Genomic DNA, 230,686 nt, shown 5'->3' on the forward strand with positions numbered 1-230,686 from the left:
CCTGCCGGGTCATCCGATGGGCGTTGCGCTCCGGGTCGAAGAGGGTCCAGCGCGCCTTGCCGTCCTCCTTCGCCCAGTACAGCGTGGTGTCCGCGGCCTGCATCAGCCAGGTGGTGTGGGTGCCGGCCGCGGGCCGCTCCACCACGCCGATGCTCGCCGACACCGACAGCCGCTGCCCGCCCACGTCGAACGGTTCCTGAAGGGCGGCCAGCACCGTCCGGGCGAGGTCGCACAGCTGCTCGGTGCCGGTGGAGTTGCGGACCAGCAGGGCGAACTCGTCCCCGCCGAGCCGCGCCACCAGATGGCCGTCGGGCGCCGCACAGTCGGTGAGCCGCTTGGCGACCGCGCCGAGCAGCCGGTCGCCGACCCGGTGGCCGAGGGTGTCGTTGACCGCCTTGAAGCCGTCCAGGTCGAGATAGCAGAGCCCGATCCGGCCGGTGCCGCCGTGATCGTAGGTGGCCGCCTCCAGCGCCCTGGTCATCCGCTCGAAGAACAGGCTGCGGTTGGGCAGCCGGGTCACCGGGTCGTGCATCTGCAGATGGCGCAGCCGTCCCTGGAGGTCCCGCTGGTCGCTGATGTCGGCCATCGACAGCAGCAGACTGCAGCTGTCCGGCGCGGGCTCGACGGTGATCTCGGCCCACAGGGCATGGCCGTCGGCGCGCCGCAGCCGTCGGGTGCGGCGCAGCCGCGCGGCACGGCCGTCGAGGACGTCCCGGTACTCCCGCCAGGTGCGCGGATCCTCGCGCAGATCGGCCAGGTCCGCCGCGCTGCGGGTGATCAGCAGGGCCGGATCGGTGCCGAGCAGGGCGCCGAGCGCGGGGTTGGCGTCGAGCACCCGGCCCTCGCGGTCGACGACGGCCATGGCGAGGCGCGCCACATTGAAGGCGGCGCGGTAGTCGCCGGGCGCGGGACCGGTGGTGGGCCCGGTGGTGGGCCCGGCGGTATGCCCCGCCGTGGGCCCGGTGGTATGCCCCGTTGGGTGCCCCGCGCCCGGGGGCGCGCCGGGGGCCGGGGGCGTGCCCAGGACCGACGGCGCGCCGGGGGCCGGACGGGGTGCGCCGGGGTCCTCCGCGACCGGAAGGACGCTCGGCATAGCCTCACGCTCTGTGATCATCGGCAGTGTCGCGCCCGGGGCGCGTCCCTGCCCGTCGGGGGTTCCGCTCACCGCTCGCTCCCGCGTGGCGTTTGTTGTGTCCAGGTTGTTCGTACACATCTTGTGCATGTCTCACACCGGATGCCGGGCCGACCATAAGTGCCTGCCTGAAGGGGGATTCCCCGCTGGAAATGTGCCGATCATAGGGGCTCGTGCTCCGGGCGTTCCATCGATGTCATCGCGCTCACCGCCGCCTTGACAATGTGTTTGGTCGTATCTGTTCGACTCTGCGCGGGCCAACGGCCGCTCTGACCGATTGTGACCGTCTGTTACGTACCCGGATAGCGGCCTCTTCACTCGACCAGCCCAACCCAACAGGGCGTACCCCGCCAATCCGCCTCAGGGTGGAGTGGGTGTTCCGACTACGCCCGGGAGGTCGACATGGTGCGTCCTCAGGTACCCGAGGGGGTGCACCGGCAGCCTCGGCTGCGTCGGACCGGAGCCCTGCTCACCTCGCTGAGCGCGCTCATCGCGACCACTGTGGTGGCGGGTCCCGCCGTCGCGGCCGGCCCCGGCGGCCCCTGTGACCTGAAACGCACCGACGCCCACCACTCGGAGGGCGTGGACAGCTGGAACTCCCGCTATCCGCGCCCGGTCCGCCACCTGGACGCGGCGATGGTCTTCCTGTCCTTCCCCGACGCCCGGCCCCGGGTGACCCCCGCCCAGCTGGCCGCCGACCACATGCCCGCGACCCCCAATTTCTTCAAACGGGCCTCCTACGGGAAGTTCGGCTTGCGGGTGCATCCGCTGCGGCGCTGGATCACCATGCCCCAGCGCTCCACCGCGTACGCCATACAGCGCGACTGGAACGCCCAGCGCCGCGCGGCCTATCTGAGCGACGCCATCGCGGCCGCCGATCCGCACCTCGACTTCGCCCGCTACGACCTCGTCTATCTGGTCGCCGACCCCGACGCCCCCGGTGTGGACGCCGACGCGACGAAAGTGGTCAACTTCGAAAAGCCACTGCGCGCGGACGGTGTCGAGTTGCGCCGCCTGGTCACCGTTTTCGAGCACCATCCGCCGGACCGCAATGTGCTGGCCCATGAGACCGGGCATGTCTTCGACCTGCCCGACCTCTACCACCGGCCGAAGGACACCGACGGCAACGCCGAATGGGACACCTACGTCGGCGACTGGGACCTGATGGGAAGCCAGTTCGGCATGGCACCCGATCCGTTCGGCTGGCACAAGTGGAAGCTCGGCTGGCTCGGCGCGCGCCAGGTGGCCTGCGACCGCGCCACCGGACCGCGCCGGTACACCCTCCAGCCGCTCGCCGCCCCCATGGCGCACGGCCGGTCCGGCCCCGACACCCGCACCCGGCTGGTCGTGGTCCGCACCGGGCCCACCACCGCGCTGGCCATCGAGGCGCGCGGCGGCAGCGGCAACGACGCGGGCACCTGCACCGAGGGCGTGCTGGTCTACCGCGTCCACAACGACAAGGCGTCGGGCGACGGCCCCGTCCAGGTGCTGGACGGCCACCCCGCCACCTCCGCCTGCTGGAACGAGTCGGTCTACCCCGAACTCGCCGACGCCCCCCTCGGCGTCGGGGACACCATGTCGGTCAAGGAGGACGCCGTACGGATCACGGTGGCGGGCCGCGCCGCCGACGGAGGCTGGACCGTCCGGGTCAACCGCCGGGCGCGCTGATGACGGCTGATGACGGAGCCGCGACGGCCCGGCGGGCCGCTGCCGGACCCGCGCCGACGCAGCAGGCCGGGCCGCTGACGGTCCCCCGCCGAGTACCGGGGCGCGCTCCTAACCGTTGATCGAGTCGGCTTCGAGGTGGCGCTTCGAGACTGTGGGCCCCTTTTCGACGTCGGGCGCCCGGGAGTTGAGAATGCCGCGATACGCGAATCTGTCCGAGGCCCTGAAGGAACAGGTCCTCCGGTGCCCCGACGGCACGGCGCTCGCCCACCCCGCCGCCGATGGCACCGAACACCGCGTGTCCTACGCCGCGCTCGACGCCCGCGCCGACGCCGTGGCCGCCTGGCTGCGCGCCCGGGACGCCGTCGGCCGCCGGGTGCTGCTCGCCATGGACCCCGGTCCGGGCGCCGCGGTGGCGCTGCTCGGCTGTCTGTACGCGGGGGCCGTCGCGGTGCCCGTGCCCGCGCCTTCCGCCTCCCGGACCGATGCCGAGCGCACCGCCTCGATCGTCCGGGACGCCGCCGTGGACCTCGTCCTCACCGAGACCGCCCACGCCACTGAGACCTCCCGCCGGCTCTCCCGGATCGGCCGCGCCGGTCTCACCTGCCTCGCCGTCGACGGACTCCGCCCCGACGCGGGCGCCGACACGCCCCGGCAACCCCTCCGCACCACCGCCGACAGCCTCGCGCTGCTCGCCTACGACTCCGGGCCCGCCACCGCCCCCCCGCGGCGCCCTGCTGACGCATGGCAACCTTACGGCGGCCATGGCCGGGCTGCGGCGGACGCTCGGCACCGACTGCCGCTCCCGGATCGGCGGGTGGCTGCCCCGCCGCCACACCCCCGGGCTGATCGGGCAGGTACTGCACCCCTTATGGCTCGGCGCCACCGCCGTGACACTCCCGGCGGAGCCGTACCGCACCGATCCGCTCGGCTGGCTGCGCGCCATCAGCCGCCACGGCATCACCGAAACCCTCGCGCCCGATGTCCTGCACGCCCGCTGCGCCGCGCTCCTCGGCGACGAGCCGCCGGCCGGGCTCGACCTCTCCCGCTGGCGGACCGCGCTGAACGCCGGGGAGCCCGTCTCGGCCGGGACCATGGCCGCCTTCCCCCAGCGCTGCGCCCCGCTGGGCCTGCGCCCGGACACGCTGGTGGCCGGTTACGTCCCGGCCGAGGGGGCGCCGGTGCCGCTGGCCACGGGGCGCGTACCGGTGCCGGGCGTGGACTTCGCCGTCGTGGATCCGCTGACCGGGCGCCGGCTGCCGGACGGGGCGCCCGGGGAGATCTGGGTGCGGGGCCCCGCCGTCGCCACCGGCCACTGGGGCGGTCCGTCGGACACCGCGCCGCAGTTCGCCGCCCGCGTCGCCGAGGGGCCCGGCGGCTTCCTGCGCACCGGCGATCTCGGCCTTACGGTCAACGGCCGGCTCCGGATGACCGGCCGGGTCCGTGACGCCCTGCTGGTGGACGGCCGCACCCTGCACCCCCAGGACGTGGAGCGCGAACTGCTGGGCTGCGCGAAGGCGCTGGGATCGGCCCGGGTGTTCTGCGCGGGGCCGGGCGCGGGGACGCTGGTGGTCGTCCAGGAGGTCGTCCGTACGGCGGGCGGGGCGCGCACCGGGCTGCCCCGGCTGGCGGCCCGGATCCGCGCCCTGATCGCGGAGGAGTTCGGGGTCGAGACCGGCGCGCTGCTGCTGGTGCGCCCCGGCACCGTGCGCGGGGCGGGAACCGCCAAGATCCGGCGCGCCCTGCTGCGCGAGCGCTATCTGCGGGGTGAAGTGCGCGCGCTGCACGCCGAGTTCGGGCCGGGGGTCGGTGCACCCCGCCGGGGTGGTGCGGCGTGAAAAGGGGGCGCACGGTCGCATGCGCGCTACGGGATGGGCGTTCGACGGGCGTATTTCCCCGCGAATCGATGGAATGGCCGAGAGGGCGGGGGAATAATCGCCATGCGGGGTGAGGCCGGGTGGGGAAAGCAGGGGGCGGCATGGTCAGGGTGCTGATCGCGGAAGACATGCATATGTTGCGCAAGGCACTGGTCGCCCTGCTGGAATTCGAACCGGATATCGATGTGGTGGCCGAATTCTCCAACGGCGCCGAAATCCTGCCGCGCGCCCGTGAACTCCGCCCGGACGTCGCGGTGCTCGACATCGATCTGCCGGGCGTGGACGGGCTCACCGCCGCCGCCGAATTGAGCACCGCCGTCCCCGAATGCCGCACCATGATGCTCACCAGCCTCGGCCGCCCCGGAAATCTGCGCCGGGCGCTGGCCGCCCATGTCTCCGGCTTTCTGCTGAAGGACAGCAGCCCGGAGAAGCTGAGCGACGCCATCCGCGCCGTCGCCAAGGGCGAGCGGGTGATCGATCCCCAGCTCGCGCTGGCCGCCCTGGACGACGGCCCACAGCCGCTGACCCCACGGGAGCTGGAAGTCCTGCGGTTCGCCGCGAAGGGCGAGGACTCCGGGCAGATCGCGGCCAAGCTGTTTCTGTCGGTGGGCACGGTGCGCAACTATCTGACGTCCGCCGTGACCAAGCTGGACGCCCGCAACCGGGTGGACGCCATCCGGATCGCCCGCGAAGCGGGCTGGCTGTAAGGCGGCGTACGGCGTCCCCGCGTGCTGGTCAGGCCGTCAGGGGTCCCGTTACGGAGTCAGGGGCCGTTCGCCATTGGGCCCCGTTGCCCCGTTACCCCCGTTACCCCGTCACGCCGTCACCGTCGGCCCCGGGCCGTACTCCCGGCCGCTCCGCGGCGGCGCCTTCACGGACACGTCCAGCTCCGCCCGTAACTCGAACCAGCCGTCCGACCGTACGCCCGCGCGCAGCCGCCCCCCGAGGTTCTCCACCCGCACCCGGAGGTTGCCGATGCCGCTGCCGCCGTCCGAGCTGTCGGCGCGCAGGATCGTGGACGGCCGGCCCACCCCGTCGTTGACGAGGGTCAGCGACACCCGGTGCCCGCTGCGCCGCGCCTCGACCGCGCAGTGGTCGGCATTGCTGTGGCGCAGCACATTGGTCAGCCCCTCGCGCAACACGCTGGCCAGCACCGTGTCCACCAGCTCCGGCAGCGGTCCGCAGTCGATCTCGGCCGTGGCGCTGATGCCCGCCGCGGCCAGCATCGAGCGGGCCGTCGCCGCCTCCGCCGACAGCGACATCTTGCGATAGCCGCTGGCCACCGCCCGTACGTCGGCGAGGGCCTGACGGGAGGTCTGCAGGATCTCCGAGAGCTCCTGCTGGGCGCGGGAGTTCTGCCGGGGCACCAGCCGGTGCACCAGCTCGCATTTGAGGGTGATCGTGGACAGGCTGTAGCCCAGCAGATCGTGCACGTCCCGGGAGAACCGCAGCCGCTCCTGGGCGACCGCCAGCCGGGCCAGCTCGGCCCGGGACCGGGACACCTCGGCGACCAGCCCGGACAGCCGCGAGAGCCCGAAGACCACCAGCCCGGTCAGCGCGGTGGAGACCGTGGTGTACGCGACCTGACCCCAGCCGAAGCCCACCTGGAACAGCAGGACGTCCGTGCACAGCAGGATGGCCGCGAACGCGGGCCACGCCAGCGCCGGGACCAGCACCAGCAGCGAGGAGCCGGCCAGGAAGCCCGGCATGCCCAGCCAGGCGTGCTTGAAGATGGCGAAGGGGGCGAAGGTCAGCACCATCTGGAGCGCCAGCGTCCAGCGCCGCGCACCGCTGAGCCGGGGCGCGAGGCCGGGGAAGGAGTGCAGCATCTGGAGACAGAGCAGCATCGTCATCGGCAGCAGGGCAAGACCGAGCATCGCCGCGTCGACCGACCTGCCCGAACGATTGCCGTCGACCACATAGGTGACGGCCACGGCGAAGTACCCCACCAGCACGAGGACCGTGATGACCACGGCCAGACGCGGCGCCAGACCGTCCTGGTGGCGCGGTGGATGGTTCCCGGCATCGTCGGGCAAGAGGCTCCCCTGCACTCGTCCTCCGGATGGTCGGGCCGGATTGGGTGGCTTGCCCGAGAGTATCCGATCTTCACCTGGCGTGGAGAGGCCCTGTGGAAGGCTCATGGTGTACGCAGAGTTACTGGATATCACGGGGGATCACAGGAAAAACGGAATCGGGTTGAGGTCCGCATAGGGCGTGGGCCGCGGCAGCCGGCCGAGCGCCACGGGGACGTCGAAGAGCCGGCCGGGCGCGAACCGGGCCCAGTGCGGGCGCATTCCGGGCACCAGCACCTTGGCCACCGGCAGCCCCACATCCGGCCGGGTCTGGTCCAGCACCAGCAGTTCCATCCCGCGCCCGCGCGCCAACTCCCTTACGGCGGCCAGCGCACCGCCTTCCGGGGGCTCCGGAGGGCCGGATGTCCCCCGGGGCGGCAGGGCGGCCGGATCGGGAGCCAGATACGGGTGGTCGGCGAGGGCCGCGGTACGGAACCAGCGCAGCGCCTCGGGCTCGGCGGCGCCGTAACCCCCGCCGTCGGCACGGGCCTCGACCACCGCCGGAAGCATCTGGTTCAGCTCGGCGAAGGCGTGGCACAGCGCGGTGTGCCGGTCGAAGTGGGCGCCGAAGCCGAAGGTGATGTCCTCCGCGGGCTTGTCGAGGCGCCGGGAGAGCGCGGCGACCACCGGGATGCCGAAGTCCGTGGTGAGGTCCAGGGCCCACACCTCGCGCCGCACGCCCCGGTGGGCGGCGCGCACTTCGGCCAGCCAGGGGTCGTCGAAGGCGTCCAGGGCCACGGCGGGCTGCCGGGTGCGGTTGTACCACCACAGGGCGACCGCGTCCCGCTCCACGAGCTCCAGGAAGCCCCGTACGACGGCGTCGGCCAGGGTGCCGCCCGCCGCCGCGCCGTTGGAGTCCGCCCGGCAGCAGCGGTGGCCCGGGGGCTGCGGGGCGCCGTAGTACAGCAGCGCGGTGGGCAGCAGCCGGTGGCGCTCGGCGGTGAGCGACCACACCGGGGTCCAGTCCAGCTCCGCCCCCTCGTCGAACGGATCCTGGACGCGGTGGCGCGCGGGGAGGGCGGGGTCCCGGAACTGGCGCGGGTCGAAGAGCTGGACGGTGTCCGGGTGCACCGCGTCCTCAGGGCGCAGATCGCGGTAGCGGGCGCGCTGACGCGGCTCGTCCCCCTGGAAGTGGCCGCTGTAGTGCTCCAGGGCCTCGCACAGCGCGCTCGCCCGCGCCTGTTCGGCCGTGCGGCCCTTACCGTGGGCGGCGGCCCGCAGCCCGGCCCTTACGGCGTCCAGGCGGCTGTTGGGGCCCACTCCGGCGTACGAAGGGTGGCGGGCGTGGAAGCAGTTGAGGACGGCGGGGCCGCGCGGATCGCGCCGGATCTCGGTGACCAGCCCGGTGACGGGGTCCACCAGATGTCCGTAGCGCTCCATGATCCCGCGCGGGGAGATGTCGGCAGCGGTATCGGTTTCGGTCAGTGACTCCCGTGACTCCCGTGACTCGCGTGGCTCTTGTGGTTCCCGTGGTCCCCGTGGCTCCCGTGGCGAGGGCAGCGACAGGGGCGCCCGTATCCGGGCCGCGACCAGCGCCGGATCGCCGCAGCCGGCGCACTGGGGGCGTCGGGAGAGCGGATGGCGGTCCACGGTGGCGGTGAGGCTGTCCAGGGTGCGCAGCTCCCGCTGGCCCGGGTGCCGGTACCCGGCCAGCCACTTGGCGGCCTCCAGGGCGGCGAGCTGGAGCGCGGCGGCGCGGCTCGCGGGCAGGGCGGCGGGCGGTCGCGGCACCGGTCCGGGGCGGCCGAGCCGGCGCTGGAGATACGCCTCGGCCTGCCGTCCGCGCCACAGCCGGTCGGCCAGACAGACCCAGCACGGATCGTCGGGGGCGCCGAGGAACGGGCCCAGCCACGCCTGGGTGCCCACCGGTTTGACGGGCAGCCAGCGACGGCCGACGGCCCGGTGCGCGGCGTCCACGGCGGCGAGCCGGGGATCGAGGTAGTCATCGCACACCACAAGGGTGAGTTCTGCGGCGTCATGTTGACGGAAGGCGATTTGACATATCTCCCGCCGAGGGCTACTGGCCCCCGGGACCGTCGGATCGCCGTCCGCCGCCTCCGCGTTCACAGACCTCGGGTCCGCGGTCTCGCCGTCCACGGTCCTCAGCCCCGCGACACGCAGCGCCCGGACCACCTCGTCCGGGTCGGTCGAGCCGAGCACCAGCGGGGCCACGGCGGGGCGGGCGGACGCGGGCGCGGGGGCCGGGGCGGAGCCGCCCGTGCCCAGCCCCGCCAGCTCCCAGTACGCCTCCTCGGGGCTCCAGGCGCGCTCCCGCTCGGAGACCAGCCCGGCCGCGCGGAGACGGGCGATGACGCGCTCGGCCTGCCCGGCCGGAACCGCGCCGGGCGGTCCCGCGGCGCGGCCGGGCGCGGCGGCCTCGGTGAGGATGTGGGCGAGGTCCCGCGACCCGTCGAGCAGCGGCGCCAGCGCGGCGATCGCCCGCCCGTGCAGCGCCGTGACCCCGTGCTCGGAGACGAGGTAGACGGCCTCGCCAGGCACCGGCTCGACCCGCAGGTGTGGTGTGAAGCCCAGTTCGCCGGTCATCGCCCGGTCATCCGGCGCCGATGGTGCAGATGCAGATGCCGGGCGCGGGGACGGGCCAGGCGGCGTCGGAGAGATCCTCGATGACCAGGTCGTCGTCCTCGGCGGGCGGACGAGCGGTCCCGGCGGTCTTGGCACCCCCGGCGGCCTTGGCGCGCTCGGTGATCTGGACGGCCCCGGCGACCCCGGCGACCCCGGTGACCTCGGTGTTCTCGGCGGGATGAGCCAGGGCGGCGGGGCTCGTGGGCTCATGTGGGACGGGCGTATCGGTCATCGCGGACTCTCTCATCGCCAGGGGTGTGAATTTGTCATAGTGCGAGGCTCTGGAACTCATATCGCGCTCGTTACTCCGGCACTGGCCGCACAGGCCGCCCACAAGCGAGGCTCTTAGATGCCTCGGTGGCAGGGCCGCGCGGCCAGGAGGCACTTGACGGACCGTTGACGGAGGTACACGACCATGGACATCAAGGTGTTGGGGCCGCTGAGCGTCGAGGCGTGCGGTCAGTCGATCGTGCCCAGCGCGGGCAAGCCGCGCCAGATCCTTGCACTGCTTTCCGTCTACGCCAACCAGATGCTCCCGGTGCCCACTCTTATGGAGGAAATCTGGGGCACGCAGATGCCGCGCAGCGCGCTCACCACTTTGCAGACCTACATCCTTCAGCTGCGCCGCAGGCTGGCCGCGGCCTATGGCCCACAGGCCCCGCAGGCTTCCAAGGACGTGCTCGCCACGCGGTACGGCGGATATGTGCTGGAGGCCCAGCCGGGCGCGGTGGACATCCATGAGTACGACCGGCTGGTGGCCGCGGGTCGGGACGCGCTGGACGCCGGGGACGATGTCCAGGCGTCCCTGCTGCTGCGCGAGGCGCTGGCCGTCTGGCGCGGCCCCGCGCTGGTGGATGTGAAGGTCGGGCCGGTCCTGGAGATCGAGCTGGCCCGTCTGGAGGAGAGCCGGCTCGGCGTCCTGGAGCGCCGTATCGAGGCCGATCTGCGGCTGGGCCGCCATGCCGAGCTGCTCACGGAGCTCACCGAGCTGACCGCCCGTCATCCGCTGCACGAGGGGCTGCACGCCCAGTGCATGGCCGCGCTCTACCGCGCGGGCCGCCCCTGGCAGGCGCTGGAGGTCTACCAGGGGCTGCGGGCCAGACTGGTCGAGGATCTCGGGCTGGAGCCGTCGCCGCGGCTGCAGAAGCTCCAGCAGGCGGTGCTCGCCTCCGACCCGGCGCTCGATCTGGACCTGGACGGCCACTGGCGCCGCCCAGTGCTCGATCTGTTCGCCGCATAGCCCCCGGCCGACGGCCCCCAGCCCACAGCCTCGGCCCAGCCCACAGCCTCGGCCCACAGCCCCCCGCAGAGCAGACCCCCGAGCTCCCCGATACCGCCCCGTTCTCGTCCGGAGTCCCGTAGGTCCCGTACCAGCCGTCCCCGTCCGGTGAACCACCCCCCCCATACGCCCGGCGCCGCCCTTCAGCCGGGCCTGCTACGGCTCCGCTGCCCGATCCCCCCGCGCGGGCAAGCGGAGCCGTAGCGCGTCCAGGGGCTGTCACAGGCGCCCGATGCCCGATGCCCATGGCCTGAAGCCCTGGACCCCGAGCCCGACCAGCAGGAGGCGCGATGATGCGCGAGATCGACACCGATGTGTGCGTGGTCGGCGGCGGCCCGGCCGGTCTGGTGCTGGCGCTGTTGATGCTGCGGTCGGGGGCTCGGGTGACCGTGGTGGAGTGCGCCCGCGCGCATCAGCGCGTGGTCCGCGGCGAAATACTCCAGCCCGGTGCGATGGAGCTGTTGGACGGGCTCGATGTGCTCGCCGGCGCCCGCGCCCGCGGCGCTCATGAGCACCACCGGTTTCTGGTCATCGAGGGCGAGCGGGTACTGCTGGAGGCCGACTACCGGCTGCTTCCGGCCCCGTACGACCACCTGTTGAGCGTGCCGCGCCCCCATCTGCTGGACGAGCTCCTCGCCCGCTGCCGCCGCTCGCCCGGCTTCCGCTATCTGCCCGGACGGCGGGCCGGCGCGCTGCTGCGGCGGGAGGGGCGGATCGCCGGGGTCATCGCCGAAGGCCCGCCGGGCCGCTGTGCCGTACGGGCCCGGGTCGTGGTCGGCGCGGACGGCCGATTCTCGCGGGTCCGGCGGCTGGCGGGCATCGGGGCGGGCCGAGCCGACGCGTTCGCCCAGGACGTGCTGTGGTGCACCCTCATCACACCCCCGGAAGAGCCGCCGGTCCGCGATGTGCGGGTGTACCGCACCGGCGGCGGCCCGGTGCTGGTCTATGGCTCCTGGCCGAACCGGATCCAGATCGGCTGGACCCTGCCACACCGGCGCTACGGCCATATCGCCGCCCTCGGCCCAGACCACGTCAAGGAGCGGCTGATGCGTGCCGTGCCGCGGTACGCCACGCAGATCCGCGATCAGATCCGCACCCCCGCCGACCTCGGTGTGCTCGATGTCTTCTCCGCACGCGCCGAGCGCTGGGTGGCCGACGGGCTGGTGCTGATCGGTGATGCCGCCCACACCCACAGCCCGATCGGCGCCCAGGGCATCAACCTCGCCGTGCAGGACGCGGTGGTGCTGCATCCCCTGCTGGCCCGTGCCCTGGCCGAGGGAGACACCAGCGCCGAGCGGCTGGCGGAGTTCGAGCGGCGGCGCGGGCCCGATATCGCGGCGGTGATGCGGATGCAGACCCTGCAGAGCCGGGCGATCCTCTCGCAGGGCGCGTTCACCACCCGAGTGCGCCCCCACCTTGCGCGGGCGCTGCGTCGTACGCCGCTCTATCGCAAGATCCTCCAGCGCATGGCCTACGGCAACCCCTCGATCCGTATCGCCGACGCCGGGGTGTGCGGCCGCGTATGACACCCCCGAGCGGGATGGCTGGAAACAAGCTCCACACCGACTTCTCGCCACCCGGCATTGGTGCCATGCCCCGTACGGCCTAGGTTGAGGCCATGCACACTGTCGTGATTCTGGCGCTGGACCAGGTCATCCCCTTCGATCTGGCCACCCCGATCGAGGTGTTCACCCGCACCCGGCTGCCGGACGGCCGTGAGCCCTACCGGGTCCGGGTCTGTGCCCCCGCCCCCGCCGTCCACGCCGGAGTGTTCACCCTCCAGGCCCCGTACGGGCTCGAGGCGCTCGCCGAGGCCGACACCATCGTCGTGCCCGGCCGCGGCGACCCCCTGCTCCCGGTCCCCGACGAGGTGATCGAGGCGCTGCGGGACGCGGCCGGGCGCGGCACCCGTATCGCCTCGATCTGCTCCGGGGCCTTCATCCTCGCCGCCACCGGGCTGCTCGACGGACTCCGCGCCACCACGCACTGGCTCGGCGGCGCGCTGCTCGCCGAGCTCCATCCGAAGATCCAGGTCGACCCGGATGTGCTCTATGTGGACAACGGCCAGTTCCTCACCTCGGCGGGCGCCGCGGCCGGGCTCGACCTGTGTCTGCACATCATCCGGCGCGACCATGGTTCCGCCGTGGCCGCCGACGCCGCCCGGCTGTCCGTAATGCCCCTGGAACGGGAGGGCGGACAGGCCCAGTTCATCGTCCACGACCAGCCACCCGTGCCGCGCGGATCGCTGTTCGAACCCCTGCTGCGGTGGATGGAGGACAACGCCGGACGGGACCTCACCCTCAACGAGATCGCCGCCCACGTCGGCATGAGCACCCGCACCCTCAACCGCCGCTTCCGTGAGCACACCGGGACCACCCCGTTGCAGTGGCTGCACCGCGCCCGGATCCGCCAGGCGCAGTATCTGCTGGAGGCCACCACCCACCCCGTCGAACGCATCGCCTCCCAGGTGGGGTTCGGCTCGCCCACCTCCTTCCGTGACCGTTTCAAGCGCGTCGTCGGCACCAGCCCGCACAGCTATCGCTCCGCCTTCCAGCGAAACGCCGGATAGCCGCCGAGCGAGCCCCCGTACGGGGTCGGGCGCGGGTCGAGGCAGGCTCGAGTCACGGCGGCGACCATGGCCTTCTCAATGGGAACGACCGTGAGGAGCGCCCATGTTGGACCTCGGCCTGGAGGGGCGCACGGTCCTGGTCACCGGGGCCACCGGGGCCATCGGCAGCGCCGCCGCACGTGCCTTCGCGGCGCAGGGCGCCCGGGTCGCGCTCGCCTTCCGGCACCGCCGCGAGACCGCCGAGGCGCTGGCCGTCGAGCTGTCCGGACCGGACCGCGGCAGGGCCTTCGCCGTGCCGTACGCCCTGGACGACGCCGCGTCGCCGCGCTGGGTCGTGGCCGCCGTGGAGGAGCACTGGGGCGGGCTGGACGTGCTGGTGGCGGCCGCCCGGCGAAGGGGCACGCGGCGTGAGCCGCACGCCCGGTTCGAGGACGTCCCGGAGGAGCACTGGCGGCCGCTCGTCGCCGACGCGTTCGCGCCCGCGATCCGCACCGTCCAGTGGGCCGTCGCCGGGATGCGCAAGCGCGGCTGGGGCCGGATCGCGCTGGTGGCCCCGCCGCACGCGCCGGAGGGCGACCCGGGCGGGGAGTTCCACGCGGTGGCGCGGGCCGGGCTGCGAGGTCTGGTCCGCGGACTGGTGGACGAGGTGGGCGGGGACGGCGTGCTGATCAACGCCGTGTGCCCCGGGCCCACCCCGCCCGACCGGCCACCGACCTCGCCCGACCGGCCGCCCACCGCTACCGCGGGTCCCACCACGTCCGAGGGCCGCACGACGTCCGAGGGCCCCACGGCCACCTCCGAGGACATCGCCCGCGCTCTCGTCTTCCTGTGCTCGGCGGCAAACGGCGCGATCACCGGCGAGACGCTGACGCTCGCGGGGCGCCGCTGAGCCCGCCGGGGGCGCGAGGGGTCGGCCCGGTGTCATGTCCATCGGCCGGACGGGTCGGTCCGGTCGGCTCGACCTCTGCGGGAGGTGACCGTGCGCGTCCTGTTCACGACCTGGGCTTCGGGTGCCCATCTCGTCCCCATGGTGCCGCTGGCCCGCGCCCTGCTCGAGGCCGGGCACCAGGTACGGGTCGCGGTGCCGTCAGAATGCGCGGCGGCCGTCGCCCGCACCGGCCTGGTGCCGGTGCAGATCGGCGCCCTGCCCCTGGCGGTGGTCAGAGCGCCGGACGTGGCGCGCCGCCCGCGCGGCATCTGGCCCACGGACTGGCCGGTGCGACCCGCCGCGCTCACCCCGGAGCAGCACGGCTTGCTGCGCGCGTGCGGTGACCGGCAGGTGCGGATCGCCGAGGCGATGGCCCAGGGCCTGGTGGCCTTCGCCCGCTGCTGGCAGCCGGAGCTGGTGGTGCACGACGCGGGCGCGTACGCGGGCACGGTGGCCGCGGGGGCGCTGGGCGTGCCCGCGGTCGGCCAGCTGTGGGGGAGCGCGGCCGTCCTGCGGCTGGACCGGCAACGGCTGGAAGGCCCGCCGCTGCCCGGCTACGCCCGGCTGATGCGGCGTTACGGCGCCGATCCGGCGCGCGAGCCCGACCTGTGGCTCGACCCCTGCCCGCCGAGTCTCGCGCTGCCCTCGCGGGCGCGGCGACTGCCGGTGCGCTTCGTGCCGTACGACGGGACGTCGCCGGATGAGGCGCCGTCGCCGTACGAGGGCCGCCGAGCCGGGGCCCACCCCGCGCACCACGAACACCCCGGTCACCCCGTGCACCCTGGACGCCACACCCCCGCGTCGAACGGGCGGCGCGGGCCGGGCGGCGGCCCCAGGCGTTCCGGGCCGGTGCGGGTGTGCGCGGCGTGGGATGACGCCGGTGGCCCGCCCGACGCCGTACGGGCCGCGCTGTGGGCGGCTGAGGCGCGGGGTGTGGAGGTCGTCCGGGTCGGAAGCGCCGCCGAGGGGCGGCCGCCCGCCGGGCCGCTGCACCGGGTGCTGCCGGGCTGCCGGGCCCTGCTCCACCAGGGTGGGGGCGCCGCGGTGCTGGCCGCCGCCATGGCCGGGGTGCCGCAGCTGGTCGTCGCGCCCCGCCTGGAGCACCAGCTGAACGGGGCGCGGCTGGCCCGGGCGGGCGCCGGGACGTATCTGCCCGCCGACGCCCTCGACGCCGCCCGGCCCGGGGCGCGGGCGGTGGGCGCCCGGCTGGCCCTGGATCTGTTCGCGTTGCTGGATCAGCCCTCGTACGCCGCGGCGGCGCACGCCCTGCGCCGGGAGGCGCTCGCGATGCCCGGCCCGGACAAGGCGGTGCGGGCGGTCACCCGGCTCGCGGGTCCGGCGGTGTGAGTTCGCCGTCACGCGCGACCCGTGTCGTCGGACCACGCGAAAGGCCCCCCACCGAGGTGAAGGGCCTTTCACTGTCTGTGCGCCGCCAGGGACTCGAACCCCGGACCCGCTGATTAAGAGTCAGCTGCTCTAACCAACTGAGCTAGCGGCGCCTGCTGACGTAGGAGACCTTAGCACCCGGACGCCACGGAGTGAAAATCGATAAGTTTCAGCCCGGAAAGGCGGCGGGTGCACTGGTCACAGCCATGCTGACAAGATCGCCACCGGCAGTGCGGGCGGCCCTCACACAGGCCCACAGCAGCACTTCGGGGCCGGGCAGCCAGGGGCTGCGGACATCGGGCGCGACCAGCCAGCGCGGCGACGGCATCGGGGCGGACTCCCGGGTTCCGGACTCCGGGGCCCGGGAGTCCGGGGCACCGGGCTTCCCGGCGTCGGCCTCTTGGGGATCGTCCTCCAGGGGCGCCGCCTCCTGCGGCCCGGGGTCCGGCGGGAACAGCGGCGGCACGGTCACCGCGTCGCCGCGGCCGTAGCAGAGCAGCGGGGGAGCGGCCGCGCCCCACTCCTCCCAGCCGAGCAGCGCGGGCAGCCGCTGGGCGGTCCCCGGGGTGGCGAAGAGCATGACCCGGCCGCCCTGGGCCGCGACCGGCCCGGTGCCGGGGCCGTCGGTCCATAACCGGCCCACCACCCGGCGGCCGAAGAGCGCGTCCATGCTGATCACGTCGAACGCCGTGCCGCACGGCAGCGTCACCGGGGCGGTCGGGGCAGTGGCCCACAGAGCCTGCACACCGCGCGGGGAGGCGCTGGCCGAGGCGAGCCAGTCCGCGCCCGCCGGGGTGACGAAGGCGGCGGTGTGAAGTGAGTCCTGCGGCGATCTGCTCATGTTTCCACCTTTACCGTCAGCGATGACGGTGTAGAGAGATGAGACGTAACCGGGACATCGGACGGCGGTATCGGGTATCTTCCGCCCGCATATGCCCCGGGCCCACGCCTGCCGTCAGTCCAGCACCTCGCCGCCCCGCATCAGCTCACGACCGAATTCGACCATCTTCTTGGCGTAGTCCTCGGTCCACTCGGCACGCTCGGCGATCATGGCGGGGGTCAGCCGATCGAACCGCCTCGGGTCGGCGAGCTGCGCGGCCGCCATCGCCTGGAACTCCATGGCCCGGTCCGTCGCCGCGCGGAAGGCCAGCACCAGCTCCGTCGAGCGGGACAGCAGCTCACGCGGGTCTTCGATCGACTCCAGGTCGAAGAAGTGCGCCTCGTCCGACGCGGCGGCAGCCGGTTCGAAGAGCAGGGGCGCGGGCTTCAGCCGCCGGGGCGCGGAGCCGTGTCGGCCGTGAGCCGAATCCGGCTCGGGCATATGATCTCTCCTCCTGGCTCGTGAGACACGTACGGTTCGCGGGTCTTGACGTCTCCATTGTCGCGCGTAGGGCAAGGGCGCCCCCGCCGTACGCCGCCGACCTGGGGTCTCTCCCCACCCCACCGCCCCCTGAACCATGGCCGCATCTCTCACCCCGGTGACGCACCGTACGGCCACCGGGAACGCGTCGCCCTTACGGTCCTCGGCGACACGCTTTTACGCTCACCCGAGCCACGCCCTCACACTCTTACGGCCCGCCGAGCCACGCCCTTACGGTCACCCGAGTCACGCCCTCACGCCCTTACGGTCGCCATGCCACCCGGTGCTCCGACAGGTGGGCCAGCACCGCGTGATTGGCCTCCCAGCCGTCCGGGAACTTCACCGTGACGCCCAGCTGCACCGGCTCCGTGGACGGGTGCTCGTCCAGCAGCTCGGCCACCCCCGCCCGGCACACCACCACACACGCCTGCCGGTGCCGCGACGCCAGCACGCACAGCCGCCCCGTCTCCAGGTGGAAGGCCGTGGCGTCCGGCCGCCCCGACAGCGGGTGGAGCACGACCGTGACGTCGAACTCACGCCCTTGGAGGCGATTGGCGGTGTCGACGGTGACGCCGGAGACCCCGAGCCCCGCCAGCGCCGCCCGGACCGCCGCCGCCTGGTCCCGGTGCGCCGTGCCCACCGCGATCCGGTCCGCGGCGACCGGCTGCGGCTCGTCGGACCGCTCGCTGACCGCCACCGCGCCCCGGTCCAGCAGCCGCCGCACCACCTGGGCCACGGCCGCCACCGCCTCCGGGTCGGTGCGCGGGGTGCGCCGGGCGGGCAGCTCCAGCAGGCCCCAGCCGGACGCTGCGGCCTCGTCCAGCACCCGGTCGGGCCCCGAGCCGTCGGAGGCCACACCGAAGCTCAGCCGCCGCTCGCCGTGGCCGGTGCCGCTGCGGAAGGGCGTGTACGGGTAGAACGCGTGCGAGACCAGCGGCGCGGCCGAGGCCGGGAGCCGCCAGGAGACCGGCAGCCGGTGCTGCGGAAGCCGCGGATTGTGGGCGAGCAGGGTGGTGACCGCGCTCGCCGACGGGTCGTACGAGAGCCCCGCCCACTGGTCGGCGCCCACCACGCTGAACGGGTCCAGCTGCCCGGGGTCGCCCACGAACAGCGCCCGCTCGAACAGCCCGGCGACCGCCAGCAGCGCGTCGGAGCGCATCTGGTACGCCTCGTCCACGATCGCGTGCCGCCAGGGCTCGACGTGTCTGATGTGCGCCCACTTCGCGGCCGTGGAGACCACGATGTCGAGCCCGGCGAGGTCGGCGATCTTCGCGGAGGCGCGGACCGACTCATGACTGTCGAGCACCGGGTCGTACGGATGCGGATCGCTGCTGTGCAGCCGCCCAACCGGGAGGTCGGGGTCCGCCGTGGCCAGCCGGTCCACCAGGTCGTCCACCTGGGCGTTGGTCTGCGCGACGACCATCAGCGGCCGCCCGGCGGCGGCCAGCTCCCGCGCCGCCCGCACCACCAGCGTCGACTTGCCCGCACCGGGCGGGGAGTCCACGACGACGCCACGGTCCGCTCCGTGCAGCGTGTCGTGCAGGATCGCCTCGGTGGCGCGCGCCGCGGCGGCCGACGGGTCGAACGGCTCGCCCGCGCGGGCACGGCCCTGGTGGGCCGCGGCGGCGGCCGGGTCCGCGCCGATCACAGATAGTCCTCCTCGGTCATCGGGTCGGGCTGGGGGCCCTGGGCCGGGGCGGCGGCGTCCGGCGGGCCGCCGTGGGTCCATGGGGTGCTCTCCGCGTCGGGCAGCTCGGGGCCGCCGCGCGGGGCGTGCTCGAACAGCGTCCAGCACACCCGGTCGCCCTTCTCGGGCACCGTGCCCGGCTCGGGCTGCTTGCCCCGGCCCATCCCGCCGGTCAGCCGCACCACCAGTGCGCGGCCCTGGCCGTCCGTGTCGCCCAGGGCGTCCGTGGCGTCCGTGTCGCCCAGGGCGTCCGTATCGCCCGGACCGTCCACGACATCGGCCCCGTGGGCACCGTCGGCCTCGTCGGGCCCTTCGGCACCGTCCAGGTCCGCGAGACCGGCGAACTCCCCGCTCTGTGCCCTGCCGTCGGCCGTGACCCGGTGCAGCTTGACCCGCTCGGCCAGGTGCGGACGGTCCTCGGTGCGGATCGTGACCAGCGGGCGCGGGCGCGGCACCTTCGCGTCCGACCAGGCCATCTCCACATCGATCACCTCGCCGGCGAACGCCTCACCGGCCAGCCGCCGCCCCGCCATGACCAGCGGATCGTCCAGCGCCTCATGGGCGTCCAGCTGGGCCTGCGCGGTCTCGCGCGCGGCGAGCTTCTGCGCCGCCGTCACCGCGTCGTCCAGCTTGGGCTGCGGCGGTTCCCCGGCCCGGACCCGGTCCCGGTGGCCGGTGTAGGACCAGCGGTCCCGCTTCCAGCGGTCGGCCACCCGCGCGCCCTCCGGGAGGGCGCGCAGCAGGTCAACCCCGCGCCACAGCGCGTCCCAGGTGGGCCGCAGCTGTGACTCGATCAGCCCGCGCAGCTCCGCCTCGGCGAGCCGCAGCCGCGCCGCGCCCCCGGCCACGCCCTGTGACGCCTCGGCACGGGCCGCGTCGTAGCGGGACATCGCCGGGGCCAGCAGCTTGTTGTCGAAGGCGGGGTCGGTGGCCGGGCCGGCGGGCGGGCAGCGCAGCCGGCCGTCCTCGTCCCGCTCCGACTCCGCCCGCAGCGCCGCCTCCGCGCCCGGTACGCCCTCCGGGGGGTCGATCCAGGCCAGCAGCGAGCCCAGGTGCTGATCCTCCAGGTTGCTCTGTCCGGTCGCCCAGTGACGGCTCAGCAGCTCGGTGAGCGACAGCAGCAGACAGGAGCCGGGCACCCGCGCCCGCTCCCCGTAGTGGGTCAGCCACCGCCCCAGCAGCGGTACCCGCGCGGGCGCCGGGAAGGGCGTCTCCGGGTCCTGCTCGGCGGTGCGCCGGAACCGCATCGACCGGCCCAGCAGCCGGACGAACGCCACGCCCGCTGCGCTGGGCACCAGCAGCTGCGGCGCGTCCGCACAGAGCTCGACCTGGACCGGCACCTTCTTACCGGTCTCCGGATCGGTCTCCTTGCGCTCCTCCAGCTCGACCTCGTCCCCGTACGAGTCCAGATACGGCTGGATCTCCTCGGCGAGCTCGGCGAGGAACGCGAACCTCAGGTCGCGGTCGCGCGGCTGGGCCACGATCAGCAGCCGCGGCGCGTCCCGGTCGGTGCCCACCAGCGCCCCGAGCGGCGCCCCCGTCTCACCCGCGGTGGTGAGCGGGACGAACGCCAGCGGACGCTCCGACAGATGGCGGTGGCGCACGGTGGTCAGGGGCTGGGCCCGCCCCTCCCGGACCGCCTCCATCCGGGCCAGGGTGGTGATCAGCGACATGCCACCGCCTCGGGGCCGGACGCGAGCTCGGGGCGGGACGCGAGTGCCTCGGCGCGCAGGGCCGCCGCGCGCCGCAGGGCGTCCACGGCGGGGTCACCGGTGGGCGCTTCGCCGGCGGGGCCGTTCATTGCGGCCGTAAGGACGGCGTCCACGGTGGTGAGCCCGCCCAGCTCGCCCCGGACGCCACGGCCCAGCGCCTCGACCTGTCCCGCCGCGCGGGACCGCGTCCGGCAGTGGGCGGCCAGCTCACAGGTGGACAGGCACTCCGGCGCGTACGCCGCGTCGACCGCGTCCACGGCGGCCGTCAGCTCCTCGACCGGCCGGGTCGGGATCCGGCCGTCCTCGGTGAGCCGGAGGTCGAAGGTGGTGCCCTCGGGGAGGGCGGCGGCGATCTCCTCGATCCGGGTCAGCCGGTCCAGCTGCCGCCGGGTGACCGCCAGCTGCTTGCGCACATCGACCAGTTCGGCGGTCGGCAGGTTGGAGAAGTCCTTGGGGCAGACGAGCAGCACCTGATGCCGCACCCGGGCCCGCGCGGGAGCGCGGTCAGCCCTGTTCGCCGCCTCCGCCGCCTCCGCCGCGCCGCCGCCCTCCTCCGGCTCGCCGATCATCGACGCCACCCGCTCCAGCGCCAGCGTGTAGACCGCCGACTGCCGGGCGGCCGCGCCCACCTTGGCCGGGTCGGCGGAGCCGTCCACCATGGGGAAGGACTTGATCTCGATGACCGTCCACGACCCGTCGGGGTGGACCACGACCGCGTCCGGCTCCAGGAAGGCGGGCGAGCCCGCGACGTCCAGGCTCACCATCGGATGGTCCAGCAGCGCCCAGCCCCCCGCCGCCGTGGCCTCCCGCAGCGCGAGCGCCGTACGGGCGGTGCGGCCCTGCGGTCCGGGCGCGGTCAGATCGGGGGTCGCGACGGCGCCGGGGCCGGGCGGCTCCGAGCCGTCGCGCAGCCGCTCGTGCAGCAGCCGGACCAGATCCGCCCCGCCGTCGGCCTTGACCCGGGCCTCGAAGGAGTTGCCGCGCTGATGCGCGAACTGCGACTGCCCGAAGTTCGAGGGAGCCCCCAGGGCCTGCGCCAGCGCGCCCTTGTCGACCCCGGCCCCGTCCAGCAGCGCGCGGCGGCGGCAGCCCGGGTTGGCGGCCAGCGCCGCCAGGGCTCGGGCGTCCATCGGACGGGGAGCGGTGGCCGGGCCGCGCAGCTCAGCGAGCCGCTGCCGGAGCCCCGTCGCCTGCCGTGGAGGCCGCGCCGTCCGTGGCCGTGGCGCCCCGGCCGCCGGTACCGGCACCGGCTCCCCGGCCGCCGTCGTCCGCGGCACCGTCGGTACGTTGCCTGTCCGCGCCCCTGCCCTGCTGTCGGGGGATCCGTTCCCGTTCACGCGCCGAAGTCTCGCACTTGTCACCGACATTCGCGGGCACACCCACGTTTCGGGAGGCGACGGGGGCCTCCTGGACCGGACGCAGGCGGCTGCGCAGGGCCTCCGTGAGCCGCAGCGCCGGGCCCGCCAGCAGCGCCCCGAGCCCCATGGTGGCGACGCCGGCGGCCGCGTCCAGGAAGTAGTGGTTGGCGGTGCCCATCACCACGAGCGTGATCACCAGCGGATAGCCGACCGCGCCGACCTTGGTCCACACCGAGCGTCCGTGCCGCCACAGGGCGACGCCGCACCACAGCGCCCATCCCACATGGAGGCTGGGCATCGCCGCGTACTGGTTGGTCAGCCCACCGAGCCCGCGCGGCGCGCTGGCGTCGCCGCCCCACCAGCCGTACGAGCCGTACTGCGCCATGGTGTCCACGAAGCCGTGGCTCGCGTCCAGGAGCCGCGGCGGGCACGTCGGCAGCAGCGTGAAGCCGATGAGCCCGATGACCGTGGAGACCAGCAGCCAGGTGCGCAGGAAGCGGTAGTCCGACGCCTTACGGCGCTTCCACAGCCACATCAGGATGGCCGGGGTGAGGACGTAGTGCAGCGAGGCGTAGGCGAAGTCCGCCGGTATGCCTATGACGGCGTGGGTCGTGAAGAGGTCGTTCAGCGGCGACTCGAAGTCGATGTTCAGACGCTGTTCGAAATGGAGGATCGCCAGACCGTGATCGACGGCGGTGGACACATCGCCGCGGGCCAGGAGCCGACCGGCCGAGTACGCGGCGTACACCACCGCTATGAGCGGCAGTTCGGTCCACCAACGGGGCCGACTGCCCTGTGCTGCTCCGGCACGGGGCACGGTATAGGGCATTCGGACGCTCTCCAAAGTTCAGCCGGCCAGGAAAAGGCGCGCGGTCAACCGTACGGTGTAGGCGAAGCGACCTACGCACCGCCCCCATCCGCGAGCGCGCCCACTGTCGGGACCCCGGCGGACTCGCGCGCAGCCTGGAAGACGCCAGGAGTGACCCGGAGGTTGCCTGCCGATCACGTGCGCGATGATGGAGGGATGGTGATCGGCCATGTGCCGGTCCCGTGATGTGCACGAAACCGCAGGCAGCGACGTGTAACGGCGCACGGTGGCGCGGCGGTGCGGATCCGGTGAAAGAAGGCACTACCCCATGGCCCCACGCATCCTCCTGGCCCGGCACGGACAGACGCGGTGGTCGCTGATCGGGAAGCACACCGGCCGTACGGACATTCCGCTGCTGGACGAGGGGCGGCGCGGCGCCGAACTGCTCGGCGAGCGGCTGCGCCACGGCCCCTGGGCGGGCCTCCCGGACGTCGAGGTGCGCACCAGCCCGCTGGCGCGGGCGAAGGAGACCTGCGCGCTGGCGGGCTTCGGCGACCGGGCGCGGGAGTGGGACGCGCTCCTGGAGTGGAACTACGGCGCGTACGAGGGGATGACCCCCGCCGAGATCAAGGCCATCCGGCCGGACTGGCTCATCTGGCGCGACGGGGTGCCCGAGGGCGAGTCGATCGCCTCGATCGCCGCGCGGGCCGACGAGGTCGTGGAGTGGGCGCGCTCGGCCGACCGCGATGTGCTGGTCTTCGCGCACGGCCACATCCTGCGGACCCTGGGTGCCCGTTGGCTCGGCCACGACGCCTCCTTCGCCGCTCGTATCCGGCTCGATCCCACGTCCCTGTCGGTGCTCGGCTGGGCGTACGGCGAGCCCGCCATCGAGCGCTGGAACGACACCGGTCATCTCGACTGAACCGGCCATCGCACCGGCCATCCCGATCGAGGGGCCGAACCGGCGTCAGACCGGGCTGGTGAGCCCGGTCGGCTCGGTTCGGGCGGTCGGCTCGGGACGCGCGGTGGCCTCGGGGCGGGCGGCGGCCGTCTCATAGCGGGCGAGGAAGTCCGCGACCGCCGCATCGCGACCGTAAGGACGAAGTATCCGGGCCGTGTCGTCGAGCATCCGGCGGATCCGCGACGACTTCACCTGGTCCAGCAGGCCGAGCGCCCGGCCGGCCGAGGCGGCGGCGGCGTCCGGCGCGCCGCCCGCCACCAGATCGCTCGCCAGCTCCGTGGTGAACAGCGCGATGTTGCGGGTGAAGTGGGGGTTCTGAAGGGCGACCGCGCGCCGCGCGCGCTCCACGGCGCGCTTCCAGTCGCCGAGCGCCGACCAGCACTGTGCCTCCAGCCCCTCCAGTTCGGCCTCCCCGAAGAAGCTCATCCACTCGGGGTCGGCGTCGCAGGGCCCGCGCTCGAACAGCGTCCGGGCGCGCAGCAGCGCGCGCTCGCAGCCGCCCCGGTCGGTCAGCCAGGCGAGCCCCCCGGCCTCGCGCAGCGCGAGCAGCGACAGCAGCCGTGGCGAGGCGAGCCGCTCGGCGACCCGCTGGGCCGCTTGCGCCGCCCTCACGGCCTCGCGGGGGTGTCCGGCGTCGCGGGCGAGGAAGGCGGTGTTGCAGAACGCGTGCGCCTCCAGGGCGGCGTCGCCGGAGACCCGCGCGGTGGCCAGGGCCTCGGCGTAGTGGGACCGCGCGTCGGACAGCCGCCCGGAGTCATGGGCCAGCCAGCCCACCGAGATGGCCAGTTCGCCCGCGCCCGCGAAGAGCCGCTCGGCGATCGAGCGGCTGTAGCCGCCCGCGTCGAGCAGCGCGTAGGCGGCGCTCAGCGGTTTGGCGGTGTGCGCGTAGAGGGGGTCGGCGCCGTGCCGGTCGTCCAGTACCCGGATCCGCCGTACGGCCTCCTCCACGGCGGCGGCCTCGGCCTCGCCCACCCGCCGCCCCGTCCGCCGGGGCGGCGCCCCGGCCCGGGGCGCGGCGGCCACGGCGGCGGCAGCCGCCCCCCCGGCCATGAACGAGCGGCGCAGCAGTTCGCTCTCCTCGAAGACGTCGACGAGCCCCTTGCCCTGGGGCTCGCAGGGCCCGGGGCGCGGGCCGGGGAAAGGGACGGGTACGGGCACGGGTACCGGAGGGTCCACGGGGCCGCGCGCCTGGTGGCCGCGCACCGACTCACGGGAGGCGAAGCCGAGATCCGTAAGGGTGCGGCCGGGGAACATATGGCGGAAGACCCGCTCGTACGCGTAGTTGGGGCAGCGGATCGCCCCCGACTCGACACGGCCGATATAGCGGGCGTCGCAGGAGACCTGCTCGCCGATCTCACGGGCGGCGCGGCGCACGCACGCCGCGAACTCGGAGGGCGAGAGCTGTCCGCGCAGTCGGCGGAACGCGGTGTTCGGCCGGGACGGCGTGGGCTCTGGAAGCGGCGTCATCTGAGCCTCTCCCTTGGTGATGCCAGGTGGGCGGGGGAGAACCGTACCGGCTGTGAGATCCACGACACTCGGAGATTTCCGGCAAATGTGACGTCTCGCCCACGATTTGCCATGAACTGCCATCCTTTACGGCGGCCTTCGGCCGTAGCCGTTGACACCGCCGCGCGTTGAACCAGGTGCTACCCGATGAAGAGGGAGGCCGGAGTGGATACCAGCCGCTCACGGACGACTGCCCAGCACCCCCAGCGACAGGACTGCGATCTCGTCACCGTGCCCGCCCGCCAGGGGCTGGAGGCGGTGGACATCATGCGTCGTGCGTGCGACGGCCTCGGTCCCGTCCTGCATGACAACGCCGGCGACACCCTCGGCTTCCTGGTCCCGCCCGGCACGGCGGACGGCTGGGACCTGCCGGGCTCGGCGTGTACCCAGACATCCGGACGCGGGATCCGGATAAATATCGGCTCCGGCACCGGCATCCCCGCCGAGGCCGGAGACACCCGAACCGGAGACTCCGCATCCGGAGATCCCTCATCCGGAGACAGCGAATCCGGAGACAACGCGTCCGGAGACAACACGTCCGGAGGCACCGCAACCGGAGACAGCGAACCCGGAGACACCACATCCGGCGCGGCCGGGAACGAGGCCCCGCCGGGCGTCGGCACCGGCTGGCTGGTGCCGCCCGACGCGGCGTACTCGGTCGCCACCGACCCCGCCGACCTCCGGGCGGCGCTCGGCGAGGCGGCCCGCACGATCGAGGCCGTCGACCGCTGCCAGTGAGTCCCGGGGGCTGTCAGTGGTCGGCCCCATACTGGGACACATGGCGAAAGGCATGAACAAGCGAGCCGCGCGCGGGCGCGGAGCGGCGCGGGGACGCAGCCCCGAGCCGGTCACCGCATCCGTCGACGGGGGGCTCGCCGAGCTCGTGCCGGACCGGGACCGGCCGCGCGGCTGGACGCTGCTGCTCGACGGCAAGCCGCAGTCGCATGTGGACCTCGACGACCCCGCGTATCTCGACTTCGAGTACCAGCGCGGATTCGGCCATGTCGCCGATCTCGCCGCCCCTCCCGGCCGCCCGCTGCGCGCGGTCCATCTGGGCGGCGGCGCCTTCACTCTCGCCCGCTATATAGCGGCCACCCGCCCCCGCTCCACCCAGCAGATCATCGAGATCGACGCCCCGCTCGTCCAGTTCGTCCGGCGTGAGCTGCCGCTGGACCCCGGTGACCGGATACGGGTGCGCGGCGCCGACGCCCGGGCCGGGCTCGCCAAGGTGCCCGATGGCTGGGCGGATCTGATCATCGCGGATGTCTTCAGCGGGGCCCGTACGCCCGCCCATCTCACCAGTGCGGAGTTCCTCGCGGAGGTGCGCCGTGCCCTGCGCCCCGACGGGTGGTACGCCGCGAATCTCGCTGACGGCCCGCCGCTGGCCCATCTGAAGGCCCAGATCGCCACCGCCCGCGCCGCGTTCGCCGAGGTGTGTCTGACCGCCGACCCCGCCCTGCTGCGCGGCCGCCGCTTCGGAAACGCCGTGCTGCTGGCCGCTGACCGTGAGCTGCCGTTGGCCGAGCTCACCCGTCGCGCCGCGAGCGATCCGCACCTCGCCCGGGTCGAACACGGCCGCGCGCTCGCCGACTTCACCGGTGGCGCGGCCCCGGTCACCGACGCGACCGCCGCCCCCTCCCCGGCCCCACCGCCCGCCGTCTTCGCCTGACTGTCCCGGCGGGTCTCTCCCCTCCCCGCCCCTTCCCACAACCATGGGCTCCGCCCCTGGACCCCGTGACCTGGGGCAAAGCCCCACCACACGGCAAAGCCCCACCACACGGCGGAGCCGGATCGCGTGGCGGTGCCGGACTGCGCGGCGGGGCCGGACCCCGGGGTCTGGGGCGGGGCTGGACCGTGCGGCGAACCGGATCGCGTGGCGGGATTGGACCGCGCGGCGAGGCCCCACCGCGTGGCGGTGCCGGACCGCGTGGCGGGGCCGGGCTGCGCGGCGGGGCCGGACTGCGCGGCGGGGCCGGACTGCGCGGCGGGGCCGGACCCCGGGGTCTGGGGCGGGGCCGAACCACACGGCGCAGCCCCGCCGCGCGGCGAGGCCCCACCGCGCGGCGGAGCCCCACCGTGTGGCGGAACCGGACCGTGTGGCGGAGCCCCACCGTGTGGCAGGAGCTTCGTCCCTGGACCCGGGGTCTGGGGCGGAGCCCCAGTTGTGGGAAGGGGCGGGTAGGGGAACAGCCCGCCGCAGGCGTACGCCCTAGTGCTCGTCGATGCGGACCTGGGGCGGACCGTCGTGCCAGGTGCAGAAGATCGTGGTGGTGTCGGCCCCGGAGACGAAGTCCACCCGGATCCACTCGCTCTGCTTCCACACCTGCATCTGCCATCCACCGTCCGGCGTCGCCGAGACCAGCTCCGCCGACGCCGCCCGGATGTCGAAGACCGCCCGGCCGCCCTTGGCCGGATAGCTGCGCACCTCCCCGCTCTCCTCCGGCCGTGCCGACTCCCGCCGGGACGGCGTCTGCGTCGGCTTCCGGGTGGGCCCGGCCGAACCGGACTCCTTGGCCTTGTCCGCGCCGGACCCCGCGTCCGTCCCGGGAGGCGAGGGCGAGGACGGCGAGGACGGCGAGGACGGTGAAGTGGCCGACGGCGAGGGCGGTTTGGGCCGATGCGTGGAGGAGGACCAGGCCCCGTTCGCCGACCCGGAGCCGTTCGTGATCGGCAGCGCGCGCGGCGGGTCGTAGGCCGTACCGGTCAGCACCGTCCGTACGCCGTACCACGACAGCGTGACCGCGGCGCCGGTCGCCAGCACCCAGGCCAGACATTGGACCAGACCTCTTTGCATCTTCCTCATCTTGCCTCACCCGAATGGCGTACGGTGCCGCTCATGGCAAGTGTGCTTGTGGTCGAGGACGACCAGTTCGTGCGCTCAGCCCTCATACGGCAGTTGACCGAGGCGTCCCATACCGTGCGCAGCGTCGGCACCGCCCTGGAGGCGTTGCGCGAGGTGGCGCAGATCGGATTCGACGTCGTCATCCTGGACCTCGGACTGCCCGATCTGGACGGGGCGGAGGCGCTCAAGATGCTGCGGGGCATCACCGATGTGCCGGTCATCGTGGCCACCGCCCGTGACGACGAGGGTGAGATCGTCCGGCTGCTCAACGACGGCGCCGACGACTACCTGGTGAAACCGTTCTCCGTGGCCCATCTCTCCGCCCGGATGACCGCCGTGCTGCGCCGTACGCGCGGGGGCGGGACGGGGGAGCCGGGCGGCGCGGCGGCGCCCCCCACGGTGCTCAGGGTCGGCGGGCTGGCCGTCGATCCGCTGCGCCGCCAGGCCCAGTTGGACGGGATGACGCTCGATCTGACCCGGCGGGAATTCGATCTGCTGGCCTATCTCGCCGGGCGGCCCGGTGTCGTGGTGCCGCGCCGGGAGCTCCTCGCCGAGGTCTGGCGGCAGGCGTACGGGGACGACCAGACCATAGACGTCCATCTCTCCTGGCTGCGCCGCAAGCTGGGCGAGACCGCCGCCCGTCCGCGCTATCTCCACACGCTGCGCGGGGTCGGGGTCAAACTGGAGCCCCCGGCGGAGCACACGTGAGATGGGCTCTGGTCAAGGTCTGTCTGGCGGTCACGGCGATGGTCGTGGTCGCCTTCGCCGTACCGCTCGGACTCGTCGTCAAGGAGCTGGCCCGGGACCGGGCGTTCGCCGACGCCGAGCGGCAGGCCGCCACCATCGGCCCGGCGCTCGCCATCACCACCGAGCGGGCGCGGCTCCAGCGCGCGGTCGCCAGCACCCAGGCGGGCGGGGACGGCCGGATGGCGGTGCACGTCCCCGATGAGCCGGGGAAGCGGGGGAGCGGCTACGACCTGGGCAAGAGCCGTGCGCCCAAGGGCGAGCTGGCCATCGCGCGGCGACTCGGCCGCGCCTCGGTGTCCGGCGCCCCCGGTGGCTACGCGCTGCTCCAGCCGACCGCGCTGAGCAGCGGTCAGGTCGCGGTCGTGGAGGTGTACGTCCCGCGTGGCGTGGTCACCAGCGGGGTCACCACGTCATGGCTGGTGCTCGCGGGCGTCGGCCTCGCGCTGATCGTCGGCGCGGTGGCCATCGCCGACCGGCTCGGCACCCGGCTGGTGCGCCCCGCGGGACGGCTCGCCGAGGCCGCCCACGACCTGGGCCGGGGCGAGCTCGGGGTGCGCGTCCCGGAGGACGGCCCGGCCGAACTGCGGGCGGCGGCCGCCGCGTTCAACTCCATGGCCGACCAGGTGGTCCAGCTCCTGGCCGGCGAGCGCGAGCTGGCCGCCGACCTCTCCCACCGGCTCCGCACCCCGCTCACCGTGCTGCGCCTCAACGCCGCCTCGCTGGGCGAGGGACCGGCGGCCGACCAGACCCGGGCCGCCGTCGCCCAGTTGGAGGGCGAGGTCGACCAGATCATCCGCACCGCGCGCCAGCAGAAGACCCACACCCCCTCCGGCTGTGACGCCTGCGAGGTGATCCGGGACCGGATGGAGTTCTGGTCCGCGCTCGCCGAGGACGAGGACCGTACGGTACGGCTGGCCGGGGTCGACCGCACCGTAAGGGTGCCGGTCGCCCGCCCCGAACTGGGCGCCGCGCTGGACGCCCTGCTCGGCAATGTCTTCCGGCACACGCCCGAGGGCACGGCGCTCGCGGTCGACGTCCACAACGGCGAGGACAGCGTGATCATCCTGGTCTCGGACGCGGGCCCCGGCATCGCCGACCCCGACGCGGCGCTCCGCCGGGGCCACGGCGACGGCGGCCCCGGCTCGACCGGCCTCGGCCTGGACATCGTGCGCCGGGTCGCGGAGTCCACGGGCGGCGATCTGCGGATCGGGCGGTCCGTGCTGGGCGGCACCGAGGTACGGGTGTGGCTCTCGCTGAACGGCGCCCGATCCGCCGACCCGGGGCAGCGGCGGCGCGGCCGTAAGAAGAGGGCCCGGGGCCGCGGCAGGACCAAGGAGCCCGCGGAGCATTAATCGCCGCCGATGGGTTCCTTAAGACAGCCATAAGATCCGTGGCCCGTGCACGGATCCTGCCGTTTGTCCGACTTCCCCTCGCTAGCGTGTCGCCCGCACCACCAACCCCCCACATCCGTACAGCGAAGGCAGGCACCTGATGAGCAGCACGCACCGTCGCAAGGCGAGCCGGACCACCAAGGTGATCGGCGCGACCGCCGCCGCCGTCGTGGCCGGTGGCACGGCGTTCGCGCTCAGCGGGGCGGCGAACGCGGGAACGGTCTCCGAGAAGACCTCCGCCTCCGAGAAGCCCGCCGCGGCGGCGGGCGGCTTCGCCCCGTACATCGACACCTCGCTCTACCCCGCCTACGACATGGTGGGCACCGCCGACAAGACCGGCGTCAAGGAGTTCAACCTCGCCTTCATCACCTCCGGTGGCGGCTGTACCCCCAAGTGGGGCGGCGTCACCGAGGTCGGTGACAACGAGGTGGCCAAGCAGACCGAAGCGCTGCGCGCGAAGGGCGGCGACGTCCGGGTCTCCTTCGGCGGCGCCTCCGGCTCCGAGCTGGGCCTGGCCTGCACCTCGGCGGACGAGCTCGCCGCGGCCTACGGCAAGGTCGTGGACGCCCTCAAGCTCACCAAGGTCGACTTCGACATCGAGGGCAGCGCGCTCCCCAACAAGGAGGCCAACACCCGCCGCGCCCAGGCGATAGCCAAGCTCCAGCAGCAGCACTCGGACCTGGATGTCTCCTTCACCCTGCCGGTGCTGCCGACCGGCCTCACCCAGGACGGTGTCGACCTCGTCGCCGACGCCAAGAAGAACGGTGTGAAGGTCTCCGCCGTCAACATCATGGCGATGGACTACGGCGCGTCCTTCGACGACGACATGGGCCAGTACGCGATCGACGCCGCCACCGCGACCCAGGGCCAGATCAAGGAAGCGCTCGGGCTGGGCGACGACGAGGCGTGGAAGGCCGTCGCGGTCACCCCGATGATCGGCGTCAACGACGTCAAGAACGAGATATTCAAGGTCGACGACGCCTCCCAGCTGGTGGAGTTCGCCAAGTCCAAGGGCCTGGCCTGGCTGTCGATGTGGTCCGCGACCCGCGACAAGCAGTGCCCCAGCCCGCAGGACACCGCGTCGCCGACCTGCAGCTCGATCGACCAGGAAGAGCTGGCGTTCACCAAGGCCTTCGGTGCCTTCAACGGCTGACGACGACGTAGCCGGATAAGCCCCGCATTCACCACCCCCCACGGAATCCCCCCACATGGCGGGGCGCGGACGGAATCCCCCACCCACCGCGCCCCGCCGTTTCCGTCGTCCTGGCGCCCTGAGGGGTGTCCGGACCACGCGGCGGAGCCGCATATCCGATGCCTTCCCTCAGGGCCGCTGCGGTTCCTCCGCCCGCTCCTCCGCCTCGTGCTCCTCGTGCTCCGCCACCTGCTCCTTCGTGACCTTGGCGACCTGGCCGTCGCGGCCGAAGTAGCTCCGGGACAGCGAGACCCGCAGCCGCTCCCTGAAGGACAGCTTCCGGGCGACCCCGGCCTCGTCGACCGTCGGCGGCAGCTCCAGCGGCAGATACTGCTCGTACGCGGTCAGCGTGTACTTCTCCCCGGGCGAGAGCGGCTCGTGCACCTCGACGTACTCGCCGTGCGGCAGCCGCTGGATGGTGCCGGTCTCGCGGCCGTGCAGCAGCTTCTGCCGGTCCTTGTGCTGGAGGCCGAGACAGATCCGTTTGGTGATGACGAAGACCACGACCGGTGCCACGAAGAAGGCGATCCGGCAGGTCCAGGTGATCGCGTTGATCGACAGATGGAAGTGGGTGGCGATGAGGTCATTGCCGCCGCCCGCCAGCAGCACCGCGTAGAGGGCGATCCAGGCGGCGCCGAAGGCGGTGCGGGTCGGGGCGTTGCGTGGGCGCTCATTGAAATGGTGCTCGCGCCGGTCCCCGGTGATCCATGCCTCCAGGAACGGATAGAGCCAGATGACCAGCAGCACCGTGGGGAAGACCAGGAAGGGGATCAGCACCCCGAGCACCAGGGTGTGGCCCCAGAGATTGATCTCCCAGCCCGGCATCAGCCGGATCAGCCCTTCGGAATAGCCCATGTACCAGTCGGGCTGGGCGTCGGTGGACACCTGGTCGGGACGGTAGGGGCCATAGGCCCACACGGGATTGATCTGGGCGATGGCCGACATCAGGGTGGTGACCCCGAAGACCAGGAAGAAGAATCCGCCGGACTTGGCCACATAGATCGGCCACAGGGGCGGCCCCACGATATTCATGTTCTTCGCGCCGGGCCCCGGGTGATGAGTGTGCTTGTGATAGACGAGCAGGATCATATGGAGCGCCAGCAGCCCGAGCATGATGCCCGGAATCAGCAGGACGTGCACGGTGAACAGCCGTGGCACGATCGAATTCCCCGGGAATTGGCCGCCGAAGAAGAAGAACGACAGATAGGTGCCGACGATCGGGATCGACAGGATCGCGCCCTCCATGAAGCGCAGACCGGTGCCGGACAGCAGATCGTCGGGCAGCGAATAGCCCATGAAGCCGTCGAACATCCCGAGAATCAGCAGACCGGCGCCGGACAGCCAGTTGATCTCACGCGGTTTGCGGAAGACGCCGTTGAAGAACGTCCGCATCATATGGACGATCATGCTGGCGATGAAGACGATGGCCGCCCAGTGGTGCACCTGCCGCATCAGCAGTCCGCCGCGCACATCGAAGCTGATGTCCAGCGTGGACGCGTACGCCTGCGACATGCGGATACCGCTCAGCGGCGTCCACCGGCCGGCGTAGACCACCTCGTTCATCGCCGGTTTGAAGAACAGGGTCAGATAGACCCCGGTCAGAATGATGATGACGAACGTATAGAGGGCGATCTCACCGATCAGGAACGACCAGTGGTCGGGGAAGACCTTGCGCAGATTGGCCTTGGCCATCTTGAACAGGCCCACCCGACCGTCGAACCAGTCGGCGAGGGCCTCGCCTTTTCCGGCGGGCGCGCGCCGACCGGATGGCTCATCGCGGAACCTCTGCCGGCGCTCCGGAAATGCTCTCATGTCTCAATGGGTTTACCAGGCATGCTCCACGGATGACGGCGCCCTTCCGCCGGGTGGATCAGGGCGTAACCCCATGGAAGGAAAAACGGCCCGGCCCGCTTGCGCCCGTATGCGCACCTCCGCTGACATCCGCGGCGCCGCCCGCCCCCCAGCGGGCGGCGCCGTGGACTTGAGGCCCCGGTCAGGCCGCCGGAAGCTCTCCGGTGCGGGCCACCCGGGCGTACCAGTGGGCACTGGACTTCGGTACCCGGGCCTGCGTCGGATAGTCGACATAGACCGCGCCGAAGCGCTTGCTGTAGCCGTACGCCCATTCGAAGTTGTCCATCAGCGACCACAGGAAATAGCCGCGCAGATCGGCGCCGTCCGCGATGGCCTGGTGGGCCACGGCCAGATGGGCCTGGAGGTAGTCGATCCGCCGCGGGTCGTGGACCGCGCCCTCCGCGTCCGGCTTGTCGTCGAACGCGGCCCCGTTCTCGGTGATGTACAGCGGTACGCCCGGCGCCTCACGGCTGTAGCGCATCAGCAGGTCGTGCAGCCCGGTCGGGTCGATCGTCCAGCCCATCTCGGTGCGCTCGCCCGGGGTCTGGTGGAACGCCACCCCCTCCGAGCCCGGCCACGGGGAGTGGGCACTGGCGCCGTGGCCGTCGTGACGGGCGGGCGAGCCGTCGTTGTCGGTGGCGGCTGATACCAATGACGGTGTGTAGTAATTGATGCCCAGCGCGTCCAGGGGGTGCTTGATGACGGCCAGATCGCCATCGCGGACGAACGACCAGTCGGTGATCGAGGCGGTGTCCTTGATCAGGTCGCTGGGGTACGCGCCGCGCAGCAGCGGCCCGGTGAAGACGCGATTGGCCAGCGCGTCGATACGCCGCGCCGCGTCCAGGTCCTCGGGCTTGTCGGTGAGCGGCCGGACCACGGCCGGGTTGAGGCTGATGGCGAGCTGGGCGCGGGCGGGGAGCGCGGCGCGCAGCGCCTGAGCGCCGAGGCCATGGGCGAGGTTCAGATGGTGGGCGGCGCGCAGCGGGGCCAGCCGCTCGGTGCGGCCCGGGGCGTGCACCCCCGAGCCATAGCCCAGGAAGGCGCTGCACCACGGCTCGTTGAGGGTGGTCCAGAACTCGACGCGGTCGCCCAGCGCCTCCGCCACGATGCCCGCGTACTCGGCGAACCGCTCGGCGGTCTCGCGCTCCGGCCACCCCCCTGCGTTCTCCAGTTCCTGGGGCAGGTCCCAGTGGTAGAGGGTGACCACCGGCTGGATCCCCGCGCCCAGCAGCTCGTCCACCAGCGAGCGGTAGAAGTCGAGCCCGCGCTGCACGGCCGGCCCCCGGCCGGTCGGCTGCACCCGTGACCAGGACACCGAGAAGCGGTACGCCCCCAGGTTCAGCTCCGCCATCAGCCGGACGTCCTCGCGGAAGCGGTGGTAGTGGTCGACCGCCACATCACCGGTGTCACCGGCGAGCACCTTGCCCGGGGTGTGGCTGAAGGTGTCCCAGATGGAGGGGGTGCGACCGTCCTCCTGGGTGGCGCCCTCGACCTGATAGGCGGCCGAGGCCGCGCCCCACAGGAATCCGGGCGGGAAGGTAAGAGTCATGGAAGCGCTCCCATTCGAGGTCGTGGGGAGGGGGAAACGGGGAGGGAGGGCGGAGTGGTGGTCGCGGGCCGCTCAGCCCTTGACCGCGCCCTGCATGATGCCCCCCACAATCTGCTTGCCGAAGAGGACGAAGGCGATCAGCAGCGGCAGGGTGCCCAGCAGCGCCCCCGCCATGATCAGTGATTGATCCGGGGTGTATCCCCGGCTCAGACCGGTCAGTGCCACCTGCATGGTCGGGTTGCCGTTCTGCGTGAGCGCGATGAACGGCCAGAAGAAGTCGTTCCACGATTGGACGAAGGTGAGCATTCCCAGCACCGCCATCGCCGGACGCGCCGCCGGGAAGACGACATGCCAGATGATCCGCAAGCTGCTCGCGCCGTCCATCCGCGCCGCCTCGATCAGCTCGGTCGGCAGCGCCTGGGAGAGGTACTGCCGCATGAAGAAGACCCCGAAGGCGCTGACGAGTGTCGGCACGATGACCGCCTGGAGCTGGTCGGTCCACTCCAGCTTGGCCACCATCATGTACAGCGGCACGACGCTGAGCTGGGGCGGCACCATCATCGTCCCGATGGTGAGCATCAGCAGGATGTTCTTGAAGCGGAAGCGCAGCTTGGCGAAGGCGAAGCCCGCGACGGTCGAGAACAGCACGGTCGACGCCGCGACCGTGCCCGCCACCACCGTCGTGTTGAGCAGCGCTGTGCCCATGTTGGCGCCGTTCCACGCCTTGTCCAGGTTGTTGAAGAGGTTGCCGCCGAACCACAGGGGAGGGGGTGTCTGGGCCAGCCGGGTGTTGGTGCGGGAGGCGGCGATGGCGGTCCACACCAGCGGGAAGAGCGAGCCGATGGTGAACAGGATCAGCACGGCGTAGGTGATCTTGCCTCCGTGCAGCTGCCTGCCCGCCCGGCCACGGCCCTTTCCGCCCCGCGGAGTGGTGGGCGCGGGAGCCGCCGGATCGAGTGTCTGCCGGGAAGAGACAGTGACGCTCATGGTTCTCCTCGTCTCCCTCACTGGCTCTTCCGCAGCCGTCGCGCGAACAGCGCGTTGGCCGCGGCGATCAGCAGCAGGATCAGGAACATCGTCCAGGCGATGGCGGAGGCCCGGCCGAGGTGCAGGTTCACCCAGCCCTGCTCGTACATGTACAGGCCGAGCGTCTGGTACTGGTGATCGGCGCCGCCGGTGGCCGTCCCCGCGGTGTTGAACAGCAGCGGCTCACCGAAGAGCTGGGTGGCCCCGATCGTGGAGACGACGACCGTGAAGAGGATGGTGGGCCGCAGCGACGGAACGGTGACATGCAGGAACTGCTTCCAGCGCGAGGCCCCGTCCAGCGCCGCCGACTCGTACAGATCGTTCGGCACGGCCTGCATGGCGGCCAGGTAGATCAGCGCGTTGTAACCGGTCCACCGCCAGATGACGATCGTGGAGACCGCGATCTGCGAGGTCCAGGTGCCGTTCTGCCAGTCGATGCCGTCCAGTCCGACCAGCCCCAGGGACCAGTTGACCATGCCGTAGTCACGCCCGAAGAGCAGCGCGAACACCAGCGTGGCGGCAGCGACGGAGGTGGCGTACGGGGTGAGGATCGCCACCCGGAAGAACATCGAGGCGCGCAGCCGGTAGTTGAGCAGATGCGCGATCCCGAGGGCCATCAGCAGCTGGGGAACGGTGGAGATCACTCCGATGGTGAAGGTGTTCCGCAGCGCTTTCCAGAAGAACTCGTCTTCCCACAGCCGGGAGAAGTTGTGCCACCCCGCCCACTCCATATGGGTGGGGTCGGTGAGCTCCACTTGGTGCAGCGAGGCCCACCCCGTGTAGAGCAGCGGGAAGAGGCCGAAGGCGGCGAAGAAGATGAAGAAGGGGGCGACGAAGGCGTACGGGCTCCATCGCACATCCCAGCGGTAGCGGCGGCTGCGCCGGTCGCGGCGCCGCTGCTCGGCCGGGTCGGGTGCCGGCGCGGTCGCGGCGCGCGGGGCCGCGCCCCCCTGCCCTGCGGGGGGCGCGGCCGTATCAGGGGTAAAACCGGAAGGTGCGGTCATGTCCGGGTCACTGATCCAGCGCGTTGTCGTTCGTCTTGATCGCGGCCTTCCAGCCTTCGTCGGCGGACTTGCCCTGCTGCTCGACCTGGAGCAGGCCGACATCGGTGAAGTTCTGCTTGATGACGGCGTCCTTCGGGCCCAGGACCTGCGTCGGACTGTCCTTCGCGGCCTTTGAGAAGATCTTGCCGATGGGAGCGTCGTTGAAGTAGGGGAGCTTGGCGTCGGCCACCTGGGGAAGGCTGTACGCGGCCTGGGCGCTGGGGAAGCTCGCCTGCTTCTCGAAGAGCTTGGCCTGCTGCTCGGGCGCGGTCAGCCAGGTGGCGAGCTTGACCGCCTCGTCCTTGTTCTTCGCCGCCTGCGGCACGGAGAGGAAGGAGCCGCCCCAGTTGGCGGGCTGGGGGGCGGAAGCGACGTCCCACTTGCCCTTGTACTTGTCCCCGGCGTACTCCTTGATCTGGCCGAGCATCCAGGCCGGGCAGGAGACGGTGGCGAACTTGCCGTTGGCGAGCGCCTGCTGCCAGGGCTTGGTGAACTCCTGGAGCTTGGCGGAGAGTTTGGACGCGGACGCGTCGGTCGCCAGCTTCCACGCCTTCTTGACGGCCGGGCCGTCCTTGTAGATGGGCTTCCCGCTCTTGTCGTAGTAGACCTCCGAGCTGCCGGAGACCGCCGCGTTGAACAGTCCGCCGGCCGAGTCCAGGAACGCGGCTCCGCCCGGCGCCTTCTTGGCGTAGTCCTTGCCGGCCTCGAGATACTTCTGCCAGTCGCCCGCCCAGAGCTTGGAGACCGCGTCACGGTCGGCCGGGAGCCCGGCCTGCTGGAAGAGGTCCTTGCGGTAGCAGATCGCCATCGGGCCCACGTCCGTACCGAGGCCGATCGTCTTTCCGTCCTCGGCGGTGGCCTGCGCCCACTTCCAGTCGAGGAAGTTTTCCTTTTTGACGCCGTCCGCCTTCGAAAGATCAACGAACTTGTCGGCCTGGGTGGTGGTGACCTCGTTGATGTTGCCCACCTCGACCGCCTGGATGTCGGCGAGCCCGCTGCCCGAGCCAAGATGGGTGAGCAGCTGCGGGTAGTAGTTCGAGGCCGGGTCGATCACATTCTCTTCGATCTTGATATCCGGGTGCAGCTTTGTGTACTCGTCATAGAGCCCGGCCTGTTTGAAACCCATGACGCCGTATGTGCCGACGGTCACGACCGTCTTGCCCTTGCTGTCGCCGCCGCCGGACGAGCCGGCGGATCCGTCGTCGCCGTCATCGGCGCAGCCGCTGAGCAGCCCGGCTCCTAAAGCGGCGACGGCCGCGAGGACCACGGCCGTGCCGCGGTGACTACCAGTGTTCCTGCGCATTCCGTCCTCCTAGCGCCCGGCCCAACGGCTTCCGGCCAAAAAGTGGTGATACATAGCTCTTTGAGATGCATCGAGTCGGGTGGGCATCGTGCGGGTTGTGTATGGCTCGGGTACGGTGGGAGCGCTCCCAGCTGTGATGTGTTGAAGGGTCGCGGCTCCCCGCTGGGGTGTCAAGGGAGTGCGCGAAACAACTTCCCGAAACCACACTGCTGTTGAATGTCCCCGCAGCCGCCCATTTGGGGGGTTGGAGCTGCTGGGCATGGACGGCTGGAGGCGCGATATGGCAGGAACGCGGCGGCATGGCGCGGGGCGGGGACGGCCGACCCTCGAGGAGGTGGCGGCCCGCGCCGGGGTCGGCCGCGGCACCGTGTCCCGGGTGATCAACGGTTCGCCCCGGGTCAGCGACCGCACCCGTACGGCCGTGGAGCAGGCCGTCGCCGAACTCGGCTATGTGCCGAACCGGGTGGCCCGCGCCCTCGCCGCCAACCGTGCCGACGCCGTCGCCCTGGTGATCCCCGAGCCCGAGACCCGGCTCTTCGCCGAACCGTACTTCTCCGACATCATCCGCGGTGTCGGCGCCGAGCTCGCCGAAACCGATCTCCAGCTGCTGCTCACCCTCATTCGCACCCCCAAGGAGCGGCAGCGGCTCGCGGACTACCTCTCCGCGCACCGCGTCGACGGGGTGCTGCTGGTCTCCGTCCACGCGGACGATCCGCTTCCGGACCTGCTGGAGCGGATCGAGATGCCCGCGGTGCTCAGCGGCCGCCGCTCGGCGCATGAATCGGTCCCGTACGTCGACTCGGACAACACCGGCGGCGCCCAGTCCGCCGTGGAGCACCTCATCGGCCGCGGCCGCGAGACGGTCGCCACCATCACCGGTCCGCTGGACATGTATGTCGCGCAGTGCCGCCTGGAGGGCTACAGCGCCGCGGTCCGGGCGGCGGGCCGGGAGGTGGAGGCGGAACTGGTGGCCTCCGCGGACTTCACCGAGGAGGGCGGCCGCCGGGCGATGCGGCAACTGCTCAGCCAGCGCCCGGACCTGGACGGGGTCTTCGCCGCCTCGGACGTGATGGCCGCGGGCGCCCGCCAGGTGCTGCGCGAGTACGGGCGCGGCGTCCCGGACGATGTGGCGCTGGTCGGCTTCGAGGACTCGGCCGTCGCCCGCCATATGGACCCTCCGCTCACGAGCGTCCGGCAGTCCACGGAGGAGATGGGCCGGGCGATGGTGCGGGTGCTGCTCGAGGAGATCGCGGGGCGCTCGGACCGCACGGCCAAGCGGCCACAGATGGTGCTGCCGACGCAGCTGGTGCGGAGGGAGTCCTCCTGAGCCGGCAAAGGGGTGGGGCCGGTGATCGCGAAAACGCGTCCACCGGCCCCACTTCAGGGGACGAACCGTGCGGTTACAGCGCCGGGTAGGCGTTCTTCAGCAGCTCCTGGAACTGGGCCGAGAACCAGTGGCCCGACAGCGGAGCGTTCGGCAGCGCACCCGACATGTTGTTGTTGTTGCGCGGGTTGCCGGTGTACGTCGGGTCGCACATCCGGTCGAAGCCCTTGCCCTCGTCGTTCGGGATCGAGGAGCTCGAGCCGTCCGACTCGCCCGGGGGCTTCATCCACACATACGCGTCGATCCCGGCCGCGGGTGCCGCCTTGGGCCGCTCCCCGAGCCCGGCTCCGGACTGGTTGCACCAGTTGCCGACGTGGATCCGGCGGTCGTAGCGCCCGCCGTCGACGTATGTGTCCACGTCCGTCTTCGCGCCGGGGCCGCTGGGCCGGGCCGAGCCGCCCCAGCCGTTGCGGGAGGTGTCGATCAGGGCGCCGATGTTGCTCGGGAAGCCGACGTTGACCAGCTCCTGGCGGAACGCCTGGGCGTAGGAGAGCTCGTCCACGTACCGGTTCCAGTCCACCCACTTCGACTGGCGCACGGTGGTGCCGTTGACCGAGTCGTTGACGGTGAAGTTGTTCTCCTTCAGCGCGCTGAAGTTGGCCGTGTTGGTGATGATGCCGGCCACCTTGTCGACCGTGCTGCCCTCGGCCGTCGCCGCCTGTTTGATCACCTGTGCGGTGGGGTTGAAGTTGTCGTCCCAGCCGATCCAGCCGTGGTGCCCGGCGTCGATGTAGTTGTAGACGTTGCCGATCGAGCCCAGCTTGTTCAGGGCGTAGCCGACGCCCTTCACATAGTTGCCGTTCGCCTTCATCGTGTCGCACTCGGGGGTCGCGGTGGGCTTGCCGCCGGTGTTGGTGACCAGATTGGGCAGCGAGTCGACCTCGATCGTGTTGACGATGCGCAGACTCGAGTTGGCGTACTTGGACTCGGAGAGGATCGCCGCGATCGGGTCGATGAACTGCGTCTTGTACTTGTCGATCTCGGTCGGGCCCAGCTCGCCGTTGGACGCCAGCGCGGAGCAGTCACGGCCGGGCAGGTCGTAGACCACTAACTGGACGACGGTCGGGCTGCCGCCGGACTGCTTCAGCGCCTCGTCGAGGTGGGCACGCAGCCCCCTCGCGCCGCCCGTGCCGTTGATCGCGGCGATCCGGTCCAGCCAGATGCCGGTCGGCTGGTTGGAGATCTTGCTGCCGCCGGGCTCGGCGGCGGCCTTCGCCGACCAGTCGGGGTTCACATACACCTTGGCGCCCGAGTACGGGTTGTCGACCTTCGCGGCGGCCGCCCTGCCGCTGTCCACCTGGGCGGACGCCACACCGGTCAGCGCCCCCATGGTCAGCGCGGAGGCGGCGAGCAGGGTGCCCGCCATTCGGATTCTGCGGCTCATTGCATTCCCTTCAGATGATCGCGGAGTCCCACGCCGTAGTTGGTCGGCGTGCCGTTGTAATCGCTGATCAGGGACGGTCCCGAGGAACAGTCCCAGGTGTTCCAGGTCCACCCCAGATACGAGGCGCCCTTGGCATCCAGCCAGGCCATGACCCGGTCGACATAGCCGTGGGAGCAGGTGTTCTCGCCGATCTCGCCCGCCACGAACGGGACCTGCGCGATGACCGGGGCCAGCTGTTCGTTGAAACAGCTCTCGTCGGCGCAGGTGTTGAAGTTGTACGTGTGCCAGGCGGCGGCGAGGTTGCCCGCCGGGTCGTTCGGCTTGTACGTCAGCCATTGGCGCAGATTGTTGGAGTAGGCGACCCCGGGGATCAGCACCAGGTTCCTGGCGCCGGTGGCCCGTACGGCGTTCAGCAGGGTCTGCATTCCGGCGACCTGGAAGTCGATCCCGGGGCAGCTCCCGCCGTCGCGCCAGCACTTCCACGCCGCCGTGAGGTCGGAGGTGGCGCGGTCCGGGAACGGCTCGTTGAACAGGTCGAAGACCACGGCCTGGTCACCTTTGAAGGTCTGGGCGACCGAGGTCCAGAAGGCCGGGGTGTACTGCGCGTCCGGCATCGGCTTCTGGCAGGTGGCGTACTCGGTGTCGGCGCAGTGGCTGTCCCCGCCGGTGTATCTGCCGTGGCTCCAGTGGAGTTCGACGATGGGTGTGATGCCACGGGCCTCCAGCCGGGTGACGAGTGCCTTGACGGCCGCGATGTAGTTGGCCCCTCCGTAGGCCGCGTCGATATGGGAAAGGCCCAGCCAGCACTCCTCGTTGAGCGGGATCCGGACCGCGTTGACCTTCCAGTCGGCGATGGCTTTGACGGCCGCGTCGTCCACGGGGCCGTCGAAGATGCCACGCCCCTGGACGCACATGAACTCACCGCCGGAGCGGTTGACGCCCAGCAGCCGCCGGGTGGCGCCGTTCTCGTCGACGAGCTTGTTGCCGGAGGCGCGGAGCTTCGGTGGTGCCGCGTTGGGCACGGTCACCGCCGGGGCGCTCGCGGCCGAAGCGGTCACGGCCTGGCCGCTCGCCGCCGAGGCGGTGGCGGTGGCCGCGGGCACCAAGGCGGTGCCCGCCACGGATAACACCGCGGCGGCCACCAAGGCATAAAGGCGCGGGGGTGCTCGCATGGAGCGACTCCTCGAGGTACAAGCGCCATTCGATACGGCGCAGACTGCTGGAACCGCTCCCACTGGTTGAAGTGAAGGTAGCGCTCGACGGGCGCATGTCAACAGCCCCCGTTCACGAATTATCGGTCGAAGGTGTCCGGCGACCCGCTGTTGTTCAAAGACTTGACACTCCTTCAGGCTGACACGAACCTTGGGAGCGCTCCCACTGGTTCGCACATCCCCCACTACCGCACGAACCGCGAGGAGGTCCCCCCGATGCGCGTACAGCGTGGCTCGCCCTTATCCGGGGCACGACGACGAATGAGACGGCTGGTGACCGCCCTCGCCGCCGCCCTCTCGCTCCCTGTGGCCATGACCGCGGCGGGCGGCGCGGCCCCCGCGCACGCCGCGGCGGTCCAGTGCGGGGTCGACTACAAGACCAACGACTGGGGCTCCGGCTTCACCGCCGATCTCACCATCACCAACCCCGGCGGCGACGCCATCGACGGCTGGACCCTCACCTACGACTACATGGGCAACCAGAAGCTCGCCAACGGCTGGAACGGCAGCTGGTCGCAGTCCGGCAAGACCGTCACCGTCACCAACACCGGGCACAACGCGAAGATCGCGGCCGGGGGCAACGTCACCACCGGCGCCCAGTTCACCTACAGCGGCACCAACGCCGCCCCCACCTCCTTCGCCGTCAACGGCGTGGCCTGCCGGGGCGCCCATCAGCCGCCCATCGCGGTGCTGAGCAGCCCGTCACCCGGCGCCGTCTTCACCTCCGGTGGCACCGTCCCGATGACGGCCACGGCCGCGGCGGCCGACGGGGCGACGATCAGCAAGGTGGAGTTCTACAGCGACACCAAGCTCCTCGGCACCGACACCACCTCCCCGTACTCCTTCGACTACCAGGACGTCCCGGCCGGCGACTATTCGCTCTACGCCAAGGCGTACGACAGCCAGGGCGCCGCCGCCGAGTCCACCCCCGTAGGCATCCATGTGGCGGCCGGACCCGCGCTGGTGGCCAGTCCCGGGCAGCTCGGGGTGCAGCAGGGCAAGACCGGGACGTTCGGCGTGAAGCTGTCCACCAAGCCGTCCGGAGACGTCACGGTCTCCGTCGCCCGCACCTCGGGCAACACCGGGCTGACGGTCTCCTCGGGCGCCGCCCTCACCTTCACCCCCGCCAACTGGGACACCGCCCAGCAGGTGACCGTCGCCGCCGCGAACTCCGGCACCGGCGCCGCGACCTTCACCGCGACCGCCGCCGGCCACACCAAGGCCGAGGTGACCGTCACCCAGCTGGCCGCCGCCAAGGCGTACGACGCCCGGTTCCTGGAGCTGTACAACAAGATCACGGCCCCCTCGGCGGGCTACTTCTCGCCCGAGGGCATCCCGTACCACTCCGTGGAGACCCTGATCGTCGAGGCCCCCGACCAGGGCCATGAGACGACGTCCGAGGCGTACAGCTATCTGATCTGGCTCCAGGCGATGTACGGCAAGGTCACCGGCGACTGGGCCAAGTTCAACTCCGCGTGGGACACCATGGAGAAGTACATGATCCCCACCCACGCCGACCAGCCCACGAACAGCTTCTACAACGCCTCCAAGCCCGCCACCTACGCACCCGAGTGGGACCAGCCCTCGCAGTACCCGTCGAAGCTCGACGGCAACGTGCCGGTCGGCCAGGACCCGATCGCGGGCGAGCTGAAGAGCGCGTACGGCACCGACGACATCTACGGCATGCACTGGATCCAGGACGTCGACAACACCTACGGCTACGGCAACGCGCCCGGCAAGTGCGAGGCGGGCCCGTCCGACACCGGCCCGTCCTACGTCAACACCTTCCAGCGCGGCCCGCAGGAGTCCGTCTGGGAGACCGTGACCCAGCCGACCTGTGACGGCTTCAAGTACGGCGGCAAGAACGGCTACCTGGACCTGTTCACCGGGGACGCCTCCTACTCCAAGCAGTGGAAGTTCACCAACGCCCCCGACGCCGACGCCCGGGTCGTCCAGGCCGCCTACTGGGCCTCGGAGTGGGCCAAGGCGCAGGGCAAGAGCGGTCAGATCTCCGGGAACATCGCCAAGGCCGCCAAGATGGGCGACTATCTGCGCTACGCGATGTACGACAAGTACTTCAAGAAGGTCGGCAACTGCGTCGGCGAGACCACCTGCCCGGCGGGCAGCGGCAAGAACAGCTCCAGCTATCTGCTCTCCTGGTACTACGCCTGGGGCGGCGCCACCGACACCTCCGCGGGCTGGTCCTGGCGCATCGGTTCCTCCTTCGCCCACGGCGGCTACCAGAACCCCATGGCGGCCTGGGCGCTGAGCAGTTACGCCGACCTCAAGCCCAAGTCCGCGACGGGCGCGGGCGACTGGTCCACCAGCCTCAAGCGCCAGCTGGAGTTCTACCGCTGGCTCCAGTCCAGCGAGGGCGCCATCGCGGGCGGCGCCACCAACAGCTGGCAGGGCCGCTACGCGACGCCGCCGTCGGGCAGCTCCACCTTCTACGGCATGTACTACGACGAGAAGCCGGTCTACCACGACCCGCCGTCCAACCAGTGGTTCGGCTTCCAGGCGTGGTCCATGGAGCGCGTCGCGGAGTACTACAACCGCACCGGTGACGCCTCCGCGAAGACGGTCCTGGACAAGTGGGTGAAGTGGGCGCTGTCCAAGACCACCGTCAACGCCGATGGCACCTACCAGATCCCGTCCACCCTCCAGTGGTCCGGCCAGCCCGACACCTGGAACGCCTCCAGCCCCGGCGCCAACGCGAACCTTCACGTCACCGTCGCCGACTACACCAATGACGTCGGCGTGGCGGCCGCGTACGCCAAGACCCTCTCCTACTACGCCGCCAAGTCCGGCGACACCAAGGCCAGGGACACCGCGAAGGCGCTGCTGGACGGCATGTGGAACAACTACCAGGACGCCCTCGGCATCGCGGTCCCCGAGACCCGCGCCGACTACAACCGCTTCGACGACCCGGTCTACGTCCCCAGCGGCTGGACCGGGACCATGCCGAACGGTGACAAGATCGACTCCAGCTCCACCTTCATGTCGATCCGCTCCTTCTACAAGGACGACCCGGCCTGGTCGAAGGTCGAGGCGTATCTGAAGGGCGGCGCGGTGCCCAGCTTCACGTACCACCGGTTCTGGGCCCAGGCGGACATCGCGCTGGCGATGGGGTCGTACGCGGACCTCTTCGAATAGCCGGTTTCGGCGCCTGACAGGCGGGGCTCCCGGGTGCGGGAGCCCCGCCGCTCACGCGAGTCCGGCGCGCGCCCCGACTCCGTACACCGCGCGCACGTTGTCCTCCGGCCGTGGCTTGTCCCTGCCGGCGGGCCCCGCCGCGAAGGCGCGCAGCAGATTCTCCGTGGCGCGGGTGACGAAGGCCCTGGTGCGCGCGTCCATCCCGTGATCGCGCCCGTTCTCAGGGGTCCCCGCCATCAGGGCCTCCACCCAGCGCATCGTCCCCGAGGCGAAGACCCCCGCCCCGCTCGCCACGGTGTAGTACGCGGTGTCCGAGTGGCTGGGCCGCCCCCGGCAGACCAGGGGGGAGTGGGCGATGATCCGCAGCGGCGCCGGGGTGGAATCGCCCGGGGTGACCCGGTCGTACTCCACACCCACCAGATGGCCGAAGGAGTCGCCGTCGTCCACCCCGGTCCCGGCGAACAGCCAGTGGCCGCTGTCCAGGACGACGTACGGGGCGTCGGCCGGGTAGCCCTCGTAGAGGACGCCGGTCAGCGAGGACTCGGGATCGGGCGCGGGGGGCTGACGGAAGTCGGTGGTCGCCAGGCCGCGATGGTTCACCAGGTACGGGTCGTCCCGGTAGGCGGTCTTGTAGCAGACCACGGTGCGCGCGGGGGCGCCGCCGGGGCCGGGCTCCAGCCGGACCCGGCGGAAGCAGGTGTTGGCGCCGAGGAAGGCCAGATTGGTGCCGTCGTCCCGGGCCCGGGTCACGTACCGCCGCTGCTGCGGGGTCCAGTACTCGTCGTGACCGAGCGACAGGGCGGCCGAGGCGCCCTCGAGCACGGCCGGTCGCAGATGGACGTCCGCGCCCGTGGTGTACGCGAGCGGGAGGCCCAGCCGTTCGGCGAGGACCACCACGGCCCGCTCGTAGACCAGGAACTTCTCCGCTCCGCTGTTCGCGTACGGCCGGTCGAAGCTGACGGCCAGCGAGCGCGACCCGTACGCACCGTCCCGGCCCTGGTAGAGGCTGTAGCCGCCCCAGGTGTTGTACGCCTGCCAGGTGGCCGGTGCGTGCATCAGCAGGGTTCGGCCCCGCGCCTGCCGCGAGCGCACGATCAGCGGCACATAGCGCTGATGGCCGTTCGAGGCGTCCAGCCGCAGAAGATACGCGCCCTCCGGCCAGTTCCTGGCGCGTATGCGGAGCGAACGGTCCCAGTCGGCCCGCACCGTGCGGGTGGCGTCGAGGAACAGGGGCGCGCCTTGCTTCTTGCCGTCCACCCGGCCCGACCGCCACACCAGCCGCGCCTGAGCCCCGCCGTACCAGCCGATCCGGTAGGCCGATACGCGGAAGGCGGGGGCGGTGGTCGACACATGGAGGCCGACCTCCTCGTCGGGCAGCACGCTCACCCGGTCGGTGTAGCCCTCGATGGCGTCGGGCGGCCCCGCCGAGCGGATGCGCCAGTCGGCACTGCCCGGCCGGGCCCGCTCCGCCTCCTCCGCCCGGCGCGCGGTGTCGGCGCGACTGGACGGGCGGGTGCGGTGGCCGTTCCGCCCGGCCGAGGAGTCGCAGCCCGCCGCGACCGCCGCCGCGGCACCGGCCGCGGCGGCGGTCGCGAGGAAGCGGCGGCGGCCCAGCCCACGGGATATCCGGCCGTGATCTCCGTCCACCGGACCATCGTGGGGCGCGGGGCGGGGGTGGACGAGCCGGGAAGGTCCGAAGGAGTGTCCGGCCGAGCGGTTCGGCGCCTCCGAGGTGCGGCGGGAGGGCGCCGGGCGCAGCCTGGGACATATGACGGAATCCCAGGCCCCGCGCATCCACCGGCCTCCGATCGTGGTGCTCGGCGTCCAGCAGAACGACCCCCCGTTCCGTCTGGTCGAGATCGCCGGTGAGCTGGCGGGCAAGGCGCACTCGGTCCTGGACGTCATCGAGATCGCGCGGGAGGTCGGCCTGGACGACGTCGATCTGGACGATCCGGATGTGGTCCGGTGGGTGGGCGGCGACAAGTTCACCTGGACGTCGTTCTGGCCCCCGCGCCGTCCGCACCGCGAACACCGGGGCTAGGGTGCTGTCAACTCAACGTTGACACTCAAGGGGTGTCAACCTATGGTTGACGCATGACGAAACCAGTCGGACTCACCCATCCCGTGCGCCTCGACGACCTGATCGAGGCCATCAAGAAGGTCCACCCCGACGCGCTCGACCAGCTCACCGACGCGGTGATCGCCGCCGAGCACCTCGGCGAGGTGGCCGACCACCTCATCGGCCACTTCGTGGACCAGGCCCGCCGCTCCGGCGCCTCCTGGACCGACATCGGCAAGAGCATGGGGGTGACGCGGCAGGCGGCCCAGAAGCGCTTCGTCCCCAAGGCGTCCGGCGAGCCGTCGGACCTCGACCCGAGCCAGGGCTTCGGCCGCTACACGACGCGCGCCCGGAGCGTCGTGGTCGCCTCCCAGAACGAGGCCCGCGCCGCCACCAACGCCGAGATCCGCCCCGAGCACCTCATCCTCGGCCTCCTGGCCGACCCCGAGGGTCTGGCCGCCAAGGCGATCGTCGCCCAGGGTGTCCTCCTGGACGCCGTTCGCCAGGAAGCCACCGCCGCCCTCCCGTCCGCGGCCGACACCATGCCCGCACTGGTCCCCTTCGACGCCGACGCGCGCAAGGTCCTCGAACTCACCTTCCGCGAGGCGCTTCGGCTGGGCCACAACTACATCGGCACCGAGCACATCCTTCTCGCCCTCCTCGAACACGAGGACGGCGCGGGCCTGTTGACCGGCCTGGGGATCGACAAGGCCACCACAGTGGCCATCATCACCAAGACGCTGACCCGGATCGCCGAGGGCATCAAGGACGAGACGGAGGCGTGACCGCGCGGCCCTCGAAGACCGGAGGCCGGAACAGCCGTGAGGTGCCGGTCAGGCCGAGGACCCGCCTGACCGTGCGGCTCGGGGAGCGGACGATGACCGTCTTGCCGTGTGCGAGCGCCTCCCGGCGGAGCCTCAGCAGCGCGTTGAGTGCCGAGCAGTCCCAGAACCTCACCGCGCTCAGATCCACGTCGACGCCCTCGGCGGAATCGCGGAGGGCGTCGCGCAGGGCGGCGGACATGACGGGGGCGGTCTCGTAGTCCACCTCTCCGGTGACCACGACAACCTTCCGGGGTCCCTCCGGGTAGCTGTCGGTGAGGACGATGGTCGAGGGGTTCGGCGGCGTCGAGCCGGCCGATATCCCCGGTGCCGGGCCGGTCGCGGGCCTGTACGGCGAGCGATGTCCAGGCTCGGGCACGGAGATGTCTCGTGCGTGCACCTGTCTGTCTCCCCTCGAGGTCGCCTCGCCGGCGTCACACCGCTTGCTATGCACGAAGCCAGATTCATGTTTCCAGATACGCTATTGTTCGGGCAATATCATGTGGCCATGGGAGGAGTGCCTGAATCGCACACTGGATGGACGTTCTTGACCAACCACGCCCGCGTGCTGGCCGCGATCGCCGATGATCCGAACGTACGGATCCGCGATATCGCCGCGCACTGCAGGCTGACCGAGCGCGCCGTCCAAAAGATCATCGGCGATCTGGAGCAGGACGGATATCTGTCCCACACCCGTGAGGGGCGTACGAACACGTACCGCATCGAGCCGGGGAAGGTCCTGCGCCACCCCGCCGAGGCCGGGCTCCCCGTGGCCTCGCTCCTCTCGCTGCTCGTCGAGGACGAGGACCGGCGCAAACACGCCGACGGTCCTCTCGGCGACGCGAGTCCGGTGGCGGACGAGTCTCCCGCCCAACCGACCTCCGACTCCCACACGCCTCGACTACGCTGAAGCGCATCCCTGACGTCAGAGGCAGGAGGAGTCACGGTGCGCATCGGCGAACTCGCCGCCAGGACCGGCGTCAGCGTACGAGCGCTGCGCTACTACGAGGAGCAGCGCCTGCTCACCTCCGAACGCAGCCCCAGCGGCCAGCGCCACTACGCGGACGCCGCGGTCGACCGCGTCCTGTGGATCCAGTGCCTCTACGCCGCGGGCCTGTCGAGCAGGACCATCCGCGAATTCCTCCCCTGCGCGCACTCCGGCGTCGCCACCCCCGCCGGCATCGCCCGCCTGACCGCCGAACGCGACCGCATCAACGCCCAGATGGCCGACCTGGCCACGGCCCGCGATCACCTGGAGGAGGTCATCGCGGCGGCCAGCGGCACCATCGGAGGCGAAGTGTGCTGCGTCCCGCAGAGCGCTTGACCCAAGCGCTTGATACGGGGCGAAGTGCCCGCCCCTGAGCGCTTCCGAGGCCCTGGCACATGCCGTGGCAGGTGATGCCCGGCTGCCGGACCGGGCGCTGGTCCAGGCGGCCAACGCTGTTGAGCAGATGTCCGCCGAGGACCCCGCCCCGTGGCCCTGATCCACGCGACCGGCCTCGATGACTCCACCTCGGAGGCCCGCCAAGCCCGACAAGAGAAAGGCCCTTGGCCGCTTGCGCGGCCGAGGGCCTCGTTCAGGGTGAGTAACGGGACTCGAACCCGCGACATCCTGGACCACAACCAGGTGCTCTACCAGCTGAGCTATACCCACCATGACCGGCGCTTTCCGCACCGGCCGAGAAAAAGTGTACAGGGTCCGGAGGGGTGCTCGCTCCCGGCTTTCGGGGAGTCGGGGGCGAGCACCGGGATGGCGGCGGGGTCAGGCGTGCCGGGCGGGCAGGACGTGCTTGGTCGCGATGGCCTTCGCCGTGTCCGAGTCCGGGCCGGGAGCGGGTACGAAGATCGATTCCCGGTAGTAGCGCAGTTCGGCGATGGACTCGTGGATATCCGCCAGCGCGCGGTGGTTGCCGTTCTTCTTGGGGCTGTTGAAGTAGGCCCGCGGATACCAGCGGCGGGCCAGCTCCTTGATCGAGGAGACGTCGACGATCCGGTAGTGGAGGTAGCTCTCGAGCGTCGGCATGTCCCGGAGGAGGAAGCCCCGGTCGGTGCCGACCGAGTTTCCGCACAGCGGGGCCCTGCCGGCCTCGGGGACGTGCTCGCGGATGTAGCCCAGGACATGGTCCTGGGCATCCTGGAGCGTGGTCCCGCCCTCGAGCTCGGCGAGCAGGCCGGAGGTGGTGTGCATCTCGCGCACCACCTCGGGCATGGTGACCAGCGCTTCCGCGGGGGGCCGGACAACGATGTCCACTCCCTCGCCCAAGATGTTCAGCTCGGAGTCCGTGACCAGCGCGGCCACCTCGATAAGCGCGTCGTTCGCCAGCGAGAGCCCGGTCATCTCGCAGTCGATCCACACCATGCGATCGTTCATACGTCTCACCCTACGGGGCGTTCCCGCTGGCCGGGCAGGGACGGACGGCCCGGGGCCCGGCCCGCGGCCTGTTCGGGCAGGCGTGGGGCGTAGGCGTCCGACTCCGGTTTGCCAGGTTCCGGATGCGGAGCGTGATGGTGGTGCGGAGGGTGCCCCGAGTGGCCGGTGGAGGCGCCGGGCGCGCCCGGCCGCCGCAGCGGCATGGAGTGGTCGCCGACACGGGGTTCGATCACCTCGGCGCGGTCGGGCCGGTCGGCCCGCTCCAGCCGCTCCAGCCGCTCCAGGCGGTCGGGGCGGTCCGGGCGCTCCGCGGGCCCGCCCTGGGGCCTGCGGGCGCGGTACGCGGCCCGGTAGGCGGCCGGGGAGGACCCCAGCTGCCGCCGGAAGTGCCCGCGCAGCGCGACCGGCGAGCGGAAGCCACAGCGCCCCGCGACCTCGTCGACCGAGTAGTCGGAGGTCTCCAGGAGCCGCTGCGCCTGGAGCACCCGCTGGGTGATCAGCCACTGGAGTGGAGCGCTCCCAGTGAGCGAGCGGAACCTGCGGTCGAAGGTCCTGCGGCTCATATAGGCGCGGGCCGCCAGGGCCTCGACGTCGAACTGCTCGTGCAGATGCTCGAGCGCCCACGCCACCACCTCGGCGAGCGGATCCGCCCCGATCTCCTCTGGTAACGACCTGTCCAGATAGCGCTCCTGCCCTCCGCTGCGGCGCGGCGGGACGACCAGGCGCCTGGCGAGGGCGCCGGCGGCGTCCGCGCCGTGGTCGGTGCGCACGATGTGCAGGCACAGGTCGATCCCGGCGGCGGTGCCCGCCGAGGTCAGTACGTCGCCGTCGTCCACGAAGAGCTCGCGGGGGTCCACATGGACCGACGGATAGCGCTTGGCGAGCGTCGGCGCGTACATCCAGTGGGTGGTCGCCGGGCGGCCGTCCAGCAGCCCGGCGGCGGCCAGTACGAAGGCCCCGGTGCACAGGCCCACGATCCGCGCGCCCTCCTCGTGCGCGCGGCGCAGCGCGTCGAGCGCGGCGGCCGGTGGCGGCTGGGTTATCGACCGCCAGGCCGGTACGACGACGGTGCCGGCCCGGGAGAGTGCCTCCAGGCCGTATGGTGCGGTCAGTTCCAGTCCGCCAGTCGTTCGCAATGGCACATCTTCGCCCGCGCACACCAGAAGTCGGTACCGAGGAACTCCGGCGTCCTGCCGGTCGATACCGAAGACGGAGAGCGGGATGGAGCTTTCGAAGATGGGGCCGCCGCTGAACAGCAGCACCGCGACGATTTCTCGTCGCCGGCGTCCGGAGAGCTTGCGCGAGGTCTCCGGTACGGTCGTGGAGTCCTGGCTCATGGCACTAAGCCCCCCTCGGTGGTCGCGTCCTCTCGGTCCTGCACGTTTCCCCTCGGTCCTGAACGGTTCCCCCGCCGGTCATGGCCAAGATCGAATCTACTGTGTCGCGTGTGGTCGCCGTGACCAGTTCACCACCCGCCACTATGTCGACATGACAACTTGGCGCGAAGCATTCGATCACGAAGCGTTGCACTCGTAGCCCTCGCTGTGAAGTACGCCTTGTGCGGACACCCACTTCCCGTAGGGGGTACGTGCGCTCCGGACCCCTTTCCACGCTGGCCGGACGGGTGTTGAGCACGGCGTTTGCCAAGGAAAGAAGTGTGGCCGGAAGTTGGCTGAAAACAAGCGGGCGCAGACGTACGGATGCGTCATACGACCGGCGTACGCGCGGCTCGTACTTCTTCAGGGGCCGAGCGGTCGTCTTCCGGGCTTGAGCGGTGCTATAGCGACGCTCCATCGGCGCTGAGTGCGCGGAGCGCTACGCACCGCTTCCCCGGCTCCGGGTCTTTCCGGTCGGCCCTCAGACGCGGCGGCCGCCCCGGTGCGCGCCGATCCCCGTACGGCCGTGGCGGCCCCGGTGCGGGCTGACGCCGTCCGTGCCCAGCCGGGCCGCGGTGCGCTCGGAGTGGCGCAGCAGGGCGCGGCTGGCGGCCGTCACGGCGGCGAGGCCCGCGGCGGCCCCCAGGGCGGCACCGAAGGGCAATCCGCACATGAGCAGGACGACGGGGACCACGGCGCAGCTGAAGGCCGCCCAGCGGATCACCTCGCTCACCGCGTCGCTAGCGGGGACCTGGACCTGGGCTCGAGGGGAGCTCGGAAGGTGAGGCCGTCCGGGTGTCCCGGCCCCGCCGCGGGGGGTGTCGCCGGGGGCGTCGTACTCGGGGGCGACAGACACGGGCAGGGCTCCTCTCGAGCGGCCGGCGAGGTGTCGGCAGGGGGCTCGGCGCTGGGGTGGCGAGGGGGCGGCGGACGGGGAATCCGGGCAGGTGAGCCGGGCGGGCCGGGGCCGCCGCACCCGGTGCCGCTACTACAACGCCCGGCCCGCCCCCAGGTCACTGCCGGGCGGCCGCGCGGCGTACCGCGGCGGCCCCGCCGAGCCGGGTCGCGGGCCGGGGCCCGGCTCGGCGGGGGACCACTTGGGGCATTGCGTTACGGGCCGCCCTCCGGCATGCTCCGGGGAACGCTTCGGGCGCTCCGCTCCCGTGGCGACCTCTGGGCAGGTGGTGAATGCCGCCGTACCCTTGGGGGTAAGGGCTTGGAAAGATGAATCCCGGACGGATTTCGACCCCTCGAAACCGTCCCCGAGCTCCAGCGGAGCTCACGTCCCCCGACAGCCCTCTACCTGAGCCCCCGCCGATCCCTCCGCACGAGGACATCCTTCGCCGAGACACCGATGGCCGGTCACGAAATCCCCGAACCCGCGGACCGCAAGCGGGTCGCCGATCACATGGCGCACCCCGAAGCGGCGGAAGAAACACGTCATTCCTGCGATCCAGCGTTCCAGCACGGTGTTGTGGTGGGATTCGACGGTTCCATGTCGAGCGAGCGCGCCCTCGCCTATGCGATCGGCATGGCCCGGCGCTCCGGCTCCGGGCTGATCATCGTCCATGTGGCCAACCGGCTGCCGACGACGGTCTGGGCGGGCTGTGAGCCGCCGGTCTTCGTCGACGTCCCCGATCACCGCACCGAGGTGCTGGGGCTCGAGCTGGCCTGCGCCGATCATCTCTCCGAGGTGCCCTGGATCCTCGTGGAGCGGGGCGGGGACATCTGCCATGAGCTGGAGGAGGTCGGCCGGGAGTACGCGGCCGACGCCATCGTGGTGGGCTCCACGCACGGGCTGGTGGGGCGGATCTTCGGCTCGGTCGCGGGGCGGCTCGCGCGGCGGGCGCAGCGGCCCGTCGTCGTCATCCCCTGAATCCCCGACCCCCTGGATTCCCTGGATTCCCTGGATTCCCTGAGCGTCCGCCCGGCCTTCTTCCGGGTCCTCCTGGCTGCTTGGCCGCTTCTCGGGCCCTTTCGGCCCTCCTGGATTCGCTTGAGTTCCTGAGACTCTGGACGCACCGCGCCCGGCGCGCCTCCTCGTCAAGTGACGTTGTTCAGCCCAAAACCTCTGGCGGTGGCACGACTTGGCGCGGGCGCCTGGAACCGGACACCCTCAACTCCCCTTGACCACAGGTGAGATGGCGTCAAGTCCACCTTGACAACGGACAAACCTACCCGTGCGTAGAGGTGGATTGTGCGTTTGTGAGGGGTACAAACCGTTCGATCGTGCTGTCGCGCGGGAAGTGACGGTTCCCGCGCGACGGCCAGCCGCCGGCGTATGAAGGCGACGTCGGCGAAGGGGAGGCGGCCCCCGCGTGCGTGGTGGCACACGCGGGGGACCGCCGAAGGATCCGCCCAGGTCGCGGGCGGTGCGGGCTTACTCGACCGTCACCGACTTGGCGAGGTTGCGGGGCTTGTCGATGTCCCGGCCGAGCGCCAGCGCCGTGTGGTAGGCGAGCAGTTGGAGCGGAATGCCCATCAGGATCGGATCGAGCTCCACCTCGTTGCGGGGGACCACGATCGTGTGGTCCGCCTTCTCCTGCTCCCGGTGGGCCACGGCCAGGATCCGGCCGCTGCGGGCCTTGATCTCCTCCAGCGTCGCCCGGTTCTTCTCCAGCAGGTCGTCGTCGGGCAGGACCGCCACGGTCGGCACCTCGGGCTCGATCAGCGCGAGCGGCCCGTGCTTGAGCTCGGAGGCCGGGTACGCCTCGGCGTGGACGTAGGAGACCTCCTTCAGCTTCAGGGACGCCTCGCGCGCCACCGGATAGCCGCGGACCCGTCCGACGAACATCATGCTCTTTGCGTTCGCATATTCCGCGGCGAGCTTTTTGATCTCCTCCTCGCCGCGCAGCACCTCCGCGATCTGCTCGGGCAGCTTGCGCAGCCCGGCGATGATCCGCTTGCCGTCGGCGACCGAGAGATCGCGGATCCGGCCCAGGTGCAGGGCGAGCAGCGCGAAGGCGACGGCGGTGTTGGTGAAGCACTTGGTGGAGACGACGCACACCTCGGGCCCGGCGTGGACGTACACCCCGCCGTCCGTCTCCCGGGCGATCGCGCTGCCCACGACGTTGACGACGCCCAGCACCCGCGCGCCCTTGCGCTTGAGCTCCTGGACGGCCGCCAGGGTGTCGTAGGTCTCGCCGGACTGGCTGACCGCGATGTAGAGGGTGTCCGGGTCCACCACCGGGTTGCGGTAGCGGAACTCGCTCGCGGGCTCCGCGTCCGCCGGGATCCGGGCCAGCTCCTCGATCAGCTGGGCGCCGATCAGGCCCGTGTGGTAGGCCGAACCACAGCCGAGGATCTTGACCCGGCGCACCCCGCGCGCCTCGCGGGCGTCCAGGTTGAGCCCGCCCAGGTGGACGGTGGAGAAGCGGTCGTCGATCCGGCCGCGCAGCACCCGGTCCACGGCGTCGACCTGCTCGTGGATCTCCTTGTGCATATAGGTGTCGTGGCCGCCCATGTCGTACGACTCGGCCTCCCACTCCACCGTGGTGGGGGAGGTGGAGGTGCGGCTGCCCTCGGTGGTGTAGGTGCGGTAGTCGTCGGCCTTGAGGGTGGCCATCTCGCCGTCGTCCAGGGTGACCACCTGGCGGGTGTGGCTGACCAGCGCGGCGACGTCCGAGGCGACGAACATCTCCTTCTCGCCGATACCCAGCACCACCGGCGAGCCGTTGCGGGCGACGACGATGCGGTCGGGGAAGTCCGCGTGCAGCACGGCGATGCCATAGGTGCCCTCGACCATCGCCAGCGCGTGGCGGACCTTCTCTTCCAGGGAGGGCGCCTGGGAGCGGCCGATGAGGTGGGCGAGCGTCTCGGAGTCGGTGTCGGAGACCAACTCCACCCCGTCGGCGGCCAGCTTGGCGCGCAGATCGGCGGCGTTGTCGATGATGCCGTTGTGGACGACGGCGACCTTGCCGTCCGCGTCCAGATGCGGATGAGCGTTGATGTCGTTGGGCGCGCCATGGGTGGCCCAGCGGGTGTGGGCGATGCCGGTGGTGCCCGCGAACCGCTTGGGCAGCCTGGCCTCGAGGTCGCGGACCCGGCCCTTGGCCTTGGCGGTCTTCAGCCCGGCGCTCTGGGCACCCTTGGCGGGCTTGCCCTGGATCGCCAGCCCCGCGGAGTCATAGCCGCGGTACTCCAGCCGCTGCAACCCCTCCAGCAGCAGCGGTGCCACATCCCGTTTCCCGATGTATCCGACGATTCCGCACATGGTGTTTCAGGCCCTCCCATTGGATCGCTCGTGCATGCTCGTGCTCATGTCCGGCGGTGGCGGCCGCCGTCCTGGACCGGCGTCGTGGACCGGCGTCGTACCGGCGTGGTCAGCCGTAGACGATGCGGCGCAGCTGGCGCAGCGAGAGTTCGGGCGGGGCCACCGCGCGGTACGGCAGCTCGGCCGTGATCCGCTCGAAGATGTCCGCGTTGGTCAGCCCGCCGGACTGGAGTTCGCGGTGGCGGCGCCGGACGAACTCCTCCGTCGTCTCGTCGAAGTACGCCAGGACGTCCAGCACCACCCGGCCCGCCTCGCCGTGGCTGAGCGGCGTACTGCGGACCAGGTGGTCGATGAGGTCATCGTGGGACATACGGCGGTCGAGCATCCGTAGATATTGCGATGCGGCGCGGCGTTTCGCAACATTCCTGCCCGATATCGGGCAGGGTTGGGTCTCGATGACGGAAAATCCGTCCCTCGGTGGCGGGGAATCCGTCTTTCAGGCGTCGGAAAATCCGTCCCTCGGTCGCGGGGAAGCCGTCCCTCAGGCGTCGGAGAAGCGGCGGAGCACGGCCTGTTTGGCGGTGGTGAACTCCTCCTCGGTGAGGATCCCGCTCTGGTGAAGATCGCCGAGTTCGCGCAGCCGTCGCAGCAGAACGTCGTGATCCACCTCACCCTCGTCGCCCCCGGCGGGCGGGGCGTCCACGGGCGCCGGTTCGGGTGCGGACGGCTGGGCGGGGAGCGCCTTCGCCGGGGCGCCCGGATGCGGCATCCGCGCCATGACGGCCGCCGCGACCAGCGCCATCAGCGGATCCTTCTTGAACCCGTACAGCACCACGGCGTGCGGGTCGTACTTGGGCGCGGCCGTCGCCGTGGCCTTCGCCGTGATGAAGCGGAGGTAGCCGTTCTCCAGCCCGGCGGCCGGGACCCACTCCACCGTCTCCAGATCGGACAGGAGGATCGTGCGGGGGCCGCCGGATTTCTTCGACTCCTCGGTCTTCCAGTTCCAGTCCAGCCGGACCCGCTCCCCGTCGAAGGAGGCCGTGGCGTCGCCCGCCGACGCCGAGATCGGCACCGGGGGGCCGGGCAGCACATAGCGGTCGCAGGGGCCGGGCGGCACCTGCTCCAGGGTCAGGACCCGGCGGACCTCGTCGACCAGATACTCGGCGAGGTCCCTGCGGTCCGGCTCCACCGAGAGCTGATACGGATCGGCGGCGTCCGGCAGCTTGCCGCCGGTGGCCTGGAGCAGCGGGTCCGCCCCCTCGCGCAGGCGCAGCCGCAGCCGGCCCGACTTCCGCCCCGGCTCGTAGGCCAGCCCGGCCAAGGCCACCAAGGGGACGGTCAGTTCGCCGAGTGCCTGCCGTACGGCCGGTACGGCGCGGTCCCGCCCCGGGACGATCCGGATCGCTTCCCCGTCAAAGCTCCAGGCGCCATCGCGCTGGGTGATTTCCGCCATGCGGTGAATTCTGACAGGCAGACAGCGACACATTGGTCTACACCTTGACCGCAACTGACCCTCGCGGTACCCAAGATGCCACGTTTCGTTGAAGGGATCCCCTGTGAGACGACGCCGTGCTCGACTTCTGTGTTCCCTGCTGCTGACCGTGGTGGCCGGGGCGGGGACCGCGGCCTCCTCCGCCTCCGCTTCTCCGGCTTCCCCCTGGTCCTCTCGCTCGTCCTTCGCTTCCGCCCAGAACCCCGCCGCGGCCGCCCCGACCCCGCTGGACCGGGTCGTGCCCGCGCCCGCGTCCGTACGGCCAGCGGCGGGCTCGTACGCGATCCGCCCCGATACCCGCATCCGGGTGTCCGGCTCCGACGGCTCGGCGCGTTCGGCGCGCCGGGTGGGCGACTACCTGGCGCGGGTGCTGCGGCCCTCCACCGGCTTTTCGCTCCCCGTCACCACGCGATCGGGTGACGAGGGCATCCGGCTGCGGCTGACGCCCGAGGCGGCCGGGGCGCGGACGCTGGGCGAGGAGGGGTACCGGTTCCAGGTGACCGGCCGGGCGATCACCCTCACCGCACGCGGCTCCGCCGGGCTGTTCCACGGCGTCCAGACACTGCGGCAGCTGCTGCCCGCGTCCATCGAGCGCACCACCCGGCAGCCGGGCCCCTGGCGGGTCTCCGGCGGCACCATCACCGATGTGCCGCGCTACGCCTGGCGGGGCGCGATGCTCGATGTCTCCCGGCACTTCTTCGGTGTGGACCAGGTCAAGCGCTATATCGACCAGCTGGCCCTCTACAAGATCAACACGCTGCATCTGCATCTCTCGGACGACCAGGGATGGCGGATCGCGATCGACTCCTGGCCGAAGCTGGCCAGTCACGGCGGTTCCACACAGGTCGGGGGCGGGCCCGGTGGCTACTACACCAAGGACGACTACCGCGAGATCGTGCGCTACGCGGCGAGCCGTGAGCTGACCGTCGTCCCCGAGATCGACATGCCGGGCCACACCAACGCGGCGCTCGCCTCCTACGCGGAGCTCAACTGCGACGGCGTCGCCCCGCCGCTCTACACCGGTACCGAGGTCGGTTTCAGCTCGCTGTGCGCGCCGAAGGAGGTGACGTACGACTTCGTGGACGACGTCATCCGCGAGCTCGCCGCCCTCACCCCCGGCCCCTACCTCCACATCGGCGGCGACGAGGCCCACTCCACCAGCCATGAGGACTATGTGGCCTTCATGGACCGGGTGCAGCCGGTGGTCGCCGAGTACGGCAAGACGGTGGTCGGCTGGCACCAGCTGACCGGTGCGCACCCCGCGAAGGACGCGATCGCCCAGTACTGGGGGACGGACGGGAGCGAGAAGGAGGTCGCGGACGCGGCCAAGGCGGGCACCCGGCTGGTCCTCTCCCCTGCCAACCGTGCCTATCTGGACATGAAGTACAACGCCGACACGCCGCTGGGGCAGAACTGGGCCGGGTACGTCGAGGCGAAGCAGTCCTACGACTGGGACCCGGGCACGTACATCAAGGACGCCCCGGAGTCCTCGGTGCTCGGTGTCGAGGCGCCGCTGTGGTCGGAGACCCTCCGGACCAGCCCGCAGATCGAGTACATGGCCTTCCCCCGGCTCCCCGGCATCGCCGAGCTGAGCTGGTCGCCCGCGAGCACGCACAACTGGGACGCATACAAGGTGCGGGTCGCCGCGCAGGGCCCCCGCTGGGACGCGATGGGCATCGCGTACTACCACTCCCCGCAGATCCCCTGGCCCAACAGCTGAGCCTCTCCCGGGGCCCGGTCCTCGGGCCCGCTCCGGGCCGGGGCGCCCGCCCCGGCGGGCGGCGCCGGGTGGGTTGGAGCGGGTGCCGCCCGGCCCTGCCCCGGGGGCCCCGGGCCCCGAGGCCCCGAGGCTCCGGGAAGTGGGCGGACCGGCCGGGTCCGCCGCCCGGCCGGGTACCGGGCCCCGCCGGGCGGCGCTCAACGCCGCTTGCTCAGCTCGCGAAGCCCAGCTCTCGGGCGATCAGCGTGCGCTGGACCTCGCTGGTGCCCTCGCCGATCTCCAGGATCTTGGAGTCCCGCCACATCCGGGCCACCGGATACTCGTTCATAAAGCCGTAGCCACCGTGGATCTGGGTGGCCTCGCGGGCGTTGTCCACCGCGACCTCGGAGGAGTAGAGCTTCGCGATCGACGCCTCCTTCTTGAACGGCTCGCCGAGTACCAGCCGGGACGCCGCGTCGCGCCAGGCCACCCGGGCCATATGGGCGCGCATCTCCATGTCGGCCAGCTTGAACTGGATCGCCTGGTTGGCGCCGATGGGGCGGCCGAACGCCTCGCGGGTTCTGGCGTACGCCACCGACTCGTCCACACAGCCCTGGGCGAGCCCGGTGGCCAGGGCGGAGATCGCGATCCGGCCCTCGTCCAGTATCCGCAGGAACTGGGCGTAGCCCCGGCCCTCCGCGCCCAGCAGGTTCGCGGCCGGGACCCGGCAGTCGGCGAAGGACAGCTCGCGGGTGTCCGAGGCATTCCACCCCACCTTGGAGTAGGGGGCGGCCACGCTGAAGCCGGGGGTGCCGGACGGCACGATGATCGAGGAGATTTCGGGGCGGCCGTCCTCCTTGCGGGCGGTGACGGCGGTGACGGTGACCAGCGCGGTGATGTCCGTACCGGAGTTGGTGATGAAGCACTTGGTGCCGTTGATCACCCACTCGCCCGTGGTCTCGTCCAGCCGGGCCGTGGTGCGGGTGGCGCCCGCGTCCGAGCCGCCGCCGGGCTCGGTCAGGCCGAACGCGCCCAGGGTCTCCCCGGAGCAGAGACCCGGCAGCCAGGTGCGCTTCTGCTCCTCCGTGCCGTAGAGGAAGATCGGCATCGCGCCGAGCGAGACCCCCGCCTCCAGGGTGATCGCCACCGAGGAGTCCACCCGGGCCAGCTCCTCCAGGGCGAGGCAGAGCGCGAAGTAGTCCCCGCCCATACCGCCGTACTCCTCCGGGAAGGGCAGGCCGAACAGGCCCATCCGGCCCATCTCGCGAATGATCTCGTACGGGAACTCATGGTGCTCCCAGTACTCCCCGATCTTGGGGGCGACCACATCATGCGCGAACGCCTCGACGGTGCGGCGCAGTTCCTCGTGTTCGGGGCTGAGTCGGTGGTCGATCGGCATGGCTCAGATCTCCTTCTGGGAGAGGGCGCGGACGGTGCGGGACGGGCTGGGCCGGCCCAGATGCCGGGCCATCCACACGCTGGTGGCGGTGAGACGGCCGATGTCGACCCCGGTCTCGATGCCGAGGCCGTCGAGCATCCACACGAGGTCTTCGGTGGCGAGGTTGCCGGTGGCGCTCTTGGCGTACGGGCAGCCGCCGAGGCCCCCGGCGGAGGCGTCGACGGTGGTCACACCGTGCTCGAGCGCGGCAAGGGTGTTGGCAAGGGCCTGGCCGTAGGTGTCGTGGAAGTGCACGGCCAGCCGCTCATCGGCGACGCCCGCCTCGTTGAGCGTGTCCAGCAGCTCCCGGACATGGCCCGGGGTGGCCACGCCGATGGTGTCGCCGAGGCTGATCTCGTCGCATCCCATGTCCATCAGGCGGCGGCTGACCGAGACGGTCTGGGAGATCGGGACCGGGCCCTCCCACGGGTCGCCGAAGCACATCGACAGATAGCCGCGCACGGCCACGCCCGCGTCCGTGGCCTTGGTGACGACCGGCTCGAACATCTCCAGCGCGCCGTCCACCGTGCGGTTGAGATTGGCCTTGGCGAAGGACTCCGTGGCGCTGGCGAAGACGGCGATCTCGCGCGCGCCCAGCGCGAGGGCGCGGTCCAGTCCGCGCTCATTGGGCACGAGCACGGGGAGCCGGGCGTCCACGTCGTCGATGAGCGGCATCAGCTCCTCGGCGTCGGCCAGTTGGGGCACCCACTTGGGGTGGACGAAGCTGGTGGCCTCGATGGTGGTGAGGCCGGCCTCGGCGAGCCGGTGGATGAACTCGGCCTTGATGGCCGCCGGGACCAGGGCCTTCTCGTTCTGCAACCCGTCCCGGGGGCCCACCTCGTGGATCCGGACCCGGGTGGGCAGCCCGGGGGCCGGGACGGTCATGGGGAGGGTCATCGCTCACGCTCCTCGCTCTGCTGCGGCTCGTGCGGGGTGACGACCGCCAGCAGCTGATCCATGGCGACCGTGCTGCCGGGGGTCACCTCAAGCTCGGTGACGGTGCCGTCGTGCGGCGCGGAGATGAGGTGCTCCATCTTCATCGCCTCGACCACCAGCAGGCCCTGACCCGCGGTGACCTCGTCGCCGACGGCCGCCTTCACGACGGTGACGGTGCCGGGCATGGGCGCGGTCAGCTCCCCGGCGTGCGCCGCGGCGGCCCCGCCGCGCAGCGCCTCCTCCACCGGGTCGTGCCCGACCACGCGCCAGGCGTCCCCGTCCCGCCCCAGCCAGTGGCTCGCGCCGTGCGCGGTGTGCCGGAAGCGGTGGGTGACCCCGCCGAGGTCCAGCAACACGGTGCCCTCTTCGAGGGCGATGAGCCGCGCCCGCATACCCGCACCCGCGTCGGCGTCGGCGGTCGGACGCCATGCGGCGTCCGCCCCCGCGCGGGCCGGAGCGGTGCTTGTGCCCGCGCCCGCGTCTGCGGGGGCCGGAGTGGCGGTGCCCGCGCCCGCGTCGGCCGCCGGGCGCGGGTCCGCCCCGCGCGGGGCCGTGCCCGCTGCCTCGCGCGCCCCGCCGGAGCGGCGGTCCGCTGCCGTGTGGTGGGCGGCGGCCCGCTCGTCCGCCTCCGCTTCCGGGATGCGCGCACTGGCGCCGGTGACGGTGGAGCTGGGGCTGGTCCCGGTGACCAGGGCCGCCGCGCCGCCCTCGCCCGCGCCCATGGGCCGGGCGGCCTGGGCTGCCGTGCTCTGTGGCTCGTCGGTCCGGTCGGTGGCGGGGGTCTCCGGGGCGGCTTGGCCCGCGCCCTGGGGTTCGCCGGGCCGGGTTGTCGCCTCGGGTGCTGCCGGGGGTTCGCCGGGGCGGGGCGTTGACCCGGTTGTTGCCGGGGTGGTGTCAGCGTGCTCGATACGGAGCTCCGCATCGTGGGCGCGGCCGCGGACGCGGACCGTCACCGGGGGGTGGCCCGCTACGCGGAGGCGGTGGACCGTCCAGGCGGGGTGCCCGCCGAGCCGCCAGCCGGTCGGCACCGAGAACGGATCGACCCAGACGTCCGCGGCCGGGCCGCCGAGGCCGGAGCCGCCGGGCTCCGGGCGCGCACCGGATCCACCGCCACGCGCAGCGGTGGGCTCCAGCGCCGCCTGGCGCAGCAGGGCCGCCGTCGCGTAGACCTCCTCCGGTATGGCCGCCGGAATCAGCTGGGCCGCCGCGCGGTCGACCAGGCCCGTGTCGAGCTCACCGGAGGCGACCGCGGGGTGGGCGGCCAGACGGCGCAGAAAGCCCGTGTTGGTGTCCACGCCGAGGACGGTCAGGGAGCCGAGGGCGGCGCGCAGCCGACGCAGGGCGGTGGGGCGGTCGGGGCCATGGGCGATGACCTTGGCGAGCATCGGGTCGTAGACCGTGCCGACCTCGGTGCCCCGGCTCAGCCCGGAGTCGACCCGCACCCCCTCGCCCTCCGGCTCGTCCAGCGCCAGTACGGTCCCGGCCGAGGGCAGGAAATCCACCCGGCCGTCGGCCGCCGCGCGGGCGGTCTCGGCGCAGATACGGGCCTCCACCGCGTGGCCCGCGAAGGCGATGCCGTCCTGCCCGAACGGCAGCGGCTCGCCCGCGGCGACGCGCAGCTGCCACTCCACCAGGTCCAGCCCGGGCCGCCCGTCGACCGTCACCGTCAGCTCGGTGACCGGATGCTCCACCTGGAGGCGGGTGTTCATCTCCATGAAGCAGTACGCCGACGGATCGTCGCCCGGCACGATGAACTCGACCGTGCCCGCGCCCACATAGCCGCAGGACCGGGCCGCAGCCACCGCGGCCTCGCCCATCCGCGCCCGGGTGGCCTCGTCCAGCAGCGGGCTGGGCGCCTCTTCGATGATCTTCTGATGGCGGCGCTGGAGCGAGCACTCGCGCTCCCCGAGGTGGACCACGTGCCCCTGACCGTCCGCCAGCACCTGGATCTCGATGTGCCGGGGCCGGTCGATCCAGCGCTCCACCAGCAGCGTGTCATCGCCGAAGGCGCCGCGCGCCTCCCGCCGGGCGGCCGCGATCTCGTCGGCGAGCAGCGCCTCGTCGCGGACCAGCCGCATGCCCTTGCCGCCGCCGCCCGCCGAGGGCTTCAGCAGCACCGGCATCCCGATCTCCCGGGCGGCGGCGGTGAGCTGCTCGTCCGTCAGCCCGCTGCCCGAGGAGCCCGGCACCACCGGCACCCCGGCCGCGCGCACGGTCTCCTTGGCGCGGATCTTGTCGCCCATCAGCTCGATGGCCCCGGCGGGTGGCCCGATGAAGGCGAGCCCAGCGTCGGCGCAGGCGCGGGCGAACGCCCCGTTCTCCGCGAGGAAGCCATAGCCGGGGTGGACGGCCTGGGCGCCGGTGCGCGCCGCGGCCTCCAGCAGCCGCTCGATGGACAGATAGCTCTCCGCGGCGGGGGCGGGGCCGATCCGCACCGCCGTGTCCGCCTCGCGCACATGGCGGGCGTCCGCGTCGGCGTCGCTGTAGACGGCGACCGAGCGCACTCCGAGCCGCCGCAGGGTGCGGATGACACGCACGGCGATCTCACCGCGGTTGGCCACCAGGACGGTGTCGAACATCGCGGGCGACGGGCCGGCCGCCTTCGTACCGCTCATGCCACTCATCGGGTGCATCCCCCTCACATCCGGAAGACGCCGAAGCCGGGCGCCGCGGGTTCGGTGGCCGTACGGCCGGGCAGCGGTGCGTTGGCGCAGGCCGTAAGGGCGAGGCCGAGCACCGTGCGGGTCTCCAGGGGGTCGATCACACCGTCGTCCCACAGCCGGGCGGTGGCGTAATAGGCGTTTCCCTGCGCCTCGTACTGCTCGCGGACCGGGGCCCGGAACGCCTCCTCGTCCTCGGCGCTCCACTCCTCCCCGCGCGCCTCCATCTGGTCGCGCTTGACGGTGGCGAGCACGGAGGCGGCCTGCTCACCGCCCATCACCGAGATCTTGGCGTTGGGCCACATCCACAGGAAGCGCGGCGAATAGGCCCGGCCGCACATCGAGTAGTTGCCCGCGCCGTAGGAACCGCCGATGACGACCGTGAGCTTGGGGACGCGGGTGCAGGCCACGGCGGTGACCATCTTGGCGCCGTGCTTGGCGATACCGCCCGCCTCATAGCTGCGGCCCACCATGAACCCCGAGATGTTCTGCAGGAAGACCAGGGGGATGCCGCGCTGGTCGCACAGCTCGATGAAATGGGCGCCCTTCTGGGCCGATTCGGAGAACAGGATGCCGTTGTTGGCGACGATGCCCACCGGGTGGCCCATGATCCGCGCGAAGCCCGTGACCAGCGTGGTGCCGAACTCGGCCTTGAACTCGGCGAACCGCGAGCCGTCCACCACCCGCGCGATGACCTCCCGTACGTCGTACGGCGTGCGCGAGTCGACCGGGACCGCCCCGTAGAGCCCCTCCGGGTCCACCGCGGGCTCCTCGGAGGGCTCCAGCGGCCACGGCGGCGATCCCTGCCGCATCGGGGACGGCGGCAGGGTGGCGACGATGGAGCGGACGATCCGCAGCGCGTGGGGGTCGTCCTCGGCCAGGTGGTCGGTCACGCCCGAGACCCGGGAGTGGACCTCGCCGCCGCCCAGCTCCTCCGCCGAGACCACCTCACCGGTGGCCGCCTTCACCAGCGGAGGCCCGCCCAGGAAGATCGTGCCCTGCCCGCGCACGATCACGGCCTCGTCGCTCATCGCCGGGACATACGCCCCGCCCGCCGTGCAGGACCCCATCACGGCCGCGACCTGCGGAATCCCGGAGCCGGACAGCCGCGCCTGGTTGTAGAAGATCCGCCCGAAGTGGTCGCGGTCCGGGAAGACCTCGTCCTGCATGGGGAGGAAGGCACCGCCGGAGTCGACCAGATAGACGCACGGCAGGTGGTTCTCCAACGCGACCTCCTGGGCGCGCAGATGCTTCTTCACCGTCATCGGGTAGTACGTGCCGCCCTTGACGGTGGCGTCATTGGCGACCACGACCACCTCACGGCCCGACACCCGCCCGATCCCGGCGATCACCCCCGCCGCGGGGGCCTGGCCCTCGTACATCCCCTCGGCCGCGAGCGGTGCCAGCTCCAGGAACGGGGAGCCCGGGTCCAGGAGGGTGTCCACCCGGTCGCGCGGCAGCAGCTTGCCGCGCGCGGTGTGCCGCGCCCGCGCCTTCTCCCCGCCGCCCAGCCGCGCCACGGCCAGCTTCTCGCGCAGCCGCGCGGCCAGCTCGCGGTGCCCGGCCTCATTGGCCTTCCAGGCCTCGGACCCCGGGTCGGCGCCGCTGCGCAGCGCCGGTGCCTGCTCCATGGCTACGAGCCCCCTCGCTCGGTCCCGCTCGGTACCGTTAGTGAACGTTAACTACTCCCCACCAGGTTAACGACCACTAACCCCGCTGTCTAGAATTGAGTCCATGAGCACGCAAGCACCCGCCCCGAGCCGCCGTGAGCAGATCCTCAAGGAGGCCGCCCGCCTCTTCGCCGAGCGCGGCTTCCACGGCGTCGGCGTCGATGAGATAGGCGCCGCGGTCGGCATCAGCGGCCCCGGTCTCTACCGCCACTTCCCCGGCAAGGAGGCGATGCTGGCCGAGCTGCTCGTCGGGATCAGCGGCCGGCTGCTGACGGGTGGCAAGCGGCGGGCCGCGGAGGGGGAGGGGGCCGGGTGCGCCCCCGCGCAGGTGCTGGACTCGCTGATCGAGGGGCATATCGACTTCGCCCTCGACGACCGCCCACTGATCATCCTCCACGACCGCGAGCTCGACCGGCTCCGGGACACCGACCGCAAGCTGGTGCGCTCCCTCCAGCGGCAGTACGTGGAGCTGTGGGTCGAGGTGGTGCGGAAGGTCTACCCCCGGCTCGCCGAGGCCGAGGCCCGTGCGTGTGTCCACGCGGTCTTCGGGCTGCTCAACTCCACGCCCCACCTCGGCCGCCCCGGAGCCCTCCCGGGGCGCGCGGCCACCGCCACCCTGCTGCACCGCCTGGCCCTGGGCGCCTTCGACGGCGCCCATGGTGTGGATGGCGCGCCCCGGAGATGAACCGAGCCCTATAGAGGCTGGACAGGCTGAGTAACTGGCGGGTAGCTTTCACTGAGCAAGCGCTTAGGTGAGCGTTGCCAAGTCATCATCGAGGAATCACGACGGCGGCCGGGCGGATCCGCGGGAGCGGCGGCGGCTTAGCCGCGAGGAGGGCCACGCCAATATGCGCCGCACGGTGTTCAACGAGGACCACGAGGCGTTCCGGGAGACCATCCGCGACTTCATCGCGGCCGAGGTCGTGCCGTACTACGACGAGTGGCGGGAGGCCGGCCAGGCCCCGCGCGAGTTCTACAAGAAGCTCGGTGAGCTCGGTGTCTTCGGCATCGAGGTGCCCGAGGAGTACGGCGGGGCCGGCGAGACCAGCTTCAAGTTCAACGCCGTCATCACCGAGGAGACCGCCCGCGCCGGGGTCAGCTTCGGTGGCAGCAGTGTCCACACCGCGCTGTGCCTGCCGTACCTCCTCAAGTACGCCGGCGAGGAGCAGAAGCGGCGCTGGCTGCCCTCCTTCGTCTCCGGCGACATGATGACCGCCATCGCCATGACCGAGCCCGGCACCGGCTCCGACCTGGCGGGCATGAAGACCACCGCCAAGCTCTCCGAGGACGGCACCCACTACGTCCTCAACGGCGCCAAGACCTTCATCACCGGCGGCGTCCTGGCCGACCGCGTGCTGGTCTGCGCCCGCACCGCCCCGCCCACCCCCGAGGACCGCCGCGGCGGCATATCCATCCTCGTGGTGGACACCAGGAGCGAGGGCTACGCGGTCGGCCGCAAGCTGGAGAAGCTGGGCCTGAAGACCTCCGACACCGCCGAGCTCTCCTTCACCGACGTCAAGGTGCCGGTGGAGGACCTGCTGGGCGAGGAGGGCAAGGCGTTCGGCTACCTCGCCCACAATCTGCCGCAGGAGCGCCTGGGGATCGCCGTCGGGGCGTACGCACAGGCCGCGGCCGCCGTACGGTTCGCCACCGAGTACGTCCGGGACCGCACCGTCTTCGGCCAGCCGGTGGCGTCGTTCCAGAACACCAAGTTCGTGCTGGCCGACTGCAAGTCCGAGGTGGACGCGATGCAGGCGGTCGTGGACCGGGCCCTGGACGCGCACGACGCCGGTGAGCTGACCGCCGCCGACGCCGCCTCCGCCAAGCTCTTCACCACCGAGCGCGCCGCCGTCGTCATCGACCGGTGCCTGCAGCTCCACGGCGGCTACGGCTACATGATGGAGTACCCCATCGCCCGGCTGTACGCGGACACCCGCGTCAACCGGATCTACGGCGGCACCAGCGAGGTCATGCGGTCCATCGTCGCCAAGTCGATGGGTCTGTGACGACCGTCATGACCAGCGGCAACAGGACCGCAATCCGGGTCTGCAAGACTGCTTGAATCATGAATGACGCACTTCAGGGCCTTCTCGATCTGCTCGACCTCGAGCAGATCGAGGAGGACATCTTCCGCGGCACCAGCGACGCCGCACCCCTCGTACCGCGGGTCTTCGGCGGTCAGGTCGCCGCCCAGGCCCTGGTCGCCGCGGGCCGCACCGTGCCCACGGACCGCTCGGCGCATTCGCTGCACGCGTACTTCCTGCGGCCCGGCGACCCCGGGGCGCCCATCGTCTACACCGTCGACCGGATCCGGGACGGCCACTCCTTCACCACCCGCCGGGTGGTCGCCGTCCAGCACGGACAGCCGATCTTCCATCTCTCGGCCTCCTTCCAGCTGCACGAGGACGGCCTCGAGCACCAGGAGCCGATGCCGGACGTTCCCGACCCGCTCTCCCTGCCCACCGCCGAGGAGCTGCTGCCCCGCTATGAGCACCTCTTCCTCGGCCCCGGGGTGACCGAGCGGATGCTCCAGGCGCGGGCCGCGGTCGATCTGCGGTACGTGGACGAGCCGCCCTTCGGCAGCGTCGGACAGCCGCGCGAGCCGAAGTCGCAGGTTTGGTTCCGGACCAACGGCAAACTGGACGGCGCCGCCGACCACCCCCTGCTCCACGTCTGCCTGGCGACCTATGTCTCCGATATGACGCTGCTGGACTCCATCCTGCTCGCCCATGGGCGCGGCGGCTGGGCGGTCGGCGACATCGTCGGCGCCAGCCTGGATCACGCCATGTGGTTCCACCGGCCGTTCCGGGTGGACGACTGGCTGCTGTACGACCAGGAGAGCCCCTCCGCGTCCGGCGGACGCGGGCTCGCCAAGGGCCGTATCTTCACCGCCGACGGGCGGCTGGCCGTCTCCGTGATCCAGGAAGGGGTCATGCGGGTGCCGCGCGGCAAGAAGTGAGCGCGGCGGGCGGCGGCCCGGAGCCGCGGTAACCGCTCCGTCGGTAACCGGTCCGTCGGTAACCGGTCCGTCGGTAACCGGTCCGTCGGAAACCGGTCCGTCAGGACCAGCAGGACGTCAGAACTGGGCCGTCAGCCCCGCCGCGTCCAGCAGGTACGCCGTCATCGCGTCGTAGAACCTCGGGTTGGTGACGTGGTCGTCCAGCGGGACCACCGCCGACAGCGTGCCCTCGGACTCGCCGAGGAAGAGCGCCGGGTCGTTGCAGTCCGCGTAGCCCACCGCGTCGATGCCCCGCTGCCCCGCGCACCCCGCCCAGCCGTGGTCGGCGACCACCAGATCGGGCAGCGGCCGCCCCTCGTGGGCCAGCCCGTCGAGGATCGCCGCCATGGGCGCGGGGGAGTGGGTGTGCCACAGTGTGGCGCCCCGCTCCAGCACCGCCACATCGCAGAACTGGAAGACGTACCCCTCGTCCGCCTGCAGCCCGCCCGGGATCTCCACGATCTCGCATCCGGCGGCCCGCAGCGCCGCCGCCGTGGCCCGGTGGACCTCCAGCAGCCCGCCCGGGTGCCCGGTGGCGAACAGCACCCGCTCGTTCGCCTCCGCCGCCTTCCGCAGCACCGACGCCATCCGGTCCAGCGCGCCGACGGTCAGCTCCGGGTCGATGGTGTCCTGCCCCGCGCGGTGCTGAGGGTCGTCCACCACACCGCAGCGCTCGGCCATGACCGCCAGCACGTCCTGCTCATCGGTCCAGCGGTCGCCCAGTTCCAGGCCCAGCCAGTAGTGGCGGTCGCCGTTCGCGAGCTTGCGGTAGTGGGAGAGGTTGTTCTCACGAGGGGTGGCGACATCGCCCGCGATGCGCGTACGGACGAGATGGTCGATCAGTTCGGCACGGCTGGGCACGGCGCTGGGTATCGGCATGTGGCCCATTGTCGCCTCTCCGACGGGGTAATGGGGACATCCACCGCCGGTCGGGCGTGACACGATCATGGCGAAATGCCGGATGTCCGCCCGGACAGCCGCCGTCCGGGCCCCGCGCCTGGCCCCGCCCCGGGCCTAACGGCGGGGCCGACGGCTCCTGGCGGGGCGACGGGCGGCCCGGCCCGCACGCTGTGGCTGCGGCGGCACGGGCGCGCTGATGGTCACGGGAACACCGGAGGGATCCTGCGCTCCGGTGATACGGGTGAGTTCGGGGTCGGCGGAGTGGACCCGGGCGGTCCGGGGGGTGATGCCCGCGTCGGCCATGAGACGGGTCATGTCCCGGCGCTGGTCCGGAGTGACCAGCGTGATGACGCTGCCGGATCCGCCCGCACGGGCGGTACGGCCACCACGGTGCAGATAGTCCTTGTGGTCGGCGGGCGGGTCGACATTGACGACGAGATCGAGATCGTCCACATGGATGCCCCGGGCGGCGACGTTCGTGGCCACCAGCACGGTGACATGGCCGGACTTGAAGTGGTCCAGGGTCCGGGTGCGCTGTGGCTGGGACTTGCCGCCGTGCAGCGCGGCCGCCCGTACGCCGCTGGTCAGCAGATGCTTGGTCAGCCGGTCGACGCCGCGCTTGGTGTCCAGGAACAGGATGACGCGGCCGTCCCTGGCGGCGACCCGGGTGACGACGGAGCGCTTGTCGGTGTCCGCGATGTGCAGCACATGGTGCTCCATCGTGGTGACGGCACCGGCGGACGGGTCGAGCGAGTGCACGGCCGGGTCGTGGAGGAACTGGCGCACCAGCAGGCCGATGTTGTGGTCGAGGGTCGCGGAGAACAGCAGTCGCTGGCCGTCGGCGGGTACCTGCCGCAGCAGCCGGGTCACCTGAGGCAGGAAGCCCATGTCGGCCATTTGGTCGGCCTCGTCGAGGACCGTGGTGCGCACCTGGTCCAGCCGGCAGTCGCCGCGTTCGATCAGGTCCTGGAGGCGCCCGGGGGTCGCGATGACCACCTCCGCGCCATTGCGCAGGGCCTCGGCCTGGCGGTTGATCGACACTCCGCCGACCACGGTGGCCGGACGCAGCCGCAGCCGCCGGGCATAGGGGGCGAGTGCCTCGGTGACCTGCTGGGCCAGCTCCCGGGTGGGGACCAGCACCAGGGCCAGGGGGCGACCGCGCTCCGCGCGCCGCCCGGCGGTGCGGGCCAGCAGGGCGAGGCCGAACGCGAGGGTCTTGCCGGAGCCGGTTCGGCCACGGCCCAGGACGTCCCGGCCGGTGAGGGCGTTGGGGAGGGCGGCCGCCTGGATCGGGAAGGGCACCGTGACACCCTGCTGGGCCAGCTCCGCGAGCAGCTCATCCGGCATGTCGAGCTCGGAGAACGACGTGACGGCGGGCAGCACCGGGGCGGAGCCGGGCGGCAAGGCGAATTCGTTTCCGCCGTCGTTTCCGCCGGTGGAGCGTGGGCGGCCATGGCTGCCGGAGCGGCCATGGCCGGCGGAACGGGAGGGCGCGGGTTTTTTGCGGTACGAGCGGGAGGAGCGGCTCAATGCGGTGCCTTCTGCTGGGCGCGGTCTGCGGAAACGCGTACGAGCCGGGGCCCGCACCCCTTCAGGTACGGGCCCCGGCTCGTGACAGGCGCTGCGATCAGGCGGGAACGATGTTCTCCGCCTGCGGGCCCTTCTGGCCCTGGGTGACGTCGAAGGTCACCTTCTGGCCTTCCTGGAGCTCACGGAAGCCGCTCGTGGCGATGTTCGAGTAGTGGGCGAAGACGTCGGCGCCGCCGCCGTCCTGCTCGATGAAGCCGAAGCCCTTTTCCGCGTTGAACCACTTCACGGTGCCAGTAGCCATGTCTTTCTCCTTCATATGGGTTCGGTCCGGAATACGTGGAAGTCGCATCCCGAGTCGCCGAAATGACCCCATCCGGAAATGACCGGCAAAAACAAGAAATGCGCCTGCGGCTACATACCGCCAGGCGCATATAAGTCCATGGGTACCAAAACTGCAACTGAAAGAAGCTTATCACGTGCGGCCTCGGAACGGCGGGAGTCGGGTGGACGATTTTCCCGCCGGGCTGTGCCCTCCCGCTTCGAGGTGTGACACGCTGGTGCTCCTGACTCCTCTTCTCTCCCCGTGGGGGCGCCATGCGCTGCATCATCGCCAACTTCGCCTTCGACCTGACCGCGCGCGAGGTGACGGACGCGATGAGTGGTGTCAGCCCCGAACCGATCACCGGCCCATCGGTCCAGATCGGCCGCCACCTCTACCCGGCCAAGCAGGTCGGGGCGGTGGTCACTCGCCAGGACCGCCGCGACTTCACGGCGGGAGAGGTGACCCGGGCCATGACGCGCCTCGGCTTCACCTGCCATCCGGCGCCCCCGGTCGCGGCGTCCGGCGCCGTCGAGGCCGCCTCCGAGCTTCTGGGGAAGCCGGCGGACGGCTGACCCCCGCGGCGCGGGGGAGTCATGTTAAGCGTTGACTTATATAAGCGACGGCTGGCATAGTCCGGGCGTGCACGCACTCGATGTCCTCGGGGACCCCGTCCGGCGCCGGATATTGGAGCTGCTCGCCGAGGGGGAGCGGTCCTCCGGCGAGGTCAGCTCCGTCGTCCGGGCCGAGTTCGGCATCTCGCAGCCCGCCGTCTCGCAGCATCTGCGGGTGTTGCGGGAGGCCGGATTCGCCTCCGTACGGGCCGAGGGCACACGGCGGTTGTACGCCGTCGAGGCCGCGCCCCTGCGGGAGGTCGACCGGTGGCTCGACCGGTTCCGCGGCTTCTGGGAGCAGCGGCTGGACGCGCTGGGGACGGAACTGGCGCGGGGCAAGCGGCAGCGGCGGCTCGATCAGGAGCGCGGCGGCGGCAGCGGAACCGATGCGGAGACATGACTCATGAGCGAGATCGTCGACCAGATCAACCACGTCCATCGCGAGGTCGGCACCCGTGAGGTGCCCGACGGCGAGGCCCGAACCGTCCTGCTGCGGCGCACCTACGACGCCGCGATCGAGGACGTCTGGGACGCGTGTACCGACCCCGAGCGGATCAGCCGCTGGTTCCTGCCGGTGAGCGGCGACCTGAAGCTGGGCGGCCACTATCAGCTGACGGGCAACGCGGGCGGCGAGATCCTGCGCTGCGAACCCCCGCGGCTGCTCGCGGTGAGCTGGCTGTTCGGCGAGAACCCCGGCTTCAGCGAGGTCGAGGTCCGGCTGACCGCCGAGGGCGAGGAGCGGACCGTCTTCGAGCTGGAGCACGTCGCCGTCGTACCGCCCGGGATGTGGGACCAGTTCGGCCCCGGCGCGGTCGGCGTCGGCTGGGACGGCGCGCTGCTCGGCCTCACCCTGCACCTGACGGGCGAAGGCGCGCCCGCCGACCCGGAGGCGTGGCAGGCCTCGGACGAGGCACGGGAGTTCATGACCCGCAGCAGCGAGCGCTGGGGCGCGGCGTACGAGGCCTCGGGGGCCCCGGCGGAGGTGGTGGCGGCGACGACGCGCGCCACGACGGAGTTCTACGTGCCCAAGGGGTAGGCGTGGCGGCCTCGGCGCCCGGGAGTTCACAGCCGCAGTCTCGCCGCCACCGGCAGATGGTCGCTGTCGGTGGCGGGCAGTGTCCAGGACGCGCGCGGGTCCACGCCGCGCACGAGAACGTGGTCGATCCTCGCCACGGGGAACGAGGCGGGCCAGGTGAGGCCGAACCCGGCGCCCGCCTGGGCCTGGGCCGAGCGCAGTCGGGAGGTGACCGCGGACAGGCCCCGGTCGTCCAGGGTGCCGTTGAGATCGCCCACGAGCACGGTGCGCCGCAGTGGTTCGGCGCGCAGCGCGGTGCCGAGGCGGTGCGCGGCGGCGTCACGGGCGGAGGCGGTGAAGCCCGACCTGGCGCCGAACCGGACCGACAGCAGATGGGCGACGAAGACGGCGACCGGCCCCTTGGGCGTCCGCACGACGGCGCGCAGGGCGCGTGGCCAGGGCGCGATGTCCACCGTGCGGGAGGAGTCGACCGGATACCTGCTCCACAGCCCGACCGTGCCCCGCACCGTGTGATACGGGTATGTGCCGGCCAGTGTTCTCTCGTACGCCGCTGTCGCGGCGCCAAGTTCCTCGAGGGCCAGCACATCGGCGCCGGAGGCCGCGAGGGCGCGGGCGGTGCGTACGGGGTGCGGATTGTGCTCATCGACGTTGTGGGTCACGACGGTCAGGTCTCCGCCGTCCGCCCGCTTGTCGAGGAGCATCCCGCCGAAGAGCGAACACCAGGTGAGGGCGGGCAGGACGACGGCCACGGCGGCGGTCGCGGACCGGCGGACGAGGGCGCAGAGCAGCAGCAGCGGCACGGCCAGGCCCGTCCAGGGCAGGAATGTCTCGACCAGACTGCCGAGATGACCGACCCGGTTGGGGATCCAGGCGTGACCCAGCATCACCAGCGCGGCCGCCGGCGCGAGCCCGGCGACGACCCGGCCCCGGCCCCGGACGCCGGCCGTTGGCAACCTCCTCCGCAGGGCCCTGATCCGTGGGCGGCTGGTGCCGGGCGCGGCCGGGTCCCCCTCCTGGGGGCCGGCGCCCGCGGGCTCCGGCCGCGGCGGCTTCACCGTGCCCGCGCCGGGTCCACGGGGGCTGTGATCGGGGGCCATCCGCAAGGCACCTCCAAAGCTGGTTGACGTGTCACGTCGCAGGTCAACCACTTTGGCCGGGGCGGATCTCGGCAGGGCCGTGGCCGTGGATCCGGCACCGCTCGGCCGGTCATCCGTCGTGTATCGCGTTGTGTATCGGCTCTGTCGCGTCAGCCCGTCGGCGGCAGCCGGAGCGTGACGACGGCCCCGCCGTCGGCGGCGTTCGAGAAGAGCAGTGACGCGCCGATGACCCGGGCCTGGCCCGAGGCGACGGTCAGTCCGAGCCCGTGGCCGCGGCCACGCTCGGCCGCGCCGGTGCGGAAGCGCTGAGGCCCTTCCTCCAGGAGACTGTCGGGAAAGCCGGGGCCGTGGTCGCGGACGACGACCGTCGTGCCCTCGACGGTGAGCTCGACCGGCGCGGCGCCGTGCCGGTGGGCGTTGCCGAGCAGGTTGGCGAGGATCCGGTCGAGCCGGCGCGGGTCCGTCTCGACCACGACGGGCGTGGCGCCGACCGCGAGACGCGCGTCGAGGCCGGTGCGTGCCAGTGAGCCCCGGACCATGTCCGGGAGCGCGACGGGCCGCAGGTCGGCGCGTTCCACACCGGCGTCGAGACGGGAGATCTCCAACAGATCCTCGACCAGGGTGCGCAGCACCTGGACCCGGTCCCTGACGAGGTCGGTGGCCTCGCTCTCCGGGAGCAGTTCGGTGGAGGTGACCAGGCCCATCAGCGGGGTGCGCAACTCGTGCGCGACATCGGCGGTGAAGCGCTGTTCGCTGCGCAGCCGGTCCCGCAGGCTGTCGGCCATGGAGTCGACCGTGGCCGAGATCTCGGTGATCTCGTCGCCCGCCCGTCCGCCCGCCTCCGTCCTGGCGGCCAGGTCGCCCGAGGCGATGCGCCGTGCGGTTCGCGCCACCCGCCGCAGCCGCCGGTTGGGGAGTTCGGCGGCGAGGGCGGACAGGGGCACGATGACGGCCAGCGCGGCCAGCGAGTACTTCCACATGTGCCGGTCCAGGGCACGGCGGCTGAGCTGGTCCGACGTCATGTCGACCGAAACCGCCACCAGGCGGCCGCCGGGCAGTCGGCGCCCGGCCCACATCCTCGGCTGGTACGGACGGCTCTCGTCGTAGACGGTGGCGAACCCCTGGGCCCGGACCATCCGCACCAGCTTCGGCGGCATCTCCCCGGGGGTGCGCACGGCACCGTCGTCCCCGCTGCCACCGCCGGGGGCGAGGGCGGTGTCCAGGGCGGTGTACGCCTTGGCCGCGCCCTCGTGCATGGACCGCTCGTAGGTGCTGTGGTGCACCAGGAGCCCGACCGTCAGCGCGATGCCGCAGCAGGCCGCGGCCACCAGCAGGGCGATCTTCCAGCGCAGTGAGCGCCAGTTGAGCAGGGCGCGTGACCGGGCGATCAGGGCGCGTGGCCGGGCGATCAGGGCGCGTGACGTCCCCACGTCAGCGCCTCAGCTTGTAGCCGAAGCCGCGGACCGTCTCGATCCGCCCGGCGCCGATCTTCTTGCGCAACCGCTGTACGCACAGGTCGACGACCCGGCTGTCGCCGTCCCAGTCGTAATCCCAGACGGTGCGCAGCAGCGTCTCCCGGTCCAGGACGATGCCGGGATACGCGGCGAACTCCAGCAGCAGCCGCAGTTCGGTGGGGGCCAGCGCGATCGGCTCATCGGCCAGGAACACCTCAAGGCCGCCGGTGTCGATCACCAGGTCCCCGAATCGGAGCCGGGCGCCGTGGTGGTGGCGCGGGTCGGGCCGGTGGACCGCGGCGGCGGCCGCCGCCGGGACGCCCGGAGGCGCCGGCGCCGCGGCCGGTGGATAGGTGGCCCGTCGCAGCAGCGACCGGATCCGGGCCACCAGCACCGCGGTGTCGACCGGCTTGACGACGTAGTCGTCGGCGCCCGCCTCCAGACCGGATATGACGTCCAGGTCGTCGCCGCGGGCCGACATCATCAGGACCGGGGCCATGCTGGTCTCCCGGATCCGGCGGCACAGCCCGATGCCGTCGAGCCCCGGCAGCATCACGTCCAGCAACAGCAGGTCGTGTCCGCCCGCCCGGAACAGTTCGAGACCGGTCAGCCCGTCACCGGCCGTGGCGACGCGGTAGCCGTAGCGCTCCAGAGCCATCGCGACCGATCTGCGTATCACCTCGTCGTCCTCCACCAGGAGGATCGTGACGGGGAGGGGACCACCGTCACCGGTGGCTGAATGGGACATTTTCACCAACCTGTACGAAGGGTGGAGCCTCCATCATGCCGTCACGTCACGAGCTCTTCGGCGGCTCGGGGGCCACCCAGTCCGGGTGGCCCGGCATGGGCGGAGTCTTCTCGTCGTACAGCCAACCGTTGATGTACGCGGTGAAGTCCCGGCCGCTGATCCCGTTCGCCGATGTCCACGTCGAACGGCCGCCCCCTCTCCAGCGCCTGCCGGGGTGTGATGTCCAGCTTTTCGCCCGCCTCGTCCACGGCGAAGCGGGCCGGTAGGCGTAGCCGACGTCGTACGAGCGGACGCCGTACCCGCCGTTGCCGGGCGGGCCGACCGTTACGGTCGCCATCGCCGCCGTCGAGACCGCCGGCGCCATGAGCGCCGTACGGCGGCGGGCCCGGTGTGCGGGGGCAGGGGACATCGTGACCTCCTAGGGTGAGACCGGTGCGCAACGCCGGCGCACCGGCGCCACTTTGAGCGAAGGACATCTCCGCCCCGGCGGTGCGGGGCCTCCGCGGCCGCTCAGCCATGCATCAACCACGTATCAGCCGTGCGCCCGAGCGCCGCCGCCGCGTGGCCCGCGACCGCCTCACCGGCCCGAGCCCCCTACCCGTCATACCTGGGGACTACCCCGGAGATGCACTCCCCGGTGGGACGCCAACCACACGGCCGGCTCCATACCTTCCGTATTCACGACATCCGTTGGTACGGAAGGAACAGCCATGGCGTCCCGTCTTCGCCGCGCCCTGCTCGCGGCGCTCGTCACCGCCTCGGTGGTGGTGCCACTGATGGGGGCCGCTGGGCCCGGTGAGGTGCCCGCGCCCGCGCCGGTGGCGCTCGGGCCGGTGCGCGTCGCGGGACTGGAACACCGGTACGCGGCCAACCGGGACGGCATCCGGGCGGCCGAGGTGGTGGCCGCCCGGCACGGGGACCGCAAGCGGGCGCGGGCGCTGCGGAAGATGCGGGGGGCGTCGCGGCACTTCCTGTCCTTCGACGGGCGCGACGGGGGCCGTGCCGTCGAGGTGTACGGGGATCTGGGCCGCGCCACGCGCATCGCGGTGCTGGTGCCGGGGTCGGACACCAACCTGGAGACGTACGGCCGGTTCCGGGACGGGGCGCTCGCGCTGAGCCGTCAACTCGGGCGCCGTACGGCCGTCATCGGCTGGCTCGGGTACAAGACGCCCGGCACCGTGGCACCCGAGGTGCTGACCACGGGCCGGGCCGCCGGTGCCGCTCCCCGACTGGCCGCGTTCGTACGGGAGTTGAACGCGGCCATACCCCGGGCCCGGATCTCGCTCCTGTGCCACTCCTACGGTTCCGTGGTCTGCGCCCGGGCCGCCCGGGGGCTGAACGTCGCGGACATCGTGCTCTACGGCAGCCCCGGGACGGGGTACGACGACGCCCGGCAGCTGCACACCCGGGCCACCGTCTGGGCCGGGCGGGGCGGGGACGACTGGATCGGCGGGGTGCCGCATGTGCGGATCCCGCTGCTGGGCACGGCCATCGGCTTCGGGACCGACCCGGTCTCCCGGCGGTTCGGCGCGCGGATCTTCGACGCGGGGGACGCCGGGCACAGCGACTACCTCAAGTCCGGGTCCGCCGCCCTGGCGAGCATGGGCCGGATCGTGGAGGGCCGCGATGCGTGAGACGGTGCGTGACCCGCTCCGGCTGCGTGACCCGATACGGCTGCGTGGCCTCGCACGGCGGATCGAGGCCGCCACCCCGCCCGGCCGCGACCGCGCCGTGGACGGCCTGCGGGCCGTCGCCATCCTCGGCGTGGTACTCGGCCACTGGCTGGTGACCGCCCTCGTGGCCGACAGCGGCACTCTGCGCGCGGCCAGCCCGCTGCTGTACCAGCCCGGATTCACCCCCGTCTCCTGGGTGTTCCAGACCCTCGCGGTGTTCTTCCTGGTCGGCGGGCAGATGGGCGCCAAGAGCCACGACTGCGCCCGCGCCCGGGGCATCACCTACCGGCGGTGGCTGCGCGCCCGACTGGTACGGCTGTTCCGGCCCATGGCCGCCGTGCTCACCGTATGGGCGGTGGCGGCGGGGGCGCTGCTCGGCGCCGGGGTGAGCCTGCTGACCGTGCACACGCTGCTCAAACTCGTCCTGTCCCCGCTGTGGTTCCTGCTGGTCTACGCGGTGCTCACGGCCGCGACCCCGCTGGTGGCGCGGCTGCATCCGCTGTGGCCGCTCGCGGTCGTGCTGCATGTCGACCTGATCCGGTTCGGCTTCGACGGCCCCGCCTGGCTCGGCTGGGTCAATCTGGCGGCGGGCTGGCTGGTCCCGTACTGCCTGGGCGCCGCCTGGGGCCGTGGCAGGCTGCGCGGGCGGACGGCCGGGTGGGTGCTGCTGACCGGGGGCGCGGCGGTCACCGCCGGGCTCGTCCTGTTCGGCGGCTATCCGGCGTCGATGGTCGGGGTGCCCGGCGCCCCGGTCTCCAACCTCAACCCGCCCACCCTGGCGGCCGTCACCTTCGGGCTCGCCCAGTGCGGCGCGGCCCTGCTGCTGCGCGGCCCGCTGCGCCGGGTGCTGGCGCGGCCCGCCGCGTGGGCGGTGGTGGCGCTGGTCAACCTCGCAGCGATGACCGTCTTCCTGTGGCACCAGACCGCGATGATGGCGGTCAGCGTGACCACGCTGCGGCTCGCCGGACCGCGGACCGGGCTGCACACGGTGCCCGACGGCCCCGGCTGGGTGCTCGCCCGGCTGTGCTGGCTGCCGGTGTTCGCGGGGGCGCTGCTGATCTGCTGGGCGGCGTTCCACGCGTACGAGGCGGGGCGGCCGCGGAAGGGCGGTGGCGGGGTCGTCCGCGGAGGCGGCCCTGCCGCAGGCGGCGGCAGCCGGGTCGTCCGCGAGGGACGCCCCGGGAAACGGGCATGGCAGCAGGCACGGCAGCAGGCACGGCAGCCACGGCACGTGGAGCGGCGGAGTGTTTAGAGTCAAGGGCATGACAGGCGGCAAGATCGCGGACCGGCTGGCGGGGGGCCTGCGCGCGCTGCCGCGCACGCTGGGCGAGGCCCTGCGCGCGGTGCCGGGCATCCTGCGCGAGGACCTGTGGACGGTGGCGCGCGATCCGCTGCCGCGGATGCGCTGGCTGGGCCGGCTGCCCCATGGCCATGTGGTGTTGTTCGCCGTGCTCATGGCCTGGCTCAGCATGGCGCAGTTCCAGGAGCCCGCCCGCCCGGGGACGTCCCAGGACCCGGTGCCGCTGATCGGGCTCGTCGTGCTCGAAGCGCTGGCCGTCCAATTGGCGCTGACCCGCCCGATACCGGCATGGTGGCTCTCGACCGCCATGCTCCTGGTGACGGCGCTGGACGTGGACGACCGCGTCCCCGCATATCTGCTCTACCCCTGGAACTACGGCCAGATCGCGCTGCACACCGCCGTCCTGTTCCTCCTCGCGCTGCGGGTCCGCCCGCGGATCGCCGCCGAGGCGCTGCTGCTGACCCTCCTGGTGGGCGTGGTCACCGCGGCCCTCGCCTCCCACCCCCACGACGACGGCCTCGACGACGCCATTACGGCCTTCACCACCGCCGTGGTGGTGGGCGCCGCGCTGCGGGGCCGCCGGGTGGCGCGGACCCGGCTGGTCGAGCAGGAGGAGCTCACCGCGGAGGAACGGGCCCGGCGCACCCTGCTGGAGGAGCGCAACCGCATCGCCCGCGAGCTGCACGACGTGGTCGCCCATCACATGTCGGTGATATCCATCCAGGCCCAGGTCGCCCCGCACCTCGCCGAGAACCCCTCCGACGAGCTCAAGGAGAACCTCGCGGGCATCCGGCAGAACGCGGTCGAGGCGCTGGCCGAACTGCGCCGTGTGCTGGGCGTGCTGCGCTCCGAGGACGCCCTGGCCGACGGCGCCCGGCACGCCCCGCAGCCCACTCTGGACCGGCTGGACGAGCTGGTGGGCACGGTGCGGGGGACCGGGATCACGATCCTCACCGATGTCACCGGGGAGCGGCGGGCGCTGCCGCCGGGCGTGGAACTGTCGGCGTTCCGCATCGTCCAGGAGGCGCTGAGCAATGTGATGCGGCACGCGCCGGGCGCCGAGGCGCGGGTCGAGTTGGGGTACCAGCGGCACGGGCTGACCGTCCGGGTCGTCAACACCGCGCCGGACCGGCCCGCCCCGCCCTCGCCCGGAGCCGGGCACGGGCTGCTCGGGATGCGGGAGCGCGCTGCGATGCTAGGGGGCGAGCTGACCACCGGCCCGACGCCGGACGGCGGTTACGAGGTGATCGCCGTACTGCCCACGGACCACCCCGCCCCGTCCGCCGCCGTACCCGAGACCGCCGAGGATCCCGTATGACGACCATCCGCGTCCTGATCGCCGACGACCAGATGATGGTCCGCCAGGGCTTCACGGTGCTGCTCAACGCCGAACCGGACATGGAGGTCGTCGGCCAGGCCGTGGACGGGGCCGACGCCATCGCCCAGGTCGCCGAGCTCGCCCCGGACGTGGTCCTGATGGACATACGGATGCCGGGGGTCGGCGGTATCGAGGCCACCCGCCGGCTCACCGAACCCGTCGGCGCCACCGTCAAGATCCTCGTCCTCACCACCTTCGACCTGGACGAATACGTCTACGAGGCGCTGCGCGCGGGCGCGTCCGGGTTTCTGCTGAAGGACGCCTCGGCGGATGAACTGGCCCATGCGGTACGGGTGGTGGCGGCCGGAGACGCGCTGCTGGCGCCGAACATCACCAAACGCCTGATCGGCGAGTTCTCCCGGGTGACCGCCGCCGCCCCGCGCGGGCCTCTCCGGGCCCGGGTGGGCGATCTGACGGAGCGCGAGACCGAGGTGCTCACGCTGATCGCCCAGGGGCTGTCGAACGCGGAGATCGCGGCACGGCTGGTGGTGGCCGAGCAGACCGTGAAGACCCATGTGAGCCGGATCCTGTTCAAGCTGGGGCTGCGCGACCGGACCCAGGCGGCGGTCTTCGCGTACGAGACGGGGCTGGTGCGCCCATCGGCGTCCTGACCGGGTTCTCCCAGGGGTGTCCGGCGGACGCGGCACCCACGCATGTGAACCTGTGTTCAGGTATTGAAGACATCGCGCCATCCATTGACCTGCCGTGTTCACCTCTTTATGGTCACTGCGACCGTCACCGGCGAACCACGACGGAGAACAATGACGTACTCCCCCCTCCGGCCGCCCCGGCCCGCCCGGCTGATCGCCCCGCTCCTCGTCTGCGGGCTGATCGCCGCCGTGCCCCCGGCGTCCGCCGCCCCCGAATCCGACTCCTCCGCGGCGGCCGACGCCACCGCCGGAGGGGACTGCACGCGCGGGCCGTCCGACGGCTGGGCGCTCTCCTCCAGCCGTATCGACCCCGAGGACAGCTCCCACGCGTATGTGGGCAACGGCTATCTGGGGCAGCGGGTGCCGCCCCAGGGGACCGGGTACTCCGGAGGGGGTGACAAGACCGGATGGCCGCTGTTCACCCCCCGCTACGACGGCGCCTTCGTCTCCGGCCTCTACGCGCACAACGCGAAGACGACCGAGAACCGGCAGGTGGCCGCCGCCATCCCCACCTGGTCCACGCTGAACGTGGCCACCGGGGGCGACCGTTCGGAGACCTTCGGCCCCCGGACCTCCGCCGGGCGGATCTCCCACTACCGGCAGACGGTCTTCATGCGCTGCGGTCTGGTGCGGACCTCCCTGACCTGGACCGCGTCCGACGGGCGCGCCACCGACCTCACCTATGACATCGTCGCCGACCGCGCCAACGCGCACGTGGGCGCCGTAAGGATGCGGATGACCCCGCACTGGGGCGGGGACGCGACCGTCACCGATCTGCTCGACGGGCACGGTGCGCGGCGGATGAGCGGGACCGGCGGTGGCGTCCATAAGGGCGGCACGGTCGATGTCGCCTTCCGTACGGATGGCACGAAGACCGACGGAGCCGTGGCCTCCACACTGCGCCCCGGCCCGGGCGTCCGGGCGGCCGAGGCGAGGACGGGCGGCGCGGAGGCCGGTGGGAAGGAAGCCGGTGGCACGGAGGCCGGTGGCACGGACGCGGCGCGGGACCTGTCCGCGCGCCAGGGCCTCCGCTTCCCCGTACGCCCCGGCCGTTCCTATGAGTTCACCAAGTACGTGGGCGTGGACACCGCGCTGACCTCCCACACTCCGCGCGCCGACGCCCTCGCCGCCTCCCGCCGCGCGGCGGACCAGGGCTGGGACGGGCTGTTCGCCGCCCACAGCGCCGCCTGGAAGCGGCTGTGGCGCTCAGACATCGAGGTGGCCGGGCGCCGCCGGCGCGACCTCCAGGACTGGGTGCGCTCCGCGCAGTACGGACTGCTGTCCGCCACCCGCGCCGGCTCCCGTAACAGCATCTCCCCGACCGGGCTGAGCAGCGACAACTACGGCGGGCTGATCTTCTGGGACGCCGAGACCTGGATGTACCCCGGGCTGCTGGCCACCCATCCCGACCTCGCCAAGTCGGTGGTGGAGTACCGCTACAAGACCCGCCCCGGCGCCCGCGCCAACGCCCGCAAGCTGGGCTACCCCGGCCTGTTCTACCCCTGGACGAGCGCGAGCAAGGGCGGGCTGTGGACGGAGTGCCACAGCTGGGACCCGCCGCACTGCCGCACCCAGAACCACCTCCAGAGCGATATCGCCGTGGCGGCCTGGCAGTACTACCAGTCGACGGGCGACACCCGGTGGCTGCGCGGACGCGGCTGGCCAGTGCTCAAGGGGATCGCCGAGTTCTGGGCGGGGCGCGTCACGCACAACGCCGACGGCAGCTACTCCATCAAGAACGTGGCCGGTCCCGACGAGTACAGCAACGGTGTGGACGACGCGGTCTTCACCAACGCCGGGGCCGCCACCGCCCTGCGCGACGCCGCCCGCGCCGCCCGCCTCCTCGGCGAGCCCGTGCCCGCCGCCTGGAACCGGATCGCCGACCGGATGCGGATTCCGTACGACGAGAAGAGCCAGGTCTTCCAGCAGTACGACGGCTACAAGGGCTCGCTGATCAAGCAGGCCGACACGGTGCTGCTGATGTACCCGCTGGAGTGGCCGATGTCGGGTCGGGCGGCCGCCAGGACGCTCGACTACTACGCGGCCCGCACCGACCCGGACGGCCCGGCCATGACGGACTCGGTGCACGCCATCGACGCCGCCGCCATCGGCGAGCCCGGCTGCTCCACGTACACCTACCTCCAGCGCGCCATCAAGCCGTTCGTCCGCGGCCCCTTCGACACCTTCTCGGAGGCGCGGGGCGAGAAGGCGGGCGCGCAGGACCCCCTGTCCGGCTCCCCGGCGCAGGACTTCCTCACCGGCAAGGGCGGCTTCCTCCAGGTCTTCACCCACGGTCTGACCGGGATGCGGATGGACGAGGACGGTGTGCGGCTGGACCCGACGCTGCCGCCGCAGCTCCGCGACGGTGTCACCCTGCGCGGGCTGCACTGGCGGGGCCGCACCTACGACGTGGCCATCGGCCCGCACGAGACGACCGTAAGGCTGACGGCGGGCGCGCCGATGCGGATCGAGACCCCGCACGGCGGGGAGCGGATCGTGAGCTGGGGCGCGCCCGCGGTGCTCAAGACCCGCCGCCCCGACCTCGAGCCGACCGACAACGTCGCGCGCTGCGGTAAGGCGACGGCGAGCACGGAGGAGCCCGGGATGTACGCGGGCGCCGCCGTGGACGGCAACACGGCCACCGCCTGGGTCCCCGACGCCGCCGAGGGCACGCTCACGGCCGACCTCGGGCGCGCCGTGCGGCTGGCGAAGGTCAGCCCGGAGTGGACCCGTACCCGCCCCGCCTCCCACGAGGTGCGGACCTCGCTCGACGGCCGCCACTGGCGCGAGGGGACGACCGGCCCGGCCCGTTTCGTACGGGTCACCGTGCGGTCGGCGGACGACAAGAAGCGCGCGGGCGTCGAGGAGTTGCGGGTGACCCGCGCCAAGTGACCCCGTGGGGGGCCGGGATGTGCGGTCCGTGCACAGCGGACGCGGTCCATGCACGCAGGATCAAGACAGTGTGCACAGGAGGCCAACGACATCCCGGCCCCGGCGGGCCCATGCTGATCAGTGACGGGTGAGCAGGGTTGCTACGGGGGGAGCCCCGCTCACCTGTTCGCCGCGAGCGCCCTATGGCGGAAGTCCCGTGGGGGCACGCCATAGGCGCTGCGGAAGGCACGGCTGAAGTCCGCGGCGTGGCTGAAGCCCCAACGGGCGGCGATGACATGGATGGGGGTGTCGCCCAGGGCGGGATCGGCGAGGTCGCGGCGGCAGCGTTCCAGGCGCTGGGCGCGGATCCACGCGGAGACGGAGTGCCCCTGCTCCTCGAAGAGGCGGTAGAGGTACCGGAGCGAGATGTGATGGGCCGCGGCGATCGAGGCCGGGGTGAGCCCCGGGCGGTCCAGATTCTGCCGGACGAACTCCTGGACGCGTAACCGCAGGGCGCGCCGACGGCTCTCGGGGGTGAGCCGGTTCTCGGCGCGCGCCTCGGCACCGGTGTCGAGCTCATGCGCGAGCAGCGCGTTGAGCAGATCGACGGCGACGGTGCCGAGGCGCGGTGCGTCGGCCGGGCCGTAGGCGTCGGACTCGGTGGCCAGGCGGGTGAGGAAGTCGGCGAGCATGGCCCCGATCCCGGACCGTCCGGACAGCCGCTGCCCGAGCAGCCGCTGGAGCTCGGCGGGCGGGAACGGCAGCAGCGAGGGGCGGAGGGTGACCGTCATCCCGTCGACCCTGCCGCGCTCGCACACCGCCAGATACGGCGCGGAGGTGGAGGTGAGCATGAACTGCCGGGCGCCGACCGTGGTTTCGGCGTCCCCGTGGCATACGTCGGTCTCCCCGCGCAGGGTGAGCCGCAGATGGTAGAGCTCCGGGTCGGAGCGCCGGATGTGGGCCGCGGTCCGCTCGTTCCGCAGCGACGGTACGGAGGTGTAGGTCAGCGTCACCTCGCCGATGTCCACTCCGCCCCGTACGTTCGCGCGGAAGTCGTGCTCATGGTCGCTGCGCAGCTCCATGGGTATCGACGTCAGCTCGCACAGGGCGCGCCACGCCGCGAACCGTTCCGCGGGCGGGATGTCGTCGATCTGGGGCACCGTCACGATCATCATCCTTTCGCCTGGCCGGTGGTGCGCTTTTCGATGGGCGCGACCTTAGACAGCCCTGCTAAGTGTTTGATGAACGGTCCGGTATTGAACAGTCCGGTATTGAACAGTCCGCTTTTGAGCGATTCCGCGAGCGTGTTTCCGGATGGGGTGCGGTGTCCTCTCAGAGCGCGGTCAGGATCCGTGGGCCGTCGTCCGTGATCGCCACCGTGTGCTCGCTGTGGGCGGCGCGGCTGCCGTCCGTCGTGCGCAGCGTCCAGCCGTCGGCGTCGGTGGTGTACGCGTCCAGGCCGCCCGCCAGGAACATCGGCTCGATGGCCAGGACCAGCCCGTGCCGCAGCGGAAAGCCCCGGCCGGGCCGCCCCTCGTTGGGGACCGGCGGGTCCTCGTGCATCCGCCGGCCGATGCCGTGGCCGCCGAAGTCCTCCATGATGCCGTAGCCCGCGGCGCGCCCCACCGTCCCCACGGCATGGGAGATGTCGCCCATCCGGCCCCCCCGCGACGGCCGCCGCGATCCCCGCGTCCAGCGCCTGCCGGGTGGCCTCGATCAGCCGGACGTCCGCCGGGCGCGGGGTGCCGACGGTGAAGCTGACCGCGGCGTCTCCGCTCCAGCCGTCCAGCGTCGCACCGCAGTCGATGGTCACCAGATCGCCGTCGCGGAGCCGGTAGTCGCCCGGGATGCCGTGGACGATGGCGTCGTTGACCGAGGCGCAGATGACCGCGGGAAAGGGGGTGGACGCGAACTGCGGCCGGTAGCCGAGGAACGGGGAGCTCGCCCCGGCCTCGCGCAGCACCTCCCGCGCCGCCTCGTCCAGCTCGCGCAGTGAGACGCCTATGGCCGCCGCCCGCTGTGCGGCGTCGAGCGCCGAGGCCACGACGCGGCCCGCCTCGCGCATGGCGTCCAGGGACGCGTCGGTCTTGATTTCCACCATGGGTGAGCCCCTTCGCGTGACCGAACCGCCGGGGACGGGTGCTCCGCCCCAGGCCCTGGGGGCGGGTGCTCGCCTCGGGCTCCGGGGCGGGCGTTCCGCCTCAGGTCCCGGAAGAGGGGCTTCGCCGCCTGGGTCCCCTGGGGACCCCGGGGTCCCAGGGGCGGAGCCCCTGGTGTCGGGAAGGGGCGGGGAGGGGAAAGACGCGCCGGGCGCCCCACAGTCGGCCGCGCCCCGATCCATTTGTTGCGGCAGGATGAAATCCGCACATCAGTGTGTTGGTGCCTTCCGGAAGCGTGTGCGGATCGGGAGGTTCACGGGTGGCGGACGTAGCGGTGGGCGTGTCGGATGAAACGGGCGAAAGGGATGCGGGCGGATCGGGTGCGGATGGCCCGGAAGCCGGACAGGGCTGGGTAAGGCGGCTGTTCGGCTACTGCTGGCAGTACCGCAGCGATGTGCTGCTCGCCCTCGGCGCCTCGCTCGCCGGAATGGCCGTCATGGCGCTCGTCCCGCTGGTGCCGAAGCTGATCATCGACGATGTGATCGTCTCGCATGACCGGTCCCTCGCCCCCTGGGCCACCCTGCTGATCGTCGCCGCCCTCGTGGTGTACGTCCTCACCTACGTCCGCCGCTTCTACGGCGGACGGCTCGCCCTCGACGTCCAGCACGCCCTGCGCACGGAGATGTTCGCGGCCATCGCCCGCTTCGACGGCAGACGGCAGGACAAGCTCTCCACCGGCCAGATCATCGGCCGGGCCACCAGCGACCTCCAGCTGATCCAGGGCCTGCTCTTCATGGTGCCGATGATGATCGGCAACATTCTGCTCTTCCTGGTCTCGCTCGTCGTGATGGCGGTGCTCTCGCCGCTGCTCACCGTCGTCGCCCTCGCCGTCGCCCCGGCCCTGTGGATCCTCGCCTCCCGCAGCCGTATCCGGCTCTTCCCCGCCACCTGGTACGCCCAGGGGCAGGCGGCCGCCGTCGCGGGTGTGGTCGACGGGGCCGTGACCGGTGTCCGGGTGGTCAAGGGGTTCGGGCAGGAGGCGCAGGAGACCGACAAGCTGCGGGAGGTCGGCCGGGGGCTGTTCGCCGCCCGGCTGCGGACCGTACGGCTGAACTCGCGCTACACCCCGGCCCTCCAGGCCGTCCCCGCCCTCGGCCAGGTCGCCATGCTGGCGCTCGGCGGCTGGATGGCCACCCGGGGCCAGATCACCCTCGGCACCTTCGTGGCCTTCTCGACCTACCTCGCCCAGCTCGTGGGCCCGGTGCGGATGCTCACGATGCTGCTGACCATCGGGCAGCAGGCGCGGGCCGGGGTCGAGCGGGTCTTCGAGCTCATCGACACCGAGCCCGTCATCGACGAGCGCCCCGACGCCCGGGAGCTTCCCGAGGACGCCCCGGCGACGGTCGAGTTCGACCGGGTGAGCTTCGGCTACGACCCCGAGCGGCCGGTGCTCTCCGAGGTGTCCCTGCGCATCGAGCCGGGCGAGACCCTGGCCGTCGTGGGCGCCTCCGGAAGCGGCAAGTCGACGCTGTCCATGCTGCTGCCGCGCTTCTACGACGTGTCGTCGGGCGCGGTGCGGATCGGTGGCCACGATGTGCGGGAGCTGACGTACGACTCGCTGCGCGGTGCGGTCGGGCTGGTGCCGGAGGACAGCTTCCTCTTCTCCGACACCGTGCGCGCCAACCTCGCCTACGGGATGCCGGACGCGAGCGAGGAGCGGATCCGGGCCGCCGCCCGCGCCGCGCAGGCCGACGGCTTCCTCTCCGAGCTGCCGAACGGCTATGACACCGAGGTCGGCGAGCAGGGGCTGACCCTCTCCGGCGGCCAGCGCCAGCGGCTGGCCCTGGCCCGCGCGATCCTCACCGACCCCCGGCTGCTGGTCCTGGACGACGCCACCTCGGCGGTGGACGCGCGCGTCGAGCACGAGATCCACGAGGCGCTCCGTGGCGTCATGGCGGGCCGTACCACCCTGCTGATCGCCCACCGCCCCTCCACCCTCGCCCTCGCCGACCGCATCGCGGTGATGGACCGGGGCCGGGTCGTGGACGTGGGCACGGACGAGGAGCTGAGGGCGCGCAGCGCCGTGTACCGGCGCCTGCTGGCGGACGGGTCCGAGGCCGTCGCCGCCCCGGGCGGCGACGACCCGGCCCCGGCCCACGCCGAGCCGCGCGGCGCCGACGCCTCCGCGCACGCGGTGGGCCTCGCCGGGGCGTTCGGCGGGGAGTCGGCCGCCACCGGATTGGCCGAGCCCTGTCTCGACGGGGAGCCGTCCCCCGATGGTGACCGCACGGCGCATGGCCGTGCGGACTGCCCCGGCGCGACGGCGCACCTGCGGGCGCGTGGTGGGGATGGTCCGGCGCGGGCCGCGGCCGACGCGACCGGGCCCGGGGCGGGCCGGGCATCGAGGCGGGATGGCGACGGGGTGTCGCCCGACACATGGGTGCGGCCCGACGGCGGCGAGGGGCGGTGCCGCCCGCACGGTGGGGACGACCCCGACCACGCCTGCGCCGGGGACCGGGCGGGGGCGACGGGGTTCGCCGGAGCGTCCGGCGGTGAGCCGGGCGCTGACGGCCCGAGCGAGCCGTGTCCCGCGCTGGGAGCCCGGCCCGACGGGGCCGGGGCGGGCCGCGAGCTTCGGGTGACCCCGGAGCTATGGGTGCGGCCCGATGGTGAGCGCCGTAAGGGCGACACGGCGGTGGGCGCGGGGACCGGGGCCGTGGCCGGTCCCGGGCTCGCGGGGGCGCTGTCCGGGATGCCCGCCACCCCCGAACTGCTCGCCAAGGTCGCCGCCCTGCCGCCCGCCACCGACACGCCCGACATCGACGAGGAGCGGGCCGGCCGCGCCGAGGAGACGTACGGGCTGCGGCGATTGCTGCGCGGCTTCGGGGCGCCGCTCCTGGTCGCGCTGGCGCTCGTGGCCGTGGACGCGATCGCCGGGCTGCTGCTGCCCGTGCTCATCCGGCACGGGATCGACCAGGGCGTCCAGCGGCTCTCGCTCGGCGCGGTGTGGGCCGCCTCCGGGCTCGCGCTCCTCGTCGTCCTCGTGCAGTGGGCCGCCCAGATCGGCGAGACCCGGATGACCGGGCGTACCGGTGAACGGGTGCTGTACGCCCTGCGCGTGAAGATCTTCGCCCAGCTCCAGCGGCTCGGTCTCGACTACTACGAGCGCGAGCTGAGCGGCAAGATCATGACGCGGATGACCACCGACGTCGACGCGCTGTCCACGTTCCTCCAGACCGGTCTCGTCACCGCCGTGGTCAGCCTGCTGACCTTCTTCGGCATCCTGGTGGCGCTGCTCATCATCGACGTGGAGCTCGCGCTGGTGGTCTTCCTGACCCTGCCGCCGCTCATCATCGGCACGGTGGTGTTCCGGCGCCGCAGCGTCAAGGCGTACGAACTGGCCCGCGAGCGCGTGAGCGTGGTCAACGCGGACCTTCAGGAGAGCGTGGCGGGGCTGCGGATCGTGCAGGCGTTCCGGCGCGAGCGGTCCGGCCGGGAGCGGTTCGCGGCGCGCAGCGACGCCTACCGCCAGGCGCGGATCCGTGGCCAGCGGCTGATCTCGGTGTACTTCCCGTTCGTCCAGTTGCTGGCGTCCGTGGCCACCGCGCTGGTGCTCATCGTGGGCGCCGGGCGGGTCGGGGACGGCACGCTGACGGCGGGCGCGCTGGTGGCGTACCTCCTCTACATCGACCTGTTCTTCGCCCCCGTCCAGCAGCTCTCCCAGGTCTTCGACGGCTATCAGCAGGCCACCGTGTCGCTGGGCCGCATCCAGGAGTTGCTGCGCGAGCCCACCACCACACCGGTGGCCGAGGCCCCGCGCGAGGTGCCCGCGATGCGCGGCGACATCACCTTCGACGATGTGCGGTTCCGGTACGGGGACGGCGAGGAGGCGCTGGCGGGCATCTCGCTCACGATCCCCTCGGGGCAGACCGTGGCGTTCGTCGGGGAGACCGGGGCCGGTAAGTCCACTCTGGTCAAGCTGGTGGCGCGGTTCTACGACCCGACGGGGGGCGCCGTGCGGGTGGACGGCGTGGATCTGCGCGAACTCGACCTCACCGGATACCGCGGCCACCTCGGGGTGGTCCCGCAGGAGCCGTATCTCTTCGCCGGGACGGTGCGCGACGCGATCGCCTACGGACGGCCCGGCGCGAGCGACGCGGAGGTGGAGGCCGCCGCGCGGGCGGTCGGCGCCCATGCCATGGTGGCGTCGCTCGACGGTGGCTATCTGCACGAGGTCTCCGAGCGCGGGCGCAATCTCTCCGCCGGACAGCGGCAGTTGATCGCGCTGGCGCGCGCCGAGCTGGTGAACCCGGACATCCTGCTGCTCGACGAGGCCACGGCCGCGCTCGATCTGGCCACCGAGGCCCTGGTCAACCAGGCCACGGATCGTCTGACGGGACGGCGCACCACACTGGTCGTCGCCCACCGGCTGACCACCGCCGCCCGTGCGGACCGGGTGGTGGTCCTGGACCACGGCCGGGTCGTCGAGGACGGCACCCATGAGGAGCTGGTGGCGCGGGACGGCCGGTACGCCGCGCTGTGGCGCACGTTCATGGGGGAAACGGCGCCCGCCGTAGCCTAGGCGCTCCGCTCAGCGCTCCGCTCGACGTGCCGGGACGCGTCGTCGGTCGGCTGCGGCGCCGTCGTGGCCGGTCGCGCCCACGCGGCGGAGCCGCACATCGACTCAGCCCCGCGCCCCTTCGGGGCGGTAACGCTCAGCGTTCGCCCTCTGTTACGTACGGTAACGTCACGGTTCCATGCCGCTGGCCCTCGCTATGCCCTCCACCTCCCGCCGGTCCCGCTCCCGCTGCTCCGCCTCGGCCGCCACGCGCTGCTTGTGGCGGTGCAGGAAATCGGGGTCCCCGGCCCGCTCCTGAGGCACCAGCACCTTCATGCCCTTGGCGTGCGGACTGTCGCCGAGGTCGACGACCACACGCTCGTCCTGGGAGGTGAGCAGGCCGAACAGCACCAGCAGCTCGGCCTGGAGAGCGGGGGTGAACAGCTCTTTCTCCTCCGGCCCCATGCCGAGCTCGTACGTCCCCCCGCGGACGGCCGGTGAGGTGCTCAACTCGCGCAGCAGCCGCATCAACAGCTCGAGCGAGCGAGGATCGATCCGTTCCTGCAATTCGTTCAGATACCGCGTCAGCCGCTCGGCCCGTTCACTCCGGTCGTGCCCTTCGTCTCGGTCCATACAGGCAGCATGAGCCATCACAGCCCGCTACGAAAGAGGGCGGCGGTAACAACTCTCCGTATTCGGCCTCGGGTTGGAGCGTTGACGGCATCTGGCGACGCGAGTGTGTGCCCGGATAGGTTCTCGGCGACCTGTGCGAATTCACGGGGCAATGGGTCAACACGGCAACAAGGGGAGGGTGCATGCGCAAGATGTTCAGATGGCTGTTGTCGCTCGCGATACTGGTGGGGGCGGTCGGCGCGGGTGCCGGAAGCGCGTCCGCGGCACCGGCCGCCCCCGCCCAGCCGGACATCAAGGAACGTGTCCTGGCGATTCCCGGAATGCGTTTCGTGGAGGAGCAGCCCTACGAGGGCTATCGCTTCCTCGTCTTCAGCTACGCCCAGCCGGTGGACCACCGGCATCCCTCCAAGGGCACCTTTCCGCAGCGGTTCACACTGCTGCACAAGGCCACCGACCGGCCCACGGTCTTCTACACCTCGGGCTACAACGTCACCACCGCACCGCGCCGCAGTGAGCCGACGCAGCTGGTGGACGGCAACCAGGTGTCCATGGAGTACCGATTCTTCACTCCCTCCCGGCCCCAGCCCGCCGACTGGTCCAAGCTGGACATCTGGCAGGCCGCGAGCGACCAGCACCGCCTCTTCCGGGCCCTGAAGCCCATCTACGGCAAGAAGTGGCTGGCCACCGGCGGCAGCAAGGGCGGGATGACGGCCACCTACTACCGCCGCTTCTACCCCCGGGACATGGACGGCACCGTCGCCTACGTCGCGCCCAACGACGTGGCCGACAAGGAGGACTCCGCCTACGACCGCTTCTTCGAAGGCGTCGGCACCGCCGAATGCCGCACCAAGCTCAACGCGGTGCAGCGCGAGGCGCTGGTGCGGCGCGACGAGATCGTGAAGCGCTACCAGAAGTGGGCGGACGACGAGAAGCAGACCTTCACCGTCGTCGGCAGCGCCGACAAGGCGTACGAGAACGTGGTCCTGGACCTGGTGTGGGCCTTCTGGCAGTACCACCTGCTGAAGGACTGCGCGGACGTCCCCGCCCCGACCGCGTCCACCGACGAGCTGTACGGCTTCATCGACGAGATCTCGGGCTTCTCCGCCTACACCGACCAGGGCCTGGAGACCTACACGCCGTACTACTACCAGGCGGGCACCGAGCTCGGCTCGCCCACCTTCAAGACCCCGCACCTGGCCGGGCTGCTGCGCTACCCCGGCATCTACGCCCCGCGCAGCTATGTGCCGCGTGACATCCCGATGCGCTTCAAGCAGGGCGTGATGCGGGACATCGACAGCTGGGTCCGGCACGACGCCCACCGGATGCTCTTCGTCTACGGCCAGAACGACCCGTGGGGCGCCGAGCGCTTCCGGGTCGGCAAGGGCGCCAAGGACGCGTACGTCTACACGGTGGCCGGCGGCAACCACGGCTCCAGCATCGCCCAGCTGACGGGCGACCAGAAGGCCAAGGCCACCGCCGAGGTGCAGCGCTGGGCGGGCGTCAGCCCGACGAGCAAGCCCCTCGCCCGGCACGACGCGAAGCTGGACCGCCGTGAGGTGGAGCGCGAGCCGGTGACGCTGCGCCCATAGGGCGCGCCCGCGGGCCCCGAGCGGTCCCGGGCGCCAGGGGGTGCCCGGCGGGCCGCTTAGTAGCTCAGCCCGTGTCCGATCGGGTACAGCACCCGGGACGGGTCGTCCGCGTGCCGGACCGCGACCGGCAGTTTGCCGCGTGGCGCGGTCCGGCCCGCGATGACGCGGGCGGCGGCGCGCAGTTCCACGTCCGTCCAGCAGTAGGCGGCCAGCGAGGCGCCGGGGGCCGTGTCGCGGCCGTTCAGGCGCGCGATGTCGTAGGGGTCGCGCAGGGCCAGGTGCACCACCGGCACACCGGTGGCCACCAGCCGTGCCACCAGGGTGCGCTGGGCGGAGCCGGAGGCGATGTCGTACGTCGTCACGATCACCGCGTCCCGCCCGCGCGCCGCCGCGACCGCCGCCTCGATGCGCTGCGGGGAGGGGCCGGGGGAACTGGCGGTGCCGGTGGTGAGCGCCTCCGTGCGGAAGCCGAGCCCGGACAGGGCGCGGGCCAGGACGGACGTCGGCGGGCCGCCGGTGCCGGAGGGCGCGGCGGCGTCCACGCCCACCACGAGCAGATCGCGGTGGCGGCGCGGCGACAGCGGCAGCAGTCCGCCGCGGTTGGTGATCAGGGTGGTGGTGCGCTCGGCGATGCGGTCGGCGGTGGCGCGGTGCTCGCGGGTGCCCACCGTGCGGTTGACCGCGCGGTCGCTGGTGTACGGATCGTCGAACAGGCCCCGGCGCGCCTTGAGTTCGAGGACGCGCCGCAGCGAGCGGTCGATCCGGTCCTCGCTGATCTCGCCCGCCCGGACGGCCTTGCGCACACCCTCGAAGGCGAGGGACAGGCTCGGCGGGTTCAGCAGCTGGTCCACGCCCGCCTTGAGCGCGAGCACCGGCACCCGGTCGTCGCCGTACTTCTTCCGCACCCCCGCCATGCCGAGCGAGTCGGTGACCACCACGCCGTCGTAGCCCAGCTCCTCGCGGAGCACACCGGTGAGGATGGGGCGGGAGAGCGTGGCGGGGTCGTCGGCCGGGTCGAGCGCGGGGAACAGCAGATGGGCCGTCATGATCGAGTCGATTCCGGCCTCGATCGCGGCCCGGAACGGCGGCGCGTCCAGCCGCTCCCACTCCTTCCGGGAGTGGGTGATCCGCGGCAGGCCCACATGGCTGTCCACGCCGGTGTCGCCGTGGCCGGGGAAGTGCTTGGCGGTGGCCGCGACCCCGGCGCTCTGATAGCCCTCCACCTGGGCCGCCACCATCCGGGCCACGGCCTTCGGATCGGCCCCGAAGGAGCGCACCCCGATCACCGGATTGGCGGGGTCGACGTTGACGTCCGCGATCGGGGCGTAGTTCTGCCGGATGCCGAGCGCGGCCAGCTCCGCGCCCGCGGTGCGGGCGGCCGTACGGGCGTCGGCCGTGCTGCCGCCCGCGCCGAGCGCCATGGCGCCCGGGAACAGCGTGGCGGGCGCACCGACCCGGGCGACGGTGCCGTACTCCTGGTCGGTGGAGAGCAGGACGGGGACGGGTACGGAGGCGGCCAGCGCGGCCTTCTGGATGCCGCCTGAGAGCGCGGCCACCTGGTGGGGATCGCGGATGTTGTGTGCCCATCCGATGTACATCACCCCGCCCACGTGATACTTCGCGATCAGCTCGGCGGCGTTGTCGACGCCGATCTCCTTGCGGTTGGCCGCGACATCGGCGGGGTCGGGACGGGTGGCCGAATGGCCGTAGACCCGCATCACGAAGAGCTGGCCGATCTTCTGGTCCAGCGTCATCCGCCCGATGAGCTCGTCGATCCGCCGGCGGTCGCGCTCGTGGTCCCGGCCGGGCTCCGTGGTGGGCCGGGAGGGGGCCGCGGAGGGGCTGCCGGAACCGGCCGTGGTGCGGCGAGCGGGGGCCGCGGGCGCGGGGGAGCCGTTCGTCGGTCCGCCGCATCCACCGGCAGCCGCGGCGGCCAGGGTGGCGGTGAGCAGGGCGCGGCGAGACGTCGTGTGCACCCGCACTCCTTCCATGGGACGTTCGGAGGGGGCGGCCAATAGGCGTGCAGGACACGCTGGGACACAAACAGCGGCCGGGTCAAGAAGAGTCGGCCTTTTCCAACGGCCCGGAAGCGTAAAGGAAAAGACTGGTTAAAGACCGTGATCTGGTGCCTGCACGAAACCGGTACTAAACTCTCGACCGGGTATGCGCGGTATTTGTATGAGGCATCCGTTCTCGCTTATGTTCCGTTTTCATGACCCCACCGACGGGTGCCAAGCCCCCCACACACATAGCCATGTTCGGCATCGCGGCACACGGGCACGTCAACCCGAGCCTGGAGGTGATCCGCGAGCTGGTGGCCCGCGGCCACCGGGTTACCTACGCCATCCCCGAGTCGTTCGCCGAGAAGGTGGCCGAAACCGGCGCCGAGCCGAAGACGTACACCTCGATCCTCCATGGTGAGAATGTGCCGGGCGCCAGAGGCTCCGATCTGATCGACTACATCGAGCCGTTTCTCACCGAGGCGGAGCAGGCACTTCCGCAGCATGTGGCGGCCTACGAGGGCGATGAGCCGGATCTGGTGCTGTACGACGTCACCGCCTATCCGGCGCATGTCCTCGCCCATCGGTGGGGCGTGTCCGCCGTCGAGCTCGCGCCCAGCTTCGTGCCCTGGGACGGCTACCGCGAAGAGGTCTTCGAGCCGATGTACGCCCATATGCGGCGGTCGGAGCGCGGCCGGGCCTACTACGCGCGCTACCGCGCCTGGCTCGAGGGCAACGGCCTGGCCGGCACCGACCCCGACACCCTCATCGGCCGCCCCAGCCGCTGTGTCGCCCTCATCCCCGAACTGCTCCAGCCCAACGCCGACCGCGTCGACGCCTCCGTCTACAGCTTCGTCGGCGGCTGCCAGAGCGCCCGCCGCGACGTGGCGGAGTGGCGCCGCCCGGAGCGGGCCGCCGGGACCGACCGGATCCTGCTGATCTCGCTCGGCTCCACCTGGACCAGGGAGCCCGGCTTCTACCGTGCGTGCGTCGCGGCGTTCGGCGATCTGCCGGGCTGGTACGTGGTGCTCCAGATCGGCGAGTTCGTCGACCCGGCCGACCTCGGCGAGATCCCGGCCAATGTCGAAGTGCACACGTGGATACCGCAGTTGAGCGTGTTGCGGAAGGCCGACGCGTTCGTCACCCACGCGGGTGCGGGCGGCGCCCAGGAGGGGCTGGCCTGCGGGGTGCCGATGGTCGCCGTGCCGCAGGCCGTCGACCAGTTCCGCAACGCGGACACGCTGGAAGGGCTCGGGGTCGGCCGCCATCTGCCCAAGGAGGAGGCCACGGCTCCGGCGCTGCGCAAGGCGGTGCTCGATCTGGTGGACGACCCCGGGGTGGCCGCCCGCTGCGCCGCGCTCAAGACACGGATGGCCGCCGAGGGCGGGCCGGACCGGGCGGCGGACCTGATCGAGGCGGAGCTGCCGGTCCGACACCCCGTGCGGAACCGGCGCGGGCCGCGGAGCGTCGAAGCGGCGTGCTGATGGGGAGTCTCCGCACGGCGGTGCTCGGCCTCGCTGCCCGCTGCGTGGCCCACCACCCTCGCCGCCGTTCGCGGCCAGCAGCACCCCGCCGCCGACGCGACACCCCTCCCAGAGCGTCGGCGGCGCGCCGGGGGAGCGGCTCGGCCCGTGGTGCGCTCAGCTCATGCGCCGCGGCCAGAGGTCGCCCAGCAGCCGCACCGTTTCGGTGATGGCGGGGCGGCGGGCCGCGCCCGGACGCCACAGGGCGTACAGCCGCCGCACCGGGACCGGCTCCAGGGGCAGCGCCAGCACCCCGTCCGGCAGCGGACCGCGCCCGAGACGGGGCATCAGCGCGACGCCGAGACCGGCCGCCACCAGGGCGATCTGGGTGTGGTTCTCCGCCGCCTGGTACGCCAGGTCCGGCTCATGGCCCGAGGCGCGCAGCGTACGGACCAGCCAGTCGTGGCACACCGACCCCGGCGGCTGGCAGATCCACCGCCGGCCCGGCAGATCCTCGCGGCGCAGCGGGCGCCGTGCGGCCACCCGGGCCAGCGGATGTCCGGCCGGGACGAGCAGATCGCACAGATCCTCCCCGATGACCGCCCGTTCCTGCCCCTCCGGGGCGGGCAGCGGGGCGATGTCCCAGTCATGGGCCACCGCCAGGTCGATGACCCCCTGCGCCACCAGGTCCACCGACAGATGCGGGTCCACTTCGAGCAACCGGGCGTCCAGGGCGGGGTGTTCGGCCCTGAGCGAGGCCAGCACCACGGGCATCAGCCCGCGCGCCGCCGAGGCGAAGGCGCCGATCACCAGTCGGCCGGTCGGCTGACCACGCCGCTCCTCCAGGGTGGTCTCGGCCTCCTCGACGATGGCGAGCAGCTGCTGGGCGGTGGCGGCCAGATGCCGGGCCGCGTCGGTCAGCGCGATGCCCCGGCCCTGCCGCTCCAGCAGGGTCGTCCGGGTCTCCCGCTCCAACTTGGCGATCTGCTGCGATACGGCGGACGGGGTGTAGCCGAGCGCGATCGCGGCGGCGCTGACCGAGCCGTGCACGGACACCGCGTGCAGAGCCCGCAGCCGGGCCAGATCCAGCACAGTCCGCCCTCCTCCTCGTATCTTTAACCGTTACTGCATCCAAGCATGAAGACATCCGCGCTGGTGCTACAAGGTCCGGGCGGCTGATCCTCGACGCATGCGATCAACGCAACCCATGCGACCTGTGCACATAGCCCTCGCCGTGCTGGTCACGGCCCTGTGGGGGGTCAACTTCGTGGTCATCGAGGTGGGCCTCGACCACTTCCCGCCGCTGCTCTTCTGCGCCCTGCGGTTCCTGGTGGCCGCGCTGCCCGCCGTCTTCCTGGTCGGCCCGCCGAGGGTCGCCTGGCGATGGATCCTGGGGGTGGGGCTGGCCCTGGGCGTGGCGAAGTTCGGGCTGCTGTTCATCGGGATGCACGAGGGGATGCCCGCCGGGCTGTCCTCGCTGGTGCTGCAGATCCAGGCGGTGTTCACGGCGCTGTTCGCGACCGTCGTCCTCGCCGAACGCCCCGGTCGGCGGCGGCTGCTGGGCATGGGGGTCGCCCTCGCCGGGATCGCGGTGGCCGCCGTGGACGAGGGCACCTCGGGGCCGCTCCTCGGCTTCGTCCTCGTCGTCGCGGCGGCGGCCTTCTGGGGTGTCTCCAACGTCCTCACCCGCAAGGCGGCGCCGCCCGACGCCCTGAACTTCATGGTGTGGGTGAGCCTGGTGCCGGTGCTGCCGCTGCTCGCGCTCTCGCTGGTGTTCGAGGGCGCGCGGCCCGATGTCGAGGCGCTGAGCCGACTCGACTGGGCCGGGCTGGGCGCCATCGTCTATGTCGCCTGGGTCACCACCGTGTTCGGCTTCGGGATCTGGGGCTTTCTGCTGCGCACCTACGACGCCTCGGCGGTCGCCCCGTTCTCGCTGCTGGTGCCGGTCTTCGGGATGTCCTCGGCGGCGCTGGTGCTGGGGGAGGGCATCAGCGCACCGCGCTGGCTGGCCGCGGCGCTGCTGGTGGGCGGCGTGGCGCTGACATCGCTCCCGGCCGGGAGGCTGAGCCGGACGCGCCTCGGGGCGCGCCGCCACCCCGAGCTCAGGCCGCGTCGGCGAGCAGCCGCAGCAGATGCTCCCGGCCCGGGGCCAGCAGCTCCGGGAGAGCTCGCGCCCGCGGATACCACCGCTTCTCGTACTCCCAAGCCAGCCAGCCGTCCCAGCCCTCGCGGCTGAGCAGCTCCACGCACTCGGTCAGCGGCAGCACCCCCTCGCCCAGCGGCAGCGGGGTGGTGTCCTCGGCCGAGGCGATGTCCTTGACCTGGACGTAGCCCAGATGCGCGAAGAGCGCCGGATAGCTGGTGGCCGGGTCCTCGCCGCCCAGCCAGGTGTGCATCACATCCCAGATCGCCCCCACGCTGCCATGGCCCACGAGCCCGAGGACCCGGGCCGCGTCCGCGCCCGTCCGATGCGAGTCGTGGGTCTCGAGCAGCAGCCGTACGCCGAGGTCGGCGGCGCGGGGCGCCGCCGCCGCGAGCCGCCGGGCCGCCGTGGCGTCGGCCTCCTCCGGGCTCTGCTCCCCGCCGCCGGGGAAGACCCGGACATTGCGGGCGCCCAGGTCGTGGGCGAGCTCCAGCAGCTCCCCGAGCCCGGTCAGCACCGGCTCGTCCGGTCCCGCCTGGGCGGCGCGCACATATCCGGCGACGGTGAGGATCTCGACCCCGGCGTCCCGGAACTCCGCCACCGCCCTGGCCCGTTCGTCCGCCCCGATCCCCGGGTGCACCGGCTCCTCGGGGTGGGCGCGCAGCTCGATGCCGTGGTACCCGGCTCCGGCGGCGAGCCGGGCCACGTCGGGCACGGGCATACCGGGGACGCCGAGGGTGGAGAAGGCGAGCTTCATGCGGGCTCCCTTGGTAGGGGTCGTGCGGGACGTGGGGATCTTCTTGCCCTTCATGCGGGACGCTAAGCAGGGGCACGAGCCGAATCAATCCTGCCGTGCCGATCGCGCCTGCGGCGTGTCCTGTCCGGTGGCCCAGCCCGTCGTGCCCCCCTACGCCGTGGCCCGTCCCCCGGACCGGCGAGCCCCGGTGCGCCCGTATGGGCGACCGGGCCATGACCCAGGGCAGGGCCGTGGTCGCTCGGCCCATGGACGGCGTCCGGGAGACGCCTCGCCCTGGTGGCTGAGGGGCATGCGAGCGCCCGGGTCCCTCTCAGCCGCCCCGGGCGGCGTCGGCGGACGGCCTCGGCGGTGGGCGGAATGCGCGCATCCCTGCCGTGGCCACGGGCCACTCGTAGCGGCCTGCGGGCTCGGCGGGACGTCGCGGCCTCAGGGCCGCCTCGCTCACCCGGCCGTCAGGCGCCACAACGACGTCACCTCGGCCGCGCGGGCCGAGTGGAGGGGGTCGGTGGGGTCGAAGGCGCGGGGGTGGACGGGGCGGACGTCCAGCCGGTCCAGGACCGTCAGGCCCGCCGTGTCGAAGGCGGCCAGGAGTTCGGCGCGTGACCGCAGCCCGAGGTGTTCGGCGAGGTCGGAGAGGATCAGCCAGCCCTCGCCGCCGGGGGTCAGATGCCCGGCCAGCCCGTTCAGGAAGCCGTGCAGCATACGGCCGGACGGGTCGTAGACGGCGTATTCGAGCGGTGAGGAGGGCCGGGCCGGGACCCAGGGCGGGTTGCAGACCACCAGCGGGGCGCGGCCCGGCGGGAAGAGGTCGGCCTCGACCACCTCGACGCGCTCGGTCAGGCCCAGCCGGGCCACGTTCTCCCGGGCGCACGCGAGAGCCCGCGCGTCCCTGTCCGTGGCCACCACCCGCTCGATACCGCGCCGGGCGAGGACGGCGGCCAGGACGCCGCTTCCGGTGCCGATGTCGAAGGCCAGCTCGTGCGACGGCAGCGGGGCCTCGGCCACCAGGTCGATGTACTCGCCGCGCACCGGTGAGAAGACCCCGTAGTGCGGATGGATACGGTCCCCGCCCAGCGCCCGTACCTTGACGCCCTTCTCCCGCCACTCATGCGCGCCGATCAGCCCGAGCAACTCGCGGAGCGAGACCACCGAGGGGCCCCGCGCCGGGCCGTACGCCTCGGTGCACGCCTGCCGTACGTCCGGCGCCCGGCGCAGCGGAACCCCTAAGTCCGCGTCCAGCGGCACCAGCACCATCCCCAGCAGCCGGGCCCGCCGGGACTGGGCCTGGCGGTGCCGGTGGAACGCCTCGGCCGGGGACGCCGCCGGTGGCCGCCGCTCCTTCGCCCGGCGCGGGCCACGGTCGATCCGGCGCGCCAGCGCCGTCAGCAGCTGACGGGCGCCCTGGTAGTCGCCGCGCCACAGCAGCGCGGTGCCCTCGCAGACGAGGCGGTGGGCGGTGTCGGCGGGCATCCGGTCGTCCGCGATCGCGACCCGCCGGGGCGGCGGCGTACCGCTCTCGGAGCGCCACTGGGCGGTACGGGTCCGGCCGTCCTCGGTCCACTCGATGACCTGCTGGGTACTCAGGGGTACGCCCTTTGCTCTTGTGCCGTTCCGACGCGCCGCACGGATGCGTCGACCGTACGTCGCCCGTGCGACGCAACCTCGTGGAATTGCGTCAGTTGCGCGATCGGCCGGCTCCGGTACCTGCGTAGTGCGGGGATTCTAGCGGCTCCGCTCCGACCTGGCGCCCCGTCCTGGAACCCCTTGAACAGGCCGTTTGCCCAGTGTCGTGCATGCGATGCATGAGCATGTTCTCCATCACCGCCCAAGACGTGGACAGCCGGGCATCAGGACGTGGGAACGCCTGCCTGTGCGGCGAGGCGGTCCGGGTTGGTGGTGAGCCAGTCGTAGCTGATGCTGTTCCAGAACGAACACTGGTGTCGATCCGCGTACACCTCGGACTTCAGGGCCTTGCTGTCATCACCGGGCAGCAGGGACATGTACTTGCCGCCGCGGTATGACGGCCAGGCTGCCAGTCCTCCGGTCGTGGGGTTCGCGTGCTTCACGAACGCGCCCCAGTAGCGCACCATCGCCATGGACAGCCGCTGTTGCTCCGGAGTCAGCGACTTCGAGGTCTCCATGGGCCACAGGTAGCCGAGCTCGCTGGCATGTGGGGCGCCGGAGTCGAAGCCGGCCGGAGTCGTCGCGAGGGTGGGTGGGTGCGGGTCGTCGAACTCGTAGAAGTACGTCCTCGGTTGCCGAGCGGCGAACTGAGCCGTGAGGTTCTGGTACTGGCAGCCGCCCAGTCCGTAGAAGACGCTGCTGTCGTCCCACAACGTGCCGATGGCGTACGTCGCTGTGTACGGGCTGTCGTAGGCGCTGTAGGGGTAGTGCGCGAGTACGGCGTCGGCCTGTGCGCCGAACTCCAGCCTGACCGCCCGCTCGTACTGATCCTTCGTCGCGTTCGCGAAGGGCAGTGCCCATTGGCGCACCTCGTCGCGGGTGCTGCCGATGAGGAGCGGGACATTGTGGATCCGGCCGGATCGTACGGCAACGCTCGGCGCGAGGGGCAGTTCGGGAACCCCGGACACGGGAAGGGGACCGGTCAGGATACCGCCGACGAAGCCCCTGTCGGCGGCCCGCAGTTCGTCCGCCGACTTGCCCCGCAGACAGGACACGCTGGTCGCCGGAACGGAACAGCCGACGGCCGCGGCGTAGTCCTCGCCCTTGGCGGTGGCCTGTGCGACCGTGAGGCTCGGGCACCCGCCGCTCTGGATGATCGCACCAGCGAACAGATCGCGCGCCGGAGGCGAGGACAGCAGAGCGCAGACGGAGTGGCCGCCGGCCGACTCGCCCGCGATGGTCACGCGGCCCGCGTCCCCTCCGAAGGCACCTATGTTGCGCTGCGTCCAGCGAAGAGCCGCCTCCTGGTCGAGCAGGCCGTAGTTGCCCGCACCCTGCGTGCTCAGTCCGGGCACGTCGAGGAAACCGAACACGCCCAGCCGGTAGTTGATCGTGACGACCACTACGTTGTCGGCCTTCGCGATCTGCGAGCCGTCGTAGAGGTCACCGGCACCGCTGGAGAAGCCCCCGCCGTGGATCCAGAACAGCACCGGCAGGGGGCGGTTCGTTCGCCGTTCGGGGGTGTAGACGTTGAGATACAGGCAGTCCTCGCTCAAGCCCGGTCCGGTGCTGGTGGACGACTGCGGGCAGCGCGAGCCGTACGTGGCAGCCGACCGCGGGCTCGACCAGGCGGAAGCGGGTGCGGGAGGCTGCCAGCGCCTGGTACCGACCGGTGGCGCGGCGTACGGGATGCCGAGGAACCGATCGACCCCGTCCGCCGTGGCTCCCGCGACCGCGCCTTTGTCGGTGGAGATCGTCAAGGGGCGAGGGGCCGCGGACGAAGGTACGGCCGATACAACGGTCAGCAGGGCGAGCAGACTCACAAGGGCCGCAAGTTCTCGTCGAACGATGGAGCGCACTGGACCTCCCCGGGAGGCAGGAGCGAGCGGGAAATCGACATGCTCCGTTTCGAGCAACGGGTGCGCAACGCCGCCAGTCCGCTCAACGGACCTGCACCGCGCAGGCTGCCGTCACCCGGAAGCAGCCGCGTCCCGCAGCGCAAGCCGCCAGTCCTGGCCGACCAGCGGCGACCCGTAGCCCTCGTGCCGCTTCTCGGCGATCAGCTCGAACCCGGCCCGCTCGTAGATCCGGCGGGCGGAGGTCAGGACGTCGTTGGTCCACAGCACGAGATCGCGGTAGCCCGCCTCGCGTGCGAAGTCGACACACGTGGCCACCAGCCGCTCGCCGAGCCGCCGCCCGCGCGCCTCCGGCTCCACGAGCAGCAGCCGCAGCCGGGCCGTATCGGGCCGCTCGTCCCGTACGCACATCACCGAGCCGACGGGGCGGCCGTCGAGCTCCGCGATCCACGCCCGCTCGCGGGCCGGGTCATGGCCCGCGCCGAACTCCCCGACGATCCGGGCCACCAGGGCCTCGAACTCGGCGTTCCACCCGAACTCCCGGGCGTACACGGCGCCGTGGCGCTGCACGATCCAGCCCAGGTCCCCCGGCTCCAACCCGCGCAGCCGCACCTCGGGCTCCGCCGGTCCGGTGAGCGCGTGCCGCGCGGTGGCCAGCGCCTCCCGCAGCCGCCCCAGCTCGTTCCGGGGGACCTTGGCCAGCAGCCCGGTCACGGCCTCCCGCGACCGCCGGTCCAGATCCTCCGCCGCCGCCCGGCCCTCGGCGGTGAGCAGCACCTCCTGGAAGCGGGCATCGCGCTGGTGGCGCTCGCGCGCCACCAGCCCCCGCTCCTCGAACCGGCTGAGCGTCCGGCTCAGATGCGCGGCGGTGACCCCGAGGTGCTCCCGCAGCGCCGAAACATGGGTGCGCTCCCGCCGCGCCAGCTCGTAGAGGATGCGGGCCTCGCTCAGCGTGTACGGGGTGTTGAGCTGCCCGGGGTAGTCGAGGACGCCGATCAGGCGGGTGTACATCCGGTTGAAGTCGCGGACCTCGTCCACGGCCAGGTCAAGATCGTCGCGAGGCTCCATCCGGCACCCCTCCATACCCCTGTGTCGATTTTGCTTGATCTCATAGTTGCGTCAGATCAAGTGTTTGGGAAGAGGGGGTCCCGTCCCGGGGGCGGATGTCGGCGGTTCGAAGTGTCAAGGGAGCGCGACGGCCCCACCGAAATGGGGCCGATCACCCGTACCCGCGGAGCCGACCGCCGGTACCGTTTCTGAGTGTCAGCACAGAACGGGAGTCATCATGCCCGGCAGCACCGACACGTCTAAGGAAAGCATTGGCGCTCGCATCCGCGAGTTCCGCCTCATCCGCAACTACTCCCTCTCTGAACTCGGCCGTCGCGCCCACGTATCCACGAGTCAGCTCTGCCGCATCGAAAACGGTGAGCGGTACCCCAGCGAACCCGTCGTCGCGTCGGTCGCTCGTGCCCTCGGCGTCGGCGTCTCCGTCCTGCGGGGGCAGCCCTACATCCAGGCTCTCCAGAAGGATCAGCTGGACGCCCTGCTCACTCCCATCAGCACCTCGTTCGATGACTGGGACATCCCGCCCGACGACGCCCCACCTCCTCGCCCGCTCGATACGCTGGAGGCCGAGATCGAGCGGCTCGTACGGCTCCGGGTGAAGGCCGAGTTCCTGGACATCGCCGAACGCCTACCGGGCCTGATCAGCGAAGTCGCGATCACCACGCAGCTGTACGGATCACCAGGTCGGCACCGGGAGCGGGCCCATGATCTGCAGGCGGAAGTCTCGCGCACGGCGGCGATCGTCGCGTACCGCCTCGGCTACATGGATCTGGCCCGCCTGGCGCTGTCCCGCATGGCGGTCGCCGCGCCGCAGTCCGGTGATCCGCGGCAGGTCGCCATCGAGCGGTACGAGCGGGCGCAGATGGCGGCGGACAACTCCCGCCTGGACCGTGGTGTCTCGTTGATGCGGCACGCGCTGCGGGACCTGGACGACGATGGTGATCGCGCGACACGAGCGGTGCGGGGCACGCTCCAGCTCCGAGCCGCTGTACTTTCGGCGCGCGACGGTGACGACGCGGCCGCTGGCGATTGGATCGGGGAGGCCGCCGAACTGGCGGAGCGGATAGGGGAGACGCGCTATTACGCCCTGGCGTTCGGCCCGCTGAATGTTCGGCTGCACCGGATCGCGGCGGCCGGTGATCGGGACGAGCACGCGGAGGCGCTTGATCACGCCCTCCAGGTGCGGCTACCGGACGACTATCCGCCGACGCGGGCGGCGCATTACTGGATCGACCGGGCCCGTGCCGAGGCGTGGACGGCACAACACGGTGATGCATTGGGTTCGTTGCGGTCCGCGCGTGAGAGCTCGCCACAGTTGACGCGCTATCACCATTCGGTGCACGAGACGGTGGCGACGCTGTTGCGGGCGCGACAGCGTGCGGATGAGCAGCTCAGGGAATTCGCGGAGTGGTGCGGCGTTTAGAGCACGCCCTGTAGTCGGTCAAGCACCTGAGCGTTGCCAGTTGGGCAACGCACAGGTGCTTGCAGGTGGCCACCATGTGACGGTCAGCGCACCGCACGTACATGGAGCCGACCGTGACGACAAGAGCCTTGCCGTGGACACCGCCGCCCGCCACAGATGTCCAGGCGTTACCCGCAGGCAAGTGGTGGGACGCCGTACGGGCGGCGCCGACCGTCGGGGAACGTGCCTTGAAACTCCTCGGGGACGAGACCGGCGCCGTCATCCAGGACAAGTACGGCACCCTGTACTGGCTCGTCGAGGTGGGCTCCGCCACGGGCTGGCACCTGCGGCAGGTCCGGGTCCTGACCGAGCTGGCGGACGAGTGCGTCTACCTCGGCGTGCCGCCCAACTCCTGGAACGCGCCGCCCGGCACCCACTGGCGCGTGCCGTTCTCGGCCGACCACTACCTAACCGACGCCTGGAAGCTGTGGGGAGCACTGGCCGAGGCCGACCGCGCCGAATACGGCCCGGTCCCACAGGGGCGCCAGACCTGCTATCGCTGCGAGCTGCCCACCGACGAGCCGGTCGTCGTCGACGTCCAGCACGGCGGCAGCGGACCCGGCCGCACGGTGTACGCCTGCCCTCCCCACGCCCTGGCCCACCGGCGCGACCCGGTCGCCGAGGCCGCCGCCATGCGCCGCGCCCGCGAACGGGGGCACACCCGGTGAGGGAGAGCGAGCGCACCGAGCGGGAGCGGATAGCGGAACTACGGACCCCGGGCAGGAAGTGGGTCTTCGGCCAGCTCCAGGGCTGGAACTGCGCCCTGTGTGCGGCACGCCTCTACGCGGACCGGCCGATCTGCGCGGTGGAGGTGGACTACGGCAGCGTCACCGTGACGTACCAGCTGTACGTCTGTGCCCCCTCGTGCGAGGCGGCCCGCGCCGCACAGCGCCCCGCCCCGCCGGACGGCGACCGCCCGGTGATCCGCGCGCCCCGCCGGCGGACCGGTGCGTAGACGGGGTGGGCTACCGGGCTCCGGGCCCCCGCCGGAGTGACCGCGCCGGTGGCCCACCCTCCGTACGGAGGAGGCCCGCCCCGCACGGAGCGCATCGCTCAGCCGCGCGGCGGCGCCGTGGAGGCGCGGGCCATCAGCTCGGCCCGTACCATCGCCACCCCGCCCGGCGGCTGCGGCTCGCGGCCCAGGGCCAGCCGCCCGGCCCGCGCGCCCGCGTCGTGCAGCGGCAGCCGCATCGTGGTGAGGGCCGGGACGGCGTCCGCGCTGAAGGGGAGGTCGTCGAAACCCGCCACCGAGACGTCCTCGGGGATCCGCAGCCCCTGGTCGCGCAGGGCCGCGCAGACGCCGAGCGCGATGGTGTCGTTGGCGGCGACTATGGCCGTCAGACTCCGGTCGCGGCGCAGCAGTTCGAGGGTGGCGTCATAGCCGGAGGCGCGGTCGTACAGGCCGTGGACGGTCAGCCGCTCCGCGTCCTGGTCCACCCCGGCGGCGGCCAGCGCCGCCCGGTGGCCCTCAAGACGGTGGCGGGTCGTGGTGCGCTCGGCCGGGCCCGCCACATAGCCGACCCGGCGGTGGCCGAGGGTCAGCAGGTGTTCGGTGAGCCGGCGGGCGCCGCCGCGGTTGTCGAAGGTGAGGGTGGTGGCGTCCTCGATCGGCGGGCGCCCGCAGAGCACCACCCGGGTGCCGGAGGCGGCCAGCCGGGACGCCTTGGTGGCCACGGCGGTGGCGTGGTCGGGGTGCTCGACCGCGCCGCCGGTGAGCACGACGGCGGCCGCGCGCTGCCGCTGCAGCAGGGTGAGGTAGTTGAGCTCGCGCTCGGGCGAGCCACCGGTGTTGCAGATGACGGCGAGCTTCTCGCCGCCCCGGCCCGACTCCCCGGCAGGGGTGACCATTTCGGCCTGTACGGCGCCCGCGATGATCCCGAAGAAGGGGTCCGCGATGTCGTTGACGAGCACCCCGACCAGATCGGAAGTGGCGGCGGCGAGAGCGCTTGCCGGGCCGTTGACCACGTACTCCAGCTCGTCGACCGCACGCAGCACCCGGTTCCGGGTCGACTCCGCGACCGGGTAGTTGCCACTCAGGACGCGCGACACGGTGGCCGCCGAGACCCGAGCCCGTGCCGCCACATCGGCCAGGGTCACTGCCATATTTCCTCCGTTGGGTGGTCACCTTCTGGTACACCGTGCGCGCTGGTTGGGCGCCTCCATGCTCTCACTCCATGAGCGGCGTGATTCTGCACGCCAGGGTCTTGTCCTGTCATCCGGACCATGCCTAGGGTCCTCCCCAGCAAGCGCTTACCCCAGGCGACGGCGAGGAGACCTCAGCCCATGGCCGCAGCAGCCACCGCCCGTATCCGTGCCGCAGTGGTCGGTACCGGAGGAATCGTCAGCGGCAGCCATCTGCCCGCACTGCGTGATCACGCCGACCGTGTGGACCTCGTCGCCGCGGTCGACGTGGCCGCGGACCGGCTCGACGCCTTCCGTGCCGCGGCGGCCGAGGGCGGCACCTTCGACGTCACCGGCTACTCCGATGTGGCCGCCATGCTGGAGGCCGAGCGCCCCGGCCTGGTCCTCATCGGGACCCCGCCCTCCCTGCACCGCGAGCAGACCGTGGCCGCCCTCGAGGCCGGTGCCTGGGTGCTGTGCGAGAAGCCGCTGTGCCTCACGCTCGCCGAGTACGACCAGATAGCCGGGGCCGAGAAGGAAGCGGGCGGCCCGTACGCCTCGGTGGTCTTCCAGCACCGCTACGGCTCGGGCGCCGTCCACGCCCGTGAGCTGCTGGCCGAGGGTGCCCTGGGCCGGCCGCTGGTGGCCCACTGCCAGACCACCTGGCACCGCGACACCGCCTACTACGCGGTGCCCTGGCGCGGCCGCTGGGAGACCGAGGGCGGCGGCCCCTCCATGGGCCACGGCATCCACCAGATGGATCTGCTGCTCCACCTCCTCGGCGACTGGACCGAGATCCGCGGCATGGCCGGACGGCTGGTCCACGCCGTGGAGAGCGAGGACGTCTCCACCGCGCTGGTGCGGTTCGAGAGCGGCGCCATGGCCACCGTCGTCAACAGCGTGCTCTCGCCCGACGAGGTCAGCCGGATCCGCATCGACTGCGCGGACGCCACCGTCGAGCTGACCCACCTCTACGGCCACCGCAACGACGACTGGGTCTACACCCCCGCCCCGCACGTCCGCGACGAACCCGCCCGGCAGCGCCGCTGGCGCACCCCGGCCGCCGATCTGCCCAGCTCCCACGGGGCCCAGCTGACCGGGCTGCTGGACGCGATGCGCGACGGCGTACGGCCGCCCGGCAGCGGGCAGGACGCCCGCCGCACCCTCGAGTTCATCGCCGCGCTCTACAAGGCGGCCTTCACCGGGCGGCCCGTGCGCGCGGGCGAGATCGTGCCCGGGGACCCGTACTACGACGCCATGCACGGCGACCACCCCGCATGGGCGCCGAAGGCAGCGACCGCCACCACCAAGGAGAGCTGAGGCCGCCATGACCCAGCGCATCACCGTCACCCACACCCACGGCGAACAGATCTCGGTCGCCGCCGGCGGCGTCGAGCTGATGGCCTACGTCTACCGGCCCGACCCGGACGCCTTCGAGGCCCGTAAGCCCTACGCGCATCCGCTGCGCACCCTCGCCGGGAACCCGGTCTCCGGCTACCGGCCCAACGACCACCGCTGGCACAAGGGCCTCCAGATGACGTCCAGCCATCTGTCCGGCCAGAACTTCTGGGGCGGCAACTCCTACCTGGGCCCCGACCAGGGCTACCAGCGGGTCGAGGAGCGCGTCGGCTCGATGCGCCACGACGGCTTCGAGGAGTTCACCGTCACCGACGACCGGCTGCGCTTCGTGGAAAACCTCACCTGGGTGGAGAACGGCGGCCAGGAGTGGGCGCGGGAGCTGCGCACCATCGAACTCCACTCGGTGGAGCCGGAGGAGGGCACCTGGGCCCTGGACTGGTCCATCCACCTCACCAACATCCGCGGCGAGGCCCTGCACTTCGGCTCCCCGACCACCGCGGGCCGGGAGATGGCCGGGTACACCGGGCTCAACTGGCGCGGCCCGCGCGACTTCACCGGCGGCGATGTCATCGGCCCGGACGGGCGCGGCGGCGACGGCGAGAAGGGCGCCTCGGACCTGATGGGCACCCCGGCCGCCGACGCCCCCTGGGTCGCCTTCACCGGTGAGCACGACGACGTGGACGGGCACTCCACGCTGCTGTTCGCCCACGCCCCGGAGAACGCCGAATCCATCCACGCCTCCCACTGGTTCGTGCGCTCCGAGCCGATCCCCTCGGTGGCCCCGTCCTGGGCGTTCTTCGAGGAGTTCGAGCTGCCGCCGGGGGAGTCCTTCGGGTACCGCTACCGGGTGGTGGTCGCCGACGGCGCCTGGGACCGGGCGCGCGCGGAGAACTACCTCAAGAACCACGGGTGGTGAGCACGATGACCGCGATGTCCGCCCCGCTGCCGGGCGGTGTGGGCCTCTCCCACATCAGCGCGTACGAGTGGGAGGCCGCCGACGGGGTGTGCGGCGGCAGCCCCCATCTCCACCTCGCCTGCACCGAGGCGTATGTGGTCACCGCCGGACGCGGCGCCGTGCAGACCCTGACCCTCGCGGACGGCTTCACCGAGACCCCGCTGGAGCCGGGCTCGGTGGTGTGGTTCACCCCCGGCACCATCCACCGCATGGTGCAGGGCGGCGGCCTCAAGGTGACCGTGCTGATGCAGAACAGCGGGCTGCCGGAGGCCGGGGACGCCGTCTTCACCTTCCCGCCCGAGGTGCTGGCCGACCCCGAGCGCTACGCGGCCGCCGCCGCGCTGCCCGCCAAGGAGGGGCCGGAGGCCGACGCGGCCGCCCGGCGTCGCCGGGACCTCGCGATCGACGGCTATCTGACGCTGCGGGCCGCCGCCGAGAAGGGCGACGAAGCGCCGCTGCGCGCCTTCCACGAGGCGGCGGCGCGGATCGTGGCGCCCAAGGTGAAGGAGTGGGAGCCGCGCTGGCGGGACGGGGCGCTCGCCGCCGCGCGGCGCACCGGTGAGCAGCTCACCGCGCTCGCCGCGGGCGACGCCGCGCACCTCGCCGAGGCGCGGGTCACCGCGACCGGGCCCAGCCGCCGCGGCGGCTACGGCATGTGCGGCCGCCGGGACGAGTACGAACTGCCCGGTGTCACGCTCCCGTACTACGGCGAATAGCCGCCGTAGACACCACCACGCACGCTCAACGAAATGATCATGGAGGGAGGTCGGCTCCGGTATGCGTAGAAACAGGACAACGACGTCCTGCGCCCTGGCCCTTGTGCTCACGCTCGGAGGGACCCTCACGGGCTGCGGCGGCGATGGCGGCGGCGGCTCGGGCGGCAAGGTCAGCCTGCGGTTCACCTGGTGGGGAAACCCCGACCGGGCCGCCCGCACCGAGGAGGCCGTCAAGCTCTTCGAGCAACGCCACCCGGACATCGACATCGCGACGTCCTTCGCGGGCTTCGACACCTACAAGGCGAAGCTGGCCACCCAGGCGGCGGGCGGTGACGCCCCCGATGTGATGCAGCTGGACTACCGGCAGATCAACCAGTACGCGACCTCCGGCATCCTGCTGAACCTCGGCGAACACCCCGAGCTGCGCACCTCGGAGATCGACAAGGGGCTGCTGGCCACCGGGGTGGTCGACGGCAAGCAGTACGCGCTGCCGGTGGCCCGCGGCACCGAGACGGTGGCGTACGACGCCGCGCTGTGGCGCAAGGCGGGCGTCGCCGAACCCACTCCGACCTGGACCTGGGACGACTGGGCCGACGCCATGCGCAAGCTCTCGGCGTCCAAGGCGACGCAGGGGCGGATGGGCTCCACCGACCCGGGCCAGAGCGAGGACGTGTTCGAGATCTGGCTGCGGAGCCGGGGCAAGTCCCTCTACACCAAGGACGAGAAGCTGGGCTTCAGCGCCGACGATCTGACCCGCTACTGGGAGTGGTGCACGAGGCTCCGCAAGGAGGGCGCGGTCGTGCCCGCCGAGCAGACCACCCAGATGGACGGGACGGTGGAGAACACCCCGCTGGGCCGGCTGAAGTCCGTCTCCGACTTCAACTGGGACGCCCCCTCCAGCGGCTTCGCGCCCATCGTCGGCGAGGGGCTGAAGCTGGCGCCGCTGCCGGTCGGCGAGGACGGCACCCCCGGGCAGTACTTCAAACCGTCGATGTTCTTCGGCGCCTCGGCCAAGACCGCACACCCCAAGCAGGCGGCCCAGTTCATCGACTTCCTGCTCAACGACAAGAAGGCGGGCGCCATCCTCGGCGCCACCCGCGGCATCCCGGCCAACGACGCCATCCGGGACACGGTGCTGCCGAAACTGGAGGGCTTCGACCAGGTCGTCTCCGCGTACCAGAAGCAGTTCGAGGGCAAGCTCAAGGACCCGCCGCCCGCGCCTCCCAAGGGCGACACCTCCTTGCAGGGCACCTTCTCGCGCGACTACGACCAGGTGAGCTACGAGCGCTTGTCGCCGCGCGAGGCGGCGGAGAACTACATCACCGAGGCGAAGGCGGAGCTGAGGCAATGACCGCGACCGCGACCCGCCCCCCGGACGCCGCGCCCCCCGCCACCGGCGGCAAGCGGGCGCCCAAGCGCGAACGGCAGGGAGCCGCCTGGGTGTTCCTGTCCCCATGGGTGCTCGGCGCCGCCGTGCTGACGCTGCTGCCCATGGCCGTGTCCCTGTATCTGTCGTTCACCGACTACGACATGTTCGACGCGCCCCGGTGGATCGGCTTCCGCAACTACACCCAGATGTTCACCGAGGACCCCCGCTACTGGCGGTCGGTCATCACCACCCTGACCTACGTCGTGATCGCGGTACCGCTCCAGCTGCTGCTGGCGCTGGCCGTCGCGATCGCGCTGAAGTCGGTCAAGCGCGGCAAGGGCTTCTACCGCTCGGCGTTCTACGCCCCCTCGCTGCTCGGCGCGTCGATGTCCATCGCCCTGGTCTGGCGGGCGATCTTCAACGACGGCGGCTCCGTCGACAACCTGCTCTCCGGCATGGGCATCGACATCGGCGGCTGGATCAACAAACCGGGCTGGGCCATCCTGTCGGTCGCGCTGCTCACCATCTGGCAGTTCGGCGCCCCCATGGTGATCTTCCTGGCCGGGCTCCAGCAGATACCCGCCGAGCTCTACGAGGCGGCCGCGGTGGACGGGGCCTCCTGGTGGCGGCAGTTCCGCTCGATCACCATCCCGATGCTCTCCCCGGTGCTCTTCTTCAACCTGGTGCTCCAGATGATCCAGGCGTTCCAGGTCTTCACCCCCGCCTTCGCGGTCAGCGCGGGCAAGGGCGGACCCGCCGACTCCACGCTCGTCTACACGCTCTACCTCTACGACCGCGGCTTCACCGCCTCCCACATGGGCTACGCCTCCGCCATGGCGTGGGCGCTGCTGCTGGCCATCGGGGTCGTCACCGCGGTGCTCTTCCGCTCATCCCGGGCCTGGGTCTTCTACGCCAACGACAACAACGAGGGGGCCCGATGACCACCGCCCCGATCACCACCGCCCCGGCGGCGCGGCGGCGCCCCACCGGCCGGATCGTGCTGCACATCTGCCTGATCGCCGTGCTGCTGGTGATGCTCTATCCGCTGGCCTGGCTGCTGGCCACCTCGTTCAAACCCGCCGACGAGGTCATCGCCAGCCTCAAGCTGCTGCCCAGCCACTTCGAATGGAGCAACTACTCCACCGCGCTGGACGGGGTGAACGAGGTCAGCGTCGGACGGCTGCTGTGGAACTCGCTGCTCATCGCGTGCGGCGCGGTGCTCGGCAACGTCATCAGCTGCTCGCTCGCCGCGTACGCCTTCGCACGGCTGCGGTTCCGGATGCGCGGTCCGCTCTTCGCGTTCATGATCGCGACGATCATGCTGCCGCACCACGCCATCCTCATTCCGCAGTACATCATCTTCAACCAGCTCGGCATGGTGAACACCTACTGGCCGATGATCCTGCCGAAGTTCCTGGCCACCGACGCCTTCTTCGTCTTCCTCATCGTGCAGTTCATGCGCGGACTGCCGCGTGAGCTGGAGGAGGCGGCGCGGATCGACGGCTGCGGGCCGTTCCGCTCGTTCTTCAGCGTCATCCTGCCGCTCACCCGGCCCGCCCTGATCACCACCGCGATCTTCACCTTCATCTGGACCTGGAACGACTTCTTCACCCAGCTCATCTACCTCTTCGAGCCGGAGAAGTTCACCCTGACCCTGGCCCTGCGGTCCTTCGTGGACGCCTCCAGCCAGTCGGCCTTCGGCCCGATGTTCGCGATGTCGGTCTTCGCGCTGCTGCCCATCGTGCTCTTCTTCCTCGCCTTCCAGCGGTTCCTGGTCGAGGGCATGGCGAGCTCCGGACTGAAGGGATGAGCATGGCCACCGCCACCAAACGCGAACCCGGCGAGCTGTTCGGCCCGCGCTTCGCGCTCTTCGCCGACGTCCTGGCCGTGGGGCTGGCCACCGCCGCCGCCTCGCTGCCCCTCCTCACCGCCCCGGCCGCGATGTCCACGGCCTGCGCCGTCCTGGACCGGCGGGTGCGCGAGGACGTGCCCGCCACGGCGGGCGGCTACCTCCGCGCGCTGCGGGACCGGCTGCGCACCGGCGATCTGCTGGCCGGGGCGGGGCTGCTGGCCGGCGGCGCCCTGCTGCTGTTCAACGGAGCCGCGGCGGGGGCGGGGCTGCCGGGCGCGGTGGTCTTCCGGCCCGTGCTGCTGATCGCGGGCGGGCTGCTCGCCGTCGTCCTGCTGCGGGCCTGCGCCCGCCCCGAGTCGGCCACGAGCTGGCGGGTGGCGCTGCGCTCGGCGGCGTACGACGGCGTGCGCAAGCCCCGGGCGAGCGGTGTGCTGCTGCTGGCCGTGGCCACCGCCGCCGTTTGCGCCTGGGCCTATCCGCCGCTCGCCTTCCTCGTCCCCGGCCCGCTCGCCCTGGCGGCCCGAGCCACGGAGCACCATCTATGACACCCCTGCCCCGCCGTCACTTGCTCGCCGGGACCGCAGTGGCGGGCGGACTGCTGGCCGTCGGCGACCCGGGCGGCGCCTCGGCCGAGAGCGGGACCCCGGCCGAGGCCCGGGTCGACAAGCCGTTCCTGGCCCTGCTCACCGAGGCGGCCGACGCCCGGGTGGCCGAGGTGGTGGACGGGCTGGAGACGGTCCTGGGCCAGCTGAACAACCTCGGCCAGGCCCGCCCCGCCGCCCGCGGCCTGCGGCTGCTCACCTCCGTCCATGTGTGGGGCGACGCCGCCCACCACCACGACGGCGCACTGATCGCGCCGATGACCCGGCTCGTGGACGCGCTGGCCGCCGCCCAGTTCGACGACGGCCTCTACGACCAGGGCGCCGTCCACTCGCCCCCGGACACCGCCTTCTCGATCGTCGATCTGGGCCTGGTGTACGGCCTGCTGGAGGCGGACGGCCACACCGGCACCCGGGCGATCCGCGCCACCCTGAAGAAGATCCTGCTCAAGGCGGGCAAGGGCCTGTCCACCGGCGGGGTGCACACCCCCAACCACCGCTGGAAGGTGTGCGCCGCGCTGGCCCGGATCAACTCCTTCTGGCCCGACGCGCGCTACACCCGCCGTATCGACGCCTGGCTGGCCGAGGGCATCGACAGGTACGACAGCGGCCAGTACAGCGAGCGCAGCGCCACCTACGCGCCCATCGTCACCAACCCCTCGCTGCTGACCCTGGCCCGGCTCACCGAGCGCCCGGCCCTCTACGAGCACGTACGCCGCAACCTGGACGCCACCCTCCACCTCCTGGAGCCCGACGGGGAGGTGGAGACGGTGCACTCGCGCCGCCAGGACCAGAAGACGGTCAAGCACCTGTCCGAGTACTGGCTGCAGTTCCGGGCCCTGGCGCTCCGGGAGCGGGACGGGCGGTTCGCCGACGTGGCCGCCACCATCCAGCGGCGCGGCGCGGACCAGACCTTCGACGAGACCCCGCTCGGGGACTTCCTCGCCGAGGTCCTGGACCATCCGGAGCTGGCCGCGCCGCTGCCCGAGGCCACCGCGGCTCCGGACGAGTTCACCTGGCGCGACAAGGACTGCGGGTTGGTCCGGATCGCGAAGGGGAGGACGCGGACCACGATCTTCGGCGGCACCGACTTCCCCGACGTCCACGCGATCTCCTCGGGCCTGTCCACCAACCCGACGTTCTTCAAGTGGCGCAAGGGCTCGGCCATCCTGGACTCGCTCCGGCTGTCCCCGCAGTTCTTCTCGCTCGGCCACTTCCGGGCCGAGGACGTGGAGCGTACGGCGGACGGCTGGCGGCTGTGGGCCGAGGTGCGGGCCGGATTCCACCTCCCGCTGCCGCCTCAGCACCGCCGCCCCGACGGGCGGTATCCGCTGACCGACGACGGCCGGTTCTGGTCCGCGATGGACTTTCCGCACCGCCCCAAGGAGTGGCGCACCCTGCGCACCGAGGTGCGGATCGCGGAGGCGGACGGCGGCTGGAACCTGGACCTCGAGATCGGCGAGTCCGAGGTCCCGCTCGCCCTCGAACTGTGCTTCCGCGGTGGCGGAAAGCTCACCGGGGTCGACCCCGTGCCCGGCCAGAAGGACACGTATCAGCTGGTCAAGGGGTACGGGACCTATACGTCCGGCGATGACGTGATCACCTTCGGGCCCGGCAACGGCAGCGGCCCGCGCCAGCCCGCCGTCGTGGACTCCGGCGAGCGCTACAGCTGGATGGGCGGCGATCTGACCCCGGCGGGGCAGCGGGTCCTGATCACCGGGCGTTCGCCGCTGCGCTACCGGCTGACCCTGCGCTGAAGCGCTGACCGGACCCCGCCCCTGTGTTCGGTCCTCTGTACAGGGATGGGGCGGGACGGTTAGCGTGGATGTTAGAAAGCGCTTACTGTCACTCGCTGTGAGGAGAAGAACCCACGTGACACGCAAGACAGTGCGGATCGCCATGAACGGTGTGACCGGCCGGATGGGCTACCGCCAGCACCTCGTCCGCTCTCTCCTCGCCCTTCGCGAACAGGGCGGCCTGGACCTCGGCGGCGGCACCGTGCTGTGGCCCGAGCCGCTGCTCGTCGGCCGCCGGGAGCACGCGCTCAAGGAGATCGCCGAGCACCACGGCCTCGACCCGGTCGCGGACGTCTCGACCGACCTGGACGCCGTGCTCGCGGACGACGGCGTCGACATCTACTTCGACGCGCAGGTCACCGCCGCCCGCGAGGAGGCCATAAGGAAGGCCATCGCGGCGGGCAAGCACATCTACACCGAGAAGCCGACCGCCACCGGTCTGGAGGGCGCACTGGAGCTGGCCCGGCTGGCCGAGGCGGCGGGCGTCAAGCACGGGGTCGTCCAGGACAAGATCTTCCTGCCGGGGCTGCTGAAGCTGAAGCGCCTCATCGACGGCGGCTTCTTCGGCAGGATCCTTTCCGTGCGCGGGGAGTTCGGCTACTGGGTCTTCGAGGGCGACTGGCAGGCCGCCCAGCGGCCCTCCTGGAACTACCGCGCCGAGGACGGCGGCGGCATCGTCTCCGACATGTTCCCGCACTGGGAGTACGTGCTCCACGAGCTGTTCGGCCCCGTGCGCACCGTCCAGGCGCAGGCCGCCACCCACATCCCGACCCGCTGGGACGAGCGCGGCAAGCCGTACGAGGCCACCGCCGACGACTCGGCCTACGGCGTCTTCCAGCTCGAGGGCGGTGTCATCGCGCAGATCAACTCCTCCTGGGCGGTCCGGGTGAACCGCGACGAGCTGGTGGAGTTCCAGGTCGACGGCACCGAGGGCTCGGCCGTCGCGGGCCTGCGCAACTGCCGCGTCCAGCACCGCTCGCACACCCCCAAGCCGGTCTGGAACCCCGATCTGCCCGCCACCGAGGCGTTCCGCGACCAGTGGCAGCAGGTGCCGGACAACGACGAGTTCGACAACGGCTTCAAGGCGCAGTGGGAGCTCTTCCTGCGCCATGTCGCGCTCGACGAGCCCTGGCGCTGGGACCTGCTGGCCGGCGCGCGCGGCGTCCAGCTCGCCGAGCTGGGCCTGAAGTCGTCGGCGGAGGGCCGCCGGCTGGACGTACCGGAGCTGAGCCTGTGACCATCCACTGCTTGGACGTACCGGAGCTGAGCCTGTGACCATCCACCTCCCCGCGCCGGGCGGTACGACCCGCCCCTACGAACCCCGCACCGAGCCGCTGTCGCCGACCCCCGGGGCCCCCTTCACCTCCCGCGTCGTCTTCTCGGCCGCCCATGTGGTCGCCGACCCGTACGCCGATGTGACCCCCGACAGCCCGGCCGCCGTGGACTGGGACGCCACCCTGGCCTTCCGCCGCCACCTGTGGTCCCACGGTCTGGGCGTGGCCGAGGCCATGGACACCGCCCAGCGCGGTATGGGCCTGGACTGGGCGGGCGCCGCCGAGCTGATCCGCCGCTCGGCGGCCGAGGCGAAGGCGGTCGGCGGCCGGATCGCCTGCGGCGTCGGCACCGACCAGCTGGCCGCCACCGAGATCGGCTATCCGTACGGCCTGGACGAGGTCCGGGCCGCGTACGAGGAGCAGCTGGCCGTCTGCGAGGAGTCCGGCGCCCAGGCCATCCTGATGGCCTCGCGCGCCCTGTGCGCCGTGGCCAAGGGCCCCGAGGACTACCTCGAGGTCTACGGCCATCTGCTGCGCCAGTCCGCCGAGCCGGTGATCCTGCACTGGCTCGGCCCGATGTTCGACCCGGCCCTGGAGGGCTACTGGGGCAGCACCGACCTGGACGCCGCCACCCGCACCTTCCTCGACGTCATCGCCGCCCACCCCGACAAGGTCGACGGCATCAAGGTCTCCCTGCTGGACGCCCAGCGCGAGATCGACCTGCGGCGCAAGCTGCCGGACGGGGTGCGCTGCTACACGGGCGACGACTTCAACTACCCCGAGCTGATCGCGGGCGACGACCGGGGCTTCAGCCACGCCCTGCTCGGCATCTTCGACCCGTTGGGCCCGCTGGCGGCGGAGGCCGTGCGCAGGCTGGACACCGGCGATGTGGCCGCCTTCCGCGCCCTGCTGGACCCGACGGTGGAGCTCTCCCGCCACCTCTTCCAGACCCCGACCCGCTACTACAAGACGGGTGTGGTGCTGCTGGCCTGGCTGGCGGGCCACCAGTCGCATTTCACCATGGTCGGCGGCCTCCAGTCGGCCCGCTCGCTGCCACATCTGGCGCGGGCGTACGAACTGGCGGACGGGCTGGGCCTGTTCCCGGACCCGGCGCTGGCCGAGACCCGCATGAAACACCTGCTGTCCGTGCATGGAGTGGCCCAGTGAACGCCGTACCCCGCCTGAGCCTCAACCAGGAAACGATCAAACAGTGGTCGCTGCCCGAGCTGGCCGAGGGCTGCGTCAAGGCGGGGGTCACGGGCGTGGGCCTGTGGCGCGAGCCGGTCCAGAAGTACGGCGTGGCGGCCGCGGCCGAGCTGGTGCGCGGCGCCGGCCTGACCGTCACCAGCCTGTGCCGGGGCGGCTTCTTCACCGCGAGCGAGCCCGAGGCACGCGCCACGGCCCTGGCCGACAACCGCCGGGCCATCGACGAGGCCGCCACCCTGGGCACCGACACCCTGGTCCTGGTCTCCGGCGGCCTCCCGGCCGGCAGCCGCGACCTCTTCGCCGCCCGCGAGCGCATCGCCGACGCGCTGGGGGAGCTCGCCCCGTACGCCGCCGACCACGGTGTCCGCCTGGCCATCGAGCCCCTGCACCCCATGTACGCGTCCGACCGCTGTGTGGTCTCCACCCTCGCCCAGGCCCTCGACCTGGCCGAGCGCTTCCCGGCGGAGCAGGTGGGCGTGGTCGTGGACACGTACCACATCTGGTGGGACGACACCGTCGCGGACCAGATCGCCCGCGCGGGCGCGGGCGGCCGCATCGCCGCCTTCCAGCTCGCCGACTGGGTCACCCCACTCCCGGAGGGCGTCCTGCTGGGCCGGGGCCAACTCGGCGACGGCTCGGTGGACTTCCGCTGGTTCCGCGAGCAGGTCGACGCGACGGGCTACACCGGCCCGATCGAGGTGGAGATCTTCAACCCGGACCTGTGGGCCCGGGACGGCGCGGAGGTCCTTGCGGAGGTCGCCGAGCGGTACCGGACGCTGGTGTTGTAGCGACCGTTTCGGGGTGTGTCGGGCGCAGCACCGACTGGGGCCGAAGACGGTACCGATATGAAGATCGCGATCTACGACTGGAGTACTAGAGTCTGGGCCTCCACCCTCCACACCATCCGGCGAATGGATCGACTTCGCATGACTCAGGCGATTCGGCGAGGCGGCAGGACCACCCGCATCAAGAACCCCACTGCCCCGAAGGTCTTAGCTACCCTGCGACCGGCCGACATGGCGAGAGACGGCCTGGAAGACGACGCGATGATCCGTGGGGTGCAATACGAGGGAACGCCCTTCGTGGCTCACACGGCTGAGGCCGTCGAAATGGAGGGCTGCACGTTCGACAGTTCTCGCTTCACCGGAACACGCCTGATCCGCAGCCAGTTCAGCGACTGCCGGTTCAACACCTGCGACTTCGCGGAAGTGGGTGCCCAAGATGTTTCACTGATCCGGTGTGTGGTGAACGGGAGCCGATTTACGGGCTCGTCGTGGAGGTCTGGGACGTTCCGGGACGTGCGCATGGAGAGCTGCGTCATCGCCCCCGGCCTGTTTCGCCACATGAGGCTTTACGCCGTCGTGTTCACTGACTGCAAGATGGCGGGCGCGGACTTCCAGGGTGCCGAACTGCACAACGTGAAATTCGAGGGCTGCGACCTGACCGGAACACAGTGGGCCAACTGCCGGATCGGCACCGCGCGGTTCGAGAACTGCACGCTCGTTGATGTTGGCGGAGGCGCGAGCCTCAAGGGCGCTACTGTGCAAGGCCCAGGGCAGATGGAGTTGGCCCTGAGCCTTGCACGGGAAGCGGGAATCCTCTTCGAGTAGCTGGGTCAGGCGGTTACCGCTGGCACGAAGCCCGCCCAGTCGGGGCTGGAGATGCACCGGGTGACGTGATCGGCCTTCCACCGCAGGTCACACCGCACGCGTCTCACTCACATAGGCAGCTTCCACGAGAGGCCCTGAGGGGTCTCGTACCAGAGGCGATGCTCTTCGTCCGAGACCGTCAGGCCGAAGCGATCCCATTTCGGCATGTCGTGATCAACGAACCACCCCCACCAACCCTCGACGGTGTCCCAGATGCCGCGCTCGCCCGTCTCGCGGAACTGCGTCTGTTCGCCGACGAAGATGCCCTCAGCCCACGCCCCGTCAGGCATCACCAGGCGACGCATGGTGTGCCCCTCGTCGTCAGTGCCGTACTGGAGCACCACCCCGGGCAGCGCGGACGCCAGCAGGAAGGTGAAGTGGTAGCTGTCGAAGGCCGTGACCGGCACCGGGGAGTCCCTGCGTGCGTCCACCGGTCCCGACGCAAGCGGCGGGGGAGGGGCCGGTGCCGCCGTGCGTGCCGCCATGAAGGACCCGCCGCCTGCCTGGAAGCGCCCCTCCAGGCTTCCGTCCGGCATGCGGTCGAGGACGGCCAGACCCCCGCTCAGCGGCGGGAAGAGGTTCGCGACGAGTCGTCCCCCGGGAGCGACCGCGGACCTCAACGTCTCGGTGATCCTCGGAAGGGCACACGTAATGATCACCTTGTCGAACGACTCCGGCGGCCAGGTCCAGTCCCTCACGTCCACGGTGAGGACGTTCGGTGTGATGCCGATGGCCTCCAGGTTGAGCAGTGCTTCGGACGTCACATCCGGGTCAATGTCCGCCGTCACGAGCTGGTCATCGCTCCCCAGGCGGTGAGCGATGAGGGCGGTTTGGTAGCCGGTGCCAGTGCCTCCATCGAGGACCCGGTCTCCGGGCTGTACGTCAAGGGCTTCCAGCATCCGGGCCGTGAGGCTCGGCTGTGTGCTGGACGACGTGGGGACGCCGGTGAACAGCCCATCCGCGGACTTCGCCGTCTCCGGGTCGAGGCGGGTGACGAGCGTGGTGTTGGTGTAGATGGGGTTGAGCCAGTCTTCGCCGTCCGCGGCGTCGAGCGGCTTCCACTGAGTCGGCACGCCCCCTTGGTTTTGAAAATAGCGTGGGACGAAGGTGTGCCGAGGCACCTCCTCGAACGCCTGCTTCCAGTGAGGGAAGACCAGGTCGTCCGAGTCCTCCAGGATGCGTGCCAGATTCTCAGCGAGCGGTTTCCAGTTCACCGGCGACACCAGTTCTCCAGGGTTTGAGCGATCGACGCGGCTAGGGGGATTTCCGGACTGTTGAGCCATGCCCACTGGCCCGAGGGGTTTGCCTCCAGGAACGTCCACCGACCATCCGGCCGCACGATGAAGTCCATCGCAGCGTAGGTGAGGGCCAGTCGAGCCATGTATCCGCGCACTCCGTTGACGACATCGGCCGGCGTCTCGATCGGCTCGTACTCCAGCGCGTCGTAATCGGACCGCCAATCCGTACGGGCGGCCTCGCTGTGCGCCTTGATCTTCACGCTGTGGCAGGTGACGCCTACGACGATCAAGCGCACTTCGTACTGCTTGGGGACACGCTCCTGGAACAGGTGCGCAGTGAGTTCCACGCCGCCCAGGGCGTCAAGGTCGACCTCGCGCGTATACATGGTCTCCGAGCCCTGGGAGTGGACAACGTGCGGCGTCCCCAGCGGCTTGGTGATCAGCGGGGCTTTGACGTTCTCCGCGAAGGCTCGCACCTCATCCGCAGAGTTCGTGATCAGAGTGCGAGGAGTGGCGAGCCCCACGGAGTGTGCGATGCGGAGCTGCTGGGGTTTGAACTCCGCGGCAGACGCTCTGGACGGATGGTTCATCCACCGGGCGGCGAGGCTCATGAGTACGCCGCCGAGGCCGATGCGGGCAGCGCCACGCGCCCAGTGGGCGTCCGACTCCGACAGCTCGGGGAACCGGAACAGATTCGGCCGGTTCCAGTAGACCGCCTTCACGTCCGCCAGCGCGACGCTTCTGTGCTTGTTGGAGAGCGTGCCGACCCACTGCCCGTCAACGTGGCTGGCCCGTAGCTCCAGTTCGTGAGGGAAGTCTGCGGTATCCATGCGGAACACGGGGATATCGGAAGAGGACAGCCCCTCCATGATGAGGTCAGTTCCCGCCTCGAAGGGGCCGTCCACCACCAGGACGGTGTTGGTCACTCAAAGGCTCCGGGGTCCCCGCCCTCATCACTCGGCGGCGGGTTCTTGATGTCGCCGTCCTGGTTGGTCTTCTGGGACGTGGCCATGGTCGTCAGCGGAGTGCCGTCCTCGAACCTGGCTGTCTGACTGACAGGGTCGTAGACCGCGCGACACCGCGGAACCGCGGCCGACGTGGCGGGCCGGAAACGCGCTCCGGTTAACGCGTACGGGCGGATGCTGCTTGGCGCGGTGCTGACCGGGGCACTGGCCTGAAGGGGAAGGGGCGCAACCAGTTGCATGTTTTTCCTCTCACTCGATGGATGGGGAAGCACCTCTCCGGCACTGTGCACTTCAGCACCGGAGAGGGAGTCAATCGGTGGGCCATGGGCAGCAGGATCGAGCCAGCCGCGCAGCCTCCTCGTAGGCGCGCAGCAGCCGTTCCCCGGTCTCACATCCGGCGCCGGGCGTGCGGCAGGCCAGGCACCCCGCGGCGTGGTCGATGGCCGCGCGCCACGCCTCGTTGGCGAACGGGTCCTTGGTCTGCTCGACGGCGGTCATCGGGCCCGCCCCTTGTGCTGGTCCGCGGCCGCGCTGGTGAGGGTCCGCGGGCGGCGGCCGTTCCTCGGGTAGCTGGTGGCGTGCGTGGGGCAGGCGTAGACGGTCTTGCCGACAGCGTCGCCCCTCTCCACCTCGACCGGGATCGGTTCGTTCGTGGGCAGCCGGCAGCGGTAGCAGAGCTGGCGGCCCTCAGGTACGCGCCCGTATTCGGTGCGGTCGGCCTCGGCCAGCGCCTCCCACAGGCGCCCGGCGTCGGTCAGGTAGCGGTCGGCCGAGAGGGGCACGCGCCAGTGGGTGCTGGGACCCTTCGTCCAGGCGGCGGGCGGTACGCCGAGGTAGGTGCTCTCGTCGGTCAGCTCGGTCAGGACGCGGACTTGCCGCAGGTGCCAGCTCGTTGCGGTGCCGACGGCGACGAGCCAGTAGAGGGGGCCGTGCTTGTCCTGGATGACGGCGCCGGTCTCGTCGCCGAGTAGTTGCAGGGCGCGTTCGCCGATGGTCGGGGCTGCGCGCACGGCGTCCCACCATCTGCCTGCGGGTAACGCCTCGATGACCTGCTTGTTTGGCGGTGTCCAGGGCAGCGTTGGCTGTGGACCAGCGATCACGACACGGCTCCTCGTGGCCAGTTTGTATCCGTGTCGTGACGCTAAGTGTGGTGACGGGGGTCACTCCATGGCACTTCCCTCGGGCCACCGACGGAAGTGCCATGGAGCGTTACAGCGGCAGACCGACCGCGTCCGCCAGCGTCCGCATCTCCGGCGTCAACGTCCGCCGCTTCTCCACCACATCGCCGAGGATGTCGCGCGCGTATCGCTGACTGGCCAGCCACTCCGGCGCGGTGGCGTGCACGCTGGTCAGTACGTCCACAGCCTCCGGGTACTGCCGCATCATGGTGTGAGCCTTCGCGACGTCCAGCCGGTGCCGGTGGTACTCGGTGCTCACCGCCAGACTCCCGGACTTCCTAGCCGTGGCCCGGCCGGGCCGCTTCGGCTTGGCTGCGCGGAGCACCTTGTCCGGCTCGTCCAGCACGATGTGCCTCTCGCACGCCTTATAGCGCACGGTGGTCGGGCCCCAGGTCGTCAGGCGCTCAGTGCCGCGGGGCAACTCACGCCCCAGCAGGACGGAGACTGACTGGGCGAGGCGCATCGTGTCGTCTGCCTCCCCCCGCCGGTTGTCGCGCAGAGCGGCGGCTGAAGACTGCATCAGCAGCCAGCCCCACGCCGCCAACTCCTCCGGCGTCGCCCGGGACACTCGCGGCTCCACATCGTCCGCCCACTTGGTGGCCAGTTCCCGGGACGCGGCCAACTTGCCTTGCCGGACGAGGAGCCAGCTCCAGGTAGCGATGATCCCCGCCGCGCGCAGCCGGTCCGGTGCGTCATCCAGGGCGCGGCGCAGCGCGGTCTCCGCGGCACCGTACTTGCGGACCTGGGTCAGCACCGATCCGGCGATCTGTAGCAGATGGGAGCGCACGTCCCGCGCCTCAGCGGAGTCGCCGAGCGCGTCGGCATCCGCCAGAAGCGGGGCAAGGAGCCCGGTCAACTCACCGAGCCGGTTGTCGAAGTAGGCCGAGCGCACTTCGGGGAGCATCGCACGCACGCCCTCCACCGTTGGGGCCTCGCCCGTGCGGACCGGCGCGACCTCAACGGCCTGCCCCAGCGGGCGCCAGGGCTCGGCGGCCTCGCCGGCGGGCTCCTCGTCGTCGCGCTCCAGGAGGTAACTCGTGGGGACGCGCAGTGTGGACGCCAAGGTGTGCGCGGTCGCCATGCGCGTGTCGGTGATCTCTCCCTGCTCCAGCTTCCGGATCAGCGAGAGCGATACGCCTGATGCTGTGGCCAGTTCCCTCTGCGTCAGACCGCGCCGCTTGCGGACCTTGCGGAGGCTGGAGCCAATGCCTGTGTCTTCGTGCATACTGAACTCCGTTCTGAACTCGACACTCAGACGGTACTCCCGGCCCGAACGGGATTGCAGCGATCGGCCCCTGACCACCAGGTTGGGGGCCTTCGTGCGGAAACAGGGGCACGGTATCGGTCAGGCCGGATCATCGAGCGTGCCCGTGCGGTCCGGCGGTCCTGCACTTCGACGACTCCACCCAGCGTTGTCCGCGAGTTCGACGACCGACTGCACGGCATCTACCTATGATCACGAAGGAGCGGCCCATGCGCCTCGGCATCACTGGCCACCGCGGTCTTCCCCCAGAGACGGAGCGATTGGTCCGCCGGGCCCTTCAAGAGGAAGTTGCGCGCTGCGGTCCTGACCTGATCGGGGTCTCGTGCATTGCCGACGGCCCGGACGCCTGGTTCGCTGAGCTGGTGCTGGAGGCTGGAGGTCGCCTTGAAGTGGTGGTCCCTGCGGAGAAGTACCGCGAGGGCCTGCCGGAGGAGCACCACCAGACCTACGACCGTCTCATCCAGCAGGCCGCCGATATCCACCGCACGGGCATGGTGGAGTCGGACTCCCAGGCGCACATGGCCGGAAGCGAGATCCTGGTGGGTCTGGTGGATGAGCTGGTCGCTGTGTGGGACGGGCGGCCAGCTCGCGGGTACGGCGGCACGGCCGATGTCGTGGCCTACGCCGAGCGCACCGGTGTCCGGTCTCGGGTGGTCTGGCCGGAGGGTGCTACCCGGGACTGACCGAGAGCGTGGCTGGCGGGGGCGTGCGAGGCGGCCGGGTCAGCGGTGGGTGGCGGTGGAGGCCGGGGGCGGAGTTGCGGGCGGCGAGGTGGGGGAGGGCATGGTCGGAGGGGCGGTGTTGGAGGACGGAACCGAGGTGGTCGGAGGGGCGGTGTCCGAGGACGGGACCGAGGTGGCCGGAGGGGAGGTGCGGGGGTCCCGTGCGGGCGGTGCCGGATGCGGGCGCTCCGGGGAGCCGGACAGCAGCAGGAAGGCGGCGGCCGCCGCTGCCGCCACCGTCACGGCGACCGCGGACACGACCCGCCGGACCCGCCGCCTGCCCCAGGCCGGGCCGGTGGGAGGCCGGTACGGGGACAGCTCGTGGGCGTCGATGAGCCGCGCACGGGCGTCGAGCGCGGCGCGCAGCCGTTCCTCGATGGGGGATGGAGTGCTCATCGGGCCGCCTCCAGCAGCTTCTCCAAGGTGACGAGCGCACGGCTCGCGGTCGACTTCACGGTGCCTCGGGAGACGCCCAGCGCCTCGGCTATCTGGGCCTCGGTCAGCTCCGACCAGTAGCGCAGCACCAGCACCTCGCGCTGGCGCGGGGTGAGCCGCGCCAGCGCGTCGAGTACCTGCCGGTGCTCCTCGGCGAGCAGCAGCGGCTCGTCCACGGGCGCCCCCGGCCCCTGGTACGGCGGGGTGTACGCGCGTGCCGTACGCCGTCGGCGCAGCACCGAGCGGGCGGCGTTGACCACGGCGGTGTGCAGATAGGCGTGGGCGTCCTGGAGGCTGTCCAGCCGTGAGCCGTGCCGGCGGCAGACGGCGGCGAAGGCGTCCTGGACGACGTCTTCCGCGGTGTGCAGGTCGTCGACCAGGAAGACCGCCAGTCGGATCATGTCCAGCCGCCGGGCCCGGTACAGATCGTCCAGGGTCGGGCCGGGCTCCCCGTCGCCCCGGCCGCCCACCGGTCGCAGCGCCCGCAGCCGCCGCCCGGCGCGCGGTGTCTCCACCGGCGGCGTCGAGGCGGTCGTCCGGGCACGGCGGAGCAGCCGGGCCCACCAGGGCAGGACAAGAGTGAGCTGCATCGTCCTCGTTCACCTCATCGGTGCGGGGCGGGACCGGCTCCGGATCCGGTCCCGCCCCACCCGTGGTCGGGCTAGCGGCTGGCCTTGGTGGGCGCGGGCTTGGTGGTGGGCGGCTTCGTGGGCTCGGGCACGCTGGTCGGCGGCAGGGTCGGGGCGGGCTTGGTGGGCTCCGGCGCGGTGGTGGGCGGCAGCGTGGGCGCGGGCTTGGTGGGCTCGGGCTCGCTGGTGGTCGGCGGCTTGGTGGGCTCGGGCTTGCTGGTGGTCGGCGGCTTCGTGGGCTCCGGCTTGCTGGTGGCGGGCGGCTTGGTCGGCTCCGGCTTCGAGGTCGCCGTCGGGGCCGGCTTGGCCGGGCGGGAGTGGTCGGAGGTGGCCGCCTGGGCGGCGATGCCCCCGCCCACGATCAGGGCGACTCCGGCGGCCGACCCCACGATCCAGGGGCGCAGACGGCGGTTCGGCTTCTTGGCGCGGACGTGCTGCATACGGAACGACTCCCGAAAGGCTTGAGCGAACGCTGAAGGGCGGAGGCGTGCGCCGAGGATCCGAGGACCCGTTCCGGAACCCGCCTTCAACCCACCAGACGTGCGGCCCCACCCGAGGTTGTCGCGCCCCGGAAAAATCTTTCGCCGATCGGCGTGCAACCGTTCCGGCCCTCGGCGGGTCGTACCTGGCATCGGGCTTCCCGGGGGGATCCGGGGGGATTCGAGAGGAAGCCCTGGGAGGGGAGAACGAGGGGCCCGGACCACGGCCGGGCCCCTCGAAATGTCACACCCTCAGAACGGCACCCCGCACCGCAGCAGTACGTTCGCGTACGGCCGCGCCTCGCCCGTGCGCACCACCAGCCGCGCCCCCGCCGTCAGCGTCTTCAGCTCCTCGTGCGGGACCAGATCCAGCGCGGGAGCCGGGAAGAGGCGGTCGAGCAGGGCGGTCGCCCCGGGGTTGTGGCCGCTCACCTCCCGCGCCGCCGTGGCCCGTTCGACCACCAGCTCGTCCAGCAGCCCGGTGAGCACCCGCTCGAAGGACGGCACCCCGGCCGTGAAGGCGAGGTCCACCACGAACGGCCCGTCCGGTATCGGCAGGCCCGCGTCGCACACCATCACCGTGTCGGTGTGACCCAGCAGGGCGATGCCCGCGCTCAGATGACGGTTGAGGATCCCGGACCGCTTCACAGGGCCGCCGCCTCCTCGGCGCTAGGGAAGGACGCCTGCGCCCCGGCCCGGGTCACCGCCGCCGCGCCCACGCGCACCGCGAACCGCACCGCCGTCACCAGGTCGTCGCCGACGCCGAGGCGCCAGGCGAGCGCGCCGGTGAAGGCGTCCCCGGCGCCCGTGGTGTCCACGGCCGTCACCGCGGGACTGGGCACGAGCACCGTACGGTCGCCGTCGGCGACCAGCGCGCCCTCGCCGCCCAGGGTCACCACGACCGAGCGCGGACCGCGCGAGAGCAGGGCGTCGGCCCACTCCTCGGGGTCGTCGGAGGAGCCCACCTGGTCGTCGCTGAGCAGGAACCGCGCCTCGTGCTCGTTGACCACCAGCGGATCACAGGCGGCCAGTACGTCGTTGGGCAGCGGCGCGGTCGGCGAGGGGTTGAGCACCACCCGCGGCCCGGGGCGGCCGCCGAAGCCCGCGGCCGCCGTACGGACCACCTCGGCGACCGACTCCAGGGGGATCTCCAGTTGTACGGAGACCACTCGCGCCGCGGCCAGCAGGCTCGCCGCGGCCCGGACGTCGCCGGGGGTCAGCCGGGCGTTGGCCCCCTGGGAGACCACGATGCTGTTGTCGCCCGAGGGGTCCACCGTGATCAGCGCGACCCCGGTGGGCGCGCCGCCGACGAGCACGCCCACCGTGTCGACCCCGGCCGACCGCTGCGAGTCCAGCAGCAGCCGGCCGTAGTCGTCGTCGCCGACCCGGGCCAGCAGGGCCGTACGGGCCCCCAGCCGGGCGGCGGCGACGGCCTGGTTGGCGCCCTTGCCGCCCGGGTGGACCACCAGGTCGGACCCGAGGACCGTTTCGCCGGCCCCGGGGCGGCGGTCGACTCCGATCACCAGATCGGCGTTGGCCGACCCCACGACCAGCAGGTCGTAGTCGTGCATCCGCACGTCCTTTCGTTTGTCACTTCGCGGTGACGACCTTCACCGGCACCTTCACCGTGCTGTCGATCTTCTGCCCCTTGGCGGCCTTGACGGCGTTTTCCACCACCATCCGGCCCAACTCCTTCGGCTGCTGGGCGACGGTCGCGGCGAGGGTGCCGTTCTCGACGGCCTTGAGCCCGTCCGGGGTGCCGTCGAAGCCGACGACCGCGACGGACTTGCCCGCCTTGGACCCGAGCGCCTTGACCGCGCCGAGCGCCATCTCGTCGTTCTCGGCGAAGATCCCGTCGATGCCCGGATGGCCCTGGAGCAGATTGGTGGTCACATCCAGTCCCTTGGCCCGGTCGAAGTCGGCGGTCTGCTTGCCCACGACCTTGATGTCCGGGTACGCCTTGAGGCCCTCCGCGAAGCCCTTACCGCGCTCACGCGAGGCCGAGGTGCCGGGGGTGCCCTGCAACACCAGGATCGTGCCCTTCTTTCCGAGCCGTTCGGCGAGCGTCTTCGCGGCCAGCTTGCCGCCCGTGATGTTGTCGGAGGCCACCAGGGTCGCGATCTTCGCCTTGTTGACGCCGCGATCGGCGGCGAGCACCGGGATGCCCGCCTTGTCGGCGGCCCGGACGGACGGGCCCGCGGCATCGGAGTCGACCGGGTTGATGATGATCGACTTCATGTTCTGGCTGGTGAAGTTCTGGAGCTGATTGGCCTGCTGGGAGGCGTCGTTCTGGGCGTCGGTGACCGTGAGGCTGATCCCGGCGCGCTTGGCCTCCTCCTGGGCGCCCGCCTTCAGCTGAACGAAGAAGGGGTTGTTGAGGGTGGAGACCGACAGACCGACCTTGGTGTCCGCGCCCCCGGAGGAGCCGGAGCGCCAGACGGAGGCGCCGAAGGCGATGGCGGCGACGACCACGGCGGCCAGCGCGAACTTGCCCGCGTTGACGGCCTTCTTACGGCCGCCACCGGACGGTCCGCCCGCCGCGGCCCCGGGCGCGCCCGGTCCGGCCCCGGCGCGTCGGCGCACCGTGTCCATCAGCACCGCGAGCGCGATGACGACACCGATGACGACCTGCTGCCAGAAGGCGGACACCTCCAGCAGGTTGAGCCCGTTGCGCAGCACCGCGAGGATCAGCGCGCCGATGAGCGTGCCGGACGCCTTACCGACGCCACCGGACAGGCTGGCGCCGCCGATGACCACCGCGGCGATCGCGTCGAGCTCGTAGCCGACCGCCGCCTGGGGCTGCGCGGAGGACAGCCGGGAGGCGAGCACGATGCCCGCGACGGCCGCGAAACCGCCGGAGAGCGCGTAGATGACCAGCTTCTGACGGGTCACCCGGATCCCGGAGAGCCGGGCCGCCTCCTCGTTGCCGCCGATCGCGTACATCGCCCGGCCCGGGTACGTACGGCCCAGCACACCCGCGGTGATCAGGCCCATCACGACCATCACGATCACCGGGACGGGGAGCCAGCCGCCGAGGGTGTCGCCGAGGCCGGACACCGAGTCGGGCACGGCTATCGGGCTGCCCTGGGAGATCACCAGGGCCAGACCGCGGCCGATCGACAGCATCGCGAGCGTGGCGATGAACGGCGGCAGCTTCCCGAAGGAGACCAGCGCCCCGCTGACCAGACCGCAGGCGACACCGGTGGTGAGCGCCAGGAGCGCCGCGAACCACACCGGCAGCCCCTGTGAGCTCGCGGACCAGGCGAGCACGGTGGCGGACAGCGCGGCCACCGAGCCGACCGAGAGGTCGATGCCCGCGGAGACGATGACGAACGTGACGCCGAAGGCGAGGATCGCGGTGACCGCCGCCTGGACGCCGACGTTGAGGAGATTGTCGGTGGTGAGGAAGTCGCCGGACAGCAGCGCCATGGCGGCCACCAGCAGCACCAGGGCGCTGAGGGCGCCGTTGTCGAGCAGCACGCGGCGCAGGACCGCCGAGCCCCCGGGGTCCTTCGTGGCGTCAATCGTGTCAGTGGCCACGGGAGCCCTCCTTTTCCTTGCCGCCGACCCCTTCGTCGGCGTCCTTGACGTCCTTCACTGCCAGGGCCATCACGGCGTCCTGGGTCGCTTCCCGCGCGGTCAGCTCGCCCGCGATCCGGCCCTGGGCCATGACCAGGACCCGGTCGCTCATCCCCAGCACCTCGGGCAGATCGCTGGAGATCATCAGTACGGCGTGGCCGGACGCGGTGAGTTCGTTGACGAGCTGGTAGATCTCGACCTTGGCGCCCACGTCGATCCCGCGGGTCGGCTCGTCGAGGATCAGCACCTTGCTGTCGGCGAGCAGCCACTTGCCGATGACGACCTTCTGCTGGTTGCCGCCGGAGAGGGTGCGCACCCGCTGGTCGAGACCGGCCATCCGGACCGCCAGCCGCTCGGCGACACCGGCCGCCGAGCGCCGCTGGGCGGCCCGGTCGACCAGCCCGGCGCGGGTGGCGGCGCGCAGCGTGACCAGGCCCAGGTTCTCCTGCACGGAGCCGTCCAGGACCAGGCCCTGGCCCTTACGGTCCTCGGGGACGAGGCCGATCCCGGCCCGCATGGCGGCCACCACGTCATGGCCGGGCAGCGGGCGGCCGAGCACCTCGACGGAGCCGGAGTCGTACGGGTCGGCGCCGAAGAGCGCCCGGACGACCTCCGTACGGCCCGCGCCGACCAGCCCGGCCAGGCCCACCACCTCCCCGGCCCGCACCTCGAAGCCGATGTCCTGGAAGCTGCCGTTCCGGGTGAGTCCCCGGACCTTCAGCAGCGGCTCACCGGCGTCCCCGCGCTCGCGCGGGTACTGCTGCTCGATAGAGCGGCCCACCATCAGCCGCACCAGTTCGTCCTGGTCGGTGCTTGCCGGGACCTGGGTGACGCTGCGGCCGTCGCGCAGCACGGTGACCCGGTCGCCCAGGGCGGCGATCTCCTCCAGGTGGTGGGTGATGAAGACGACGCCCACCCCGTCCGCGCGCAGGGTGCGCACGATCCGGAAGAGCTTCTCGACCTCCTCGGTGGTGAGCACGGCGGTCGGCTCGTCCATGATCAGGACGCGGGCCTTCAGGCTCAGCGCCTTGGCGATCTCCACCATCTGGAGCCGGGCGATGCCGAGGTCGCGGACGCGGGTCCGGGGCGAGACGTCCACTCCGACGCGGGCCAGCAGCTCGGCGGCCCGCGCGTCCATCGCCTTGCGGTCGATCATGCCGAAGCGGCGCGGCTGGCGGCCCAGGAAGATGTTCTCGGCCACGGTGAGGTCCGGGACGAGGTTGAACTCCTGGTAGATGGTGGCGATCCCGAGCCGCTCGGCGTCCTGCGCGCTGTTGATCCGCACCGGCTCGCCGTCGACCAGGATCCGCCCGCCGTCGGGGCGGTGGGCGCCGGAGACCATCTTGATCAGCGTGGACTTGCCCGCGCCGTTCTCGCCCAGGAGGACATGCACTTCGCCCCGGCGCAGATCGAAGTCCACCCCGTCCAGCGCGATCACCCCGGGGAAGGTCTTACGGACCCCCTCCATGCGCAGCAGCTCCGCCCCGCCGGGGGAGGACCGCTCGGACTCGGCACTCATGGTTTGCTCCCTTCGGGCTCGCCGCACGAGCGGCGGGTGACCAGACGGGCGGAAAGGGTCACCGACTCGGCGGGCCGCCCCTCGACGAGATCGATCAGCGCCGTCACGGCGGCTCGGCCGAGGGCCCCGGTCGGCTGGGCGATGGCGGTGATCGGCGGATCGGTGTGGACGAACCAGGGGATGTCGTCGAACGCGGCGAGCGCCACGTCGTCCGGCACCCGCAGGCCCCGCGCGCGGATCTCGTCCATCGCGCCGAGCGCCATCAGGTTGTCCGCGGCGAAGATCGCGTCCGGGGGGTGCGGCAGATCGAGGAAGCGGGCGGTCACCCGGCGGCCGCTGTCCGCCTGGAAGTCGCCCTGGCCGATGTGGTCCTCCCGCAGCTCCAGGCCGAACTCGCGCAGCGCGGAGCGGAAGGCGTCCACCCGCTCGCGCCCGGTCGTGGTGGCCGCGGGGCCCGCGATGATCGCGACCCGGCGGTGGCCGAGGGCGCACAGATGGGCCACCAGGGCGTGGATGGCTCCCCGCCCGTCGGTGCGGATCACCGGCACCCGGTCCAGGCCCTCGCCCTCGATCCAGCGGTCGACGAAGACCATGGGCGTGCCGGCGCGGGCGGCGGCCAGCATCATCGGGGAGCCGCCGTCGGTGGGGCTGACCAGCAGTCCGTCTATGCGGCGGTCCATCAGGGTACGCACATGGTGGTCCTGGAGGTCGGGCCGCTCGTCGGCGTTGCCGATGACCACGCTGTAGTCCAGCTCGCGGGCGGCGTCCTCGACCGAACGGGCCAGCTCGGTGAAGAAGGGATTCAGCACATCGCTGATGACCAGGCCCAGGGTCCGGGTCTGATCGGTGCGCAGCGAGCGGGCCACCGCGTTGGGGCGATAGCCGAGGTCGGCGACCGCGGCGAGCACCCGTTCGCGGGTGTCCGCGCGGACGGAGGGGTGGTCATTGAGCACCCGTGAGACCGTCGCCACGGAGACCCCGGCACGCCGCGCCACATCCTTGATGGCCGGCATCGTCCACCTCCTTGTGGAATCGATTACATGAGATTGGAATCGATTACATGGAAGGAGGCAAGGGGTCGGCCCCCGGTGAAACCGGATCGTGATATTCCGCGACCGGGCACACCCCGCGTTCCTTCCCCACGGGCGTCGTCCACAGGCCCGAACCGCCTGTCGGCTCCCGGCGGTACGGTCGAGGCATGCTCAAACTCGCGGTGGTGGAAGGGGTCCTGGAGCGGATCACCTACGCCAATGAGGAGAACGGCTATACGGTCGCGCGGGTCGACACCGGCCGTGGCTCCGGAGATCTGCTCACCGTCGTCGGCTCGCTGCTGGGCGCCCAGCCGGGCGAGTCGCTGCGGATGGAGGGCCGCTGGGGTTCCCATCCGCAATATGGCAAACAGTTCACGGTCGAGAACTACCAGACCGTCCTCCCCGCCACCGTCCAGGGCATCCGGCGCTATCTCGGCTCCGGGCTGATCAAGGGCATCGGCCCCCGGATCGCCGACCGGATCACCGAGCACTTCGGCGTCGACACCCTCGACGTCATCGAACAGGAGCCCAAGCGGCTGGTCGAGGTCCCCGGCCTCGGCCCCAAGCGCACCAAGATGATCGCCGCCGCCTGGGAGGAGCAGAAGGCCATCAAGGAGGTGATGGTCTTCCTCCAGGGGGTCGGCGTCTCCACCTCCATCGCGGTGCGGATCTACAAGAAGTACGGCGACGCCTCGATTTCGGTCGTGAAGAACGAGCCGTACCGGCTGGCGGCCGACGTCTGGGGCATCGGCTTCCTCACCGCCGACAAGATCGCTCAGTCGGTCGGCATCCCCCATGACAGCCCCGACCGGGTGAAGGCCGGTCTGCAGTACGCGCTGTCCCAGTCCGCCGACCAGGGCCACTGCTATCTCCCCGAGGAGCAACTCATCGCGGACGCGGTGAAGTTGCTCCAGGTGGACACCGGCCTGGTCATCGACTGCCTGGGTGAGCTCGCGGCCGAGGACGAGGGCGTGGTGCGCGAGCCGGTCCCGGGCCCGGCGGACGGCGAGCCGGTCTCCGCCGTCTATCTGGTGCCCTTCCACCGCGCCGAGATCTCCCTCGCGGGCCAGGTGCTGCGGCTGCTGCGCACCGAGGAGGACCGGCTGCCCGCCTTCCGGGGCGTGGACTGGGACAAGGCGCTGGGCTGGCTGGCCGGCCGCACCGGCGCCGACCTGGCGCCCGAGCAGAGCGAGGCGGTGCGGCTCGCGCTGACCGAGAAGGTCGCGGTGCTCACCGGCGGGCCGGGCTGCGGCAAGTCCTTCACCGTGCGGTCCGTGGTGGAGCTGGCCCGCGCCAAGAAGGCCAAGGTGGTGCTCGCGGCGCCCACCGGCCGGGCCGCCAAGCGGCTGTCCGAGCTGACCGGCGCCGAGGCGTCCACCGTCCACCGCCTGCTGGAGCTCAAGCCCGGCGGGGACGCGGCGTACGACAGGGACCGCCCGCTCGACGCGGACCTGGTGGTGGTCGACGAGGCGTCCATGCTCGATCTGCTGCTGGCCAACAAGCTGGTCAAGGCCGTCCCGCCCGGTGCCCATCTGCTCTTCGTCGGCGATGTGGACCAGCTGCCCAGCGTGGGCGCCGGGGAGGTGCTGCGCGATCTGCTGGCCCCCGGCAGCCCCGTCCCGGCGGTGCGGCTGACCCGGATCTTCCGCCAGGCCCAGCAGTCCGGAGTGGTCACCAACGCCCACCGGATCAACGAGGGGGTGCCGCCGGTCACCCAGGGCCTGTCCGACTTCTTCCTCTTCGTCGAGGACGACACCGAGGAGGCCGGGCGGCTCACCGTCGATGTCGCGGCCCGCCGCATCCCGGCGAAGTTCGGCCTCGACCCCCGCCGTGACGTGCAGGTTCTGGCCCCGATGCACCGCGGTCCGGCGGGCGCCGGCACGCTCAACGGACTGCTTCAGCAGGCCATCACCCCGGCCCGCCCGGACCTCCCGGAGCGCCGGCTCGGCGGCCGGGTCTTCCGCGTCGGCGACAAGGTGACCCAGATCCGTAACAATTATGAGAAAGGGGCCAACGGGGTCTTCAACGGCACGGTTGGCGTCGTCACCTCACTCGACACCGATGAGCAGCGGCTGACCGTGCGGACGGACGAGGACGAGGAGGTACCGTACGACTTCGACGAGCTGGACGAGCTGGCTCATGCCTATGCGGTGACCATCCACCGGTCACAGGGCAGTGAGTACCCGGCCGTCGTGATCCCGGTGACCACCGGGGCCTGGATGATGTTGCAGCGCAACCTCCTGTACACGGCCGTGACCCGCGCCAAGCGCCTTGTGGTGCTGGTCGGCTCGCGCCGCGCGCTGGGGCAGGCGGTGCGCACCGTCTCGGCGGGCAGGCGCTGCACCGCGCTGGATCACCGACTCGGCGGCGATGTGACAGTCGAGCGTGTCAGATGGGTTTCCGAACGATGACGAACGGGGCAGGATGGCCGTGAAAGGCGGCACTGAGTGCCGCCAAAAGGCTCTTCGGCCGACCCCGAGTGCACGTTCGCTACCCGAGTAGGGGAAGGTGGGGGGAGTCAGGGCACCTCGAAGAAGAGAACCAGACGTCGGTGAGGGATGACGTGAGCGACAACTCTGTAGTACTGCGGTACGGGGACGGCGAGTACACCTACCCGGTGGTCGACAGCACCGTCGGCGACAAGGGCTTCGATATCGGCAAGCTGCGCGCCCAGACCGGTCTGGTGACCCTGGACTCCGGTTACGGCAACACCGCCGCGTACAAATCCGCGATCACCTATCTGGACGGTGAGCAGGGCATCCTGCGCTATCGCGGCTACCCCATCGAGCAGCTGGCGGAGCGCGCCTCCTTCCTGGAGACCGCCTTTCTGCTGATCAACGGGGAGCTGCCGACCGTCGATGAACTGGCGGCCTTCCGTGAGGACATCACCCGCCACACGCTGTTGCACGAGGACGTCAAGCGGTTCTACGACGGTTTCCCGCGTGACGCCCACCCGATGGCGATGCTGTCCTCCGTGGTCAGCGCGCTGTCGACCTTCTACCAGGACAGCCACAACCCCTTCGACGAGAAGCAGCGCAACCTCTCGACGACCCGGCTGCTGGCCAAGCTGCCGACCATTGCCGCGTATGCGTACAAGAAGTCGGTCGGCCACCCCTTTGTCTACCCGCGCAATGACCTCGGCTATGTCGAGAACTTCCTCCGGATGACCTTCTCGGTCCCCGCGCAGGAGTACGACCTCGACCCGACCGTGGTCTCCGCGCTCGACAAGCTGCTGATTCTGCACGCCGACCACGAGCAGAACTGTTCGACCTCCACGGTCCGGCTGGTCGGTTCCTCGCAGGCCAATATGTTCGCCTCCATCTCGGCGGGCATCAACGCCCTGTGGGGCCCCCTGCACGGCGGCGCCAACCAGTCCGTGCTGGAGATGCTCGAGGGCATCCAGGCTTCGGGCGGCGACGTCGACACCTTCATCCGCAAGGTGAAGAACAAGGAAGACGGCGTGAAGCTCATGGGCTTCGGGCACCGCGTCTACAAGAACTTCGACCCCCGGGCGAAGATCATCAAGTCGGCGGCGCACGATGTCCTCTCCGCGCTCGGCAAGTCCGACGAGCTGCTCGACATCGCGCTCAAGCTGGAGGAGCACGCGCTCGCGGACGACTACTTCGTGGAGCGCAAGCTCTACCCGAACGTGGACTTCTACACCGGTCTGATCTACCGGGCCATGGGCTTCCCGACCGAGATGTTCACCGTGCTGTTCGCGCTCGGCCGACTGCCGGGCTGGATCGCTCAGTGGCACGAGATGATCAAAGAGCCGGGCTCCCGCATCGGCCGCCCCCGCCAGATCTACACGGGTGTGGTGGAGCGCGACTTCGTCCCGGTCGAGGAGCGCTAGGGCAACATCTGCGTCTCCGGGTGCCTCCGTCCCACTTGGGCCGGGGGCACTTGGCGCATACGGGTGCTCGGCCCCCGGCCGGGCGCCCCTCTGAAAGGGCCGGGCACCTCAGTCGCATCCGGCCCCTTGGGTCTTCCGGCTGGGGGCACCTCCCAGCGGTAGCTGGGGGAGGCTGAGGCGCCCCGGAGGCGAACCGAGCCTCAAAAAAAGAAGGTGCGAGAAGCGCCCCGCTGCCGATCCCCCCACGGGTCGGAGCGGGGCGCTCCCCTTGCCCCGGAGCGGATTCCCCCCACGGGATCCGGCCGGGTGTCCACGGGCCCTTGCGGGCCGTATGGTGACGCGATCTGCCGGGACGCGTACCTACGGGAGGGCCGCTCAAAGCTCCCCGAGTACGTCGCCCCGGCTACGCGTAGCAGGATCCGTCCCCCAAGACGTATCCCCACCGTCCCATTAGACTCGCGACCCCCCGCAATGGTTACGTTGGGTTGCCTGTGATCTGCGTCTCTTGCCATAAGGGCCATAAAAGGGCAAGAGCCTCGATTTGAAGATCAAGGCTCCACCGTATGGGTGTTGTGCGGCTTATGGGGACTTGGTGAATCTATGTGGATGCTGTGAAGGTCCGCAGTCGCAGACTGTTCGTCACCACGAACACGGACGAGAACGCCATCGCGGCTCCCGCGATCATCGGGTTCAGCAGTCCGGCCGCCGCGAGCGGCAGCGCGGCGACGTTGTAGCCGAAGGCCCAGAAGAGATTGCCCTTGATGGTGCCGAGGGTCCTGCGGGCCAGCCGGATCGCGTCCGCCGCCACCCGCAGATCGCCCCGGACCAGGGTCAGATCCCCGGATTCGATGGCCGCGTCCGTGCCCGTGCCCATCGCGAGCCCCAGGTCGGCGGTGGCGAGGGCGGCCGCGTCGTTGACCCCGTCGCCCACCATGGCGACCGTACGGCCCTCGTCTTGTAGCCGCTTCACCACGTCCACCTTGTCCTGCGGCAGCACCTCGGCGATGACGTCGTCGATGCCGACCTCGCGGGCCACCGCCTCGGCGACCAGCCGGTTGTCGCCGGTCAGCAGGATCGGGGTGAGGCCGAGCGCCCGCAGCTGGGCGACCGCCTCGGCGCTGGTCTCCTTGACGGCGTCGGCCACCAGGAGGACGCCGCGCGCCTCGCCGTCCCAGGCCACCGCGACCGCCGTCCGCCCCTCCGACTCGGCCGCCGCCTTGGCGGCCACGAGGTCTTCGGGCAGCTCGATGGCCCAGGCGCCGAGCAGCTTCTCGCGGCCGACCAGCACCGCGTGGCCGTCCACCGTGCCCTGGACGCCGAGGCCGGGCTCGGAGTGGAAGTCCACGGGCGCCGGGAGGTCACCGATCCGCTCGGCCGCGCCGTCCGCGATGGCCCGTGCGATCGGGTGCTCGGAGGCGTGCTCCAGGGCGCCCGCGAGCCGTAGCAGCTCCCGCTCGTCCACGCCGGGCGCCGTGATGGCCCCGCGCAGCCGCATCTGCCCGGCCGTCACCGTGCCGGTCTTGTCCAGGACGACGGTGTCCACCCGGCGCGTGGACTCCAGCACCTCGGGCCCCTTGATCAGGATGCCCAGCTGGGCCCCGCGGCCGGTGCCGACCATGAGCGCGGTCGGGGTGGCCAGGCCCAGGGCGCACGGGCAGGCGATGATCAGGACGGCGACGGCCGCGGTGAAGGCGGCGGCCGTGTCGCCCGTGGTGAGCAGCCAGCCCAGCAGGGTGCCGACGGCGATCAGCAGCACGATCGGTACGAAGATCCCCGAGACCCTGTCGGCGAGCCGCTGCACCTCGGCCTTGCCGTTCTGCGCGTCCTCGACCAGCTTGGCCATGCGGGACAGCTGGGTGTCCGCGCCGACCCGGGTGGCCTCGACCACGATCCGGCCCGACGCGTTGACGGTCGCGCCCGCCACCGCGTCGCCGACCTCCACGTCCACCGGCACCGACTCGCCGGTCAGCATCGAGGCGTCCACGGCGGAGGAGCCCTCGACCACCGTGCCGTCGGTGGCGATCTTCTCGCCGGGGCGCACCACGAAGCGGTCGCCGACGGCCAGCTCGCCGACGGGGATCCGTACCTCACGCCCGCCGCGCAGCACGGCCACGTCCTTGGCGCCGAGCTCCAGCAGCGCGCGCAGCGCCGCGCCCGCCCGCCGCTTGGACTTGGCCTCCAGATGGCGGCCGAGGAGGATCAGCGCGGTCACTCCGGCCGCCGCCTCCAGGTAGATCGAGGACGAGCCGTCGGTGCGGGAGACGGTGAGGTCGAAGCCGTGCCGCATACCGGGCATGCCCGCGTGGCCGAAGAACAGCGCCCACGCGGACCAGCCGAGGGCCGCCAGGGTGCCGATGGAGACGAGGGTGTCCATGGTGGCCGCGCCGTGCCGGGCGTTCGTCCAGGCGGCCTTGTGGAAGGGCGCGCCGCCCCAGACGACGACCGGCGCGGCGAGGGTGAGCGACAGCCACTGCCAGTTGTCGAACTGGAGGGACGGCACCATCGCCAGCACCACGACGGGCAGGGATAGTGCGAGGGAGACGAGCATGCGGTGGCGCAGGGAGTCCGGCGCGCCCTCGCCGCGCGGGTCGGCCTCCGGTGCGGCGGCGTCCTCGGGGGCGCGGGGCCCGGGCACGGCTGGGCGCGGTGCCTCGGCGGTGTACCCGGTCTTGACGACGGTGTCGATCAGGTCGGCGACCTCGATCCCTTCGCCGTAGGACACCTTGGCCTTCTCGGTGGCGAAGTTCACCGTGGCGGTGACGCCGTCGAGGCGGTTGAGCTTCTTCTCGACACGGGCGGCGCAGGACGCACAGGTCATCCCGCCGATGGCGAGCTCGACCTGCGAGGGCCCGCCGGTCGTCGCCGTGGTGTCGGCGGCGGGCCCGGCGGGGGATGCCGTGCTGGTCATGTCTGGTCTCCTGGGAGGAGGGCCGGGCCGTACGGCGACTGTATGAGCAGGGCGGCACGGCCCGGCGGGGGTTCGGTGGGGGCTCGCTCAGGCCCGGCCGGCGAGCTCGTAGCCCGCCTCGTCCACGGCGGCGCGGACGCTCTCGTCGTCCAGCGGGGCGGCCGAGACCACGGTGACCTGGCCGGTGGACGCCACGGCCTTGACGGAGGTGACGCCGTCGAGGGCGCCGATCTCCTCGGTGACGGCGCCTTCGCAGTGGCCGCAGGTCATACCGGTCACCTTGTAGACGGTGGTGACTGCCTCGGAGCTCATGGGGTTCTCCTGTGTGGGTGAGCGTGACGGTAGGTGCCCAGGAGGCACCGGAATGCCTCAGCGTCTCCTGGCAATCCCCACTCTATACCCCTAGGGGGTATGGATGGAAGCCGGTGGTGCGCCGGTCGGTGACGGGTGCGGCGCACCCGCGCGCACCCCTCAGCGGCCCGGGGCCGGGAGGGGTGGGTGACGAGGTGTGGCGCGGGGGTCAGGGCTGGGCGGGGACTCCCTCGGTGCCGAGCACCGGGGCGAGATAGCCGTACAGGGCGGTCTTCAACTCCGCGACGTACGCCTCCCGTTCCGCGCCCTCATGGCCGAGGATCAGCCCCAGTCCGGCCTTGAACAGGGCGAACGCCATGTTCGCGGTGTGGGCGCGGCGTTCGGGGGAGAGGTCGGGGTTGCGGACGCCGATCAGCTCGTCGATGCGGTCCTGGATCGAGTCGTGCAGGGCGGCGTGCTCCTCGAGGAAGTGGCCCGGTGCGTCGGAGGACTGGAGCAGGGTCAGGAAGGCGGGGTTCGCACAGTTGAACTCGATCATCGGATCGAGGACCGCGTCGAGCAGTTCGCGCAGCGGCAGCGCGGCGTTCCGCAGGGTGAAGACCACCCCGTGGGTCTCCAGCATCCGGCGGTTGAGGCGCTCGCCGAGCTCGACGGCGATGGCCTCCTTGTTCGGGAAGAACTGGTACAGCGTGCCGGGGGAGACCCCGGCCTCGCGGGCGATGGCGTTGGTGCTCGCGGAGGTGTAGCCGGTGCGGCAGAAGACGCTCGCGGCGGCGTCGAGCAGCTGCTGGATCCGGCGCTCGCCGCGCGCCTGTCTGCGGCGCGGCTTCGCCGTCTCGTCGGGCTGGTCCGCCTTGCTCTCGCTCACCTGTTTTCCCCGGCTCTCCGTGTTCGATTGACAAACACGAGCGCCCGCTCGCATTCTTGAGAAACGCGAGCGGTCGCTCGTGTTTACCGCCCATGGTAATCAGCGACCCGTGCCGCCTACGGACATTTGGTGGCGGCATGGGGCACAGGTGAAGGGGACACCTCGCCATGACCGATGTCAACCGCCCACCCGAGGACCGGATCGGAGGGTGGACCCGCCTGGTCACGGCGCGTCCTCGGCTGTCCCTGCTGATCGCTTTGATCTTCACCGCGCTGGCCGTCGTAGCCGGGAGTGGGGTCGCCGACCGGATGGGAAGCGGCGGCTGGGAGGACCCCGCGTCCGAGTCCGCGTATGCCACCAAGGCGCTCGAGAAGCGCTTCCCCGCCTCCCAGCCCAATCTGATCCTGCTCGTCGACAGCGGTAAGAGGACCGTGGACGATCCGGCCGTCGCCGCCGAGGCCCGGTCACTGGCCAAGAAGCTCTCGGACGAGAAGGCGGTCACCGGGGTCACCTCGTACTGGGCCACCGGCGCGCCCTCGCTTCGCGCCCGGGACCGGGGGGAGGCGATCATCGCCGCGCGGATCCTGGGCGATGAGTCGGCCGCGGGCAAGGCGCTGGAGCGCATAGCGCCCCACTACCGGGGCGCCCATGGCCCGGTCGAGGTGCGGGTCGGCGGGATGGTCGCGGTCCGCCATGAGCTGCAGTCCACCATCCAGGAGGATCTGCTGCGGGCCGAGATGATCGCCCTGCCCATCACTCTGGTGCTGCTCGTGATGGTCTTCGGCAGCGCCGTGGCCGCCCTGCTGCCGCTCGGCGTCGGCATCATCGCGATCCTCGGCACCGACGCGGTGCTGCGCGGGCTCACCGAATTCACCGATGTCTCGGTCTTCGCGCAGAACCTGACCACCGCGCTCGGCCTCGGACTCGCCATCGACTATGCCCTGTTCATCGTGCGCCGCTTCCGCGAGGAGCTGGGGCGGGGCGCGGAGAAGCTGCCCGCCGTCGCGGCCACGCTGCGCACCGCCGGGCGCACCGTGCTCTTCTCGGCGCTGACCGTCGCCGCCTCGCTCGCCGCCATGCTGGTCTTCCCGCAGTACTTCCTGCGCTCCTTCGCCTATGCGGGGATCGCGGTGGTGCTGATCGCCGCCACCGCGGCCCTGGTGGTCCTGCCCGCGGCGCTCATCCTCCTGGGCGACCGGGTCAACGCACTGGATCTCACCCGGCTGCTGCGCCGTGGCCGCCCGGCCCGGGGCGGGGAGCCGGGAGCGGGCTGGGCGCGGCTCGCACGGCTGGTGATGCGGCGGGCCCCGGTGTTCGCGCTGGCCACCGTCGCCGGTCTGGTCGCGCTGGGACTGCCGTTCCTGAGAGTGGAGTTCGGCACCGCGGACGACCGCCAGCTGCCGTCGAGCGCCGAGTCCCATGTGGTGCAGCAGCACATCCGGGAGGGGTTCCCCGGCGGTCCCGGGGGCGCGGTGGAGGTCCTCGCCGAGGGCGGCGGCACGGGCAGCAAGGCCCTCGCCGACTACAGCGCCAAGGTCTCCGCCCTCCCCCAGGTGCTGCGGGTGGACAGTCCGGCGGGCCGGTTCGCCGATGGGCGGCGGGTGGCCGGGCCGGGGCCGGCGGAGGCGGCGCGGCTGTCCGATGGCTCGGCGCAGATCACCGTGCAGCCCAGGGGCGAGGCCGTGGACGCCGCCAGCCAGGATCTGGTGCGGACGATTCGCGCCCAGGAGCCGCCGTTCACCACCTCGGCGACCGGCACCGCCGCCGTCCTGGTGGACACCAAGGACTCCATAGCCGACCGGCTGCCCTGGGCCGCGGCCATCATCGTCGCCGTCACCCTGCTGCTGGTCTTCCTGCTCACCGGAAGCGTGCTGATACCGATTCAGGCCGTGCTGCTGAACGCGCTCAGTCTGACGGCGATGTTCGGCGCGGTGGTGTGGGTCTTCCAGGACGGGCATCTGTCCGGCCCGCTCTCCTTCACCACCTCCGGCGATATCGAGACCACCCTGCCCGTCCTGATGTTCTGCGTCGCCTTCGGACTCTCCATGGACTACGGGGTCTTCCTGCTCTCCCGGATCAAGGAGGAGTACGACCGCACCGGGGACCATCGGGCGGCGGTGGAGTTCGGGCTGCGGCGCACCGGCGGCCTGATCACGGCGGCGGCGCTGATCCTCGCCGTGGTGATGGTGGGTATCGGCACCTCGCGGGTCACCAACACCAAGATGCTGGGGCTGGGTATCGCCCTGGCCGTGCTGATGGACGCGATGGTGGTGCGCGGGCTGCTGGTGCCGGCGGTGATGAAGCTGACCGGCCGGGCCACCTGGTGGGCCCCGGGCCCGCTGCGCCGGCTGCACACCCGGTTCGGGCTGAGCGAGGGGGAATCCACTCCCGCCGAACGCCGCGGGGACTCCGGCACGGATGCCGCCACCGGCGGCAAGGCCGACGATCGCCGGTGCCGCGGCAAGGGCGGGCCTCACGCAGAGGACGGGGCACATGACGAGGAGGGGGTTCAGGGAGAGGGGAAGAAGGCGCGGGACCGGGTGAGCACGGGCCGCTGACGGCTCACACGGACGTGGTGGCCGCACCGCTAGTCCTCGCCATCACGCCGGGCGCGGCGGTTGCCGGGTCTGCGGACCACCCAGGAGCGGATCGTATCCGCGTACCAATACGGCTTGGCGCCCTCCACATGATCGGGGGGCGGCAGCAGACCGTGCTTGCGGTAGGACCGTACGGTGTCGGTCCGCACACCGATATGCGCGGCGATCTCCTTGTACGACCACAGCCTCCGGTCGGTCATCTCTTATGCCCTTCCGCAGGGCGTCGCGGTCACGGCCCGGTGGGGCCGTCGGGGGAGCCACGGCGCGCCTGCTCACATGCCATCAGCCTGTGCCCGGTCAACGACGCTGAGTGAAGGGCGGCCCGGGGCTGTTGAACACCTGTGACAGAGGCGTGTGGAGATGTGACCCCTGTGACGCACAGGTGACGCACCGGACGAGACTCGGGCGCCATGACCACAGCGGGCCGGCCGTAAGGTCAGGGGGTCACGGCCGGCCCGCTGGGCGTCAGCTGGAGAGGGGGCGTCGGCTGGAGAGGGGCGTCAGCTGTAGAAGGCGGGGCGCTCGATCATCTCGACGGCGGTGCGCCGACCCGTGGCCTGGGCCCGGACCCCCGCCTCGCTGACGGCGGTCGCGGCATAGCCGTCCCAGGCGCTGGGGCCCTCGACCTCCCCGCGCCGGGTGGCGTTGACCCAGCTCTGCACCTCGCGGTCGTACGCCTCCTCGAAGCGGGCCACGAAGTCGGGGGCGATCTCCCCGCCCCAGGTGCCGGGCCGGTTGACCAGCATCCCGTGGGCGTCGCCGACGCGGGCGGTGCCCCGCTCGCACACCGCCTCCGCCTGCACCTGGTAGCCGAAGCCGCAGGTGGCGAAGATCTCCACATTGACGATCGCTCCGCTGGTGGTCTCGAAGACCACCAGCTGGGGGTCGCTGAGCGGCTCGGGCGACAGCGAGCTGGGGGTCGGCTTGAGCACGGTGACCGCGGCGATCTCCTGCTCCAGCAGCCAGCGCGACTGGTCCATCTCATGCACCACCGAGTCGGTGATCATCATCTCGTTGGTGAAGTACGAGTGCACCGAGGCATTGCGGTGGCGGCAGTGCAGCAGCAGCGGGCGGCCCAGCTCACCCCCGGCCAGCAGCGTCTTGAGCTTCATGAACTCGGTGTCGTAGCGGCGCATGAAGCCCACCTGCACCCGGCGGTGGCCCAGCCGCTGCTCGGCCTCCAGCACCCGCAGCGCGGACGCGGAGTCCGGGGTGAGCGGCTTCTCGCACAGCACCGGCAGATCGCGCTCGAACGCGCTGAGCAGCGCGGCCTCGTGCGCGGGCCCCGGCGAGGCGATCAGCACCGCGTCCACGCCGGGCGCGGCCATCGCGGCGGCCGGGTCGGTGAACGCCTGACAGCCGTCGGCGGTGTCGGCGACCGCCTTGGCCCGCGCCTCGTCGATGTCGACCACGGCGGCCACCCGGGCGCCGCTGATCACGTCGTTGATGCGGCGGACATGGTCGGCGCCCATCTTGCCGGTCCCGATGACGGCGACCCCGAGCGTTCCCTGCTGGGTCATAGACTGCTCTCTCTTCTCTCTCTGCTCTCTGGACGGTTCGAAGGCGCGTGGGTGAAGGCCCGTGGGGCGAAAAGGGAGCGGTCAGGCGCCGCAGGAGCGCAGGAAGCGCCGGGTGCGCTCGGCGATGGGGAAGGGCTGGCCGGGCGGGCAGGGGTACATGTCCTGCTCGACGATGGCGAACAGATCCACATCCAGGTTCTGGGCCGCGGTCAGGACCGGGCCCAGCTCCGGAACGCCGTTGGGCGGTTCGCACATCACACCGCGCTGGACGGCGGGGCCGAACGGCACCTCGTTCTTGACCACATCGGCGAGGATCTCCGGGTCGACCTGCTTGAGGTGGAGATAGCCGATGCGCTCGCCGTAGGTCTCGATCAGCTTGACGCTGTCGCCGCCGCAGTAGGCGTAGTGGCCGGTGTCCAGGCAGAGGTTGACCAGGTCTGCGTCGGTGGCGTCCAGGAAGCGGGCGACGTTCTCCTCGGTGTCGATATGGGTGTCGGCATGCGGGTGGACGACGATGTCGAGCCCGAAGCGCTCCCGCACCTCACGGCCGAGCCGCTCCATCCCGGTGGACAGATGGCGCCACTGCTCCGCGGTGAGCTTCGGGGGCTCGATCAGCTCGGCGGTCTTGTCGTCCCGCCAGAAGGAGGGGATGACCACGAGGTGCTTGGCGTTCATCGCCCGGGTCAGCTCGGCGACCTGGGAGACATGCTCCCAGGTGGCGTCCCAGACCTCGGGGCCGCGGTGCAGCGAGGTGAAGACGGTGCCCGCGGAGACCGTGAGGCCGCGCCGGCCGGTCTCCTCGGTGAGCCGGGCCGGGTCCGTGGGCAGATAGCCGTACGGACCCAGCTCGATCCACTCGTAACCGGCCTCGGTGACCTCGTCGAGGAAGCGCTGCCAGGGGACCTGCTGATCGTCGTCGGGGAACCACACCCCCCAGGAGTCGGGGGCCGAGCCGACCCGGATGCGGTCCAGGGCGGGTACGGGGGAGGCGTCGGCAGTCATGGCAGAGGGTCTCCTCGGTGTGCTGGGGTGCCCGCGTCGTACTGTTTTGGGCAGCTTCACCGGCCGGGCGGGCGGCCGTCAAGACTTCGTCAGGACATTCGGACGTCTTGTCAGGGAAAGGGGAGGGGAAAGACGTCGGAAGAATGACGTCCGTCGGGTGGGGTCCGTCAGGAGGAAGGGGCGGCCACCTCCTCCGGCAGCTCGTCCACATCGACCCCGCGGACCTGGGCCAGCTCATGCTTGAGCGCGGCCAGTTCGGCACCGCCGGCCATATGGTTGGTGAGCTCTTCGAGGCTGACGTCCTCGCGCGCCGCGTTCAGCTCCAGGGCGCCGAGCCGGAGTACCGCGAAGTGGTCGCCGACCATATAGGCGTGGTGCGGGTTGTGGGTGATGAAGATGACGCCGAGCCCGCGCTCGCGCGCCGCCGCGATGTACTTGAGCACCACACCGGACTGCTTGACGCCGAGCGCCGCGGTCGGTTCGTCCAGGATCAGCACCCGGGCGCCGAAGTGGACCGCCCGGGCGATGGCCACGGACTGCCGCTGGCCGCCGGAGAGGGTGCCGATGGGCTGCTCCAGGTTGTCGAGGTGGATGCCCATGGCGGACAGCTCCTCGCCGGTGATCTGCTTCATCCGCTCGATGTCCAGCCGCCGCACCGGCCATGGGCCACGGGTCAGCTCGGAGCCGAGGAAGAAGTTCCGCCACACCGGCATCAGCGGCACGGTGGCCAGGTCCTGGTAGACGGTGGCGATGCCCAGGTTCAGGGCGTCGCGCGGGGTGTTCAGCCGCACCGGCTTGCCGTCCACGAGGTATTCGCCCTCGTCATGCTGGTGCAGCCCCGAGATGATCTTGATCAGGGTGGACTTGCCGGCGCCGTTGTCGCCGAGTACACAGGTCACCCGGCCCGGCCGGACGGCCAGGTCGATGCCCTCCAGGGCGCGGATGTTCCCGTAGAGCTTGCCCACGCCCCGCAGCCGGATCACCGGCTCCTCGTCCGGTGCGGGAGCCTGTGCGGCGCTGTCCTTGGTGACGTTCGTTGCCATTCCGATCACCTCCTGGCGGCCTGACGGCGCACCCACAGATTGACGAGGGTCGCGAGCAGCAGCATCACGCCGACGAAGAACTTGAACCAGTCGGGGTTCCAGTTGGCGTAGACGATGCCCTGGTTGACCATGCCGAAGATGAAGGCGCCGAGGACCGCGCCGATCGCGGAGCCATAGCCGCCGGTCAGCAGGCAGCCGCCGATCACGGCCGCGATGATGTAGTAGAACTCGTTGCCCACGCCCTCGCCGGCCTGCACGGTGTTGTACTCGAAGAGCAGATGCATGCCCACGAACCAGGCCGCGAAGCCCACCGTCATAAAGAGGGCGATCTTGGTGAGGTTCACGGGTACGCCCACGGCGCGGGCGCTCTCCTTCGAGCCACCGGCCGCGAAGATCCAGTTGCCGAACTTGGTGCGCAGCAGCACCCAGGTGGCGATGGCGGCGAAGATCAGCCACCACAGCACGGTGATCTTCACATCGACGCCCAAGACGTCGATCTCGGAGGCGAAGAGCGACTTGGCCTGGTCGAAGCCGTCCATGTCGCTGATGGAGTCGGTGGCGACATTGCCGGTCAGCAGCTTGGTGATGGCCAGGTTGGCGCCCTGGAGCATCAGGAAGCTGGCGAGGGTGACCAGGAAGCTGGGCAGCCCGGTCTTGATCAGCAGCAGTCCGTTGATCAGCCCCACGGTGAGCGAGACCAGCAGGGCGACGAGCACACCCACCCAGACATTGGTGGTGAGCTGGAAGCTGAGCATGCTCGCGGCCAGCGCCGAGGAGGTGACGGCGACTCCGGCCGACAGGTCGAACTCACCGCCGATCATCAGCAGGGAGACGGCCAGCGCCATGATGCCCATGGTGGACGCCTGGTAGAGGACGGTGGCGAAGGAGTCGGCCTGCCGGAAGGTGGGGGCCACGGCGAAGAAGAAGAGGTAGACGCCGACGGCCGCGACCAGCGCCCCGATCTCGGGGCGGGCCAGCGCCCGCCGGGCCAGCGAGCGCTCGGCGGTGCGGCTCTTGGGTGGGACCGCGGGGGAGGCGGGCGGGGTGGCGGCCGCCGGGGTGGCGGTATGGGTCATGACCGGCTCACCGCGTTCCCTTCTGGGCGAACTTGGCGATGGTGTCCACGTTGTCCTTGGTGACGAACGCGGGCCCGGTCAGCACGGGCTGCTCGCCGCCGCCGCTGAAGTTGCCGTTGTTCTTGTAGAGCCACAGGGAGTCGATGGACAGATAGCCCTGGAGGTACGGCTGCTGGTCGACGGCGAACTGGACATCGCCGCTCTGCACGGCCGAGACCAGGTCCTTGTTGAGGTCGAAGGTGGCCACCTTGGCCTTGTCGCCGGCGTCCTTCGCGGACTGCACGGCGGTCAGGGCGAATGGGGCACCCAGGGTGACGACATAGTCGATGCTCGAATCCTGCTTGAGCTTCGCGGAAATCGTCGACTTGACCGACGGCATGTCGGTTCCGTTGACGTAGAGGATGTCGGTCTTGCCCTTGAAGGTCTTCTTCACGCCCGCGCAGCGGGCCTCGAGGGCGACATGGCCCTGCTCCTGGATCACACAGATGTCGTGCTTGGCGCCGATCTCGTTGAGGTGCTTGCCGAACGCCTGGCCCGCGATGTTCTCGTCCTGGCCGAAGTACTCCAGCAGACCCATGTCCTTCCACTGGTCGAGTCCGGCATTGAAGGCGACGACCGGGATCCCGGCCTTCTTCGCCTTGGCTATCGCACCCTTCATGGCGTCGGGCTTGGCGAGGGTGACGGCGATGCCGTCGACCTTCTGGTTGATCGCGTTCTGGATCAGGTTGGCCTGGTCGGCTCCGTTGGGGTTGCTGGAGTAGACGAGGTCCACGTTGTCCTTGGCCGCCGCGGCCTTGGCGCCCTTGCGCACCGTGTCCCAGAAGGTGTCGCCCGGGGCGGCGTGGGTGATCATCGCGATCCTCATCCGCGGGGTGTCCGCCTTGCCGGCCGCGAGGCCGGCGTCGGCTTCCTGGGCCTTCTTGCCACCCTGACTGCTGCAGCCCGCCGCCAGAAGGGCGGCTGCGGTGGCGAGTGCGGCGAGGCCCGCTCTGCGGTGTCGATTGAGTCTGAGGTCCATTCGTTCCAGCACCTCTCAAAGCCAGGTCCGTCGGATTTGCACGGCCGTTGCAGAACGGGAGCCTCTCCCCGCGGGTGGCCACTGTCAAGACTTTGTCATGACAACATTTCATCTGGACGTAACGAGGCGATAACGCGACCCGTGGGCCCGGATGATTACGTCCGTATGTAAGGACAAAGTCTTGACAGTGGGCGGGGCACACGTCTAGACCTGAGGGGCCGGGATGGATCCCGGAGTTCTGAGTACCAGACCCTGAGCTGCGTCTTTCCCGAAGGGGCAGGCATGAGTGAGCCGCACGACCTGATCACGATGGGCCGCATCGGAGTGGACCTCTATCCACTGCAGACCGGTGTGCCACTGCCGCAGGTTGAATCGTTCGGAAAGTTCCTCGGCGGCTCGGCGACCAATGTCGCGGTCTCCGCGGCCCGCTTCGGCCACCGCTCCGCGGTGATCAGCCGCACCGGGGCGGATCCGTTCGGCGACTACATCCACCAGGAGTTGCGGGCCTTCGGGGTGGACGACCGCTTCGTCACCCCGGTCGAGGAGTACCCCACTCCGATCACCTTCTGCGAGATCTTCCCGCCGGACGACTTCCCGCTGTACTTCTACCGCCGTCCCAAGGCGCCCGATCTGGAGATCCACTCCGATGAGCTGGACCTCGACGCCATCCGCGCCGCCCGGATCTTCTGGATGACCGGCACCGGGCTCAGCGAGGAGCCCAGCCGCACCAGCACCCTCGCCGCGCTCGCCGCCCGCGCCAAGAGCGGCACCACCGTCTTCGACCTCGACTGGCGGCCGATGTTCTGGGCCGATCCGGAGACCGCCCGCCCCTTCTACGCCGAGGCGCTGCGCCACGCCACCGTCGCCGTCGGCAACGTGGACGAGTGCGAGATCGCCACGGGTGCGCGCGAGCCCAAGGCGTGCGCGCAGGCGCTGCTGGACGCGGGCGTGGAGATCGCCGTCGTCAAACAGGGCCCGCGCGGGGTGCTCGCCGTGCACCGCGACGGCACCACCGCGGAGGTCCCGCCGGTCCCGGTCGAGGTGGTCAACGGGCTCGGCGCGGGCGACGCGTTCGGCGGCGCCCTGTGCCACGGGCTGCTCTCGGGCTGGCCCCTGGAGCGCGTGATGCGGTACGCCAACGCGGCGGGCGCCATCGTCGCGTCCCGACTCGCCTGCTCCTCCGCGATGCCCACGGAAGCGGAGGTCGAGGTTCTGCTCGGTGGAGGCTGACCCCGGGGCCCAGTGGGGAGGCCGCTGGGTGCCCATTGTTACGGGTGTCTCCGTCCGGCCGGCGAGTGAGCCGAAGGGGCGCGTCGCTGTCGAAAGGGAGTCGCGGGCAGGGAGCGAGGAACGAGCGACCGAGCACGTCGACCGTCGACAGCGACTCAGGCGCCCCGGAGGCGAACCGAGCCTCGAAAAGAGAGGAAATCCCTTGAGTATCAGCGTTTCCGACCTCGTGACGGTGCGCAGCCGCCACCCGGAGGCCATCGCCGAGGCGGCCGCCCGCCGGGTCCGCCGCCCGCTCATCGGTGACAGCGGCCGACTGATGATCGTGGCCGCCGATCACCCGGCGCGCGGCGCCCTCGCCGTCGGCGGCCACAAGCTGGCCATGGCCAACCGGGTCGAACTGCTGGAGCGGCTGTGTGTGGCGCTGTCCCGGCCCGGGGTCGACGGGGTGCTCGCCACCGCCGACATCCTCGAGGATCTGCTGCTGCTCGGCGCCCTCGACGGCAAGGTCGTCATGGGCTCGATGAACCGCGGCGGCCTCGCCGGGGCCTCGTTCGAGCTCGACGACCGGTTCACCGGACACCGCCCCCAGGACATCGAGCGCCTCCGCTTCGACGCCGGCAAGCTGCTGCTGCGCATCGACTACGAGGACGCCGGTTCGCTGACCACCATGGTCACCACGGCCCGCGCCATCGACGACATGGCCGAGCGGCGGCTGCCCGTCTTCGTCGAGCCGTTCATCTCCCGGCGGACGGGCGGAAAGGTCGTCAACGACCTGTCCGCCGAGGCCGTCACCAAGTCCATAGCCATCGCCTCCGGCCTGGCCGGAACCTCCGCCTACACCTGGCTGAAGGTGCCGGTCACCGACGACGCCGACGAGATGGCGGCGGTGATGGAGACGAGCACCCTTCCGGCGGTGTTGCTCGGCGGCGACGTGGGCAAGTCTCCGCAGGACCAGGAGGAGGCGTACGAGAAGTGGCGCAAGGCGCTGGGCCTGCCCACCGTGCAGGGACTGGTCGTCGGCCGCTCCCTGCTCTATCCGGCGGAGGGCAGTGTCGAGACCGCCGTGGACACCGCCGTCGGCCTGCTGTGACGCTGTAAGAAAGGCAGAGACTTCACGCCATGACCACCACCGATCCGTTCCCCGGCTTCCATGTGCAGGCCGGTAAGGCGGCCGACGGCCCCTACGCCGTGGACATCGACCCCGAGCGGGCCGGCTGGGGCTACTCCAGCCTGCGGGTCCTCGATCTGCCGCCCGGCGGTTCGCATTCGCTGGCCACCGGGGACAGCGAGTGGATCGTGCTGCCGCTGAGCGGCGGCTGCACCGTGATCGCCGAGGGCGAGACGTTCGAACTGCACGGCCGGGAGAGCGTGTTCAGCGGGGTGAGCGACTTCGTCTATCTGCCGCGCGACTCCCACGCTCAGATCGCCAGCGGCGCGGGCGGCCGCTTCGCGCTCACCGGCGCCCGCTGCGAGCGCCGGCTGCCCGCGCGTTACGGACCGGCCTCCGCCGTCCCCGTCGAGCTGCGCGGCAGCGGCAACTGCTCGCGCCAGGTCAACAACTTCGGCGCCGCCGCCCCCGCCGGAGGCGGAAAGTCAGCTGGCGGTTTCGAGTGCGACAAGCTGATCGCCGTCGAGGTGCTCACCCCGGGCGGCAACTGGTCCTCGTACCCGCCGCACAAGCACGACCAGTGCCGCCCCGGCGAGGAGAGCGAGCTCGAGGAGATCTACTACTTCGAGATCGCCGAGGCCCACGGCAACGAGGGCGTCGGCTATCAGCGGGTCTCCCCGTCCGGCCACGGCCGCGGCACCGATGTGCTCGCCGAGGTCCGCTCCGGTGACACCGTCCTGATCCCCGACGGCTGGCACGGCCCCTCCATCGCCGCCCCTGGGCATGACATGTACTACCTCAATGTCATGGCGGGCCCGGAGGCGGAGCGCGCCTGGCTCATCTGCGACCACCCCGATCACGCCTGGATCCGCTCCACCTGGCCGGACCAGCCCGTCGACCCCCGTCTGCCCCTCTATCAAGCACCCGCTGGAGACCCACGATGAACGGTTCGGCAGTGCGCCGCCTCACCGTCGCCCAGGCGCTGGTGGAGTTCCTGGCCCACCAGTACACCGAGCGGGACGGGCAACGGCATCGCCTGATCAACGCCACCTGGGGGATCTTCGGCCATGGCAATGTGGCCGGGCTCGGCCAGGCGCTGCTGGAGTCCGGGCCGGACACCATGCCGTACCTCCAGGGCCGTAACGAACAGGCGATGGTGCACGCCGCGGTCGGCTACGCCCGGCAGAACAACCGGCTCGCCGCCCAGGCCGTCACCACCTCCATCGGCCCCGGCGCCACCAACCTGGTCACCGGTGCCGCGCTCGCCACCGTCAACCGGCTGCCGGTGCTGCTGCTGCCCGGCGACATCTTCGCCACCCGGCCCGCCGACCCGGTGCTCCAGCAGCTCGAAGTGGCGTACGCGGGCGACATCTCGGTGAACGACGCGCTGCGCCCGGTCTCCCGCTACTTCGACCGGGTGATGCGCCCCGAGGCGCTGATCCCGGCCGCGCTCCAGGCCATGCGGGTGCTGGCGGACCCGGCCGAGACCGGCGCCGTCACCCTGGCCCTGCCGCAGGACGTCCAGGCCGAGGCGTTCGACTGGCCCGGGGAGTTCTTCGCCGACCGGGTCTGGCATGTGCGCCGGCCCGTTCCCGAGGCGGCCGAGGTGGCCGCCGCCGCGCGGACCGTCCGCGCCGCCCGGCGGCCGCTGATCGTCGCGGGCGGCGGGGTCCACCACAGCGAGGCCGAGGACAGCTTGCGGGCCCTCGTGGACGCGACCGGCATCCCGGTGGCCTCCACCCAGGCGGGCAAGGGCTCGCTGCGCTACGACCACCCCGCCGACATCGGCGGCATCGGCCACACCGGCACCGCCGTCGCGGACGACCTCGCCCGCACCGCCGACCTGGTCATCGGCGTGGGCACCCGCTACAGCGACTTCACCACCGCCTCCGCGACCCTGTTCGCGGACCCGGCCGTCCGCTTCCTCAACCTCAACATCACGCCGTTCGACGCCCATAAGCTCGGGGCCACCACCGTGGTCGCCGACGCCCGCGCCGCGCTCGAAGCGCTCACCGCCGAGCTGGCGGGCCACCGGGTGGACGAGATGTACGAGGCCGAGTACCGCACCGGGAAGACCGCGTGGGAGCGCCGGGTGGACGCCGCGTACGCCGCCGAGGACGAGACCGCCCGCCCGTCCCAGACCCAGGTCCTGGGCGCGCTGGACGCGGTCGTCGGCGACGAGGACGTGGTGATCAACGCGGCGGGCTCGCTGCCGGGCGACCTCCACAAGCTGTGGCGCGCCCGCTCCCCGCGCCAGTACCACCTCGAATACGGCTACTCCTGCATGGGATACGAGATCCCCGGCGCCATCGGCGTCCGGCTCGCGGCGCCCGGCACCCCGGTCTGGGCGCTGGTCGGCGACGGTACGTATCTGATGATGCCCACCGAGATCGTCACCGCGGTCCAGGAGGGCATCAACATCAACGTCGTGCTGCTCCAGAACCACGGCTATGCCTCGATCGGCGGTCTGTCGGAGACGACCGGCGCCGAGCGCTTCGGCACCGCCTACCGCTTCCGGGCTGCCGACGGGCAGTACACCGGCGATCCGCTCCCGGTCGACCTGGCCGCCAACGCCGCCTCGCTGGGCATGGACGTGCTGCGCGCGGAGAGCGTGGGCGAGCTGCGGGAGGCGCTCGCCGAGGCCCGCGCCTCGGACCGGCCCACATGTGTCTATGTGGAGACCGAAACGGCCGACACAGTGTCCGGCGCACCCGAGGCACAGGCGTGGTGGGATGTGCCTGTCGCCCAGACCGCGACCCGTCCGGCCGCCGTGAAGGCCCGCGAGGACTACGACCGGCAGGCCGCCGCACGCCGCCGCCACCTCTGACGTTTTTCTAGAGAAAGGCTCCGCACCCATGAAGACCGTCAACCACTGGATCGGCGGAAAGACCGTCGAGGGCGCGACCGGCGCGTACGGACCGGTCTACAACCCCGCCACCGGCGCCCAGAACACCCAGGTCGCCCTGGCCTCCGTGGACGAGGTCGACGCCGCCGTGGCCGCGGCCAAGGAGGCGTACCGCTCCTGGGGCACCGTTTCGCTGTCCAAGCGCACCGCGATCCTCTACAAGTACCGCGAACTGCTGGACGCCCACCGCGACGAGATCGCCGAGCTGATCACCGCCGAGCACGGCAAGGTCCACTCGGACGCGCTCGGCGAGGTGGCCCGTGGTCTGGAGATCGTGGAGCTGGCCTGCGGAATCGCCGAGAAGCTGAAGGGCGAGCTGTCCACCCAGGTCTCCACCGGGGTCGACGTCTCCTCGATCCGCCAGCCGCTGGGTGTGGTCGCGGGCATCACGCCGTTCAACTTCCCGGCGATGGTGCCGCTGTGGATGTTCCCGGTGGCCATCGCCTGCGGTAACACCTTCGTCCTCAAGCCCAGCGAGAAGGACCCCTCGGCCTCCCGCCGGCTGGCCGAGCTGGCCTCCGAGGCGGGGCTGCCGGACGGGGTGCTCAACGTGGTCAACGGCGACAAGGTGGCCGTCGACCGGCTGCTGGAGCACCCGGACGTCGCGGCCGTCAGCTTCGTGGGCTCGACCCCGATCGCGAAGTACATCCAGTCCAGGGCCGTCGAGCACGGCAAGCGGGTGCAGGCGCTCGGCGGCGCCAAGAACCACATGCTGGTGCTGCCCGACGCCGATCTGGACTTCGCGGCGGACAACGCCATCAACGCGGCCTACGGCTCGGCCGGTGAGCGCTGCATGGCGGTCTCCGTCGTGGTCGCGGTCGGCGACGCGGGCGACGAACTGGTGAAGAAGATCGCCGACCGGGCCGCCCGTTTGCGGATCGGCCCCGGGAACGACCCGGCCTCCGAAATGGGCCCGCTCATCACCAAGGAGCACCGCGACAAGGTCGCCTCCTATGTGCACGGGGCCGCGGCCCAGGGCGCCGAGGTGGTCGTGGACGGCACGGGGTACACCGTGGAGGGCCATGAGAACGGCTTCTTCATCGGCGTCTCGCTGCTGGACCGGGTCCCGCCGACGGCCGACGCCTACCGTGACGAGATCTTCGGCCCGGTGCTGTGCGTGGTACGCGCCGAGACCTACGACGAGGCCATCGCGCTGATCAACAGCTCGCAGTGGGGCAACGGCACGGCCATCTTCACCCGCGACGGCGGCGCCGCCCGCCGCTTCCAGCTGGAGGTGGAGGCGGGCATGGTCGGCGTCAACGTGCCGATCCCGGTGCCGGTGGGCTACCACTCCTTCGGCGGCTGGAAGGACTCGCTCTTCGGCGACCACCACATCTACGGCAACGACGGGGTGCACTTCTACACCCGCGGCAAGGTCGTCACCACTCGCTGGCCTGAGCCGTCGGAGGAGGTCGGCATCAACCTCGGCTTCCCGAAGAACCACTGAGGCGTGGACGAAGAAGCGCCGAGGCGTAGCCGCGGAACCACTGAGGCGTATGTGACGTGTGATTCGCACGTTTGAGTGGTTTCCCCGCCCCCTGCCGGACCCGGTCCGGCAGGGGGTTTCGCCGTTGTGACGGGCGGGGATCCCAGGCGCAACAAGCACGGGAAGCCGGGGGAAAGCGGGGGAGCCGACGTGCCTGGATTCACGGAGGGGGAAGGGACCGAGGAGTTCATCGAGGCGTTCAAGGGCGCCGTGGTGCCTCGGGACCGAAAGGCCAAGGCGCGGGATCTGCTGCCGCCCGTGCTGCTGCTCGCGAGCGGCGAGGGGGCGCCGGGCCGCGCCCACCGGGCGATGCGGGGGCTGCGCCGGATGCTCAATCCGGACGGTGCCAAGCGGGTGCCGTACGCGGCGCTGGGCCCCGATGAGGTCCGCGCCGCCGCCGGGCGGCGGCCGCTGACGCTGGACCTCGGCCGGGAGCTGTGCGTCGATGTGCCCCGCCGCACCGGCGGCCTGCGGCTCACCGACTTCCACCTGATGCGGGACATCGTCGAGCAGGCGCTGGACCCGCGGGCCGCCGAGCCGGACGGCGACACGCTGCGCGACCACGCTTACGCACAGCGGCTCAAACGCGGGCCGCTGCTGCGGGCGTTGTGGACGTTCGGCGGCGAAGGCGGTGACGGCGGGTCGGGGAGCACGGCGGGGCCGGGCTGGATCGCGGAGCTGCGCCGGCTGCTGGTGCGGCCCCTCTTCCAGCTGCTGCCGCGCTGGTGGTGGGGGCGGCGCCGGACCCGTCGGCTGCTGCGCTCCACCCGGAGCGGCTGGTACGCGGACTGGCGGCGCATCAGCCATGGCCGCACCGCCGAGAAGTTCTTCGAGAACGCCGCGCGGCTGGTGCGCGCCGAGCGCGCGCGGGACGGGGAGGCGGCGGTCGGCCGGTGGGAGGAGCTGCTGCTGCGCGCGCTGCTGTCGGATCTGCGGCGCGCGGCGCGGCTGGGCCGGATCTCGCCCTGGCGGCGTCGGAGGCGCACCCGGTGCGTCTTTCTGCTGGAGCTGCCGGAGGACGCCGCGGGCGCGGCGGCCGGGGAGCGCTTCCTGGAGCGGTACGGAGCGGCCGCCCGGGACACCCGGTGCGCGGCGGTCGTGGTGGTGGCGGTGGCCCCGGCGTCCCCCGGGGGTGAGCCCCCGGAGGGTGCGTCCCGGCCAGGCGGTGTGACCGAGGGGGAGACCGGCGGGCTGGGCCGGGCGGCCGCCCGGCTGCGCGGCGCGAGCGGGATGCCGTCGCGGGCGCCCCGGCCGCTGCGGGCCGCGCTGCCCGAGCCCGTACCGGAGTCGGAGGCGCTGGACCTCGACCCCGTCTCGCCGCGGGCCTTCCGGCTCGGCCCGGCCGCCGAGCTGGCCCTGACCGGGGCCGTGGTGGCGGCCCTGCTGAGCGCGCCGGGTGTGTGGCTGGTCGACCGGATCACGGACGAGCCGGACCGCGGCTGTCTGGGCGGGGCGTCCAGCGAGGTCGTCGCGGGCCGCCCCGAGCTGAGCGCGGACTCGCCGCGGAAGCAGTACGAGGACGCCCGGCGGCTGATCCGCGAGGAGAACGCACGGGTGGACCGCGAGGTCGCGGACCACGGCGGCACCGCCCGTACGGTGGTGCACATCGGCTCGGACGTGGCCGCCGACCAGGAGGGCCAGCGGTACAACGCGGCGGTGCCCGAGCTGCGCGGTATCGCCCTGGCCCAGCGCGCGCTGAACGACGAGGCGAGCAACGACTCCCAGAAGGTCTGGCTGCGCGTCGACAGCCGTAACGCGGGGGCGAACTTCGCGGGCGCACCGCGCATCGCCCGCCAGGTCGCCGAGGACGCCCGTGAGAAGGGCTCCGGGATCATCGGGGTGGTGGGCTTCTCCAAGAGCCTGAAGCAGACCCAGGACGCCGTGCGCATCCTGGGCGCCGCGCGGATCCCCGTCGTGGGCACCACGGCCACGGCGGATCTGATGCAGGTGGACGGGTACTACCGCAGGGTGGCGCCCACCAACAGCCGCGAGGCGGCGGTCGAGGCCGACTTCGCCCACCGGGGCAACATCATGGACGACGGCACCGGGCGCTGCTCCCCGGCCCGCGCCGCCGTGGTCGTCAAGGACCCCCGGGATCTGTACAGCGACGAGATAGGGACGCTGTTCGCCGAGCGGTTCGGCGCCCGGCCGTTCACCCTGGAGTACACCCCGGGCGGCCGGGGCGGCGGTCTCGCCCAGGGGCAGCCGCCGAAGGACGGTGTCGCCCGTAAGGAGAGCATCGGCGAGCTGGCCGACGCGGTGTGCGAGCGGATCTCCGCCAACCCCCGGACGGTCGTCTACTGGGCCTCCCGCGCCCTCCAGTTCAGCGCGTTCCTCGACGACTTCGGGGACAACACGGCGTGTGAGGGCAGGAAGCTCACGGTGCTGGGCGGCAATGACCTCACCACCGCCGCCCTCGCCGGTGAGTACGCGGACCGGCCCTGGCTGCGGCTGTACCACACCGTCCATGTGCTGCCCGCGGGCCATCCGCGGCTGAGCGACATCGCCAAGAAGTTCAACGCCGACTACGCGAGGGACTTCGGATCCCATGACCTGTGGCGCGACGACGGACGGGCCGCCCTGGCGTACGACGCGATGCAGCTGATGGCCGAGGCGGCCAACCGGGCCTTCCGCAGTACGGACAACGTGGAGCGCTCCAATGTGCAGATCGGCCTCGACAACGGGATCCGGAAACAGGGCGCCAGCGGCTATCTGGACGTCGGGCGGGGCCGCTCGGTGCCCCGGGACAAGCCGGTAGTGATCCTGCACCGCACCGACCGGGGCTCGGAGCCGGTGCTGTACTGCGGCGCGTTCACCCAGAACCCGGCGGGGCGGATAGCGCACTGGGGGCCGCATGCGAAGTTCTCATGTCCCAGGGACAGTTGAGCAACCATTCGAGGGGCTGAAGGGTCTTCTTGTGTGCTCGCCCGGCTAAGGGGCGAATCATCAGCGCAAGACCGCACACAGGGGGATTTTCCATGCTTCGTTCCATTCATGCGCTTCGCTCGCGTGCCGCGGTGGCCGGCGGCTGTGTGGCCGCGCTCGGCCTCGGGTTCGCCCTGGCCGCCGGGTCGCCCGCCTCGGCCACCGAGCGGACCGACCCCAACGGCCGTTACACCGCCGAGGAGATCCACCACTTCCTGGAGGGCTTCTACGGCAACCACGGCCCGCGCCCCTGGGAGCGGGAGCACCTGGTCTCGGACCAGCTCAAGGAGGAGGCCGCCCAGACGCCCGACTACGACCTGCTGCTGTGCGCGCAGAACGAGCCGCAGGACATCGAGGTCGGTGAGGTGACCACGGCCCAGTCCGCGCGGGTCGGCTGGGCGACCATCACCACCCACTGGGGCCAGGCGCCGACGACCCGGTCCTTCACGGCCTATGTGGACCTCGACGCCAGCCGGCCGATCCAGCTCCTCCAGGTGGACTGCGCGCCCGGGGACTGATCCCCGCGGGTGCCCTCCCGGGAGGCACCGGGGGCCGTTCCCGGGCGGCGCCGAGGGGCGTTCCCGGGAGGCGTCAGGGGCCGCCGGCGGGTGACCCGGACCGGAACGGATGGTTCAGTTCTCCCGGGGCCACCCCGTAGTCTCGCCGCATGACCTGGTCGCACGCGTTGAAGGAGACCGCCCGGACGGGCCTCGCGATCGAGCGCACCAGGACCGAACCACTGGTCGCGGTCCGCGGCGCGTGCGGCGTCGCGCTCGTCGTCGGGGTGGCGCTGTGGCTGGGTTCGCCGACGCTCGCCGTCTCGGCGGCCTTCGGCGCCTTCTCCGCCGGGATCGCCACCTTCCAGCGCAGCTGGCGCCCCCGCCCCTGGCTGGCGCTGGCCGCCGCGAGCGGTCTCGCGGTGAGCACCTTCCTCGGCTATCTGGCCGCCGCCCACACCCTCACCTTCGTCCTCATGCTCGCCGTGTGGACGCTGATGACGGGCATGTCGTGGGCGGTCGGCCCGGTCTCCGGGCTGGTCTCCACCCAGATGGTGGCCGTCATGCTGATCACGGTCACCCTCCCGACCTCGGTCACGGGCGCCCTGGGGCACGCGCTGCTGGTCGGGCTCGGCGGTGTGGTGCAGGCCGCGCTGATCGTGCTCTTCCCGGTGCGGCCGTGGGGTGTGCAGCGCGACGCCCTCGCCGACGCGCTCGCCGCCGTGGCCGACTACGCCCGCAGGCTGCGTGATGAGCCGGTGGCGCCCTTCGACCCCAAGCCGCTGATGGACGCCCGCAGTGCCGCCGCCGTGACGCCCCGTCAGGCCCGGCGGCGGCCCCGGCAGCTCAGCGGCTACCGGCTGCTGGCCGAGCGGATACGCCCGGTGCTCGCCTCGCTCGCCGACCCGGTGGTCGGCGTCCCCGAGGAGGGGCCCGAGCGCGACCGGGTGCGGGAACTGCTGGCCGCCACGGCCACCGTGCTGGACGCGGTGGCCCACGCCATCCGCCACGGCACACCGGTGCGGGTGCCCTCCGAGGCCATGGCCGTCCTGCGGATGCCGGAGGACGGGCCCAAGCTGACCGGTGCCGCCCGCCGTGCCGCGCTGCGGCTCTTCTCACTGGTGGCGGACGTGGTGGAGGCGTCCGACGAGCCGGTGGAGGAGGTGTCCGCCGAAGGCCGGACGGTGCACCGCTTCCTGCCGCGCCCCGGTATCGGGGGCACCGCGGCCATGGCGCTGCGCGCCGTCCGCCGCGAGGCCCGCTGGTCCTCGCCGGTGCTGCGCCACGCGGTGCGGCTGTGCGCGGTCAGCGTCAGCGGCTATCTGCTGAGCACGACGCTGCCGCTGGGGCACTCCTACTGGGCGCCGCTGACCTCCACGATGGTCCTGCGGCCGGACTTCGCCCAGACCTACTCCCGCGGTGTCGCCCGCTTCCTGGGCACCCTGGCCGGGGTGCTGGTCGGCGGCGGGGTGGTGGCGCTGGTCCACCCCGGCTCGTATCTGAGCGCCGGGCTGGCCGTGCTGTCCGTCCTGTCGATGTATCTGCTGTTGCGCACCGGCTTCATCGTGACCTCCGCGTGCGTGAGCGCGTACGTGGTCTTCCTGCTCAGCATCGCGGGCGAGGCATGGCACCAGACCGTGCAGGCGCGGGTGGCGCTGACGCTGCTCGGCGGGGTGCTGGCGATGGTCGCGTACGCGGTCTTCCCCGCCTGGGAGACACCGCGGCTGCGGGACCGGCTCGCGGACTGGCTGGCCGCCAACGGCGCCTTCGCCACCGCCGTCTTCGACGCCTACGCCCGGCCCGCCGACCGCCGTCCCCGCCAGGTGCGGGACGCCCTGCTGGACGCCCGCGCGGCACGGGCGGCCTGGGAGCAGAGCGAGACCCAGGCGCACCGGGAACCGGTGCGCCACCGCGGGCTGTCGCGGCCCGCGGCGCGGGCGGCGCAGACGGCGCTGTCCACGATGGGCCGGGTCGCCATGCTGCTGGAGGCACATCTGCCGGAGCGGGACGCACCACCCTCGGAGGAGGCCGGGGACTTCGCCGGGGCGCTGCGGCAGGCGCTGCCGGAGGCGGTGAAGGCGGTACGGGAGCGGCGGCCGCTCAACTGGTCGTCAGTGCACCAGTCGCTGGAGCGGTGGCGCCGGCACTCCGGGGACCGTCCGGGGGTGGCACTGCGCGACGCGGAGCAACTCGTCGACGCCCTGGACGATCTGGTGGAGGCGCTCAACAAGAGCGCACGACAGTCACGCACGCCCCGTGACCCCAGTCAAGAAGAATCGCCCTAGACTAGGGGTGCCCCCTACATCATTGGGCGTGTTAATCATGAAGGGGCAGTGCTTGCCGACGCGTCCTCGGGCGCGTGCCCGGTACGCTCTGCCGTCTGTCCCCCCACATATCGCTTGACGAGTGAAAGACTTTCCCTACGCATGGGTGCACAGCGAGAAGACAGCGTCTGGATACGACGATTCCATCCGATGCCCGAGAGTCGCGCCCGTCTGGTCTGTCTGCCCCACGCCGGGGGTTCGGCGTCGTTCTTCTTCCCGATGTCCCAGGCGCTTTCGTCGTCCGCCGATGTTCTGTGCGTGCAGTATCCGGGGCGTCAGGACCGGCGGCAGGACCCGCTGATCGAGAACATCGACGAGTACGCCGACGCCATCGCCGCGGAGTTGAAGCCCTGGCTCGATCTCCCGGTCGTCTTCTTCGGGCACAGCATGGGCGCCGTCCTCGCGTTCGAGGTGGCCCGTCGGCTGGAGGAGGCCGACCCGGAGTTCTCCGCGCTCGCCCTCTTCGCCTCGGGCCGCCGGGCGCCGTCCCGTTACCGCGACGAGAATGTGCACCGGCGCGATGACGACGGCGTCGTACGCGAGATGAAGCTGCTCAGCGGCACCGATTCCCGCGTCCTCGGAAATGAGGAGATCCTGCGCATGGCGATGCCGGCGATTCGCGGTGACTACAAGGCGATCGAGACCTACCGCTCGGTGCCCGGCGCCGCCGTCCGCTCGCCGATCACCGTTCTGACCGGCGACAACGACCCCAGGACCAGCCTCGAGGAGGCGGAAGGCTGGCGGTCGCACACCACCGGCACGTGTCACATCCGGGTGTTCCCCGGTGGCCACTTCTTCTTGGCCGGGCATCAAGGCCCGATTGTGAGTCTCGTCGCGGAGGCGCTTTCGGGGTCGAGACCCTGAGCCGACCGCCTCAGGAACCTGCCCGACGCACCGGAAAACACCACTCGTCATGCTCGATGCCCCCGGCGGCCCGCTGGGGGCATCAGGTGGCTTCATCGGGGGATGAATTCTTTGCCTGCGAACCTCTTCGAATGGGAGAACCACCTCTCCGCGCTGCGTGAAATGCTGCGCGGCGTGACGCACGGCCGGGGTCGGCTGGCTCTTGTCAGCGGTGCGGTGGCCAGTGGCAAGACCACACTGCTGAACACCTTTGCCGAACAGGCCATCGAAAGCGGTGCGTTGCTCCTGGAAGCGACCGGTTCGCGGGCCGAGCGAGACCTTCCCTTCGGAATTGTCCGAAAGGTTTTCGATAACGGTGCGATGCCCGCCGATGTGCGATCCGAAGTGATCGCGCTGCTTGACGGAAACGCGCTGGAATCCACCGCCGCGGGACGCATGCACGTGATGTCCCAGATTTCCTCGGCGCTGCTGCGAATGGTCGACGATCGCACACTTGTCGTCCTTGTCGACGATGTGCACTGCGGTGACGCCCAGTCCCTGCAATTCCTGCTCCACCTGGCCCGCCGGGTGCGTCAGGCGAAGGTTCTCATCGTCCTCACCGAATCCCCCCGGCTCCGTCAGGAACAGTTCACCTTCCACGCCGAGCTGCTCCGCCAGCCCAACTGTGTGCGCATGCGGCTGCACATGCTCACCGAGTCGGGCGTGGCCGAGGCGCTGTCCGGCACCCTGTCCGCCACCGTCGCCGCCCGCCTCGCCCCCGAATGCCACCGCGTCTCCGGCGGCAACCCGCTGCTGCTGCGCGCCCTGCTGGAGGACTGGCGGACCGTCGGCGAGCACGGCGAGGCCCAGCAGCGCCCGGCGCCCGGCGAGGCGTTCGCCCACGCCGTCCTCGGCTGTCTGCACCGCGGCGAGCCCGAGGTGCTGCGGATCGCCCGCGGGGTCGCCGTCCTCGGTGACGCCCGCTCCCCACGGCTGCTCGGCCAACTCCTCGACCTGAGCGCCAGCACGGTCCAGCAGGGCGCCCAGGATCTGCACCAGTGCGCCATCCTGGAGCACAACGCCTTCCGCGACGAGGTGGCCCGTACCGCGGTGCTCGACGCGACCCCCGCCGCCGCCCGCGGCGCACTGCACGCCCGCGCCGCCCGGCTGCTGCACGCCGACGGCGCCTCCGCGCTCGACGTGGCCCGCCAGTTGGTCTCCGCCCGGCAGGACGCCGAGCGCTGGGCCGTCCCCGTGCTGCGCGAGGCCGCCGAATTCGCCCTGGTCGAGGAGGAGTTGGAGTTCGCGCTCCGCTGCCTCGAACGCGCCCACCACGCCTGCGCGCCCGGCCTTGAGCGCACCGCGCTCAAGGCCCGGCTGGTCAGCGTCGCCTGGCGGATCGGCCCGGCCGCCGCCGAGAGCCATCTGCCGGAGCTCACCGAGGGCGCCGAGCGGGGCCGGCTCGCCCCGCGCGACGTCGCCCCGATCACCTCCTACCTCGCCTGGTCGGGACGGCTGGATGCGGCGGCCGGCGCCGTCTCCGCGCTGGCCCGCTCGGCCGCCACCGGCGACGACCTCGCGATGACCGCCGCCGTCTCCGCCTCCGCCCAGTGGCTGACCATGCTCAGCCCCCCGCTGCGCGACCGCCTCCCCACCGTCGGGACCGGCGCCACCGGCGCCACCGCCGGAGCCCCGCGCGACATGGCCGACCTGGCCCACGCCCACGCCGCCGCCACCATGTCCGCCGTGCTCACCGAGGGCCAGGCCGACCGGGCCGTCATCGAGGCCGAGCGGGTGCTCCAGCGCTACCACCTGAGCGACAGCACCCTCCAGCCGCTGGTCGTCGCGCTGATGGCGCTCGTCCTGGCCGGCCGGCTCGACCTCGCCCTGTCCTGGTGCGAGCGGCTACAAGGCGAATGCTCCTCCCGCCGCGTGCCCACCTGGCAGGCGCTGCTGGCCGCCGTACGGGCCGAAATCGCCCTCCGCCAGGGCGATCTGCAGGTCGCCGCGCACCAGGCGCGCACCGCGATGTCGCGGATCTCGGTCCAGGGCTGGGGCCTGGGGCTGGGACTGCTGCTGTCCACCCTGATCCAGGCCGAGACCGGGATGGGCCACTACGACGAGGCCATGGCGCTGCTCGAACAGCCCCTGCCCGAGGAGCTCTTCCAGACCCTCCCCGGACTGTTCTACCTGCGGGCCAGGGGCCGCTGCCATCTGGCCACCGGCCGCTACCACGCCGCGCTCGGCGACTTCACGGCCGCCGGTGAGCTGATGGGCGCATGGCGGATGGACGTCCCCCTGCTGACCCCCTGGCGGCTGGACGCGGCCGAGACCTGGCTGGCCCTCGGCGACCCGGGGCGCGCCCGTGCGCTGGCCGAGGAGCAGCTGCGGCTGGGCCCGGGGGACGCCCGGCTGCGCGGCGCCCTGCTGGTCGTGCTCGCCCGCACCGACGAGCTCAAGCGCCGGGTGTCCCGGCTCAAGGAGGCCGTGGAGATCCTGGAGGGCGGCGAGGACCGCATCCAGCTGGCCGTCGCCCTCGGTGAACTCGGCCGCGCCTACCGCTCGCTGGGCGACTTCAACCGGGGCCGGGTGCTCGTCCGCAAGGCCTGGCACGTGGCCAAGACGTGCGGCGCCGATCCGCTCTGCCGTGAGCTGATGCCCCGGCACGCGGACCCCGGCGAACTCGCGGCGGCCGCCGCGCAGCCGGGCCAGGGGGCGACCGAGGCGCAGCGCGATGTGGAGGCGCTGACCGAGGCGGAGGTGCGGATCGCGGTGCTGGCCGCGCACGGCAACACCAACCGGGAGATCGCCTCCAAGCTGTTCGTCACCGTCAGCACGGTCGAGCAGCACCTGACCCGCATCTACCGCAAGCTGAACGTCAAGCGCCGCCGCGACCTCCCCGCGAAGCTCTCCGACAGCAGCCTCACGGGCACGGTTTGATGTGGGGCTCGGTTCGCCGGAAGACCCAAGGGGCCGGAAGCGTGACGGAGCCCCGCTCAGTTCAGTAGGCCGTGTTCCATGGCCTTCATCACCGCCGCCGTGCGGTCGGATACTCCGAGCTTCTTGAATGACCGCAGCAGATGCGTCTTGACCGTGGCCTCGCTGACGAACAGCTCGGCGCCGATCTCGGCGTTGGTCAGCCCGCGGCCGACCAGCCGCAGCACCTCGCGCTCACGGCCGGAGAGCGGGGACGGCTCGGGGGCCCGGGTGCGGAAGAGCTTGCCCGCGAGGGACGGGGTGAGCACGGTCTCGCCACGCGCCGCGGTCTGCACCGCGTCGATCAGCTCCTGGCGTGAACTGCCCTTCAGCAGATAGCCCGCGGCGCCCGCCTCCACCGCGCGCAGGATGTCGGAGTCGTCCTCGTACGTGGTCACGATGACCACCTTGCAGCCCGGCACCTGGCGCAGGATCTGCCCGGTGGCCTCGACCCCGTCCATCCCGCCCATGCGCAGATCCAGCAGGGTGATGTCCGGCCGCAGCGCGACCGCCTGGACCACCGCCTCCTCACCGGAACCGGCCTGTCCGACCACCGTGATCCCCTCGGCGGACTCCAGCATGGCGCTCAGCCCCTCCCGCACCACGGGATGGTCGTCGGCCAGCAGGACCCTGATCGGGCTCGGCCCGCCCGGCGTACCCTCAGCCATTCACTGTCTCCCCGGCCAGCGCCGTCATCGGCACGCTCACCTCCACGGTGGTGCCCCGCCCGGGGCCGCTGGTGACGGACGCCACCCCGTCGATCTCCTCCACCCGGGCCTGCATCCCGCGCAGCCCGTAGCCTTCCTGGGTGCCGTCCGGGGTGAACCCCTCGCCGTCGTCGCGGACCAGCAGCCGGACCCCGCCCTGGTCGAAGACCACGGTCACATCGACCGTGCGGGCCTGTTTGGCGTGCTTGCGCACATTGGCGATGGCCTCCTGCACCGTACGGAGCAGCACCACGCTCACCGCCATCGGCAGCGACTTCTCCTCGCCCATCACCGAACACCGCACCTCCAGGCCGGTCTCGGCGATCAGCCCCTCCGCCTGCCGCCGCACCGCCTGGGAGAGCGAACCGCCGCGCAGCGCGGGCGGGGTGAGGGCGGCCACGAAGTCCCGGGCCTCGGCGAGCGACTCCTTGGCCACCCGCCCGGCCAGCGACAGATGGTTCACCGCCTGGTCCGGGGTCTCGCGCACTTCCGACTCGGCCGCCTGCACCAGGCTGATGATGCTGGTCAGGCCCTGTGCCAGGGTGTCGTGAATCTCCCGGGCCAGCCGCTCGCGCTCGGCCGAGATACCGGCCTCGTGGGAGAGCCGGGCCACCCGCTCCTGGCTGCGCCGCAACTCCTCGATGAGCAGCCCGCGCTCCTTGCTCTGCCGCACCACCCGCTTGATCCACATCCCGAGCAGCACCGACAGCGCGATGCTCAGCAGGGAGATGGGCAGCACGCCCAGGACGCTCAGCCCCAGATCCTCACCGGTGAACGCCACCACCAGTACGGGACAGAGATTGGCCACCGTGGCCAGCACCACCGCCGAGGCCATCGGGAGGCTCATGATCAGCATCGGGATGACGGCGAACAGCGCGAACGCGCCGACGAGGTTGAACGCCGTGGTGAGACAGAACAGCGTCACCAGGCCCGCCGCGAAGACCAGGTTCCGCGGGCCGTAGGTGTCCTCGATCATCAGCGTCCGGCCGACCGCCGCGTACCAGGGCACGGTCAGGGTCAGCGCGGCGATCGGGATGGAGTGGTTGACCTGCGAGCCGCCGGAGAGGAAGAGCAGGACCGCCGTAACGAGATAGGAGACGGCGAAGAAGCCGTCCCACAGGCCGAACCAGCGGGTGCCGGACTCGGGACCGTAGTACGCCCCGGTCTGCGAGCCGTCCCCCGGAGAGTGATTGCGCACGGCTCAGTACTACCACGCGTGTCCACCGTGTCCACCGGACGGTTGACAGCCAGAACCCACCGTTCAGTCGTCTCGCGGTGGCGGGCCCGCTTCTAGCGTTGACCTAGGTGAGGCGGAGAACCGTCACACCGAACGCACATCCCCGTTCGGCTTGGAGAACGTCGCATATGCCACAGATGAGCCAGTTCATGTCCGCACTGATCGCCAGTGGCACGATCCTGATCATCATCCTGGCGACCGACATCGGCCGCCGCCGCATCACCACGATGCGGATGGTGCGCTCGGTCATCGCCGTGGCCGTGGTCATCGCGATCTTCGTCGAGTCCTTCCCGACCAAGGGCAATGACATTTCCCTGCAGCTCGTGGGCGTCGGCACCGGCGTCATCTGCGGTCTGATCGCCGGGGTGCTGCTGCCCGCCTACAAGGACGCCACGTCCGGTGAGCTCTACACCATCGGTGGCATCGGCTACGCCCTGGTGTGGATCGTCCTCTCCGGCGGACGCATCCTCTTCGCCTACGGCGCCGAGCACTGGTTCACCATGGATTTGGTCAAGTTCTCCATCGACTACAAGATCAGCGGCCAGGACACCTACGCCAATGCCTTCGTCTTCATGTCGCTGGCCATGGTGCTGACCCGAACCGCCGTACTGCTGGCCAAGATGCGCAAGCTGAAGGGCCAGCACACCGGAAGCGGTCAGCTGCCGCAGCAGACCGCCACCGGTGCGTCGGTCTGAGCCGCCTGATTTCATAGTCCACCAACCCCCGCCGGGCCCCGCCCCGGTACCCGTCAGACGCAAGAGCAGGGTGAAGCAGTGGAACGCCATGACAATCTGAGGCTCCGACCGCCTCGGCACCGGGTCGACCGCCGTGCGATCGGCTGGTGGACGCTGCAGTCCGCACTCTTCGCCCTGCCCCTGCCGCTCGTCTTCGGGATCCTGTGGGCCTCCATTCCCCCCACGCGTGAGTTCTTCATGTGGGCCACGCTGATCTCGCTGGTCCCCGGGCTGCTCTACATGGCCGTCATGCCGGCCTGGCGCTACCGGGTCCACCGCTGGGAGGCCACCAACGAGGCGGTCTACGCGGCCTCCGGCTGGCTCTGGCAGCAGTGGCGGGTCGTGCCGCTGTCCCGGGTCCAGACGGTGGACACCCTGCGCGGCCCGCTCCAGCAGATGTTCGGGCTCTCCGGCGTCACCGTGACCACCGCATCGGCCGCGGGCGCGGTGAAGATCAAGGGCATCGACCACAAGCTCGCCGGGGACCTGGTGGAGCACCTGGCCAAGTCCACCCAGGCCGTGCCGGGAGACGCCACATGAGCTCCGAGACCACCGTGCGGCCGTCCTCTCACGCGGCCGGCCGCGACTGGGGGCGGCTCAACGGGCGGCTGCTCCTGGTCAACCTCTCCATCCTCGCCGCGCCGGTGGCCATGTTCCTGGCCGGCCTCGCGGTCACCGGAGGCGACACCAACCTCCAGGTCATCATCACCCTCGGCTCGCTGTTCGTGACCTTCCTGGTCATCAGCGGCATCGGGCTGATGCGGTTGTTCACCACCCGTTACCGGCTCACCGAGGACCGCTTCGAGCTCCACACCGGACTGCTCTTCCGCAGCGAGCGCTCGGTCCCGATCGGCCGTATCCGCGGTGTCGACGTCACCGCCAACCCGGTCCACCGCGTCTTCGGCCTCACCACGCTGCGCATCGACAGCGGGGACCAGAGCGACGCCGCCGCGCGCAGGCTCGCCCTCGACGGCATCACCAAGGCCGAGGCGGTGGAGCTGCGCCGCCAGATCATCGCCCTGCGCGACGCGGGCCGGGCCCGGCCGGTGGCCGACAGCGACGGTGTGCTCAGCCGGCTGGACTGGTCCTGGCTGCGCTACGGCCCGCTGACCGTATGGGGCGTGGGCGGTGTCTTCATCGCCGCGGCCAGTACGTACCGCACGCTGAGCGAGCTCCAGGTGAACCCGCTGGACCTCGGCGTCGTCAAGGACCTCGAGGACCGCTTCGGCACCATTCCGCTCTGGTACGGAATCCTGCTGGCCGCCGTCGTCATCGCCGTCCTCGGCATGATCGGCTCCACCGCCACCTACATCGAGAACTGGGCCGGTTACGAACTGCGCCGCGAGGACGGCGGAATCCTCCGCATCCGCCGCGGCCTGCTGGCCACCCGGTCCGTGAGCATCGAGGAGCGCCATCTGCGCGGCCTCGAACTCGTCGAGCCCGTCCCGCTCCGCTGGGCCAAGGGCGCCAAGCTCAACGCCGTCGCCAGCGGCCTGGGCAACCAGGAGGACAACCGCAGGCGCCGCGGACTGACCCCGCCCACCCCGCGCGACGAGGCCATGCGGGTCGCCGCCCAGGCGCTGCCGACCGGCCCCGGGCTGATCGAGCGCAAGGGCCTACTCCCGCACCCCAAGGCGGCCCTGCGGCGCCGGATCAACCGCGCCCTCATGTGGTCGGTCCTGATCGCGGCCGTCCCGGTGGGCCTGGGTCTGTGGCTGGGCCGCTGGCTCGTCATCACCGGCGTGATCACCGGTGTGGTGCTGGTGCCGGTCCTGGTGGCGTTCGCCTTCAGCGCCTACCACAGCCTCGGCCACGGACTGCGCGACCGCTATCTGGCCGCGTGCTCCGGCGCGTTCGCCCGCCGCACCGTCGCCCTCCAGCGCGACGGGATCATCGGCTGGAAGCTCTCCCGGACGCCCTTCCAGCGCCGGGCCGGGCTGATCACCCTCGGCGCCACCACCGCCGCGGGCGAAGGGGTCTACCACGTCCACGACCTGACCGAAGGCCAGGGAATCGCCCTTGCCGAGACCGCGGTACCGGGGCTGCTGGCCCCGTTCATCGAGAGGGCCCCCGACCGCGGCTGACCACCCCGAGACCAACTGGCGATCCCCCGAGAGGTGGAGGGGCGGACCGAAAGGCCGCCCCTCCACCTCTGAACCCCTCCACCTCTGAACCCCCGCACCTCTGAAAAAATTGAATACTGGGCGCATTATTTGCTCGAGATCCTTGTCGCCACCGGAATTCTCATGCACTCTGGTGAATTAACGGCGGCCATTGCGCGATGCCCCTCGGATACGGGACCCCAAAGGGATGATAGGGGTCCATAGGGGGTTTGAAGGGGTTTCTAGCCGCCCTGCCCTGTGTAAAGCTGACGTACGGTCTTGGTGTTATGTCTGCGAGGGTAATGGGGCGCGCGATGGTGAGTGAGTCCGTGGATTTCACGCCCGAGCACACCGAAAACGGGGGGAGGAGCCCCGAAGGGGCGTCCCCGTGGCGTGACCGGCTCGCCGCGCTCCCCGAGGCCGAGCGCGCCGACGCCCTCACCGCCTGGGTCGGCGAGATCGTCGAACAGGCCCTGAAGGACAAGGCACCGGACCTCCTCGACCCCGAGCGTCCCTTCCTCGACCTGGGCTTCGACTCCCTCGCCACGGTCGATCTGCACGCCCGGCTGACCGCCGCCACCGGACTGCGGCTGCCCGTCACCCTCGCCTTCGACCACCCCACCCCCGCCGACCTCGCCCGCCATGTGCGGACCGAATTGCTCGGTGCGGACGATGACTCCGACGCGTTCCCGGCCGACGCCGGAATGGGCCCGATAGCCGCCGACGAGCCCATCGCCATTGTCGGAATGAGCTGCCGGTTCCCCGGTGAGGTCGGATCCCCCGAAGAACTGTGGGAAATCGTCGCGGGCGGAAAGGACGTCATCTCCGAATTCCCGGTGAGCCGGGGCTGGGATCTCGCCGGACTTTACGACCCCGACCCGGACCGGCCGGGCAGCAGCTATACCCGCGAAGGCGGATTCCTGCACGACGCCGATGAGTTCGACCCGGCGTTCTTCGGAATCTCCCCGCGCGAGGCCCTCGCGATGGATCCGCAGCAGCGGCTGCTGCTGGAGACCTCCTGGGAGGTCTTCGAACGCGCCGGTATCGACCCCGCGATCCTCCGGGGCGGCCGGACCGGTGTGTTCGTCGGCGCCGAGACCCAGGACTACGGACCCCGGCTGCACGAGGCCGAGCAGGGCTTCGAGGGCTATCTGGTCACCGGCAACGCCGCCAGCGTCGCCTCCGGCCGGATCGCCTACACCTTCGGCTTCGAGGGCCCCACCGTCACCGTCGACACCGCCTGCTCCTCCTCCCTGGTGGCGCTCCACCTGGCCGTCCAGGCGCTGCGCGCGGGCGAGTGCACCATGGCGCTCGCCGGTGGCGCGGCGGTCATGGCCAACCCCGGCTCGTTCATCGCCTTCAGCCGCCAGCGCGGCCTCGCCCCCGACGGCCGCTGCAAGCCGTTCGCCGCCGCGGCCGACGGCACCGCCTGGGGCGAGGGCGTCGGCATGCTGCTCGTCGAGCGGCTCTCGGAGGCCCGTAGGAACGGCCACCGCGTCCTCGCCGTCGTCCGCTCGACCGCCATCAACCAGGACGGCGCCAGCAACGGCCTGACCGCCCCCAGCGGCCCCGCCCAGCAGCGCGTCATCCGCCAGGCCCTCGCGGGGGCCGGGCTGACGGCCGGCGAGGTCGACACGGTCGAGGCCCACGGCACGGGGACGACGCTCGGCGACCCCATCGAGGCCCAGGCGCTGCTCGCCACCTACGGCCGGGACCGCGAGGCGGACCGGCCGCTGTGGCTCGGCTCGCTCAAGTCCAACATCGGCCACACCCAGTCCGCGGCCGGTGTCGGCGGCATCATCAAGATGGTCATGGCGATGCGGCACGGGGTGCTGCCGCGGACGCTGCACGTGGACGAGCCGACCCCGCATGTCGACTGGACCGCCGGTGACATCAAGCTGCTGACCGAGGCGCGGCCCTGGCCGGAGAGCGACCGCCCGCGCCGCGCGGGCGTCTCGTCATTCGGCATGAGCGGCACCAACGCGCACGCCATCATCGAGCAGCCGCCGGTCGAGGACCGCGACGGAGCGGACGGTCCTGATGGTGCGGACGGTCCTGATGGTGCGGACGGTCCTGATGGTGCGGACGGTCCTGATGGTGCGGACACCGCGCAGGGCACCGCCCCGCTGCCCTGGGCCATCTCCGCGAAGACCACCGACGCCCTCCAGGGGCAGGCCGAGCGGCTGCACGCGCTGCTGGAGGCCGACCCCGACCTCGCCCTCACCGACATCGGCCACTCCCTGGCCACCACTCGCGCCACCTTCGAACAGCGCGCCGTACTCCTCGCCGATGACCGCGACGGCTTCCTCACCGCCCTGCGCACCCTCGCAGACGGCGGCGACGGGCCGTCCGTGGTGCGCGGCGCCCCCGTCGCGGGAAAGCTCGCCCTGCTGTTCACCGGACAGGGCAGCCAGCGCCTCGGCATGGGCCGTGAGCTCCACGCCGCCTACCCTGTTTTCGCCGAAGCTCTCGACGACGCCTGCTGGTACCTCGAGGAGCAGCTCGAACTCCCGCTCCTCGACGTGCTGTTCGCCGAGGAGGGCAGCCCCGAGGCCGCCCTCCTGGACCGCACCGACTACACCCAGCCCGCCCTGTTCGCCATCGAGGTCGCGCTCTACCGCCTCCTCGAGTCCTGGGGACTGCGTCCCGAACTGCTCGCCGGACACTCCATCGGCGAGATCGCGGCCGCCCATGTGGCGGGTGTGCTGTCCCTGGAGGACGCCGCCGCCCTGGTCGCCGCCCGTGGGCGGTTGATGCAGGAGCTTGCCGAGGGTGGCGCGATGGTCGCGGTGCAGGCGTCGGAGGACGAGGTGCTGCCGCTGCTCGCCGGGCGCGAGGACCGGATCGGCGTCGCCGCGATCAACGGCCCCCGGTCGGTCGTCGTCTCCGGCGCCGAGGAGGACGCGCTGGAGATCGCTTCTGGATTTGAGGCGCGGGGTCGGAAGACCAAGCGGCTCACCGTCAGCCACGCGTTCCACTCCCCGCTGATGGACGGCATGCTCGCCGAATTCCGGCGCGTCGCCCAGGTGCTGGAGTACGCGCCGCCGCGCATCCCCGTGGTCTCCACCGTCACCGGACGCGTCGCCACCGCCGAGGAGCTGTGCTCGCCCGAGTACTGGGTGCGCCACGTCCGCGAGGCCGTCCGCTTCCTCGACGGTGTGCGCACCCTGGCCGACAAGGGCGCCACCACCTTCCTGGAGCTCGGCCCCGACGCCGTGCTCACCGCCATGGCCCAGGACTGTCTGCCCGACGCCGACGCCGACGCCGACGCCGACGCCGACCGCACCGCGTACGCCGCCGCGTTGCGCGCCGGGCGCCCCGAGGCCGAGACCCTGACGGCTGCCGTGGCGCTGGCGTACGTCCGGGGCAAGAAGGCCGACTGGGCCGCTCCGTACGCCACCACCGGCGCCCGCACGATCGACCTCCCCACCTACGCCTTCCAGCGCCAGCAGTACTGGCTCAACGCCCCGGCCCCGGCCGGAGCGGCGGCGTCGGAGGCCGGGCCGGGCTCGGCGGTGGACGGGCGGTTCTGGGATGTGGTGGAGCGCGGGGATGTGGCCGCGTTGGCGGCGGAGCTGGCGGTGGATCCGGGGGTTTCGCTGGGTGAGGTGTTGCCCGCGTTGTCGTCGTGGCGGCGGCAGGAGTCGGTGCGTTCGGTGGTGGATGGCTGGCGTTACCGGGTGTCGTGGCGGCCGGTGTCGGAGCGGTTGGCCGGCGGGGTGCTGGGTGGTTGCTGGCTGGTGGTCGTTCCGGCGGATGAGGCCGGGGGTGCTTGGGCTTCGGGTGTGGTGGGGATGTTGGCCGGGCGTGGGGTGGATGTGCGTGTGGTCGAGTCGGATGCGGTGGACCGTGCCGGGGTGGCGGAGGAGCTGCGTGCGGCGGTTGTGGGTGGTTCGGTGGCGGGGGTGTTCTCCCTGTTGGCGGTCGGGTCCGAGTCGGGGTTGTTGCGTACGGCCGCGTTGGTGCAGGCGTTGGGTGATGCGGGTGTGGGTGCGCCGTTGTGGGTGGCGACGCGGGGTGGGGTGTCGGTGGGGCGTTCGGATGGTGTGGTGGTGCCTGGTCAGGCTTCGGTGTGGGGGCTTGGTCGGGTGGTGGCGTTGGAGCTGCCGGAGCGGTGGGGTGGTCTGGTCGATCTGCCGGAGTCGGTGGATGAGCGTGCGTTGGGTCGGCTGGCTGGTGTGCTGGCCGGGGCCGGGGCCGGTGGCTCGGGTGAGGACCAGGTCGCGGTGCGTGCCTCGGGTGCTTTCGGACGCCGGCTGGTGCGGGCGGTCGGGTCCCGGACGTCGGGCGACGAGGGCTGGCGGGCCTCGGGTTCGGTGCTGGTGACGGGCGGTACGGGTGCGCTGGGTGCGCATGTGGCCCGATGGCTGGTGGCGAACGGTGCCGAGCATGTGGTGCTCACCAGCCGCCGTGGGCTGGCGGCTCCGGGTGCGGCCGAGCTGCGGGATGAGCTGGCGGGCTCGGGTGCTCGGGTGACGGTTGCCGCGTGTGACGTGGCGGACCGGGACGCGCTCGCCGAGCTGCTGGCGTCCATACCGGCCGAGTTCCCGCTGACCGCTGTCGTCCACGCGGCCGGTGTGCTCGACGACGGCGTACTGGACTCGCTCACGCCCGAACGGTTCCTCTCGGTGCTTCGGGCGAAGGCCGACGCCGCGCTGCATCTGGACGAGCTGACGCGCGACATGGACCTCTCGGCGTTCGTCCTCTTCTCCTCGATCACCGGGTCGGTGGGCGCCGCCGGTCAGGGCAACTACGCTGCGGCCAACGCCTACTTGGACGCGCTGGCCGAGCGGCGGCGCGCCCAGGGCCTGCCCGCCACCTCGATCGCCTGGGGCCCGTGGGCGGACTCCGGGATGGCCGGTGACGACGCCATGGAGCGGCGGATGCGCCGCGAGGGCATGCCGCCGATGGCGCCCGAGTCGGCCGTCGCCGCGCTGCGGCAGGCGCTGGACCTCGATGACACCGCTGTGACGGTCGCGGACATCGACTGGGAGAACTTCACCCGCACCCTCACCGCCGTACGGCCGAGCCCGCTGATCGCCGAGCTGGCGGCCGAGGCCGGGCCGGGCGCGGCGACCGGCGCCGACACCGTCAAGGTCGTCACCGACGCCGACTCCGCCTCCCCGCTCGGCGAGCGCCTGAGCGGCCTTCCGAGGGCCGAACAGGACCGCGCGCTGCTGGAGTTGGTGCGTGCGCAGGTCGCGTCGGTGCTGGGGCACGGTGGGGCCGAGGCGGTCGGGGCCGGGCGCGCCTTCAAGGAGCTGGGCTTCGACTCGCTGGCCGCGATCGAGCTGCGTAACCGGCTGAACGCGGCGACGGGCCTGCGTCTGGCCGCCACGCTCATCTACGACTACCCGAACGCCACTGCCCTCGCCGACCATCTGCGGACGGAGCTGGTGGGTTCGGATGCTGTGGCGGCGGGTGGCGTGGTGGCGCCTACGGTTGCGGTGGCCGGTGATCCGATCGCGATTGTGGCGATGAGCTGCCGGTTCCCGGGTGGGGTGCGGTCGCCGGAGGAGCTGTGGCAGCTGCTGACGGCCGGTGGGGACGCGATTGCGGAGTTCCCGTCGGACCGTGGCTGGGATCTGGCGGGGCTGTACGATCCGGATCCGGATCGTCAGGGGACGTCGTATACGCGTGAGGGTGGTTTCCTCTACGACGCCGGGGACTTCGACGCGTCGTTCTTCGGGATCTCGCCGCGTGAGGCGCTTGCGATGGATCCGCAGCAGCGGTTGCTGCTGGAGACCTCGTGGGAGGCGTTCGAGCGCGCGGGCATCGACCCGGCCACGCTGCGCGGCAGCCGTACCGGTGTCTTCGCGGGCACCAACGGCCAGGACTACGCCGGGCTCGTCTCCACCCCGCCGGAGGGCCTGGAGGGCCATCTGGGTACGGGCAACGCGGCGAGCGTGGTGTCCGGGCGGGTCGCCTACACCTTCGGTCTCGAGGGCCCGGCGGTCACGGTGGACACGGCGTGTTCGTCGTCGCTGGTGGCCCTGCACATGGCCGTTCAGGCGCTGCGGCAGGGCGAGTGCACGATGGCGCTCGCGGGTGGCGTCACGGTGATGTCCACGCCGGAGGCGTTCGTGGACTTCAGCCGTCAGCGCGGACTCGCTGAGGACGGCCGGATCAAGGCGTTCGCGGCCGGTGCGGACGGCACCGGCTGGGGCGAGGGCGCGGGCATGTTGCTGGTCGAGCGGCTGTCGGACGCGGAGAAGAACGGCCACCCGGTGCTGGCCATCGTGCGGGGCAGCGCGATCAACCAGGACGGTGCGAGCAATGGTCTGACGGCGCCGAACGGCCCGTCCCAGCAGCGCGTCATCCGGCAGGCGCTGGCCGGTGCGGGGCTGTCGGCCGGGGATGTGGACGCGGTCGAGGCGCACGGTACGGGTACGACGCTGGGTGACCCGATCGAGGCGCAGGCGCTGCTGGCCACGTATGGGCAGGAGCGGGAGGCCGACCGGCCGTTGTGGCTGGGGTCCATCAAGTCCAACATCGGGCATACGCAGGCGGCGGCCGGTGTCGCGGGCATCATCAAGATGGTGCTGGCGATGCGGCATGGTGTGTTGCCGCAGACGTTGCATGTGGACGCGCCGTCGCCGCATGTGGACTGGTCGGCGGGGGCCGTTTCGCTGCTGACGGAGCGGGTGGAGTGGCCGGAGACCGGCCGCCCGCGCCGTGCGGGCGTGTCGTCCTTCGGGCTCAGCGGCACCAACGCGCACACCATCATCGAGCAGGCCCCGGCCGTTCCGGCCCTTCCGGCTGCCCCGGCTGCCCCGGGAGAGCAGCCCGCGCCTCGTGAGCTGACCGTGCTGCCGTGGCTGCTGTCGGCGAAGGACGGGCAGGCGCTGCACGCCCAGGCCGCACAGCTGGCCACTCATCTCCGCACCCACCCCGAGCTGAGCGCGACCGACCTCGCCTTCTCGCTCGCCACCAGCCGCGCCGCTCTGGAGCGGCGCGCGGCGCTCGTCACCACGGACCGCGAGACGTTCCTTGCGGGCCTGGACGCGGTGGCCCGGGGCGAGTCCGTCCCGGACGTGGTCGAGGGGACGGTTGCGGAAGGCAAGTTGGCGTTCCTGTTCACGGGGCAGGGGAGTCAGCGGCTGGGGATGGGGCGTGAGCTGTATGACGCCTTCCCGGTGTTCGCGGACGCGCTGGACGAGGTGTGTGCGCATCTGGATCTGCATCTTGAGCGGCCGTTGCGGGATGTGTTGTTCGGGGATGACGCCGAGGCGCTGGATCGGACGGGGTTCACTCAGCCCGCGTTGTTCGCGGTTGAGGTGGCGTTGTTCCGGCTGGTGTCGGAGGCGTGGGGGTTGCGGCCCGATTTCCTCTCCGGGCACTCGATTGGTGAGTTGGCCGCCGCGCATGTGGCGGGTGTGTTGTCGCTGGCGGACGCGGCGAATCTGGTGGCGGCGCGTGGGCGGTTGATGCAGGCGCTTCCGGCCGGTGGCGCGATGATCGCGGTGCAGGCGTCGGAGGATGAGGTTGCGCCGCTGCTGACCGAGCGGGTGTCGATCGCCGCGCTCAACGGGCCGTCGTCTGTCGTCATCGCGGGTGATGAGGACGCGGCTCTGGAGATCGCGTGCGGTTTTGAGGCGCGGGGTCGGAAGACCAAGCGGCTCACCGTCAGCCATGCGTTCCACTCGCCCCGTATGGACGGGATGTTGGACGCGTTCCGCGAGGTCGCGGAGGGGCTGTCGTATGAGGCCCCGCGTATCCCGATCGTGTCCAACCTCACCGGTGGCGTGGTGTCCGCCGAGGAGATCACCAGCCCGGACTTCTGGGTGCGCCATGTCCGTGAGGCTGTGCGCTTCCTCGACGGTGTGCGGACGCTGGAAGCGGAGGGTGTGACGACCTTCGTCGAGCTCGGTCCCGATGGCGTTCTCTCCGCGATGGCGCAGGAGTGTGTGACCGGCGAGGACGCCGCGTTCGCCGCCACGCTGCGGAAGGGCCGTGCCGAGGCCGAGTCCGTGACCGCCGCCCTCGCCCTGCCGCATGTCCGGGGCCAGTCCCCGGACTGGGGCCGGTACTTCGAGGGCACCGGGGCCCGGCGGGTCGAGCTGCCGACCTACGCCTTCCAGCGCACCCGGTACTGGTGGGAGGAGGCCCCGGCGGCGTCGGAGGTCGCACCGGGCGGTGCCGTCGACGGGCGCTTCTGGGATGTGGTGGAGCGCGGGGATGTGGCCGCGCTGGCGGCGGAGCTCGCGGTGGATCCGGGGGTTTCGCTGGGTGAGGTGTTGCCCGCGTTGTCGTCGTGGCGGCGGCACGAGTCGGTGCGTTCGGCAGTGGACGGCTGGCGTTACCGGGTGTCGTGGAAGCCGGTGACGGAGCGGTCGGCCACCGGGGTGCTGGGTGGCTGCTGGCTGGTGGTCGTCCCGGCGGACGAGGCCGAGGGCGCCTGGGCCACGGGTGTGGTGCGGATGCTGGCCGGGCGTGGTGTGGATGTGCGCGTGGTCGAGTCGGATGCGGTGGACCGCGCCGGACTGGCGGAGGAGCTGCGTGCGGCGGTCGTGGGCGGTTCGGTGGCGGGGGTGTTCTCCCTGCTGGCGGTGGAGTCCGCGTCGGGGCTGTTGCGTACGGCCGCGTTGGTGCAGGCGTTGGGTGATGCGGGTGTGGGTGCGCCGTTGTGGGTGGCGACGCGGGGTGGGGTGTCGGTGGGGCGTTCGGATGGTGTGGTGAGCCCGGCCCAGGCGCTGGTGTGGGGGCTTGGTCGGGTGGTGGCGTTGGAGCTGCCGGAGCGGTGGGGCGGTCTGGTCGACCTTCCGGAGACGGCCGACGAGCGTGCGCTGGGACGGTTGGCCGGTGTGCTGGCCGGGGCCGGGGCCGGTGGCTCGGGCGAGGACCAGGTCGCGGTGCGCGCCTCGGGCGTCTTCGGCCGCCGGTTGACGGAGGCCTCCGGGACCCGGACGTCGGGCGACGAGGGCTGGCGGGCGTCCGGTTCGGTGCTGGTGACGGGCGGTACGGGCGCGCTGGGCGCGCATGTGGCGCGCTGGCTGCTGGAGAACGGCGCCGAGCATGTCGTGCTCACCAGCCGCCGGGGTCTCGACGCCCCGGGCGCGGCGGAGTTGCGCGATGAGCTGGCGGCTTCGGGTGCTCGGGTGACGGTTGCCGCGTGTGACGTGGCGGACCGGGACGCGCTCGCCGAGCTGCTGGCGTCCATACCGGCCGAGTTCCCGCTGACCGCCGTCGTGCACGCCGCCGGTGTGCTGGCCGACGGCCTCGTGGACACGCTGGACGCCGAGCGCCTGGAGCGGGTGGTGCGCGCCAAGGCCACCTCCGCGCAGAACCTCCATGAGCTCACCCGCGACCTGGACCTTTCGGCGTTCGTGCTCTTCTCCTCGCTTGCCGGTTCGGTGGGCGCCGCCGGTCAGGGCAATTACGCCGCTGCCAACGCCTACTTGGACGCGCTGGCCGAGCTGCGCCGCGCCCAGGGCTTGCCCGCCACCTCGATCGCCTGGGGCCCGTGGGCCGAGGGCGGCATGGCCGCCGACGAGGCGCTGGAGCGCCGGATGCGCCGCGACGGAGTGCCGCCGATGGCACCCGAGTCGGCGCTCACCGCGCTGCGGCAGGCGCTGGACCTCGATGACACCGCCGTCACGGTCGCGGACCTCGACTGGGGCCGGTTCCTCGCCGAGTTCACCGCCGTACGGCCGAGCGCGCTGTTCGGCGAGGTGCGGGCCGCGCGTCCGGCGCCGGTCGCCGAGGGCGCGCCGCGCCCGGTCGCCACCGCCGGGACCGGCACCGGCACACTCGCGGAGCGGCTGTCCGGGCTGACGGAGAACGAGCGCGCACAGACACTGCTGGAGCTGGTGCGTACACAGGTCGCGTCGGTGCTGGGGCACGGCGGGGCCGAGGCGGTCGGGGCCGGGCGCGCCTTCAAGGAGCTGGGCTTCGACTCGCTCACCGCCGTCGAACTCCGCAACCGGCTCAACGCGGCGACCGGACTGCGGCTGCCCGCCACGCTCATCTACGACTACCCGAACGCCACCGCGCTCGCCGACCATCTGCGTGCTGAACTGCTGGGCGCGGACGCTGCGGCGGCGGGTGGCGTGGTGGCTCCGGCGGTCGCGGTGGCCGATGATCCGATCGCGATTGTGGCGATGAGCTGCCGGTTCCCGGGTGGGGTGCGGTCGCCGGAGGAGCTGTGGCAGCTGCTGACGGCGGGCGGGGACGCGATTGCGGAGTTCCCGTCGGACCGTGGCTGGGATCTGGCGGGGCTGTACGACCCGGATCCGAATCGTCAGGGGACGTCGTATACGCGTGAGGGCGGTTTCCTCTACGACGCCGGGGACTTCGACGCGTCGTTCTTCGGGATCTCGCCGCGTGAGGCGCTTGCGATGGATCCGCAGCAGCGGTTGCTGCTGGAGACCTCGTGGGAGGCGTTCGAGCGCGCGGGCATCGACCCGGCCACGCTGCGCGGTCAGCAGATCGGTGTCTTCGCCGGGACCAACGGCCAGGACTATCTGTCGCTGCTGATGCGGGCGCCCGAGGGTCTGGAGGGCCATCTGGGCACGGGCAACGCGGCGAGCGTGGTGTCCGGGCGGGTGGCGTACACCTTCGGTCTCGAGGGCCCGGCCGTCACGGTCGATACGGCCTGCTCGTCATCGCTGGTGGCGCTGCATCTGGCGGTGCAGGCGCTGCGGCAGGGCGAGTGCGCGATGGCGCTCGCGGGTGGTGTCACGGTGATGTCCACCCCCGAGAACTTCATCGACTTCAGCCGTCAGCGCGGACTGGCCGCCGATGGCCGGATCAAGGCGTTCGCGGCGGGTGCGGATGGCACGGGCTGGGGTGAGGGCGCGGGCATGCTGCTCGTGGAGCGGCTGTCGGACGCGCGGCGCAACGGCCATCCGGTGCTCGCGGTGGTCCGGGGCTCGGCCATCAACCAGGACGGTGCGAGCAATGGCCTCACGGCGCCGAACGGCCCGTCCCAGCAGCGCGTCATCCGCCAGGCGCTGACCAGCGCCGGGCTGACGACCGGCGATGTCGATGTCGTCGAGGCGCATGGCACGGGTACGACGCTGGGTGACCCGATCGAGGCGCAGGCGCTGCTGGCCACGTATGGGCAGGAGCGGGAGGCCGACCGGCCGTTGTGGCTGGGGTCCATCAAGTCCAACATCGGGCATACGCAGGCGGCGGCCGGTGTCGCGGGCATCATCAAGATGGTGCTGGCGATGCGGCATGGTGTGTTGCCGCAGACGTTGCATGTGGACGCGCCGTCGCCGCATGTGGACTGGTCGGCGGGGGCGGTCGCGCTGCTGAGCGAGCAGGTGGAGTGGCCGGAGACCGGCCGCCCGCGCCGCGCCGGTATCTCCTCGTTCGGCATCAGTGGCACCAACGCGCACACCATCATCGAGCAGGCTCCGGCGGTCGACGCGCCGGTCGACGCACCGGTCGACGCATCAGAGCGAAATGGCCTCGGCGGCCTTCTGCCGTTCGCCCTGTCGGCCAAGAACGCCGAAGCGCTGCGGGAGCAGGCCGCGCGGCTGCACACCCACATCTCGTCGCGGCCGGAGTCGGTGCCGCTTGACCTCGCCCACGCCCTGGCCGTCGGCCGCGCCGCCCTGGAGCGGCGTGCGGTGCTCACCGTCGGCGACCGGGACGAGCTGCTGCGGACACTCGACGCGCTGGCCCGGGGCGAGTCCGCCCCGGGTGTGGTCGAGGGGACGGTCGCTGAGGGCAAGGTGGCGTTCCTGTTCGCGGGGCAGGGGAGTCAGCGGCTGGGGATGGGGCGTGAGCTGTATGACGCCTATCCGGTGTTCGCGGACGCGCTGGACGAGGTGTGTGCGCATCTGGATCTGTACCTTGAGCGGCCGTTGCGGGATGTGTTGTTCGGGGGCGACGCGGCGGTACTGGATCGGACGGAGTTCACTCAGCCTGCCTTGTTCGCGGTTGAGGTGGCGTTGTTCCGGCTGGTCGAGGCGTGGGGTCTGACGCCGGACTTCCTCTCCGGACATTCGATCGGTGAGCTGGCTGCCGCGCATGTGGCGGGTGTGCTGTCGCTCGCCGACGCGGCGAAGCTGGTCGCGGCGCGTGGCCGGTTGATGCAGGAGCTGCCCGCCGGTGGCGCCATGATCGCCATCCAGGCGTCCGAGGACGAGGTGGCGCCGCTGCTGACCGAGCGCGTGTCCATCGCCGCCCTGAACGGGCCGACGTCGGTCGTCATCGCGGGTGATGAGGACGCGGCGGCTGAGATCGCGGCCGCGTTCGAGGCGCAGGGTCGTAAGACCAAGCGGCTCACCGTGAGCCATGCGTTCCACTCGCCGCGCATGGACGGCATGTTGGACGCGTTCCGCGAGGTCGCGGAGGGCCTGTCGTACGAGGCTCCGCGCATCCCGATCGTCTCCAACCTCACCGGGGACGTGGTCTCCGCCGAGGAGATCACCACGGCCGACTTCTGGGTGCGCCACGTCCGCGAGGCCGTCCGCTTCCTCGATGGCGTACGGACGTTGGAAGCCCAGGGCGTCACCACCTACCTCGAACTCGGCCCCGATGGCGTCCTGTCCGCGATGGCGCAGGAGTGCGTGACCGACTCCGCGTCCGACTCCGCCTTCGCCGCCGCCCTGCGCAAGGACCGCCCCGAAGCCGAGGCGCTGCTCGCGGCCGTCGCACGGGCGCATGTCCGTGGTGTGACGCCCGACTGGGCGGCCGTGTTCGCCGGTGCGGGCGCCGCCCCCGTGGACCCGGCCGAGCTGCCCACCTACGCCTTCCAGCGCACCCGGTACTGGCCCAGCGCCGCGGCCCTCGCGGCGGGCGACCCCGAGTCGATCGGGCTGGGCGACATCGACCATCCGCTCCTCGGCGCCGCCGTCGCGCTCGCGGACGCCGATGGCCTCCTGCTCACCGGGGTACTTTCCACCCGTACCCACCCCTGGCTGGCCGACCACGCGGTCATGGACACCGTGCTGCTGCCCGGCACGGCCTTCGTCGAGCTGGCGAGCACGGCGGGCGCCCAGGTCGGCTGTGAGCGGCTGGACGAACTCACCCTCGAAGCACCGCTCGTGCTGCCCGAGCACACCGGGGTGCGGGTGCAGCTCGTCGTGGACGGGCCGGACGAGTCCGGCCGCCGTTCCTTCAGCCTGCACTCGCGTCGGCAGGACGCGCTCGGCACCGAGCCGTGGACGCGCCACGCCACCGGTGTGCTCGCCCCCGGCGTCCGGGTGTCCGAGTCGGACCAGCCCGATGAGCTCGCCGTATGGCCGCCGCGGGGCGCGACGCCGATCGCGGTCGACGGGCTGTACGAGGAGCTGGCCGGGGCGGGCCTCGGCTACGGGCCGGTGTTCCAGGGGCTCAGGGGCGCCTGGCGGCTCGGCGAGAACCTCTACGCCGAGGTGGGCTTCCCTGAGGACGCGCCGCTGACGTCGGGCGCCGAGGCCGAGCGGTTCGGGCTGCACCCGGCCCTGCTCGACGCCGCGCTGCACGTCATCGGCGTCGACAGCACCGACCGCGAGTCGGCGCCGGCCGAGGGCGCGCTGCTGCCGTTCGCGTGGAACGGCGTCCAGCTGCACGCGGCCGGGGCCGGTGCGCTGCGGGTGCGGCTGTCGGAGCGGTCGTCGAACGCGGTCTCGCTGCTGGTGGCCGACGGCACGGGCCGTCCGGTGGCCACGGTCGAGTCCGTGGCGCTGCGGGCGGCCTCGGCCGACCAGGTGCGCGCGGCTCGCGGTGGGCTGCACGAGTCGCTGTTCCGGCTGGACTGGACGGCGGTTCCGGCGCCCGCGGCCGGCGCGGTCACGGGCGACTGGGCGGTGCTCGGCGCTGATACCGCCGAACTGGCCGCGCTGGAGGCCGCGTTCGGGCCAGGGGTGCGGCTCGCCGCGTACCGCGACCTGGCGGTGCTGCGCACGGCCGTGGAGTCCGGGGCACCCGCGCCCGACACCGTCCTGCTGAGCGTTGCCGGTGGCGATGGCGACGCGTCGGCCGTGCACGAGGCCACGCAGACCATGCTCGCCCTGCTCCAGGAGTGGCTGGCCGATGAGCGGTTCGCCGGGTCGCGGCTGGTGCTGCTGACCCGGGGGGCGGTGGAGACCGAGCCGGGCGCGGGCGTGGCGGATCTGCCGTACGCCGCCGTGCGCGGTCTGTTCCGCTCCGCGCAGTCGGAGAACCCGGGCCGTCTGGTGCTGCTGGACGTGGACGGCGAGGAGGGCTCGTACCGTACGGTGCCCGCCGCGCTCGGCGTGGACGAGGCGGAGCTGGCGCTCCGCGCGGGCGTGGCGCTCGCGCCACGGCTGGCCCGGGTGCCGGTCACGGACGACACAGACGTCGAAAACGGCGCGGAAACCGTCACCGTCCCGTCGTACGACCCCAACGGCACCGTACTGGTCACCGGCGCCACCGGAACCCTCGGCGGCCTCTTCGCCCGCCACCTCGTCACCGCCCACGGCGTACGCCACCTGCTGCTGGTCAGCCGCCGTGGCGCCGACGCCGAGAGCGCCGAGGAGCTGGGCGCCGAGCTCACCGCGGCCGGTGCCACCGTCACCTGGGCGGCCTGCGATGTGGCCGACCGCGACGCGCTCGCCGCGACCTTGGCCGCCGTCCCGGCCGACCATCCGCTGACCGCCGTGGTGCACACGGCGGGCGTCCTGGACGACGGCATCCTCGGCTCGCTGACGCCCGAGCGGGTGGCCCACGTGCTGCGCCCCAAGGTGGACGCGGCGCTGAACCTGCACGAGCTGACCCGCGACCACGAGCTGTCCGCGTTCGTGCTGTTCTCCGGCGCCGCCGCCGTGTTCGGCGCGCCCGGACAGGCGAGCTACGCCGCCGCCAACTCCTTCCTGGAGGCACTTGCCCAGCACCGCGTCGCCCAGGGGCTTCCGGCCACCGCGCTGGCCTGGGGCCTGTGGGCCGGTGCGGGCATGGGCAGCGAGCTGGACGAGGTGGACCTGCGGCGCATCGCGCGTGGCGGGGTCGCCCCGATCGCCGCCGACGAGGGGCTCGCGCTCTTCGACGCGGTCCGAGCCGACGCGGTCCGAGCCGACGCGGTCCGAGCCGACGCGGTCCGAGCCGACGCGGTCCGAGCCGACGGTGCCGCCGTGCTGTTCCCGATGCGGCTCGACTACGCGGGGCTGCGCACCGAGGCCACGGCGACCGGGACCGTACCGGCCCTGTTCCGGGGCCTGGTGCGGACCCCGGTCCGGCGGGCCGGCGCCACGGCCGCCACCGCCGACGGCTCCTCGCTCGCCCAGCGCCTCGCCGGGCTCGCGCGGCCCGAACAGGACCGTGAGCTGCTGGAGCTGGTGTGCGGCCGGGTCGCCGCGGTGCTCGGCTACGCGGGGCCGGACGCGGTCGAGGCCGGGCGGGCGTTCAAGGAGCTGGGCTTCGACTCGCTCACCGCCGTCGAACTCCGTAACGACCTCAAGACCGTCACCGGACTGCGGCTCCCCGCGACGCTCGTCTTCGACTACCCGACCCCCACCGCCCTCGCCGACCATCTGCGCGAGGAGCTGCTGGGCGCCGAGGAGACCACCGCGCCGCTGGTCCCCGTACGGACGGGGGCGGCCCCGGCGCTCGACGACGACCCGATCGTCATCGTCGGCATGAGCTGCCGCTACCCGGGCGGGGTGCGTACCCCGGAGGAGCTGTGGGAGCTCGTCGCCACCGGCGGCGACGGCATCTCCGGCTTCCCCGTGGACCGTGGCTGGGACCTCGACGGCCTCTACCACCCGGACCCCGACCACGCGGGCACCTCGTACACCCGCGAGGGCGGCTTCCTGCACGACGCCGCCGACTTCGACCCGGACTTCTTCGGGATCTCGCCGCGTGAGGCGCTGGCGATGGACCCGCAGCAGCGGCTGCTGCTGGAGACCTCGTGGGAGGCGTTCGAGCGCGCGGGAATCGACCCGGCGCGGGTGCGCGGCAGCCGTGTCGGTGTCTTCGCGGGCGTCATGTACCACGACTATGTGACCGGCCTCGACGGCATCCCCGACGGCGTCGAGGGCTACATCGGCACCGGCAACGCGGGCTCCATCGCCTCCGGCCGGGTGGCGTACACCTTCGGTCTCGAAGGCCCGGCGGTCACCGTGGACACGGCGTGCTCGTCATCGCTGGTGGCGCTGCACTGGGCGATCCAGGCGCTGCGCGCGGGCGAGTGCACGATGGCGCTGGCCGGTGGTGTGGCGGTCATGGCCACACCCGAGACGTTCATCGACTTCAGCCGTCAGGGCGGCCTGGCCGCGGACGGCCGCTGCAAGTCCTTCGCGGCATCGGCGGACGGCACGGGCTGGGCCGAGGGCGCGGGCATGCTGCTCGTGGAGCGGCTGTCGGACGCGCGGCGCAACGGCCATCCGGTGCTCGCGGTGGTCCGGGGCTCGGCCATCAACCAGGACGGTGCGAGCAACGGCCTCACGGCGCCGAACGGCCCGTCCCAGCAGCGCGTCATCCGGCAGGCGCTGGCCACCGCCGGACTGGCGGCCGGTGAGGTGGATGCCGTCGAGGCGCACGGTACGGGCACGACGCTGGGCGACCCGATCGAGGCGCAGGCGCTGCTCGCCACGTATGGGCAGCAGCGGGAGGCCGACCGGCCGTTGTGGCTGGGGTCCATCAAGTCCAACATCGGCCACACGCAGGCCGCCGCCGGTGTCGCGGGCATCATCAAGATGGTGATGGCCATGCGGCACGGTGTGCTGCCGCGGACGCTGCACGTGGACGCGCCCTCGCCGAACGTCGACTGGGAGGACGGCGCGGTCTCGCTGCTGACCGAGCAGGTGGAGTGGCCGGAGACCGGCCGCCCGCGCCGTGCCGGTGTGTCGTCGTTCGGCATCAGTGGCACCAACGCGCACACCATCATCGAGCAGCCGCCTGCCGCCGAGGACCGCGAGGACGCGGCGGCGCGGCCGTCCGCCGTACCGCCGGTGCTGCCGTGGCCGCTGTCGGCCGTGGGCGGCGACGCGCTGCGCGACCAGGCCCGTCGCCTGCGCGACCGGCTGCGCGCCACCGACGAGGACGTGGACCTGGCCGCCATCGGCTACACCCTGGCCGCCGGGCGCACCGCCTTCGAGGACCGCGCGGTGCTGGTGGCCGACGGCCGCGACGGCTTCCTGCGCGCCCTGGAGGCGCTGGCCTCCGGCGAACCGGCCACGGGCCTGGTGCAGGGCTCGCCGGTGGCCGGGAAGCTGGCGCTCCTGTTCACCGGGCAGGGCAGCCAGCGGCTGGGGATGGGGCGTGAGCTCTGCGACGCCTATCCGGTGTTCGCGGAGGCGTTCGACGCGGTCTGCGATGAGCTGGACGCGTATCTCGAACAGCCGCTGAAGACCGTGGTGTTCGGGGAGGACGCGGCGGTACTGGACCGGACCGGGTTCACCCAGCCCGCGTTGTTCGCCGTTGAGGTGGCGTTGTTCCGGCTGGTGGAGGCGTGGGGTCTGCGGCCCGACTTCCTCTCCGGGCACTCCATCGGTGAGCTGGCCGCCGCGCATGTGGCGGGTGTGCTGTCGTTGGCCGACGCGGCGAAGTTGGTTGCGGCGCGTGGGCGGTTGATGCAGGCGCTTGCCGAGGGTGGCGCGATGGTCGCGGTGCAGGCGTCGGAGGATGAGGTGGCGCCGCTGCTCAGCGAGCGTGTCTCGATTGCCGCGCTCAACGGGCCGTCGTCGGTGGTCATCGCGGGTGATGAGGACGCGGCGGCTGAGATCGCGGCCGCGTTCGAGGCGCGGGGTCGTAAGACCAAGCGGCTCACCGTCAGCCATGCGTTCCACTCCCCGCGTATGGACGGGATGCTGGAGGCGTTCCGCGAGGTGGCGAAGGGGCTGTCGTACGAGGCCCCGCGCATCCCGATCGTGTCCAACCTCACCGGCACCGTGGTCTCCGCCGAGGAGATCACGACCCCCGAGTTCTGGGTGCGCCACGTCCGCGAGGCCGTCCGTTTCCTCGATGGCGTACGGACGTTGGAGGCCCAGGGCGTCACCACCTACCTCGAACTCGGCCCCGACGGCGTCCTGTCCGCCATGGGCCAGGACTGCCTGGCCGAGGGCGACACGGCAGCGGGCTTCGTCGCCGTCCTGCGCGGTGGCCGCCCCGAGGCCGAGACCATCACCACCGCCCTCGCCACCCTGCACACCCGGGGACTCGCCCCGGACTGGGAGGCGTTCTACGGCGGAACCGGCACGCGGCGTGTGGAGCTGCCGACGTACGCCTTCCAGCGGCGGCGCTACTGGCTGGACGTACGGACGGCCACCGCCGCCCCCGAGGCCACCGCTCAGAGCGCGGTGGACGCCCGCTTCTGGGAGGCCGTCGAGCGCGCGGACCTGGCCTCGCTCGCCGAGACCCTGAACCTCGGCACCGAGGACAACGGGGCGTTGGAGGCCCTGCTGCCTTCCCTCTCGTCGTGGCGGCGGCGGCAGTCGGAGCGTTCGACGGTGGACGGCTGGCGCTACCGGGTGTCGTGGAAGCCGGTCACCGACCGCTCCGCCGCGTCCCTGAGCGGCGGCTGGCTCGTGGTGGTACCGGCCGAGGCGGCCGGGGACGCCTGGGTCGCGGGTGCCGTACGGATGCTGAACGACCGTGGTGTCGACGTACGCCGCGTCGAGCTGACCGCCGCCGACGACCGCCCCACGGTGGCCGAGCGGCTGGCCGGGGCCGTCGGCGACGCGCCCGTGACCGGCGGTGTGCTCTCCCTGCTGGCCTTCACGGACAGCGATGGCGATGGCAATGGCGACGGCGATGTGCTGCTGCGGACGGCCGCGCTCACGCAGGCCCTGGGCGACACGGGCATCGGCGCGCCGCTGTGGGTGGCCACGCGGGGCGCGGTGGCCGTGGGCCGTTCGGACGGAACGGTCAGCCCCGCGCAGGCGCGGCTCTGGGGCCTGGGCCGGGTGGCCGCGCTGGAGGTGCCCGAGCGCTGGGGCGGTCTGGTCGACCTCCCGGAGACGGCCGATGAACGTGCGCTGGGGCGGCTGGCGGAGGTGCTGGCCGGTGCCGGTGCCGGTGCCGGTGCCAGTGCTGGTGGCGGTGCCGGTGCCGGTGGCGATGACCAGGTGGCGGTGCGGGCGTCGGGCGTGTTCGGACGCCGCCTCGTCCGGGCCTCCGCGCCCGCGTCCGCGTCCGCCAGTGGCTCCTGGACGCCGGGCGCCGGTACGACCCTGGTCACCGGCGGTACGGGCGCGCTGGGCGCGCGGGTGGCCCGCTGGCTGGTCGCGGGCGGCGCCGAGCATGTGCTGCTCACCAGCCGCCGTGGCCTCGACGCCCCCGGCGCCGCCGAGCTGCGCGACGAACTCGCCGCCTGCGGCGCCCGGGTGACGGTCGCCGCGTGCGATGTGGGCGACCGGGACGCGCTCGCGCGGCTCCTCGCCGACATCCCGGCCGAGCTGCCGCTGACGGCCGTGGTGCACACGGCCGGGGTGCTGGACGACGGCGTACTGGACTCGCTCACCCCCGAGCGCTTCACCGGCGTCCTGCGCGCCAAGGCGGCCGCCGCGGCCCATCTCGACGAGCTGACGCGCGATCGGGAGCTGTCGGCCTTTGTGCTGTTCTCCTCGATCAGCGGCACGTTCGGCGCCGCCGGTCAGGGCAACTACGCGGCCGCCAACGCCTACGTGGACGCGCTCGCCGAGCGGCGGCGCGCCGAGGGCCTGCCCGCCACCTCGATCGCCTGGGGCCCGTGGGCCGAGGGCGGGATGGCCACGGACGGGGCGCTGGAGCAGCGTCTGCGGCGCGGCGGACTGCCGCCGATGGACGCCGAGTTGGCGATCGGCGCGCTCCAGCGGGCGCTCGACCTCGATGACACCGTGGTCACGGTCGCGGACATCGACTGGGATCGGTTCGCACCGGACTTCACCGCGGCCCGGCCCAGCCGTCTGCTCGCGGACCTCCCGGAGATCCGTGCGGCGGCGGAGACCACCGCCACCGCGCCCGCCGCCGACGGCTCCTCGCTCGCCGCCCGGCTGGCCGGGCTGGGCGAGGCGGAGCGGGACCGGCTGCTGCTGGACCTGGTCCGTACCCAGGTGGCCGCGGTGCTCGGACACGACGGCTCGGAGTCCATCGGCGCCGACCGGGCCTTCGGTGAGCTGGGCTTCGACTCGCTGACCGCCGTCGAGCTGCGCAACCGGCTCGGTGCCGCCAGCGGTGTCCAGCTGCCCGCGACCCTGGTCTTCGACTACCCGACGGCCGCCGCCCTCGCGGGTTATCTGCGCGGGGAGCTCATCGGGACCGGCACCGACGCCGACGCCTCCCGCCCGGCTCCGGCGACGGCCGCTGCCGATGACGACCCCATCGCCATCGTCGCCATGAGCTGCCGCTTCCCGGGCGGGGTGCGGTCGCCCGAGGAGCTGTGGCAGCTGCTCACCGCGGGCGGGGACGCCATCGCCGAGTTCCCGGCCGACCGCGGCTGGGACCTGGACGCGCTCTACGACCCGGACCCGGACACGCGCGGCACCTTCTACGCACGCGAGGGCGGATTCCTCTACGACGCGGGCCACTTCGACGCCGCGTTCTTCGGGATCTCGCCGCGTGAGGCGCTGGCGATGGACCCGCAGCAGCGGCTGCTGCTGGAGACCTCCTGGGAGGCGTTCGAGCGCGCGGGCATCGACCCGGCCACGCTGCGTGGCACCTCCGCCGGAGTGTTCGTCGGCTCCAACGGGCAGGACTACGACGCCTCGCTGCACACCGTCCCCGAGGGCGTCGAGGGCTACCTGGGCACGGGCAACGCGGCCAGCGTGGTCTCCGGCCGGCTCGCGTACACCTTCGGTCTGGAGGGCCCGGCGGTCACCGTGGACACGGCGTGCTCGTCGTCGCTGGTGGCGCTGCACTGGGCGATCCAGGCGCTGCGCCAGGGCGAGTGCTCGCTCGCGCTCGCGGGCGGTGTGACGGTCATGTCGAGCCCCGGTGCGTACATCGAGTTCAGCCGTCAGCGCGGGCTGGCCCCGGACGGCCGCTGCAAGGCGTTCGCGGCGGGCGCCGATGGCACCGGCTGGGGCGAGGGCGTGGGCATGCTGCTCGTGGAGCGGCTGTCGGACGCCCGGCGCAACGGCCACCCGGTGCTGGCGCTCGTCCGTGGCTCCGCCATCAACCAGGACGGCGCCTCCAACGGTCTGACCGCGCCCAACGGCCCCGCCCAGCAGCGGGTCATCCGCCAGGCGCTGGCCGGTGCGGGCCTGTCCGCCGCCGAGGTGGACGCGGTCGAGGCCCATGGCACCGGTACCCGGCTCGGCGACCCGATCGAGGCGCAGGCGCTGCTGGCCACCTACGGCCAGGAACGGGCCGCGGACCGGCCGCTGTGGCTGGGCGCCATCAAGTCCAACATCGGCCACACCCAGGCCGCGGCCGGTGTCGCGGGCATCATCAAGATGGTGCTGGCCATGCGGCACGGGGTGCTGCCGAGGACCCTGCACGTGGACGAGCCGTCGTCGCATGTGGACTGGTCGGCGGGGGCCGTCTCGCTGCTGACGGAGCAGGTGGAGTGGCCGGAGACCGGCCGTCCGCGCCGCGCCGGCGTCTCCTCGTTCGGCTTCAGCGGCACCAACGCCCATACGGTCCTGGAGCAGGCACCGGTCCACGACGAGACCGCCCAGGCACCGGTCCACGACGAGACCGCCGGGGAAGCCGCACCGCGGCGCCCGCTCGTCCGGCCCGATGTGGTGGCCTGGCCGCTGTCGGCCAAGGGCGAGGACGCGCTGCGGGCCCAGGCCGAGCGGCTGCGCGCCCATCTCGAGGCCGACGCCGGGCTCGACGCCGTGGACGTGGCGTACTCGCTGGCCACCACCCGGTCCGCCCTGGAACATCGCGCGGTGGTCCTCGGCCCGGACCGGGGCCGGCTGCTCGCGGGGCTGACCGCCCTCGCGCGCGGCGAGTCCGCGGCGCAGCTGGTCCGGGGTGTGCCCGTGGAGGGCCGCACCGCCGTGCTCTTCGCCGGGCAGGGCAGCCAGCGGCTGGGCATGGGCCGGGAGCTGTACGAGGCCGGTTCCGTCTTCGCGGAGGCGCTGGACACGGTCTGCGCCGAGCTGGACCGGCACCTGGAACGGCCGCTTTACGACGTGCTGTTCGGGGACGACAAGGAGCCGCTGGACCGGACCGGGTTCACCCAGCCCGCGCTGTTCGCCGTCGAGGTGGCGCTGTTCCGGCTGACCGAGGCCGCCGGGCTGCGGCCGGACGTCCTGACCGGGCACTCCATCGGAGAGCTGGCCGCCGCACACGTGGCCGGGGTGCTGTCGCTGGAGGACGCCGCCACGCTGGTGGCCGCGCGCGGTCGGCTGATGCAGGAGCTGCCCTCCGGCGGCGCGATGATCGCGCTCCAGGCGGCGGAGGACGAGGTCGAGCCGCTGCTCACCGAGCGTGTCGGCATCGCCGCGCTCAACGGGCCCACGTCGGTGGTCATCGCGGGCGACGAGGACGCGGCTGTCGCGGTCGCGGCGTCGTTCCAGGAGCGGGGCCGTAAGACCAAGCGGCTCACCGTGAGCCACGCGTTCCATTCCCCGCTGATGGACGGCATGCTCGCCGAGTTCCGTAAGGTCGCCGAGGGTTTGACCTACAACGCGCCGCGCATCCCGATCGTCTCCACCGTCACCGGACAGCAGATCTCCGACGAGCTGGGCATGGCCGCCGACTATTGGGTGCGCCATGTCCGCCACGCCGTCCGCTTCCTCGACGGGGTCCGCACCCTGGAGGCCCAGGGCGTCACCACCTACGTCGAACTGGGCCCGGACGGGGTGCTGTCCGCCATGGCGCAGGACTGCGTCACCGCCGGGGACGAGGGCGCCGAGGACGTGGCCTTCGTGCCCGTGCTGCGCGCCGGGCGCCCGGAGACCGAGACGCTGACCGGCGCCCTCGCCACCCTGCACGTCAGGGGTGCGGCCCTGGACTGGGAGGCGCTGTTCGCCGGGACCGGCGCCCGCCGCGTCGAGCTGCCCACGTACGCGTTCCAGCGGCGGCGCTACTGGCTCGAGGGCACTGGGCACCCCACGCCCGGCCAGGGGGCCACGGACCTCGACACGGCCGGCGCCCGGTTCTGGGAGGCGGTCGAGAGCGATGACGTCGCCTCGCTGTCGGACGCGGTGGGCATCGACGTGGACCAGCCGCTCAGCGCGCTGCTCCCGGCGCTGTCCGCGTGGCGGCGCCGCGAACGCGAGCGGTCCGCGCTCGACGGCCGGCGCTACCGCGTCACCTGGAAGCCGCTGGAGGAGCCCCGGCTCGCCGCCGCCCCCGGCGTCTGGCTGGTCGCCGAACCGGCCGGAGCCGCGGGCCACGTCGACACCGTGCGGCGTGTGGTGGCCGCGCTGGCCGACCGGGGCGCCGACCTCCGGCGTATCACCCCGGCGGACGGCCCGGCCGACGGCTCGGACCTCGACCGGGACGCCCTGGCCGAGCGGATCCGCCGGGCCGCCGCCGACGAGCCGGTGCACGGGGTGCTGTCACTGCTCGCACTGGACGAGCGCGCGCACCCCGACCACCCCGCCGTGCCCACCGGGCTGCTGCGCACCGGAGTGCTGGTGCAGGCGCTCGGGGACGCGGGCCTGGCCGCCCCGCTGTGGTGCGCCACCAACGGCGCCGTCGCCACCGCCCCCTCGGAGCCGGTCGGCAGCGCCGCACAGGCGCAGGTCTGGGGCCTGGGCCGGGTGGTCGCGCTGGAGCACCCCGAGCGCTGGGGCGGTCTGATCGACCTGCCCACGACGCTCGACGAACGGGCCGCCGACCGCCTGGCCGGTGTGCTCGGCGGACACGGCGACGGCGACGAGGACCAGCTGGCGATCCGTACGGCCGGAGTCCTGGCCCGCCGCCTCGCCCACGCCGAGCGCGCCCACGCCGAGCGCGGCTACGCCGAGCGGGCCTACGCCGAGGGCACCCACGCCGGGGGCGCTCACGCCAAGGTCGCCCAGGCCGAGGGCGCTCACGCCGAGCGCGCCCCGGCCACCGGCGCGCCGTGGCGGCCGCGTGGCACGGTCCTGGTCACGGGTGGCACCGGCGCGCTGGGCGCCCATGTGGCCCGCTGGCTGGCGGAGAACGGCGCCGAGCATCTGATGCTCACCAGCCGCCGTGGCCCCGACGCCCCCGGCGCCACCGAGCTGCGCGACGAACTCGCCGCGTCCGGCGCCCAGGTGACCGTCGTCGCCTGCGATGTGACCGACCGGGACGCGGTGGCCGGGCTGCTGGCCCGGATCCGCGACGAACACCCGCAGCACCCGCTCACGGCGGTCGTGCACGCGGCGGGTACCGGGCAGTTCGCACCGCTCGCGGAGACCACCCCGGCCGATGTCGCCGATGTGGTGGCCGCCAAGGTGGCGGGCGCGGTCCATCTGGACGCGCTGCTCGGCGACACCGAGCTGGACGCCTTCGTGCTCTTCTCCTCGATCGCCGCGGTGTGGGGCAGTGGCGGCCAGGGCGCCTACGCGGCCGGAAACGCCTTCCTCGACGCGCTGGCCGAACAGCGCCGGGCCCGCGGTCTCACCGCCACCTCCGTGGCCTGGGGCCCGTGGGCGGACGGCGGGCTCGTCGCCGACGACGAGGCGGCCGAGCAACTGCGCCGCCGTGGCCTGCCGGTGATGGCCCCGCACTCCGCCATCGCCGCCCTCCAGCAGGCGCTGGACCGGGACGAGACCGCCGTGGTCGTGGCCGATGTCGACTGGGGCCGCTTCGCCCCCGCCTTCGCCGCGGCCCGCCCCCGTCCGCTCATCGCCGATCTGCCCGAGGTGCGTGCCGCCCTCGCGGCGGACCCGGCCGAGGGCGCGGGTGGTGGCGGTTCGGCCGAGGCACCGGCGGAGTCCCTGCGGCAGCGGCTCGCGGGGCTCACCGGGTCCGAGGCCGAGAAGGCCCTGCTCGACCTCGTCCGTACGGAGGTCGCCGCCGTCCTCGGACACGACGACACCACGGCCGTCCAGGCGGGCCGGGCCTTCAAGGAGCTGGGCTTCGACTCCCTCACCGCTGTCGAACTCCGCAACCGGCTCAACGCGGCCACCGGACTCCAGCTCACCGCCACGCTGGTCTTCGACCACCCGACGCCCGGCGCCCTCGCCGATGTGCTGCGCGCCGACCTGCTCGGCGAGGACACCACCCCCGGGCTTCCCGTCCTCGCCGAAATCGACAAGCTGGAATTCACCCTTTCCAACGTCTCCGACGACGCGACGGAACGCGAGCGGGTCACCGCGCGCCTCGAAGCGCTGTTGCGGACCTGGAACGAGAACGAGAGCGCGGCGGGCGCCGACGGCGCCGACGACGATGAACTCGATCTCGACGCCGCCTCCGCCGAAGACATCTTCGACATCATCAACAATGAATTCGGAAGGTCCTGACGTGACGACCGCCCTCAATTCAACTGACCTCAGGAGGTGACGTTTCCGTGGCTAGCGCGAACGAAGAGAAGCTTCTCGACAATCTGAAGTGGATGACCACTGAGCTGCGCCGGGCCCGTCGCCGCCTGACCGAGGTGGAGGCGGACGCGCAGGAACCGATCGCCATTGTGGCGATGAGCTGCCGTTTCCCCGGCGGTGTCGGTTCGCCCGAGGATTTGTGGCAACTGGTCGCGGAGGGCGGCGACGCCATTTCGGGATTCCCCGCCGACCGTGGCTGGGACATCGAGGGACTGGCCGATCCCGACCCCGACCGCAAGGGCACCTTCTACAACAGCGGCGGTGGATTCCTCGACGGCGCCGCCGAATTCGACCCCGGATTCTTCGGCATTTCGCCGCGCGAGGCCCTTGCCATGGACCCGCAGCAGCGGCTGCTGCTGGAAACGTCCTGGGAGGCGTTCGAGCGCGCGGGGATCGATCCGACGTCCGTCAAGGGCAGCCGCACCGGCGTGTACGTGGGCGCCTCGGCCATGGGCTACGGCTCCGACGTCCAGGGCGCGCCGGAGGAGTTGGAGGGCCTGCTGCTCACCGGCGGCGCCACCAGCGTGCTGTCCGGCCGTATCGCCTACACCTTCGGCCTCGAGGGCCCGGCCGCCACGATCGACACCGCGTGCTCTTCGTCGCTGGTCGCGCTGCACTGGGCGGCCCAGGCGCTGCGGCAGCGCGAATGCTCGCTGGCCCTCGTCGGCGGCGTCACCGTGATGCCCAACCCCGATGTCTTCGTGGAGTTCAGCCGCCAGCGCGGCCTCGCCCCCGACGGCCGCTGCAAGTCCTTCGCCGCGTCGGCGGACGGCACCGGCTGGTCCGAGGGCGTCGGCGTGCTGCTGGTCGAGCGGCTGTCGGACGCGCGCCGACACGGCCACCAGGTGCTGGCCGTGGTGCGCGGCAGCGCGGTGAACCAGGACGGCGCGTCAAACGGTCTGACGGCGCCGAACGGCCCGTCCCAGCGGCGTGTCATCCGCCACGCCCTGGAGAACGCCCGGCTGTCCGCCGCCGAGATCGACGTCGTCGAGGCGCATGGCACGGGCACCACGCTGGGCGACCCCATCGAGGCGCAGGCGCTGCTGGCCACCTACGGCCAGGAGCGGCCCGAGGGGCGGCCGCTGTGGCTGGGCTCGCTCAAGTCCAACCTGGGCCACGCCCAGGCGGCGGCGGGCGTCGCGGGCGTCATCAAGATGGTCATGGCGATACGCCACGGCCTCATGCCCAAGACCCTCCACGTCGATGAGCCGTCGCCGACCGTCGACTGGACGGCGGGCCAGGTCTCCCTGCTGACCGAGGCCCGGCCCTGGGACGAGACCGGCAGGCCGCGCCGGGCCGGTATCTCGGCCTTCGGCGTGAGCGGCACCAACGCCCACACCATCCTGGAGCAGGCCCCCGAGCCGGAGGCCGAGGAGTCGTCGGCCACGGACGGGGACGCCACCCCGGCCGCGAACGCGGCGCCGGTCACCGCCACCGTGCTGCCGTGGCTCCTCTCCGCCAGGAACGCGGCGGCGCTGCGCGACAACGCCCGGCGCCTCGCCGCCCACCTCGACCGTGAACCCGCCCTCGGCGCCGCCGATGTGGGCCACTCGCTGGCCACCGGCCGGGCGGCCCTGGAGCGCCGCGCGGTGCTCGTGGGCGAGGACCGCGCCGGGCTGGCGGCGGGCCTGGAGGCGCTGGCGCGGGGGGAGTCCGGGCCGGGGCTGGTCGAGGGCACGGTCGTCGAGGGCGGGACGGCGTTTCTGTTCACGGGGCAGGGGAGTCAGCGGCTGGGGATGGGGCGTGAGTTGTACGACGCCTATCCGGTGTTCGCGGAGGCTTTGGACGCGGTGTGTGCGGAGCTGGATCCGCGTCTTGAGCGGCCTTTGAAGGATGTCCTGTTCGGGGACGATGCCGAGGTGCTGGATCGGACGGGGTTCACTCAGCCCGCGTTGTTCGCGGTTGAGGTGGCGTTGTTCCGGCTGGTGTCGGAGGCGTGGGGGTTGCGGCCCGATTTCCTCTCCGGGCATTCGATCGGTGAGTTGGCCGCCGCGCATGTGGCGGGTGTGTTGTCGCTGGCGGATGCGGCGAAGTTGGTGGCGGCGCGTGGGCGGTTGATGCAGGAGCTTGCCGAAGGTGGCGCGATGATCGCGGTGCAGGCGTCGGAGGACGAGGTGACGCCGCTGCTGGATGAGCGGGTGTCGATTGCCGCGCTCAACGGGCCGTCGTCGGTGGTCATCGCGGGTGATGAGGACGCGGCTGTCGCGATCGCGTCGGGTTTCGAGGCGCGGGGTCGTAAGACCAAGCGGCTCACTGTGAGCCATGCGTTCCACTCGCCGCGTATGGACGGGATGCTGGGCGCGTTCCGCGAGGTGGCCGAGGGGCTGACCTACGAGGCTCCGAAGATTCCGATCGTGTCGAATCTGACCGGTGGCGTGGTGTCCGCCGAGGAGATCACGACTCCCGACTTCTGGGTGCGCCACGTCCGTGAGGCCGTCCGCTTCCTCGACGGTGTGCGCACCCTCGAGGCCAAGGGCGTGACGACGTTCATCGAGCTGGGTCCGGACGGTGTGCTCACCGCGATGGCGCAGGACTGCCTGACCCGCGATGACGCCACTCTGGTGTCCGCGCTGCGCAAGGACCGCCCCGAGGCCGAGGCGCTGACCACGGCCGTCGCTCGCGCCCATGTGCGCGGTGTGGCGGTGGACTGGGCCGGATACTTCGCCGGTAGGGGCGCCCACCACGTCGATCTGCCGACGTATGCCTTCCAGCATGAGCGGTTCTGGCTGGAGCCGGGTGCGGCGTCCGTGGGCGATATGGCGTCCGTGGGCCTGGAGTTGGCGGGGCATCCGCTGCTGGGCGCCGCCGTGCCGCTGGCGGAGACCGATGGGCTGGTGTTCACGGGACGGCTGGGTGTGGATACGCATCCGTGGCTGGCCGACCATGTGGTGCGGGGCGCGGTGGTGCTGCCCGGCACGGCGTTCGTGGAGCTTGCCGTCCGGGCCGGTGACCAGGTCGGCTGTGACCTGCTCGACGAGCTGACCCTGCATGCCCCGCTGGTGCTGCCGGAACGCGGCGGCGTCCGGCTTCAGCTCACCGTCGGCGCGCCCGATGGCGCCGGACGGCGTTCGCTGACCGTGCTGTCCCGCGCGGAAGACGCGCCGGCCGAGGAGCCGTGGACGCGACACGCCGACGGTGTGCTCGCCACGGGCGCCCCCCGGCCGTCGTTCGCGCTGACCGCGTGGCCGCCGCAGGGCGCCGAGGCGGCCCGTACCGAGGAGCTGTACGCGGCGCTCGCGGACGGCGGGCTGCGGTACGGCCCGGTGTTCCAGGGGCTCACGGCCGCGTGGCGGCGCGGGGACGAACTCTTCGCCGAGGTCCGGCTGGACGAGTCCACCGCGCCGGACGCGCAGGCGTATGGCCTGCACCCGGCGCTGCTCGACTCGGCGCTGCACGCGCTCGGCCTGGACGGCATGGGCGACGGCGACGGCCAGGGGCGGCTGCCGTTCGCCTGGAGCGGCGTGTCGCTGTACGCGAGCGGCGCCCCGGCGCTGCGGGTACGGCTGGAGCCGCGTGGCGCGGACGGTGTCCGGCTGGAGATCGCGGACGCGGCCGGTGCGCCGGTCGCCGCCGTGGACTCGCTGGTCCTGCGCGCCGTGTCGGCGGAGCAGGTGCGGGCCGCGCGGGCGGCGTACCACGAGTCGCTGTTCCGCGTGGAGTGGACCGGACTCCCGGCCGGGGCGGGCGCCGGCGCGCCCGGCGGCGGTCGCTGGGCGGTGCTGGGCACGGATGCGTTCGGGTTGGATGCCACGGCATACGCGGACCTCGCGGAGCTGGGCGAGGCCGTCGATTCCGGAACGGCGCTGCCGGAGTACGTGGTGGTGGCATCTCCAGTCCGTCCGGCGCTTGAGGACCGGGGTCCGGGGCGGAGCCCCGATGGGGTTCAAGGGGCGGAGCCCCTCCACGCGGCGGAGCCGCATATCGATGCTGCGGGAAGGGGCGGGGTGGGGGAAAGCCCCTCGCCCGCCCCCACGGCGCATCAGGCCACCACCCAGGTGCTGGGGCTGCTCCAGCAGTGGCTGGCCGACGACCGCTTCACGGACTCACGCCTGGTCCTGCTGACCTCGGGAGCCGTGGCCACCGAGGCCAGTGAGCCGGTGGCGGACCTCGCGGGCGCCGCCGTCCATGGTCTGCTGCGTACGGCGCAGGCCGAGAACCCGGACCGCTTCGTCCTCCTGGACATCGACGGCCAGGACGCGTCGCTCGCGGCGCTTCCGGCCGCGCTGGCGGCGGGCGAGGAGCAACTGGCCGTCCGTGCGGGCGTGGCCCGTATCCCGAGGCTGGCCAGGGTGCCGGTCGCGGAACAGACGGGCACCGAGAACACCTTCGACCCCGAGGGCACGGTGCTGGTGACCGGCGCGTCCGGTTCGCTGGGCGGGCTGGTGGCCCGGCATCTGGTGGCCGAGCGTGGCGTACGGCGTCTGCTGTTGGTGAGCCGTCGTGGCGGCGAGGCCCCGGGTGCGGAAGAACTCCGCGCGGAACTGGCCGAGTTGGGCGCCGAGGCGCGCTGGGCGGCGTGTGATGTGGCGGACCGGGACGCGCTCGCCGCGGCCCTCGCCGCCATCCCCGCCGAGCATCCGCTGACCGCCGTCGTCCACACCGCCGGTGTGCTGGACGACGGTGTGATCGGCTCGCTGACGCCTGAGCGCATCACGCACGTCATGCGCCCGAAGGCGGACGCGGCCTGGAACCTCCACGAGCTCACCCGCGAGCTGGGCCTGACCGCCTTCGTGTTGTTCTCCTCCGCCTCGGGCGTGTTCGGCACCCCCGGCCAGGGCAACTACGCTGCCGCCAACGCCTTCCTGGACGCCCTGGCCGCACACCGCCGCGCCGAGGGTCTGCCCGCCCTCTCGTTGGCCTGGGGCCCCTGGGCGGGCGCCGGTATGGCCGGTGGCCTGGACGAGGCAGACATCGGCCGGATGCGGCGGGCCGGGCTGCCGCCGCTGTCGCCGGCGGAGGGCCTGGCGCTCCTGGACGCCGCGCTCACCACGGACGAGGTGGCACCGGTCCCGATGCGCGTGGACGCCGTGGCGCTGCGCGCCCAGGCCGCGGCGGGCGCGCTCGCGCCGCTGCTGCGCGGGCTGGTGCGGGTCCCGGTGCGCCGCGCGGTGGACACCGCCGCGGGCGGCGGTTCCGCGCTGGCGGAACGGCTGGCCGGGCTGAGCGCGGCCGAGCAGGACCGGCTGCTGCTGGACCTGGTCCGTACGCAGGTGGCGGCCGTCCTCGGCTATGCGGGCCCGCAGGCCGTCGAGGAGGGCCGGGCGTTCAAGGACCTGGGCTTCGACTCCCTGACCGCCGTCGAGCTGCGCAACCTGCTGCGCGAGGCCACCGGGCTGCGGCTGCCGCCGACGCTCGTCTTCGACTACCCCACCTCGACCGCTCTGGCGGGCCATCTGCGCGAGGAGATCGTGGGGGACCCGGCCGACGCTGTCGTCCCCGACCGGGTGATCAGCGCGGTGGACCGCGACGACCCGATCGCGATCGTCGCCATGAGCTGCCGCTTCCCCGGCGGGGTGCACTCGCCCGAGGAGCTGTGGCAGCTGCTGGTGGCCGGTGACGACGCCATCACCCCGTTCCCCGCCGACCGCGGCTGGGACCTCGCCACCCTCTACAGCGACGACCCCGACCTCGAGGGCACCAGCTACACCCGCGAGGGCGGCTTCCTGCACGACGTGGCCGACTTCGACGCCTCGTTCTTCGGCATCTCGCCGCGTGAAGCCCTCGCGATGGACCCGCAGCAGCGGCTGCTGCTGGAGACCACCTGGGAGGCGTTCGAGCGGGCCGGGATCGACCCGGCCGCGCTGCGCGGCAGCCGTACCGGCGTCTACATCGGCTCCAACGACCAGGACTACCTGACCCTGTGGCTGAACGAGCCGCAGGGCCTCGAAGGCCACCTCGGCACCGGCAACTCCTCCAGCGTGGCCTCCGGCCGCCTCTCCTACGCCTTCGGGCTGGAAGGCCCGGCGGTCACCATCGACACCGCCTGCTCGTCCTCGGTGGTGGCGCTGCACCTGGCCGCGCAGGCGCTGCGCAACGGCGAATGCACGCTCGCGCTGGCCGGTGCCGTCACGGTCATGTCCACCCCGGGTGCCTTCCTGGAGTTCAGCCGGCAGCGCGGACTGGCCGCCGACGGCCGGATCAAGGCGTTCTCGGCGGACGCTGACGGCACCAACTGGTCCGAGGGCGTGGGCCTGTTCCTGGTGGAGCGGCTCTCCGACGCGCGCAGGAACGGTCACCCGGTGCTCGCCGTCCTGCGCTCCACCGCCATCAACCAGGACGGCGCGTCCAACGGCCTGACGGCGCCCAACGGCCCGTCCCAGCAGCGCGTCATCCGGCAGGCCCTCGCGGGCGCCGGGCTGTCGGCCACGGACATCGACGCCGTGGAGGCCCACGGCACCGGTACCACGCTGGGCGACCCGATCGAGGCGCAGGCGCTGCTCGCCACCTACGGCCAGGACCGGCCCGAGGACCGTCCGCTGTGGCTGGGCTCGGTCAAGTCCAACATCGGCCACACCCAGGCCGTGGCGGGCGCCGCCGGCATCATGAAGATGGTCATGGCGATGCGGCACGGTGTGCTGCCGCGGACCCTGCACGTCAGCGAGCCGACCCCGCACGTCGACTGGACCGCCGGGGATATCGAGCTGCTGACCGAGGCCCGGCCCTGGCCGGAGACCGGCCGTCCGCGCCGCGCGGGCGTGTCGTCGTTCGGCTTCAGCGGCACCAACTCGCACGCCATCATCGAGCAGGCCCCGGCCATGGACGCGGTCCCCCTGCCCGCCCCGGAGCGGTCCCTGCCCGTCCTCGCCTGGCCGGTCTCGGCCCGTACCGAGGACGCGCTACGGGCCCAGGCCGCACGGCTGCGCCCCTCCGCGGGCGCCGCCGGGGCCGACGGTCCGCGCCCGCTCGACCTCGCGTACTCCCTGGCCACTTCGCGTGCCGCCCTGGAACACCGGGCCGTGCTGCTCGGCCGGGACGGCGCCCTCCTCGGCGACCAGCTCGCGGCGCTGGCCGAGGGGCGTGGCGCGGCGGGGCTCGTCGAGGGCTCGGTGTCCGGGGGCAAGGTGGCGTTCCTCTTCACCGGTCAGGGCAGCCAGCGGCCGGGGATGGGGCGTGAGCTGTACGACGCCTACCCGGTGTTCGCGGACGCGCTGGACGAGGTGTGCGCGGAGCTGGACGCGCACCTTGAACGGCCGCTTCACGAGGTTCTGTTCGGGGATGACGCCGAGGCGCTGGACCAGACGGGGTTCACTCAGCCTGCCTTGTTCGCGGTTGAGGTGGCGCTGTTCCGGCTGGTCGAGGCGTGGGGTCTGAAGGCGGACTTCCTGTCCGGCCATTCGATCGGTGAGCTGGCCGCCGCGCATGTGGCGGGCGTGTTCTCGCTGGCCGACGCGGCGAAGCTGGTGACCGCGCGTGGCGGTCTGATGCAGGAGCTTGCCGAGGGTGGCGCGATGATCGCCGTCCAGGCGTCCGAGGACGAGGTGACGCCGCTGCTCAACGAGCGTGTCTCGATCGCCGCGCTCAACGGGCCCACGTCGGTCGTCATCGCGGGCGATGAGGACGCGGCGGCTGAGATCGCGGCCGCGTTCGAGGCCCAGGGCCGTAAGACCAAGCGGCTCACCGTCAGCCACGCCTTTCACTCCCCGCGCATGGACGGCATGTTGGACGCGTTCGGCGAGGTCGCGCAGGGACTCACATACGAATCCCCGCGCATCCCGATCGTGTCCAACCTGACCGGCGAGCTGGTCTCCGCCGAGGAGATCACCAGCCCCGACTTCTGGGTGCGCCACGTCCGCGAGGCGGTGCGTTTCCTCGATGGCGTACGGACGTTGGAAGCCCAGGGCGTCACCACCTACGTCGAGCTGGGCCCCGACGGTGTGCTGACCGCCATGGCCCAGGACTGCGTGGCCGACTCCGAGGCCGACGCCGCCTTCGCCGCCGTGCTGCGCAAGGACCGTCCCGAGGCCGAGACCGTCACCACCGCGCTCGCTCAGGCGTATGTCCGGGGCGCCGAGGTGGACTGGGCCGGGTACTTCGCCGGGACCGGCGCACACCGCGTGGACCTGCCGACCTACGCGTTCCAGCGCCGCCGCTACTGGCCGGACACCGCCCCGGAGGCCGGGGCCCCGGCCGAGGGCGCCGTGGACGCGGTGGACGCGCGGTTCTGGGAGGCCGTGGAGCGCGAGGACTGGGAGTCGCTCGCCGGTGAGCTGCGGGTCGAGGGCGACCAGCCGCTCAGCGCGGTGCTGCCCGCCCTGTCGTCGTGGCGCCGCGCCCAGCGCGAGCGGTCCGCCGCCGACGGCCACCTCTACAACGTGGTGTGGAAGCCGAGCCCGCGGGGCGGCGTGTCGGGCGCCCCGGCCCCCTCCGGCACCTGGCTGACCGTCCTTCCGGCGAGCCACGCCGACGACCCGCGGCTCACCGCCGTGGCCGACGATCTGGCGCGGCGCGGCGCGCGGGTCGTCACGCTGGAACTGGACGCCGTGGACACCGACCCCGCCGCCGTGGCCGACCGCCTCGCCGCGGCGTCGGCCGACGGCCCGGTGGCCGGGGTGCTGTCCCTGCTGGCGCTGGACGAGCGGCCGCACCCGGAGCATCCGGCGGTGCCGGTCGGCCTCGCGCTGACCGGTGCGCTGGCCGAGGCGCTGGCGCGGCGGGGCGACGACGCCCCGGCGCGGCTGTGGTGCGCCACCCGGGGCGCGGTCTCGACCGGCGGCGCCGACCGGCTGGACAGCGCCACCCAGGCCCAGGTCTGGGGCTACGGACGCGTGGTCGCCCTGGAGCAGCCCGAGCGCTGGGGCGGTCTGGTCGATCTGCCGGAGACCGTGGACGAGCGGGCGCTGGACCGGCTCGCGGCCGTGCTCGCCGGGTCGGACGACGAGGACCAGGTGGCGATCCGCGCCACCGGGGTCTTCGTACGCCGTCTCGTCCCGGCCCCGCGCACCGCCGCCACCGCGGCCGCCGAGCCCTGGACGCCGCGCGGCACCGTGCTGGTGACCGGTGGCACGGGCGCCCTGGGGCGGCATGTGGCCCGCTGGCTGGCCGACCACGGCGCGGAGCGGCTGGTGCTGCTCAGCCGCCGAGGCCCCGACGCGCCGGGCGCGGCCGAGATCGTGGCCGAGCTGTCCGGCACCGAGACCGCCGTGACCGTCGAGGCGTGCGATGTGGCCGACCGCCACGCGCTCACCGCGCTGGTGGAGAAGCTGGCGGCCAACGGCACCCCGGTCCGGGCCGTGGTGCACTCGGCCGGGATCTCCCAGGAGCCCGGCACCGGCACCGAACTCCCCGAGTTCGCCCGGATCGTGGCGGCCAAGACGACCGGAGCGGTCCACCTCGACGCGCTCTTCGGCGCGGACGCCGACCCGCTGGACGCCTTCGTGCTCTTCTCCTCGATCGCCGGGGTGTGGGGCAGCGGCGGCCAGGGCGCGTACGCGGCCGGAAACGCGTTCCTCGACGCGCTGGCCGAACAGCGCCGGGCCCGTGGCCTGCCCGCCACCTCCGTGGCCTGGGGCCCGTGGGCGGAGGGCGGCATGGCCGCCGAGGGCGACGCCGAGGAGCAGCTGCGCCGCCGTGGACTGCCGCCCATGGCACCGGAGGTGAACATGGTCGCCTTCCAGCGGGTGCTCTCCCGCGAGGAGACCGCCGTGACGGTGGCCGATGTCGACTGGGAGCGTTTCGCCCCGGCCTTCACCGCCGCCCGCCCCCGCCCGCTGATCGACGATCTGCCGCAGGTGGCCAAGGCCCTGCGCGGCGGCGGCGACGGCGGGCCGGCGGACAAGGCGGCGGCCGGCGGCGCGCCGGGCCTGCGCGAGCGGCTCGCCGGGCTGTCCGCGGCCGAGCGCGAGGACGCGGTGCTGGAGCTGGTCCGCACCCATGTGGCCAGCGCCCTCGGCCACGCGTCCGCCGACGAGGTCGAGGCCGGGCGCGCATTCAACGAGCTGGGCTTCGACTCGCTCACCGCGGTCGAACTGCGCACCCGGCTCGGCGCGGCCACCGGCCTCAAGCTGCCCGCCGGCCTGGTCTACGACTACCCGACACCGGCCGCGCTCGCCGAGCACCTGCTGACCGAGCTGGTCCCGGACGGACCGGGCCACGGCCCCGGCCACGCCCTGCCCGATGTGGACCTCGATCCGCAGGACGCCGAGCTGCGCCGCACCCTGGCCACCATCCCGATGAGCCGGATCCGGGAGGCCGGGCTGCTGGACACGCTGCTCAGGCTGGCCGATCCACAAGTCGCCACTTCCGACCCCAGCCGCGCCGAGGACGAGGCGGAGTCCATCGACGAGATGGACGTCCAGCACCTCATCGACATGGCGCTCGACCTCGACAGCCTCGACGGCAACGATTCCTGACGCGGGCCCAAGCACGGAGTACACGATGACAACCCCCAACGAAAAGCTCGTTGACGCGCTGCGGGCCTCGCTCAAGGAAACCGAGCGGCTGCGGAAACAGAACCAGCAGCTCACCGACGCCTCCCGGGAACCGATCGCGATCGTCGGCATGAGCTGCCGGTTCCCCGGCGGCGTCGGCAGCCCCGAGGAGCTGTGGCGGCTCGTCGCGGACGGTCAGGACGCCATCTCCGGCTTCCCCGACGACCGCGGCTGGGACATCGAGGCGCTGTACGACCCGGACCCGGAACGCGAGGGCACGTTCTACGCCCGCGGGGGCGGGTTCCTGTACGACGCGAGCCGGTTCGACCCGGGCTTCTTCGGGATCTCGCCGCGCGAGGCGCTGGCGATGGACCCGCAGCAGCGGCTGCTGCTGGAGACGTCGTGGGAGGCGTTCGAGCGGGCCGGGATCGACCCGGCGACGATGCGGGGCTCGCGTACCGGTGTGTTCGTCGGCGCGTCCACGCAGGCGTACGGGGCGGGGGAGTACGACCTGCCGGAGGGTGTCGAGGGCCATCTGCTCACCGGCACCGCCTCCAGCGTCGCGTCCGGGCGGCTCTCCTACGCCTTCGGTCTCGAGGGCCCGGCGGCCACCATCGACACCGCCTGCTCCTCGTCCTCGGTCGCGCTGCACCTGGCGGTCCAGGCGCTGCGGCAGAGCGAGTGCTCACTGGCGGTGGCGGCGGGCGCGACCGTGCTGTCCTCCCCGGATGTGTTCGTGGAGTTCAGCCGCCAGCGCGGACTCTCCGCCGACGGCCGCTGCAAGTCCTTCGCGGCCTCGGCGGACGGCACCGGCTGGTCCGAGGGTGTCGCCGTGCTGCTGGTCGAGCGGCTGTCGGACGCGCGCAGGAACGGCCACCCGGTGCTTGCGGTGGTGCGTGGCAGCGCCGTGAACCAGGACGGTGCGTCCAACGGTCTGACGGCGCCGAACGGGCCGTCCCAGCGGCGTGTCATCCGGCAGGCCCTGGAGAACGCCCGGCTCGCCGCCGCCGATGTGGACGCGGTGGAGGCCCATGGCACGGGCACGACGCTGGGCGACCCCATCGAGGCGCAGGCGCTGCTCGACACGTACGGCCAGGAGCGGCCGGAGGGGCGTCCGCTGTGGCTCGGCTCGCTGAAGTCGAACATCGGCCACACCCAGAACGTCGCCGGTATCGGTGGCGTCATCAAGATGGTCATGGCGATGCGGCACGGGGTGCTGCCGCAGACGCTGCACGTGGACGAGCCCACCCCGCATGTCGACTGGTCGGCGGGAGAGGTGTCCCTGCTGACCGAGGCGCGGCCGTGGCCCGAGACCGGCCAGCCGCGCCGGGCGGGCATCTCGTCGTTCGGTGTGAGCGGTACGAATGTGCACACGATCATCGAGCAGGCGCCGGTGGTGGAGGCGGCTGAGGCTCCTGTGAGTGCTGTGGCTCCGGGTGTGGTGCCGTGGGTGCTTTCGGGGCGGGGTGCGGGCGCGTTGCGTGCTCAGGCGGAGCGGTTGGTGGCGCATGTGGTGGCGGGGGGTGAGCTGCGTCCGGTGGATGTGGGGTTCTCGCTGGCGACCGGGCGGTCGGCCTTTGATCACCGTGCGGTGGTGGTGGCCGAGGGCCGGGATGGGCTGCTGGCTGGTTTGGGTGCGCTGGCTGAGGGGCGTGGTGCGCCGGGTGTGGTCGAGGGTTCGGTGGCCGGTGGCAAGGTGGCGTTCCTGTTCACGGGGCAGGGGAGTCAGCGGCTGGGGATGGGGCGTGAGCTGTATGACGCCTATCCGGTGTTCGCGGAGGCGCTGGACGCGGTGTGTGCGGAGCTGGATCCGCATCTTGAGCGCCCGCTGCGGGATGTGCTGTTCGGGGACGATGCCGAGGTGCTGGATCGGACGGGGTTCACTCAGCCTGCGTTGTTCGCGGTTGAGGTGGCGTTGTTCCGGCTGGTGTCGGAGGCGTGGGGTCTGCGGCCCGATTTCCTTTCCGGGCATTCGATTGGTGAGTTGGCGGCCGCGCATGTGGCGGGTGTGCTGTCGCTGGCGGATGCTGCGCGGTTGGTTGCGGCGCGTGGGCGGTTGATGCAGGCGCTTCCGGCGGGTGGCGTGATGGTCGCGGTGCAGGCGTCGGAGGATGAGGTGGCGCCGCTGCTCACCGATGGCGTGAGCATCGCCGCGCTCAATGGGCCCACGTCGGTGGTCATCGCGGGTGATGAGGACGAGGCTGTCGCGATCGTTGCCTCGTTCGAGGCGCGGGGTCGGAAGACCAAGCGGCTCACGGTCAGCCATGCGTTCCATTCGCCGCGTATGGACGGCATGTTGGACGCGTTCCGCGAGGTCGCGCAGGGGCTGTCGTACGAGGCCCCGCGCATTCCGATCGTCTCCAACCTCACCGGTGCCGTCGTCTCCGCCGATGAGATCACGACCCCCGACTTCTGGGTGCGCCATGTCCGTGAGGCCGTGCGCTTCCTGGACGGGGTGCGGACCCTTGAGGCGCAGAACGTCTCCACGTTCATCGAGTTGGGCCCGGACGGTGTGCTCACCGCGATGGCCCAGGACTGCGTGACCGATTCGGCGTCCGACGCCGGGTTCATCTCCGCGCTGCGCAGGGACCGTCCCGAGGCCGAGGCGCTGACCACCGCTCTCGCGCGCGCCCATGTGCGCGGTGTGGCGGTGGACTGGGCCGCGTACTTCGCCGGTACGGGCGCGCACCGCGTGGACCTGCCGACGTACGCCTTCCAGCGCGAGCGGTTCTGGCTGGAGCCGGGCGCGGTGTCCGTGGGTGATGTGGCGTCCGTTGGGCTGGAGCTGGCGGGGCATCCGCTGCTGGGTGCGGCGGTGCCGCTGGCGGAGTCCGATGGGCTGGTGTTCACGGGGCGGCTGGGTCTCGACACCCATCCGTGGCTGGCCGAGCACACGGTCCGGGACGCGGTGGTGGTGCCGGGCTCGGCGTTCGTGGAGCTTGCCGTCCGGGCCGGTGACCAGCTCGGATGTGACCTCCTCGACGAGCTGACCCCGCACACCCCGCTGGTACTGCCCGTACGCGGTGGCGTCCGGCTCCAGGTCACGGTCGGCGCGCCGGACGACGCCGGGCACCGCTCGTTCACCGTCTCCTCCCGTACGGAGGACGCCGCCGCCGAAACGGCGTGGGTGCGCAACGCGAGCGGAGTGCTCACCTCCGGGGCCCCCAGCCCGTCGTTCGACCTCGCCGAGTGGCCGCCGACCGCCGCCGAGGCCATCGAACCCGAGGCGCTCTACGCCCGGCTGGCCGAGGACGGGCTGCGGTACGGCCCCGGGTTCCAGGGGCTCACGGCCGCCTGGCGGCGCGGGGACGAACTCTTCGCCGAGGTCCGGCTGGACGACGACGCCAAGCCCGGCGCCGAGGAGTTCGCCGTCCATCCGGCGCTGCTGGACGCCGCCCTGCACGCCCTCCACGGCCGCGACGGCGCCCAGCTGACCGATGGCTGGCAGGGCGTCTCCCTGTACGCGGAGGGCGCGTCGGCGCTGCGCGTACGGATCGCACCCGCCGGAGCCGACACGGTGTCCCTGGCGCTGGCCGATGCCACGGGCGAGCCGGTCGCCGCCGTGGACGGCCTGCGCTGCCGTCCGCTGCCCGATGACCTCACCGGTGACGCGGATGTGGCGCGGCAGAGCCTGTTCCGGCTGGACTGGGTGGCCCCGCAGACCGCCTCCGCCGGGCCGGATGCCGTCGCTCGCCGTATTGCCCTGGGCGAGGACCCGTTCGGGCTGGTCGCGGCCGGAGTGGCCGCCGACTCCGTCCCCGATCTGGCCGCGCTGGGCGCGTCCGTCGAGGCGGGCGACACCGCCGCCCCGGATCTGGTCCTCGCGTCTTTCGCGCCCATACCCGGCGACGCGAACGAGAACGTGGCCGAGGCCGCGCACCGGGAGGCACGGCGTGCGCTGGCCCTGGTGCAGGGCTGGCTGGCCGATGAGCGGTTCGCCGACGCGCGCCTGGTGCTCGTCACCCGGGGCGCGATGGCCGCTGATGCCGAGGAGGGCGTCACCGACCTGGCGCACGCACCCCTGTGGGGTCTGGTGCGTTCCGCCGAGACCGAGAACCCCGGCCGTTTCGTCCTCGTCGACCTCGACGAGACCTCCGCGGACGCGCTCTCCGACGCCCTGGCCACCGGGGAGCCGGAGCTCGCCCTGCGCACGGGCCGCACCCTGGCCCCCCGCCTGACCCGCGCCCCGGCCCCGGCCCCGGGCTCGGCCCCGGCCCCGGGCTCGGCCCCGGCCCCGGGCTCGGCCCCGGCCCCGGGCTCGGCCCCGGCCCCGGGCTCGGCCCCGGCCCCGGGCTCGGCCCCGGCCCCGGGCTCGGTCCCCGGCTCGGCCCCGGCCTCGGGTTCGGCCCTGATCCCGGGCTTGGGCTCGGGCTCGACCCCGACGCCGGACTCGGCCGCGGCTCCCGACAACAACTCCGTGGCCGCCGCCCCCGCGTTCGACGCCGATGGCACCGTGCTCATCACCGGCGGCACCGGTGCCCTCGGCCAGTTGCTCGCCCGCCACCTGGTGGCCGAGCACGGCGTACGTCACCTGCTGCTGACCAGCCGTCGTGGCGCGGACGCCGACGGGGCCGCCGAACTGGCCGCCGAACTCCGTACGCGGGGCGCCGAGGTCACCCTCGCCGCCTGCGACGCCGCGGACCGCGACGCGCTCGCCGCCACCCTGGCCGCCGTCCCGGCCGAGCATCCGCTGACGGCCGTCGTGCACACCGCCGGTGTGCTGGACGACGGCACGGCCGCCGCCCTGACGGCCGAGCAGCTGGAGCGGGTGCTGCGTCCCAAGGTGGACGCGGCGTGGAATCTGCATGAGCTGACCCGCGACCTCGACCTGTCCGCGTTCGTGCTGTTCTCCGCCATCGCGGGCACGCTGGGCGGCGCGGGACAGGCCAACTACGCCGCGGCCAACGTCTTCCTCGACGCGCTCGCCGCACATCGCCATGCGGCGGGCCTGCCCGCCACCTCGCTGGTGTGGGGCCTGTGGGCCCGGTCCGGCGGGATCACCGGCGGTCTGACCGAGACCGATCTGCTGCGGCTGGCCCGCAGCGGCATGGGCGCCCTCAGCGACGACGAGGGCATGGCGCTCTTCGACGCCGCCCGCCGCACCGGCCGCACCCTGCTGATCCCGGCCCGCCTCGACCTCGCCGCGCTGCGCTCCGCCGCCGGATCCGGCCCGGTCCCGGCGCTGCTGCGCGGGCTGATCCGGACCACCGGCCGGCGCACCGCCGCGGGCGCGCTCGCCGCCGGTTCCTCCCTCGCGGACCGGCTGCGCGCGCTCTCCCCGAACGAGCGCCGCCGGACGCTGCTGGACCTCGTACGCGGCCATGTGGCCACGGCCCTCGGCCACGCCTCCGCCGATGCCATCGAGGCGCGCCGGGCCTTCAAGGAGCTGGGCTTCGACTCGCTCACCGCCGTCGAACTGCGCAACCGGCTCTCCGCCGCCACCGGGCTCAAGCTGCCCACCACGATCGTCTTCGACCACCCCAACCCCACCGTCCTCGCCGACCATCTGCGCGCCGAACTCCTCGGCCCGGACGAGAACGAGGCCGAGGCCGAGCCGGCGGACCCCGCACTCGCGGCCACCGCCACCGCCTCCCTCGCCGACGACCCGATCGCCATCGTCGCGATGGGCTGCCGCTACCCCGGCGACGTCCGCTCGCCCGAGGACCTGTGGCAGCTCGTGGCCACGGGCTCGGACGCCATCACCGGATTCCCCGTCAACCGCAACTGGGAGAGCCAGTGGGCGGCGGACGGCGACGAGGCCGACGCGGGCCCGTCCGACTACGCCCGCGCCGGTGGCTTCCTGCACGAAGCGGACCTCTTCGACGCCGCGTTCTTCGGGATCTCGCCGCGTGAGGCGCTGGCCATGGACCCGCAGCAGCGGCTGCTGCTGGAGACGTCCTGGGAGGTGTTCGAGCGCGCCGGGATCGACCCGGACTCGCTGCGCGGCCGCTCGGTCGGCGTGTTCGTGGGCGCGGCCTACAGCGGCTACGACGCCGGTCTGGAGCAGGCCGGTTCGGAGGTCGCGGGCCATGTGATGACGGGCAACGCGGGCAGTGTCATGTCCGGCCGTATCGCCTACGCCCTCGGTCTGGAGGGCCCGGCGGTCACCGTCGACACGGCCTGTTCGTCGTCGCTGGTGGCGCTGCACTGGGCGATCCAGGCGCTGCGCCAGGGCGAGTGCGCGATGGCGCTCGCGGGCGGTGTCACCGTGATGACGACGCCCGGCCACTTCACCGAGTTCAGCCGCCAGGGCGGCCTGGCCGCCGACGGCCGCTGCAAGGCGTTCGCGGCCGGGGCGGACGGCACCGGCTGGGGCGAGGGCGTGGGCATGCTGCTCGTGGAGCGGCTGTCGGACGCGCGGCGCAACGGCCATCAGGTGCTGGCCGTGGTGCGCGGCTCGGCCGTCAACCAGGACGGTGCCAGCAACGGCCTCACCGCGCCGAACGGCCCGTCCCAGCAGCGCGTCATCCGCAAGGCGCTGACCAGCGCCGGACTGACCAGCGGCGATGTGGACGTGGTCGAGGCCCACGGCACGGGCACGACGCTGGGCGACCCGATCGAGGCGCAGGCGCTGCTGGCCACGTACGGCCAGGAGCGGGCCGAGGGGCAGCCGTTGTGGCTGGGCTCCATCAAGTCCAACATCGGCCACGCCCAGGCCGCTGCCGGTGTCGCGGGCATCATCAAGATGGTGATGGCCATGCGGCACGGTGTGCTGCCGCAGACGCTGCACGTGGACGAGCCGTCGCCGCATGTCGACTGGACGGCCGGTGACATCGCGCTGCTGACGGAGCGGATGGCGTGGCCGGAGACCGGCCGCGCGCGCCGGGCGGCGGTGTCGTCGTTCGGCATCAGCGGCACCAACGCGCACACCATCATCGAGCAGGCCCCGGCCATCACCGCAGAGCGGGTGGCGGACACCGAGCGGGACGGCTCCGGTGTGCTGCCGTACGCGCTCTCGGCCAAGGGCACCGACGCCCTGCGGGCCCAGGCCGAGCGGCTGTACGCCCATCTGACCGCCCAGCCCGACCTCGAACCGGCTGACATCGCCCACACCCTGGCCACCGGCCGCGCCGCGCTGGACGCACGCGCGGTGCTGGTCGCGGACGGCAGGGACAACCTGCTGGCCGGGCTCGACGCGCTGGCGCGGGGCGAGTCCGCGCCGGGGCTGGTCGAGGGCGCGGTCGCCGAGGGCGAGACGGCGTTCCTGTTCACGGGGCAGGGGAGCCAGCGGCCCGGGATGGGCCGTGAGCTGTACGACGCCTACCCGGTGTTCGCGGAGGCGCTGGACGCGGTCTGCGACGAGCTGGACGTACACCTTGAACGGCCGTTGAAGACGGTGCTGTTCGGGGACGACGCCGAGGCGCTCGACCAGACCGGGTTCACTCAGCCCGCGCTGTTCGCGGTCGAGGTGGCGCTGTTCCGGTTGGTCGAGGCATGGGGGCTGACGCCGGACTACCTGTCGGGTCACTCGATCGGTGAGCTGGCCGCCGCGCATGTGGCGGGTGTGCTCTCGCTCGCGGACGCCGCGAAGCTGGTGGCGGCGCGTGGGCGGTTGATGCAGGAGCTTGCCGAGGGTGGCGCGATGATCGCCGTCCAGGCGTCGGAGGAAGAGGTCACGCCGCTGCTCACTGAACGCGTCTCGATTGCCGCGCTCAACGGGCCGACGTCCGTCGTCATCGCGGGTGATGAGGACGCGGCTCTGGAGATCGCTTCCGGTTTCGAGGCGCGGGGCCGTAAGACCAAGCGCCTCACCGTGAGCCACGCGTTCCACTCGCCGCGCATGGACGGCATGTTGGACGCGTTCCGCGAGGTGGCGCAGGGGCTGTCGTACGAGGCCCCGCGCATTCCGATCGTCTCCAACCTCACCGGCACCGTGGTCTCCGCCGAGGAGATCACCACCCCCGACTTCTGGGTCCGCCACGTCCGCGAGGCCGTGCGCTTCCTCGATGGCATCCGGACCCTCGAGGCCCAGGGCGTCACGAACTTCATCGAGCTCGGCCCCGACGGTGTCCTGACCGCCATGGCGCAGGAGTGCGTCACCAAGGCCAACACGGCCGCCTTCGCCACCGCGTTGCGCAAGGACCGTCCCGAGGCCGAGGCACTGACCACGGCCGTCGCCCGCGCGTATGTGCGTGGCATGACGCCGGACTGGGCCGGGTACTTCGCCGGGACCGGCGCGTGCCGCGTCGACCTGCCGACCTACGCCTTCCAGCACCGCCGCTACTGGCCCGAGGAGCCGGTGACGAGCCTCGCCGCCGCAGCGGGTGTCGACGGCTGGCGGTACCAGGTGGCGTGGAAGCCGCTGTCGCTGGGCTCCGCGGCCCGGCTGTCCGGGGTGTGGCTCGTCGTCGCCCCCGCTGGGGACGCCGCCGCCGACGCGTGGACGGACGGTGTCGTCCGTACGCTGACCGAGCGGGGTGCCGAGGTGCGGCGGCTCGACCTGGCGGACGCTGCCGCCGAGGACCGCGCGTCCATCGCCGGGCGGCTGCGTACGGCGGCCGATGGCGGCGGCGCCGTGGCCGGTGTGCTCTCGCTGCTGGCCACCGGGGACGCCGACGCCCTGCTGCCCACGGCCGCTCTCGTGCAGGCCATGGGCGACGCCGCGATCGACGCGCCGCTGTGGTGTGCCACCCGGGGCGCGGTCTCGACGGGGCGTCAGGGCGAGCCGGTGGACCCGGCCCGTGCCCGGGTCTGGGGCCTGGGCCGAGTGGCGGCCCTGGAGCTGCCCGACCGCTGGGGCGGTCTCATCGACCTCCCCGAGACGATGACCGACCGGGTGCTGTCGCGGCTCGCGGTGGTGCTCGCCGGGGCCGGGGACGAGGACCAGATCGCCGTCCGCGCCTCCGGGGTGTTCGGCCGCCGGCTGGCGCGGGCGACCGCACGGCAGGTGGCGGAGTCCGGGGGCTGGAGTGCTCACGGCACGGTGCTGGTGACGGGCGGTACGGGCGCGCTGGGCGGCCAGGTGGCCCGTTGGCTGATCGCCAAGGGCGCCGAGCACGTGGTGCTCACGAGCCGCCGTGGCCTGGATGCCCCGGGCGCGGCCGAGCTGCGCGATGAACTCGCCGCGTCCGGAGCCCGGATCACGGTCACCGCGTGCGATGTGGCCGACCGCGGGGCGCTGGCCGGGCTGCTGGCCGACCTCCCCGCCGAGCTCCCGCTGACGGCGGTGGTACACGCGGCCGGGATGCTGGACGACGGCGTGCTGGAGTCGCTGACCCCCGAGCGCTTCGCGACCGTCCTGCGCGCCAAGGCCGACGCCGCGCTCGCGCTGGACGAGCTGACGCGCGATCTTGACCTGTCCGCGTTCGTGCTGTTCTCCTCGACCAGCGGCACCGTGGGCGCGGCGGGCCAGGCCAACTACGCCGCCGCCAACGCCTTCCTGGACGCGCTCGCCGAGCGGCGGCGCGCCGAGGGCCTGCCCGCCACCTCGATCGCCTGGGGCCCGTGGGCCGCGGGCGGCATGGCCGCCGACGAGGCGCTGGAGCAGCGCATGCGCCGCGCCGGGATGCCACCGATGGACGCCGATCTCGCGATCGACGCCCTGGAGCGCGCCCTCGACCTGGGCGACACGGCCGTGACGGTGGCGGACGTCGACTGGGACCGGTTCGCGCCGGGCTTCACCGCGGGCCGCCCCAGCCCCCTGCTGGCCGACCTGCCCGAGGTGCGCCAGGCCGCCGTGATCGCGACCAGCGAGGCCGCACCGGCCGAGACCGCCTCCGCGCTCGCGCGGCGCCTCCTCGGCCTGCCCGAGGCGGAGCGCCACCGGGCGCTGCTGGATCTCGTACGGACCCATGTGGCGGACGTCCTCGGCCACGCCGATGTGTCCGACATCAGCGCCGAACGGGCCTTCCGCGACATCGGCTTCGACTCCCTCACCGCCGTCGAACTGCGCAACGGCCTGGGCGCCGCCACCGATCTGCGGCTGCCCGCCACCCTCGTCTACGACTATCCGACACCGCTCGCCCTCGCCGACCACCTCTTCGCCGAACTGCTCGGCGGGCAGGCGGTGGCCACGGGCGGCGGCTCGCCGGTGGCGGGCGCGGCGGCCGGTGACGACCCGATCGCGATCGTCGCGATGAGCTGCCGCTTCCCGGGCGGCGTCCGCACCCCCGAGGAGTTGTGGCGGCTGCTGGTGTCCGGCACGGACGTCATCTCGGACATGCCCGCCGACCGCGGCTGGGACCTCCACGCGCTCTACAACCCGGACCCGGACGTCGAGGGCACCTCGTACGTCCGCGAGGGCGGCTTCCTGCGGGACGCGGCCGACTTCGACCCGGCGTTCTTCGGCATCTCGCCGCGCGAGGCGCTGGCGATGGACCCGCAGCAGCGGCTGCTGCTCGAGACGTCGTGGGAGGCGTTCGAGCGTGCGGGCATCGACCCGGCGACGCTGCGCGGCTCCACCGCCGGTGTCTTCGTCGGCACCAACGGCCAGGACTACCTGTCCCTGCTGCTGGGCGACTCGCAGGGCCTCGAAGGCCACATGGGCACGGGCAACGCGGCCAGCGTGATCTCGGGCCGGCTCGCCTACACCTTCGGTCTCGAAGGTCCCGCGGTCACCATCGACACCGCCTGTTCCTCCTCGCTGGTCGCCCTCCACTCGGCGATCCAGGCGCTGCGCGGCGGCGAGTGCTCGATCGCGCTCGCGGGCGGTGTCACCGTGATGTCCACGCCCGGTGTGTTCGTGGACTTCAGCCGTCAGCGCGGACTCGCGGAGGACGGCCGGATCAAGGCGTTCGCGGCCGGGGCGGACGGCACCGGCTGGGGCGAGGGCGTCGGCATGCTGCTCGTGGAGCGGCTGTCGGACGCGCGGCGCAATGGCCACCCGGTGCTCGCGCTCGTGCGCGGCACGGCGGTCAACCAGGACGGTGCGTCGAATGGTCTGACGGCGCCGAATGGTCCGTCGCAGCAGCGGGTGATCCGGCAGGCGCTGGCGGGTGCGGGGTTGTCGGCGTCCGAGGTGGACGCGGTCGAGGCCCATGGCACGGGCACCCGGCTGGGTGACCCGATCGAGGCGCAGGCGCTGCTGGCCACGTACGGCCAGGACCGGGCGGAGGGGCAGCCGCTGCTGCTCGGCTCCATCAAGTCCAACATCGGCCATACGCAGGCCGCCGCCGGTGTCGCCGGTGTGATGAAGATGGTCCTCGCCATGCGGCACGGGGTGCTGCCACGCACCCTGCACGTGGACGAGCCGACCCCGCATGTGGACTGGGCGGCGGGCGACATCAGCCTGCTGACGGAGGCGCGGGAGTGGCCGGAGACCGGCCGTCCGCGTCGTGCGGGCATCTCCTCGTTCGGCTTCAGCGGCACCAACGCCCACGCCGTGCTGGAAGAGGCCCCGGCGGCTGACGTCGCCGAGGCTGTCGCGGACACCGATGAGGGCCGGGCGGCCCTGCCGGTGCTGCTCTCGGCCCGTACGGAAGACGGGCTGCGCGCCCAGGCCGAGCAGCTGCACGGCCACCTGACCGAGCGGACCGACCTCCGCACGGCCGACCTCGGCTACGCACTCGCCGTGGGCCGCTCGGCCTTCGAGGAGCGCGCGGCGCTGGTCGCCGAGGACCGGGACGGGCTGCTGTCCGCTCTGGAAGCGCTCGCCGAGGGGGGTACGGCGGCCGGGCTCGTGCGGGGCTCGGTGGCCGGTGGCCGGGTGGCGTTCCTGTTCACGGGGCAGGGCAGCCAGCGCCTGGGGATGGGCCGTGAGCTGTACGACGCGTACCCGGCCTTCGCGGAGGCGCTGGACGCGGTCTGCGATGAGCTGGACGGGCACCTTGAGCGGCCGTTGAAGACGGTGCTGTTCGGGGATGACGCCGAGGTGCTGGATCGGACGGGGTTCACTCAGCCCGCGTTGTTCGCGGTTGAGGTGGCGTTGTTCCGGCTGGTTTCGGAGGCGTGGGGGCTGCGGCCCGATTTCCTCTCCGGGCATTCGATCGGTGAGTTGGCCGCCGCACATGTGGCGGGTGTGCTCTCGCTCGCGGACGCGGCGAAGTTGGTGGCGGCGCGTGGCCGTCTGATGCAGGAGCTGCCCGCCGGTGGCGCCATGATCGCCATCCAGGCGTCCGAGGACGAGGTGCTGCCGCTGCTGACCGAGCGCGTGTCGATCGCCGCGCTCAACGGGCTGAGCTCCGTGGTCGTCGCGGGCGATGAGGACGCGGCTGTCGCGATCGCGTCTGATTTCGAGGCGCAGGGGCGTAAGACCAAGCGGCTCACCGTGAGCCACGCGTTCCACTCGCCGCGTATGGACGGGATGCTGGACGCGTTCCGCGAGGTGGCCGAGGGGCTGACGTACGAGGACCCGAAGATCCCGATCGTCTCCAACCTCACCGGGGACGTGGTCTCCGCCGAGGAGATCACGACGGCCGGCTTCTGGGTGCGCCACGTCCGCGAGGCCGTCCGCTTCCTCGACGGCATGCGCACCCTCGAAGCGCGCGACGTCACCACGTTCATCGAGCTGGGCCCGGACGGGGTCCTGACCGCGATGGCGCAGGAGTGCGTGACCGACTCCGCGTCGGACGCCGCGTTCGTCTCCGCCCTGCGCAAGGACCGTCCCGAGGCCGAGGCGCTGACCACGGCCGTGGCACGGGCGCACGTCCGTGGCGTGGCCGTGGACTGGGCGGCCTTCTACGCCGGGACCGGCGCCACCCGGCTGGCGCCGGACGAGCTGCCCACGTACGCCTTCCAGCGGCAGCGCTACTGGCCGAAGGTCTCGTCGCTGTTCCTCGGCGACGTGGCCGCGGTCGGACTCGGCCAGGCCGGGCATCCGCTGCTCGGCGCCAGCGCCGAACTGCCCAGCGCGGACGGGATGCTGTTCACCGGGCGGCTTGCGCTGTCCACGCATCCGTGGCTCGCCGATCACACCATCATGGACACGGTGCTGCTGCCCGGAACCGCGTTCGTGGAGCTCGCGGTCCGCGCCGGTGACCAGGTCGGCTGCGAGGTGCTGGAGGAACTGACCCTCGAGGTGCCGCTGGTCCTGCCCGAGGACGGCGGTGTCCAGCTGCGGCTGTGGGTCGGCGCGGCCGATGACACCGGCCGCCGTCCGCTGGAACTGCACTCCCGGGCCGAGCACCTGTCGGCCGAGGAGCCGTGGACCCGGCACGCGTCCGGTGTGCTGGCGTCCGCCGGTGCGCCGGAGGCGTCGTTCGAGCTGAGCGCATGGCCTCCGGCGGACGCCGCCGAGGTGGCGGTCGGCGACCGTTACGCCGAGCTGCGGGACGTCGGTTTCGCGTACGGCCCCGCGTTCCAGGGGCTTCGTAGGGCGTGGCGGCGCGGCGGCGAGGTGTTCGCCGAGGTGGCGCTGGACGAGGGCACGGCCGAGGAGGCCGCCGCGTTCGGGCTGCACCCGGCGCTGCTGGACGCCGCGCTGCACGCGCTCGGCCTTGCCGGGCTCGGCGGCACCGAGACCGAGGGGCGGCTGCCGTTCGCCTGGACCGGGGTGTCGCTGTACGCGAGCGGCGCGGCCACGCTGCGGGTGCGGATGGCCGCCGTGGGCGGCGACGGCGTCCGGCTGGAGATCGCGGACGCCACCGGTGCACCGGTCGCCGCCGTGGACTCGCTGGTGCTGCGCCCGGTGTCGGCCGGGCAGTTGGAGAGCGCGCGCACGGCCTACCACGAGTCGCTGTACCGCGTGGAGTGGACGACGGCCGCACCCGCGGACGTGGCCGACGCGACGGCCGACGGCCGCTGGTCGGTGCTGGGCACGGATGCGTTCGGCTCGGGCGCCACGGCATACCCGGACCTGACCGCGCTGGGCGAGGCCATCGATTCCGGAACGGCGCTGCCGGACCAGGTCGTGGTGGACCTGACGCATCAAGCCCGTCCGGCCGTGCACTCGGACGGCGCGGCGTCTGAAGGCCCGGGTGCGGCAAATCAAGCCCGTCCGGCGATTGAGGACACGCCCGAAGGGCGTACGGGCCGGTCCGCGGACGGCGCGGCACTTGAAGGCCCGGGTGCGGCATCCCCGGCCCGTCCGGCGCCGCGCGCGGACGGCGCGGCACTCGAAGGCCCCGGCGCGGCATCTCCAGCCCGTCCGGCGTTTGAGGACCGGGGCCTTGGGGCGGAGCCCCAAGTTGAGGGAAGGGGCGGGGTGGGGGAAAGCCCCTCGCCCGCCGCCACGGCGCACCAGGCCACCACCCAGGCGCTGGGGCTGCTCCAGCAGTGGCTGGCCGACGACCGCTTCACGGACTCCCGTCTGGTCCTGCTGACCTCGGGGGCCGTGGCCACCGCAACCGGTGAGCCGGTGACGGACCTGGCGGGCGCCGCCGTACGCGGTCTGCTGCGCTCCGCGCAGTCCGAGAACCCGGACCGCTTCGTCCTGATCGATCTCGACGGCCACGACGGCTCCCGGGCCGCGCTGCCCGCCGCGCTCGCGAGCGGCGAGGCCGAGGTCGCGGTGCGGGAGGGCGTCCTCAAGACGCCACGCCTGGCCCGCACCGCCTCGGCGGCCGACAACCAGGCGCCGGAGTGGAACCCGGATGGCACGGTGCTGGTCACCGGCGCGTCCGGCTCGCTGGGTGGCCTGTTCGCCCGCCACTTGGTGGCCGAGCGTGGCGTACGGCATCTCCTGCTGGTCAGCCGTCGCGGCGACCAGGCCCCGGGCGCGACCGAACTGACCGCCGAGCTGGCCGAGTTGGGCGCCGAGGCGCGCTGGGCGGCGTGTGATGTGGCGGACCGGGACGCGCTCGCCGCGGCCCTCGCCACCGTCCCCGCCGAGCATCCGCTGACGGCGGTCGTGCACACGGCCGGTGTGCTGGACGACGGTGTGATCGGCTCGCTGACGCCTGAGCGCATAAGGCACGTCATGCGCCCGAAGGCGGACGCGGCATGGAACCTCCACGAGCTCACCCGCGACCTCGACCTGTCGGCGTTCGTGTTGTTCTCCTCGGCCGCCGGTGTCTTCGGTGGCCCGGGGCAGGGCAACTACGCGGCCGCCAACGCCTTCCTGGACGCCCTCGCCCAGCACCGCGCCGCCCGGGGCCTGCCCGCCACCGCGCTGGCGTGGGGCCTGTGGGCCGGTGGCGGCATGGGCGACACCCTGGACGAGGCCGACATCACCCGGATGCGGCGGGCCGGAGTGCCCCCGCTGCCGGTGGTGGAGGGGCTGCGGCTCTTCGACGCCGCGCTGACCGTCGACGAGGCGTCGCTGGTGCCGATGCGCCTGGACCTCGCGGCGCTGCGCAACCAGCCCGCGATCTCGCCGTTGCTGCGCGGTCTGGTGCGGGGCCCGGCGCGGCGCGCGGTGGACGCGGTCGCGGCGGGCGGCGAGTCCGGCCTTGCCGGACGGCTCGCCGGGCTGTCCGAGCCCGAACAGGAGCGGCTGCTGCTGGACCTGGTCCGGGCGCAGGTGGCCACCGTGCTCGGCTACGCGGGCGCGGAGACCATCGGTTCGGGCCGGGCGTTCAAGGAGCTGGGCTTCGACTCGCTGACCGCCGTCGAGCTGCGCAACCAGCTCAACACGGTCACCGGGCTGCGGCTGCCCGCCACGCTCGTCTTCGACTACCCGGACCCGCAGGTCCTGGCCCGCCATCTGCGGACCGAGCTGGTGGGCGAGGGGTCGGCGGAGGCGCACACCCCGGTCCCGGTGGCGGCCGTCACCGAGGACGAGCCGATCGCCATCGTCGGTATGAGCTGCCGCTACCCCGGCGGGGTCACCACCCCCGAGGAACTGTGGCAGCTCGTCATCGGCGCCACCGACGCCATCTCCGACTTCCCCGTCGACCGTGGCTGGGACCTCGACGCCCTCTACAGCGACGATCCCGACCAGGTGGGCACCAGCTACACCCGCGAGGGCGGCTTCCTGCACGACGCCGCCGACTTCGACCCGGACTTCTTCGGGATCAACCCGCGCGAGGCCGTGGCGATGGACCCGCAGCAGCGGCTGCTGCTGGAGACGTCGTGGGAGGCGTTCGAGCGCGCGGGCATCGACCCGGCGGCCGTGCGCGGCAGCAGGACCGGTGTCTTCGCGGGCGTCATGTACCACGACTATCTGACCCGGCTCACCGCCGTCCCCGAGGGGCTCGAGGGCTACCTCGGCACCGGCGGCGCGGGCAGCATCGCATCGGGCCGGGTGGCGTACACCTTCGGTCTGGAGGGCCCGGCGGTCACCATCGACACGGCGTGTTCGTCGTCGCTGGTGGCGCTGCACCTGGCCGCGCAGGCGCTGCGCAACGGCGAGTGCTCGCTGGCGCTGGCCGGTGGTGTGACCGTCATGGCCACCCCGGACACGTTCATCGACTTCAGCCGCCAGCAGGGGCTGTCCGCCGACGGCCGCTGCAAGTCCTTCTCGGCGTCGGCGGACGGCACCGGCTGGGCCGAGGGCGCGGGCATGCTGCTCGTCGAGCGGCTGTCGGACGCGCGGCGCAACGGCCACCGCGTGCTGGCGATCGTGCGGGGCTCCGCCATCAACCAGGACGGCGCCTCCAACGGTCTGACGGCGCCCAACGGCCCGTCCCAGCAGCGCGTCATCCGTGACGCGCTCACCAGCGCCCGGCTCACCACCGCCGATGTCGACGTGGTGGAGGCGCACGGCACGGGTACGACGCTGGGCGACCCGATCGAGGCCCAGGCCCTGCTCGCCACCTACGGCCGCAACCGGCCGGAGGGGCAGCCGCTGTGGCTGGGCTCGCTGAAGTCCAACATCGGTCACACCCAGGCCGCCGCGGGTGTCGCGGGCATCATCAAGATGATCATGGCGATGCGCCACGGGGTGCTTCCGCGGACCCTGCACATCGACGAGCCCACCCCGCATGTGGACTGGTCGGCGGGCGACCTCGAGCTGCTGACCGAGGCCCGGCCGTGGCCGGAGCTCGACCGGCCGCGCCGGGCGGCCATCTCGTCGTTCGGTGTGAGCGGTACGAACGCCCACACCATCCTGGAGCAGCCCCCGGCCCCGGCCCCCGTCCCCGAGGAGACCCCCGCGACCGGTCGTCCGGTGGCGGTGCCGCCGGCGGTGCCGTGGGTGCTCTCGGGCAAGTCCGAGGCCGCTCTGCGCGGCCAGGCCGAACGGCTCCTCGCCCACCTCGCCACCCACCCCGAGCTGGACACCACGGACGTCGGCCACTCGCTGGCCACGGGCCGGGCGGCGCTGGAACGGCGCGCGGTGGTCATCGGCGAGGACCGCGCCGGGCTGCTGTCCGGCCTGGAGGCGCTCGCGCGTGGCGAGTCCGCGGCCGGGCTGATCCAGGGAACGGTGGCCGAGGGCGGCAAGGTGGCGTTCCTGTTCACGGGGCAGGGGAGCCAGCGGCTGGGGATGGGGCGTGAGCTGTACGACGCCTACCCGGTGTTCGCGGAGGCGTTGGACGCGGTCTGCGATGAGCTGGACGTACACCTTGAGCGGCCGTTGAAGGCGGTGCTGTTCGGGGATGACGCCGAGGCGCTGGACCGGACGGGGTTCACTCAGCCCGCGTTGTTCGCGGTTGAGGTGGCGCTGTTCCGGCTGGTGGAGGCGTGGGGGCTGCGGCCGGACTTCCTCTCCGGGCATTCGATCGGTGAGCTGGCCGCCGCGCAGGTGGCGGGCGTGTTGTCGCTGGCGGACGCGGCGAAGTTGGTTGCGGCGCGTGGGCGGTTGATGCAGGCGCTTGCCGAGGGTGGCGCGATGATCGCGGTGCAGGCGTCGGAGGACGAGGTGGCGCCGCTGCTCACAGAGCGCCTCTCGATCGCCGCCCTGAACGGGCCGGCGTCGGTCGTCATCGCGGGTGATGAGGACGCGGCGGCTGAGATCGCGGCCGCGTTCGAGGCGCGGGGTCGCAAGACCAAGCGGCTCACCGTGAGCCACGCGTTCCACTCCCCGCGTATGGACGGGATGCTGGAGGCGTTCCGCGAGGTGGCGCAGGGGCTCACGTACGAGGCTCCGCGCATCCCGATCGTCTCCAACCTTACCGGGAACGTGGCCTCCGCCGAGGAGATCACCACCCCCGACTTCTGGGTCCGCCACGTCCGCGAAGCCGTCCGTTTCCTCGATGGCGTCCGGACGATGGAAGCCCAGGGCGTCACCACGTACGTCGAGTTGGGCCCCGACGGCGTACTCACCGCCATGGCCCAGGAGTGCGTCTCCGGCGATGCCGCCGCCTTCGTCCCGGCGCTCCGCAAGGGGCGTACCGAGCCGGTGGCGCTGACGGCGGCCCTCGCCGCGCTGCACACCCGGGGACTCGCACCGGACTGGGTGGCGTTCTTCGCCGGTACGGGGGCCCGCGCGGTCGAGCTGCCGACCTACGCCTTCCAGCGGCAGCGCTTCTGGGTCGAGAACCCGGAGGAGGTCCGCGAGACCGTCGCGGCCATGGATTCCGTGGACGCGCGGTTCTGGGAGGCCGTCGAGCGGGAGGACTTGGAGGCCCTGGCCGGGACGCTCCAGTCCGAGGACGCCGACGCCGACGCGCTCTCCTCGCTGGGCGCCGTCCTGCCGGTGCTGTCCTCGTGGCGGCGCCGCCAGGGCGAGCGGTCCACCGTGGACGCCTGGCGCTACCAGGTGACCTGGAAGCCGGTGGCCGCCCGCGCAGAGGGGACGCTGACCGGCCGCTGGCTGGTCGTCCTCCCGGCCGTCGCCCTGTCCGACGCGACGGACGGCAAGGCGGACAGCGGAGCGGACGGCGCGCTGGCCGAGGGTGTCGTACGGACGCTGTCCGCACGCGGCGCCGAGGTGCGGACGGTCGAGTTGGCCGCCGAGGACCGTACGGGCATGGCCGAGCTGCTGCGCGAGGCGGTCGCCGACGCCCCGGTGGCCGGGGTGTTCGCGCTGCCGTCCCTGACGGAGGGGGCCGACGGGCTGCTCCGTACGGCCGCCCTGGCGCAAGCCCTTGGTGATCTGGCCGTGGACGCGCCGCTGTGGGTCGCCACGCGCGGCGCGGTCTCGACCGGCCGGGCGGACGGCCCGGTGGATCCGTGGCAGGCTCGGGTCTGGGGCCTGGGCCGGGTCGCGGCCCTGGAGCTGGCCGAGCGGTGGGGCGGTCTGGTCGATCTGCCGGAGACGGTGGACGACCGTGCGCTGTCGCGGCTCGCGGGTGTGCTGGCCGGTGGCGACGGCGAGGACCAAGTGGCGGTGCGCGCCACGGGTGTCTTCGGCCGCCGGCTGACCCGGGCCGCCAAGACCACCGCCAAGGCCGCCAAGACCTACGCCACCTCCGACACCTCCGACACCTCCGACACCTCCAAGACCGCCATGACCGAGCGTGGCCGCGACTGGCGGCCGGGCGCGGGCTCGGTGCTGGTGACGGGCGGTACGGGCGCGCTGGGCGCGCATGTGGCCCGCTGGCTGGTCGACAAGGGCGCCGAACACGTGGTGCTCACCAGCCGCCGTGGCCTCGACGCCCCCGGCGCGGCCGCGCTGCGGGACGAACTCGCCGCCTCGGGCGCCCGGGTCACCGTCGCGGCCTGCGACGCCGCCGACCGCGAGGCGCTGGCCGCGCTGGTGGCCGGGCTCCCGGCCGAACTGCCGCTGACGGCGGTGGTGCACGCGGCCGGGGTGCTGGACGACGGCGTGCTGGAGTCGCTGACCCCCGAGCGCTTCGCCACCGTCCTGCGTGCCAAGGCCGACGCCGCGGCCAACCTGCACGAGCTGACGCGGGACCTGGACCTGACGGCCTTCGTCCTGTTCTCGTCGTTCGCGGGCTCGATCGGCGCCGCCGGTCAGGCCAACTACGCCGCCGCCAACGCCTTCCTGGACGCGCTCGCCGAGCGCCGCCGGGCCGAAGGCCTGCCCGCCACCTCGGTGGCCTGGGGCCCGTGGGCCGAGGGTGGGATGGCCGCGGACGACGCGCTGGAGCAGCGCATGCGCCGCGCCGGGGTGCCGCCGATGGCGGCGGACCTGGCCATCGCCGCGCTGCAACGTGCCTTGGACCTGGACGAGACCGTGGTGACGGTCGCGGACATCGACTGGGAGCGGCTGGCCCCCGGCTTCACCGCCTCCCGGCCGAGCCCGCTGCTGCTGGAGCTGCCCGAGGCGCGTACGGCGCTGGAGGCCGAGGGCGGGCGTACGGCCCGTACGGCCGGTGGCGGCGCGGACGAGTCCTCGCTGGCCCAGCGGCTCGCGGGGGCCCCGGCGGCGGAGCGGGAGCGGCTGCTGCTGGACCTGGTGCGCTCGGCCGTGGCCGATGTGCTGGGCCACTCCGACGCGGACGCCGTCGAGGCGGACCGGGCCTTCCGGGACTTGGGCTTCGACTCGCTGACGGCGGTGGAGCTGCGCAACCGGCTGAACACCGTGACCGGGCTGCGGCTGCCGCCCACCCTGGTGTACGACTACCCGTCGTCCTCGGCGCTCGCCGCCCACCTCCGTACGGAGATCCTGGGCGAGGAGGGCGCGGCCGACACGGTGGCTGGTGTGCCGTCCACGGCGGTGGCCGTCGCCGACGATCCGATCGCGATCGTCGGGATGAGCTGCCGCTTCCCGGGCGGTGTGCGGTCGCCGGAGGAGCTGTGGCGGCTTCTGGTCTCCGGGCAGGACGCGGTGACGGGCTTCCCGGCCGACCGCGGCTGGGACCTGGAGGCGCTGTACGACCCGGACTCGGCCACCGAGCACACCAGCTATGTCCGCGAGGGCGGATTCCTGGCGGACGCCGGGGAGTTCGACGCGGCGTTCTTCGGCATCTCGCCGCGTGAGGCCCTGGCCATGGATCCGCAGCAGCGGTTGCTGCTGGAGACGTCGTGGGAGGCGTTCGAGCGGGCCGGGATCGATCCGACCACGCTGCGCGGCCGGCAGGTCGGCGTGTTCGCGGGCACCAACGGCCAGGACTACATGTCGCTCGTCCTGCACTCGCCGGACGGCGGCGATGGCTTCATGGGGACGGGTAACGCGGCCAGTGTGATGTCGGGCCGGGTGTCGTACGCGCTGGGGCTCGAGGGTCCGGCGGTGACGGTGGACACGGCCTGCTCTTCGTCGTTGGTGGCGTTGCACTGGGCGATTCAGGCGTTGCGTGCGGGTGAGTGTTCGTTGGCGTTGGCCGGTGGTGTGACGGTGATGTCGACGCCGGGTTCGTTTGTGGATTTCAGTCGTCAGCGTGGGTTGGCGGCGGATGGTCGGATCAAGGCGTTCGCGGCGGGTGCGGATGGCACCGGTTGGGGTGAGGGTGTGGGCATGCTGCTCGTGGAGCGGCTGTCGGATGCCCGGCGCAATGGTCATGAGGTGCTGGCGGTCGTGCGTGGCTCGGCGATCAACCAGGACGGTGCCAGCAACGGTCTCACCGCGCCGAATGGTCCGTCGCAGCAGCGGGTGATCCGGCAGGCGCTGGCGGGTGCGGGGTTGTCGGCGTCCGAGGTGGACGCGGTCGAGGCCCATGGCACCGGTACGACGCTGGGTGACCCGATCGAGGCGCAGGCGCTGCTGGCCACGTACGGCCAGGACCGCGAGGAGGGCCGACCGCTGTGGCTCGGCTCCATCAAGTCCAACATCGGGCATACGCAGGCCGCGGCCGGTGTCGCCGGTGTGATGAAGATGGTGCTTGCGCTGCGTCACGGTGTGCTGCCGCCGACGCTGCACGTGGACGAGCCGACCCCGCATGTCGACTGGTCCGCGGGTGAGCTGGAGCTGCTGACGGAGGCGCGGGAGTGGCCGGAGACCGGCCGTCCGCGCCGGGCCGCGGTGTCGGCGTTCGGCATCAGCGGCACCAACGCGCACACCCTGCTGGAGCAGGCCCCGGAGCCGGAGGAGACTCCCGCCGCCACCCCGGCGGTGGAGCTGCCGACGGTGCCGTGGGTGCTGTCGGGCAAGTCCCCGGCCGCCGTACGCGGTCAGGCCGAACGGCTCCTGGCCCACCTCGGCGGCGAGACCGTACCGGCCGCCACCGATGTGGCCTACTCGCTGGCCACGACGCGCGCCGCCCTCGACCACCGGGCCGTGCTCACCGCGGACAGCGGGGACGGGCTGTCGGCCGGTCTCGCGGCGCTGGCGCGGGGCGAGTCCGAAGTGCCGGGCCTGGTCGAGGGCTCGGTGGCCGGTGGCAAGGTGGCGTTCCTGTTCACGGGGCAGGGAAGTCAGCGGCTGGGGATGGGGCGTGAGCTGTACGACGCCTTCCCGGTGTTCGCGGACGCGCTGGACGAGGTGTGCGCGCACCTGGACGGGCACCTGGAGCGGCCGCTGCGGGAGGTGCTGTTCGGGGACGACGCCGAGGCGCTTGATCGGACGGGGTTCACCCAGCCCGCGCTGTTCGCGGTCGAGGTGGCGCTGTTCCGGCTGGTGGAGACCTGGGGTCTGAAGGCGGACTTCCTGTCCGGGCACTCGATCGGTGAGCTGGCGGCGGCCCATGTGGCGGGTGTGCTCTCGCTCGCCGACGCGGCGAAGTTGGTCGCGGCGCGTGGCCGTCTGATGCAGGAACTTCCGGCCGGTGGCGCGATGATCGCGGTGCAGGCGTCGGAGGACGAGGTCGCGCCGCTGCTGACCGAGCGCGTCTCGATCGCCGCGCTCAACGGCCCGACCTCCGTGGTCATCGCGGGCGATGAGGACGCGGCGGCCGAGATCGCGGCTGTATTCGAGGCGCAGGGCCGTAAGACCAAGCGGCTCACGGTCAGTCACGCGTTCCACTCCCCGCGTATGGACGGGATGCTGGAGGCGTTCCGCGAGGTGGCGCAGGGGCTCACATACGAGGCCCCGCGCATCCCGATCGTCTCCCACCTCACCGGCGCGGTCGTCTCCGCCGAGGAGATCACCAGCCCCGGCTTCTGGGTGCGCCACGTCCGCGAGGCGGTCCGCTTCCTCGACGGTGTCCGCACCCTCGAAGCCCGAGGCGTCACCACGTACGTCGAGCTCGGCCCCGACGGTGTCCTCACCGCCATGGCCCAGGACTGCCTGGCCGAGCCCGACGCGGCCGAGCTGCTGCCCGCGCTGCGCAAGGGCAGGCCGGAGGCCGAGGCGGTGACGGGCGCGCTGGCCCGGCTGTACGTCCGTGGCCTGGCCCCGGACTGGGAGGCGTTCTTCGCCGGTACGGGCGCGCGGAAGGTCGCGCTGCCGACGTACGCCTTCCAGCGCGGCCGCTACTGGGTCGACGCCCAGCTGAGCCTCGACGAGATGGCCTCGGCGGGGCTCGGCTCGGCCGACCACCCGCTGCTGGGCGCGGCGGTGGAACTGCCCGACGCGGACGCGTATGTGTTCTCCGGACGGCTGTCGCTCGCCTCGCACGCGTGGCTGGCGGACCACACGGTCGCGGACACGGCCGTGCTGCCGGGCTCCGCGTTCGTGGAGCTGGCGGTGCGCGCCGGGGACCAGGTGGGCTGTGCGCTGCTGGAGGAGCTGACCCTGGACGAGCCGCTGGTCCTGCCGGAGCGCGGCGGGGTGCGGCTGCGGGTGTCGGTCGGCGAGCCGGACCGTGATGGCCGTCGCCCGCTGGCCGTGTACGGGCGTGACGAGCGCTCGGACACGGACCGGCGGTGGACCCGGCACGCCGCCGGTGTCCTCGCCTCCGAGGCCCCGGCGAGCAGCACCCCGGCGGGCGCCACCCCGGCGGCTGGCGGCGCCGAGCCGCTGTCCGTCTGGCCGCCCGCCGACGCGGAGCCGGTCGACACCGATGAGCTGTACGCGAGCATGGCGCGCGCCGGGCTGCTGCACGGCCCCGCGTTCCAGAGCCTGCGCCGCGTCTGGCGGCGTGGCGAGGAAGTGTTCGCGGAGGTGCGTATCGCGGAGGAACGGCGGCCCGAGGCGACCCGCTTCGCCCTGCACCCGGCCCTGCTGGACGGCGCGTTGCAGCCGCTTGCGCTGGGCGCGGGCGGTGCCGCGGTGGCGCGCTCCTGGCGTGGGCTGAGCCTGTACGCGGTGGGCGCCGAGGCGCTGCGCGTACGGCTCGCGCTGACCGAGGACGGCGCGGTGTCGATGGTGGCGGCCGATGAGTCGGGTGCGCCGGTGGCGTCGGTGGACGCGCTGGTGACCGGGGCGCTCGAGGTGGACCGGATCGCCGGTGCGGCCGCCTCCGACCGCCATCAGTCGCTGTTCCGTATCGACTGGGCGCCGGTGGTGGCGTCCTCGGAGACCGCGTCGGCGGGCTTCGCCGTCATCGGCGGCGATGAGCTCAAGCTGAGCGTGGCTCTGGAGACGGCCGGGTTCCGTGCCACGGTCCACGACGACCTCGTATCGCTGAACGCGGCGGTCGAGGCGGGCGGGCCCGCGCCGGACACCGTGCTGGTGCCGTTCCCGCCCGAGCCGGGCGCCGAGGAGGGCGGCCTCGCCGCCGGTGCGCACACGGCCACCCACCGCGTCCTGGCCCTGGTCCAGGAGTGGCTGAACGGCGGCCGGCCCGGTGCGGCCCGGCTGGTGGTGGTCACCCGTGGCGCGGTCGCCGCGGCCGGTGACCCGGCGGTGGCGGACCTGGTGCACGCCCCGGCGTGGGGTCTGCTGCGGTCCGCGCAGACGGAGA

The 230,686-nt window shown here is 72.3% G+C and carries 143 protein-coding genes, 2 tRNA genes and 5 pseudogenes (2 of these 150 running past the window's edge); 75 read left to right on the top strand and 75 right to left on the bottom strand.

Features of this window, described 5'->3' with window-relative positions; translation table 11 throughout:
- Positions 1 to 1,213, bottom strand: partial view of a putative bifunctional diguanylate cyclase/phosphodiesterase gene (locus ACMTAK_RS31445; protein ID WP_413813048.1) — the 5' portion only. The gene continues 782 nt to the left of window position 1, outside the view; the window shows 1,213 of its 1,995 coding nt (coding positions 1-1,213); its start codon is at positions 1,211 to 1,213; its stop codon lies beyond the left edge, outside the window.
- 321 nt (positions 1,214 to 1,534) lie between these two features.
- Here ACMTAK_RS31445 and ACMTAK_RS31450 point away from each other — a divergent pair, with 321 nt between their 5' ends.
- From ACMTAK_RS31450 to ACMTAK_RS31465, 4 genes and pseudogenes are all read left to right on the top strand, one after another.
- On the top strand, positions 1,535 to 2,800 hold the full coding sequence (locus ACMTAK_RS31450) for a M6 family metalloprotease domain-containing protein (RefSeq protein WP_413809292.1): 1,266 nt from the start codon (positions 1,535 to 1,537) through the stop codon (positions 2,798 to 2,800).
- Between the two features lie 190 nt (positions 2,801 to 2,990).
- Positions 2,991 to 3,494 (top strand): annotated as a pseudogene (locus ACMTAK_RS31455) (AMP-binding protein); the annotation flags it as partial.
- Positions 3,495 to 3,531: 37 nt separating this feature from the next.
- Positions 3,532 to 4,635: an AMP-binding protein gene (locus ACMTAK_RS31460; protein WP_413813049.1), complete on the top strand. Its 1,104-nt coding sequence runs from the start codon at positions 3,532 to 3,534 to the stop codon at positions 4,633 to 4,635.
- A gap of 140 nt (positions 4,636 to 4,775) precedes the next feature.
- On the top strand, positions 4,776 to 5,381 hold the full coding sequence (locus ACMTAK_RS31465; RefSeq protein ID WP_037953161.1) for a response regulator transcription factor: 606 nt from the start codon (positions 4,776 to 4,778) through the stop codon (positions 5,379 to 5,381).
- Between the two features lie 108 nt (positions 5,382 to 5,489).
- On the opposite strand, the gene ACMTAK_RS31470 is transcribed toward ACMTAK_RS31465, so the two are convergent.
- From ACMTAK_RS31470 to ACMTAK_RS31480, 3 genes are all read right to left on the bottom strand, one after another.
- A complete protein-coding gene (locus tag ACMTAK_RS31470; RefSeq protein ID WP_413809293.1) occupies positions 5,490 to 6,710 on the bottom strand; it encodes a sensor histidine kinase in 1,221 nt (406 codons plus the stop codon).
- Positions 6,711 to 6,848: 138 nt separating this feature from the next.
- Positions 6,849 to 9,290 (bottom strand): TOMM precursor leader peptide-binding protein, encoded by a 2,442-nt coding sequence (locus tag ACMTAK_RS31475; protein WP_413809294.1) that lies wholly within the window; start codon positions 9,288 to 9,290, stop codon positions 6,849 to 6,851.
- Positions 9,291 to 9,297: 7 nt separating this feature from the next.
- A complete protein-coding gene (locus ACMTAK_RS31480) occupies positions 9,298 to 9,561 on the bottom strand; it encodes a hypothetical protein (RefSeq protein WP_413809295.1) in 264 nt (87 codons plus the stop codon).
- A 183-nt stretch (positions 9,562 to 9,744) separates the two neighbouring features.
- Between ACMTAK_RS31480 and ACMTAK_RS31485 the strand changes: the two genes are divergently transcribed.
- From ACMTAK_RS31485 to ACMTAK_RS31505, 5 genes are all read left to right on the top strand, one after another.
- Positions 9,745 to 10,569 (top strand): AfsR/SARP family transcriptional regulator, encoded by an 825-nt coding sequence (locus tag ACMTAK_RS31485; RefSeq protein ID WP_037953152.1) that lies wholly within the window; start codon positions 9,745 to 9,747, stop codon positions 10,567 to 10,569.
- Positions 10,570 to 10,898: 329 nt separating this feature from the next.
- Positions 10,899 to 12,134, top strand: a complete 1,236-nt coding sequence (locus tag ACMTAK_RS31490; protein ID WP_413809296.1) for an FAD-dependent monooxygenase — start codon at positions 10,899 to 10,901, stop codon at positions 12,132 to 12,134.
- 92 nt (positions 12,135 to 12,226) lie between these two features.
- The gene (locus ACMTAK_RS31495) at positions 12,227 to 13,177 is read left to right on the top strand and encodes a GlxA family transcriptional regulator (protein ID WP_413809297.1); all 951 of its coding nucleotides are present in this window, start codon (positions 12,227 to 12,229) and stop codon (positions 13,175 to 13,177) included.
- 103 nt (positions 13,178 to 13,280) lie between these two features.
- On the top strand, positions 13,281 to 14,066 hold the full coding sequence (locus tag ACMTAK_RS31500; protein WP_413809298.1) for an SDR family NAD(P)-dependent oxidoreductase: 786 nt from the start codon (positions 13,281 to 13,283) through the stop codon (positions 14,064 to 14,066).
- 90 nt (positions 14,067 to 14,156) lie between these two features.
- Complete coding sequence (locus ACMTAK_RS31505; protein ID WP_413809299.1) at positions 14,157 to 15,452, top strand: nucleotide disphospho-sugar-binding domain-containing protein; 1,296 nt, start codon at positions 14,157 to 14,159, stop codon at positions 15,450 to 15,452.
- 78 nt (positions 15,453 to 15,530) lie between these two features.
- On the opposite strand, the gene ACMTAK_RS31510 is transcribed toward ACMTAK_RS31505, so the two are convergent.
- The 7 genes from ACMTAK_RS31510 to ACMTAK_RS31540 form a co-directional block, all read right to left on the bottom strand.
- A tRNA-Lys gene (locus ACMTAK_RS31510) sits at positions 15,531 to 15,604 on the bottom strand.
- A 56-nt stretch (positions 15,605 to 15,660) separates the two neighbouring features.
- Complete coding sequence (locus ACMTAK_RS31515; protein WP_413809300.1) at positions 15,661 to 16,332, bottom strand: bifunctional DNA primase/polymerase; 672 nt, start codon at positions 16,330 to 16,332, stop codon at positions 15,661 to 15,663.
- A 114-nt stretch (positions 16,333 to 16,446) separates the two neighbouring features.
- Positions 16,447 to 16,812: a hypothetical protein gene (locus ACMTAK_RS31520; RefSeq protein ID WP_413809301.1), complete on the bottom strand. Its 366-nt coding sequence runs from the start codon at positions 16,810 to 16,812 to the stop codon at positions 16,447 to 16,449.
- 301 nt (positions 16,813 to 17,113) lie between these two features.
- Positions 17,114 to 18,496 (bottom strand): AAA family ATPase, encoded by a 1,383-nt coding sequence (locus ACMTAK_RS31525; RefSeq protein ID WP_413813050.1) that lies wholly within the window; start codon positions 18,494 to 18,496, stop codon positions 17,114 to 17,116.
- On the bottom strand, positions 18,496 to 20,211 hold the full coding sequence (locus tag ACMTAK_RS31530; RefSeq protein WP_413809302.1) for a hypothetical protein: 1,716 nt from the start codon (positions 20,209 to 20,211) through the stop codon (positions 18,496 to 18,498). The genes ACMTAK_RS31525 and ACMTAK_RS31530 overlap by 1 nt, the downstream gene beginning before the upstream one ends.
- Positions 20,202 to 21,380, bottom strand: a complete 1,179-nt coding sequence (locus ACMTAK_RS31535; protein ID WP_413809303.1) for a hypothetical protein — start codon at positions 21,378 to 21,380, stop codon at positions 20,202 to 20,204. The genes ACMTAK_RS31530 and ACMTAK_RS31535 overlap by 10 nt, the downstream gene beginning before the upstream one ends.
- Positions 21,381 to 21,411: 31 nt before the next feature.
- Positions 21,412 to 22,437 (bottom strand): phosphatase PAP2 family protein, encoded by a 1,026-nt coding sequence (locus ACMTAK_RS31540; RefSeq protein WP_413809304.1) that lies wholly within the window; start codon positions 22,435 to 22,437, stop codon positions 21,412 to 21,414.
- Positions 22,438 to 22,744: 307 nt separating this feature from the next.
- Between ACMTAK_RS31540 and ACMTAK_RS31545 the strand changes: the two genes are divergently transcribed.
- Positions 22,745 to 23,338, top strand: coding sequence for a histidine phosphatase family protein (locus tag ACMTAK_RS31545; RefSeq protein WP_413809305.1), 594 nt, complete (start codon positions 22,745 to 22,747; stop codon positions 23,336 to 23,338).
- Between the two features lie 45 nt (positions 23,339 to 23,383).
- On the opposite strand, the gene ACMTAK_RS31550 is transcribed toward ACMTAK_RS31545, so the two are convergent.
- The gene (locus ACMTAK_RS31550) at positions 23,384 to 24,844 is read right to left on the bottom strand and encodes a tetratricopeptide repeat protein (RefSeq protein WP_413809306.1); all 1,461 of its coding nucleotides are present in this window, start codon (positions 24,842 to 24,844) and stop codon (positions 23,384 to 23,386) included.
- A gap of 306 nt (positions 24,845 to 25,150) precedes the next feature.
- Here ACMTAK_RS31550 and ACMTAK_RS31555 point away from each other — a divergent pair, with 306 nt between their 5' ends.
- Positions 25,151 to 25,621: a hypothetical protein gene (locus ACMTAK_RS31555; RefSeq protein ID WP_461773843.1), complete on the top strand. Its 471-nt coding sequence runs from the start codon at positions 25,151 to 25,153 to the stop codon at positions 25,619 to 25,621.
- Positions 25,622 to 25,661: 40 nt separating this feature from the next.
- Entirely contained in the window at positions 25,662 to 26,552 is an 891-nt protein-coding gene (locus ACMTAK_RS31560; RefSeq protein ID WP_413809308.1) for a spermidine synthase, read from the top strand.
- A 540-nt stretch (positions 26,553 to 27,092) separates the two neighbouring features.
- Here the strand turns inward: ACMTAK_RS31560 and ACMTAK_RS31565 are convergent.
- Entirely contained in the window at positions 27,093 to 27,677 is a 585-nt protein-coding gene (locus ACMTAK_RS31565; RefSeq protein WP_413809309.1) for a hypothetical protein, read from the bottom strand.
- Positions 27,678 to 27,719: 42 nt separating this feature from the next.
- Here ACMTAK_RS31565 and ACMTAK_RS31570 point away from each other — a divergent pair, with 42 nt between their 5' ends.
- From ACMTAK_RS31570 to ACMTAK_RS31580, 3 genes are all read left to right on the top strand, one after another.
- Entirely contained in the window at positions 27,720 to 28,433 is a 714-nt protein-coding gene (locus ACMTAK_RS31570) for a response regulator transcription factor (protein ID WP_413809310.1), read from the top strand.
- Complete coding sequence (locus ACMTAK_RS31575) at positions 28,430 to 29,824, top strand: sensor histidine kinase (protein WP_413809311.1); 1,395 nt, start codon at positions 28,430 to 28,432, stop codon at positions 29,822 to 29,824. The genes ACMTAK_RS31570 and ACMTAK_RS31575 overlap by 4 nt, the downstream gene beginning before the upstream one ends.
- A gap of 139 nt (positions 29,825 to 29,963) precedes the next feature.
- Entirely contained in the window at positions 29,964 to 31,016 is a 1,053-nt protein-coding gene (locus ACMTAK_RS31580; RefSeq protein WP_413809312.1) for a chitinase, read from the top strand.
- A 168-nt stretch (positions 31,017 to 31,184) separates the two neighbouring features.
- On the opposite strand, the gene qcrB is transcribed toward ACMTAK_RS31580, so the two are convergent.
- The 5 genes from qcrB to ACMTAK_RS31605 all read right to left on the bottom strand — a co-directional run bounded on the left by qcrB (position 31,185) and on the right by ACMTAK_RS31605 (position 37,827).
- Positions 31,185 to 32,867: a cytochrome bc1 complex cytochrome b subunit gene (gene qcrB, locus ACMTAK_RS31585; protein WP_413809313.1), complete on the bottom strand. Its 1,683-nt coding sequence runs from the start codon at positions 32,865 to 32,867 to the stop codon at positions 31,185 to 31,187.
- Positions 32,868 to 33,048: 181 nt separating this feature from the next.
- A complete protein-coding gene (locus ACMTAK_RS31590) occupies positions 33,049 to 34,455 on the bottom strand; it encodes a GH1 family beta-glucosidase (protein ID WP_413809314.1) in 1,407 nt (468 codons plus the stop codon).
- 72 nt (positions 34,456 to 34,527) lie between these two features.
- Positions 34,528 to 35,442 carry a carbohydrate ABC transporter permease gene (locus tag ACMTAK_RS31595; RefSeq protein WP_413809315.1) on the bottom strand — a complete coding sequence of 305 codons (915 nt, stop codon included), beginning with the start codon at positions 35,440 to 35,442 and terminating at the stop codon, positions 34,528 to 34,530.
- 17 nt (positions 35,443 to 35,459) lie between these two features.
- The gene (locus ACMTAK_RS31600; protein WP_413809316.1) at positions 35,460 to 36,485 is read right to left on the bottom strand and encodes a carbohydrate ABC transporter permease; all 1,026 of its coding nucleotides are present in this window, start codon (positions 36,483 to 36,485) and stop codon (positions 35,460 to 35,462) included.
- A gap of 7 nt (positions 36,486 to 36,492) precedes the next feature.
- Complete coding sequence (locus tag ACMTAK_RS31605) at positions 36,493 to 37,827, bottom strand: ABC transporter substrate-binding protein (RefSeq protein ID WP_413809317.1); 1,335 nt, start codon at positions 37,825 to 37,827, stop codon at positions 36,493 to 36,495.
- Between the two features lie 280 nt (positions 37,828 to 38,107).
- Here ACMTAK_RS31605 and ACMTAK_RS31610 point away from each other — a divergent pair, with 280 nt between their 5' ends.
- Complete coding sequence (locus ACMTAK_RS31610; protein ID WP_413809318.1) at positions 38,108 to 39,154, top strand: LacI family DNA-binding transcriptional regulator; 1,047 nt, start codon at positions 38,108 to 38,110, stop codon at positions 39,152 to 39,154.
- Between the two features lie 73 nt (positions 39,155 to 39,227).
- Here ACMTAK_RS31610 and ACMTAK_RS31615 read toward each other — a convergent pair whose 3' ends face one another.
- Both ACMTAK_RS31615 and ACMTAK_RS31620 read right to left on the bottom strand, forming a co-directional pair.
- Positions 39,228 to 40,541 carry a glycoside hydrolase family 6 protein gene (locus tag ACMTAK_RS31615; RefSeq protein WP_413813051.1) on the bottom strand — a complete coding sequence of 438 codons (1,314 nt, stop codon included), beginning with the start codon at positions 40,539 to 40,541 and terminating at the stop codon, positions 39,228 to 39,230.
- Between the two features lie 50 nt (positions 40,542 to 40,591).
- Positions 40,592 to 41,767: a glycoside hydrolase family 5 protein gene (locus ACMTAK_RS31620; protein ID WP_413809319.1), complete on the bottom strand. Its 1,176-nt coding sequence runs from the start codon at positions 41,765 to 41,767 to the stop codon at positions 40,592 to 40,594.
- Between the two features lie 300 nt (positions 41,768 to 42,067).
- Here ACMTAK_RS31620 and ACMTAK_RS31625 point away from each other — a divergent pair, with 300 nt between their 5' ends.
- The gene (locus tag ACMTAK_RS31625) at positions 42,068 to 44,959 is read left to right on the top strand and encodes a glycoside hydrolase family 48 protein (RefSeq protein ID WP_413813052.1); all 2,892 of its coding nucleotides are present in this window, start codon (positions 42,068 to 42,070) and stop codon (positions 44,957 to 44,959) included.
- Between the two features lie 51 nt (positions 44,960 to 45,010).
- Here ACMTAK_RS31625 and ACMTAK_RS31630 read toward each other — a convergent pair whose 3' ends face one another.
- Complete coding sequence (locus ACMTAK_RS31630; protein ID WP_413809320.1) at positions 45,011 to 46,606, bottom strand: N,N-dimethylformamidase beta subunit family domain-containing protein; 1,596 nt, start codon at positions 46,604 to 46,606, stop codon at positions 45,011 to 45,013.
- Positions 46,607 to 46,727: 121 nt separating this feature from the next.
- On the opposite strand from ACMTAK_RS31630, the gene ACMTAK_RS31635 reads away from it, so the two are divergent.
- Both ACMTAK_RS31635 and ACMTAK_RS31640 read left to right on the top strand, forming a co-directional pair.
- A complete protein-coding gene (locus tag ACMTAK_RS31635; RefSeq protein WP_413809321.1) occupies positions 46,728 to 47,000 on the top strand; it encodes a hypothetical protein in 273 nt (90 codons plus the stop codon).
- Between the two features lie 53 nt (positions 47,001 to 47,053).
- Entirely contained in the window at positions 47,054 to 47,803 is a 750-nt protein-coding gene (locus ACMTAK_RS31640) for a Clp protease N-terminal domain-containing protein (RefSeq protein WP_413809322.1), read from the top strand.
- Here the strand turns inward: ACMTAK_RS31640 and ACMTAK_RS31645 are convergent.
- Positions 47,781 to 48,239 carry an STAS domain-containing protein gene (locus ACMTAK_RS31645; RefSeq protein ID WP_413809323.1) on the bottom strand — a complete coding sequence of 153 codons (459 nt, stop codon included), beginning with the start codon at positions 48,237 to 48,239 and terminating at the stop codon, positions 47,781 to 47,783. The genes ACMTAK_RS31640 and ACMTAK_RS31645 overlap by 23 nt on opposite strands.
- A 108-nt stretch (positions 48,240 to 48,347) precedes the next feature.
- Here ACMTAK_RS31645 and ACMTAK_RS31650 point away from each other — a divergent pair, with 108 nt between their 5' ends.
- Both ACMTAK_RS31650 and ACMTAK_RS31655 read left to right on the top strand, forming a co-directional pair.
- Positions 48,348 to 48,749: a helix-turn-helix transcriptional regulator gene (locus ACMTAK_RS31650; protein ID WP_413809324.1), complete on the top strand. Its 402-nt coding sequence runs from the start codon at positions 48,348 to 48,350 to the stop codon at positions 48,747 to 48,749.
- A gap of 36 nt (positions 48,750 to 48,785) precedes the next feature.
- The gene (locus ACMTAK_RS31655; RefSeq protein WP_413809325.1) at positions 48,786 to 49,163 is read left to right on the top strand and encodes a MerR family transcriptional regulator; all 378 of its coding nucleotides are present in this window, start codon (positions 48,786 to 48,788) and stop codon (positions 49,161 to 49,163) included.
- Positions 49,164 to 49,420: 257 nt separating this feature from the next.
- Here ACMTAK_RS31655 and ACMTAK_RS31660 read toward each other — a convergent pair.
- The 4 genes from ACMTAK_RS31660 to ACMTAK_RS31675 form a co-directional block, all read right to left on the bottom strand.
- Positions 49,421 to 49,493, bottom strand: a tRNA-His gene (locus ACMTAK_RS31660).
- Positions 49,494 to 49,601: 108 nt separating this feature from the next.
- The gene (gene orn, locus ACMTAK_RS31665) at positions 49,602 to 50,210 is read right to left on the bottom strand and encodes an oligoribonuclease (RefSeq protein WP_413809326.1); all 609 of its coding nucleotides are present in this window, start codon (positions 50,208 to 50,210) and stop codon (positions 49,602 to 49,604) included.
- A 5-nt stretch (positions 50,211 to 50,215) separates the two neighbouring features.
- Positions 50,216 to 51,547: a helix-turn-helix domain-containing protein gene (locus ACMTAK_RS31670; RefSeq protein ID WP_413809327.1), complete on the bottom strand. Its 1,332-nt coding sequence runs from the start codon at positions 51,545 to 51,547 to the stop codon at positions 50,216 to 50,218.
- Positions 51,548 to 52,067: 520 nt separating this feature from the next.
- On the bottom strand, positions 52,068 to 52,442 hold the full coding sequence (locus tag ACMTAK_RS31675; RefSeq protein ID WP_413809328.1) for a hypothetical protein: 375 nt from the start codon (positions 52,440 to 52,442) through the stop codon (positions 52,068 to 52,070).
- A gap of 498 nt (positions 52,443 to 52,940) precedes the next feature.
- On the opposite strand from ACMTAK_RS31675, the gene ACMTAK_RS31680 reads away from it, so the two are divergent.
- Positions 52,941 to 53,462, top strand: a complete 522-nt coding sequence (locus ACMTAK_RS31680) for a universal stress protein (protein ID WP_020871124.1) — start codon at positions 52,941 to 52,943, stop codon at positions 53,460 to 53,462.
- Positions 53,463 to 53,966: 504 nt separating this feature from the next.
- Here the strand turns inward: ACMTAK_RS31680 and glmS are convergent.
- From glmS to ACMTAK_RS31695, 3 genes are all read right to left on the bottom strand, one after another.
- Positions 53,967 to 55,799, bottom strand: a complete 1,833-nt coding sequence (gene glmS, locus ACMTAK_RS31685; protein WP_413809329.1) for a glutamine--fructose-6-phosphate transaminase (isomerizing) — start codon at positions 55,797 to 55,799, stop codon at positions 53,967 to 53,969.
- Positions 55,800 to 55,908: 109 nt separating this feature from the next.
- Positions 55,909 to 56,184 carry a hypothetical protein gene (locus ACMTAK_RS31690; RefSeq protein WP_413809330.1) on the bottom strand — a complete coding sequence of 92 codons (276 nt, stop codon included), beginning with the start codon at positions 56,182 to 56,184 and terminating at the stop codon, positions 55,909 to 55,911.
- Between the two features lie 156 nt (positions 56,185 to 56,340).
- Positions 56,341 to 57,252: a DUF4429 domain-containing protein gene (locus ACMTAK_RS31695; RefSeq protein WP_413809331.1), complete on the bottom strand. Its 912-nt coding sequence runs from the start codon at positions 57,250 to 57,252 to the stop codon at positions 56,341 to 56,343.
- A gap of 103 nt (positions 57,253 to 57,355) precedes the next feature.
- Between ACMTAK_RS31695 and ACMTAK_RS31700 the strand changes: the two genes are divergently transcribed.
- Positions 57,356 to 59,011 (top strand): beta-N-acetylhexosaminidase, encoded by a 1,656-nt coding sequence (locus ACMTAK_RS31700; RefSeq protein WP_413809332.1) that lies wholly within the window; start codon positions 57,356 to 57,358, stop codon positions 59,009 to 59,011.
- A gap of 211 nt (positions 59,012 to 59,222) precedes the next feature.
- Here ACMTAK_RS31700 and ACMTAK_RS31705 read toward each other — a convergent pair whose 3' ends face one another.
- The 4 genes from ACMTAK_RS31705 to ACMTAK_RS31720 are packed head-to-tail and all read right to left on the bottom strand — an operon-like array spanning position 59,223 to position 65,655.
- The gene (locus tag ACMTAK_RS31705) at positions 59,223 to 60,389 is read right to left on the bottom strand and encodes an acyl-CoA dehydrogenase family protein (protein WP_413809333.1); all 1,167 of its coding nucleotides are present in this window, start codon (positions 60,387 to 60,389) and stop codon (positions 59,223 to 59,225) included.
- 3 nt (positions 60,390 to 60,392) lie between these two features.
- The gene (locus ACMTAK_RS31710; protein ID WP_413809334.1) at positions 60,393 to 61,325 is read right to left on the bottom strand and encodes a hydroxymethylglutaryl-CoA lyase; all 933 of its coding nucleotides are present in this window, start codon (positions 61,323 to 61,325) and stop codon (positions 60,393 to 60,395) included.
- On the bottom strand, positions 61,322 to 63,943 hold the full coding sequence (locus ACMTAK_RS31715) for an ATP-binding protein (RefSeq protein WP_413813053.1): 2,622 nt from the start codon (positions 63,941 to 63,943) through the stop codon (positions 61,322 to 61,324). The genes ACMTAK_RS31710 and ACMTAK_RS31715 overlap by 4 nt, the downstream gene beginning before the upstream one ends.
- 59 nt (positions 63,944 to 64,002) lie before the next feature.
- Positions 64,003 to 65,655, bottom strand: a complete 1,653-nt coding sequence (locus ACMTAK_RS31720) for a carboxyl transferase domain-containing protein (RefSeq protein ID WP_413809335.1) — start codon at positions 65,653 to 65,655, stop codon at positions 64,003 to 64,005.
- A gap of 103 nt (positions 65,656 to 65,758) precedes the next feature.
- On the opposite strand from ACMTAK_RS31720, the gene ACMTAK_RS31725 reads away from it, so the two are divergent.
- The 3 genes from ACMTAK_RS31725 to ACMTAK_RS31735 all read left to right on the top strand — a co-directional run bounded on the left by ACMTAK_RS31725 (position 65,759) and on the right by ACMTAK_RS31735 (position 68,653).
- On the top strand, positions 65,759 to 66,379 hold the full coding sequence (locus tag ACMTAK_RS31725; protein ID WP_413809336.1) for an SACE_7040 family transcriptional regulator: 621 nt from the start codon (positions 65,759 to 65,761) through the stop codon (positions 66,377 to 66,379).
- 163 nt (positions 66,380 to 66,542) lie between these two features.
- Entirely contained in the window at positions 66,543 to 67,700 is a 1,158-nt protein-coding gene (locus ACMTAK_RS31730; protein WP_413809337.1) for an acyl-CoA dehydrogenase family protein, read from the top strand.
- A gap of 59 nt (positions 67,701 to 67,759) precedes the next feature.
- Positions 67,760 to 68,653, top strand: a complete 894-nt coding sequence (locus tag ACMTAK_RS31735; RefSeq protein ID WP_413809338.1) for an acyl-CoA thioesterase — start codon at positions 67,760 to 67,762, stop codon at positions 68,651 to 68,653.
- 117 nt (positions 68,654 to 68,770) lie between these two features.
- Here ACMTAK_RS31735 and ACMTAK_RS31740 read toward each other — a convergent pair whose 3' ends face one another.
- The 3 genes from ACMTAK_RS31740 to ACMTAK_RS31750 form a co-directional block, all read right to left on the bottom strand.
- Positions 68,771 to 69,580: a phosphatase gene (locus ACMTAK_RS31740; RefSeq protein ID WP_413809339.1), complete on the bottom strand. Its 810-nt coding sequence runs from the start codon at positions 69,578 to 69,580 to the stop codon at positions 68,771 to 68,773.
- A gap of 126 nt (positions 69,581 to 69,706) precedes the next feature.
- Positions 69,707 to 71,122 carry a DEAD/DEAH box helicase gene (locus ACMTAK_RS31745; protein WP_413809340.1) on the bottom strand — a complete coding sequence of 472 codons (1,416 nt, stop codon included), beginning with the start codon at positions 71,120 to 71,122 and terminating at the stop codon, positions 69,707 to 69,709.
- Between the two features lie 97 nt (positions 71,123 to 71,219).
- Positions 71,220 to 71,423, bottom strand: coding sequence for a cold-shock protein (locus ACMTAK_RS31750; RefSeq protein WP_020871138.1), 204 nt, complete (start codon positions 71,421 to 71,423; stop codon positions 71,220 to 71,222).
- Positions 71,424 to 71,716: 293 nt separating this feature from the next.
- Here ACMTAK_RS31750 and ACMTAK_RS31755 point away from each other — a divergent pair, with 293 nt between their 5' ends.
- The 3 genes from ACMTAK_RS31755 (at position 71,717) to ACMTAK_RS31765 (ending at position 73,091) form a co-directional block, all read left to right on the top strand.
- Complete coding sequence (locus ACMTAK_RS31755; protein ID WP_413809341.1) at positions 71,717 to 72,016, top strand: SCO5918 family protein; 300 nt, start codon at positions 71,717 to 71,719, stop codon at positions 72,014 to 72,016.
- A 67-nt stretch (positions 72,017 to 72,083) separates the two neighbouring features.
- A complete protein-coding gene (locus ACMTAK_RS31760) occupies positions 72,084 to 72,455 on the top strand; it encodes an ArsR/SmtB family transcription factor (protein WP_037953097.1) in 372 nt (123 codons plus the stop codon).
- Between the two features lie 3 nt (positions 72,456 to 72,458).
- Positions 72,459 to 73,091 (top strand): SRPBCC family protein, encoded by a 633-nt coding sequence (locus tag ACMTAK_RS31765; RefSeq protein WP_413809342.1) that lies wholly within the window; start codon positions 72,459 to 72,461, stop codon positions 73,089 to 73,091.
- Positions 73,092 to 73,117: 26 nt separating this feature from the next.
- Here the strand turns inward: ACMTAK_RS31765 and ACMTAK_RS31770 are convergent, their stop codons facing one another.
- The 4 genes from ACMTAK_RS31770 to ACMTAK_RS31785 all read right to left on the bottom strand — a co-directional run bounded on the left by ACMTAK_RS31770 (position 73,118) and on the right by ACMTAK_RS31785 (position 76,799).
- Positions 73,118 to 73,975 carry an endonuclease/exonuclease/phosphatase family protein gene (locus tag ACMTAK_RS31770; protein ID WP_413813054.1) on the bottom strand — a complete coding sequence of 286 codons (858 nt, stop codon included), beginning with the start codon at positions 73,973 to 73,975 and terminating at the stop codon, positions 73,118 to 73,120.
- A 362-nt stretch (positions 73,976 to 74,337) separates the two neighbouring features.
- A complete protein-coding gene (locus ACMTAK_RS31775) occupies positions 74,338 to 75,618 on the bottom strand; it encodes a sensor histidine kinase (RefSeq protein ID WP_413809343.1) in 1,281 nt (426 codons plus the stop codon).
- A gap of 1 nt (position 75,619) precedes the next feature.
- Positions 75,620 to 76,390: a two-component system response regulator CseB gene (gene cseB / locus ACMTAK_RS31780; RefSeq protein WP_413809344.1), complete on the bottom strand. Its 771-nt coding sequence runs from the start codon at positions 76,388 to 76,390 to the stop codon at positions 75,620 to 75,622.
- A 46-nt stretch (positions 76,391 to 76,436) separates the two neighbouring features.
- Positions 76,437 to 76,799: a hypothetical protein gene (locus ACMTAK_RS31785; RefSeq protein WP_413813283.1), complete on the bottom strand. Its 363-nt coding sequence runs from the start codon at positions 76,797 to 76,799 to the stop codon at positions 76,437 to 76,439.
- A 301-nt stretch (positions 76,800 to 77,100) separates the two neighbouring features.
- On the opposite strand from ACMTAK_RS31785, the gene ACMTAK_RS31790 reads away from it, so the two are divergent.
- From ACMTAK_RS31790 to ACMTAK_RS31810, 5 genes are all read left to right on the top strand, one after another.
- The gene (locus ACMTAK_RS31790) at positions 77,101 to 78,024 is read left to right on the top strand and encodes an alpha/beta hydrolase (RefSeq protein WP_413809345.1); all 924 of its coding nucleotides are present in this window, start codon (positions 77,101 to 77,103) and stop codon (positions 78,022 to 78,024) included.
- Positions 78,017 to 79,315, top strand: coding sequence for an acyltransferase family protein (locus ACMTAK_RS31795; RefSeq protein WP_413809346.1), 1,299 nt, complete (start codon positions 78,017 to 78,019; stop codon positions 79,313 to 79,315). Before ACMTAK_RS31790 ends, ACMTAK_RS31795 begins: the two co-directional genes overlap by 8 nt.
- Positions 79,316 to 79,325: 10 nt before the next feature.
- Complete coding sequence (locus ACMTAK_RS31800; RefSeq protein ID WP_413809347.1) at positions 79,326 to 80,681, top strand: sensor histidine kinase; 1,356 nt, start codon at positions 79,326 to 79,328, stop codon at positions 80,679 to 80,681.
- Entirely contained in the window at positions 80,678 to 81,352 is a 675-nt protein-coding gene (locus ACMTAK_RS31805; protein ID WP_413809348.1) for a response regulator, read from the top strand. The genes ACMTAK_RS31800 and ACMTAK_RS31805 overlap by 4 nt, the downstream gene beginning before the upstream one ends.
- Positions 81,353 to 81,502: 150 nt before the next feature.
- On the top strand, positions 81,503 to 84,283 hold the full coding sequence (locus tag ACMTAK_RS31810) for a glycosyl hydrolase family 65 protein (RefSeq protein WP_413809349.1): 2,781 nt from the start codon (positions 81,503 to 81,505) through the stop codon (positions 84,281 to 84,283).
- A gap of 158 nt (positions 84,284 to 84,441) precedes the next feature.
- Here ACMTAK_RS31810 and ACMTAK_RS31815 read toward each other — a convergent pair whose 3' ends face one another.
- On the bottom strand, positions 84,442 to 85,434 hold the full coding sequence (locus ACMTAK_RS31815) for a helix-turn-helix domain-containing protein (protein WP_413813055.1): 993 nt from the start codon (positions 85,432 to 85,434) through the stop codon (positions 84,442 to 84,444).
- Between the two features lie 160 nt (positions 85,435 to 85,594).
- A pseudogene (gene map / locus ACMTAK_RS31820) lies at positions 85,595 to 86,363 on the bottom strand (type I methionyl aminopeptidase).
- Positions 86,364 to 86,782: 419 nt separating this feature from the next.
- Here map and ACMTAK_RS31825 point away from each other — a divergent pair.
- Positions 86,783 to 90,943, top strand: coding sequence for an ABC transporter transmembrane domain-containing protein (locus ACMTAK_RS31825; protein WP_413813056.1), 4,161 nt, complete (start codon positions 86,783 to 86,785; stop codon positions 90,941 to 90,943).
- A gap of 165 nt (positions 90,944 to 91,108) precedes the next feature.
- Here ACMTAK_RS31825 and ACMTAK_RS31830 read toward each other — a convergent pair whose 3' ends face one another.
- Positions 91,109 to 91,552, bottom strand: a complete 444-nt coding sequence (locus tag ACMTAK_RS31830) for a hypothetical protein (protein ID WP_413809350.1) — start codon at positions 91,550 to 91,552, stop codon at positions 91,109 to 91,111.
- A gap of 182 nt (positions 91,553 to 91,734) precedes the next feature.
- Between ACMTAK_RS31830 and ACMTAK_RS31835 the strand changes: the two genes are divergently transcribed.
- Complete coding sequence (locus ACMTAK_RS31835) at positions 91,735 to 93,141, top strand: S28 family serine protease (protein WP_413809351.1); 1,407 nt, start codon at positions 91,735 to 91,737, stop codon at positions 93,139 to 93,141.
- A gap of 56 nt (positions 93,142 to 93,197) precedes the next feature.
- Here the strand turns inward: ACMTAK_RS31835 and ACMTAK_RS31840 are convergent, their stop codons facing one another.
- Entirely contained in the window at positions 93,198 to 95,132 is a 1,935-nt protein-coding gene (locus ACMTAK_RS31840; RefSeq protein ID WP_413809352.1) for a glycoside hydrolase family 3 protein, read from the bottom strand.
- 221 nt (positions 95,133 to 95,353) lie between these two features.
- On the opposite strand from ACMTAK_RS31840, the gene ACMTAK_RS31845 reads away from it, so the two are divergent.
- A complete protein-coding gene (locus ACMTAK_RS31845) occupies positions 95,354 to 96,625 on the top strand; it encodes a macrolide family glycosyltransferase (RefSeq protein WP_413809353.1) in 1,272 nt (423 codons plus the stop codon).
- Between the two features lie 156 nt (positions 96,626 to 96,781).
- On the opposite strand, the gene ACMTAK_RS31850 is transcribed toward ACMTAK_RS31845, so the two are convergent.
- Positions 96,782 to 97,696: a LysR family transcriptional regulator gene (locus ACMTAK_RS31850; protein WP_413809354.1), complete on the bottom strand. Its 915-nt coding sequence runs from the start codon at positions 97,694 to 97,696 to the stop codon at positions 96,782 to 96,784.
- Positions 97,697 to 97,811: 115 nt separating this feature from the next.
- Between ACMTAK_RS31850 and ACMTAK_RS31855 the strand changes: the two genes are divergently transcribed.
- Positions 97,812 to 98,840, top strand: a complete 1,029-nt coding sequence (locus ACMTAK_RS31855; protein WP_413809355.1) for an EamA family transporter — start codon at positions 97,812 to 97,814, stop codon at positions 98,838 to 98,840.
- Here ACMTAK_RS31855 and ACMTAK_RS31860 read toward each other — a convergent pair.
- The 4 genes and pseudogenes from ACMTAK_RS31860 to ACMTAK_RS31875 form a co-directional block, all read right to left on the bottom strand.
- Positions 98,821 to 99,558 (bottom strand): annotated as a pseudogene (locus tag ACMTAK_RS31860) (sugar phosphate isomerase/epimerase family protein); the annotation flags it as partial. The gene ACMTAK_RS31855 and the pseudogene ACMTAK_RS31860 overlap by 20 nt on opposite strands.
- A gap of 387 nt (positions 99,559 to 99,945) precedes the next feature.
- A complete protein-coding gene (locus tag ACMTAK_RS31865; RefSeq protein ID WP_413809356.1) occupies positions 99,946 to 100,974 on the bottom strand; it encodes a methyltransferase in 1,029 nt (342 codons plus the stop codon).
- A 377-nt stretch (positions 100,975 to 101,351) separates the two neighbouring features.
- The gene (locus ACMTAK_RS31870; RefSeq protein ID WP_413809357.1) at positions 101,352 to 102,887 is read right to left on the bottom strand and encodes a carboxylesterase/lipase family protein; all 1,536 of its coding nucleotides are present in this window, start codon (positions 102,885 to 102,887) and stop codon (positions 101,352 to 101,354) included.
- Positions 102,888 to 103,097: 210 nt separating this feature from the next.
- A complete protein-coding gene (locus tag ACMTAK_RS31875) occupies positions 103,098 to 104,051 on the bottom strand; it encodes a bifunctional helix-turn-helix transcriptional regulator/GNAT family N-acetyltransferase (RefSeq protein ID WP_413809358.1) in 954 nt (317 codons plus the stop codon).
- A gap of 217 nt (positions 104,052 to 104,268) precedes the next feature.
- Here ACMTAK_RS31875 and ACMTAK_RS31880 point away from each other — a divergent pair, with 217 nt between their 5' ends.
- From ACMTAK_RS31880 to ACMTAK_RS31890, 3 genes are all read left to right on the top strand, one after another.
- Positions 104,269 to 105,471, top strand: a complete 1,203-nt coding sequence (locus ACMTAK_RS31880) for a helix-turn-helix domain-containing protein (RefSeq protein ID WP_413809359.1) — start codon at positions 104,269 to 104,271, stop codon at positions 105,469 to 105,471.
- A gap of 113 nt (positions 105,472 to 105,584) precedes the next feature.
- On the top strand, positions 105,585 to 106,178 hold the full coding sequence (locus tag ACMTAK_RS31885) for a hypothetical protein (RefSeq protein WP_413809360.1): 594 nt from the start codon (positions 105,585 to 105,587) through the stop codon (positions 106,176 to 106,178).
- Positions 106,175 to 106,465, top strand: coding sequence for a hypothetical protein (locus ACMTAK_RS31890; protein WP_413809361.1), 291 nt, complete (start codon positions 106,175 to 106,177; stop codon positions 106,463 to 106,465). The genes ACMTAK_RS31885 and ACMTAK_RS31890 overlap by 4 nt, the downstream gene beginning before the upstream one ends.
- Before the next feature lie 98 nt (positions 106,466 to 106,563).
- On the opposite strand, the gene ACMTAK_RS31895 is transcribed toward ACMTAK_RS31890, so the two are convergent.
- Positions 106,564 to 107,613, bottom strand: coding sequence for a LacI family DNA-binding transcriptional regulator (locus ACMTAK_RS31895; protein ID WP_413809362.1), 1,050 nt, complete (start codon positions 107,611 to 107,613; stop codon positions 106,564 to 106,566).
- A gap of 180 nt (positions 107,614 to 107,793) precedes the next feature.
- Between ACMTAK_RS31895 and ACMTAK_RS31900 the strand changes: the two genes are divergently transcribed.
- The 12 genes from ACMTAK_RS31900 to ACMTAK_RS31955 all read left to right on the top strand — a co-directional run bounded on the left by ACMTAK_RS31900 (position 107,794) and on the right by ACMTAK_RS31955 (position 120,367).
- Entirely contained in the window at positions 107,794 to 108,951 is a 1,158-nt protein-coding gene (locus ACMTAK_RS31900) for a Gfo/Idh/MocA family protein (protein WP_413809363.1), read from the top strand.
- Between the two features lie 7 nt (positions 108,952 to 108,958).
- Positions 108,959 to 109,906 carry a DUF6807 domain-containing protein gene (locus tag ACMTAK_RS31905; RefSeq protein WP_413809364.1) on the top strand — a complete coding sequence of 316 codons (948 nt, stop codon included), beginning with the start codon at positions 108,959 to 108,961 and terminating at the stop codon, positions 109,904 to 109,906.
- Positions 109,907 to 109,911: 5 nt separating this feature from the next.
- Positions 109,912 to 110,661: a cupin gene (locus ACMTAK_RS31910; protein WP_413813057.1), complete on the top strand. Its 750-nt coding sequence runs from the start codon at positions 109,912 to 109,914 to the stop codon at positions 110,659 to 110,661.
- 61 nt (positions 110,662 to 110,722) lie between these two features.
- Positions 110,723 to 112,012: an ABC transporter substrate-binding protein gene (locus ACMTAK_RS31915; protein ID WP_413809365.1), complete on the top strand. Its 1,290-nt coding sequence runs from the start codon at positions 110,723 to 110,725 to the stop codon at positions 112,010 to 112,012.
- Positions 112,009 to 112,971, top strand: a complete 963-nt coding sequence (locus tag ACMTAK_RS31920; protein WP_413809366.1) for a carbohydrate ABC transporter permease — start codon at positions 112,009 to 112,011, stop codon at positions 112,969 to 112,971. The genes ACMTAK_RS31915 and ACMTAK_RS31920 overlap by 4 nt, the downstream gene beginning before the upstream one ends.
- The gene (locus ACMTAK_RS31925) at positions 112,968 to 113,840 is read left to right on the top strand and encodes a carbohydrate ABC transporter permease (RefSeq protein ID WP_413809367.1); all 873 of its coding nucleotides are present in this window, start codon (positions 112,968 to 112,970) and stop codon (positions 113,838 to 113,840) included. The genes ACMTAK_RS31920 and ACMTAK_RS31925 overlap by 4 nt, the downstream gene beginning before the upstream one ends.
- 2 nt (positions 113,841 to 113,842) lie before the next feature.
- Positions 113,843 to 114,427 carry a hypothetical protein gene (locus ACMTAK_RS31930; RefSeq protein WP_413809368.1) on the top strand — a complete coding sequence of 195 codons (585 nt, stop codon included), beginning with the start codon at positions 113,843 to 113,845 and terminating at the stop codon, positions 114,425 to 114,427.
- The gene (locus tag ACMTAK_RS31935; protein ID WP_413809369.1) at positions 114,424 to 116,238 is read left to right on the top strand and encodes a hypothetical protein; all 1,815 of its coding nucleotides are present in this window, start codon (positions 114,424 to 114,426) and stop codon (positions 116,236 to 116,238) included. Before ACMTAK_RS31930 ends, ACMTAK_RS31935 begins: the two co-directional genes overlap by 4 nt.
- A 115-nt stretch (positions 116,239 to 116,353) precedes the next feature.
- Positions 116,354 to 117,514: a Gfo/Idh/MocA family protein gene (locus tag ACMTAK_RS31940; RefSeq protein WP_413809370.1), complete on the top strand. Its 1,161-nt coding sequence runs from the start codon at positions 116,354 to 116,356 to the stop codon at positions 117,512 to 117,514.
- 34 nt (positions 117,515 to 117,548) lie between these two features.
- Positions 117,549 to 118,718, top strand: a complete 1,170-nt coding sequence (locus ACMTAK_RS31945; RefSeq protein WP_413809371.1) for a dihydrodipicolinate synthase family protein — start codon at positions 117,549 to 117,551, stop codon at positions 118,716 to 118,718.
- The gene (locus ACMTAK_RS31950; RefSeq protein ID WP_413809372.1) at positions 118,715 to 119,545 is read left to right on the top strand and encodes a sugar phosphate isomerase/epimerase family protein; all 831 of its coding nucleotides are present in this window, start codon (positions 118,715 to 118,717) and stop codon (positions 119,543 to 119,545) included. Before ACMTAK_RS31945 ends, ACMTAK_RS31950 begins: the two co-directional genes overlap by 4 nt.
- A 57-nt stretch (positions 119,546 to 119,602) precedes the next feature.
- Positions 119,603 to 120,367 carry a pentapeptide repeat-containing protein gene (locus tag ACMTAK_RS31955; RefSeq protein WP_413809373.1) on the top strand — a complete coding sequence of 255 codons (765 nt, stop codon included), beginning with the start codon at positions 119,603 to 119,605 and terminating at the stop codon, positions 120,365 to 120,367.
- Between the two features lie 107 nt (positions 120,368 to 120,474).
- On the opposite strand, the gene ACMTAK_RS31960 is transcribed toward ACMTAK_RS31955, so the two are convergent.
- The 6 genes from ACMTAK_RS31960 to ACMTAK_RS31985 all read right to left on the bottom strand — a co-directional run bounded on the left by ACMTAK_RS31960 (position 120,475) and on the right by ACMTAK_RS31985 (position 125,012).
- Positions 120,475 to 121,479 (bottom strand): methyltransferase domain-containing protein, encoded by a 1,005-nt coding sequence (locus ACMTAK_RS31960; protein WP_413809374.1) that lies wholly within the window; start codon positions 121,477 to 121,479, stop codon positions 120,475 to 120,477.
- 137 nt (positions 121,480 to 121,616) lie between these two features.
- Positions 121,617 to 122,570, bottom strand: a complete 954-nt coding sequence (tgmB, locus tag ACMTAK_RS31965; protein WP_413809375.1) for an ATP-grasp ribosomal peptide maturase — start codon at positions 122,568 to 122,570, stop codon at positions 121,617 to 121,619.
- Positions 122,567 to 122,848: a putative ATP-grasp-modified RiPP gene (gene tgmA / locus ACMTAK_RS31970; protein ID WP_413809376.1), complete on the bottom strand. Its 282-nt coding sequence runs from the start codon at positions 122,846 to 122,848 to the stop codon at positions 122,567 to 122,569. The genes tgmB and tgmA overlap by 4 nt, the downstream gene beginning before the upstream one ends.
- Before the next feature lie 70 nt (positions 122,849 to 122,918).
- The gene (locus ACMTAK_RS31975) at positions 122,919 to 123,107 is read right to left on the bottom strand and encodes a hypothetical protein (protein ID WP_413809377.1); all 189 of its coding nucleotides are present in this window, start codon (positions 123,105 to 123,107) and stop codon (positions 122,919 to 122,921) included.
- Complete coding sequence (locus ACMTAK_RS31980) at positions 123,104 to 123,709, bottom strand: hypothetical protein (RefSeq protein WP_413809378.1); 606 nt, start codon at positions 123,707 to 123,709, stop codon at positions 123,104 to 123,106. The genes ACMTAK_RS31975 and ACMTAK_RS31980 overlap by 4 nt, the downstream gene beginning before the upstream one ends.
- Before the next feature lie 109 nt (positions 123,710 to 123,818).
- Complete coding sequence (locus tag ACMTAK_RS31985; RefSeq protein ID WP_413809379.1) at positions 123,819 to 125,012, bottom strand: helix-turn-helix domain-containing protein; 1,194 nt, start codon at positions 125,010 to 125,012, stop codon at positions 123,819 to 123,821.
- Between the two features lie 99 nt (positions 125,013 to 125,111).
- On the opposite strand from ACMTAK_RS31985, the pseudogene ACMTAK_RS31990 reads away from it, so the two are divergent.
- Both ACMTAK_RS31990 and ACMTAK_RS31995 read left to right on the top strand, forming a co-directional pair.
- Positions 125,112 to 125,243 (top strand): annotated as a pseudogene (locus ACMTAK_RS31990) (helix-turn-helix domain-containing protein); the annotation flags it as partial.
- Positions 125,244 to 125,260: 17 nt separating this feature from the next.
- Positions 125,261 to 125,734 (top strand): hypothetical protein, encoded by a 474-nt coding sequence (locus tag ACMTAK_RS31995; RefSeq protein WP_413809380.1) that lies wholly within the window; start codon positions 125,261 to 125,263, stop codon positions 125,732 to 125,734.
- A 39-nt stretch (positions 125,735 to 125,773) separates the two neighbouring features.
- Here the strand turns inward: ACMTAK_RS31995 and ACMTAK_RS32000 are convergent, their stop codons facing one another.
- The 8 genes from ACMTAK_RS32000 to ACMTAK_RS32035 all read right to left on the bottom strand — a co-directional run bounded on the left by ACMTAK_RS32000 (position 125,774) and on the right by ACMTAK_RS32035 (position 133,427).
- Entirely contained in the window at positions 125,774 to 126,169 is a 396-nt protein-coding gene (locus ACMTAK_RS32000; protein WP_413809381.1) for a hypothetical protein, read from the bottom strand.
- A complete protein-coding gene (locus tag ACMTAK_RS32005; protein ID WP_413809382.1) occupies positions 126,166 to 126,798 on the bottom strand; it encodes a SigE family RNA polymerase sigma factor in 633 nt (210 codons plus the stop codon). Before ACMTAK_RS32005 ends, ACMTAK_RS32000 begins: the two co-directional genes overlap by 4 nt.
- Positions 126,799 to 126,869: 71 nt before the next feature.
- Positions 126,870 to 127,277 (bottom strand): hypothetical protein, encoded by a 408-nt coding sequence (locus ACMTAK_RS32010; RefSeq protein ID WP_413809383.1) that lies wholly within the window; start codon positions 127,275 to 127,277, stop codon positions 126,870 to 126,872.
- A 291-nt stretch (positions 127,278 to 127,568) separates the two neighbouring features.
- The gene (rbsD, locus tag ACMTAK_RS32015) at positions 127,569 to 127,964 is read right to left on the bottom strand and encodes a D-ribose pyranase (RefSeq protein ID WP_413809384.1); all 396 of its coding nucleotides are present in this window, start codon (positions 127,962 to 127,964) and stop codon (positions 127,569 to 127,571) included.
- On the bottom strand, positions 127,961 to 128,887 hold the full coding sequence (rbsK, locus tag ACMTAK_RS32020) for a ribokinase (protein ID WP_413809385.1): 927 nt from the start codon (positions 128,885 to 128,887) through the stop codon (positions 127,961 to 127,963). Before rbsK ends, rbsD begins: the two co-directional genes overlap by 4 nt.
- Positions 128,888 to 128,906: 19 nt before the next feature.
- Entirely contained in the window at positions 128,907 to 130,856 is a 1,950-nt protein-coding gene (locus ACMTAK_RS32025) for an ABC transporter permease/substrate-binding protein (RefSeq protein WP_413809386.1), read from the bottom strand.
- Complete coding sequence (locus tag ACMTAK_RS32030) at positions 130,846 to 132,414, bottom strand: sugar ABC transporter ATP-binding protein (RefSeq protein ID WP_413809387.1); 1,569 nt, start codon at positions 132,412 to 132,414, stop codon at positions 130,846 to 130,848. The genes ACMTAK_RS32025 and ACMTAK_RS32030 overlap by 11 nt, the downstream gene beginning before the upstream one ends.
- Positions 132,411 to 133,427, bottom strand: a complete 1,017-nt coding sequence (locus tag ACMTAK_RS32035) for a LacI family DNA-binding transcriptional regulator (protein WP_413809388.1) — start codon at positions 133,425 to 133,427, stop codon at positions 132,411 to 132,413. The genes ACMTAK_RS32030 and ACMTAK_RS32035 overlap by 4 nt, the downstream gene beginning before the upstream one ends.
- 185 nt (positions 133,428 to 133,612) lie before the next feature.
- On the opposite strand from ACMTAK_RS32035, the gene recD2 reads away from it, so the two are divergent.
- Together recD2 and ACMTAK_RS32045 are read left to right on the top strand one after the other, a co-directional pair.
- Positions 133,613 to 135,856: an SF1B family DNA helicase RecD2 gene (gene recD2, locus ACMTAK_RS32040; protein WP_262699661.1), complete on the top strand. Its 2,244-nt coding sequence runs from the start codon at positions 133,613 to 133,615 to the stop codon at positions 135,854 to 135,856.
- Positions 135,857 to 136,008: 152 nt separating this feature from the next.
- Positions 136,009 to 137,298, top strand: coding sequence for a citrate synthase (locus ACMTAK_RS32045; protein WP_044575006.1), 1,290 nt, complete (start codon positions 136,009 to 136,011; stop codon positions 137,296 to 137,298).
- A gap of 598 nt (positions 137,299 to 137,896) precedes the next feature.
- Here ACMTAK_RS32045 and ACMTAK_RS32050 read toward each other — a convergent pair.
- The 3 genes from ACMTAK_RS32050 to ACMTAK_RS32060 all read right to left on the bottom strand — a co-directional run bounded on the left by ACMTAK_RS32050 (position 137,897) and on the right by ACMTAK_RS32060 (position 141,386).
- A complete protein-coding gene (locus ACMTAK_RS32050; RefSeq protein ID WP_413809389.1) occupies positions 137,897 to 140,206 on the bottom strand; it encodes a heavy metal translocating P-type ATPase in 2,310 nt (769 codons plus the stop codon).
- Between the two features lie 87 nt (positions 140,207 to 140,293).
- Complete coding sequence (locus tag ACMTAK_RS32055) at positions 140,294 to 140,518, bottom strand: heavy-metal-associated domain-containing protein (protein ID WP_262699658.1); 225 nt, start codon at positions 140,516 to 140,518, stop codon at positions 140,294 to 140,296.
- A 208-nt stretch (positions 140,519 to 140,726) separates the two neighbouring features.
- A complete protein-coding gene (locus ACMTAK_RS32060) occupies positions 140,727 to 141,386 on the bottom strand; it encodes a TetR family transcriptional regulator (RefSeq protein WP_413809390.1) in 660 nt (219 codons plus the stop codon).
- Positions 141,387 to 141,553: 167 nt separating this feature from the next.
- On the opposite strand from ACMTAK_RS32060, the gene ACMTAK_RS32065 reads away from it, so the two are divergent.
- Positions 141,554 to 143,944: an MMPL family transporter gene (locus tag ACMTAK_RS32065; RefSeq protein WP_413809391.1), complete on the top strand. Its 2,391-nt coding sequence runs from the start codon at positions 141,554 to 141,556 to the stop codon at positions 143,942 to 143,944.
- A 29-nt stretch (positions 143,945 to 143,973) separates the two neighbouring features.
- On the opposite strand, the gene ACMTAK_RS32070 is transcribed toward ACMTAK_RS32065, so the two are convergent.
- The 6 genes from ACMTAK_RS32070 to ACMTAK_RS32095 all read right to left on the bottom strand — a co-directional run bounded on the left by ACMTAK_RS32070 (position 143,974) and on the right by ACMTAK_RS32095 (position 149,642).
- Positions 143,974 to 144,183: a helix-turn-helix transcriptional regulator gene (locus tag ACMTAK_RS32070; RefSeq protein WP_413809392.1), complete on the bottom strand. Its 210-nt coding sequence runs from the start codon at positions 144,181 to 144,183 to the stop codon at positions 143,974 to 143,976.
- 300 nt (positions 144,184 to 144,483) lie between these two features.
- The gene (locus ACMTAK_RS32075; protein ID WP_413809393.1) at positions 144,484 to 145,503 is read right to left on the bottom strand and encodes a Gfo/Idh/MocA family protein; all 1,020 of its coding nucleotides are present in this window, start codon (positions 145,501 to 145,503) and stop codon (positions 144,484 to 144,486) included.
- A gap of 81 nt (positions 145,504 to 145,584) precedes the next feature.
- Positions 145,585 to 146,505, bottom strand: coding sequence for a sugar phosphate isomerase/epimerase family protein (locus tag ACMTAK_RS32080; RefSeq protein ID WP_262699654.1), 921 nt, complete (start codon positions 146,503 to 146,505; stop codon positions 145,585 to 145,587).
- Positions 146,506 to 146,672: 167 nt separating this feature from the next.
- Entirely contained in the window at positions 146,673 to 147,548 is an 876-nt protein-coding gene (locus ACMTAK_RS32085; protein ID WP_413809394.1) for an ATP-binding cassette domain-containing protein, read from the bottom strand.
- A gap of 5 nt (positions 147,549 to 147,553) precedes the next feature.
- The gene (locus ACMTAK_RS32090) at positions 147,554 to 148,624 is read right to left on the bottom strand and encodes an ABC transporter permease (RefSeq protein WP_413809395.1); all 1,071 of its coding nucleotides are present in this window, start codon (positions 148,622 to 148,624) and stop codon (positions 147,554 to 147,556) included.
- A gap of 7 nt (positions 148,625 to 148,631) precedes the next feature.
- Positions 148,632 to 149,642, bottom strand: coding sequence for a substrate-binding domain-containing protein (locus ACMTAK_RS32095; RefSeq protein ID WP_262699651.1), 1,011 nt, complete (start codon positions 149,640 to 149,642; stop codon positions 148,632 to 148,634).
- A 282-nt stretch (positions 149,643 to 149,924) separates the two neighbouring features.
- Here ACMTAK_RS32095 and iolC point away from each other — a divergent pair, with 282 nt between their 5' ends.
- From iolC to ACMTAK_RS32145, 10 genes are all read left to right on the top strand, one after another.
- Positions 149,925 to 150,872: a 5-dehydro-2-deoxygluconokinase gene (gene iolC / locus ACMTAK_RS32100; protein ID WP_413809396.1), complete on the top strand. Its 948-nt coding sequence runs from the start codon at positions 149,925 to 149,927 to the stop codon at positions 150,870 to 150,872.
- 202 nt (positions 150,873 to 151,074) lie between these two features.
- Entirely contained in the window at positions 151,075 to 151,962 is an 888-nt protein-coding gene (locus ACMTAK_RS32105) for a Cgl0159 family (beta/alpha)8-fold protein (protein ID WP_044575027.1), read from the top strand.
- 29 nt (positions 151,963 to 151,991) lie between these two features.
- Positions 151,992 to 152,924 (top strand): 5-deoxy-glucuronate isomerase, encoded by a 933-nt coding sequence (gene iolB, locus ACMTAK_RS32110; protein WP_413809397.1) that lies wholly within the window; start codon positions 151,992 to 151,994, stop codon positions 152,922 to 152,924.
- Positions 152,921 to 154,807, top strand: coding sequence for a 3D-(3,5/4)-trihydroxycyclohexane-1,2-dione acylhydrolase (decyclizing) (gene iolD, locus ACMTAK_RS32115; protein WP_413809398.1), 1,887 nt, complete (start codon positions 152,921 to 152,923; stop codon positions 154,805 to 154,807). The genes iolB and iolD overlap by 4 nt, the downstream gene beginning before the upstream one ends.
- Positions 154,808 to 154,835: 28 nt before the next feature.
- Positions 154,836 to 156,332, top strand: a complete 1,497-nt coding sequence (locus ACMTAK_RS32120; RefSeq protein WP_413809399.1) for a CoA-acylating methylmalonate-semialdehyde dehydrogenase — start codon at positions 154,836 to 154,838, stop codon at positions 156,330 to 156,332.
- Positions 156,333 to 156,521: 189 nt separating this feature from the next.
- Positions 156,522 to 159,257 carry a hypothetical protein gene (locus ACMTAK_RS32125; protein ID WP_413809400.1) on the top strand — a complete coding sequence of 912 codons (2,736 nt, stop codon included), beginning with the start codon at positions 156,522 to 156,524 and terminating at the stop codon, positions 159,255 to 159,257.
- Between the two features lie 92 nt (positions 159,258 to 159,349).
- A complete protein-coding gene (locus tag ACMTAK_RS32130) occupies positions 159,350 to 159,814 on the top strand; it encodes a hypothetical protein (protein ID WP_413809401.1) in 465 nt (154 codons plus the stop codon).
- A gap of 149 nt (positions 159,815 to 159,963) precedes the next feature.
- Complete coding sequence (locus ACMTAK_RS32135; protein WP_413809402.1) at positions 159,964 to 162,078, top strand: FUSC family protein; 2,115 nt, start codon at positions 159,964 to 159,966, stop codon at positions 162,076 to 162,078.
- 141 nt (positions 162,079 to 162,219) lie between these two features.
- Positions 162,220 to 162,981 carry a thioesterase II family protein gene (locus tag ACMTAK_RS32140; RefSeq protein WP_413809403.1) on the top strand — a complete coding sequence of 254 codons (762 nt, stop codon included), beginning with the start codon at positions 162,220 to 162,222 and terminating at the stop codon, positions 162,979 to 162,981.
- Between the two features lie 102 nt (positions 162,982 to 163,083).
- Complete coding sequence (locus ACMTAK_RS32145) at positions 163,084 to 165,900, top strand: helix-turn-helix transcriptional regulator (protein WP_413809404.1); 2,817 nt, start codon at positions 163,084 to 163,086, stop codon at positions 165,898 to 165,900.
- A 56-nt stretch (positions 165,901 to 165,956) separates the two neighbouring features.
- Here the strand turns inward: ACMTAK_RS32145 and ACMTAK_RS32150 are convergent, their stop codons facing one another.
- Positions 165,957 to 166,604, bottom strand: a complete 648-nt coding sequence (locus ACMTAK_RS32150) for a response regulator transcription factor (RefSeq protein ID WP_413809405.1) — start codon at positions 166,602 to 166,604, stop codon at positions 165,957 to 165,959.
- A complete protein-coding gene (locus tag ACMTAK_RS32155) occupies positions 166,597 to 167,841 on the bottom strand; it encodes a sensor histidine kinase (protein ID WP_413809406.1) in 1,245 nt (414 codons plus the stop codon). The genes ACMTAK_RS32150 and ACMTAK_RS32155 overlap by 8 nt, the downstream gene beginning before the upstream one ends.
- 188 nt (positions 167,842 to 168,029) lie before the next feature.
- Here ACMTAK_RS32155 and ACMTAK_RS32160 point away from each other — a divergent pair, with 188 nt between their 5' ends.
- The 7 genes and pseudogenes from ACMTAK_RS32160 to ACMTAK_RS32185 all read left to right on the top strand — a co-directional run.
- Positions 168,030 to 168,575, top strand: a complete 546-nt coding sequence (locus ACMTAK_RS32160) for a hypothetical protein (RefSeq protein ID WP_413809407.1) — start codon at positions 168,030 to 168,032, stop codon at positions 168,573 to 168,575.
- Positions 168,576 to 168,653: 78 nt separating this feature from the next.
- Positions 168,654 to 169,154, top strand: a complete 501-nt coding sequence (locus ACMTAK_RS32165; protein WP_413809408.1) for a PH domain-containing protein — start codon at positions 168,654 to 168,656, stop codon at positions 169,152 to 169,154.
- Positions 169,151 to 170,698 carry a PH domain-containing protein gene (locus ACMTAK_RS32170; RefSeq protein ID WP_413809409.1) on the top strand — a complete coding sequence of 516 codons (1,548 nt, stop codon included), beginning with the start codon at positions 169,151 to 169,153 and terminating at the stop codon, positions 170,696 to 170,698. The genes ACMTAK_RS32165 and ACMTAK_RS32170 overlap by 4 nt, the downstream gene beginning before the upstream one ends.
- 332 nt (positions 170,699 to 171,030) lie before the next feature.
- A pseudogene (locus tag ACMTAK_RS52700) lies at positions 171,031 to 171,303 on the top strand (acyl carrier protein); the annotation flags it as partial.
- A gap of 159 nt (positions 171,304 to 171,462) precedes the next feature.
- Positions 171,463 to 195,918, top strand: coding sequence for a type I polyketide synthase (locus ACMTAK_RS32175; RefSeq protein WP_461773844.1), 24,456 nt, complete (start codon positions 171,463 to 171,465; stop codon positions 195,916 to 195,918).
- Between the two features lie 47 nt (positions 195,919 to 195,965).
- The gene (locus ACMTAK_RS32180; protein WP_413809411.1) at positions 195,966 to 206,345 is read left to right on the top strand and encodes a type I polyketide synthase; all 10,380 of its coding nucleotides are present in this window, start codon (positions 195,966 to 195,968) and stop codon (positions 206,343 to 206,345) included.
- A 25-nt stretch (positions 206,346 to 206,370) separates the two neighbouring features.
- Positions 206,371 to 230,686 carry the 5' portion of a type I polyketide synthase gene (locus tag ACMTAK_RS32185; RefSeq protein ID WP_413809412.1) on the top strand. 1,685 nt of this gene lie beyond the right edge of the window, so the window shows 24,316 of its 26,001 coding nt (coding positions 1-24,316); its start codon is at positions 206,371 to 206,373; the stop codon falls past the right edge of the window.

The organism is Streptomyces lacaronensis, from assembly GCF_047337785.1.
Taxonomy (GTDB): domain Bacteria; phylum Actinomycetota; class Actinomycetes; order Streptomycetales; family Streptomycetaceae; genus Streptomyces; species Streptomyces lycopersici.

Coding starts and splice junctions, on each gene's coding strand:
- ACMTAK_RS31450 (WP_413809292.1), top strand. CDS start 1,535: ATGGTGCGTCCTCAGGTACCCGAGGGGGTGCACCGGCAGCCTCGGCTG.
- ACMTAK_RS31830 (WP_413809350.1), bottom strand. CDS start 91,552: ATGGACCGAGACGAAGGGCACGACCGGAGTGAACGGGCCGAGCGGCTG.
- ACMTAK_RS31810 (WP_413809349.1), top strand. CDS start 81,503: ATGACGTACTCCCCCCTCCGGCCGCCCCGGCCCGCCCGGCTGATCGCC.
- ACMTAK_RS31785 (WP_413813283.1), bottom strand. CDS start 76,799: ATGTCCCCTGCCCCCGCACACCGGGCCCGCCGCCGTACGGCGCTCATG.
- ACMTAK_RS31590 (WP_413809314.1), bottom strand. CDS start 34,455: ATGACTCTTACCTTCCCGCCCGGATTCCTGTGGGGCGCGGCCTCGGCC.
- ACMTAK_RS32070 (WP_413809392.1), bottom strand. CDS start 144,183: ATGACCGACCGGAGGCTGTGGTCGTACAAGGAGATCGCCGCGCATATC.
- recD2 (WP_262699661.1), top strand. CDS start 133,613: ATGCTCAAACTCGCGGTGGTGGAAGGGGTCCTGGAGCGGATCACCTAC.
- ACMTAK_RS32050 (WP_413809389.1), bottom strand. CDS start 140,206: ATGACCAGCACGGCATCCCCCGCCGGGCCCGCCGCCGACACCACGGCG.
- ACMTAK_RS31995 (WP_413809380.1), top strand. CDS start 125,261: ATGCGCCTCGGCATCACTGGCCACCGCGGTCTTCCCCCAGAGACGGAG.
- ACMTAK_RS31795 (WP_413809346.1), top strand. CDS start 78,017: ATGCGTGAGACGGTGCGTGACCCGCTCCGGCTGCGTGACCCGATACGG.
- ACMTAK_RS31880 (WP_413809359.1), top strand. CDS start 104,269: ATGCCCGGCAGCACCGACACGTCTAAGGAAAGCATTGGCGCTCGCATC.
- ACMTAK_RS32170 (WP_413809409.1), top strand. CDS start 169,151: ATGAGCTCCGAGACCACCGTGCGGCCGTCCTCTCACGCGGCCGGCCGC.
- ACMTAK_RS31715 (WP_413813053.1), bottom strand. CDS start 63,943: ATGTTCGACACCGTCCTGGTGGCCAACCGCGGTGAGATCGCCGTGCGT.
- ACMTAK_RS32160 (WP_413809407.1), top strand. CDS start 168,030: ATGTCCGCACTGATCGCCAGTGGCACGATCCTGATCATCATCCTGGCG.
- ACMTAK_RS31845 (WP_413809353.1), top strand. CDS start 95,354: ATGACCCCACCGACGGGTGCCAAGCCCCCCACACACATAGCCATGTTC.
- cseB (WP_413809344.1), bottom strand. CDS start 76,390: ATGTCCCATTCAGCCACCGGTGACGGTGGTCCCCTCCCCGTCACGATC.
- orn (WP_413809326.1), bottom strand. CDS start 50,210: ATGAACGATCGCATGGTGTGGATCGACTGCGAGATGACCGGGCTCTCG.
- ACMTAK_RS32090 (WP_413809395.1), bottom strand. CDS start 148,624: ATGACCCATACCGCCACCCCGGCGGCCGCCACCCCGCCCGCCTCCCCC.
- ACMTAK_RS31595 (WP_413809315.1), bottom strand. CDS start 35,442: ATGAGCGTCACTGTCTCTTCCCGGCAGACACTCGATCCGGCGGCTCCC.
- ACMTAK_RS31865 (WP_413809356.1), bottom strand. CDS start 100,974: ATGCCCGCCGACACCGCCCACCGCCTCGTCTGCGAGGGCACCGCGCTG.
- ACMTAK_RS31750 (WP_020871138.1), bottom strand. CDS start 71,423: ATGGCTACTGGCACCGTGAAGTGGTTCAACGCGGAAAAGGGCTTCGGC.
- ACMTAK_RS32035 (WP_413809388.1), bottom strand. CDS start 133,427: ATGCCGGCCATCAAGGATGTGGCGCGGCGTGCCGGGGTCTCCGTGGCG.
- ACMTAK_RS32010 (WP_413809383.1), bottom strand. CDS start 127,277: ATGCAGCACGTCCGCGCCAAGAAGCCGAACCGCCGTCTGCGCCCCTGG.
- ACMTAK_RS31580 (WP_413809312.1), top strand. CDS start 29,964: ATGAGCAGCACGCACCGTCGCAAGGCGAGCCGGACCACCAAGGTGATC.
- ACMTAK_RS31725 (WP_413809336.1), top strand. CDS start 65,759: ATGAGCACGCAAGCACCCGCCCCGAGCCGCCGTGAGCAGATCCTCAAG.
- ACMTAK_RS31920 (WP_413809366.1), top strand. CDS start 112,009: ATGACCGCGACCGCGACCCGCCCCCCGGACGCCGCGCCCCCCGCCACC.
- ACMTAK_RS31650 (WP_413809324.1), top strand. CDS start 48,348: ATGGGAGGAGTGCCTGAATCGCACACTGGATGGACGTTCTTGACCAAC.
- ACMTAK_RS31765 (WP_413809342.1), top strand. CDS start 72,459: ATGAGCGAGATCGTCGACCAGATCAACCACGTCCATCGCGAGGTCGGC.
- ACMTAK_RS32130 (WP_413809401.1), top strand. CDS start 159,350: ATGCTTCGTTCCATTCATGCGCTTCGCTCGCGTGCCGCGGTGGCCGGC.
- ACMTAK_RS31900 (WP_413809363.1), top strand. CDS start 107,794: ATGGCCGCAGCAGCCACCGCCCGTATCCGTGCCGCAGTGGTCGGTACC.
- ACMTAK_RS31975 (WP_413809377.1), bottom strand. CDS start 123,107: ATGACCGCCGTCGAGCAGACCAAGGACCCGTTCGCCAACGAGGCGTGG.
- ACMTAK_RS31735 (WP_413809338.1), top strand. CDS start 67,760: ATGAATGACGCACTTCAGGGCCTTCTCGATCTGCTCGACCTCGAGCAG.
- tgmA (WP_413809376.1), bottom strand. CDS start 122,848: ATGCAACTGGTTGCGCCCCTTCCCCTTCAGGCCAGTGCCCCGGTCAGC.
- ACMTAK_RS32175 (WP_461773844.1), top strand. CDS start 171,463: ATGAGCTGCCGGTTCCCCGGTGAGGTCGGATCCCCCGAAGAACTGTGG.
- ACMTAK_RS32145 (WP_413809404.1), top strand. CDS start 163,084: ATGAATTCTTTGCCTGCGAACCTCTTCGAATGGGAGAACCACCTCTCC.
- ACMTAK_RS31815 (WP_413813055.1), bottom strand. CDS start 85,434: ATGATCGTGACGGTGCCCCAGATCGACGACATCCCGCCCGCGGAACGG.
- ACMTAK_RS32075 (WP_413809393.1), bottom strand. CDS start 145,503: ATGACCCAGCAGGGAACGCTCGGGGTCGCCGTCATCGGGACCGGCAAG.
- ACMTAK_RS31530 (WP_413809302.1), bottom strand. CDS start 20,211: ATGTCGCTGATCACCACCCTGGCCCGGATGGAGGCGGTCCGGGAGGGG.
- ACMTAK_RS31875 (WP_413809358.1), bottom strand. CDS start 104,051: ATGGAGCCTCGCGACGATCTTGACCTGGCCGTGGACGAGGTCCGCGAC.
- iolD (WP_413809398.1), top strand. CDS start 152,921: ATGAACGGTTCGGCAGTGCGCCGCCTCACCGTCGCCCAGGCGCTGGTG.
- ACMTAK_RS31560 (WP_413809308.1), top strand. CDS start 25,662: ATGGCGAAAGGCATGAACAAGCGAGCCGCGCGCGGGCGCGGAGCGGCG.
- ACMTAK_RS31620 (WP_413809319.1), bottom strand. CDS start 41,767: ATGCGAGCACCCCCGCGCCTTTATGCCTTGGTGGCCGCCGCGGTGTTA.
- ACMTAK_RS31985 (WP_413809379.1), bottom strand. CDS start 125,012: ATGCACGAAGACACAGGCATTGGCTCCAGCCTCCGCAAGGTCCGCAAG.
- ACMTAK_RS31800 (WP_413809347.1), top strand. CDS start 79,326: ATGACAGGCGGCAAGATCGCGGACCGGCTGGCGGGGGGCCTGCGCGCG.
- ACMTAK_RS31640 (WP_413809322.1), top strand. CDS start 47,054: ATGACGAAACCAGTCGGACTCACCCATCCCGTGCGCCTCGACGACCTG.
- iolC (WP_413809396.1), top strand. CDS start 149,925: ATGAGTGAGCCGCACGACCTGATCACGATGGGCCGCATCGGAGTGGAC.
- ACMTAK_RS32080 (WP_262699654.1), bottom strand. CDS start 146,505: ATGACTGCCGACGCCTCCCCCGTACCCGCCCTGGACCGCATCCGGGTC.
- ACMTAK_RS32140 (WP_413809403.1), top strand. CDS start 162,220: ATGGGTGCACAGCGAGAAGACAGCGTCTGGATACGACGATTCCATCCG.
- ACMTAK_RS31730 (WP_413809337.1), top strand. CDS start 66,543: ATGCGCCGCACGGTGTTCAACGAGGACCACGAGGCGTTCCGGGAGACC.
- ACMTAK_RS31545 (WP_413809305.1), top strand. CDS start 22,745: ATGGCCCCACGCATCCTCCTGGCCCGGCACGGACAGACGCGGTGGTCG.
- ACMTAK_RS31905 (WP_413809364.1), top strand. CDS start 108,959: ATGACCCAGCGCATCACCGTCACCCACACCCACGGCGAACAGATCTCG.
- ACMTAK_RS31475 (WP_413809294.1), bottom strand. CDS start 9,290: ATGACCGGCGAACTGGGCTTCACACCACACCTGCGGGTCGAGCCGGTG.
- ACMTAK_RS31555 (WP_461773843.1), top strand. CDS start 25,151: ATGCGTCGTGCGTGCGACGGCCTCGGTCCCGTCCTGCATGACAACGCC.
- ACMTAK_RS31740 (WP_413809339.1), bottom strand. CDS start 69,580: ATGGGCCACATGCCGATACCCAGCGCCGTGCCCAGCCGTGCCGAACTG.
- ACMTAK_RS32005 (WP_413809382.1), bottom strand. CDS start 126,798: ATGCAGCTCACTCTTGTCCTGCCCTGGTGGGCCCGGCTGCTCCGCCGT.
- ACMTAK_RS31935 (WP_413809369.1), top strand. CDS start 114,424: ATGACACCCCTGCCCCGCCGTCACTTGCTCGCCGGGACCGCAGTGGCG.
- ACMTAK_RS31915 (WP_413809365.1), top strand. CDS start 110,723: ATGCGTAGAAACAGGACAACGACGTCCTGCGCCCTGGCCCTTGTGCTC.
- ACMTAK_RS31755 (WP_413809341.1), top strand. CDS start 71,717: ATGCGCTGCATCATCGCCAACTTCGCCTTCGACCTGACCGCGCGCGAG.
- ACMTAK_RS31625 (WP_413813052.1), top strand. CDS start 42,068: ATGAGACGGCTGGTGACCGCCCTCGCCGCCGCCCTCTCGCTCCCTGTG.
- ACMTAK_RS32135 (WP_413809402.1), top strand. CDS start 159,964: ATGACCTGGTCGCACGCGTTGAAGGAGACCGCCCGGACGGGCCTCGCG.
- ACMTAK_RS31600 (WP_413809316.1), bottom strand. CDS start 36,485: ATGACCGCACCTTCCGGTTTTACCCCTGATACGGCCGCGCCCCCCGCA.
- ACMTAK_RS31610 (WP_413809318.1), top strand. CDS start 38,108: ATGGCAGGAACGCGGCGGCATGGCGCGGGGCGGGGACGGCCGACCCTC.
- ACMTAK_RS31615 (WP_413813051.1), bottom strand. CDS start 40,541: ATGGGGGCGCTGACCGGTGTGGCGTCCGCCCAGGTGGACAGCGGCAGG.
- ACMTAK_RS31535 (WP_413809303.1), bottom strand. CDS start 21,380: ATGGACGCCCGAGCCCTGGCGGCGCTGGCCGCCAACCCGGGCTGCCGC.
- ACMTAK_RS31565 (WP_413809309.1), bottom strand. CDS start 27,677: ATGCAAAGAGGTCTGGTCCAATGTCTGGCCTGGGTGCTGGCGACCGGC.
- rbsK (WP_413809385.1), bottom strand. CDS start 128,887: ATGCACGACTACGACCTGCTGGTCGTGGGGTCGGCCAACGCCGATCTG.
- ACMTAK_RS31515 (WP_413809300.1), bottom strand. CDS start 16,332: ATGAGCAGATCGCCGCAGGACTCACTTCACACCGCCGCCTTCGTCACC.
- ACMTAK_RS31465 (WP_037953161.1), top strand. CDS start 4,776: ATGGTCAGGGTGCTGATCGCGGAAGACATGCATATGTTGCGCAAGGCA.
- ACMTAK_RS31930 (WP_413809368.1), top strand. CDS start 113,843: ATGGCCACCGCCACCAAACGCGAACCCGGCGAGCTGTTCGGCCCGCGC.
- ACMTAK_RS31770 (WP_413813054.1), bottom strand. CDS start 73,975: ATGCTGGGTCACGCCTGGATCCCCAACCGGGTCGGTCATCTCGGCAGT.
- ACMTAK_RS32150 (WP_413809405.1), bottom strand. CDS start 166,604: ATGGCTGAGGGTACGCCGGGCGGGCCGAGCCCGATCAGGGTCCTGCTG.
- ACMTAK_RS31705 (WP_413809333.1), bottom strand. CDS start 60,389: ATGCCGATCGACCACCGACTCAGCCCCGAACACGAGGAACTGCGCCGC.
- ACMTAK_RS31605 (WP_413809317.1), bottom strand. CDS start 37,827: ATGCGCAGGAACACTGGTAGTCACCGCGGCACGGCCGTGGTCCTCGCG.
- ACMTAK_RS31635 (WP_413809321.1), top strand. CDS start 46,728: ATGACGGAATCCCAGGCCCCGCGCATCCACCGGCCTCCGATCGTGGTG.
- ACMTAK_RS31925 (WP_413809367.1), top strand. CDS start 112,968: ATGACCACCGCCCCGATCACCACCGCCCCGGCGGCGCGGCGGCGCCCC.
- ACMTAK_RS32065 (WP_413809391.1), top strand. CDS start 141,554: ATGACCGATGTCAACCGCCCACCCGAGGACCGGATCGGAGGGTGGACC.
- ACMTAK_RS31835 (WP_413809351.1), top strand. CDS start 91,735: ATGCGCAAGATGTTCAGATGGCTGTTGTCGCTCGCGATACTGGTGGGG.
- ACMTAK_RS31495 (WP_413809297.1), top strand. CDS start 12,227: ATGCACACTGTCGTGATTCTGGCGCTGGACCAGGTCATCCCCTTCGAT.
- ACMTAK_RS31550 (WP_413809306.1), bottom strand. CDS start 24,844: ATGACGCCGCTTCCAGAGCCCACGCCGTCCCGGCCGAACACCGCGTTC.
- ACMTAK_RS31500 (WP_413809298.1), top strand. CDS start 13,281: ATGTTGGACCTCGGCCTGGAGGGGCGCACGGTCCTGGTCACCGGGGCC.
- ACMTAK_RS32120 (WP_413809399.1), top strand. CDS start 154,836: ATGAAGACCGTCAACCACTGGATCGGCGGAAAGACCGTCGAGGGCGCG.
- ACMTAK_RS31805 (WP_413809348.1), top strand. CDS start 80,678: ATGACGACCATCCGCGTCCTGATCGCCGACGACCAGATGATGGTCCGC.
- ACMTAK_RS31910 (WP_413813057.1), top strand. CDS start 109,912: ATGACCGCGATGTCCGCCCCGCTGCCGGGCGGTGTGGGCCTCTCCCAC.
- ACMTAK_RS31570 (WP_413809310.1), top strand. CDS start 27,720: ATGGCAAGTGTGCTTGTGGTCGAGGACGACCAGTTCGTGCGCTCAGCC.
- ACMTAK_RS31955 (WP_413809373.1), top strand. CDS start 119,603: ATGAAGATCGCGATCTACGACTGGAGTACTAGAGTCTGGGCCTCCACC.
- ACMTAK_RS31680 (WP_020871124.1), top strand. CDS start 52,941: ATGGCCGGTCACGAAATCCCCGAACCCGCGGACCGCAAGCGGGTCGCC.
- ACMTAK_RS31540 (WP_413809304.1), bottom strand. CDS start 22,437: ATGCCCTATACCGTGCCCCGTGCCGGAGCAGCACAGGGCAGTCGGCCC.
- ACMTAK_RS31710 (WP_413809334.1), bottom strand. CDS start 61,325: ATGACCCTCCCCATGACCGTCCCGGCCCCCGGGCTGCCCACCCGGGTC.
- ACMTAK_RS32085 (WP_413809394.1), bottom strand. CDS start 147,548: ATGGCAACGAACGTCACCAAGGACAGCGCCGCACAGGCTCCCGCACCG.
- glmS (WP_413809329.1), bottom strand. CDS start 55,799: ATGTGCGGAATCGTCGGATACATCGGGAAACGGGATGTGGCACCGCTG.
- ACMTAK_RS31480 (WP_413809295.1), bottom strand. CDS start 9,561: ATGACCGATACGCCCGTCCCACATGAGCCCACGAGCCCCGCCGCCCTG.
- ACMTAK_RS31840 (WP_413809352.1), bottom strand. CDS start 95,132: ATGGAAGGAGTGCGGGTGCACACGACGTCTCGCCGCGCCCTGCTCACC.
- ACMTAK_RS32095 (WP_262699651.1), bottom strand. CDS start 149,642: ATGGACCTCAGACTCAATCGACACCGCAGAGCGGGCCTCGCCGCACTC.
- ACMTAK_RS31720 (WP_413809335.1), bottom strand. CDS start 65,655: ATGGAGCAGGCACCGGCGCTGCGCAGCGGCGCCGACCCGGGGTCCGAG.
- ACMTAK_RS31485 (WP_037953152.1), top strand. CDS start 9,745: ATGGACATCAAGGTGTTGGGGCCGCTGAGCGTCGAGGCGTGCGGTCAG.
- ACMTAK_RS31855 (WP_413809355.1), top strand. CDS start 97,812: ATGCGACCTGTGCACATAGCCCTCGCCGTGCTGGTCACGGCCCTGTGG.
- ACMTAK_RS31670 (WP_413809327.1), bottom strand. CDS start 51,547: ATGAGCCAGGACTCCACGACCGTACCGGAGACCTCGCGCAAGCTCTCC.
- ACMTAK_RS31790 (WP_413809345.1), top strand. CDS start 77,101: ATGGCGTCCCGTCTTCGCCGCGCCCTGCTCGCGGCGCTCGTCACCGCC.
- qcrB (WP_413809313.1), bottom strand. CDS start 32,867: ATGAGAGCATTTCCGGAGCGCCGGCAGAGGTTCCGCGATGAGCCATCC.
- ACMTAK_RS31895 (WP_413809362.1), bottom strand. CDS start 107,613: ATGGCAGTGACCCTGGCCGATGTGGCGGCACGGGCTCGGGTCTCGGCG.
- ACMTAK_RS31520 (WP_413809301.1), bottom strand. CDS start 16,812: ATGCCCGAGCCGGATTCGGCTCACGGCCGACACGGCTCCGCGCCCCGG.
- ACMTAK_RS32055 (WP_262699658.1), bottom strand. CDS start 140,518: ATGAGCTCCGAGGCAGTCACCACCGTCTACAAGGTGACCGGTATGACC.
- ACMTAK_RS31695 (WP_413809331.1), bottom strand. CDS start 57,252: ATGGCGGAAATCACCCAGCGCGATGGCGCCTGGAGCTTTGACGGGGAA.
- ACMTAK_RS31690 (WP_413809330.1), bottom strand. CDS start 56,184: ATGCTCGACCGCCGTATGTCCCACGATGACCTCATCGACCACCTGGTC.
- ACMTAK_RS32000 (WP_413809381.1), bottom strand. CDS start 126,169: ATGAGCACTCCATCCCCCATCGAGGAACGGCTGCGCGCCGCGCTCGAC.
- ACMTAK_RS31490 (WP_413809296.1), top strand. CDS start 10,899: ATGATGCGCGAGATCGACACCGATGTGTGCGTGGTCGGCGGCGGCCCG.
- iolB (WP_413809397.1), top strand. CDS start 151,992: ATGACCACCACCGATCCGTTCCCCGGCTTCCATGTGCAGGCCGGTAAG.
- ACMTAK_RS32030 (WP_413809387.1), bottom strand. CDS start 132,414: ATGAGTGCCGAGTCCGAGCGGTCCTCCCCCGGCGGGGCGGAGCTGCTG.